This window comes from Rosistilla carotiformis (genome assembly GCF_007753095.1).
Lineage (GTDB): Bacteria > Planctomycetota > Planctomycetia > Pirellulales > Pirellulaceae > Rosistilla > Rosistilla carotiformis.
This window is the reverse complement of sequence record NZ_CP036348.1, coordinates 692,057-922,742: the sequence shown is the minus strand read 5'-3', so window position 1 is coordinate 922,742 and position 230,686 is coordinate 692,057. Positions and strand designations below refer to the sequence as shown.

Annotated in this window: 177 protein-coding genes, 2 tRNA genes and 2 pseudogenes (1 of these 181 only partly in view); 104 read left to right on the top strand and 77 right to left on the bottom strand. The window is 57.6% G+C overall.

The window, feature by feature from the left end:
• On the top strand, positions 1-131 hold the 3' end of the coding sequence (locus Poly24_RS03370; RefSeq protein ID WP_231753447.1) for a TCR/Tet family MFS transporter. It extends 1,129 nt beyond the left edge of the window; the window shows 131 of its 1,260 coding nt (coding positions 1,130-1,260); its start codon lies off the left edge, out of view; the stop codon is at positions 129-131.
• Between the two features lie 49 nt (positions 132-180).
• On the opposite strand, the gene Poly24_RS03365 is transcribed toward Poly24_RS03370, so the two are convergent.
• Positions 181-612, bottom strand: a complete 432-nt coding sequence (locus Poly24_RS03365; RefSeq protein ID WP_145090439.1) for a DUF1844 domain-containing protein — start codon at positions 610-612, stop codon at positions 181-183.
• A 30-nt stretch (positions 613-642) separates the two neighbouring features.
• Positions 643-2,301, bottom strand: a complete 1,659-nt coding sequence (locus tag Poly24_RS03360) for a CTP synthase (RefSeq protein WP_145090437.1) — start codon at positions 2,299-2,301, stop codon at positions 643-645.
• A 186-nt stretch (positions 2,302-2,487) separates the two neighbouring features.
• Here Poly24_RS03360 and Poly24_RS03355 point away from each other — a divergent pair, with 186 nt between their 5' ends.
• Both Poly24_RS03355 and Poly24_RS03350 read left to right on the top strand, forming a co-directional pair.
• Positions 2,488-4,035, top strand: coding sequence for a sulfatase family protein (locus tag Poly24_RS03355; protein WP_145090434.1), 1,548 nt, complete (start codon positions 2,488-2,490; stop codon positions 4,033-4,035).
• Between the two features lie 77 nt (positions 4,036-4,112).
• Complete coding sequence (locus tag Poly24_RS03350; RefSeq protein WP_145090431.1) at positions 4,113-5,600, top strand: sulfatase; 1,488 nt, start codon at positions 4,113-4,115, stop codon at positions 5,598-5,600.
• 1,181 nt (positions 5,601-6,781) lie between these two features.
• Here Poly24_RS03350 and purD read toward each other — a convergent pair.
• Positions 6,782-8,068: a phosphoribosylamine--glycine ligase gene (gene purD, locus Poly24_RS03345; RefSeq protein WP_145090428.1), complete on the bottom strand. Its 1,287-nt coding sequence runs from the start codon at positions 8,066-8,068 to the stop codon at positions 6,782-6,784.
• Between the two features lie 500 nt (positions 8,069-8,568).
• On the opposite strand from purD, the gene Poly24_RS03340 reads away from it, so the two are divergent.
• The 8 genes from Poly24_RS03340 to Poly24_RS03305 all read left to right on the top strand — a co-directional run bounded on the left by Poly24_RS03340 (position 8,569) and on the right by Poly24_RS03305 (position 18,535).
• Complete coding sequence (locus tag Poly24_RS03340; RefSeq protein ID WP_145090425.1) at positions 8,569-9,339, top strand: cupredoxin domain-containing protein; 771 nt, start codon at positions 8,569-8,571, stop codon at positions 9,337-9,339.
• Between the two features lie 107 nt (positions 9,340-9,446).
• Positions 9,447-10,235 (top strand): cupredoxin domain-containing protein, encoded by a 789-nt coding sequence (locus Poly24_RS03335; protein WP_145090422.1) that lies wholly within the window; start codon positions 9,447-9,449, stop codon positions 10,233-10,235.
• A 298-nt stretch (positions 10,236-10,533) separates the two neighbouring features.
• Positions 10,534-11,226, top strand: coding sequence for an SCO family protein (locus Poly24_RS03330; protein WP_145090419.1), 693 nt, complete (start codon positions 10,534-10,536; stop codon positions 11,224-11,226).
• Complete coding sequence (locus Poly24_RS03325; protein WP_145090416.1) at positions 11,226-11,681, top strand: DUF420 domain-containing protein; 456 nt, start codon at positions 11,226-11,228, stop codon at positions 11,679-11,681. The genes Poly24_RS03330 and Poly24_RS03325 overlap by 1 nt, the downstream gene beginning before the upstream one ends.
• A gap of 20 nt (positions 11,682-11,701) precedes the next feature.
• Positions 11,702-13,981 carry an outer membrane protein assembly factor BamB family protein gene (locus tag Poly24_RS03320; RefSeq protein ID WP_145090413.1) on the top strand — a complete coding sequence of 760 codons (2,280 nt, stop codon included), beginning with the start codon at positions 11,702-11,704 and terminating at the stop codon, positions 13,979-13,981.
• On the top strand, positions 13,974-15,023 hold the full coding sequence (locus tag Poly24_RS03315) for an AAA family ATPase (RefSeq protein WP_145090410.1): 1,050 nt from the start codon (positions 13,974-13,976) through the stop codon (positions 15,021-15,023). Before Poly24_RS03320 ends, Poly24_RS03315 begins: the two co-directional genes overlap by 8 nt.
• Before the next feature lie 11 nt (positions 15,024-15,034).
• Positions 15,035-15,922 carry a DUF58 domain-containing protein gene (locus Poly24_RS03310; protein ID WP_145090407.1) on the top strand — a complete coding sequence of 296 codons (888 nt, stop codon included), beginning with the start codon at positions 15,035-15,037 and terminating at the stop codon, positions 15,920-15,922.
• 153 nt (positions 15,923-16,075) lie between these two features.
• The gene (locus Poly24_RS03305; RefSeq protein ID WP_145090405.1) at positions 16,076-18,535 is read left to right on the top strand and encodes a glycogen/starch/alpha-glucan phosphorylase; all 2,460 of its coding nucleotides are present in this window, start codon (positions 16,076-16,078) and stop codon (positions 18,533-18,535) included.
• On the opposite strand, the gene Poly24_RS03300 is transcribed toward Poly24_RS03305, so the two are convergent.
• Positions 18,532-19,278 (bottom strand): spermidine synthase, encoded by a 747-nt coding sequence (locus Poly24_RS03300; RefSeq protein WP_197452294.1) that lies wholly within the window; start codon positions 19,276-19,278, stop codon positions 18,532-18,534. The genes Poly24_RS03305 and Poly24_RS03300 overlap by 4 nt on opposite strands.
• Positions 19,279-20,298: 1,020 nt before the next feature.
• Here Poly24_RS03300 and Poly24_RS03295 point away from each other — a divergent pair.
• From Poly24_RS03295 to Poly24_RS03285, 3 genes are all read left to right on the top strand, one after another.
• Positions 20,299-20,988 (top strand): dioxygenase family protein, encoded by a 690-nt coding sequence (locus Poly24_RS03295; RefSeq protein WP_145090399.1) that lies wholly within the window; start codon positions 20,299-20,301, stop codon positions 20,986-20,988.
• A 107-nt stretch (positions 20,989-21,095) separates the two neighbouring features.
• A complete protein-coding gene (locus Poly24_RS03290; protein ID WP_145090395.1) occupies positions 21,096-21,461 on the top strand; it encodes a hypothetical protein in 366 nt (121 codons plus the stop codon).
• 269 nt (positions 21,462-21,730) lie between these two features.
• On the top strand, positions 21,731-23,326 hold the full coding sequence (locus Poly24_RS03285; RefSeq protein WP_145090392.1) for a hypothetical protein: 1,596 nt from the start codon (positions 21,731-21,733) through the stop codon (positions 23,324-23,326).
• Positions 23,327-23,416: 90 nt separating this feature from the next.
• Here Poly24_RS03285 and Poly24_RS03280 read toward each other — a convergent pair whose 3' ends face one another.
• Entirely contained in the window at positions 23,417-23,671 is a 255-nt protein-coding gene (locus Poly24_RS03280) for a hypothetical protein (RefSeq protein ID WP_145090389.1), read from the bottom strand.
• Positions 23,672-23,992: 321 nt separating this feature from the next.
• Between Poly24_RS03280 and Poly24_RS03275 the strand changes: the two genes are divergently transcribed.
• On the top strand, positions 23,993-25,330 hold the full coding sequence (locus Poly24_RS03275) for a Gfo/Idh/MocA family protein (protein WP_145090386.1): 1,338 nt from the start codon (positions 23,993-23,995) through the stop codon (positions 25,328-25,330).
• Here the strand turns inward: Poly24_RS03275 and Poly24_RS26880 are convergent.
• Positions 25,318-25,479, bottom strand: coding sequence for a hypothetical protein (locus tag Poly24_RS26880; RefSeq protein WP_197452293.1), 162 nt, complete (start codon positions 25,477-25,479; stop codon positions 25,318-25,320). The two genes, Poly24_RS03275 and Poly24_RS26880, sit on opposite strands and share 13 nt — an antisense overlap.
• Positions 25,480-25,493: 14 nt before the next feature.
• Between Poly24_RS26880 and Poly24_RS03270 the strand changes: the two genes are divergently transcribed.
• Positions 25,494-26,975, top strand: a complete 1,482-nt coding sequence (locus Poly24_RS03270; protein WP_145090383.1) for an ABC transporter permease — start codon at positions 25,494-25,496, stop codon at positions 26,973-26,975.
• 46 nt (positions 26,976-27,021) lie between these two features.
• Positions 27,022-28,155, top strand: coding sequence for a DUF1570 domain-containing protein (locus Poly24_RS03265; protein WP_197452292.1), 1,134 nt, complete (start codon positions 27,022-27,024; stop codon positions 28,153-28,155).
• A gap of 142 nt (positions 28,156-28,297) precedes the next feature.
• Here Poly24_RS03265 and Poly24_RS03260 read toward each other — a convergent pair whose 3' ends face one another.
• Positions 28,298-29,257 carry an acyl-CoA desaturase gene (locus Poly24_RS03260; RefSeq protein ID WP_145090376.1) on the bottom strand — a complete coding sequence of 320 codons (960 nt, stop codon included), beginning with the start codon at positions 29,255-29,257 and terminating at the stop codon, positions 28,298-28,300.
• A 276-nt stretch (positions 29,258-29,533) separates the two neighbouring features.
• Positions 29,534-30,859 carry an MFS transporter gene (locus Poly24_RS03255; protein ID WP_145090373.1) on the bottom strand — a complete coding sequence of 442 codons (1,326 nt, stop codon included), beginning with the start codon at positions 30,857-30,859 and terminating at the stop codon, positions 29,534-29,536.
• 562 nt (positions 30,860-31,421) lie between these two features.
• Here Poly24_RS03255 and Poly24_RS03245 point away from each other — a divergent pair.
• Positions 31,422-32,423: a hypothetical protein gene (locus Poly24_RS03245; protein ID WP_145090370.1), complete on the top strand. Its 1,002-nt coding sequence runs from the start codon at positions 31,422-31,424 to the stop codon at positions 32,421-32,423.
• Between the two features lie 85 nt (positions 32,424-32,508).
• A complete protein-coding gene (locus Poly24_RS03240) occupies positions 32,509-33,489 on the top strand; it encodes a hypothetical protein (RefSeq protein WP_145090366.1) in 981 nt (326 codons plus the stop codon).
• Positions 33,490-33,658: 169 nt separating this feature from the next.
• Here Poly24_RS03240 and Poly24_RS03235 read toward each other — a convergent pair whose 3' ends face one another.
• The 4 genes from Poly24_RS03235 to bioA all read right to left on the bottom strand — a co-directional run bounded on the left by Poly24_RS03235 (position 33,659) and on the right by bioA (position 38,880).
• Positions 33,659-34,924 (bottom strand): carbohydrate porin, encoded by a 1,266-nt coding sequence (locus Poly24_RS03235; RefSeq protein WP_145090363.1) that lies wholly within the window; start codon positions 34,922-34,924, stop codon positions 33,659-33,661.
• 249 nt (positions 34,925-35,173) lie between these two features.
• Positions 35,174-36,571 (bottom strand): c-type cytochrome, encoded by a 1,398-nt coding sequence (locus Poly24_RS03230; protein WP_145090360.1) that lies wholly within the window; start codon positions 36,569-36,571, stop codon positions 35,174-35,176.
• A 386-nt stretch (positions 36,572-36,957) separates the two neighbouring features.
• Positions 36,958-37,512, bottom strand: a complete 555-nt coding sequence (locus Poly24_RS03225; protein ID WP_145090357.1) for a sigma-70 family RNA polymerase sigma factor — start codon at positions 37,510-37,512, stop codon at positions 36,958-36,960.
• Positions 37,513-38,880: an adenosylmethionine--8-amino-7-oxononanoate transaminase gene (gene bioA, locus Poly24_RS03220; protein ID WP_145090354.1), complete on the bottom strand. Its 1,368-nt coding sequence runs from the start codon at positions 38,878-38,880 to the stop codon at positions 37,513-37,515.
• Between the two features lie 103 nt (positions 38,881-38,983).
• Here bioA and Poly24_RS03215 point away from each other — a divergent pair.
• A tRNA-Leu gene (locus Poly24_RS03215) sits at positions 38,984-39,067 on the top strand.
• A gap of 722 nt (positions 39,068-39,789) precedes the next feature.
• On the opposite strand, the pseudogene Poly24_RS27765 reads toward Poly24_RS03215, so the two are convergent.
• The 8 genes and pseudogenes from Poly24_RS27765 to Poly24_RS26870 all read right to left on the bottom strand — a co-directional run.
• Positions 39,790-40,152, bottom strand: a pseudogene (locus Poly24_RS27765) (phage integrase SAM-like domain-containing protein); the annotation flags it as partial.
• A 351-nt stretch (positions 40,153-40,503) separates the two neighbouring features.
• Positions 40,504-40,845, bottom strand: coding sequence for a hypothetical protein (locus Poly24_RS03210; protein WP_145090352.1), 342 nt, complete (start codon positions 40,843-40,845; stop codon positions 40,504-40,506).
• On the bottom strand, positions 40,838-41,083 hold the full coding sequence (locus Poly24_RS03205) for a DUF1580 domain-containing protein (protein WP_145090349.1): 246 nt from the start codon (positions 41,081-41,083) through the stop codon (positions 40,838-40,840). The genes Poly24_RS03210 and Poly24_RS03205 overlap by 8 nt, the downstream gene beginning before the upstream one ends.
• 154 nt (positions 41,084-41,237) lie before the next feature.
• Positions 41,238-41,546 carry a hypothetical protein gene (locus Poly24_RS03200; RefSeq protein WP_145090346.1) on the bottom strand — a complete coding sequence of 103 codons (309 nt, stop codon included), beginning with the start codon at positions 41,544-41,546 and terminating at the stop codon, positions 41,238-41,240.
• A gap of 117 nt (positions 41,547-41,663) precedes the next feature.
• A complete protein-coding gene (locus Poly24_RS03195) occupies positions 41,664-42,188 on the bottom strand; it encodes a hypothetical protein (protein WP_145090343.1) in 525 nt (174 codons plus the stop codon).
• Between the two features lie 998 nt (positions 42,189-43,186).
• Positions 43,187-43,654 carry a hypothetical protein gene (locus tag Poly24_RS03190; RefSeq protein WP_145090340.1) on the bottom strand — a complete coding sequence of 156 codons (468 nt, stop codon included), beginning with the start codon at positions 43,652-43,654 and terminating at the stop codon, positions 43,187-43,189.
• 165 nt (positions 43,655-43,819) lie between these two features.
• The gene (locus Poly24_RS03185) at positions 43,820-45,034 is read right to left on the bottom strand and encodes a Fic family protein (RefSeq protein WP_145090337.1); all 1,215 of its coding nucleotides are present in this window, start codon (positions 45,032-45,034) and stop codon (positions 43,820-43,822) included.
• An 857-nt stretch (positions 45,035-45,891) separates the two neighbouring features.
• On the bottom strand, positions 45,892-46,047 hold the full coding sequence (locus tag Poly24_RS26870; RefSeq protein ID WP_197452291.1) for a hypothetical protein: 156 nt from the start codon (positions 46,045-46,047) through the stop codon (positions 45,892-45,894).
• 410 nt (positions 46,048-46,457) lie between these two features.
• Here Poly24_RS26870 and Poly24_RS03180 point away from each other — a divergent pair, with 410 nt between their 5' ends.
• Positions 46,458-47,108 carry a hypothetical protein gene (locus Poly24_RS03180; RefSeq protein ID WP_145090332.1) on the top strand — a complete coding sequence of 217 codons (651 nt, stop codon included), beginning with the start codon at positions 46,458-46,460 and terminating at the stop codon, positions 47,106-47,108.
• A 443-nt stretch (positions 47,109-47,551) separates the two neighbouring features.
• On the opposite strand, the gene Poly24_RS03175 is transcribed toward Poly24_RS03180, so the two are convergent.
• The 6 genes from Poly24_RS03175 to Poly24_RS03150 all read right to left on the bottom strand — a co-directional run bounded on the left by Poly24_RS03175 (position 47,552) and on the right by Poly24_RS03150 (position 53,224).
• On the bottom strand, positions 47,552-49,759 hold the full coding sequence (locus Poly24_RS03175) for a glycosyltransferase family 2 protein (protein ID WP_145090330.1): 2,208 nt from the start codon (positions 49,757-49,759) through the stop codon (positions 47,552-47,554).
• A 124-nt stretch (positions 49,760-49,883) separates the two neighbouring features.
• On the bottom strand, positions 49,884-50,363 hold the full coding sequence (locus Poly24_RS03170) for a hypothetical protein (RefSeq protein ID WP_145090328.1): 480 nt from the start codon (positions 50,361-50,363) through the stop codon (positions 49,884-49,886).
• Between the two features lie 91 nt (positions 50,364-50,454).
• Complete coding sequence (locus Poly24_RS03165; protein ID WP_145090325.1) at positions 50,455-51,564, bottom strand: hypothetical protein; 1,110 nt, start codon at positions 51,562-51,564, stop codon at positions 50,455-50,457.
• A gap of 34 nt (positions 51,565-51,598) precedes the next feature.
• Positions 51,599-51,910, bottom strand: a complete 312-nt coding sequence (locus Poly24_RS03160) for a hypothetical protein (protein ID WP_145090322.1) — start codon at positions 51,908-51,910, stop codon at positions 51,599-51,601.
• A 93-nt stretch (positions 51,911-52,003) separates the two neighbouring features.
• Complete coding sequence (locus tag Poly24_RS03155) at positions 52,004-52,777, bottom strand: hypothetical protein (RefSeq protein ID WP_145090318.1); 774 nt, start codon at positions 52,775-52,777, stop codon at positions 52,004-52,006.
• Positions 52,778-52,999: 222 nt separating this feature from the next.
• Positions 53,000-53,224: a DUF1580 domain-containing protein gene (locus Poly24_RS03150; RefSeq protein WP_145090315.1), complete on the bottom strand. Its 225-nt coding sequence runs from the start codon at positions 53,222-53,224 to the stop codon at positions 53,000-53,002.
• Positions 53,225-53,464: 240 nt separating this feature from the next.
• Here Poly24_RS03150 and Poly24_RS03145 point away from each other — a divergent pair, with 240 nt between their 5' ends.
• Both Poly24_RS03145 and Poly24_RS03140 read left to right on the top strand, forming a co-directional pair.
• Positions 53,465-53,986 carry a hypothetical protein gene (locus tag Poly24_RS03145; protein ID WP_145090312.1) on the top strand — a complete coding sequence of 174 codons (522 nt, stop codon included), beginning with the start codon at positions 53,465-53,467 and terminating at the stop codon, positions 53,984-53,986.
• Positions 53,987-54,066: 80 nt separating this feature from the next.
• Entirely contained in the window at positions 54,067-54,855 is a 789-nt protein-coding gene (locus tag Poly24_RS03140; protein WP_197452290.1) for a low molecular weight phosphatase family protein, read from the top strand.
• Positions 54,856-55,403: 548 nt separating this feature from the next.
• On the opposite strand, the gene Poly24_RS03135 is transcribed toward Poly24_RS03140, so the two are convergent.
• Positions 55,404-56,993, bottom strand: a complete 1,590-nt coding sequence (locus Poly24_RS03135; protein ID WP_197452289.1) for an NAD(P)-binding domain-containing protein — start codon at positions 56,991-56,993, stop codon at positions 55,404-55,406.
• Between the two features lie 464 nt (positions 56,994-57,457).
• Here Poly24_RS03135 and Poly24_RS27760 point away from each other — a divergent pair.
• Positions 57,458-57,784: pseudogene (locus Poly24_RS27760) on the top strand (DUF4339 domain-containing protein); the annotation flags it as partial.
• Between the two features lie 441 nt (positions 57,785-58,225).
• Here the strand turns inward: Poly24_RS27760 and Poly24_RS26865 are convergent.
• The 3 genes from Poly24_RS26865 to Poly24_RS03120 form a co-directional block, all read right to left on the bottom strand.
• Positions 58,226-58,387 (bottom strand): hypothetical protein, encoded by a 162-nt coding sequence (locus Poly24_RS26865; protein ID WP_197452288.1) that lies wholly within the window; start codon positions 58,385-58,387, stop codon positions 58,226-58,228.
• Between the two features lie 291 nt (positions 58,388-58,678).
• Positions 58,679-60,340, bottom strand: a complete 1,662-nt coding sequence (locus tag Poly24_RS03125; protein ID WP_231753446.1) for a peptide chain release factor 3 — start codon at positions 60,338-60,340, stop codon at positions 58,679-58,681.
• Between the two features lie 391 nt (positions 60,341-60,731).
• A tRNA-Asp gene (locus Poly24_RS03120) sits at positions 60,732-60,805 on the bottom strand.
• Between the two features lie 140 nt (positions 60,806-60,945).
• Here Poly24_RS03120 and Poly24_RS26860 point away from each other — a divergent pair.
• The 11 genes from Poly24_RS26860 to Poly24_RS03075 all read left to right on the top strand — a co-directional run bounded on the left by Poly24_RS26860 (position 60,946) and on the right by Poly24_RS03075 (position 70,241).
• Positions 60,946-61,104 (top strand): hypothetical protein, encoded by a 159-nt coding sequence (locus tag Poly24_RS26860; RefSeq protein WP_197452287.1) that lies wholly within the window; start codon positions 60,946-60,948, stop codon positions 61,102-61,104.
• 39 nt (positions 61,105-61,143) lie between these two features.
• Positions 61,144-61,314, top strand: coding sequence for a hypothetical protein (locus Poly24_RS26855; protein WP_197452286.1), 171 nt, complete (start codon positions 61,144-61,146; stop codon positions 61,312-61,314).
• 63 nt (positions 61,315-61,377) lie between these two features.
• The gene (gene hflK, locus Poly24_RS03115; protein ID WP_145090306.1) at positions 61,378-62,418 is read left to right on the top strand and encodes an FtsH protease activity modulator HflK; all 1,041 of its coding nucleotides are present in this window, start codon (positions 61,378-61,380) and stop codon (positions 62,416-62,418) included.
• Positions 62,419-62,475: 57 nt separating this feature from the next.
• Positions 62,476-63,543: a protease modulator HflC gene (hflC, locus tag Poly24_RS03110; protein ID WP_145090303.1), complete on the top strand. Its 1,068-nt coding sequence runs from the start codon at positions 62,476-62,478 to the stop codon at positions 63,541-63,543.
• Positions 63,544-63,601: 58 nt separating this feature from the next.
• On the top strand, positions 63,602-64,084 hold the full coding sequence (locus Poly24_RS03105; RefSeq protein WP_145090299.1) for a type II toxin-antitoxin system VapC family toxin: 483 nt from the start codon (positions 63,602-63,604) through the stop codon (positions 64,082-64,084).
• Complete coding sequence (locus Poly24_RS03100) at positions 64,077-64,313, top strand: hypothetical protein (protein WP_145090296.1); 237 nt, start codon at positions 64,077-64,079, stop codon at positions 64,311-64,313. Before Poly24_RS03105 ends, Poly24_RS03100 begins: the two co-directional genes overlap by 8 nt.
• An 89-nt stretch (positions 64,314-64,402) precedes the next feature.
• The gene (locus Poly24_RS03095) at positions 64,403-65,680 is read left to right on the top strand and encodes a BaiN/RdsA family NAD(P)/FAD-dependent oxidoreductase (protein WP_145090293.1); all 1,278 of its coding nucleotides are present in this window, start codon (positions 64,403-64,405) and stop codon (positions 65,678-65,680) included.
• Positions 65,681-65,687: 7 nt separating this feature from the next.
• On the top strand, positions 65,688-67,466 hold the full coding sequence (locus Poly24_RS03090) for an adenylate/guanylate cyclase domain-containing protein (protein WP_145090290.1): 1,779 nt from the start codon (positions 65,688-65,690) through the stop codon (positions 67,464-67,466).
• 87 nt (positions 67,467-67,553) lie between these two features.
• Positions 67,554-68,084, top strand: coding sequence for a DinB family protein (locus tag Poly24_RS03085; RefSeq protein WP_145090287.1), 531 nt, complete (start codon positions 67,554-67,556; stop codon positions 68,082-68,084).
• Positions 68,085-68,106: 22 nt separating this feature from the next.
• Positions 68,107-68,889, top strand: a complete 783-nt coding sequence (locus tag Poly24_RS03080; RefSeq protein ID WP_145090284.1) for a class I SAM-dependent methyltransferase — start codon at positions 68,107-68,109, stop codon at positions 68,887-68,889.
• Between the two features lie 134 nt (positions 68,890-69,023).
• Complete coding sequence (locus Poly24_RS03075) at positions 69,024-70,241, top strand: hypothetical protein (RefSeq protein ID WP_145090281.1); 1,218 nt, start codon at positions 69,024-69,026, stop codon at positions 70,239-70,241.
• Positions 70,242-70,258: 17 nt separating this feature from the next.
• Here Poly24_RS03075 and Poly24_RS03070 read toward each other — a convergent pair whose 3' ends face one another.
• On the bottom strand, positions 70,259-70,783 hold the full coding sequence (locus Poly24_RS03070; RefSeq protein ID WP_145090280.1) for a hypothetical protein: 525 nt from the start codon (positions 70,781-70,783) through the stop codon (positions 70,259-70,261).
• A gap of 672 nt (positions 70,784-71,455) precedes the next feature.
• On the opposite strand from Poly24_RS03070, the gene Poly24_RS03065 reads away from it, so the two are divergent.
• From Poly24_RS03065 to Poly24_RS03055, 3 genes are all read left to right on the top strand, one after another.
• On the top strand, positions 71,456-73,012 hold the full coding sequence (locus Poly24_RS03065; protein ID WP_145090277.1) for a sigma-70 family RNA polymerase sigma factor: 1,557 nt from the start codon (positions 71,456-71,458) through the stop codon (positions 73,010-73,012).
• A 143-nt stretch (positions 73,013-73,155) separates the two neighbouring features.
• Complete coding sequence (locus Poly24_RS03060; protein WP_145090274.1) at positions 73,156-74,535, top strand: tetratricopeptide repeat protein; 1,380 nt, start codon at positions 73,156-73,158, stop codon at positions 74,533-74,535.
• Between the two features lie 131 nt (positions 74,536-74,666).
• Positions 74,667-75,008 carry a P-II family nitrogen regulator gene (locus Poly24_RS03055; RefSeq protein ID WP_197452285.1) on the top strand — a complete coding sequence of 114 codons (342 nt, stop codon included), beginning with the start codon at positions 74,667-74,669 and terminating at the stop codon, positions 75,006-75,008.
• Positions 75,009-75,146: 138 nt separating this feature from the next.
• Here Poly24_RS03055 and Poly24_RS03050 read toward each other — a convergent pair whose 3' ends face one another.
• From Poly24_RS03050 to Poly24_RS03030, 5 genes are all read right to left on the bottom strand, one after another.
• Positions 75,147-75,470, bottom strand: a complete 324-nt coding sequence (locus tag Poly24_RS03050; protein WP_145090268.1) for a hypothetical protein — start codon at positions 75,468-75,470, stop codon at positions 75,147-75,149.
• A 96-nt stretch (positions 75,471-75,566) separates the two neighbouring features.
• The gene (locus tag Poly24_RS03045) at positions 75,567-75,977 is read right to left on the bottom strand and encodes a hypothetical protein (RefSeq protein ID WP_145090265.1); all 411 of its coding nucleotides are present in this window, start codon (positions 75,975-75,977) and stop codon (positions 75,567-75,569) included.
• A 227-nt stretch (positions 75,978-76,204) separates the two neighbouring features.
• Positions 76,205-77,239 (bottom strand): hypothetical protein, encoded by a 1,035-nt coding sequence (locus Poly24_RS03040; RefSeq protein ID WP_145090263.1) that lies wholly within the window; start codon positions 77,237-77,239, stop codon positions 76,205-76,207.
• 60 nt (positions 77,240-77,299) lie between these two features.
• Entirely contained in the window at positions 77,300-79,654 is a 2,355-nt protein-coding gene (locus Poly24_RS03035; protein WP_145090260.1) for a glutamine amidotransferase, read from the bottom strand.
• A 78-nt stretch (positions 79,655-79,732) separates the two neighbouring features.
• On the bottom strand, positions 79,733-83,692 hold the full coding sequence (locus tag Poly24_RS03030; protein ID WP_145090257.1) for a hypothetical protein: 3,960 nt from the start codon (positions 83,690-83,692) through the stop codon (positions 79,733-79,735).
• Positions 83,693-84,056: 364 nt separating this feature from the next.
• On the opposite strand from Poly24_RS03030, the gene Poly24_RS03025 reads away from it, so the two are divergent.
• On the top strand, positions 84,057-85,730 hold the full coding sequence (locus Poly24_RS03025; protein WP_197452563.1) for a sulfatase family protein: 1,674 nt from the start codon (positions 84,057-84,059) through the stop codon (positions 85,728-85,730).
• 150 nt (positions 85,731-85,880) lie between these two features.
• On the opposite strand, the gene Poly24_RS03020 is transcribed toward Poly24_RS03025, so the two are convergent.
• Positions 85,881-86,099 (bottom strand): BON domain-containing protein, encoded by a 219-nt coding sequence (locus Poly24_RS03020; protein WP_145090251.1) that lies wholly within the window; start codon positions 86,097-86,099, stop codon positions 85,881-85,883.
• Positions 86,100-86,714: 615 nt separating this feature from the next.
• On the opposite strand from Poly24_RS03020, the gene Poly24_RS03015 reads away from it, so the two are divergent.
• From Poly24_RS03015 to Poly24_RS02980, 8 genes are all read left to right on the top strand, one after another.
• The gene (locus Poly24_RS03015; protein ID WP_145090249.1) at positions 86,715-87,845 is read left to right on the top strand and encodes a FliG C-terminal domain-containing protein; all 1,131 of its coding nucleotides are present in this window, start codon (positions 86,715-86,717) and stop codon (positions 87,843-87,845) included.
• A 44-nt stretch (positions 87,846-87,889) separates the two neighbouring features.
• Entirely contained in the window at positions 87,890-88,582 is a 693-nt protein-coding gene (locus tag Poly24_RS03010) for a FliH/SctL family protein (protein WP_197452284.1), read from the top strand.
• 53 nt (positions 88,583-88,635) lie between these two features.
• Complete coding sequence (locus Poly24_RS03005) at positions 88,636-89,964, top strand: FliI/YscN family ATPase (protein ID WP_145090243.1); 1,329 nt, start codon at positions 88,636-88,638, stop codon at positions 89,962-89,964.
• Between the two features lie 87 nt (positions 89,965-90,051).
• Entirely contained in the window at positions 90,052-90,513 is a 462-nt protein-coding gene (gene fliJ / locus Poly24_RS03000; protein WP_145090240.1) for a flagellar export protein FliJ, read from the top strand.
• Positions 90,514-90,516: 3 nt separating this feature from the next.
• Complete coding sequence (locus tag Poly24_RS02995) at positions 90,517-91,161, top strand: MotE family protein (RefSeq protein ID WP_145090237.1); 645 nt, start codon at positions 90,517-90,519, stop codon at positions 91,159-91,161.
• Between the two features lie 65 nt (positions 91,162-91,226).
• On the top strand, positions 91,227-92,861 hold the full coding sequence (locus Poly24_RS02990; protein WP_145090234.1) for a flagellar hook-length control protein FliK: 1,635 nt from the start codon (positions 91,227-91,229) through the stop codon (positions 92,859-92,861).
• 180 nt (positions 92,862-93,041) lie between these two features.
• Positions 93,042-93,479, top strand: a complete 438-nt coding sequence (locus tag Poly24_RS02985) for a flagellar hook assembly protein FlgD (RefSeq protein WP_145090231.1) — start codon at positions 93,042-93,044, stop codon at positions 93,477-93,479.
• A gap of 50 nt (positions 93,480-93,529) precedes the next feature.
• Positions 93,530-95,965 (top strand): flagellar hook-basal body complex protein, encoded by a 2,436-nt coding sequence (locus tag Poly24_RS02980; RefSeq protein ID WP_145090228.1) that lies wholly within the window; start codon positions 93,530-93,532, stop codon positions 95,963-95,965.
• Here Poly24_RS02980 and Poly24_RS02975 read toward each other — a convergent pair.
• The 6 genes from Poly24_RS02975 to ispF all read right to left on the bottom strand — a co-directional run bounded on the left by Poly24_RS02975 (position 95,962) and on the right by ispF (position 102,757).
• Positions 95,962-97,371 carry a sulfatase gene (locus Poly24_RS02975; protein WP_145090225.1) on the bottom strand — a complete coding sequence of 470 codons (1,410 nt, stop codon included), beginning with the start codon at positions 97,369-97,371 and terminating at the stop codon, positions 95,962-95,964. The two genes, Poly24_RS02980 and Poly24_RS02975, sit on opposite strands and share 4 nt — an antisense overlap.
• A 189-nt stretch (positions 97,372-97,560) precedes the next feature.
• Positions 97,561-97,911: a hypothetical protein gene (locus Poly24_RS02970; RefSeq protein WP_145090222.1), complete on the bottom strand. Its 351-nt coding sequence runs from the start codon at positions 97,909-97,911 to the stop codon at positions 97,561-97,563.
• A gap of 309 nt (positions 97,912-98,220) precedes the next feature.
• On the bottom strand, positions 98,221-99,693 hold the full coding sequence (locus tag Poly24_RS02965; RefSeq protein WP_197452283.1) for a sulfatase family protein: 1,473 nt from the start codon (positions 99,691-99,693) through the stop codon (positions 98,221-98,223).
• A gap of 243 nt (positions 99,694-99,936) precedes the next feature.
• Positions 99,937-100,476, bottom strand: coding sequence for a crossover junction endodeoxyribonuclease RuvC (gene ruvC / locus Poly24_RS02960; RefSeq protein ID WP_231753445.1), 540 nt, complete (start codon positions 100,474-100,476; stop codon positions 99,937-99,939).
• Positions 100,458-102,086: a cysteine--tRNA ligase gene (gene cysS, locus Poly24_RS02955; protein WP_145090216.1), complete on the bottom strand. Its 1,629-nt coding sequence runs from the start codon at positions 102,084-102,086 to the stop codon at positions 100,458-100,460. Before cysS ends, ruvC begins: the two co-directional genes overlap by 19 nt.
• A 173-nt stretch (positions 102,087-102,259) precedes the next feature.
• Positions 102,260-102,757: a 2-C-methyl-D-erythritol 2,4-cyclodiphosphate synthase gene (ispF, locus tag Poly24_RS02950; protein ID WP_145090214.1), complete on the bottom strand. Its 498-nt coding sequence runs from the start codon at positions 102,755-102,757 to the stop codon at positions 102,260-102,262.
• A gap of 167 nt (positions 102,758-102,924) precedes the next feature.
• Between ispF and Poly24_RS02945 the strand changes: the two genes are divergently transcribed.
• Both Poly24_RS02945 and Poly24_RS02940 read left to right on the top strand, forming a co-directional pair.
• Entirely contained in the window at positions 102,925-103,947 is a 1,023-nt protein-coding gene (locus tag Poly24_RS02945; RefSeq protein WP_145090211.1) for an ABC transporter ATP-binding protein, read from the top strand.
• A gap of 62 nt (positions 103,948-104,009) precedes the next feature.
• Entirely contained in the window at positions 104,010-104,870 is an 861-nt protein-coding gene (locus tag Poly24_RS02940; protein WP_145090208.1) for an ABC transporter permease, read from the top strand.
• Positions 104,871-105,615: 745 nt separating this feature from the next.
• On the opposite strand, the gene Poly24_RS02935 is transcribed toward Poly24_RS02940, so the two are convergent.
• The 5 genes from Poly24_RS02935 to larB form a co-directional block, all read right to left on the bottom strand.
• The gene (locus tag Poly24_RS02935; RefSeq protein WP_145090205.1) at positions 105,616-106,419 is read right to left on the bottom strand and encodes a GxxExxY protein; all 804 of its coding nucleotides are present in this window, start codon (positions 106,417-106,419) and stop codon (positions 105,616-105,618) included.
• 105 nt (positions 106,420-106,524) lie between these two features.
• Positions 106,525-107,505 (bottom strand): DHH family phosphoesterase, encoded by a 981-nt coding sequence (locus Poly24_RS02930; RefSeq protein ID WP_145090202.1) that lies wholly within the window; start codon positions 107,503-107,505, stop codon positions 106,525-106,527.
• Positions 107,506-107,565: 60 nt separating this feature from the next.
• Positions 107,566-108,489, bottom strand: a complete 924-nt coding sequence (ribF, locus tag Poly24_RS02925) for a riboflavin biosynthesis protein RibF (protein WP_145090199.1) — start codon at positions 108,487-108,489, stop codon at positions 107,566-107,568.
• A gap of 125 nt (positions 108,490-108,614) precedes the next feature.
• A complete protein-coding gene (locus Poly24_RS02920; RefSeq protein ID WP_145090196.1) occupies positions 108,615-109,478 on the bottom strand; it encodes an NAD(P)H-hydrate dehydratase in 864 nt (287 codons plus the stop codon).
• A 1-nt stretch (position 109,479) separates the two neighbouring features.
• Complete coding sequence (gene larB, locus Poly24_RS02915) at positions 109,480-110,274, bottom strand: nickel pincer cofactor biosynthesis protein LarB (RefSeq protein WP_145090193.1); 795 nt, start codon at positions 110,272-110,274, stop codon at positions 109,480-109,482.
• A gap of 226 nt (positions 110,275-110,500) precedes the next feature.
• Between larB and Poly24_RS02910 the strand changes: the two genes are divergently transcribed.
• The gene (locus Poly24_RS02910) at positions 110,501-111,715 is read left to right on the top strand and encodes an argininosuccinate synthase (protein ID WP_145090189.1); all 1,215 of its coding nucleotides are present in this window, start codon (positions 110,501-110,503) and stop codon (positions 111,713-111,715) included.
• Between the two features lie 554 nt (positions 111,716-112,269).
• Positions 112,270-113,988: a methyl-accepting chemotaxis protein gene (locus Poly24_RS02905; protein ID WP_197452282.1), complete on the top strand. Its 1,719-nt coding sequence runs from the start codon at positions 112,270-112,272 to the stop codon at positions 113,986-113,988.
• A 112-nt stretch (positions 113,989-114,100) separates the two neighbouring features.
• Here the strand turns inward: Poly24_RS02905 and Poly24_RS02900 are convergent, their stop codons facing one another.
• From Poly24_RS02900 to Poly24_RS02885, 4 genes are all read right to left on the bottom strand, one after another.
• The gene (locus tag Poly24_RS02900) at positions 114,101-114,994 is read right to left on the bottom strand and encodes a phosphatidylserine decarboxylase (RefSeq protein WP_145090183.1); all 894 of its coding nucleotides are present in this window, start codon (positions 114,992-114,994) and stop codon (positions 114,101-114,103) included.
• 156 nt (positions 114,995-115,150) lie between these two features.
• On the bottom strand, positions 115,151-116,110 hold the full coding sequence (locus Poly24_RS02895; protein WP_145090180.1) for a CNNM domain-containing protein: 960 nt from the start codon (positions 116,108-116,110) through the stop codon (positions 115,151-115,153).
• Positions 116,107-117,333: a CNNM domain-containing protein gene (locus Poly24_RS02890; RefSeq protein ID WP_145090177.1), complete on the bottom strand. Its 1,227-nt coding sequence runs from the start codon at positions 117,331-117,333 to the stop codon at positions 116,107-116,109. Before Poly24_RS02890 ends, Poly24_RS02895 begins: the two co-directional genes overlap by 4 nt.
• A gap of 35 nt (positions 117,334-117,368) precedes the next feature.
• On the bottom strand, positions 117,369-119,123 hold the full coding sequence (locus tag Poly24_RS02885; RefSeq protein WP_145090174.1) for an ABC transporter permease: 1,755 nt from the start codon (positions 119,121-119,123) through the stop codon (positions 117,369-117,371).
• Positions 119,124-119,383: 260 nt separating this feature from the next.
• Between Poly24_RS02885 and Poly24_RS02880 the strand changes: the two genes are divergently transcribed.
• Positions 119,384-119,572 (top strand): Flp family type IVb pilin, encoded by a 189-nt coding sequence (locus tag Poly24_RS02880; protein ID WP_145090171.1) that lies wholly within the window; start codon positions 119,384-119,386, stop codon positions 119,570-119,572.
• A 110-nt stretch (positions 119,573-119,682) separates the two neighbouring features.
• Here the strand turns inward: Poly24_RS02880 and Poly24_RS02875 are convergent, their stop codons facing one another.
• Positions 119,683-120,849 carry a 1-acyl-sn-glycerol-3-phosphate acyltransferase gene (locus Poly24_RS02875; protein WP_197452280.1) on the bottom strand — a complete coding sequence of 389 codons (1,167 nt, stop codon included), beginning with the start codon at positions 120,847-120,849 and terminating at the stop codon, positions 119,683-119,685.
• Between the two features lie 334 nt (positions 120,850-121,183).
• The gene (locus tag Poly24_RS02870; protein WP_145090165.1) at positions 121,184-122,878 is read right to left on the bottom strand and encodes a serine/threonine protein kinase; all 1,695 of its coding nucleotides are present in this window, start codon (positions 122,876-122,878) and stop codon (positions 121,184-121,186) included.
• Between the two features lie 316 nt (positions 122,879-123,194).
• Between Poly24_RS02870 and Poly24_RS02865 the strand changes: the two genes are divergently transcribed.
• Together Poly24_RS02865 and thiO are read left to right on the top strand one after the other, a co-directional pair.
• Entirely contained in the window at positions 123,195-123,872 is a 678-nt protein-coding gene (locus Poly24_RS02865; RefSeq protein WP_145090162.1) for a TIGR04282 family arsenosugar biosynthesis glycosyltransferase, read from the top strand.
• A gap of 4 nt (positions 123,873-123,876) precedes the next feature.
• Positions 123,877-124,998 (top strand): glycine oxidase ThiO, encoded by a 1,122-nt coding sequence (gene thiO / locus Poly24_RS02860; protein WP_145090159.1) that lies wholly within the window; start codon positions 123,877-123,879, stop codon positions 124,996-124,998.
• Positions 124,999-125,051: 53 nt separating this feature from the next.
• Here thiO and Poly24_RS02855 read toward each other — a convergent pair whose 3' ends face one another.
• Both Poly24_RS02855 and Poly24_RS27275 read right to left on the bottom strand, forming a co-directional pair.
• Positions 125,052-125,534 carry a hypothetical protein gene (locus Poly24_RS02855; protein ID WP_145090156.1) on the bottom strand — a complete coding sequence of 161 codons (483 nt, stop codon included), beginning with the start codon at positions 125,532-125,534 and terminating at the stop codon, positions 125,052-125,054.
• A gap of 68 nt (positions 125,535-125,602) precedes the next feature.
• On the bottom strand, positions 125,603-125,872 hold the full coding sequence (locus Poly24_RS27275; RefSeq protein WP_145090153.1) for a hypothetical protein: 270 nt from the start codon (positions 125,870-125,872) through the stop codon (positions 125,603-125,605).
• A gap of 179 nt (positions 125,873-126,051) precedes the next feature.
• Here Poly24_RS27275 and Poly24_RS02845 point away from each other — a divergent pair, with 179 nt between their 5' ends.
• The 10 genes from Poly24_RS02845 (at position 126,052) to Poly24_RS02800 (ending at position 138,671) form a co-directional block, all read left to right on the top strand.
• On the top strand, positions 126,052-126,903 hold the full coding sequence (locus Poly24_RS02845) for an SGNH/GDSL hydrolase family protein (protein ID WP_145090150.1): 852 nt from the start codon (positions 126,052-126,054) through the stop codon (positions 126,901-126,903).
• A 569-nt stretch (positions 126,904-127,472) separates the two neighbouring features.
• The gene (locus Poly24_RS02840; protein ID WP_145090147.1) at positions 127,473-128,357 is read left to right on the top strand and encodes a hypothetical protein; all 885 of its coding nucleotides are present in this window, start codon (positions 127,473-127,475) and stop codon (positions 128,355-128,357) included.
• A 15-nt stretch (positions 128,358-128,372) separates the two neighbouring features.
• Positions 128,373-130,097 (top strand): amidohydrolase, encoded by a 1,725-nt coding sequence (locus tag Poly24_RS02835; protein ID WP_145090145.1) that lies wholly within the window; start codon positions 128,373-128,375, stop codon positions 130,095-130,097.
• Positions 130,098-130,295: 198 nt separating this feature from the next.
• Complete coding sequence (locus tag Poly24_RS02830) at positions 130,296-130,643, top strand: ASCH domain-containing protein (RefSeq protein ID WP_145090142.1); 348 nt, start codon at positions 130,296-130,298, stop codon at positions 130,641-130,643.
• Between the two features lie 215 nt (positions 130,644-130,858).
• Positions 130,859-131,917 carry an efflux RND transporter periplasmic adaptor subunit gene (locus Poly24_RS02825; protein ID WP_197452279.1) on the top strand — a complete coding sequence of 353 codons (1,059 nt, stop codon included), beginning with the start codon at positions 130,859-130,861 and terminating at the stop codon, positions 131,915-131,917.
• A 53-nt stretch (positions 131,918-131,970) separates the two neighbouring features.
• A complete protein-coding gene (locus tag Poly24_RS02820; protein ID WP_145090136.1) occupies positions 131,971-135,261 on the top strand; it encodes an efflux RND transporter permease subunit in 3,291 nt (1,096 codons plus the stop codon).
• Positions 135,262-135,465: 204 nt separating this feature from the next.
• The gene (locus tag Poly24_RS02815) at positions 135,466-136,428 is read left to right on the top strand and encodes a glycosyltransferase family 2 protein (protein WP_145090133.1); all 963 of its coding nucleotides are present in this window, start codon (positions 135,466-135,468) and stop codon (positions 136,426-136,428) included.
• Between the two features lie 102 nt (positions 136,429-136,530).
• Entirely contained in the window at positions 136,531-137,298 is a 768-nt protein-coding gene (locus tag Poly24_RS02810) for a class I SAM-dependent methyltransferase (RefSeq protein WP_145090130.1), read from the top strand.
• Between the two features lie 57 nt (positions 137,299-137,355).
• Positions 137,356-138,252: a class I SAM-dependent methyltransferase gene (locus tag Poly24_RS02805; RefSeq protein WP_145090127.1), complete on the top strand. Its 897-nt coding sequence runs from the start codon at positions 137,356-137,358 to the stop codon at positions 138,250-138,252.
• Positions 138,249-138,671, top strand: coding sequence for a GtrA family protein (locus Poly24_RS02800; protein WP_145090124.1), 423 nt, complete (start codon positions 138,249-138,251; stop codon positions 138,669-138,671). Before Poly24_RS02805 ends, Poly24_RS02800 begins: the two co-directional genes overlap by 4 nt.
• Before the next feature lie 269 nt (positions 138,672-138,940).
• On the opposite strand, the gene Poly24_RS02795 is transcribed toward Poly24_RS02800, so the two are convergent.
• Positions 138,941-140,017 carry a TAXI family TRAP transporter solute-binding subunit gene (locus Poly24_RS02795; protein WP_145090121.1) on the bottom strand — a complete coding sequence of 359 codons (1,077 nt, stop codon included), beginning with the start codon at positions 140,015-140,017 and terminating at the stop codon, positions 138,941-138,943.
• Between the two features lie 167 nt (positions 140,018-140,184).
• Here Poly24_RS02795 and Poly24_RS02790 point away from each other — a divergent pair, with 167 nt between their 5' ends.
• The 4 genes from Poly24_RS02790 to truA all read left to right on the top strand — a co-directional run bounded on the left by Poly24_RS02790 (position 140,185) and on the right by truA (position 144,261).
• Positions 140,185-141,024 (top strand): carbon-nitrogen hydrolase family protein, encoded by an 840-nt coding sequence (locus Poly24_RS02790; RefSeq protein ID WP_145090118.1) that lies wholly within the window; start codon positions 140,185-140,187, stop codon positions 141,022-141,024.
• A 161-nt stretch (positions 141,025-141,185) separates the two neighbouring features.
• Positions 141,186-142,370, top strand: a complete 1,185-nt coding sequence (locus Poly24_RS02785; RefSeq protein ID WP_145090115.1) for a formylglycine-generating enzyme family protein — start codon at positions 141,186-141,188, stop codon at positions 142,368-142,370.
• Positions 142,371-142,427: 57 nt separating this feature from the next.
• The gene (locus Poly24_RS02780) at positions 142,428-143,444 is read left to right on the top strand and encodes an aspartate-semialdehyde dehydrogenase (protein WP_145090112.1); all 1,017 of its coding nucleotides are present in this window, start codon (positions 142,428-142,430) and stop codon (positions 143,442-143,444) included.
• Between the two features lie 25 nt (positions 143,445-143,469).
• The gene (gene truA, locus Poly24_RS02775) at positions 143,470-144,261 is read left to right on the top strand and encodes a tRNA pseudouridine(38-40) synthase TruA (protein WP_145090108.1); all 792 of its coding nucleotides are present in this window, start codon (positions 143,470-143,472) and stop codon (positions 144,259-144,261) included.
• A 210-nt stretch (positions 144,262-144,471) separates the two neighbouring features.
• On the opposite strand, the gene Poly24_RS02770 is transcribed toward truA, so the two are convergent.
• Together Poly24_RS02770 and Poly24_RS02765 are read right to left on the bottom strand one after the other, a co-directional pair.
• Positions 144,472-146,136 (bottom strand): SHD1 domain-containing protein, encoded by a 1,665-nt coding sequence (locus Poly24_RS02770; protein WP_145090106.1) that lies wholly within the window; start codon positions 146,134-146,136, stop codon positions 144,472-144,474.
• 165 nt (positions 146,137-146,301) lie between these two features.
• Positions 146,302-149,073, bottom strand: coding sequence for a 2-oxoglutarate dehydrogenase E1 component (locus tag Poly24_RS02765; protein WP_231753444.1), 2,772 nt, complete (start codon positions 149,071-149,073; stop codon positions 146,302-146,304).
• 503 nt (positions 149,074-149,576) lie between these two features.
• On the opposite strand from Poly24_RS02765, the gene Poly24_RS02760 reads away from it, so the two are divergent.
• Both Poly24_RS02760 and Poly24_RS02755 read left to right on the top strand, forming a co-directional pair.
• Positions 149,577-150,911, top strand: coding sequence for an MBL fold metallo-hydrolase RNA specificity domain-containing protein (locus Poly24_RS02760; RefSeq protein WP_145090103.1), 1,335 nt, complete (start codon positions 149,577-149,579; stop codon positions 150,909-150,911).
• A gap of 193 nt (positions 150,912-151,104) precedes the next feature.
• Positions 151,105-153,753, top strand: a complete 2,649-nt coding sequence (locus Poly24_RS02755) for a M16 family metallopeptidase (RefSeq protein ID WP_231753443.1) — start codon at positions 151,105-151,107, stop codon at positions 153,751-153,753.
• A 329-nt stretch (positions 153,754-154,082) separates the two neighbouring features.
• Here Poly24_RS02755 and Poly24_RS02750 read toward each other — a convergent pair whose 3' ends face one another.
• Positions 154,083-155,918, bottom strand: a complete 1,836-nt coding sequence (locus tag Poly24_RS02750; protein ID WP_145090100.1) for a glycerophosphodiester phosphodiesterase — start codon at positions 155,916-155,918, stop codon at positions 154,083-154,085.
• 1,048 nt (positions 155,919-156,966) lie between these two features.
• On the opposite strand from Poly24_RS02750, the gene Poly24_RS02745 reads away from it, so the two are divergent.
• From Poly24_RS02745 to Poly24_RS27750, 6 genes are all read left to right on the top strand, one after another.
• Positions 156,967-158,376 (top strand): DUF2130 domain-containing protein, encoded by a 1,410-nt coding sequence (locus Poly24_RS02745; RefSeq protein WP_145090096.1) that lies wholly within the window; start codon positions 156,967-156,969, stop codon positions 158,374-158,376.
• A 34-nt stretch (positions 158,377-158,410) separates the two neighbouring features.
• Positions 158,411-158,752 (top strand): hypothetical protein, encoded by a 342-nt coding sequence (locus Poly24_RS02740; protein WP_197452278.1) that lies wholly within the window; start codon positions 158,411-158,413, stop codon positions 158,750-158,752.
• A 176-nt stretch (positions 158,753-158,928) separates the two neighbouring features.
• A complete protein-coding gene (locus Poly24_RS02735) occupies positions 158,929-160,134 on the top strand; it encodes an ISAs1 family transposase (protein ID WP_145090093.1) in 1,206 nt (401 codons plus the stop codon).
• 2 nt (positions 160,135-160,136) lie between these two features.
• Entirely contained in the window at positions 160,137-160,904 is a 768-nt protein-coding gene (locus Poly24_RS02730) for a hypothetical protein (protein WP_197452276.1), read from the top strand.
• Positions 160,905-160,920: 16 nt separating this feature from the next.
• Positions 160,921-161,583, top strand: a complete 663-nt coding sequence (locus Poly24_RS27755; RefSeq protein ID WP_197452275.1) for an ATP-binding protein — start codon at positions 160,921-160,923, stop codon at positions 161,581-161,583.
• Positions 161,584-161,709: 126 nt separating this feature from the next.
• Positions 161,710-162,537 (top strand): ATP-binding protein, encoded by an 828-nt coding sequence (locus Poly24_RS27750; RefSeq protein ID WP_391556903.1) that lies wholly within the window; start codon positions 161,710-161,712, stop codon positions 162,535-162,537.
• 523 nt (positions 162,538-163,060) lie between these two features.
• Here Poly24_RS27750 and Poly24_RS02720 read toward each other — a convergent pair.
• Positions 163,061-164,536: a DUF1501 domain-containing protein gene (locus Poly24_RS02720; protein WP_145090090.1), complete on the bottom strand. Its 1,476-nt coding sequence runs from the start codon at positions 164,534-164,536 to the stop codon at positions 163,061-163,063.
• A 20-nt stretch (positions 164,537-164,556) separates the two neighbouring features.
• A complete protein-coding gene (locus Poly24_RS02715; protein WP_197452274.1) occupies positions 164,557-167,826 on the bottom strand; it encodes a DUF1553 domain-containing protein in 3,270 nt (1,089 codons plus the stop codon).
• A 404-nt stretch (positions 167,827-168,230) separates the two neighbouring features.
• Here Poly24_RS02715 and Poly24_RS02710 point away from each other — a divergent pair, with 404 nt between their 5' ends.
• The 9 genes from Poly24_RS02710 (at position 168,231) to Poly24_RS02670 (ending at position 181,784) form a co-directional block, all read left to right on the top strand.
• Positions 168,231-169,808 carry a DUF1553 domain-containing protein gene (locus tag Poly24_RS02710; RefSeq protein WP_145090083.1) on the top strand — a complete coding sequence of 526 codons (1,578 nt, stop codon included), beginning with the start codon at positions 168,231-168,233 and terminating at the stop codon, positions 169,806-169,808.
• A 9-nt stretch (positions 169,809-169,817) separates the two neighbouring features.
• The gene (locus tag Poly24_RS02705) at positions 169,818-171,095 is read left to right on the top strand and encodes a DUF1501 domain-containing protein (RefSeq protein ID WP_145090080.1); all 1,278 of its coding nucleotides are present in this window, start codon (positions 169,818-169,820) and stop codon (positions 171,093-171,095) included.
• A gap of 16 nt (positions 171,096-171,111) precedes the next feature.
• Complete coding sequence (locus tag Poly24_RS02700; RefSeq protein ID WP_197452273.1) at positions 171,112-172,227, top strand: WD40 repeat domain-containing protein; 1,116 nt, start codon at positions 171,112-171,114, stop codon at positions 172,225-172,227.
• A 132-nt stretch (positions 172,228-172,359) separates the two neighbouring features.
• Entirely contained in the window at positions 172,360-173,418 is a 1,059-nt protein-coding gene (locus tag Poly24_RS02695) for a PA0069 family radical SAM protein (protein WP_145090073.1), read from the top strand.
• Positions 173,419-173,699: 281 nt separating this feature from the next.
• Positions 173,700-176,237 carry a DUF7133 domain-containing protein gene (locus Poly24_RS02690; protein WP_145090070.1) on the top strand — a complete coding sequence of 846 codons (2,538 nt, stop codon included), beginning with the start codon at positions 173,700-173,702 and terminating at the stop codon, positions 176,235-176,237.
• A gap of 417 nt (positions 176,238-176,654) precedes the next feature.
• Positions 176,655-177,680, top strand: coding sequence for an NAD-dependent epimerase/dehydratase family protein (locus tag Poly24_RS02685; RefSeq protein WP_231753442.1), 1,026 nt, complete (start codon positions 176,655-176,657; stop codon positions 177,678-177,680).
• Between the two features lie 4 nt (positions 177,681-177,684).
• Positions 177,685-178,761: a dihydrodipicolinate synthase family protein gene (locus Poly24_RS02680; protein WP_145090067.1), complete on the top strand. Its 1,077-nt coding sequence runs from the start codon at positions 177,685-177,687 to the stop codon at positions 178,759-178,761.
• 421 nt (positions 178,762-179,182) lie between these two features.
• Entirely contained in the window at positions 179,183-179,647 is a 465-nt protein-coding gene (tnpA, locus tag Poly24_RS02675) for an IS200/IS605 family transposase (RefSeq protein ID WP_145090064.1), read from the top strand.
• 847 nt (positions 179,648-180,494) lie between these two features.
• Positions 180,495-181,784 (top strand): 3-keto-disaccharide hydrolase, encoded by a 1,290-nt coding sequence (locus tag Poly24_RS02670; protein WP_145090061.1) that lies wholly within the window; start codon positions 180,495-180,497, stop codon positions 181,782-181,784.
• Positions 181,785-181,921: 137 nt separating this feature from the next.
• Here the strand turns inward: Poly24_RS02670 and Poly24_RS02665 are convergent, their stop codons facing one another.
• A complete protein-coding gene (locus tag Poly24_RS02665) occupies positions 181,922-185,239 on the bottom strand; it encodes a LamG domain-containing protein (protein WP_145090058.1) in 3,318 nt (1,105 codons plus the stop codon).
• Positions 185,240-185,673: 434 nt separating this feature from the next.
• Here Poly24_RS02665 and Poly24_RS27265 point away from each other — a divergent pair, with 434 nt between their 5' ends.
• From Poly24_RS27265 to Poly24_RS02625, 8 genes are all read left to right on the top strand, one after another.
• Positions 185,674-187,296 carry a family 16 glycoside hydrolase gene (locus Poly24_RS27265; protein ID WP_231753441.1) on the top strand — a complete coding sequence of 541 codons (1,623 nt, stop codon included), beginning with the start codon at positions 185,674-185,676 and terminating at the stop codon, positions 187,294-187,296.
• A gap of 13 nt (positions 187,297-187,309) precedes the next feature.
• A complete protein-coding gene (locus tag Poly24_RS02655) occupies positions 187,310-188,497 on the top strand; it encodes a sialidase family protein (RefSeq protein ID WP_231753440.1) in 1,188 nt (395 codons plus the stop codon).
• A 138-nt stretch (positions 188,498-188,635) separates the two neighbouring features.
• Positions 188,636-189,472 (top strand): alpha/beta fold hydrolase, encoded by an 837-nt coding sequence (locus tag Poly24_RS02650; RefSeq protein WP_145090055.1) that lies wholly within the window; start codon positions 188,636-188,638, stop codon positions 189,470-189,472.
• A 129-nt stretch (positions 189,473-189,601) separates the two neighbouring features.
• On the top strand, positions 189,602-191,155 hold the full coding sequence (locus Poly24_RS02645) for a hypothetical protein (RefSeq protein WP_197452271.1): 1,554 nt from the start codon (positions 189,602-189,604) through the stop codon (positions 191,153-191,155).
• Between the two features lie 424 nt (positions 191,156-191,579).
• On the top strand, positions 191,580-192,938 hold the full coding sequence (locus Poly24_RS02640) for a Gfo/Idh/MocA family protein (RefSeq protein ID WP_145090052.1): 1,359 nt from the start codon (positions 191,580-191,582) through the stop codon (positions 192,936-192,938).
• Between the two features lie 131 nt (positions 192,939-193,069).
• A complete protein-coding gene (locus tag Poly24_RS02635; protein ID WP_145090050.1) occupies positions 193,070-193,321 on the top strand; it encodes a hypothetical protein in 252 nt (83 codons plus the stop codon).
• A gap of 192 nt (positions 193,322-193,513) precedes the next feature.
• Positions 193,514-197,497, top strand: coding sequence for an FtsK/SpoIIIE domain-containing protein (locus tag Poly24_RS02630; protein WP_145090047.1), 3,984 nt, complete (start codon positions 193,514-193,516; stop codon positions 197,495-197,497).
• 140 nt (positions 197,498-197,637) lie between these two features.
• A complete protein-coding gene (locus tag Poly24_RS02625) occupies positions 197,638-198,072 on the top strand; it encodes a VanZ family protein (RefSeq protein WP_145090045.1) in 435 nt (144 codons plus the stop codon).
• Here Poly24_RS02625 and Poly24_RS02620 read toward each other — a convergent pair.
• Complete coding sequence (locus Poly24_RS02620) at positions 198,039-198,614, bottom strand: hypothetical protein (protein ID WP_145090042.1); 576 nt, start codon at positions 198,612-198,614, stop codon at positions 198,039-198,041. The two genes, Poly24_RS02625 and Poly24_RS02620, sit on opposite strands and share 34 nt — an antisense overlap.
• 389 nt (positions 198,615-199,003) lie before the next feature.
• On the opposite strand from Poly24_RS02620, the gene Poly24_RS02615 reads away from it, so the two are divergent.
• From Poly24_RS02615 to Poly24_RS02605, 3 genes are all read left to right on the top strand, one after another.
• Positions 199,004-199,651, top strand: coding sequence for a glycine zipper domain-containing protein (locus Poly24_RS02615; protein ID WP_197452270.1), 648 nt, complete (start codon positions 199,004-199,006; stop codon positions 199,649-199,651).
• Between the two features lie 73 nt (positions 199,652-199,724).
• Complete coding sequence (locus Poly24_RS02610) at positions 199,725-202,430, top strand: tetratricopeptide repeat protein (protein ID WP_231753439.1); 2,706 nt, start codon at positions 199,725-199,727, stop codon at positions 202,428-202,430.
• Positions 202,427-203,248, top strand: coding sequence for a DUF4159 domain-containing protein (locus Poly24_RS02605; RefSeq protein ID WP_231753438.1), 822 nt, complete (start codon positions 202,427-202,429; stop codon positions 203,246-203,248). The genes Poly24_RS02610 and Poly24_RS02605 overlap by 4 nt, the downstream gene beginning before the upstream one ends.
• Positions 203,249-203,807: 559 nt before the next feature.
• Here Poly24_RS02605 and Poly24_RS26835 read toward each other — a convergent pair.
• The 3 genes from Poly24_RS26835 to moaA all read right to left on the bottom strand — a co-directional run bounded on the left by Poly24_RS26835 (position 203,808) and on the right by moaA (position 205,891).
• A complete protein-coding gene (locus tag Poly24_RS26835; protein WP_231753437.1) occupies positions 203,808-203,948 on the bottom strand; it encodes a hypothetical protein in 141 nt (46 codons plus the stop codon).
• A gap of 382 nt (positions 203,949-204,330) precedes the next feature.
• Positions 204,331-204,471, bottom strand: coding sequence for a hypothetical protein (locus Poly24_RS26830; RefSeq protein WP_231753437.1), 141 nt, complete (start codon positions 204,469-204,471; stop codon positions 204,331-204,333).
• 382 nt (positions 204,472-204,853) lie between these two features.
• Complete coding sequence (gene moaA / locus Poly24_RS02585) at positions 204,854-205,891, bottom strand: GTP 3',8-cyclase MoaA (protein WP_145090030.1); 1,038 nt, start codon at positions 205,889-205,891, stop codon at positions 204,854-204,856.
• A 335-nt stretch (positions 205,892-206,226) separates the two neighbouring features.
• On the opposite strand from moaA, the gene glgP reads away from it, so the two are divergent.
• Positions 206,227-208,779: an alpha-glucan family phosphorylase gene (glgP, locus tag Poly24_RS02580; RefSeq protein ID WP_145090027.1), complete on the top strand. Its 2,553-nt coding sequence runs from the start codon at positions 206,227-206,229 to the stop codon at positions 208,777-208,779.
• Between the two features lie 198 nt (positions 208,780-208,977).
• On the opposite strand, the gene Poly24_RS02575 is transcribed toward glgP, so the two are convergent.
• Positions 208,978-210,327 (bottom strand): outer membrane protein assembly factor BamB family protein, encoded by a 1,350-nt coding sequence (locus Poly24_RS02575; protein WP_197452267.1) that lies wholly within the window; start codon positions 210,325-210,327, stop codon positions 208,978-208,980.
• Positions 210,328-210,487: 160 nt separating this feature from the next.
• Between Poly24_RS02575 and Poly24_RS02570 the strand changes: the two genes are divergently transcribed.
• The 5 genes from Poly24_RS02570 (at position 210,488) to prmC (ending at position 216,291) form a co-directional block, all read left to right on the top strand.
• Positions 210,488-211,735: a sialate O-acetylesterase gene (locus Poly24_RS02570; RefSeq protein WP_197452266.1), complete on the top strand. Its 1,248-nt coding sequence runs from the start codon at positions 210,488-210,490 to the stop codon at positions 211,733-211,735.
• Positions 211,736-212,327: 592 nt separating this feature from the next.
• The gene (locus tag Poly24_RS02565; protein ID WP_145090024.1) at positions 212,328-213,167 is read left to right on the top strand and encodes a sugar phosphate isomerase/epimerase family protein; all 840 of its coding nucleotides are present in this window, start codon (positions 212,328-212,330) and stop codon (positions 213,165-213,167) included.
• A 749-nt stretch (positions 213,168-213,916) separates the two neighbouring features.
• Positions 213,917-214,153 carry a 50S ribosomal protein L31 gene (gene rpmE / locus Poly24_RS02560; protein ID WP_145090020.1) on the top strand — a complete coding sequence of 79 codons (237 nt, stop codon included), beginning with the start codon at positions 213,917-213,919 and terminating at the stop codon, positions 214,151-214,153.
• 135 nt (positions 214,154-214,288) lie between these two features.
• Positions 214,289-215,371, top strand: a complete 1,083-nt coding sequence (gene prfA, locus Poly24_RS02555; protein ID WP_145090017.1) for a peptide chain release factor 1 — start codon at positions 214,289-214,291, stop codon at positions 215,369-215,371.
• 29 nt (positions 215,372-215,400) lie between these two features.
• Positions 215,401-216,291 carry a peptide chain release factor N(5)-glutamine methyltransferase gene (gene prmC / locus Poly24_RS02550; RefSeq protein WP_145090014.1) on the top strand — a complete coding sequence of 297 codons (891 nt, stop codon included), beginning with the start codon at positions 215,401-215,403 and terminating at the stop codon, positions 216,289-216,291.
• Between the two features lie 135 nt (positions 216,292-216,426).
• Here the strand turns inward: prmC and Poly24_RS02545 are convergent, their stop codons facing one another.
• Complete coding sequence (locus Poly24_RS02545; RefSeq protein ID WP_145090011.1) at positions 216,427-217,050, bottom strand: superoxide dismutase; 624 nt, start codon at positions 217,048-217,050, stop codon at positions 216,427-216,429.
• Positions 217,051-217,220: 170 nt separating this feature from the next.
• Positions 217,221-219,437, bottom strand: coding sequence for a bifunctional diguanylate cyclase/phosphohydrolase (locus Poly24_RS02540; RefSeq protein ID WP_145090008.1), 2,217 nt, complete (start codon positions 219,435-219,437; stop codon positions 217,221-217,223).
• Positions 219,438-219,704: 267 nt separating this feature from the next.
• Between Poly24_RS02540 and Poly24_RS02535 the strand changes: the two genes are divergently transcribed.
• Complete coding sequence (locus Poly24_RS02535; RefSeq protein ID WP_231753436.1) at positions 219,705-221,348, top strand: hypothetical protein; 1,644 nt, start codon at positions 219,705-219,707, stop codon at positions 221,346-221,348.
• Positions 221,349-221,521: 173 nt separating this feature from the next.
• Here the strand turns inward: Poly24_RS02535 and Poly24_RS02530 are convergent, their stop codons facing one another.
• The 5 genes from Poly24_RS02530 to Poly24_RS02505 all read right to left on the bottom strand — a co-directional run bounded on the left by Poly24_RS02530 (position 221,522) and on the right by Poly24_RS02505 (position 227,711).
• The gene (locus tag Poly24_RS02530; RefSeq protein WP_145090002.1) at positions 221,522-222,307 is read right to left on the bottom strand and encodes a hypothetical protein; all 786 of its coding nucleotides are present in this window, start codon (positions 222,305-222,307) and stop codon (positions 221,522-221,524) included.
• A gap of 133 nt (positions 222,308-222,440) precedes the next feature.
• On the bottom strand, positions 222,441-224,168 hold the full coding sequence (locus tag Poly24_RS02525; protein ID WP_145089999.1) for an arylsulfatase: 1,728 nt from the start codon (positions 224,166-224,168) through the stop codon (positions 222,441-222,443).
• A 468-nt stretch (positions 224,169-224,636) separates the two neighbouring features.
• A complete protein-coding gene (locus tag Poly24_RS02520; protein ID WP_145089996.1) occupies positions 224,637-225,689 on the bottom strand; it encodes a class I SAM-dependent methyltransferase in 1,053 nt (350 codons plus the stop codon).
• A 518-nt stretch (positions 225,690-226,207) separates the two neighbouring features.
• Positions 226,208-227,218: a right-handed parallel beta-helix repeat-containing protein gene (locus Poly24_RS02515; RefSeq protein WP_197452265.1), complete on the bottom strand. Its 1,011-nt coding sequence runs from the start codon at positions 227,216-227,218 to the stop codon at positions 226,208-226,210.
• Between the two features lie 274 nt (positions 227,219-227,492).
• Positions 227,493-227,711: a hypothetical protein gene (locus Poly24_RS02505; protein WP_145089988.1), complete on the bottom strand. Its 219-nt coding sequence runs from the start codon at positions 227,709-227,711 to the stop codon at positions 227,493-227,495.
• 219 nt (positions 227,712-227,930) lie between these two features.
• On the opposite strand from Poly24_RS02505, the gene Poly24_RS02500 reads away from it, so the two are divergent.
• On the top strand, positions 227,931-228,305 hold the full coding sequence (locus Poly24_RS02500) for a hypothetical protein (protein ID WP_145089985.1): 375 nt from the start codon (positions 227,931-227,933) through the stop codon (positions 228,303-228,305).
• Positions 228,306-229,259: 954 nt separating this feature from the next.
• Here Poly24_RS02500 and Poly24_RS02490 read toward each other — a convergent pair.
• Together Poly24_RS02490 and Poly24_RS02485 are read right to left on the bottom strand one after the other, a co-directional pair.
• A complete protein-coding gene (locus Poly24_RS02490; protein ID WP_145089979.1) occupies positions 229,260-230,162 on the bottom strand; it encodes a hypothetical protein in 903 nt (300 codons plus the stop codon).
• Positions 230,123-230,683 carry a hypothetical protein gene (locus Poly24_RS02485; RefSeq protein ID WP_145089976.1) on the bottom strand — a complete coding sequence of 187 codons (561 nt, stop codon included), beginning with the start codon at positions 230,681-230,683 and terminating at the stop codon, positions 230,123-230,125. The genes Poly24_RS02490 and Poly24_RS02485 overlap by 40 nt, the downstream gene beginning before the upstream one ends.
• Positions 230,684-230,686: the final 3 nt, after the last annotated feature.

The following is a 230,686-nucleotide window of genomic DNA, read 5'->3' as shown; positions in this document are numbered from 1 at the left end:
CGGTCCACTTGCCGGGGATTCCGTTTTACGTCGGTGCCGGGCTGATCTTTACCGCGCTATTAATCATCCGGCGAGTCTTTCGCCGGATTCCAGAGACAGAACAAGTCGAATCGGGCAGCTTGGCGACTTGATCGTCGCATTGCCCGCCGGTTCGCATCGGGCAATCGCTGCCCGATGCGATCACATCGATACGAACAGCATCCGCAATTGATGCAGCGTCTGCGTCAGGTTGTCGTGTTCCTGGCCGGTCAGATTTCGCTTGGTCTTTTCTTGCAACATCGCCAGCGTGTCGATGTAGTGCTTGGCGATCGCTTTGTTCGGTTCGTTTTTCCCCGTCATCGGGTTGGGAACCTTGCCCAGCGAGATCAACGCTTGGGAGCCGAGCATCGCCACGAGCATCTCAAACGATGCGGGAGGTGGTTCGATATCGTCGGAGGGTTGCGAGTCGTCCGCTGACGAAGCCTCTTCGCTCGCCGCAGGCGTGGCGTCGTCTGCAGTGCTTTCGGCAGCTGCCTGCTTCTCCGCCAGGGCTTCCTTTTCCTTTTGAACCTGCGTTTTCCAATCGTCGTCGATGATCAGCTTAGGTTCTTTTTCTTCGTTTTCTTCGCTCATGATTTTTGCAAAGTTGTAAGGGATAAAAAACTAGCTGGAGGCCGAATCGGGAGCCGGCTGTGCAGCGGCCCGATCGTGTTCGGTCTTGCGAATCCGGCGTTGGATCGCCGCTTCGATGAAGCCCGAGAACAGCGGATGAGCCGACAGCGGCTTGCTCTTGAATTCTGGATGGAACTGAACCGCGACGAACCAAGGATGCTCGGCGATCTCGATGATCTCGACCAGTTCGTGGTCGGGGCTGGTCCCGGCGATCCGCATCCCGTTGGCTTCGAATTGGCTGCGATAGCTGTTGTTGAACTCGTACCGGTGGCGGTGGCGTTCGACGATTTCGTCGGTGCCGTAGCACGCCGCCGATTTGCTGTGACGGTCGAGCTTCGCAAGCTGAGCGCCCAACCGCATCGTGCCGCCCATTTGCGTGATGTTGCGTTGTTCGTCCAGCAAGCAGATCACGGGGTTCTGCGTGTCGCGATCGAACTCCGTCGAATGGGCGTCGGACAATCCAATCACGTTGCGACCAAATTCGATCGCGGCACATTGCATGCCCAGACAGATTCCGAAAAACGGAATGTTCCGCTCGCGAGCGAACTGAATCGCTTGCACCTTGCCTTCGATCCCCCGCTCGCCAAAACCGCCCGGGACCAAGATGCCGTGGTATCCCGACAGCATCCGTTCGACCCCTTCGCGTTCGATCTCGGCGCTTTGCACGCGGCCGATTCGCAGCTGAGCCTTGTTGGCGATGCCCGCATGATCCAACGATTCGTAGATCGATTTGTAGGCGTCTTTGTGCTCGGCGTATTTACCGACGACGGCGATGCTGATCTCGTGCTGCGGATTCCGCATCGAATGCAGCATCTCCGACCAACCGGTGATGTCCAGCGATTTGGCGCTCAGCCCCAGTCGCTTGATGATCAAGCTGTCCAGCTTGTTCTCGACCAGGCTCAATGGAACCTCATAGATCGAGAAGTCCTTGTCCTTCTCTTCGATCACCGCTTCCAAGGGGACGTTGCAGAACAGGGCGATCTTTTCGCGGTCTTCGCGCGACACGCTGTGCTCGGTGCGGCAGATCAGGATGTCCGGTTGGATACCGATCTCTCGCAATTGGCCAACACTGTGCTGCGTCGGCTTTGTCTTCAGTTCCCCGGCAGCCTTCAGATAGGGGATCAACGTCAGATGAATGTACAGGCAGTTTTCCTTGCCGACATCCAGCGAAAACTGGCGGATCGCTTCCAGGAAGGGTAGGCCTTCGATGTCGCCGACCGTGCCGCCGATCTCGGTGATCACGACGTCGACGTTTTCGTCACCCAGCTTTTGCACGACCGATTTGATCTCGTCGGTGATGTGCGGGATCACTTGGACCGTTTTGCCGAGGAATCGCCCTTGACGCTCCTTTTCGATCACCGACAGATAGATCTGACCGGTGGTGTAATTCGAATCGCGGGAAAGGGGGCCGTTGGTGAAGCGTTCGTAGTGCCCCAGATCGAGGTCGGTCTCGCTGCCGTCGTCCAGGACGTAGACCTCGCCATGTTGATAGGGGCTCATCGTCCCCGGATCGACGTTGATGTACGGGTCCAGCTTCTGCATGCGGACGCGCAGTCCACGTTGTTCCAACAGCATGCCAATCGATGCGCTGGTCAAGCCTTTGCCAAGGGAACTTACCACGCCGCCGGTTACGAAAATGTGCTTTGTCATGGGAAAATATCTTAGCCTGTTGCCCCCGGTCGCGTGAAGGGACCGAAGTCAAAGTCTTGAGTTTGGCGGGCGAGCCGGTTAAAGTCCCTAGAGCCCCGATGCGCGATCATGTGCCAGTGAAGCGTGCCTTGGGGGGCTGTGCTTGATTTTAAGTCTCCATCCAATCCGCGTCTTGAGAACCCGTTCATGCGATGTCCCGTAGTTTCGGTCGTACTGTTGATAAGTTGCCTCGATGCCGGCGGCCACGCGACGGCGGGCAAGGCGCACGCGGCGGAGCCGGCGCGGCCCAACATCGTTTACATCTTGGCCGACGATATGGGGATCGGAGACGTGGGGGCGTTTAACCCCGACGGCAAGATCGCCACGCCCGCGATGAACAGGTTGGCTGCCGAGGGAATGCGTTTCAACGACGCCCATTCCGGTTCGGCCGTCTGTTCGCCGACGCGTTACGGAATCCTAACCGGCCGCTACAGTTGGCGGACGCGGTTGCAATCGGGAGTCACCTGGGGCTACTCGCTGCCGTTGATCGATTCGGGGCGGATGACCGTCGCGTCGATGCTGAAGTCGCAGGGCTATAACACCGCCTGCGTTGGCAAGTGGCACCTCGGTTTAGAGTGGGGGCTGAAAGATCCTGCGAAGAAACCGAGCGATGATCCCAAGGAACCTTGGGACAACATCGACTTTGCCAAACCGATCACCTCCGGCCCACTGCAGGTTGGGTTCGATACCTTCTTCGGCATTTCGGCATCGCTGGACATGCATCCTTATGTCTACATCGAAGACGATCACCTAACCGACATCCCAACCAAAGAAGTGGCTGCGTCGGGCGGGAAGAAGTTTTGGCGCAAAGGGCCCGTCGGCGACGACTTCCAGCACATCGGCGTCTTGGATCGCTTGACCGACCGAGCCGTCGACTACATCGAAACACAATCCGCCGACAAACCGTTCTTCCTCTATTTCCCATTGCCTGCGCCCCACACGCCGATCATTCCGACCGAGGCGTTCCAGAACAAGAGTGGTCTCAACGAGTGGGGCGATTTTGTCATGCAAGTCGATTCGGTCGTCGGTTCGGTGATGCAGGCGATCGAAAAACAGGGGCTCACCGAAAACACGTTGATCATCGTCACCAGCGACAACGGTGTGACGCCAAAAGCCGATTTTGCGGAACTGAAGGCCAAGGGACACAATCCGAGTTCGGTCTACCGCGGCAACAAAGCCGACGCGTTTGAAGGAGGACATCGGGTTGCGTTCATCGCGCGCTGGCCCGCCGTGATCGCCGCGGGAACCGCTTCGGACGCAACGATCTGCCATACCGATCTGCTGGCGACTGCGGCAGAGGCGACCGGCGTGAAGCTGCCCGCCGAGGCGGCCGTCGATTCGGTTAGCATGCTGCCGTTGATGAAAGACGCCGACACGCCGACGGTTCGCGAAGCGACGGTCCACCATTCGGTGAACGGTTCGTTTGCGATCCGCAAAGGGAAGTGGAAGCTGATGTTCTGCCCCGGTTCGGGCGGATGGAGCGCCCCGCGTCCACCGGCGGCAAGAAAGCAGAAGCTGCCACCGCTGCAGTTGTTCGATCTGGCGACCGACATCGGTGAAACCAAAAACGTTGCCGAAAGCCATCCCGAAGTCGTTCAACAATTGAGTCAGTTGATGGCGCAATATATCGAACGGGGACGTAGCACGCCGGGTGCTCCGCAAGAGAACGAAGTCGAGATCCAGTTGATGAAATAGACGTCACGACTGCCTGCTGAAAACCCGTCAGCGCCCTCCCCCTTTCCTTCCACAACACCGAACCCCATAGACTCTCGATGACCATTGCTCATGCGCTTCGTTGCCTGATGTTTGCGATAGCTGTCTGTTTCACACCGGCTGCCTTTGCCGCGGATAAGCCCAACGTGATCCTGATCTTCATCGATGATCTGGGCTGGGGCGATATCGGTTGTTACGGCAACGATTTCGTCGACACGCCGCGGATCGATCGACTGGCCGCCGAAGGGATGCGATTCACCGATTTCTATGCTGCGGGAGCGGTCTGTTCGCCGACGCGATGTGCGCTCCAATCGGGGCAGAACCAAGCTCGGATTGGAATCACCGCGCACATCCCCGGCCACTGGCGTCCGTTTGAACGGGTGATCACGCCGCAGACGACGATGGCCTTGCCGTTGGATACCGTCACGGTTGCCGAATCGATGAAACAGGCGGGATATCAGACCGGATATGTCGGTAAGTGGCACCTGGGGGATTCGCCCGGTTTCCTCCCCGATCGCCAAGGCTACGACTTTTCGGCGGTCATCAACGGTCCGCACCTGCCGGGCAAATACCGCGTCGCCGGACGCAAGGATATCAAGCCCAAGCCGGGGCAATATCGAACCGACTTCGAAGCCGATCTGTGTATCGACTTCATCGATCAAAACAAATCGAAGCCCTTCTTTTTGATGCTCTCTCCCTTTGCGGTGCACATCCCGCTGGGAGCGATGTCCGAAAAGGTGCAGAAGTATCAAGACAAAGCCAAGGCGACGGGGCGCGAGCTGCCCAATCCGATCTACGCCGCGATGATCGAACACTGCGACGACATGGTCGGCCGGATCGTCGACGCGGTCGAAGCCCAAGGGCTGACCGAAAAGACGATGATCGTCTTCACCTCCGATAACGGCGGGTTGTATCGACGCTACGATTACCGCCCCGCCGCCGACGACAACGTCAGTTCGCTGGCACCGCTGAAAGGCGAAAAGGGATCGTTGCACGAGGGAGGTGTCCGCGTGCCGTTGATCGTCAAATATCCCGCCGGAGTTGCCGCCGGTGGCGTCTGTGCCGAACCGACGATCAGCTACGATTTCTACCCGACCTTTGTCGAACTGGCCGGCGGCAGCTTGCCTGCCAATCAGACGATCGATGGCGTTTCGTTGCTTCCATTGTTGGAGAAGCCCGATGCGACGCTGCCGCGCACCGCGCTGCATTGGCACTATCCGCACTACCACCACGATCGACCTGCCAGTAGCATCCGCGAGCGTGATTGGAAACTGATCGAGTATCTCGATGGAACCGGCGATGTCGAACTGTATCACATCGCGTCGGACATCGGCGAAAGCAAGAACCTTGTCGAAGAGAAGGCCGGCCGCGCGGCCGATCTGCGTCGCAAGCTGGCGACCTGGCGACATGAAGTCTCGGCGCGGATGCCGATTCCGAACCCCAACTACGATCCCGCCCGCGCCGATCAGTGGTGGAACATGCGATCGGGAAAACCTGTCGACAGCGACAGCCGAAAACGCTTTCCACCGACCGAAAAAGATCTGTAGGGTGAGCGGATTGGGACGCGATCAATCGAGTGAGGGGATCGTGCTCTGGCGCGTCCCGTGGTCATGCGGGGAGCACGTCTGGGCCTATCGATCCGACGGGTAGGCCCTCCCCGGAAAACGTCGCTAAACGCTCGTTTTCCGACCCTCCCAGCTTCGCTGGGCGAGTGAAGTTGTAACGCTTCACCCTCCCCCAAACGCAGTTTGGAAGGGGAGGGTCGAACCAGCGAAGCGAAGTTCGGGGAGGGGCGTCGCGCGGCGGTCGATCCTGTCCGATGTGTTCTTAGGACCTCCCCGGAAAACGTCGCTAAACGCTCGTTATCCGACAGTCCCAGCTTCGCTGGGCGAGTGAAGCTGTGGCGTTTCACCCTCCCCCAAACGCAGTTTGGAAGGGGAGGGTCGAACCAGCGAAGCGAAGTTCGGGGAGGGGCGAAGCGCGGCTGTCGATCCTGTCCGATATGTTCTTAGGCCCTCCCCGGAAAACGTCGCTAAACGCTCGTTATCCGACCCTCCCAGCTTCGCTGGGCGAGTGAAGTTGTAGCGTTTCACCCTCCCCCAAACGCAGTTTGGAAGGGGAGGGTCGAACCAGCGAAGCGAAGTTCGGGGAGGGGCGTCGCGCGGAGGTCGCTCCTGTCCGATGTGTTCTTAGGACCTCCCCGGAAAACGTCGCTAAACGCTCGCTATCCGACCCTCCCTGCTTCGCTGGGCGAGTGAAGCTGTGGCGTTTCACCCTCTCCCCCAAACGCAGTTTGGAAGGGGAGGGTCGAACCAGCGAAGCGAAGTTCGGGGAGGGGCGTCGCGCGACGGTCGATCCTGTCCGATGTGTTCTTAGGCCCTCCCCGGAAAACGTCGCTAAACGCTCGTTTTCCGACCCTCCCAGCTTCGCTGGGCGAGCGAAGTTGTAACGCTTCACCCTCCCCCAAACGCAGTTTGGAAGGGGAGGGTCGAACCAGCGAAGCGAAGTTCGGGGAGGGGCGTCGCGCGGCGGTCGATCCTGTCCGATATGTTCTTAGGCCCTCCCCGGAAAACGTCGCTAAACGCTCGCTTTCCGACCCTCCCAGCTTCGCTGGGCGAGTGAAGTCGTAGCGATTCACCCCTCCCCCAAACGCAGTTTGGAAGGGGAACACCGACGCCGGCGGATGCCGTGTCTCGTTGGAAGCCTTTGCTGAAAGGGGCGATGCAAATTAAAGGGCTTTGTCGCTGATGTCCTTGCGGCACCAGGCGCCGGGCCAGCGGATCTGCTTGACCGCGGTATAGGCTTGCAGTTTGGCGTTGCTGATGCTGTTGCCAAGCGCCGTCACGCCTAACACGCGTCCGCCGTTGGTTTGCACCGATCCTTGGGTCAGCTTCGTGCCGGCGTGGAAGACTTTGACATCTTTCAGTTTGGCAGCGTCGTTCAGGCCGGAGATCTCGCGGCCTTTGACGTAGTCGCCGGGATAGCCTTCGCTGGCCATCACCACGCAGATGCTTGGACGTTCGTCCCACTCTGGCGGATCGATATCGATCAGGCGACCGTCGGCGACAGCTTCCAGGATGTCCATGATGTCGCTCTTCAGACGCATCAACAGCGGCTGGCACTCGGGATCGCCGAATCGGACGTTGTATTCGAGTACCTTGGGGCCGGTCGATGTGATCATCAGACCCGCGTAAAGAACGCCTTTGAAGGGACGGCGATTGCGTTTCATCGCGTGAACGGTCGGGACGATGATGTTCTCTTGGATCATCTCGATCATCTTCTCATCGACGATCGGCGTCGGGCAATAAGCTCCCATGCCGCCGGTGTTGGGACCTTTGTCGCCGTCGTAAGCTGGCTTGTGATCTTGAGCGGCGGGGAGCATCACGATCGCATTGCCGTCGGTGATCGCCAAGATGCTCGCTTCTTGACCGATCAAACGGTCTTCGATGATCAGTTCGTTGCCCGCTTCGCCAAATTCGCGCTGCCGTGTGATCCGGTCGATCGCGTCCAATGCTTCCTCGCGAGTCGAACAGACGATCACCCCTTTGCCCGCCGCAAGGCCGTCGGCTTTCACGACCACGGGAACTTCGCAGTTCTCTTCGGGATAGCGGTCTTTAATGAACCGCGCCGCGTCGTCGCCGGTGCGGAAGGTTTGGTAGTCGGCGGTCGGGATGTCGGCCGCTTTCAGCAGGTTCTTGCAGAAGACCTTGCTCCCTTCCAGTTCCGCCGCGGCGGCGGAGGGGCCAAACGCGCGAAGCCCTGCGGCTTCCAGCGCGTCGACAAGTCCGGCGACCAACGAAACCTCGGGGCCGATCACCGTCAGGTCGATCGATTCCTGGCGGGCAAAGTTGACAAGCCCGGGGATATCGTCGGCGGCGATTGGCACATTGGTCGCGTCGACACCGGTTCCCGCGTTTCCAGGGGCTACAAAAACCTGTGAAACACGCGGGCTCATGCCAATCTTCCAGGCAAGCGCATGTTCGCGTCCGCCGTTGCCAACCACCAACACTTTCATCAGTTTCGCTCCGCTCCCATCCGGGATTCTAAATTATTCAGCCAACACAGCGGATCCGCGTCTCGATTTCCCGATGGATTCGCACTTTTATTGCGATCATCCTACGTTCCGCAGCGATTCTGTGATAGCACCAGCTGTCGAGGCACCGCTGACCAGCAGGATGCGATCGCCAGCGGCGACACGCAGCGAATTGTCGCCATTCCGCCGAAGCAGCGAAGGTAAGGTCTTTCCATTTCACGTTAAAGGTGTACAATGCAGGTGTAGCCCGCCAACTGCTAGGATCTTCCGTCCCCACAACCCACCCGCCTGGATGGAACCGCAGTTCGAATTTGCTCGTTCTAATCGGGCGCCGTCGCAGTTATAATCCACACCTGCGGCGGCGCCTTTTTACTTGCCCTTGGCGCTGCTGTTCGGACGGAGAAGAATTGACCCTCAAGCCAGACGCTTGTGCGTCGGCCCCCAAAAAATCCGCAACACGATCTACGGAGCAACTGAGAAACATGCGATTTTTGATAATCTCGGCCTTTGTCGCCACCACGTTCCTTTCGACTACGGCTTACGCCCAGCAATGGGGCGATCTGAAGGTTAAGTTCGTCTTTAAAGGATCCGCCCCCGACGCCGACAAGATCGCCGTCACTGTCGACAAAGAGTTCTGCGGCAAGCACGACTTGGTCGATGAGTCGCTGGTTGTTGGCAAAGATGGCGGCATTCAAAACGTTGTTGTCTACGCATACGACGGACGCGGTGGCGTTAAATTGCCTGCGATCCATCCCGACCTGGAAGGCAATCCGAACACTTACGAACTGGCCAACAAAAATTGCCGCTTCGAGCCACACATCGTGATCTGCAAAGCGGGCGACACGTTGAATGTCACGAATCCCGATCCCGTCGGTCACAACTGCAACTTGGCCTTCTTGGTCAACGCTGCTCAGAACTTCACCATTCCACCGCTGAAGTCGAAGGAAGTGAAGTTGGACAGCGCTGAACCTGCTCCGATTCCTGTCGCCTGCAACATCCACCCATGGATGCAAGCGAAGGTTGTCGTTTTGGAACACCCCTACGCTGCCAAGTCGGATGAGAGCGGCACCTTGGTTATCAAGAACCTGCCAACTGGCAAGCTTGCTTTCCGTCTGTACCACGAAGCTGCGGGACGCTTGAGCGGCTTGGAAGTTGCCGGCAGCGAAGTTAACCGCCGCAACGTCTTTGAAGTCGAAATCAAGCCAGGCGAAAACGATCTGGGCACCGTCGAACTCGACGCCAAGCTGTTCTAAGACCGATCGTGAATCTCCGCATTCTGCGAATTAGCAACCGGCAGTCACCGCGATCGCGGCGGCTGCCGGTTTTTTCTTGCGCCCGCCTATGCGGTCGCATTCTGCCGTTGCGCTCTCTGGGACTCGCCTGGCTCACGCTCTTGGTCGGCTTTGCTGGCCCGGCGCTCTCCGATGACGCCGATCGCTGGGGCGACCTGACGATTCGGTTTGTCTACGACGGCGTCCCGCCTCAGCCCCAACGGATTGCCGATCGCGTGGGCGAAGGGTTTTGTGGCGATCCGACAATGATCGACGAAAGCTTGGTCGTCAACACGATCGATAAAGGGATTCGCGATCTGGTCGTCTATGCGTATGAAGGGCCTGGCGGCCGGGCGTTGCCAGCGGTCCATCCCGATGCGGTCGCCGGCGGCAAAGCCTTTGAATTGGCTAACGTCAACTGCAACTATGTCCCTCGCGTCTTGGCGATCACCTCCGGCGATGCCCTTTCGGTCGTCAACACCGACGTGGTCGGATACAGCACGATGCTGGGCTTTATGGCAAATCGGGCGGAGAGTCTGTCGTTGCCTCCCAACGCTCGGGCGGAGCTCAATCCCCAGCGAGCCGAACCGGCGCCGATCCCCGTCGGCAGCCTGCTGTATCCGTGGATGAAAGCGCGGTTGTTGGTGTTGGACCATCGCTATGCGGGGATCTCCGACGCGCATGGACGATTGAAAATCGAGAATCTGCCCGCAGGCGTCAAACTGGCGTTTCGGCTCTACCACGAAAGAGCCGGTTTGCGTGGGTTGAAGATCGGGGAGAGCGAGGTGAATCGTCGCGGCATCTTTGAGCTGGAGATCCTGCCGGGAGAGAATGATCTGGGAACGGTGCTCATTTCCGCTCAGCGGTTTGGGCTTTGATGACGCTGCCGGACGACTGCCGCTGCCACGCCAATACGCTTCGGATTGGCGGGATTCGGCGACGGTGCAGCCTGCGTTTTTTCAGGCGAGCGGTTACAATAAATTGTCGCCTTTACAGACGTATTTAGGGCGACGGTTGTTTAACCGCGTGGGCAACGCCCCGCGCGTTAATAGCGACCTGTCCGTCAAGCGCGGCCCGATGGGCACGCGGTTAAACGAAGTAGCGCGAATCGCAAAACTTACCGAATTCGATGCCGATCGCACGATCGGATGAAGATAGAGACACAAGAGAGAAACAATGAATCGCACGGCAATGCATGTGATGGTGATCTTGATCACCGGCATGGTGATTGGATTGATCGCCCGTTCGCGGCGGATCGAACGCGAGCAGGCGGAAGCGGCTCAGGTCCAGATGGAGGCCGAGGTTGCCGAAGCCGCTGTCGCGGCGCAGACCGCTGCCAAGGAACCGGTGGTTGTCGAAGGGGACGGTTGGTTGAGCGAGTTTGAACTGACCGAACGCAACGGCGAGACGGTGTCCAGCAAGGAGCTGTTGGGACAGCCTTATGTCGTCAGCTTCTTCTTCACGACCTGTCCCAGCACCTGCCCGATGCAAAATGAGAAGCTAAAGATTTTGCAGGAGGAGTTTTATGGCAAGGGAGTTCGCTTCTTGAGCATCAGTTGCGATCCGGAGATCGATACGCCCGAGGTGTTGTCGGAATACGCCAAGCGATTTGAGGCGGACAAGGATCAATGGTTATTTCTGACCGGCGAACTGAATTACATTCGACGCGTGGGGGCGGAGGTGTTCCGGTTGCCGGTCAACCGACGCTTCCACACCGACCGTTTTGTTTTGGTCGGTGCCGATGGCGAGATCGTCGCGTTGTATGAATGGCCCGAACCGGAACAGTTCGATCGGCTGAAGAAGGACATCGGCAAACTGCTTGCCGGCGAGAAGATCGATGACTCGAAGGACGAAGGAAATGACAGCTAATGGAATGGTTAGCGAGTAATCTGCCACACGCGACCGCGTCGCTGAACAGCCTGGCGACGGTGCTGTTGGTGATCGGGTTGGTGATGGTCAAGCGAGGGAACTTGAAGGCCCATCGCAATGTGATGATCACATGTTTTGCCGTCAGCGGCCTGTTCCTGGCGTTGTATCTGTTGCACAAGGTCGCGTTGTTCCAGACAACCGGTTCGCCCAATCGGCGGTTCCCGACCGATGTCTCCAGCGCCGCGAGAACCGTCTATTTTACGATCCTCGGAACGCACCTGTTGCTTGCGCTCACGGTGCCTCCGTTGGCGATTGCTGCGATCGTGCAGGGGCTGAAAGACAATCGGGAGAAGCATCGCAAGATCGTCCGATTCGCCTTTCCGATCTGGCTGTACGTTTCGATCACCGGCGTGGTCGTCTACTACATGTTGTACTGGGCCTACCCTGTCGCTTAGCTGAAAAGGCTGCCCATTTGATGCGGTTCCTTGTTTGCCAAGCGTTGCTCTCGCTGCTGATCTCGCCTGGACTCGGATGGGCTCAGCGTGGCGCCGTGCCTGCGGATATTCCCGAGCTCGAAACCTCGGGCCGGATCGCGTTGCAACAGATCGATCAATTGATTGGCGCCCAGTCGTGGGACGCCGCGGTCGATGAGATCCTGCGTCTTGCCGACACGGCGGGGGATCGATTGATCCAAGTCGACCTCGATCCCAACACGACTGAATCGCTGCAGCATTGGGTTCCGGTTCGCGATTACCTGAACGACCGGCTGGTGCGGTGGGGCCTCGCCGCTCCCGAAGTCTTGTCCCGTTATCGCCAGCGGATCGATTCGCTGGCGGCGTCGGCCGTCGAGGCGGCCGAGGCGCAGAAGGATCTTGGTCAAGCAGACCGCGCGGTTCGCGAGTTCCTTGCCAGTTCGCACGGCGATGTGGCGCTCCGTTTACAAGCCGACCTGGCGATCGATCGCGGTTGGGCTCAGCGAGGCCGCGATGCTCTGGTCCGCATCGATTCGCGTTTGCAGGCGACCGGCGTTGGGGAAAATCCCGTGGCGATGGTTCCCGCGGTCGCTTGGAATCCATTGCTCGTGAGGTACCCGAAGAGCGTGGGGGCGATTGCGGAGCAAGTGTCGCGCGACGATCGTGGCTTGAGTTTCGGATCCTACCGCGGCACCGCTCTCTCCTTGCCCGAGCTTGCGGCGCGACTTCCCTATTGTTCGGTGCTGCAGGGAGACATTCCGCGAGCCGAGCGCGAGCTGGAGTTGGTGCAAACGATGTTCGAAGCGTTTGCCGATTCGCCAGCGGAGCAGACGTTGCGGCGGGCGATCGCCGCGGCGAAAGAAGAGTCGACCGCGCCGGATGCGGCTGTTCGATTCGCAGAGTTTCCGATCTGGACGACTCCGCTGCACCGGATCGATCGCGATCCGACGCTCGATTCCGTTGGCGGTTCGTCGGGGGCGGCCGGCAGTCGGCGATCGAGCTACTTTCCGGCGGTTTGGAACGGACGCGTCTTCGTTCACGACGTGAATCGAATCGTCGGCTTCGATCTCCGCACGGGAGCCGGTTGGCCGATCGAAGATTCCAATTCAGCAGTCTTCGACACGGGGCAGCCGCCCGAGGAAATCTTGCCTCCCGCGGCGCTACCGGCATCGGGCTGGCCGCGATTTACGTTGAACGTGGTTGGCGATCGGATGGTCGCGCGGCTGGGACCGGCGGTGACCGGTTGGTTGCCGGTGATGCGAAAGCCTCCGGGAAGTGCGTCGTCGGTGGCGGTGTTCGATCTCGACGGCGAGGGGCGGTTGTTGGACGCCTATCCGAAATCGCTCGACGCCGAAGAGCTGGGGGATTACGAAATCGAAGCACCTCCGATGTTGGTGGGCGATCGAATTTTCTGCGGGATCACGCGGCGTGCCGGTTCGCTGTACACAAGTCGCGTGCTGTGCATCGACCTGCGATCGGGGCAGCGGTTGTGGATCAGTCCCGAACTGGCGGTTGGGCCGATGCCCAATCAACCGCCCGCCAACCGCGTCTCGCATGCGACGGTCGCGTATCGCGAGGGGATGCTGTTCTATCACGCCAACTTGGGAACCGTTTCGGCGATCGATGCGCAGACGGGCAAGATCCGTTGGCTGGTTCGTTACCAGCGCGGTTCGGCACACGATAACCCTTATCGCGACGAACCGTTTGTCGACGATCGCGATCTGTCGCCGGTGCTGTTGGATGCGGAGTTGGCGATCGTTGCGGCGGCCGATTGCGACCGAGTGTTTGCGTTGGATTCGGCGACGGGGCAAACGCTGTGGACCAGCGGGCCCGAACTGGCCGAAGACGTGGAGTGTCTGTTGGGAACGACGGCAACACACGTGATCGCTTCGGGAGATCGACTGTACTGGATCGATAAGTTCACCGGACGCGTCGACGCCGTTTTTGCCGGCGGTTCGACTTCGCTGGCTGCCGGTGGATCGTCGCAGCCGCGGACGGCGGGGCGTGGCGCGATCGCGGGGGATCGAATCTATTGGCCGACCGACGACGCGATCCTTGTCTTCGATGCGGTCCTTGCCGATACGGATACGAGGCCCGCGGTGCGGATGGTCGATCGGATCGATCTGTTGCCCAGCGATCTACGCGGCGGCAATCTGTTGATCCGCGACGGGTATTTGATTTTGGCGAGTCCCGATCGATTGGCCGTTTTCGATTCCCTCGAATTCAAGGTTGCCACGATTGCCCCTGGCTCGCCAATCGGCGAAACTTTGAAGCATGAATGACAGCCAGAATATCGGTGACCGCGAGTTGATCGAGCGGTTGGCCAGCGAATACGCAGCGATTAAAGCCGAATTGGCCAAAGCAATCATCGGCCAGGAAGAAACGATCGAGCAGGTGATCACGGCGTTGGTCGCCGGCGGGCATTGTCTGTTGGTCGGTGTGCCCGGTTTGGCCAAGACGTTGTTGGTGCACAGTTTGGCATCGACGCTCAAGCTCGATTTCAGCCGGATCCAGTTCACTCCCGATCTGATGCCCAGCGATATCACCGGCACCGAGGTGATCCAACAGGATCGCGAGACGGGGGAACGGCAGTTCAAATTTCTGCCGGGGCCGATCTTTGGCAACATCATCTTGGCCGACGAGATCAATCGGACGCCACCCAAAACGCAGGCTGCGTTGTTGGAAGCGATGCAAGAGCGGCAGGTGACTGCGGGCGGAACACGACACGAATTGCCGAATCCGTTTTTTGTTCTGGCCACGCAAAATCCGATCGAACAAGACGGCACCTACCCGTTGCCCGAAGCTCAATTGGATCGGTTCATGTTCGACGTGCGAATCGATTACCCCAACGAAGCGGATGAATTGCAGGTCGTGCTGCAGACGACCGACGACAAAGAGGAATCGCTGACCGCGGTCGTCGATGGGGCGCAGTTGCTGGAGTTCCGTCATTTGGTTCGCCGGATTCCGATCGCCGAGCCGGTCGCGCGTTATGCGATGACGCTGGCTCGGGGCAGTCGGCCGTCGGATCCGCGAGCGTCGGACCAGGTGAAGAAGTATGTGCGTTGGGGGAGCGGCCCGCGCGGCAGCCAGTACCTCGTGCTGGCGGCAAAAGCTCGGGCGGCGCTGCAGGGGCGGCATCTGGTCGAACGCGACGATGTCGATGCGGTAGCGCTGCCGGTGCTGCGGCATCGGATTCGATTGAACTTCGCCGCCGAAGCCGATGGGCTGACCGTGGCGCAGGTAATCCAAGATCTGATCCAACGCGCTCGCCATGGCGCCGAACCGGCTGGCGTTGCGGCGGTGTTTCGAAACCCGACCTCCTAAGGGTCGCTGCGATGTATCAAACGTTTGCCAAGTATCTGGATCACGACGCGTACACGGCGTTGAATGCTTTGCGGCTGAAGTCGCGGCATCGCTTCGCCGGTTCTGCGGCGGGAGAGCATCGCAGTTTTCGGATGGGGCAAGCGATCGAGTTCGCGCAGCATCGCCAGTATGCGCCGGGGGACGATCTGCGTTACCTCGACTGGAAGATCTACGGGCGGACCGACAAGTACTATCTGAAGCAGAGCGAAGACGAAACGGATTTATGCTGTTACGTGTTGCTCGACAACAGCGAGAGCATGTCGTTTGCTGGCACCGAATCGAAAGTCTCCAAGCTTCAGTACGCACGCAAATTGGCGGTCGCGTTGGCCTTTGTCACACTAGCGGGCCAGGATCGGATCGGTCTGGGACTGTTGAGCGATCGGATGTTCGATTATCTGCCGCCATCGGGCGCGACTAGCCAACTGTCCCGTTGGGATGAAATCTTCGAAAGATCGCCGGCCGCCGGGGCGACCGATCTGCCTGCGGCAGTGGCACAATTTGTCGATACGGCTCGGCAACCGGGGCTAGTGGTCTTAATCAGCGATTTGTTGGGGCCCGAGCAGGGGCTGCAGGGAGCATTAACGCTTTTGCGTGGTGCAGGACATGATGCGATTGTGCTGCATGTAATGGATCGACAAGAGAGAGAGTTTCGATTCGACGGCGAACTCCACTTTGAGGGGCTCGAATCTACCGGTGAGGTCGATGTTAACGGCGGCCAGATACGCAATGCTTATCTAGAGGAACTGGCTAACTTTATAGAAAAACAGCGCCAGAACTGTTGGGGTTTGGGTTTTGAGTTTTCGACAGTGTTGACCGATTCCCCCTTGGCGGCCGCCTTGTCGTTGCACTTCCGCCATTGAAAGCGTCCGTGTCGTTGAGGCGGCTGGAGAGGCATTGGGTTTCATGACCGTATCGGTTTGAGTTCTGCCATTCGACGTGCCGATGCTTGTCGGTACGCTATACTTCGCCGTATTCGCGTATTTCGAATTGACCATAAACGAAGATTTGGATTGATGACAGCAACAACTTTAACCAAACCCGCGTCGATTGATCTCGCTGGCCTGGACGAAGAAATTCGGCGGCACCTGCACTATACCCTCGGGTATCACGAACGGGATGTTTCGCCTCGCTACGTCTGTCGCGCGACAGCCTTGGCGGTTCGCGATCGATTGGTGGGCAGTTGGCAGCAGACGCGCGACGCGATTCGCGAAACCGATCAGCGCCGCGTCTATTATCTATCGCTGGAGTTCTTGATCGGACGTTCGTTGAGCAATGCGATCCAGAACATCGACCTCGATGGCCCCGCTCGCGAGGCCCTGCACCAATACGGTTTGAGCCTGGAAGAGGTCGCCGAAAAAGAGCACGATGCGGGACTGGGCAACGGCGGTTTGGGCCGCTTGGCAGCTTGTTTTCTCGACAGTTGCGCCAACTTGAAACTGCCCGTCGTCGGTTACGGCATCCGTTACGAATACGGCATGTTCCACCAACACATCGAAAACGGTCGCCAAGTCGAAGATCCCGATCACTGGTTGCGCGATGGCAATCCGTGGGAGATGGAACGCCCCGACGAAGCGCAGAACGTTCATTTCTACGGCTACACCGAACACTATCGCGACGACGAAGGAACACCTCGTTGTCGTTGGGCCGGCAGCCACGACGTCGTTGCGGTTCCTTACGACATGCCGATCCCAGGGTATCGCAACAAGACCGTCAACACGCTGCGGTTGTGGAAGGCGGCGGCGACCGACGCCTTCGATCTGGAAGAGTTCAATTCGGGCAGTTACCCCGAAGCGGTCGCGTCGAAAAACATGGCCGAACAGATTTCGATGGTCCTGTATCCCAACGATGCCAGCGAAAACGGGAAGGAACTGCGCCTGAAGCAGCAATACTTCCTGGTCTCGGCCAGTTTGCAAGATATCGTCAAGGATTGGGTCGAAAAGCACGGCGACGACTTCACCGACTTTGGCAAGAAAAATTGCTTCCAATTGAACGACACGCACCCCGCGTGTGCCGTCGCCGAATTGATGCGGATCTTGTTGGATCAGTATCAGATGGAATGGAAGCAGGCTTGGGAAATCACCACGCAATGCATGGCTTACACCAATCACACGCTGTTGCCCGAGGCGTTGGAGCGTTGGTCGGTGTCGCTGTTCAGCCGTTTGTTGCCGCGATTGTTGGACATCATTTATGAGATCAACCATCGCTTCCTTGTCGAAGTCTCCAAGAAATGGCCGGGCGATGTTGCGCGTCAACGCCGCATGTCGTTGGTCGAAGAGGGCGAGAATCCTCACATCCGGATGGCACATCTGGCGATCGTCGGCAGCTTCTCGGTTAACGGCGTTGCGGGTTTGCACACCGAACTGTTGAAGAGCGGTCTGTTCCAGGACTTCTATGAACTGTGGCCAGAGAAGTTTAACAACAAGACCAATGGCGTGACCCAACGCCGTTGGTTGGCGCACTGCAATCCAGGGCTCCGCGACCTGTTGAACGAGACGATTGGCGACGGATGGCAGACCGATCTGAGCCAGATCGAAAAACTGCGTCCATTCGCCGAAGACGCTGCATTTCGCAAGCGTTGGGCGGAAGTCAAGCTGCAAAACAAGCGACGCTTGATCGATTACGTGCGTCAGACCACGGGGATCGAATTCCAAGAAGCGGCGTTGTTCGACGTGCAGGTCAAGCGGATTCACGAATACAAGCGACAGCTGTTGAATCTGCTGCACGTGTTGAATCTGTACGACCGGATCCAACGTGGCGATACCGCCGGGATGGTCCCTCGCTGCGTGTTGATCGGTGGCAAAGCGGCTCCCGGTTATCACGTCGCCAAGATGATCGTCAACTTGATCAACAACGTCGCCAGCGTGATCAACGCCGATGAAAAAGCGAACGATCTGTTGAAGCTGGTCTTCCTGCCGAACTACCGCGTTTCGGCGATGGAAGTGATCTGCCCGGCGACCGAACTGTCCGAACAGATCTCGACCGCCGGTAAAGAGGCTTCGGGAACGGGGAACATGAAGTTCATGATGAACGGTGCCCTGACGATCGGAACGCTCGACGGAGCGAACATCGAGATTCGCGAACAGGCAGGGGACGAAAACTTCTTCCTCTTCGGACTCGATGCGGCAGAAGTTTCCGAGACCAAAAAGGCTTACGATCCCAACAAGATTATCGCGGGTGACGAAGAGATCCAACGGATCATGGCGATGATCGAAGGGGGCCGCTTCGACGCCGGTTGCCCTGGAACGTTTAACATCCTGACCGCGGGACTTCGCAATCCCTACGACCCGTGGCTGACGATCGCCGATCTGCGCGATTACATCGACACCCAACGCAAGGTCGATGCAGCGTACAAGGATCAGGAGAGTTGGAACCGGATGAGCATCTTGAACACCGCCAACAGCGGCTGGTTCTCGAGCGATCGCACGATCCAACAATACGCCGACGAGATCTGGCAAGCCAAGCCGTTGGGCTAAGTTGCCACGTCCTGTTCCGGCTGAGGCGACTCAGCCGGATCGAGCTTTCGGTCGGTGGCAAAGAACAGCCAATCGGTTTGCCAATGGTCGACCAAGGCGTTAAACGTTTTGACGGGCTCGACATGGACGCTCTGAAAGGTGTCTCGCAACGCTACCGAAAACTGGCTGCTCTGGGCATACGACCAGACAGCCAGGACACCCTGTTCGGCCAGGTGGGCTTTCGCCGCCAGCAGCCCGTCGCGAGTGTAGAAGCCGTTCTCTTCTTCTCCCAGTTGATCGCTGGGGGAATGGTCGACATCGATCACGATCAGGTCGTATCGCTCGGTGGGCGATTCCGCCAACCGCTGATAGACATCGCCAGCGATGATCTTCAGCTGTTCCGCTGCGTTTAACTCGCTCGATAACGGCACCAGCCCCTGCCGCAGCCAATCGACAACTTGCGGAAGGTATTCGATCACGTCGACCGATGCGACGTTGGCGTGCTTCAGCAATTCTTGTGCTGTGTAGCCCAGCCCCAATCCGCCGACCAAGGCTTTCAATTGGGGGCCGCCATGGATCTCGACAGCTCGGTTGGAGATCTGACGTTCCGAATCGGTGTTCAGACTGCTCATCAGGAACTCGTGATTCAGCGTCACCTCGGTGACGATCGTCCCCGGTTGGGAGAGGAGTTCGCGGCGGCGCAGGCAGAGCGGCCCCAGTGGCGAATCTTCGTAAGCCAAGATTTCAAAGTTGGGACGTTCCACGACCGGACTCCTTCTTGCCTCTTTGTCGGTAGAGGAGGGAACCGGATCGCGGCAGCGAACAAAAAAGATGCTGAACTTCGCCCCGAGACCTTGTTTTGCCATTGGGGAGCGAGAACCAGCCGCCCGACTGTAGCGTTCTCGATCGCTGAAAAACATCGCGGCGGTAGACGACTAGTGTAGCGGAACTCGCCTAGAGTTTCGGAGGGGGGGACTCGCCGCGTGGCGAAAGTCTTGACGACTTCCGCTTCGCTGAAACGGCGAGGACGACGGGCGGACACGTGTTGCTCAAACTAATCGTTGTGACATTGTGCCAATTCGTCTCCTGTTGTGGATGACTGCGCAGCACTCCTTGGTTGCCCGATAACGCTAAGTTCAAATGCAACCCGTTTCGCGGGCTAATAATTCCAAATCAAGCAAGGTCGCGGAGGAAATCGGGAGGGCTCGCCAAGTAGGTTTGGCAATGACCGCAAGCGGCGGACGCCTCGGAAACCGGAGTGCGGCATATTGGACAGGGACGCGATGCGGATTCCGACTTTTGGACCGGCGGGGTTAGGTCGCTTGCCTCGAGGATCCGCATCACCCCAGTATCGGACAAGCTTGTCCGTGCAATGGGGAGTGCCGCAACTGCGTCGCACAGAGGGCATTGTACCGGGACGCCGGAGTGGTTGCTGGGAACTGGAATCTGGTGTCCGGAAGGGCAGGCAACGAAAAAAGTTTCCATCCTAAGTAACCTTCTTGTTGGGGTGAGGCTTAAGGCGTGCAGGCTCTTTCCAACCCCGACTTCAATCGCATGTTTCGGGGCGTTTCGTCATTGTTTGAGACGTCGAGAGGCAACGATTGCCATCATTACCACCCTATCGAATGGGCGACTGCTCCCTGATCGACTGGCAGGATATTCGCCTGAGCCACGGCGATATTGCCTAGAAACTGTTGATTTATCGATCGAGCCGATCTGGTATGCTGCATGCGGTGTTGAACCTTCATGTGACATCAGCTTCCGCCAAACTGGGCCCGAACACTATGCAAAATCCATCGACGCGTTTTCCGTTATCCCGTCGCTCGCTGCTTGCCGTCGGCGGGGCTGTTTTTTTCGCAACGCCCGGCTTGTTTGCGGAGCAGTTGCAGTCGACGCCGCCGTTGACCGAAGGGCCGTTCTATCCCGATAAAATGCCACTGGATCAAGACAACGATCTGATCGTGATCAACGACAGCACGACGCCCGCGGTGGGGCAGATCACTCATCTAACCGGACGTGTTTTGACGCCGTCGGGTTCGCCAGTTCGCAATGCGACGATCGAAATTTGGCAATGTGATGCCAACGCGGTCTATCTTCACTCGCGCGACAGCAATGGCAAGAAGAAGCAACAGGACCCCAACTTCCAAGGCTTCGGCCGTTTCGAGACAGGATCGACGGGGGAGTACCGTTTTCGCACGATCAAGCCGGTCGAGTATCCCGGTCGTCCTGCCCCGCACATTCATATCATCGTTAAACAGAACGACCGCAAGCTGCTGACGACTCAGTTGATGATTCGTGGCTACGCGGGGAATGCACGCGATGGTGTTTTTCGTCGGGTCACCGATCCAGCGAAACGCGAATTGTTGGTCGCCGATTTTAATCCGATCCCCGAATCGAAGCTCGACGAATTGGCGTGTCGCTTCGACGTCGTGCTCGGCCGGACGCCCGACGATTCGGAAAAGCAACGCGGTTAACCGACACGATCTCAGATCCTTGCGAAGTGCACTTGTGGCATCGCCAGTTCATGTTGGCGATGCTCGTTTTTTAGTTCCTCCATCCAACCGACGGTTTTGTTTTTCGAATGGCTCGCTGCGACGAAGGTTATCTGTGTGAAGTATGTGGCGAGGATGTGGGGAACATCAGCGACAGCGATCTTTATTTGCGGTTCGTGATCGGCGAACTGGATCCCGAGCGATTGCACACGACTCCCGAACGTCACATCCGCTGCAACCCAGCGGTTGGCCAATTTATCGTGCATCCCGATTTCGAACCGCTGGTTTGTGAAGGGGCTTTCAATAAACAAGAGCTCGATCCGGAATACGTCCAGCAGCGTGAGACTTTGGTCAGCCGTGGGTTCGAGCGATTGCGTGAGATCGAAGCGCAAGGCCCCGAGGGAGACATCACTTCCTATCCGCTGCCTGAGGCGATCGCGAAGTATCGGCGCTGAGCGAGCCGGATGTTGAAGACTGCGGATTAAATCGATTCCATCGGTTGTGCCACGCGAAGTCGTCGACCCCTTCAGCTTTAACAAATTCCGCGGCGACCGAACATCGCGAGCGATCGTCGTCGGAAGACCGATCGGCAAGCAAATTCTAGGGAAAAGCAGCGGTCTGCGATCAGCATCCCGCAGCCCCAGGCAAGCTTCGTGCTAGGGTTCATCACACCGGCGTCCATGGGGATTTCGCGGTGTGTTTTTCGCCTCGCAAGATCTCTGCTATGCAAACCGCCCCGCGTTCTCTGCCCGATCCATCCGCCAAGCGTCTCGCGTTGCTGCTGTTAGCGGCGGCGGGATGTTTGTTTGCCGCTTGGATTGCGCAGATGAATTTTGTGATGCACGATATGTATCACGAATTGGCGCTCGTCCGCGAAGCGATGTTCCGTGGCGAATTGCCGTTGGACAACCCGTTTGCTTTCACCCCGACGGTCTATCCGTCGGTCCATCATGAATGGGCGATGGGCTTGTTGTTGTACGGGTTCTGCGTTTCCACAGGCTGGGGCCTGATGGGACTGACAATCCTACGATGGATGTTGATCCTGGGAATCGTTTCGGCGACCTACATGACCGCTCGCCGGCGCGGCGCCAGCCCGATCGTCTTTGCGTTGGCAGCACTCTTGATTCTGCCGATCGCTTGGGTCGGATTCGGGACGCTGCGGGCTCAACTGGTCACGCTGTTGTTCACCGCGGTACAGTTGCGGTTGGTCGATGAAGACCGCCGCGGCCGACGCGGTTGGGTTTTGATGTTGCTTCCGTTGTGGATCGTGTGGGTCAACATTCACGCCGGCTTTTTGGTCGGTGCGGGATTGTTGGCGATCGACACCTTCGAACGCGTGGCTGCCGATCTCGTGAACCAATGGCGACAGGGACGGCTCAGGCAGAGGCAATGGCTGATGAAACGCCTCGTCCATCGCTACTGGCACCGCGTTGGGCTATTGATCGCCGCCGCGGCCACGTTGGGGCTGACGCCCTATGGCGCCCAGTACGCTCCGTACGTCTTGCATGCGGTTCGCATGCCGCGTCCCGAGATCGCCGAATGGGGGCCGCTGTGGACAACTTACAATCCAGGGCTGACGCTGCTCAGCTATCTGTTGACGATTGTGCTGACGACCGTCGCTGTGGTTCAACTGGGTTGGCGTCGCGCGATCGGAACGCTCTCTTTGATCGTGACCGCTTATCTCGCGATGCGGCACATTCGCCACGGTTCAATCTACGGCGTGGTTTGGATGTGTTACGCACCACCGTTGCTGTCACGTTGCAAAATGGGTCCGGCGATCCAGGCTTGGATCTGCCAACACCAGCGAGGTGTCCAGCGAAGCGCGGTCGCCGCGATCGTGGGAAGCCTGACTTACTTTTTCTATGTCGGCGGTTGGTACACCGTGTTGCCGGTTCAGTCGGCGGAGATGGGGACCGGAAATCAGCCGGTGGGGGTCGTCGAATACCTCAAAGAGAATCACTTCCGCGGACGCGTGCAGTTGCCCTTTGGGGCGGGTGCCTACGTGATGTGGCACATGTATCCGGACGTCTTGATCAGCATCGATGGACGATATGAAGTCGGTTATCCGCCCGAGCTGCTCGACGAGCACCGCGCGTTCTATCGCGGCGAACCGGGGTGGGAACAAATGCTCGATCGCTATCCCAGCGACGCGGTCGTGGTCCCCGTGGGATCGCCGATCGTCGACGCGATGCAGTCGCAGTTGCATTGGCGGTTGAGCTACCAAGACGACGCTTATCTGCTGATGACTCCACCCAATAGTCCAATGCAATGGACCGATCGCGATCGCCGAGGCGAGACGCTGCCGCAAAACTTTTTATAGCGGCGGGCGCGACGACCGGGAATTCCCGCCCGACAACCCTTTTTGGCTGTCGTTAACGGAAAAAATGCGGAGAAAAAAATCCGACGGGGTCTAGCCCTCCGCTGGAGCCGAACGGCGAAGCGTGAGGGCGTAGAGGACGGTCAGTGTTCCCGCCCCCATCATCGACCAAGGAAACCATTCCGAGGGGGTGAAGTTTCGCGTCGAGGGGCCCGTTGGAGCCGCCGCGAGGAAGGAACCGCTAGGTTTTTCGCTAGCGGCATGCAGAGATGCACTGTCGATCACCAGGCACTCCGCACCGACGACGGTGAGCATGATGCCCAGCGCTAAGAATAGCGAACGCCACACGGTTAAAGCTCCTGGGTTGAAAGAATGATCCGCAACTGTTGCTCATTATCGGCGGATGGATAGGAGCCTCGTGAGTCTTGGGATGGCTGCCGGTAAGATCGCTAGCACTGAACTATTTGATGCTCGCCCGCTTCCCAGCTATCCTATAGCCGGAATAAATTTCCCATGTTGCACCGTGTGTGGCAGCGACAGCCACCGTAACATACGGGAACGCCGAAATTTGGGCATTTCCACAACGGCGCAAAGATCCGACCATGAACGTGTCAATTCCGTGTTGACCGATCAACCCGTGCGATTCCCACCTTGAACTGGAGACTGTCTATGAAAACAAATAATTCACGTCGAACTTTCCTGAAAGCCACCACCGTCGCCAGCGCAGGCTACTGGGTTGCTGGAGGCATCGCCCCCAAGGAGAGCTTGGCTGCGAACGAAGAGATCCGGTTTGCGTGCATCGGTGTCGGCGGCAAGGGATCGAGCGATTCGGCCGACGCGGGCAAGGCGGGCAAAGTCGTGGCGATCTGCGACATCGACGAAGAGCGATTGAACAAAGCGGGCGAACGCTTCACCGACGCTTCGAAGTATTTCGACTTCCGCAAGATGCTCGATGAAAACAACAAGAACATCGACGCAGTGACCGTCAGCACGCCCGACCACTGCCACGGCGTAGCGACTGCGGCTGCATTGGCACTGGGCAAACACTGCTACACGCAAAAGCCATTGACTCGCACGATCTGGGAATCGCGTCGTCTGGGCGAACTGGCTGCAGAAAACAAATGCCAGACTCAGATGGGCAACCAAGGAACCGCCAACAGCGGCGTTCGCGAAGCGGCTGCGATGATTAAAGCCGGTGTCGTCGGCGACGTAAAAGAGGTGCATGTTTGGACCAACCGCCCGGTTTGGCCACAAGGCATCGGTCAACCCGCAGCGGAAGAAGTGCCAAGCTTCATCCACTGGGATGAATGGATTGGCCCCGCTGAAAAGCGTCCTTACAGCAGCGCTTACCATCCATTTAAGTGGCGTGGTTTCTGGGACTTCGGTACCGGAGCGTTGGGCGACATGGCTTGCCATACGTTGAACATGCCGTACATGGGATGCGATCTGCAAAACCCGACCAGCGTGCAAGCGACGACCAGCGGCCACAACAAGGTCACCTACCCGTCCTGGTCGCAGATCGTGTTTGAATTCCCCGCCAACGATTGGCGTGGTGCAACGCAACTGTACTGGTATGACGGCGGCAAACTGCCCGCGCAATCGCTGTTCGCCGGTTCGGAATCGTTCGCGAAGAAGGGCTTGTCCAGCAGCGGCTGCTTGGTCGTTGGATCCAAGGGCAGCCTGTATTCGCCAAACGATTACGGTGCCACGTTCGAATTGCTCGGCGGAGCGGAGAAGAAGGACGTCGATTACGATCGATCGCCAGGCCACTTCCGCGAATTGGCGATGGCGATCAAGACGGGTAAAGAAGCGAAGAGCAACTTCCCGAACTACGCCGGTCCTTTGACCGAAACGATCCTGCTCGGAAACCTGGCTGTCTTCGCGGCGGACGAAGGCGAAAAGCAAGGCGAGAAGATCAGCTGGAACGCCAAGGACATGAAGGTTCTGGGGACAGACAAGTACGATTGGATGGTCAAGCCCGACCTTAAGAACGGCTACACGATGTAGTCCCCTTCGGGGACCGCTGAGCGGTTCTCGCTAGGTGCCGATACGAGATGGCACGCTGCGTCCTTGCCCGACGCTGGCGTGCCATTTTTCGTATCGCCGGTGAACTCATTCCGCCGTGGCACGACGGCCATTTCTCGACGGCACTTCAACGGGCACTCGCGTTTTGCAAGCCACTCTTCGCACGCTGATGCTGATGCTGTTTGCGACAGCCATCGCAATCCTGATCGGTTGGACTTATGGCTACGTAAGCGAACGGATTCTCCGCCGCGGGCGATCGCTTTGGCGTTGGGTTCCGGTGCTTTCGATCTCGCTGCCTCTGTTCATTCACGCGGCGGCATGGGAGGCGACGCTGGGCAAGTTTGGCTGGCTGGCGCTGTCGGGCGTCGCAGCACGCGGCAGCTTTTTCGCTGGCCTGGTCGCGTCTGCGTGGATCCATGGGGTCACCGGAGCGGCCTGGGTCGCGTTGATCGTCGGTCTCTTTTTGCGGCGCGGACCGCTGCCCGGTGAGGAAGCGGCTCAACTGGAGACCGGAGCGGTGCGGGCGGCTCTGCAAGTCACGTTACCAGGAACGTTCCTGATGACATTGTCCGGTGGGTTATGGGTTGCCTTGATTGCGGCGACAGAAATCTCCGTTGTCGACCTGTATGGCTTCCGAACGCTCGCCGACGAAGTCTACTTCCAGTACGCCCTCTCTCCGAACCCAGCTCCGATCCTGCTGGCGACGATGCTACCCGTCGGTATCTGCACCGGCATCGCGATGGTCTCCGCTCTAGGCCGTCGACGAATCAAACGCACGATCGGCGGAACGCCTGCCCGCGTCCGAGCCTCGCTTTCGGCGGGCGGCGGGGCAGGGCAAGTGGCCGCACACGCAAGCCTGACGCTCCTGGCAACGTTGATGATTCTATTGCCATTGGCTAGCCTGGCGATCAAGGCCGGTTGGACGGTGACGGCAATCGATGGTGAGCTGCAGGCGGGATGGTCGGCGGCGCAAGCGACGGAGTCCATCGTTCAGGCGACTTGGATGTTTCGGACCGAGTATTATTGGACCGCGATGTTGGCCGCGACCGTGATCGTGATGACGCTGCCCCTCGCCACACTGCTGGCGTGGTTGGGTCGCTACCGATTGCGTAGCGTCGCGATCGGTTGCCTGTTCCTGATGTTCATTCCGGGACCGGTGATCAGCGTCGGGATCCTGTGGCTGTTTGCCAACACTGGCATCGGATGGCTTGGCGACCTGTACGACCGCACACTGATTCCGGCAGGATTGGCGGTATTGCACCGATCCGTCCCCCTGTCCTGCATGATCCTCATGGGCAGCTTTTATGCTTCGGACCGCCGCGTCGACGAGGCGGCAAGAGTCGATGGGGCCGGCTGGTGGCAGCGGTTGCGATCGATCGAGCTGCCTCGAATCGTCGGTCCCTTGGCGATCTGCAGCTTCGTTTCCGCAGTGTTAGCACTGGGGGAGATTTCGGCAACCGAATTGGTGCTTCCACCGGGAGTGTCCACAGTCGCCAGGCGTGTTTTCGGGTTGCTGCACAGCGGTGTTCGCTACCAAGAATCGGGACTATGCCTGATCTCCAGCACAATCGTCATCACCACGATGATCGTTTTTCGTGCCGTGTATTCTGCGATGGCGCGCCGTTAAGCGTATGATAGAAGGGCCCTCCATTCGCAACCCCCAACGGAACCTCATGCTTCGCAACCGAAACTTGATCGCTTGGACCTTCGCTGTCGCCTTCTGGATACTGCTATCCACTGTGCTGACGTGTGGAAATGTTGTGGCGTCGGAACACGTTCAATTCGTCCAGGACGGGAAACAGTACGAGGTTTGTGGCGAAACGCTGGTCGTCGCCAAAGATGGTGGGCGGTTGTTCCAAGCCAATGACGGGCAGATCTGGATGATTCAGTCCGACGAGATCAAGGATCACAAACAAGATTCGACAGCTGTCGAAATCGCCAGCCCCGAAGCGGCGGTCGCCCAATTACTCGAAACGCTGGGAGATGATTTCCGTGTCCTTCAAACGGCACACTATATCGTCGTCTCCAACGCCAACGCTCCGTTTGTCGAATACTGTGCCGGGCTGTTTGAGAAGCTGCACAAGGGCTTTTATGCGTTCTGGAAGAACAACGGATGGGATCTGCCCAAACCACAATTTCCGTTGGTCGCGTTGGTTTTTAGCGACAAAGCAAGTTTCCAACGCTACGCCCGTCCCGAAGCGGGTCCAGGCGCCGAAACGATCATCGGATACTACAACCTGAAGACCAATCGGATCACAACGTACGACATCGGCGAAGGCGCAGGGGTGCGAGCCGGCGGATTCCTCGTCGACCGGAATATCGCCACCATCGTTCACGAAGCCACTCACCAACTGGCCTACAATTGCGGCTTGCAGAAACGGTATGCCGACAATCCCTTTTGGGTCAGCGAAGGGATGGCCGTCTTTTTTGAATCGCCCGACCTGAAGCGTGGCGATGGCTGGCGTGAGATCGGCCGAATCAACGAAGTCAACCGATTGCGTTTCGCCCAATATCTGCCCAATCGGCCGGCGAACTCTCTGATCACGCTGCTGCAAGACGATACTCGGCTAACGAACACGGCAACGGCGGCGTCTGCGTATGCCGAAGCTTGGGCGTTGACCTATTTCCTGGTCAAAACAAAGCCGAAGCAGTACGTTGCTTATCTGAAACAGCTCAGCGAAGGCGACTACCTCGATTCGCTGGGCCCACGTGAACGAGTGCAGATGTTCCGCGATACGTTCGGCGATCTCGAAACACTCGACCGCCAATTCATCGCCTACATGCGGCGGTTTGTGCTTCGCCGCTGACCCCGTTGGGGCAATATCGATCGGCAGTCGCTAAATCGAAATGCACTCGTCTGTTAGGATGGGCCGGCGCAAAGAAAACCGCCAGCGGATCGTTGCACGAACCACCGGCGGTCATTTCGTTTTCAAGACGCTGCGAGTCGAACTACTGTCCTAACTTCGCATTCTTTTCGGCGACGTTACGGTAGTCGACGACCTTCCAAATCAGGCCGACTTTTTGCATCGCTTTGATCGCCATGTAGGTCAGGTCGATCTCCCACCACTTGTGACCGTGCTTGGCCATCCGCGGATAGGCGTGGTGGTTGTTGTGCCAGCCTTCGCCATAGGTGACCAATGCGACCCACCAGTTGTTGCGACTCTTGTCGGTTGTTTCGTAGTTGCGGTAGCCCCACATGTGGCTCGCCGAGTTGACCAACCATGTCGAATGCAAGACGAAGACCAGGCGTAAGAACATGCCCCAAACGACCATCGAGATCGCCATTTCGGTGCCGCCGTAAAGGTAGCCGCCGATGGCCAAAGCTCCGCCCATGGCAAAGTTCAGTGGCAGGAACAGTTTTTCGATCAACCGCATGCCGGGGTCCGATGCGAGATCGGGAATCCACCGTTTGAAGTAAGCTTCGCGGTCGCCATTGTGAGTGCTGTAGACCAGCCAGAACATGTGACTCCACCAAGCCCCATCGTTGGGCGAGTGGGGATCGCCGGGCTGATCGCTCTCGGCGTGATGCTTGCGATGGTCGGCGACCCAGTCCAGAGGCGAACCTTCGCCGGCCAAGCTGCCGATCACGGCAAACATGTATTTGACCCAGCGGTGCGATTGGAAGCCTGTGTGGGTCAGGTAGCGGTGGTAGCCTAGGCAGATTCCTAGGCCGCCGGTGATCCAGTGGAGGGCGACCGTTGCGATCAACGCGGGCCATGAGAAGGTCCAGATGGCAAAGATCGCACCGATATGAGCCGCGACCAGCCAGATGATCGAATACGTATTGACGATCGTCCGCTCTTCACGCGCCAGGTTGGGGGCCTTCTGCTTCTTGCTTTTTGCGACTTCGCTGGCATCGATGCCAGTCTGTTCGGCTAGGTCAAAGGCGTCGTCGACTACGGTGGCCATGGGATTTGCTTCCTATTTGGATTTAAACTCGTTTCCGATGCCCAAATCTTAAAGATCTGTCCGCAGGCGACTGTTTTGGCAAAGAGACATCGCTGTAACGGTTCTGTAACATCTCCCCAAGAAATTTGCCGCAGCCGCGGCAGACCGAGCGACATTGCTCAACCACCCCCTCTGCCAGATGAAAGGAGGGCTGGAACTGAGTTTGACTGCGCACCGCGATCAGAGTGCAGAATAGGCGATTTGCTCAGTATTCTTATGGATCCAGCAAGGCCCGCATTATTCGACAGCCTCCGCTGCGGTGGGCGATTCGACGTCGGTCGGTTTGCTGCCGATCAGGATCCCGGTGCCGCGCAGACGCCACAGGAAGAAGGCGGCCCCGGCAGCCATCATCGCAGCGCAGACAGCAAAGATTCGTTGCGGCTGGTCGCCGAACAGCGGCCGGATCGCCCAATACATCAACGACGCAATGGTCAGGAAAGTGAACGACAGGGCGTTGGCGGTTCCCAGGAAGCGACCACGCTCATTGTCGGGGCTGAGTTTCTGCAACAGTGACTGCAGCGGGATGATGTAGAAACCGGCAAAGAAGCCGGCTCCAAAAACAAAGCCCGCGGTGTTGCTGAGCGCGACGCGGACCATCGGTCCCATGTCGGGAAGCGTTGGCGTCACGAAGGCCAGCAGCAGGAAGAAGAAGACCAGGCCGGCGGCGCCGACCGGGACCAGTTTTGGATTGATCTGGTGGCCGGAGATCAATCCGGCAACAGCGCATCCGACGCCGATTGCCACTCCCATCACGCCCAGCAGAACGCTCGCTTCGGTCCGATCGATCCCCAGCACCACCGTGTATTCGGGCAGGATCAACAGCGCCAGTCCGGCCAGCAGATAGAAGTAGCCCCAGGCCAACATCACCATCAGGAAACGCGACTGCGCCATCTCTTGGATCGAACCGAGGTAGGTGGAGAAAGGGTTCCAGTCGAACTTCATCGATCGGTCCCCCGGTTCCAGTCGTGGCATGAAGATCGCAGAGATCAGCCCCACGATCGCGATCGCCAGCAGAGCCGCTCCGGGCAGCCACTGGATCGGCGTCAGTGAGGCATCTTGTGGGCTGTAGCGATCGGCCACAACGCCGCCCAGCAGCGTACCGACGATCACGGCGACGTTGGTCATCATGTTGATCGTGCCGTTGGCGCGGCTGAGGTCGGTATCGTCGACCAGTTCGGGGATCATGCCATATTTGGCGGGCCCAAAAAAGGAACTCTGGCAGGTCAGCGCGACCAACGCCAGCAGCGTGATCCAAAGGTTGCCCAGATAGAAGCCGACCATCGCGATCAGCGCGATCGGGACCTCGGCGATCTTGACCCACAGCGTGACTTCACGCTTCGAATAGCGATCGGCGATTTGGCCGCCGTATCCCGACAGAAGGATGAAGGGAATCGTAAAGCAGATGCCGACAATTCCCTGGCCGCCATCGCCGAGCATTCCCGCCCAGGCGCCGTCGATGACCATAAACGTCAACAACATCTTCAAGACGTTGTCGTTCATGGCACCTAAAAATTGGGCCGCCAGTAGGCTCAAGAAGCCGCGTTTAATCAGGTTGCTCTTCAACGGAATCGCCTTGCGGTTTGAGAGGCAAAAGGAGTGCTGGGATGTTGCCGCGCTATCCCAATCCTTCTCAAAGGAACCTCTTTACCCCAAAGCGATGCGCGAAATCAACGCCTTACCCCGATTAAATTAGCATCTGGGGCAAGGTTTCCGCAGTTGGCAGGGAAGCCGGTAGTATCCCCGCCAGGTCGGCGGCGTTTTTCTCGCAGGAGATGACTTGCAGGCGATTATTTGGTTGGCAGTTCGACCAACTGCTTCCCTTTGGCCATCTCGCGGATCTCTTCGGTGATCTTCATCGAGCGGTACTTCGGTCCGCACATGCTGCAGAAGTGAGCGTTTTGGAAGGTTTCCTGCGGGAGCGTTTCGGCATGGCCAGCGAGGCGACATTGCCGCGAACCCCATTATTTGCTGGTCCGTTGCCGTTTCTCTTTGACATCGGCGGAATCTGGATGATAAGGTGCCTCTTGTTGGGGCGGTCGTCGCCCCGCATTAGCCTCGGGAGGGTGCAGTGGTCTCCCTCCGGCGTTTGCGTTGCAGTGGTTTTCTACTCGGGCTGATATCTCTCATGGGAGTCGCCTGCGGGAACGATCCCATTCGGGTCGATGCCGACTTACTTCCGGGCATCGGCGGCTATTCGACGGCCGAAGCCGATCTGGGCTGGTTGCCCGCGGGAAAGAAGGTCGATGTCGAGGTCCGCGTCGTCAATCGATTGTCCGACGTGGTTCCGTTTGACCGGTTGAAGCTGAACGGCAGTTTGAATAAGGCGGAGGCGACGGGAAATTCAATTCCTGTAGGGGGCGAACTCTTGATTCGCGCTGCCTTGACGATTCCCAACAACAGCCATGAAGTCGATCAAAGCATCGCAATCTACTTGCAGCGCGATGGCATGCGATCGGCTCGCGATACAGTGCGATTGCGTTTCCGGGTTAGCGAACTGCTGCGGTTCCATGCGAAGACTGTTCAGTTCTCACGCGACGGTTCCGACAACAAAATGGTGGAACGGATCCCTGTCACGATTACCCAACCGATCGATGCGGCAAAGGTCCAAGTTACGGGGACCGGTGATTTTCGCAACGCCCGCGGGGCGATAGTCCATTGGCAGGATCGTGATTGGTTGCAATTCGAAGTCGATCGCGAAGATCCCAATCAAGCGGAACTAGCGGGCACTCTAACGATCGAGGATCCGGTCTCGAAACGCAAAGATATGATCACCTGTCTGGTCAGGTATCGCGTCCCGGTGACGGTCCGCCCCGGATTGCTGTTCGCCAGGCCGGCCTCGGACGAAAAGTCGTATGCCGTGACGGCTTTCGTTCGCTTGTACCCGACCAAAACAGAGTCCGAGCGGACTGATGAAACGAAAACATCCACCCTAGCTTCCGCGGTCGTCGCTGCGCATATCGGCGATTATCCGGTCGACGTGGCGACACATCCACTGGGAGCTGGCGTTTACCGTGTGGAAGCCTTTGTGCCAGAGCGATTTGTCGGGGAAGCCGACTCCGTCCAGTGGCAGATCAAAACCGACGGGAAGGTCTATTACGTAAAAAATCGCGTCGGTTTTCCTCGCTGATAATGCGCCGGCGATCTGCATCCGTCCTTTTCGTTTGAGAGCCGTGTCGATGTTCAGAAGTGGAAAGCGAACTGCAGGAGGACTGATGGTTTTTGTGCCACGGATCTTGTGTTGGCTGGTATTGCCAGCGACGATCGGCTGGGGACAGGCCGACCTGCAACAAATAGCTGATGCGCGAAGCTATATCGAAAGCATCAACGATCGAGCGGAAGCCATCACGAGATATGACGCCGCAGCGCGGCGCGAGACAATGATGCTGTTTCCCGATGGTCGCTTGTTAGAAGAGAGGTCTGTCGAGCGAGTGATGTTTGATGCGGAGGGGAATCGTTATTTGTGGATTGCGAGAAAAAGTCAGAACTTAAAGCGGGCCTATGAGGCGAAGGACCCGGCAGCCGACGTGCCGCTGACGACGCAATACCTGGCGATCTTGTATGTGAATGGGCAGCGTTATGAGTTGGACGGTGGCAAAGTGAGCAGGAGGATGCGGGAATCGGATAAGTCGTCTTCGTTCCCTGGAGAAGGTAATGTCGATTTTCGCAAGTTGGGGATCGGCGGATCGGTCTCGGAGAATGAAATCTTGCTAAAGTTGCTCGCCTCGGCGAATTCGGGAGACGTGATCGGCAAGGGGAATCGGGTTGAGGTGCAATTGGCAACGCCCGAAGTAACTCCTTATTCGGATAAACCATTCACTGAATTGCAGTGGCGATTTGATGCCGAAACGACAACGGTTCGTTCGTTCCAGCGGATTTACCATGCCTTCTGGCGTGACAAGTTGTATCCATCGATTCAGGCGCGGGCTCGGTTTCAGTGGCAACGGATCGACGAACACGACGTTCCCAGAACGGTCCTTGTCGAGAATCGCCTTTATCGAACGCACGGTCCGGAAAATTTGACTGGTGAGGTAGAACCAAACTACGCACCAACGACGATCGATTGCCACTGGTTTTCGCTAAACCAGCCGCTTCCCGACCAACCTTTTTCGGTCGACTTCCTCTCCGACGAGAAGAACCTCCAATCGTTTGTCGATCCAGAGTTCAACGGTGCGATTCGCTTGATGGATCGATAGCAACACGGTCACTGTAGTTGCTTGGCGTCTGCAACACGTTACACCACACGGCGCACAATGAAAACGCAACACGCGAGGCCAAGCAATTTGCTGGGCCTCGCGTGGACGCATTTTGGGCGTGGCGATGCTGCCGCAGTGCTGCGACAGCGGCGTTCTTATCGATTCGACTCTACAGCCGAATGTTCAACCTTGCACCGAGGATCGATGTCGGGTCGTCGAAGACGTTGAGGTCTGCAACCGAGTCGATCAGTTGGTAGTCGAACGTCAGGTCCATGAACGAGCAGATGTTGAAGTTGTAGTACAGTTCAAGGCCCTGCCCGTCGCGAAGCGGCTCGGCATCGCGAGCGATATCCGCGAGTAACGCTTCGTCCTTGGTCGCGTCGAGGTAGTAATAGCCAGCGCCAAAGGAATCGTTGCGGCGGCTACGCGAGAGCATGTTGTGACCGCCGATACCAGCGCTCAAGAAGAGCCGCATCGGGTTCACCGATTGGTCTCCAACGCCCACGCGGCCGAACAGGCCAAATCCGCGTCCTTGGCGATCGCGGCACAGGTACTGGTCGAAGTTATAAAGAAAGGCGTACGTGCCGTTTTGTTCGTTGGTCAGATCGATCGTGACATCCTGGCCCGGTCCAGAGAGGCTTGCACGTGGATCGGGTACCAGTTCGCTGAAGTGCTGGGTCGAATAAAGGGCGGTGAACGATTGGTGGCCAAGTTTTCCAAAGAAGTGCGTTGGCACCCGTAGTCCGGCGGTAAGCAGCACGCCATCGTTAAACAGCTCATCAAAACCGCTGGTTCGCGTCGTGTCGGTCGGATTCATCACGGTGAACACAAACAATGGTTCGTGATCGTGCAAGATCGCAAATCCAGCTCCCAAGCTGGAGTAAGGGGAGGCGACGATCGCGGCGGGGTTGGTGACCAACGCGAGGTTCGAAAACTGAGAGACTCCGCGACCGTGGGCGAAGTCGTTGCGATCGCCATCGAGCGTATCGAACTTACCCATGAAGAGGGCAAAGTTTTCCGACAGCGCTTGCGTCACCACAAGGTTGGTGATGTAGAGGTTCTCGGTCTCCGCAGGCAGATGACTGGCGATCGTCGGCGGCATGACCGAGCCGGTATTTTCTGGGTTCAGTTGTTCGCCAAAACGATGCTCGGCACGCAGCCGAAAAAACAGTCCCTCTTGCAATCCAAACTGGCTGGCGTCGACGTTCAATAGATAGTCGCCGTGACCGCTGTAAAGGAGCGAGTCGTCCTCGTATTCGTTGCCGCCGCCGACCACACCGAAACCAAATTGAGTCAAGTTGCCGGTGAAGCTGTAACCGTTCTCCTGCATCGACTCGTAAGTCTCCCCCCATCCGCCAGCTTGCGCGGTGGAGGCGAAAAGCAGGCATGCCAGGCATGCCCGCACAACGATCTTAAACGCTAAACAATGATTCATCAGAATCCCTTCCGCCTCTCTTGAGCGGGAACCAAATTGCCCCCAATGGGAGGCAGCCCCATTGGGTCCCTTAAGGAACTCCGATCGGTCGACAAATGCTATCAATCCAAACAGACTCCCCGACAAGCTCTGAATTGGTGGTCACCCACACGCACAAAGCACAATAAGGGAGCAAACGGAACAACGTGGCCCCAGGGCGGCCCCAACGGATCGGCGAATCGTTACTGTCAAGCAGCTGAAACGTTGAGGCTAAAGCGTCTTGAGATACTCCAACACCGCCGTCCGCTCCGGTTCGGAAAGCTCGCTGGGATAGTCGTGGCCGGCTGCACTTTTGCCCGACTGTTGCGTATCGAAATAGGTCCGGCGGATCGCCCAGTCGGTTTGTGTCAGCGGGACTCGATCGACCTGTTCGATCTGCAAACCAACGCGTTTTGCGTCGATCTCCATTGCCGTTCGGCGCCAGATCTTGGGACGTTGCTCGGGATGCAGCAGATGCCACAGCGTCGGAACACTGCCGTTGTGCAGGTAGGGAGCACTGGCCCAGACGCCGTCCAGCGGCGGCGCAACATATCCGTTGGACTCGGCATACGAACCATCGCGGCCGTAATCGCTGAACCAGCTCTCGACGTACTTCTCTTTCGCGATTGTCGGCAAGGCTTGCAACCGCAGCGGATCGGTGCCGATATCGTCCAGGGCGATCCGGCGGTTCGGGTACTCGACCCCATCGCCATAGGTACCATGGCAATCAGCGCAGGTCTGATTGAAGACCACTCTCCCCTGTTCTGCCAATGCTGCATCGATCGGCCCCTGGTACTTTGGCGGACGCAGGCTTTTGACGTAGGTGAGCACATCTTTGAAATCGGATTCCCATTCCCGAAACCGCTCCGGACCGTTCTGTCGGGTCAACATGAACTGCATCAATCCACGATGACTCAGCCGCGCAAAGCCATCGATATAGATGAACTCCTTCTTGTGCAGATTCCACCACGGCGGAGCGTCGAGATCGTGATGCAACATCGGCGGCGGTTGGCGATCCATCACGATATTCAAATCTTTGTCGCGGTAGTTCATCAGCGCGACGCCAAAAATGACGGCGTTGCTGGTCCCGTGTGTGGTCCCCAGCGGCAGAACCGCTGATCCCAGTTCCATCCGCGTCAGTCGTTTGCCGCGGCGAAACTTCACCTTCCGCATCTCTTCGCTGAGCGTCTGCAAGCCAAACGCGTTGTTTGGCGCTCCGGGAACCACTTGACCATAGACTGTCCCGCCGTGACATGAGAAGCAGTTCATCGTCCAATTGCCGGCATCGTCGACGACGTATTGCAGCGGTCGGCCGCTATCGTCGCCGGGACGCTTGGTCAGGCCATAGCGTTCGAAAGCCATTTGCCGTCGCTGTTCGACCGTCGCGTCGGCCGCTTGGGCTCGCAGTTCACGCGGCCAGACCTCCCACAATGCATCGAAATCGGACTGGTGAAAATCGGGCGTCAGGTAAACTTTTTCGGTCAGAAACCGGTACCCACGCTCTGCCGCAGCGGTTTCCAAAGTCGCATCGTTCGACGCAACTGCGGCGGCGCGAGTCGTTGGATCATCGGCACGTGCTGCGGTCATCGAAACGGCGACAACCAAGACGAAAAACAGTTTGACTTGCATTGCGGACCTTGAAGGAAGTTCAAGCGGTGAGGCTGACGGCACGCTGCGATGAGCGTCGCGTAACCCTCGATTATACGCGATCGGCGGAATCGTGAAATGAAATAGCCATGGCGATTCGATCGTCGGGCAGATTCGCTCGAACAGGCGATTCGCGAAGCGATCGATGCGCTCCGAAGTTTGTCAGTCGAGGTGACATCGGTCACGCTGGATGTTGAATCTTTGGCTGTTCTCAACTGATGTCGCATAGCCCGAGGAACGCCGCGAAGTTGCGTCGCAGCCCGCTGTTTCTATGGATGCGGCTTTGATCGTCCAACGTCCGTCGGACCTTCGCGCGTGGGCAATTGGTTAATTCTGTTACCGCTCGGACAGCCTGTTTTGCAGTTTCGTTATTCTCGCATCGCTTCGCGGAGCGCCTTGAGCCCGCGGTGCAGGAGACCAGCGACGGCGCCGGTGGAACGATTCAAAAGGCCGGCGACCTCTGAAAGTTTCTTTCCTTCCAAGTAGTGCATCCGGACCGCTTCACGTTGCGCTTCGGGGAGCGTTTCCAGAGCGGCGGCCAGTTGCACCACGCGTTCGCTGGTGGCGATGTTTTGACTTGGTGTGGGATCGCTGCCCGCTAGCAGTTTTTCCAGGCAGAGCGACGATTGGCCGAGCCGATCTTCCAGCGAACGCTCGCGGTCGATGTTCCGCTTGTCGCGATGCAGGTCGCGATCGACGTGGATTAGGTTGCGGGCGAGGATCTGCCGCAACCAGGCTCTCAGTTCGACGTCGGTGGTGCCGCGAAAATCGTCGATCGCTTGGTAGGCTTGGATCATCGATTGCTGCACGATGTCCGAAACGCCAACCTTGGCCCGGTAACGGGGACTCAGCTGAGCTCGCGCCAACGCTGTCAGATAGGGCGCGTACTGCTGCAATCGATCGACGTCTTCGGATTCGTTCATCTATTCGCCTGGGAATTCTTGGCTGATTCCATATCGCACCGCTTCGACAAGCGTTTCAATCTCGTCGGCTTGAATGCTCAACGGCGGCATCAATACGATAACATCTCCCAGCGGCCGAATCCAAACGCCACGATCCAACGCGTGGCGACAGACTCGGGCTCCACGCGTCTGCCCAGCCGGGAACGGCTGCTTCGAAGCTTTCTCTTCGACCAGTTCGATTCCGACCATCAAACCGCGTTGGCGAATGCTGCCGACATGAGGATGGGACGCCAGCGGTTGCAGACAGCGCTGCAAATGTTCGATCTTGGCGGGCAGGTTTTCCAATACCTGCTCCTCTTCAAAGACGTCCAACGATGCCAACCCCGCCGCGGCTGCCATCGGATTGCCGGAATAGGTGTGTCCATGGAAGAATTGTTTGTTCTGATCCAGGTCGCCCAGGAATGCGTTCCAGACAGCGTCGCTGGCCAGCGTGGCAGCCATCGGCAGGTAGCCGCCGGTGAGTCCTTTGGCGATACACATCAGATCGGGCGAGACCTGTTCGTGTTGGCAGGCGAACATTTTTCCGGTGCGGCCAAACCCGGTCGCCACCTCGTCGCAGATCAGCAGGATGTCGAGTTCGCGAGTCAGGTCGCGGACGCGGCGGAGGAACCCCTCGGGATGCATGATCATTCCGGCGGCACCTTGGACCAGCGGTTCCATCACGACGGCGGCGATCTGTTGATGCTGCCCGGTCACGAGATCGCGGAAGGTTTCAAAATAGTGATCGCAAGCCGTTTCGGGCGTCACGTTTTCGGGCAACCGATAGGTGTCCGGACAGGGGCCGCGCAAGACGTCGAACAATAGCGGACCGAACAGCGAATGAAAGTGTTCGACGCCGCCGAGGCTGACGCCGCCGGTCGTATCGCCGTGGTAAGCCGCCCCCATGGCGACGTATTTCGTTTTTTGTGGCTGCGGATTTTCTCGCTGCTGCCAATATTGAAACGCCATCTTCAGGGCGGCTTCGACCGACGACGAACCGTCGGAACTGTAGAAGACGTGGTTCAGCCCGTCGGGAGTGACGTCGACCAATCGGCCGGTGAGTTCGACGGCAGTGCGGCCGATCATCCCCAGGGAAGTGACGTGGGCGATCTTGCCCAATTGGTCGCGGATCGCCGCGTTGATCGTGGGGTGATTGTGGCCGTGCAAGTTGCACCACAGGCTGCTGACGCCGTCCAGCAAGCGGCGACCTTCGATATCGAACAGCCAGTTTCCCTCACCGCGCTCGATCACCAGCGGCTCATAGTGAGCCATTTGGGTAAAGCCGTGCCAGACGGCGGTGCGATCGATCTGGCCAATTTCCGCGTTAGAATGCATGTTTTTTGTAGTCATGCCGCGTAGTTTGCCAAAATCGGGCAATGAACAGAAGCGTAGGCCCGATGTTTGCTGTTCACGGGTCGCACGTGAACTGCAAATCGGATAAAACACACGCGTTGGCCGGGTGGCGGAATGGCAGACGCTGGGGACTTAAAATCCCTTGCCCGTTAAGGGCGTGCGGGTTCGAGTCCCGCTCCGGCTATTCAAGTTGTTAGCAGCAGCACTCAACAGCGACGAAACCTCGGTTTTTACCGGGGTTTTTTCGTTTTCTGGTTTTTCCCCATCTTGGCATGATTGCCTGTGATCGCCAGAACTCGCCGTAGATTGGTGTAAAATTCGGTGTAACTTTGGACTTACACCTCCGGCACCGTCCTTGATCGCTCTTTCGAAGGAATCCTGCAACGGCATCGCATAGTGCTTCATCGCGATCGGGGCGGAATTTCCAAGCCACGACGAAACATCTTTCACCGGGTAAAGCGCCATCAACTCTGTTTCGCGGGAGGCCCGTAGGTTCTGGAATAGCTTTTCCCACGGAACCAGCCCGGCTCGGGTGATGATCTTGGAAAACGTCGTTCCGATGTTCGTCGCGTCCGTGTACCGCGTTTGTAGCGTATCTGCCCCGGATTCGGCCATTTCCTTGGCTCGCATGATGTGCGGCAACAGTTCGCTGAAGATCGGACAAACGCGTATCCCTGTCTTTTCGCTGCGAATGACCATGCGACGCTTGGGGATGTCAACGTCTTCCCATCGCTGCAGCAACGTTTCGTGGCGTCGCATTCCGCCGTATCTCGCCAATGCAATGATGATCCGCCAAGATTCGCATGGGGCCTCTTTGATGCAGCGTTCAATCCAATCGTGGGAAACGAACACCTGCCGTTCTTCGTTAGCGTTGACGGTCGCGGGCAGCCCATCGAATGGGTTGTTTTCGATCAGCTGGTGACGAATTGCCGCAGTGAAGATTTGGCGAGCTCGACCGATCCGGCGGCGGACCGTGTTGTCGGCAAGCGATTTATCGTCCTTCTTGGTGCGAAGATTGCCTTCGGACAGCAACCATTCGCGGTAATCGGACGCATCGCCGGGGGTGATGCTGCTCAGTTCGCGATCGTTGCCGAAGTAAAGCGTCAGGTTCCGGCCCGCCATGTCGAGGCTCTTTCGCGTCGATTCCTTCAATGACTTCCGCTTGGCGATGAATTCAGCCACCCAGGGGCCAAGTAACTTCTTGTCGGTCGCGGGAACATCCGCAGCGCGGGGATCGACCAAGCCGAAGCCTGCCAACCGTGCGTGCATCTTGTCGTCGATCGCCGACAGCCAGGCGTCCACCTCTGGCGATGGAGTTTGGTTGTGCCGGCGGCGCGATGCGATGTGCTCGAGATGCGACGCCACTGTCTCGGCCATCCGCCGGGACTTGGATTCGACGATCTTCCCTTTGGTGTTTTTCTCGCTGATGTAAACCGACCGGGGGCTGCGGTTGTGATCTTGGAAACGGATTTCATACGATCCGTTGGGGCGTTTCACGAGGCTTGCCATCGAATACCAATCTCCTGCAATTGGTCCTGAGTTTGAAACACCAGCGGCAGGCCGGTCAGGAAACCGGTTTTCGCTCCGTCGAGCTAGCCGCGGCGGGTATCAACTTAATGCCTAAACCTTCGGTTGTCTCTTCGATCGTTTCGCCGCTTGCCTTTCCGCGGCCTTCGTTTCCGCTTCGGGCGTCGCTTGCTTCAGTGCTTCCAGCACATCGTCGACGATGTAGATTCGGCGGCCGTCGTCCATGATCGATGGAATCGCGCCCGCCTTGGTTCGGCGATCCAGCTTGGCGATCGACCAGCCCAGGATCTTGGCCAGCTCGTCGCGGCTGCAGCATCGGCGGGAATCCGGTGGCGCGGGCTGCCGAAGCAACGGTCGGATGGCGTCCAGCACATCGCGGACGATAGCGGCTCTCAGTCGATCGGGATCGGTATCCCGTAGGATCAGATCAGCCATTGTTGACGCCCTCCGCTTTATTTGATTTGGCAGCCCTTGGAGCGCTGGCAGCAATCAGGAAGCGATCGATCGCGGGGCGTGACGTGAACCGGCAAGCGTTGAGCAGAAGGGATTCGAGGACAACACCCCGCAAGCCAACCGTCACATAACGACGCATCGTGATCAGTGCGGGCGGTCGACCGGGAAATTGCTTACGGGCTTCGGGAAGGGTCAATAGACCCTCATCGCGTAGAGACATGCAGCACCTGTTTCCTCGCCGTTGGTTCGGCGACAAGAGGGAATGGTGTGCGTTCGGTTCTCGATACGCGTCTAGAACCCTCAATATATGCTGCTACTGCAAGTAGTCAAGCCGTATCAATGCACCCCAACGTGTGTCTAGCGGTATCTCGCTACTAGAACCCTATATCTGCACAACGGACCAGCGGGATAACGTACCGCTGGACAAGTCCCGCCCGTCGTCGAACTCGCTCCCGTGGTGTCCATCCGGCCTGAACCGTGAGACACTGCGAAGCGATCTCAGCCGGTGACGGCATGAAGGAAGACTTGCGGGGCAACGTCTGGCCGGTGAGGTCTACTGCGACGATGCCGGCGGCCTCGGTTGGATCCAGCCCGCGGGCGACAAGCCCCGCAACTTCGGCCAGCTTTTGGGTTCGTTCTTGCTCGGGCGTCTGTTGCTTTTCTTCGGGCGGCAGTCGGATCAATGGACACTCCGTTGCATCATAGGATGGGGCTCTAACTTCAACATCGCTATCGCATCGCAAACCGTCAACTGCCGGGGCGCGAACGCCCCAGCGTGCAGATGCAACCGTGGGATGCCGCTAGGTTGCCTCGATCGATTCCGGCGAGCCCTCTACTGAAACGATGTCGGTGGAATCCCATTCGTCATCGGCCACAAGATGGAAGGACACGACAATCGGACAACCACCGCCGGCAAGAATCCGTTTGGCCATCGCCATCGCTTCAAACCGGTGCCACGGTTTGCCGATCAATCGCGGCTCGCCATCGGCAGCGTCAAAGACTTGGAACTGCGCGGCCTCGATTGCAAGGTCGCTGAAGACAACCGGGCCGATGCCGGGGCCAACGAACAAACAAAGGTCTGCATCGCGCGACGAATCGACAAACGACGTCCAGGCCTCGCCCGCTGTCTTGGCCGCCATGCTGTCGAATAACGGCGCGAGCTCTGACGGCCCATCGATACTGTCGTGGAACTCCACGCATCGGAATTGGGACGCGTGGCGTTCGATGGATAAGCGGCCAACAGTTCGTAGCATCGAATCGGGATCGGACTCGAGCTTGCAATCGATCGTCAAACGAAGTGCTGCGAATTGAGTTGCTATTGCCATTGTATTGGCTCCGTGGGTACGCACCGCGGGCCACGCATGCAGTTAGAAACGCCGTAGTAACACGACGACGCCAACAGGTCTCGCTATCCGGCTTCCCGGGTCATTGCTTGATGATGTTGCTACACGCGCGGCCCGCGATGCCGCTTAGAACTTTCCTTGTAGATGGTGTTACTTTTGATACCGGCAATCTTGTCGCTGAGGTTCCAGTTTGCGAGCACTGGCAGCGGCGGACGATTGCGGGCCATCACATCGGCTTTCTAAGACCAACGCGATGCGAGATTTATATTCAGCCGGGGGGGGAGTGTCAATTCAGAAAATTGAAAACTTGCAGCCGGGGAGAACGGGCTGGCGATTCCGTCCGTTTGACTTGGCCGCATCGCCCGTTACACTTGATTTGCTCTCGTTCCACGCAACTCACTTCGGAGGGTTGTTTCCCAAAGGACATTCACACAGGAGACTCAAATGAGTCCAACCCGAAAGCGCAGTCGCGCCCGCAAACAAATCGCAGCGGAGCTCAATGTTGCAGATTTCCAGGATGTGACGCTGGACCAGTTACTTGCGTTTACCCCACGGACGGAAACCCAGTCGCGAATCAGAGGGAATGCGATTGCAAACGAGGGAAAGCGGATGCTTCGCGAGCGAATGGGACACGTTCCCAGGTCCGCAGAAAAGTTGGCGGTAATTTCCGCTGAGCACGAAGCGGAGTCGTACTTCATCGAACGCTCTCTTGCTTATAGTCGCAGTTATTGCAACCTCGATTCGAGCAAGTGTGATTCCGGTGATGATGCGGCTGGCTACCCCGAGGAGTGTCCGTTTTGCGGTTCCACGCGACTTGCAGGCGTAGGCGATGCAAACAGAGATTCGCTGTCCTGCCACGATTGCGGTACCACCTGGTAGAACAACGATTCAGGCTTGCTTCCGTGCCGTTGCTCCCTGGTCGATACTGAAAAAAACAGCGTCCGTTTTTTACTCAGGCTTGCAACTTGGTCGCGGTTCGGCTATTCCGGCATGTGATCCCAGACAACGCCAGCACTGTCAAAATCTGGGTGCTCTTCTAGCAGTTCCTCTATTCGGCGACGGATCGCGAGGTAGAAAATCCGGTCTCTCCCGTCGCCGTGCTGAGGGAACCCAGCAACCAAAGCATCGTAATTGGTGTATTCGTGACGGCACCGACATGCGTATGCGTTCGGTGTGTTGGACTCCCGGTAGCCCATCGCGTAATCGTCGGGTGTGCATCTGTGTTGATCTAAAGAATCAAACTCTGGGATGGCAGTGGTGATCTTGCATTGCTGCAGTGCGAATTCCCGCGCTTCCGTTTTCCAGTCGGGCAATGCAGCCGAAAGGCAACTGTCGCAGTACCACGAATCGCCGAGGGATTCAACATCGCCCGTGGAATCCCCACAACCTTCACAGTACGGTCCGTCGATGTCGTCGACTTCATCAAACTGCTGTTCCGTGTCACTCATGCTTGATTCTCCGTCTGCAGGTGGACCGTTTTGAGCATTCTAGCAACGGGCGACAAGAGACAACCACGACCATCACAGCGGGTATGCTTGTCGCAAGACAATTGCGTCGCACCTCGATTGCGTTCAAGGGGTTGCCAAGTAACCTGGGAGGATCGAACCGCAGGCTCACTCCAGCGGCGTATCTTCCTCAATGATTTTTATTACATCTCGAGCGACCCAGTCACGGTCTCGCTGTCGTCCCGTATATTCGGTAAGAATATTGAGATCTTCTAGGCGATCTACATCCGCAGTCGCTGTGGGTTTGGAAACGCCGGTGCTTTCGATTATTTCTGCAATGTTAATCGCGGGCATAGAAAACAAGTGATCAACGACTTTGAATAGCCGCGACGGTCCAGACGTTTCTTTCAATCGATTGTGGAAGTCTTCTCGAAGTGCGATAAGTTGCTCACTGCGGCCTATTGCATCCCTCGCTTGGGTACAAATGGCATCAAGAATGAACGCGATCCAATCAGACCACGCTTCGCCGCCACTGCGACTGATGTTGCGAAGCAGGTCCACGTATTCCTGCTTGTGCTCGTTGATATATGCGCTCATGTAGACTACCGGGTGATCGAGCAAGCCTTCCTTGACGAGCGAGCGCGAAATCAAGACGCGACCAATGCGACCATTTCCATCGCGAAAGGGGTGAATTGTTTCAAATTGGTAGTGGGTCAACGCAATCAAAAACAACGGTGGAATCTTGTTGTCTTTGTCGTTAACAAATTTTTCAAGCTCGCTCATCGCATCGACCAACGCATCGCCACAAGGGGGCGGAACGAATCGGGCGTTGCGAACGCCTTGAGACTGGTTGCCTAGATAAACATTGCAGTTGCGGAATTGACCTGGACGATTTTCGTCACCTCGAACCCCGGAAAGCAAAGCCTCGTGCATTTCCTTGATCACTCGGGTTGAAAAAGGCAATTCAGAGTGAACACCGTGCTCAAGAGCTTTGACATAATTCCAGCTCTCTCGTCCGCTCTCACGAACGCCTAGCGAGCGACCTGCCCCTGCAAGCACAAGCTCTTCGGCCGTTGTGTCGATGTCTTCAACCTGCGATGACAATTTGGCCTCTCGCATCCAAAGCGTCCGCAGCAAGCTTGCGGCGTTGCCGACGCGCTTGTGCAGGCCATTAAGTCTACCTAGTTCCGCAACGGTTCGCGTGTACCGCTCAAAGTGCTCGACCTGCAGTTGCTTCCAGTCGACAACAGGCGGCAAGGGGGCAGGCACGAACGCCATTGTTTTCGCTATCCTCGCGTCCCCCAACGGGCCACTGGGATGCTCAATGAAATCGATTGCCACAAGTTTTCCTGGAGATTCCTTAGAAAATTCGCGTTCATTCACTAGTAAAGTGCTCCTGCCCTGTCGGGTGCGTTAGTAAGATTCTACGACATATTCTTTACTAACGCAGCCTTTTAGGCAAGCTCTTTTCACTAGTTGACCGTTTCGGTCAGGCGAGGTTTAGAAGCGGCCTGCCTTGCCAGCAAATCACCGAAGTCGGTCCGTCAATTGGATGAGTCCAACCGGCAGACCACCCGAAACCTTGGCATTGATAGCCATGCATAGCTCGATTGCACGGCGGAAGTTACCGTTTTCACGGGGCAAGAAACAAGCAAGCCGTCAGTTGATAGCATTGCCAGCAAAAAGGCGAGAGCAGCTGAAGGCTAGGGGGTGGATCCTGGACGACGAACCAACATGCCCCCCTAACTGACATGCCGCTCCTGTAGACTCGCGTCGCGTGGTCGACCGACCTGCCGGAGACGCCGAAGGCCTTGCCAGCGGCATCACGGGCATCGCCCTTCTTCAAGTCCGGCAAATTTTCCGGACTTGCCCCGGCCTGCTCGCCCTTCCGAACCTGCTGCTGCTCCTTCGCCCGCTGGTCGTATATCTCGCGAGCCTTCGCCGCGCATATGGACAGCTGCGAGGGTGTCATATGCCGTCGGTGAAGATTTAGCGACAGAACGAACTCGACAGGATCGCCGGGGTTCACTTCGGCATGCTTCGGCTCAACGCCTGCAATCAGGCACGCTGCCGACCGGTTCCGGCCGTCAAGTATCTTGCCTTCGTAAAGCAAAATATGGGTTCATGCTGACCGTGCTTCGCGATGTCGGACGCAAGCTCTTGTAAAGCGTCGTCGTCGAGCATCGGGAAGATGCAGGCGATAGGTTGCTACTCGAATTGATCTGAGTGCTTTGGCATAGCTATATCCCCGCCGCTTCCAGGATTGCGTTTGCCTTACGTCGACGCTCTTCGATTGCCTTGCGTCGATCGCGTGGGAGCGGTGGAGCTTCGCCGTTTTTCACAGCGGCGACGCGGTCAAAGAAGTCGCACAACCAATCCTCGGATGTGCGGTGCATTCCGAGAATGTATGTGGTGCGAAGCTTGATCCCGGAGATACCAGCAGTGCGCCAACGAACATCGTTGTAGCGTGCGGCCTGGTTCCGGCGATGCGTTCAACGATAGCTGCCGCTTCGGATAGCGGCACTAGCTTTGATTCATTCATGTGATTCTCCATCCGTGTCGCTATTGCGACGGGTTGTAATTGAGTATCCAGACCATTGGCAGACAGCAGCTTATCGGGTGCATCACCGCAGTCAAGAAACTTTCGCGAAGCAATTTTGAGCGGCACTGATAACTCTGTCGCATGGCAGGAATTGCCGTATTTTGGTGGCAAGAAAATTCCAGTCAGGTGCCCCTGGATCGCAGCAGCGGTGTATCATGGTTCGGCGATTATCCGAACAAAAACAAGTAGTGGGAGTGGTGCATAATGCGATTGACCTACGTTCTGATTTTGGCTTTTGCGTGCGGTATTGCGTGTGCTGACGACGGGAAGCCAGCGATTGTCCTGGAAGAGTCTCCGGCTAGTGTTGATGAGGCGATGGAGCGACTCAGCGGCCGCACGAAGGAATTGGACGGCAAGCTTACCGAGATCCAAGCCGCGCACTTGAAGGCGACGCGAGACGCCGAAGCAAAAGCCATCGGTTGGCTGAAACAGATCGCGCGTTTTGAGGTTGGCAAGGGTCAACTGACGAGAGCGACTGAAGCGTGGACCGAGGTTCTCAAGCTGGATTTCAGTGACAAGGAAGCACGGGAGTTTTTCACGACAATCGGACGGCTCGATGTTGTGCAGGCTCAGATCAAAAGGGAACGTGACGATAGTAAGAAGCCGTTGTCGCGGACAATGTTTGTATGCGAGAGCGGTAGGGTGTTTAAAAAAATCAGTGATGGCAAATGGGAGGACACTGCCCCTAACCACAGAGGTATACATCGAGAGGTGCGCACCGACGCCACCGGAGTTTTGCTGGAGCAAATTGACAACAGCACCTTCCACTGGCTCACAGCCACAAGGTTCTACTGGAATACTCCCAAAAATCGCCACCTGTGGCATATCGATGAACCTGGCGTCTGGGAACGCTAACCCTTGTTACACCCGTCGCTGCTCTTGGATTTGCTCGTAGCTTTTCGATCTATATTCGCGTCAAAACTTGTGTTTGTTGTGCCGTGCGTTTTCTCGCGAAGCAGGGATATGGAAAGTGCACAAACGGAATGGACCCCATCCAATTGTGAATCCGCCTTCGATTGCCATTTCCTCCAAGGCGTTGTCCTCGTCTCCCCCCAGCCATTGAAGGTTTCATCCCAACCGCCATGCGGCCAGATCGCACAGCTTCAACCAATTCAGGGACGCCGTTCTTGCGGACCCTGGCAGCAAGATCAATCGGCTTTCCGCTGACTCCGAAAGCCTTTCCGACTTCGTCGCGAGCGTCCCTTTTCACTCCCGGTAAATGTTCCGGAAGTGTTTTCTTTCATGGGGCCGTGCCAGCGTGATCCCGCTGCCGATCCTCCGCCCGCTGAGACACGGTGTCATGCTGATCGCTCTAGCGTTCGGTAAATTTCATCGCGGATTGACTTCCCCAGCCCTCCCCAGCTCCAGTATTGTTTTGCGACCGTCTTGTCGGGATCGTCGTCGCGCCACGCATACAGCTGTGAGTGATGCTTGGCCGCCACGGCCCCTAGCAAGTTGAACTCACTGAATACATGGAAGCTGTCGTTGTTGCTCTTCGCAAGGTCGCCGTCAAATAGCTGCCGCGCAAGGTCTGGGAACATCCGCTCCGTCAACGCCAGCGTTTCGCGGCGATACAGCAGTGGCATTCGCCGCATGTATTCATACTCAACGGGTTCGCCAACAACGGCTTCCGTTGGTGCCCGCCACTTCTCCGAACCGTCGTTGATGTCGGCGTATGGCTTTCGATGGCAGATTGGTCGATCGGCATCGATGAAGTCTCCGAGGCCGCAAGGTTGCGTGAAGATCGTGTCCGAATCGATGAACAGCACATACGGGCTGCTTGTGAAGTGATGCGCACGCAGCTTCAACGCTTGCTGCTGCAAGTACCCGTATTTGCCAGATGGGACATAGAAAACGTGTTCCTTGGTCAATCGCCACCGGCTAAGCTCGGGGCGGCAATCCTCATCGGCTACCAATACGATCGACCGTCCGGCCTCTTTGAAGAACAGGTCGATCGACCGCAGGCAATGTTTCAGCCACGGTAGGTCTTTCTTGCACGTCTTGGCGAAGATTGTCAGCTTCGAAGGCGTGTGCTCTCGTTTCTGGTAGCGACTACCAAACGGCATGTGCTGCCTCGCCGTCTCGACGCCAGCGCCGTAGATGCGATTGATTTTTTTGACCTGCTCCGCAATGTCAGCCTTGCTCCAGGTTTGGCTGTGGTTTCGATGAAAGAACAATCCATAACCGATCCAACGCGATCCGATGCCGTGGCGGTCGCAGTGAAATGGCATCCAGTAGTCCCAGGCTGGCTTGCCGATCCGCAGGTCGACCAGCGGGAACGTCTTGGCGGTTTCCGGCTCAATGTAAAACGCATCGATCCCCCAACGCTCGCGTTTGCCCTGCCACCAATTGCGGTCGTAGTTGTGTCGTATGCCGCAAGTCATGTGGCCCGGCGTGATCGCGTCCAGCAGGCTCGACTGAGCGCCACGGATCTCGATGTCAGAATTGACGATCAAAATCGGTTGGTCTCGATCGATGGCGACGCTCAGCAGCTCATTGATGCGCGGCGCACCATCGCCATCCGACGCTACCCATTCGTCGACCTGTGGATACAAATCCTGCATCGCGACAATCTCGGCCGGCGACTGAACAGCGACGATCGACAACCCAAATGTCCTCCATGTATCGAGACATTCACGCTGTCGTGCCGTTCGATCCGCTGACGGCGATAGGGATGTAACCGCAACGAAGTCGGTAATCGGCGGGTGGTTGTTTTCGGGCAAACCTCGCGATGGGTAATCGGGGCATGGAGTCGCAAGCGTCTTGTGGTTGCCTTCAGCGTGCAGGCTGGGTTTGCGTCGGCGGTACTTTCGCTTCCAGACGAGTTTGGTTTGCTTTCGGCCCTCGCGGACGACTGGGTGATGCATATGAAGGGCATCGCCGTCGACATAGCCAATGTTGAACCCGCCCTGGACGGCTACCCTTTCGACCGCGGTATCCTCTGAGCCCCAACCTCGAAAGTCTTCATCCCAACCGCCAATCTCTTCCATGAAATCACGCGTGCAAAACATGATTCCGCCGGCAAGGTTGGCGCGTCGGAACGGCACTTTTCCGCCGTTGTGTGTGTCGATGGGCATCGACCAATTCCAATGAGACCAATCAATCGCGCGTCGCTTGGTTTTGCGTTCTCCTAGGCGTTGGAATTGCGTGTAGGGTGAACAGGCATCGTATTGCGAAGCCACCTCGATCGCTTTGTCCCACTGGTCGGGATGCATTAGGAAGTCGGCATCTACGAAGCAAAGCAGATCGCTGCTGGCGGCTCGCCATGCTTGGTTGCGTGCGCGGCTGCGGCTGAATTCGCCAGTGCCTGGGACGCGTGTAATGTGCTCGAAATTGGCGGCGTATTCCGTCGTGCCGAACTCAACGGCAATGATTTCGATGCTGCCGTGTCGCGCAGCAAGCGCTGATAGCTCGTTGGCGCAGACGATCCAATTTCGGATGCGGTAGCTTTTGCCTTTTCCTGCAAATCGCAGCGGAATGCAGATAGAGATTGTGGGTTTGGGCATGAGTCGGCCTTTCAAGGTGTGTTAGGTGACTCCGGTTCTCGGTCGTCGGGAATGTGTTTGCTGGTCAGGTATTCGAAGCCCCAGGGCCTATGCAGCCTTGGGGCGGCACTGCGGTTGCGAGGCATTAGTCCCAATAAAATTCACCGATCGCATCCCATGCGTCCTCGAACGAGTCGGCACCAAGGTAGCCAAGGACACTCTCTGCGTCCCGAACGTGTGGTTCTCTTCGGAGGTGAAATAACGACCGCAGGTCTGTGATGAAGCCATCGCAAGCGTCCAGCAAATCCTGGGAAGTGCCATCGCCCTGCACGTCAACCGTTACGTGCAGCACATAGATCGCAATCGCCAGAGGTCGCGACGCTTTCGTGGTTCGGCGTTCGCGAATTTGACGGTGCGCCGCACGGATCTCGAACGCTACGTGCTCCGCGGCCTCTTCTTCCCACGCGTCGCGGGCGTAGAGAATGCGTTCCGCCAAGTGGCGAAGCTCCGGTAGCTTGGCTTTCGCCGGGTTCGGCCTGGGAAGTGGGAAGCGCTCGAGGGGCAATCGATCATACTGAACTACGCTTGCGTTTGTTGGGGCATTGGGGTTTGCGGGAGCAATCATCGTTAATCCTCAAAGTGTAGTGTCGGGTGTTAATTGTGCTGGTCGAAACGCCGCCGGAACTGGCCGACGGCGCTGCAATTCTGCCGGAAGCCTATTTCGCAAACCGGCGTCCAAACGAGTCCCAATCGGCGGCTGTCGCAACCTTGAAGTTTTCTTTGGCGGCTGCCGCTGCGGCCTCCGCATCGCTGATGAGCCTGGCGCGATGGAAGGCCCGACGCTTGGCCAGCATCGCTTCTTCTTCGGCTTCGTCAACGCCGTCGGGCGCTGGCGGTTCCATCATGCGGCCAGGCCGCAACGCCCCAAGTCGAGCCGCAGAACCCGGCAACGTGTGGCTGGCTGTGCGTCGACGCTCCAGGCTGTTGGATCGCATCGCCCAGGCGTCGGCGGCGTTCAACGCGGCCATGCGAACAAGGTGAGATCGGCCGGCAATCTCGCGATAGAAACCAACGCGTCCCAAAGCCCGCTCGATCAACTGCCCGAGCGCCCCGATGTCGGCTGAACCGTCCGGCAGCAACATGCCATGCATTTCGCAGATCTGTCGGAAGGTGACGTTTTGTCCGACCAACTCGCCGACGCCTTCGATCGGGTTCGGGGCGTCGTCGCCAGACAGCTCACGCCGCAATTCGTCCAGCGAACTGCGAACCAGCGCCGACTGCTCCGGAAACGCCCAAGCACGGATATCTCGCAGCGGCTCGCCATCAGAATTGCGAGGGTTCTGGAATTCGGGCCGTCGGAACGACTCGAATAGGTCGCACGCATCAATCACGCCTTCGATGGCCAGAACGACGAGGCGGGCATCCTCGGCAATGTCGTCCGTAAGCAATCGACACCGGGCGTCGTCGATGGCGTCCCATAGCCGCTCGTCTCGACGATCGGGGCCAACCATGTCGGCCTCGGCAACGTGAACCGCCTCGAACGCGTCCAGCAGGTCCGTGGCAACGCTTGAGGCAACCTCGCGGTCGACGTGATCAGGTCGCAGGTCGCGTTGGCGGTCGATGGCTTCGCGTTCAAGGCGTTCGCGTTGTTCATCCAACTCGTGTTGGGCCTTGGCGTTGGCCGCGGCCTGCTCTCGCAGCTGGGCAATCTGCCGGTCGATGGCATCCTGCTCTTTGTCTGCGGCGGCCTTGTCGGCGGCAATCTGTCGCTGCCGGGCCTCGATGTCGGTCAGGGCGGCTTCGGTTTTTTGGTTTGGGCTCGTCATTGGTCAAAGTCCTTTCGGGAGGGGAGGAGAAAAACTAAACGTGGTAGGTGGTTGGCTCGCCCATATCGAACAGATATTGGCGGGCTGCTGGGTCATGCTCGGCGAGTTTTTTCAGCAGCCCGACGATGGCGTTTCGCTGCTGATCGGGTTCGCAAAACTCGACGGTGATCGTCCATCGGTCGGACGTAACCGTGCGGCCCTTCGACTTTTGTTGGTGGCCGACAGTCACCTTCGGCGACGCCCCTAGGGCAGCGAATCCCGCCTTGATTACATGCTCGATGGCATGAAACGCTTTTTGGGTGTCGAGGGGCGTTTGAGTAACTAAATCGTTGGCTTTGGGGGTCACTGGAAAATCCTTACGTTTCGTACATAGGTGTTCATGTTTTTTGGCGCTTTGGAAAAAGTCGTTAGGGCGTTGGCGGTTCTGCTGGCAGTCGCATCAGTTGGCCCTCCGTGGCTTGGGGATGGGTTTGTAGGAGCCGTGCGAGGTTGCTAACGCCCCAGCACTGTGTCGATCGTTGTTGCGCGCTAGCCAACCGCCGATGAACTTTTGCATTCCCGATGCGGTCTTTCGCTTGGCAGCGTTGTCCTCGCACCACTGGCGAGCCTTGCGCAGTTCCATAACCACCCAAGATGCGTTGCCGTAGGTGGCCACGTATTCGTCCAGCTTGGCTTTCGGGAGGTGCCACCGCTCACCACTGGCTGATTTGATTTTGAAGGAGAACCCCGAAGGTTCCTGCTCGGTGCGATGAACATCGCTCGGAGCTTTAGAGGTTGTTTCCTTCTTCCCTTCTTTCCTTCTTCTATCTGCACCAGACTCCGCGTTAGAGTCCGCATCAGACTCCGCGTTAGAGTCCGCATCAATTTTTGATGCGGTGTTTTGATAGTCCCGCCACTTTTTGACAGTGACAACTCGATGAGCCTTGCCGTGAATCACCAACGTGTCGATCGCGATCAGGTCCGCGTCTTTCAGCTGCTCCAGTCGTCGCTTGATCGTGTTGACCGCTGGCGCTGTCCCTGTCGGGTACAGCCGCTCCTGCATCTGTCTATCGCATAGGATCACCTGCCCCGGCTCGATGGGCAGCATTTTAAAGAACCCTCGCTTCCAATTAACCGTCGAAAGCAAGCGGATCCACAGACCGAGCGTCTGGTCGTCACAGGCGACCACGTTGTCGAGAATCGAGCGGCTGACAACGAAGTAATTTCCAATCACTCGTTAGCCTCCCTGGTTTCGGTTACCGGCTTCCGAATTTGCATTGGGATCGCTTCCAGACGCCGCATCACCTCTGCGCGGCGTTGCTCGGTCAGCTGGCCGATTGCGCGGTGCTGGTCATTCGGCGGCAAGTGCGTGAACCCACATCGACGGGCAACTGTCGCGAGGGATTCGCGCAGGCATGCGCGATGGTGGTTGGGTATGGTGACGCAATGCATCGACCTAGCTCCGCGGTGCTGCGTTGGCGGCGGCGGTCGACTCGGCGATGTACCTTTCGGCGGCTGCGACTGTAGTGCGACGCTTTCCACCGATTATCCAACTCTGCAGCTGGACACCGTATCGATTGGGACGCGTTGCCCAGCGCCAGGCTGTTACACGATTGACGGGAGCGTTGATCACCTGCTCGACGGCAGAGTGCAGGGGGAGGTAATGAGAGCTGCTGGTCATAGAGAGTGCTCCAGTGTAGTGGAGCCCGACCAGAGCGATGCCAACGAAAAAAACCGCAGCACCTCAACATCCCATTAGGATGATGATCGGGCTCCGGTTCTCGGTAGCTGATAGTTGGCAACAATGCCTGTGTTCGTTCGGCAGCTGCGTCGGGGTTTCCGTTCACACTCTGCTGCCGTTTCAATATTAACGCTACGCTGCTATGTGACAATAGCTGCAGCTTGCAAAATACCAAAATATTTGAATCGCACACAACGACGATGGATTGCGACACTCGGCAAGTGGATACTTGCCTTGTTCGACAGTCGCCGCACAAGTTCGCGTCTGGTGATGGCAGGGAGTGAACCGGTCACCATCGAAGTGAACCCCGACGATCCAATCGCCTTTGTCATGTCTGAGAACCTTCACCGTCGCCACATGCGCCCGACGGAAAAGGCAGCGTGCGCTCTTCGGGCTCGCGATCTTTACGACCAGCGGGCGAAGGAGCGGCAGCGGGATCACGCTGGCACAGCACCAGGAAAGAAAACACTTGAGGAAGATCTTCCACAAGTGAATGCCAGGGCCCGCGACGAAGTCGGCAAGGTGTTCGGCGTCTCCGGCCGTTTGGTCGATCACTTGGGATACATTCTCGAAGCGACTTTGGGCATGCGCGATCAGCTTCGTAAAGAAGTTCTCAGACGCCCGGAAAAGACTTGCACGTGGGACGTGGCTGCAATGATCACAGCTGGGTGTTGCAGGAGGGCACACAACCAGCGAAAATAAACCAACTAGACTTGTTGCCAGCGGTGCCAGCCGCGGCTCTTAATCGTTCCGCACGAGCCCCGTGAAGGCAGTAACCGTCAATGAATCCGAAACTCTCTATTTCGATTCTAGCAGCGACCATTGTTTCCGCGTTTGGGTCTCCAGCGAATGCACAATTGATTGATCCCGTTCGCTCATTTGTTGGCGGGGTTGAAGAATCGGTCACGTCATTGACAGACGACCGAAAACAATTGCTCAACGGTGTTGTCGACTACGTACTGACGCGAGCAAAAGGAGGAACCCACACGAAGCTGGTCTTCATCTGCACGCACAACTCTCGCCGCAGCCATCTCGCTCAGATCTGGTGCCAGACGGCAGCAGCGCACTACAGCGTGCCGGGTGTAGAAACGTATTCCGGAGGCACGGAAGCAACAGCTTGCAACATCCGAACGATACACGCCCTCCGGCGTGCAGGCCTTTCCGCGGTCGCCTCTTCGCAAGGTGATAATCCAACCTATCTGGTGCAATATTCCGACCTGCATCCGCCAATCCGAGCTTTTTCGAAGATCTTCTCAGCACGTTGCAATCCAACATCTGGATTTGCGGCGATACTGTGTTGTTCGCAGGCTGATAAGCAGTGTCCTGTGGTGAGTGGTGCCGACGGAAGGTTTTCGCTGCAGTACGAAGATCCCAAGCTCGCAGACGGCACGCCCGAAGAGGCGAGGCGTTACGATGATCGTAGCTTCCAAATTGCTCAAGAGATGTTTTATGTGATGTTGGAAGTGTCGAAGCGTTTGAACGGCTGCAATGGGGATTCAAAGCAATGCGCCACACCTGCACCGCCGAAAGGTGATTTGGGCAATGGAGAACTCGTTCCTGCAGGTAAGTAATCACAAACGTTCAAGCTTGTCGCGCAGCCATTCATTTCACAACGACGATTCGTTTTTCCACTACTCCTAAGACTTCAGCGACAAGATGCCCACTCAATATGCATTGACAATCGCTTCCCTTTAATTCCTGTCGGGTTGAGCGACATGCGCCAAACTGGCGGATCACGGCGCAGACATTGCTCCTTACGTTGGCACATTGCACGATGCCGAAGTTGCTTGGGATGCCGGGGCGGGGCAGCAGCAGAAATGTACGACGGCATGCCCTGTGGTTGTCGGCTGGTTAGCTCCCCGCGAGCTTCGTGGCCGGTATCTTATTGCTGCCGGTTGCACTGGGGAATTTTAATCGGGGCAATACCGCAACATCCAATGAGAGTGAAAACCTGATCCAAATGGCGTCCATAGCGATTGATCAAGCCAAACCTCGCCCGATTTGACAGGTGCTTGATGACAACGACTTTATCATCGACCAGCCAACGTTAAATAAGCCCCTTTAAGCAGACGCATTCAAGTTTGCGGCTGACGCCTTGGGCCTAGGAAGGGCCTCACGCTCACTTCATCGCTGCGGGCGCGGTGCGGGGAGGCAAGGTGCGCTCGAAATAATTGCGCAGCGGCGTTACATGGAGTGCTTCGTCGGTCCAGTTCGCTTCCAAATTTTCGACGATATGCTGTTCGTCCAGCAGTGTTCCGTTGCTAAAGCGACGGATAACCGGATGCAGGAAAGTGCTATTCTCTGCCGCCTCCGCATCGGTGTGGGCAACGCGGCTACTTCTGAACGGGTCGTCATCAGGTCCAAATCCGTACTCTAAGCTGACGGTGTAATATCTCTCATATTGACCAGCCAACGAATCGTGAACGAAGTCGAACGGCAGCGCTTCGTAATAGTCAACGCACTCGCCGTCGTGAGAGACCATCAAGACGTCGCAAAGAAAGCTGAACTGTTGCCACAGTGCTGAACTGCGATTGACTCGCTGAATAACGGCTTCGGTCATTGCGAATGGCGATGGAGCTACCGGCCGGCTGGGAATCGGTTCCTCGTATTGGCGATTTAGCAAAATGCTGGCCAGGGCGCGGACATTGTAGCGAAACCCGTGTATGAATGCGCTCGCCGTCTTCTTGAAATCGCGTGACTGAGTTAAAGCACCAGCGAAGTACAAGCCTGGAATATTTACTGATTGCCAACTGCTGTCGAGGCTTGGGAAGCGATCGTGAATGGTCATTTCCGGTTTGCAGTCCTCGGAGTAGATGCTGCGGTCCATGCGAAAACCGGTGCAACAGATGATCCGATCGTACTCGATTACCTCGCTACTCCCCATCGCACGTTGGTAGTTCACCGTTGCAAGAAACTTGCTTCCGTTCTTTTCAATTTTTCCGATTTCGACTTCCAGCGTGGCGTTCTGGCACTTTAGTAAATACGTGTCTAGTAAATTGTTGTTAATTGCACGTAGGTTACCCACGAAGTGCGACTGCCATGCAAACTTGACAGGGTGTGGGCTGGCTACATGAATTAACGCGGTAGTTTCGACCAAATGGTCGGCAGTCTCGAATCCAGAATTACCCTTTCCAATGATCAATACTCGCTGGTTCGCGAAATCAGCAGCATCCATCGTCACTTGGTCGTACTGTTCAACCAATTCGATTCCGGGGATCTCGGGAACGTACGCCTTCGACAGACCAGTGGCAATCACGAGGTTGCGGCATGAAAACTCGTTGCCTTGGGTATCGCGAATCCGGAAACCACCGGCGTCGCGCTGTACGAGTTGGATGTCAACGTTGCACTGGACACTCAAATTCTGTAGCGAAGCAAAGTCCTTTAAGTACCGGACCAAGTCATCCGCGTGAGGGAAATACTTTTGGCTGTAGTTGCGGAACATAAACCGATCGTCATCGCACAATAGCCCATTCCAATCCCAGCGATAATTGATTTCAGGGTCGCAATGTCCGGTGTGAACCTTGTTGATGCTGATCAACTTGCGATGTCGTGGGAACGTTTTGAAAAACGTACCTGGCGAATCACCTTTTTCCAGCACGATATACGACCGTTGTGCTTTTTCAAGGTAATACGCGAGTTGGAGGCCAGCGGGGCCTGCCCCGATGATGCAGAAATCTCGGTCGATCGACATAGCTTCAATAGCTCCCAAAAAACGAGTATTCTACGCCTCAAGGCGCTTTGCGTAGCCGCTGTTTAGATCAATTATTGAGCGCCTTTGCCGGTTTGCAAACTGATGTCGTCAAGCAATGTAAATTTCGGTGATGAAAACTCTTGCCAATAGCGTGATTGAGCGCTGGAGAAGTAACGTTTTGGAGCTAGCTCAGCGTCTCAGTTGCACAGGTAAGCAAACGTTCATTAAATCGGGTGTCACCGCCCCCATCTGCAAAAGATCGATAAACTCATGAGAATACTTGTCGCACTTTTGGCGGTTCGACGCATTAGTTAAAGTAGCGAACGTATCCTGCCACTTTGTGGTGCACCCAGCACGCGACGTGGTGAACCGCGCGACAGTGCGGGCAAAACCAAACAGGATTAAATCGCATGTCACAGCCTCCACCAATCGCACCGCCACCGTTTGTCGATCCTTTGGCCATCAATTAGTATTTCGCGCGTGACGGAAAACAACAGGGGCCTTTTTCACTGCAAAAGCTGCGAGACGCCTCGGTCGCAAGTCGACTGCCACCAACGGATCGCGTTTGGCACGAATCACTTGGCGACTGGCAGCAAGTGAGCGATGTCGAATCCCTTTGTGCTTCCGTTCCACCAAGTATTCGCAAGCCCGATTCCCGCCCCACGACGTCGCAAGTGAAGGCCGCGGTATCGCGAGACTGGCCATTCTTTGCCGGATCTGCGACGCTGCTTGGCTGCTTATTCCTACACACAAAGCTGGGCGTTATTTCGAATGCGAAATGTCTACATCCAGGGCATATGGTTCAATGAGCTTGCCGAGACGTCAATGGAACGTGGTGAAGCGATCGTACATGTTGGTATCACTGCCGTACTGACGTTCGCTTTCCTGGGAACGATACTTACTGCCATGCTTGGTATCGGATACTGGGTGTTTTGCAACCTGCGTCGCAAATGACACAACGTATCACTTTCGCGAGGAAGATATTAACCACGACGACCCTGTCAAGCTCGTCCTGTCGCACAACCTTCACCGTCGACACATGACGCCATCGCAGCGTGCCATGTGCGCGGCGAAGGCTCGCGAGATCTACGACGCGAGGGCGAAGGAGCGACACGAACAAAACAGCGGTCGCCCATCAAAGGATAAACCGGTGGAAAATTTGCCACCGGTTTCACAAAAAGCCCGCGGTGCCGCCGGTAAGGCGTTCGGCGTTTCCGGCAAGGTTGGCGATACTTTCCGGTTCTCGATGATCATCCCGGCGTCTTGGCTTGCTTCCCAATCGCATCGACTCTTCCTCCGGTCACGACGGCACCTTCGTCTTGCGCGGCTCCCAGGTCGCTCGCGACGCTCAGCAGTTTAGCGCGGCCAGCAGGGGGCAGCGATCGGAAGCGACAGAGCAATTCGGCTTCCACCGGATCAGTTATGCTGAAAATCGGTGTAAGATCAGTGGTAACTTCGCCGTCTGCGCCGTTTGACCCCGCAAATTGCTGGGTAGTTCGAGTCCCGCTCCGGCTATTTTTTCTTGCACGACTGCCCGCAAACCTTGCGGTGCATTCTTCACGCGACAGGTCGTGCCGGCCTGGACTTGCGCCAACAGTGCTCTCGCACCGTTTGGCCCACCCCCATTCCTAGCGATTTGTTTCACCGGGTCCGATCAGGAAACAAGGGCCAGCAATGACCGGCGCATGGAGCGTGCTTGCGTGCTAATTGCCACTGGCCCGCTCGTGGCTTGCGACTCGCATCTCTTCAAATCGGATGTCGGGATTCTCGCGATGCAGGACACTCTCATCCCACTTGGACTGCAACAGAATGGCGTCCTGCCCAAACTGATCCAACGCCAACTTGGACGAGAAAGGAAGTCGAAGCTTCGCTTTTTGTTCGGCGGTGGCATTGAACCAGCGAACCATTTTGTAGGGCCGCCAACTTAACGTCGTCGGTGCATTGTACTCCGACTCCAACCGATAACGGACGACATCAAACTGCAACTCCCCCACCGCAGCGAGCATCATTTCGCGTTGCTTGGCGTGAGCATCATGAAAGACCTGAATCGCGCCCTCTTCCACCAACTGCGTCAAACCGCGATCGAATTGTTTACGGCGCGACGTATCGGCGCACCCCAGCACTGCGAAGAACTCCGGTGAAAACTGCGGCAGGCCTTCGTGGTGAATGATTTCGTCCTGACACAGCGTATCGCCGAGCCGGAATTCACCTGGACAGACCAAACCAATGATGTCCCCCGGATAGGCTTCGTCCAACGTTTGACGATCCTGGCCGAAGATGCGAAACGCGCGCGCCAACCGAATCTTCTTCATCGATCGCGCGATGGTGACTTCCATGTCGCGTTGAAACATCCCGCTGCAGACGCGCAAAAAGGCGACTCGATCGCGATGCCGAGGATCGAGATTGGCTTGGATCTTAAAAATAAAACCCGAAAAACTCGAGGACGCTTCGGGCAGACTCCCTTCGACCTGCTGTCGCGTTCCCGGAGGCGGGCACAGCTTAAGGAACCCATGCAGAAAATGCTCGATACCAAAGTTCGTCAACGCACTACCAAAGAAGACTGGCGTTTGCGAACCATCGAGAAAACGCTCCCTCTCCAACGTCGCGCCCGCCATCCGCACCAAATCCACTTCCTCACCGGTCGCTTCGATCAGATCCGAGGCAATCGACGGCTCGATCGATTCCAAGTCGGACCATTGGACAACCTTAGGTGAAATCCGGCGACTTGAATTGCGTTCATCAAACAAATGCACGGAATCATCTTGCAGATCGACAAAACCGCGAAAATCTTCACCGCTGCCGAGCGGCCAGTTCTGTGGAACCGGCTCGATCGAGAACTTGCGTTCAATCTCGTCCAGAATCTCCAACGGCGAACGACCGCGACGATCGACTTTATTGACGAAGGTGAGGACAGGAATTTTTCGCAACGCACAAACGCGAAACAGTTTTTCGGTCTGCGACTCGATCCCCTTGGCGAGGTCGATGACCATCACCGCTGCATCGGCTGCCATCAACGTTCGATAGGTGTCTTCGCTGAAGTCATGGTGACCGGGAGTATCCAGCAAATTGACTTGGAATCCAGCAAATTCAAACGTCAACGCGGTGGAGCTGACCGAAATCCCACGCTGCTTTTCCAGATCCATCCAATCCGATGTCGCCCCGCGTTCCGATTTGCGGCCCCGAACCGCACCGGCCGTCTCGATCGAATTGCCGAACAGCAACAATTTTTCGGTCAGCGTGGTCTTACCGGCATCGGGGTGCGAAATAATGGCGAACGTTCGCCGACGCATCCGCTGCGATTCAACGTCGCTACCGCCATGAGACGACTTGGCGGCTGCGGCCGGACGGGTAGGACTGGTGCTCATGTTTGAAACCAATTTTTCTTCAGATGCTGATGCTTGGGAAGTGCCTGCAGCACTCGGCTCGCCGCTCACGACATTCCCATCATGATCCCACCAGCTATCTTGATACGACGATCGGCTGGCGCGAAGCACCGTAGCAATGCTCAAGCCAGCGGCCACGACGATCACTTGGCATTCTCAACGGTTCCTGAGCAAGCACTCGCAGCAAGCTTGGGACAAAGAAGCCAAACCGAATCGAGGCGAACAGCGAGACGGGCACAGCAAAAACGCAGCGTGTCCGACAACAAAGACTCTCGAACAAACAGAGGGGTTGTCCGAGAAAGCAGGAAAATCGCGACTCGCCCACAAAATTTGGAATCTACGTTAAAAGCGGATTCAGTGGGGTCGAAAGAAGCGACGCGGACGGGACTCGAACCCGCAACCTCCGGATCGACAGTCCGGGGCTCTAACCAATTGAGCTACCGCGCCTTGGATGGCATTTGGTCCTTGCGATGATTTAACTCATCGTCACTTGGACGGACGAAGTATAGCTTGCGTTTCGAATATCGAAAATAGTGGGTTCAACGATTTTTTTGCATCTCGACCAACTTCTCAAGTTGGCGCGAGCTATGGTTCACTGGACCGCTGCGTTGATCGCCACCGGTCCGAACCTGGCGGAAGCGTTTTCGCCTCAAAAAACCTTGCATTTGCTGACGGTGTCGCCGCCGAATTCGACTTCCGCGGAACGCTACATGGCAGATCGCGTGGTTGCCGCAACGGAGAATTAACTTCCCTTGCAATCCCTGTCGAACCGTGAAGGAACTGCTATGCTCGGTAAACTACTGCTCGGATTTAGCTTCAACGATTGGTGGCGTGGCGCCTCACGCGAACTCGCCGACTACTACAACAAAATGGATACCACTCAGTGGGGCATCATCGCTTCGCTGTTTGTGGTCGCTGGATTTTTGTTGCTACGGACTTCGACACTAAAACGCTAGTCCGGCGGGCAAATTTTTTGCGCCCCGAATCGTTCGCGTTGAAGCCTAAGATCGATAGCTCGCATGAATCTTCACGCGAGCGATGCTTCACACATTTGCAAACTGCTGGAACAAGTTGTGCCTCAGAATTTTGATCCCGATGAAATCCGCCAAGCCACCCGCCAAGTCCTCTCTACCGGCATCATCGCGATGGCGGCGATGCTGGTGATCTACGTCGTCTGGAGCGGCGTCTATACGGTTCGCGAATACGAACGCGCTGTCGTGTTGCGATTCGGCCGGTATCACAGCGAAGTCGGCCCCGGGCTGCACTTCAAATTGCCCTGGATCGACCGCCGCGTCCTGATCGACACCAGCGAGCGAAGTCTGCGGCTTCCCTCCGGCACGCAAGATACCAGCACGCGCGGCCAGCAGATGAAAATCAATAAGATGGAAGAGGAGCAATCCTTGATCCTGACCGGTGACCTGTTTGCCGCGGTGGTCGAATGGACCGTCATTTGGCGAGTCACCGACCCGCAAGAGTATGTCTTCAGCATCAACGAGCGGCAGGTCGAAGATACGATCCTGGCGGTCGCTCGCAGCACGATGCACCGCGTCGTCGGCGATTACTCAGCCGACGAGATCCTGACCGGCAAGCGGAACGAGATCGCTGCGGCTGCGTTAGAGGAGATGACCGCACAATTGGCCGTCTATCAATGTGGCGTTTCGGTTGTCGACCTTCAGCTGCAACGCGTGACGCCTCCCGAACGCGTCCGCCCCGCCTTCGACGATGTCAACGCGTCGATTCAACAGCGCGACCAATTGGTCAACGAGGCGCGGCGCGAACGGAACAAGATGATTCCGACGGCGATGGCCAACAGCGATAAATTGATTCGCGAAGCGGAGGGTTACGCTGCCCGCCGCCGCGCCGAAGCGGCTGGTGAGATTGCCGCGTTGCTGTCGAAATACGAGAGCTATAAAGAAGCTCCTGAAGTGACCCGACAACGGATGTATCTGGAATCGATGGAACGGGTGCTTTCGACAAGCGGCCCTAAGACGATCCTCGACAGCGACTTAAAAGGTCTGCTGCCCATGCTGAACTTGAACCCCACGGCCACCGCCCCGTAACCCGCCGCGCGTGTTCGACCGGTTCAAAAGTTCTCCTACATAAAGCAGCTACCCACGATGAAACCTGAAACTGTGATCAACCTACTACGTGGACTCGCCGTCCTAGCAATCCTGCTCGTCCTCGCCCCCTTCTTCTGTTTCGTGATCGATGAACGCGAGATGGGAGTTGTGATGCGGTTCGGCAAACCGGCTCGCGAAAAAGTCGAACCGGGCGTCTATTACAAATTGCCGTTCGTCGAAACGGTTCGGCGACTGCCCAAGACGCGTCAGTTCTGGGGAGACAGCCGGCGATTCCTGCTGCCCGACCTGCCGACGCGCGATGACAAGAAGATCGAATTGATCCCTTGGGCGATGTGGCAGATCGACGATGCCGAGACTGGGCCGACCACGTTTGTGCAGCGATTGCGGACGATCGAAAACGCCGAGGAACGGGTGGCACAGATCTGCCGCAGTGCGATCCGCGACGTGATCACGCAATACGATCTGGCCGAACTCGTCCGCAGCACCAACCGCACCCTAACCCTTTCGGGCGATCAACAATTGCTGGACGACGAACTTGCCGAAGTCGGCGAGAGCCAAGCCGAACAGATGCTGGTCGAACTGGAAGAGAAGAGCGAATCAAATTCGAAAGAGATCCTCGCCGGTCGGAGCAAGATCCTCGACCAGATCAAAATCGAAGCCCAACGTCGACTGGCCAGCAAGGATGATCAAGAAGGGATCGGCCGCGGCATCCGCTTGATCGATATCGGGATCTCGCAGATCGCGTTTGTCGACAGCGTCCGCATCAAAACGTTCGACCGTTGGATCGCCGAGCGGGAATCGATCTCGGCGCGGAACGTCAACGAAGGGGAACGTTTGAAAGCAGCGATCATCAACGAAACCAATGCCGAGGTGCAGAGTATCGAGGGCAAGGGACAACAGAAGGCTAGCGAAACCAAAGGGCAGGCCGACGCCGACGTGATCAAGAGTTATGCTGAAGCGATGAACGAAGTGGGCGAATTTTATACGTTCGTCCGCACGCTGGAGGCTTACGAAAAGGCGATCACCAAGGACAGCAGCTTGATCCTGACGACCGACAGCGAGTTTTTCGGACTGCTGAAAAAACTCGAGCCGCTGAAAAAGTAGCCTGTGACGGCAATGCCCTTCCAGTGCGTTCGTCGCTGAGCGCCGATACAATAGATGAATGGCATTTGCGTACGTTGAAACCACCATTGTCGGGAACGTTGCTGGGAGAATCCTGAAGGATCCTGCTGCTGCGGCCCAACAGCGACTGACTCGTGCCTGGTGGGCAATGGCACCGACTCGTCTCGAGCTTGTTGTTTCACAACTCGTAGTGGACGAATGCGGTGCCGGTGATCCAACAGCGGCACGAGAACGCCTGGAGGCGATCAGCAACCACAGATTACTTGCAATTACTCCTGAATGCCGAGAACTGGCAGCGAACCTGATCTCAGCAAAGGCCGTCCCCGCTTCAGAGCCCCGTGACGCCCTGCATATCGCAATTGCTTCGGTTCACGGTGTAGACTACTTGTTGACATGGAACTTCAAGCATATCGCCAATGCCGTGCTACGGCACCAGATCGAATTCGTGATTCGCGAGGCGGGATTCGAGCCACCTGTGATCTGTACGCCGCAAGAACTTCCGATGGACGAAACCGATGACTAACCCAATAACCGATCAAATTCGCGAACTACGCCATCGGCTTGCTGCCGATTTCGACAACGACCTCGATCGGATCTATGCCGACCTGCAGCGAAGAGAGAAGGCATCCGGACGGGTCGTGATCGACCTACGCGGCGAAAGAGTCGCGACGGATTGCCAGGCGATGCAGCAGAGCGGCGGCGGGAAGCTTTCGCCAGCGGACCATAAATCGCCACCTCTTGGTGAGCAGTAGAGTTCGCCACGCATCGACAACAAAAATAAAAAAACCTGCATCGGGAACGTCCGCACGACGACCGAGCACGATGGAATGTGACGCCCCGAATGCAGAATGACTTTGACATCGTAGTAATTGGGGCCGGTGCGGCCGGGATGATGGCCGCCGCCGAGGCAGCTCGCCGAGGCCGCAGCGTCTGCGTCTTGGAGAAAGCGAACAAGGCGGGGGTCAAGATCTTGATGTCCGGCGGTACCCGTTGCAACGTGACTCACGATTGCGATGCGGCCGGGATCATGGAAGCCTTCGGCAAGAACGGTCGCTTCCTGCGGCAAGCGCTCGCCGAACTCTCTCCCACCGACGTCGTTCAAATGTTCCGCGACTTAGGCGTCCCGACCAAAGTCGAACCGGGCGGCAAGATCTTTCCCGAAAGCGACAGGGCGTTGGATGTCTGCCAAGCGTTGCAGCGCCGGATGACCGAAAGTGGCGCGACGCTGCGATTGGGAGCGGCGGTCCAAAACCTGACTCGCACCGAGACCGGATTCCGAGTCGATCTCGACGGCCAATCGCTGCACTGCCGATCGGTGATCGTGACCGTGGGGGGAATGTCGTATCCAGGCTGCGGCACCGTCGGCGATGGCTACAACTGGCTGCAACAACTTGGGCACACGATCCTCACGCCCCGTCCTTCGCTGGTCCCGATCGTCGGTGGCAGCGCTTGGACGTGGGAGCTGCAAGGGCTGACGCTTCCCGAGGCCCAAGTGACCGTAGGCAAACCGGGCGTTGCGAAGAAAAAGGGTGAACTGGCTCAGCGAACCGGCGGGCTGCTGTTCACTCACTTTGGATTCTCCGGCCCGACGGCGATGGATGTCAGCCGGGCGATCACCGCCGTCGAAGATCTGTCGACGATTGAGCTGCGGATCAACGCGTTGCCCGGCTGGAACGACGATCGGCTGAACAGCTGGTTCGATGCCAAACGTGCGAGCGAACCGAGCCGCCAGCTGGACAAAGCACTCTGCGAAATCCTGCCGCGACGGCTGGCGAGCGCGCTGATCGAGCAAGCTCAAGTCGCGGGAGAGAAACCGCTAGCCGAATTAAGCGGAGCCAACCGGCGGCTGCTGGTCGAGGGGATGCTGCGAAATCGGATGCCGATCCAAGGGACGCGGGGCTTTAAAAAGGCGGAGGTGACCGCCGGAGGTGTCTCGTTAAAAGAAGTCGATCCGCGGACGATGCACAGCCGAATCGTCGACGGATTGTACATTGCCGGAGAAATCCTGGACCTCGACGGTTGGATCGGCGGATATAATTTCCAGTCGGCGTTTAGCACGGGAACGGTTGCCGGTCGCAGCGCCGCCGAGTCGCTTCACGACGCCGACGCGGGAGGTTAGCAAATCGATGTTGGATCTGGTTGTCCAAGGTTCGCGAAACGAAGACCGTTGGCGTCGACCGGTCTCCGACCTCGATGCCAGCCACCCGATCGTGTTGGGTCGCGACGCGGGGACGTGGTCGATTCCCTGGGACGATCGGATCTCGCGGCAACATGTGCGCATGACGCGCGAGGGGAAACAGCTGCGGATTCGCAGGATCGCCGCGGCCCGGAACCCGATCTTTTTTAAGGGCCAGCAGAGCGAAGAGTTTCTGATTTCGGTCGGCGAACATTTTGTCGTCGGCGCGACAACGTTCACCCTGGTCGATCGCCCGCAGCTCGATTCGCCCGATCCCGAGGGCGAGCTAACTCAACACGCCTTCGACGCTCAACAATTGCGTCGCAATCCGTTTCGCGATGCTGGCCAACGGATCGAGGTCCTGCGGCGGCTGCCCGAACTGATCTCCGGCAGCAACAGCGATCAAGAGCTATGGGTTCGCGTGGCGACGGTGCTGCTGCAAGGGATCCCCAGCGCATCGGCGGTCGCCGTCGTCGGGCTCAATCGCAGCGACACTCCGGAAATCAGCGTCCAGCATTTTGATAGCCGCGTGCCGACGTCGCAGGAACGCGCCCCCAGCGCCAGCTTGGTCCGCAAGTCGCTTGAATCGGGGGAGAGCATTTTGCATTTGTGGAACGGCGGCCGGGAGTCGCAGTTCACGCAGCTCGACGGAATCGACTGGGCCTTCTGCGTCCCCGTGATCTCGGGGACCGACGGGCTCGGTCTGTATGTCGCCGGAGCGATGGCGGGACTGTTCAACGGCCCCGCTGGAAACGCTGCGTCGCAAGCTGCCGACGTCTTGCAGGACGATTTAAAGTTCTCCGAATTGGTCGCGACCACGATTGGCAATCTCCGCGACATGCGAGCCCTGCAGCGACGCCAGGCCGGCTTGCAGCAGTTCTTCGCGCCGGTGGTGATGAACGCCTTGGGGAACAAAGAGACCGAAGACGCGTTAGCGCCGCGTGAGACCGAACTGTCGGCCCTGTTCTGCGATCTCCGCGGGTTCTCGCGGCAGAGCGAAAAGGCGCAAGGTCGGCTGTTGGAATTGTTGGAACGGGTCAGCGAAGCGCTCGGCGTGATGACGCGGCACATCCTCGATTCGGGCGGCGTGATCGGCGACTTCCACGGCGACGCGGCGATGGGTTTTTGGGGCTGGCCGATTGCTCAAGTCGATGCGCCCGGCCGCGCTTGCGCCGCCGCACTGGCGATTCTCGAAGAGTTCACATCGGCCGGCAGCGATGGCCGACTGGCCGATTTCCGCTGCGGCATTGGGATCTCCAGCGGACGCGCTGTCGCCGGGCGGATCGGGACTGTCGATCAGGTGAAGGTGACAGCGTTTGGCCCGGTCGTGAACCTCGCCAGCCGCTTGGAAGGGATGACAAAGCAGTTGTCGGCGGAGATCTTGGTCGACGAAATCAGCGCTCAATACATCCGCGACTTTGTCCCGCCAACGACATGCCGGATCCGGCGGCTGGCGCGGGTCCGACCGGCCGGAATCGCAACGCCGCTGGTCGTCAGCCAGATCCTGCCTCCCGAGGGTCCGCTGTGTGGGCTCTCCGATGCCGACATCGCTACCTATGAAGAGGCGCTCGACGCGCTGTTGGACAAGCGTTGGGGAGATGCCTTTGAACGCTTGCACGCGGTCCCGGCGGCGGACCGCGCCAAAGACTTTCTAACCGTCTATATCGCTCAACACGGCCGCGTCGCGCCGTCGGACTGGAACGGCGTGATCGACCTGCCGAAGTACTGACGGTGCTATCACTAGCAGAGATTGCCAGTTAGGATTCTGCTTCGCGTCGCGGTTAGTTTGCGTTGCGTGAATAAGGAATTTTATCGCATGAGCGTTCAGCTAGATATCGAAACCGTCGAGAAGAGCCGAGCGGTGGCCGTGGGGCAAATCGAATTTGCTCGCCAGTACACGCTCGAACTGCTCGACAACACGCCGCAAGAATTGTGGTTTCAAATGCCCGCCGGCTTGCCGACTCACGTCGCTTGGCAAGTTGGCCACCTCGCCTATTCGCAGTACGGCCTGCTGGTCTTCCGGCAGCGCGGCCGCGAGCCCGAGGACCTTGAATTGGTCCCCGGCACGTTCCGCAAGAAGTACGGCCGCGGGACGACGCCCCAGGCCGATCCGGCCGGCCAGCCGACGCCCGATGAACTGCTGCAACGACTCAGCACGATCCATCAACGATCGATCGAGGTCGTGACCGAAAGCTCGCCGCAGCGACTGCTCGAACCGATCGACATGCCCTACGCGGTCTATCCGAACAAACTGGGGGCGATTCTGTTTTGCCCGCTGCACGAACATATCCATGCCGGCCAGATCGGTCTGCTGCGGCGGATGCTCGGCCTGAATCCCGTCCGATAACGAAGCGAAAGAAGCAAGCACAGTGGATGTTGTCAACGAAAGTATCTACGACCACCCGAAGTATTACGACCTGGTCTTTGGCGCCGACTGCGCCGCCGAGATGGGCTTCATCCGCGACATCAACGACGTCTATCTGGGCGGCAAGGCGCGGCGGCTATTTGAACCAGCTTGCGGCACCGGGCGATTGTTGTACGGTCTTGCCAAACACGACTTCGAAGTCTCCGGGATCGACCTGAATCCCAAAGCTGTCGAGTTCTGCAACAAGCGTTTCGAACGCAAAGGCATGAAACCGACGGCCTGGGTCGCTGACATGAGCGATTTCAAGCCGAAGCGAAAATGGGACCTCGCCTTTAATACGATCAACAGCTTTCGCCACCTGACGACTGCCCAGACCGCTCACGATCACATGCGTTGCATGGCGGCGGGGACCAAAAAGGGAGGCATCTATCTGGTCGGGATCCATCTGACGCCCACCGCGGCGGCCCCCAGCGAAGAGGAGTCGTGGGCGGCGCGGCGCGGACATCTGTCGATCGTGACACAGATGTGGACCATCGAACGCGCCCCGCGAAAGCGGATGGAACGCTTTGGGATCCGATTTGATATCTTCACTCCCAAGGGGCAGAAGCGGATCGCCGACGAACTGAGGCTGCGATCGTATACGCCCAAGCAATTCCAGTCGCTTATCGATACCGAGGGGAGCTGGGATATCGTCGGCACCTACGACTTCGGCTACGACGTTTCGGAGCCGATCACTGTCGACGCCAGCTGCGAAGATGTCGTCTACGTGCTGCGAAAGCGCGACTGATCACCCAGCAGCTCGATCGCTGCCAGCAATCGGGCTATCCGGTGCCCCATTTATTTAGTATCCACCGAAAGATAGCGATGGTAGACTGGAAGTCTGGGATTTCATCAACATCACGCGCGACATAGCTTGGATAGATGGCGGATCCGACAGTTCTCAACGAAACGGGTATCGACGCTGCGGCACGTGATTACATTGCGTGGGTTGCCGATGCATTGTCGCTACGCGTGCAAGCCGATCCGCTCGGCAATCTCGAATTGTTGCCCATCGCGCCAGCATCCGATACCGAACGTCCAACCGCTGCCGCAATCACGATTGAATCGACGCTCGATTGCGCCAAACTGTGGGATCTGCAGCGGCAGTTCGCAGGGGGCGCGATCGAAGCTCAAGCGGCGGGCGAATCGAGTCACGTTGCGGGAATCGCCACGGTCGTCCTTAAGCCCTACCAGATTCGCCAAGGGCGCGTTCAACTGGCGGGCTGCACGCTGGAACCGCGACCGTTCCTGCGGATCAGCACCTTGGCAACCGAAATCGAACATCATTGGTTCGACCGCGATGGCAACGTGGTAGCCGCCGAACTCGCTGCCCGACTGGAACTCGACCGTTTGGTCGCCGTTGCACCACGGTTAAAAGCGAGCGACCGTTCGACCGTGACCGCTTGGATCGATGCCGCCATGGGCAGCCTGACGAACCGACAAACCATTGGCGTCGCGGTCGCTTGGTCCCCCTGGGTCGCTGGCAAAGTGCGGATCCAATTCGACCAGGGCGAACAAACTTCGCTCGCGTTCGAAGGTTGGGGAATCGAGTGGGAAAGAGGGGGACTGCATCCGCCTTTGTTTCGATGCCCGATCACTGGAATCGAATCCTACAACATCGTTTGCACCGACGAGGGAACGATCACGGCGCGCGAAGCGTTGGGGCACTGCGAACTTTCCGGCAAAGAAGCTTTGCAAGCCGAACTGGAGCGATGCGCGGTTACTGGAAAGACCGTGCTGCCAGACCTGTTGACCACGTGTCCGATCACACATGAGCGATTCTTGGCCGATCTGGCAAAAAAATGTGAGTGGTGTCAGCGGCTCGTTTCGCCGCTAGCGATCGATCAACAGCGTTGCCAGCAATGCTCCGAAGCAACGGCAACCGATGCATTGGAAACCGTCGTTTGTGAATTCACCGCAGCGCACCCCGAATTCAAAAAGCTGGCGCGGTGGAAAGGATGGGCATCCGACGAACTGGCGCTACTCGTCGGCCGTCGTTGGTTATCCGAAACACTTGTCTTGGTCAGTCGCCCCGGAATGCAGATCCTTCGGACCGGGTCGCGAACGCGTTTTTCGAAGACCTGGCAGTTCGAAGACTGAACCCACCAGAGACCGGATTATGAAGCGGGCGCTTTCTTGCGGCTGACGGTGATCAAGCCGATCAAGCAGACCGTCGCGACGGCATACGAAACGAATGCCCAGCGTTTCCAACTGTCCCGATAGACTTGGACTTGCGCATATCCTGGCATCCGCCGGACGCCCATTCCGGGCTGCCCGTAGTTCATCCAGAACTCAAGCAACTGCGGCGCCTCATAGGTATCGATCTCCTTCTCACCCGTGGCAATCATCATCGCGCGCGTCGGCGGTTTTTCGATCTGCAACCAGCGGTAACTCGACCACGCCGACATACCTAGCGATGCTAGCAAACAAGCAAAGATAACCGAGAAGAGTAGCCCTTGGCCACCCGACCACCCCCTGGCCGGAGACGCCTCTTCAGCGACTTGAGCGGAAGGCAATTGCTTCAAGTCCCGCAGCTTCGGCAGCTGTATCGATTGATTGCAGTGGGGGCACACGATCGACTGCCCCGCTTGCGCCGCGGAAATCGGAAAGCTTTCGCCGCAAGGGCAGGTGAATAAGTGCATAAGTCCGAATTTTCCTGCTAATTATCAATCTTTGGCATCAAAATTTATCAAGCGAATCGAGTCGAACCTGAAAACGTTAACACTAGACTGTAGGGTGTTTGTGACTAGAATTCGAGTAACCGCTGTCGTGCTCAACAAATCAGAGTGAATCGGGTTGCATCCTACCTCCCGACGCTTCTATCAACGGGCTCGATCGTCCGTACACGCTCGTCTGGGATTCGCGAGTATAGGTGCTACGACAGTGGACGTTAGGGGGTTCTGTGTGTTTTCGGGGAATCGAAAGACTTCATCGAAGTTTGCCGATTGACGCTGCGACATGCATCAGCCGCTCGCGAGTGATTCGCTTTGTGACTGCGTGATCGACGGTTCGGGATCATGGGATTACCGGCTTAGAGTCCAGGAAAAATTGGGACACATCCGCAGCACAATTGAGAACCTAGACTTGAGTGTTTCTGTTCGCGTTGGCACAGATTGCGCTGCCACATCAAGCCGGAAGGTTTGTGCAATTACAAAGTTTTAACAAATGGTTTCGGGGAGCCGAAGACGCGCGTAAGGGTGGTAAAGTTACATGTCACTGATATGAATGAGTGACGTGGAGGCAGCTTTATGGAGGCGATGCTGCCCCGCCTGATACGTGCCACAGCCAGATAATTAGCCCACAGGAGTAAGGACTTGTACGATTCGCTGTTGGACGATTTTGAAGATGATTCCCCACGCGACGATGCCGTGGAGGGGTTTCGTAAAATTCCTATCGATGATGATACCGATGATGATACTGCTTTAGATACCGAACAAGTTGCCGAAGGCGACGTCCAACTGGAAAGCCCGGACGAATTGCTGGCCGAAGTCGAGAGTGATTCGTGGTCCGACGATCCTGTTCGCATGTACCTCACGCAGATGGGCGAGATCCCTCTGCTGACGCGCCGCGAAGAAATCCTGCTCGCCAAACGAATCGAAGAGACTCGCCGCCGCTTCCGTACTAAATTGCTCGAATGCGATTACGTGATTCGCAATGCGTTTAAGACGCTGCGCCGCGTGAACAATGGCGAGCTTCCCTTCGACCGAACCGTGCAAGTCTCGGTAACCGATCGATTGGAAAAAGATCAGATCCTCGGCCGGATGCCTCACAACCTGAAAACGCTGGAAGTTCTGCTGAAGCGGAACCAACGCGATTACCGCACCGCGCTCAGCAAGTCGGAATCCAAGGAACGTCGCACCGACGCTTGGCGTTCGCTCGCCCGTCGCCGGCGACGTGCCGTCCGTCTGGTCGAAGAGCTTGGCCTGCGGACTCAGCGGATCGAAACGATGATCGGCACGCTGGAGAAATTCAGCCAACGATTGGACGATCTCAAAGCGGAGATCTCTAAGCTTGGTCGCAAGAAAGAGGACCGAGAACTGAAGGATCGCTTGTTGCAAGAGTTCCGTACGATCATGGTCGCCACCCAAGAGACGCCCAAGAGCTTGCGTGAACGAGTCAACATGCTGAAGACCGTTTATTCGGAATACCAGCAGGCCAAGCGTGAACTCAGCGAAGGTAACTTGCGATTGGTCGTTTCGATCGCCAAGAAGTATCGCAACCGTGGCCTCTCCTTCCTGGATCTGATCCAAGAGGGAAATGCAGGTTTGATGCGTGCTGTCGACAAGTTTGAATATCGTCGCGGTTTTAAGTTCTGCACCTACGCCACGTGGTGGATTCGCCAAGCGATCACTCGGGCGGTCGCCGATCAAAGCCGTACGATCCGAATTCCTGTGCACATGGTCGAAACGATGAGCCGCGTGCGGAATGTCGCTCGTCAATTGCTGCAGGAACTCGGCCGCGAACCGACGATCGAAGAGACCGCGCGTCGCGCCGAGACAACCGTTGAAGAAGCGCGTCGGGTGTTGGCGATGAGCCGCTATCCGATCAGCTTGGATCGTCCGGTTGGCAACAGCGAAGACAGTCAGTTTGGCGATCTGTTGCCCGACGGCACGGCCGAAAGCCCTGCGATCGGTGCAGCTCAAGAGATGCTTCGCGGCCGAATCAATTCGGTCCTGAAGAGTCTCAGCTATCGCGAACGCGAGATCATCAAACTGCGTTACGGCCTTGGCGACGGCTACAGTTACACGCTTGAAGAAGTGGGGCACATCTTCAAGGTGACGCGAGAGCGGATTCGTCAGATCGAAGCCAAAGCGGTTCGCAAGCTGCAGCAACCTAGCCGCAGCCAAGATCTCGTCGGCTTCCTCGACTAGCATGTTGAATCGCCGGTCGCCAGAATGCGTAAGCAGGCAACCGGCGACAACCATTTCGAAAAGCCCTCGGTCTCATCCACCGAGGGTTTTTTGTTGCCTTTCGTCTTTTGGAACTGCAAGCGACCACGGGGAAGATTGGGGCCATGCCGACCGTCCAAGAGGTTCTCAACCAAGGCTGGACAATCCAGCAGCAGGGGAACTACGCCGCCGCCGAAAAAGTCTACCGGCACGTCCTGCAACAAGCGCCCGGTTCGGCCGCCGGCTGGTGCTACCTGGGAATTGCGTTGTACGACCAACGCCGCTTCGAAGAATCCGAAGCGTCCTACCGGAAGGCGATTGCGTTGCAAAACCACTTCCCGATTGCCTGGAACAACCTAGGCAACACACTGCGGATGCTCGGGCAGGTTGAAGGGGCCGACCAGGCGTTTGAAAGCGCCTTGCAGCAGGACCCAAATTACTTGAGCCCGCTGAAGAACCGCGGAACGCTATGGGTTTGGACCGGCCAGATCGATCGCGGGCTGGCCGCCTTCGAATCGGCTCTTAAGGTAGCTCCCCACGACGCGGAACTGCACCGAAACCTGGGGGTGATCCACTTACTGAAAGGGGACTTTCATCGCGGCTGGGACGAATACCGCTGGCGTTGGCAGATGCCCGGCTTCGTGCGTCCCAACGTCACCCAACCGGTTTGGGACGGCAGCGACCCGCAAGGCAAAACGTTCCTGCTCTATTCGGAACAGGGGCTGGGGGACGCGATCCATTTCGTTCGGATGGCGATTACCTTAAAAGAGCGCGGCGCGCGGACGATCGTCCAAGCGGCCCCCAAGCTGATCCCGCTGTTAAGCACATGTCGTGGCATCGACCAATTGATCCCCGAGGGGATGCTGCCGGCACGTTTCGATTTCCACTGCTCCTTCATCGACGCAGCCGATCGGCTGGGGATCGATGCGGAATCGATTCCCGACGTCGGCCCCTACCTCGGGCCCCCCGAAAACCTGCAAGGCTACTGGGCGAACTGGCTCGCACAGCTCCCAGGCAAGAAAAAAGTAGGGATCTGTTGGCAGGGGAATCCGCAACACCAAGCCGACATCTTCCGCTCGATTCCGTTGCAAGCCTTTGAACCACTGGCGTCGATCCCCGATGTGCAATTGGTCTGCCTGCAGCACGGATTTGGCATCCAACAGCTCGATCAGGTCGGCTTCGCAAACCAAATCGTCCGTTTGCCAGCGAACCTCGACCAGTCCAGCGGTGCCTTTATGGATACCGCAGCGATCATGAAAGGCTTGGATCTGGTCGTCACCAGCGACACCTCCGTCGCTCATCTCGCCGGAGCTCTGGGAGTACCGGTCTGGGTCGGACTGCCCAAAGTCCCCGACTGGCGGTGGTTGTTGCAGGGGGAGACGAGCCCCTGGTACCCCTCCATGCGGCTATTCCGACAGCCCGAGATGAAAAATTGGGCTGCCGTGATGGCAGAAATTGAGCTCCACATGAAACAGACCGAAAGCCGCTCGTCCGTACCACTCTAAAGAACCCTGCGTTCTTTATCGAAACGGGACAAAAAACAAACATTGCCACCACTTGGCACGCAACTTGCTTAATGCGAGAAGCAACTGAGTCAGTCCGACAACCGGTCGGCCCAACTGTGAATAGGAAAAGAATGAAACGAATAGAAGCAATCATCGACGCCGAACACTTCGAGAAGGTGAATGCCGCCCTGCAAGTGATCGGTGTCCACCGAATCCTCGTCACCGAGGTCCGCGGCTTCATTCGCAAGCGAATGCAACCGGTTGGGTTTGATCTGGCGGGGAGCTTCTTGTTTGTCCCTAAGTGGAAGCTCGACATTTCTGTTGTCGACGCCCACGTCCGCCGCGCCGCCCACGCGATCTTCGCAGCCTCCAACACCCGCGTGATTGTCGATGGCAAGCTGTTCCTGGAAAACCCGGATGGGGAATTTGCCGCTCCATGGGCCGAACCCCAACTCAACGGCGCGGCCTCCTAAAGCCCTCTCGAGGCGGGATGCCGCCCCTGGCAGCCACGGGGAGCTCGGTTGAGATCTTTCCGGCAGCCGCACCTGCCGGGAACGCTCTGCGAACTTCCATCCAATACGATCAGATCCGCACGAGCCACCGCCCTAGGGCTATCGCTGACGAGAACGTCGCGGCCGCGATGAACGAAACGACGGCCCAGCCCCCAAACGCAGCGGCGTCTTCGCCAACGAGGAGCTCGATTCTTCCGTCGGGATTGCCTGGATCAGCACACCACAGCCCGGGCAGAAACAAGCCCATTCGGACAAACGTTTGCCGCACTGGCTGCAGGGGACCAAATGAGGGTTCAAGCCGTCTCGCCACTGCGTTTTGACAAACGCGAAGAACCGTGCGATCACAAGAAAACACCCTACGGCGACGACACCATTGATGAACACCTTGTTTTCCACAAGTCCCTGAACCAAATCTGACGTCATCCGCGAATCCTTGTTGAAATCGAAATTGAGAAACAACCGGTCCGCCGAAGTGACGGCAGGCGGCCGAAAAGGGTCTACTGAAAAAATACCCACGGGCTACTGAACGTGCCCCCGACATAATGCTGGATCGCAGGGACGTGAATCGATAATCTTCCACTCGATTCCATTTTCATCGATCACTGTCGGATAGTGCGGGGGCGCGACGACTGGCTTCTCCACTCGCACTCTTTCAGGCAGCTCGACAACCGCCGACCCGATCGGAGGTAAACGCCGTGGCTCCGATTTCGCTACCGGTACCGCCATGGCCTCGAACTGTGGAATCGCCACTTCCCCCTCGGCAATTGCCGGTCGCGGTGTCGCCGTCAGCTGAACGCCCTCTTCAGCCGTGGCGGGCGACTCCGCGACGCCATCGGGCGAGGGAACCTTCACCGCAAATTCGCTAGTCGCAACCGCGACTCCTAAGACGCCGACAAATATCGATTCAAACAGATAAGAAGATTGGCCCATCGCTTTCACTCGATTCGACGATGAAATGGAATCACCCGAGGTGCCCAAAAAACAGCGGGCAGCGCGAAGGGCTGTCCGAATTGCAGGCAAACCCTGCATGGATATTGGGCACCGCCCAACGTTCCGCCTGAAAAGAACGCCTATTCGCTGCGTCTGTTACTGAAAGCACAACTTGCGCCAATCGATCCATCAGCGGCGTGGAATCGACTGCCTGCACCCGCAGCCCACTAGCGTTTGTCAGTCCCCGACCGATCGCCCTGCGAATCGCCCGACGTTTCCGCTTCGGCGGCGGCGTACAATTCCGCCAGCTGAAGCATCAAAGGCTCCAGTTGCGCGAAGTACGGATCCGTGCCGAGTTCCGATTTCCGCAGCTTCAGTCGATCGATCTCCGTTTCGATCGCGGCCCGCGATTCCCGCTGGGCCGGGCTCATCACAACCGCCTGCGGCGATTGAAAGATCACCCGCCGCGCGGCCACACCGCCGTCGCGAGCCGCCTTGGGCTGGGGGACCGCAACGGCCGAGGTCCCTTGAAACATCGTCGCCGGAGTTCCCAAGCGATCACCACTGTCGTCGATCAACGCATGTTCGGTGGCGATTCGGTTCTCCGATTCATAGAACTTGGCAACCTGATCCGACGCACTCAGGAAGGCCTCCAATAGCGAGACTTCATCGTCGTGGTCTAGATCGGCGGCGATGTCCGAAATCGCTTGCGACAGATAGTCGCCGAAGCGAGCGTAGTTCTGCTCCTGTCCACTTTTGGTCGCCGTTACGATCGTCCGTCCCGCGGCCGACAACCGATTGATAAACGGACCGCTCGCCGACGCGCAATTCACCACAATCAAAGGACTCCGCATCGGCTCGATCCAGCCGCTCAACTCCTCCGCCGAAACATCGGGGCCGCGGAGATTCAACTTCGCCGACTTGCCGTCGAACGTACCGTGGCCGATCAACACGACCCAAACCGCTTCGGCTTTTAAATCACTCAGCTCCGCCAGTCGCTCGTTCAAGCGATCCTTGTCGCTCGAATCACTCTGCCCCTCTTCACGGCCAATCTCGTGATAACTCGCCCCGTCGAGCAAACCAGCCGCCGATTTCCAGCGATCGGCCCAAGTCGCAAACGCTGTCTGATATTCTTCGCTGCCGCCGGCTCCCACGACGACCAACACCTGCGACGGGGCAGGGGGGGCATCGTCGCTGCGGGCGACGCGAACGAACATCAACACCGCAATCAGGCAAGCCAGCGATGGGATACGACGAATCATAGGTGTCTCAGTCTTGTCGAGTTTCGGGATTTGCGGACCATGCATCCAATGCGTCTTGCTTTAGGGCATCCCATGAAAACGGCGAACGCCCCATTCGCCACACAAACAGGCCAGAGCGAAGATCAAAACCCACGGACCATGCCACAGCGGAGCGAGGTGACGCTGAGTCAGTGGAATCTTCTTGTTGTGCAAATTCGCAACAAACGAATCGAGGTCGTCCTGCGAAATCACTTCGCCCCCGGTTTGATCGGCGATCTGTTGCAGCAAGTCCTTGTTAACGGCAAGCCGCTGGAATTCAGCGGTCGCCGTCTCGGTAGTCCAACCTGCCTGCTGGCTGCCGACGTCGCTGCCATCGGGCCCCGTCGCGACGACCTTTACGCGATACGCTCCATCTTTGCTGGGCCAGTAGCTGGCGGTATAGACGCCGGCGACTTGGTCGCTGGGCTGCGTCGGCAACTGCATCTCTTCGCCGTCGGGCTGCACCACCGTCAGGGCGACCGAGGCGTTATCCAACGGCAGGAACTCCGGATTGCGAACCGTCACGGCGATCTCGATCGGCTTGCTGCTGTCTTTGGATTCCTCGAGATCGATCTCGACGCCGCGCGGCACGTCGGCGATCATCCATCGAATCGTCTGTCGCCAGACCTGCTGCAGGTCTTCGTTTTCGCCAGGCTTTCGCCGCATGCCCCATCGCCACAAATCGCCGATCAACAGCGCTCCCGACCTTCCCTTGCCATAGCGTTGGACGACAAGTGCCGGCTGCTGGCGATCCCCCGTATCGGCGGCTGCCAACATCGACGCCCCAGGCTTCACATCGCCGACGCGATTGAGTGTCCCGAACTCGGGCATCTCGGCAAAGCGTTTCTTTTCTGCCGCTTCCGTCTCTCGCAACCTCAACCACGGTTGCAGCCATCCCTCGCGTGACAGCTCCATCCGGGCGACCGTTCCGCCCGAACGCGCGTTGCCGCGAGGGAGATAGACCGGCATCAGATCGGCCAACGGCGTGTGTTCATAATCGCCACCGGCGAAGGACTCCTGGCCGCCGAGCATCAGCAGGCCGCCACCGCGAGTGCTGACGAATTGACGCAACATCAGCATCTGATCCTGAGTAAAAAAATCGGCATCGACGTCGTCCAAGATGATCGCGTGGTATCCGAACAACTCCTCGGCTTGGCGTGGAAAACCTTTACTCAGCTGCTCCGCTTCATCGACGCCCAATCGCAACAGCACCGGTTCATCGTATTGTTCGGCACTCTCCTCTTCGTTTTCATCAAACCCCGAAAACAACGGATTGGAAGAATTGACGCCGCGATCGCGGAAGCTGAACTTGGGCTCTTTGCGAGCGATTCGCAACAGTCCCACCAAGCGGATTTCATCATCCTCCTGCAACGCCCGCCGCAGGAATTTGAATTCCCAGTTCGGCCGCCCCGCAACATACAGCACGCGATAGGGACCTTGATCGCGATCGATCGTCAACAGGCGAAAATTGTTCGCAAGCGTTGCTTCGACCTTCGTTTCGCCTTCCAAATAGGCAGTCCGTTGCGATTTAGGAAACGTATCGATCGAATAGAATTGCAGCCCCGATTTCTTCGGGCGAAAGCGGAACTCGACGTCGGCGGCCGGCTTCGCCTGCGTCAATTCCAACTCCTGCTCCTCCACCGCAACGCCCTCTGCATCGAGCAAGCGGACGACAGCCGTCGATTCTTTTAAACCGGTGGCCGATAGCTTCGCAGTGACCGTCACGGGAGAGGCTTCAAAGTTGGTTTGGGCGGTGCTGACCTGATCGATCTTGAGGTCCGCGATCGCTTGATCGACCGAATCGGTGACCAGATAAAGAGGAAATCCAAGCGAGGACCAATCGAATCCGGTGTCGGCCAGGTCGGTTGCGTTCCCATCGGTGAACAACATCAGGCCGGCGACGGGACGATCGCGAAAACGAGCGGCCAAGGTCGTTAGCGTCGCGGTCAACGAAGACGATGCGCCGTCAAATTCGAGTGCCGATAGATCGTCGACGTTTTGCAAGCTGCGATCGAAGGCATAGCGTCGCACATCAAAGTCTTGCGATAGCCGAACCTGCCAATCCGCATCCTGTTTTAAGACCGCGGCCAATCGCTCGCTGCGCGGCTGCGATTGACCGGGGGTGCGGATCTGCATGCTGCGACTGTTATCGACGACCACGCCGATCAGATTCGCATGCGGTCGCGGACGCTGACTTTCCAACATCGGTTGCAACAGGCACAACGCCAAAGCGGCGATCGCGATCCATTTCAGTAGGCCCGCAAAAATCAGTGGCCCGCGCCGCGACGATCGCCCACGTCGCCAATACGCCCAGGCCACGACAAACAGCGACAACAGGCAGATTGCCACGGCGGCAGCGGTCCATTGCGGAGCGGCGATCAGGATCGAATCAAACATAAACTACTTACACTTGCTGGGACACTTCTCGCGACCACGGACCGATGAACGCAGCAACCAGGATTGAATAAATTAAAACTACTTACCGCTGCCTAGCTTCTCGTAATACTTCTCGACCTGATCGGCGAATTCGACGGGGACCGGATCGCGATCGATCGGCACCAAGGCGTTGCGATCGGCCGACCGCCGCAGCAGTTCTTCGGCCACGCGTTGCTTGAGTTCTTCCAGCGGACGAGCGATCATTTCGCGAACCAAATTCCATTGCGGCGACTCGCTGTGCCGCTTCAAATTGATCCGGACCTCGCGTGCCGCTTCGCGAACCTGAGCGACTTGCGATCGCAACTCGGGATCTTCGACCAGCTCTTCAATCTCCCGCAATCGATCGCTCCACTCACGGAAACCTTCACCGGTCAGCGGTGCCGCACCACGTCCCTCCACCGCCTCGGCAAACCCTTCGATTCCACCACCACTTCCCCCACGCCCCGGTTGCGACTGTCCCGGTTGCGACTGTCCCGGTTGCGACTGTCCCGGTTGCGACTGTCCCGGCTGCGACTGACCAGGCTGTGACTGACCAGGCTGTGACTGACCAGGCTGTGACTGCCCAGGTTGCGATTGACCAGGTTGCGATTGACCAGGTTGCGATTGACCAGGTTGCGATTGACCAGGTTGCGATTGACCAGGTTGCGATTGACCAGGCTGTGACTGACCAGGTTGTGACTGACCAGGTTGTGACTGACCAGGTTGTGACTGACCAGGTTGTGACTGACCAGGTTGTGACTGACCAGGTTGTGACTGACCAGGTTGTGACTGACCAGGTTGTGACTGACCAGGCTGCGACTGACCGGGTTGTCCTTCTCCAGGTTGCCCTTCGCCAGGTTGTCCTTCGCCAGGTTGCCCTTCGCCAGGTTGCCCTTCGCCAGGTTGCCCTTCGCCAGGTTGCCCTTCGCCAGGTTGCCCTTCGCCAGGTTGCCCTTCGCCAGGTTGCCCTTCACCAGGTTGCCCTTCGCCAGGTTGCCCTTCACCAGGTTGCCCTTCGCCAGGTTGTCCTTCGCCGGGTTGCCCTTCGCCGGGTTGCCCTTCGCCACGCGGATCGTTCTCCCGAATCTCGTCGCTCAACTGATCCGAGACCTGCTCCAGTTCGCCGAGCGCCCGCCGCAAGCTTTCAGTTGGATCGCCGAGGACGCTTTGAGCGGCTTCGTCGATCTCTTCCCGCAACTGACCGATCCCCGCTTCGGCTGCCGCGGTCGCCTGACTCGCGTCGGGATCGAGTCCCCGTTCGAGCAACTGGTTGGTCATATCCAACTGCTGATCGACGCGGCGTTGCTGTGTCTTGCGGAACGAGTCGTACAGTTTTTCCGCCAACAGAGGTTCAGAGGTCTCCGCATCGCTGACCGTTCGCTCCATGCGATCGAGCAAATCGGCAAGCTGCTGCCGTTGCTGACCGATCCGATCGCGAATCTGATCGCGATCCTGCGGGCTTCGCAGCGATCCGGGATTTGTCTCCTCCAGCTGTTCGATCTCCTGGCCGATCGCTTCCTGTTGCTCTTGCAACTGTTGAGCCTGTTGTTGCATCTGCTGCATCGATTCGGCGAAATCGCCCGCCGCCTGCTGCCGCACTTCATCCCGCATCTGCTTGAACTCGCGTTCGGCTCGCGTGCCCGCCGACAACGCCTGCGAGACATCCTGCTGCTCCAACGCTTCGCTCGACTGGCGTACGTTCTCGCGGGTCTCAGCCAGCTGTTCCTGTTGGTCTGCCGTCGCCGGTTGATCCTGCGAGGCATTCATCCGATCGGCCAATTCGTCGGTGTCGCGCAACAGTTCCTGCTGCTCTTCGCGAAGCCGTTTTAATTGCCGTTGGATCTCTTCTCGCTCCTGTTCGGTCTGAGCAGCTTCGAGCGCCGACTGCAGCTGCTTCAATTGTTTGTTGAGGTCCTCTTGCCGCTGAGCGAGTTCACGCAACCGGTTCAACACCTGCCGCATCTCGGTCGCCTGTTGCTCCTCTTCGGAACGGGCCTGCTGTTCGGTCTCGTATCGGTTTTCGTCGTTCTTCAGTTCCAGTTGATCCAACTGTTGTTGGCGTTGCTGTTGCGATGAACTGCTCGATTTCGATTGCGATTGCTGCTGTCGAGAGACTTCGAATTCGCGAGCCCTCAATTTCAGCAGCCCTTGATAAGCCGCTTGCTCCGATGCCAACGCGGGGGAGAGCAGGGGAGGGGAGTTTGCATCGGCGACAGCCGCCAATTGCGTGACAGCTTTCTGCATGAACGCGTCAGCCGCCTGCACATATTCTTTGGACTGCGGATCGGTCAGCTCCGCCGCCAGCTCCTGCAGTTGCTCGATCGCCGCCTGTTGCGATTCGTGCAGCAACGCGACGTCGTCCGCAAAAGCAGCCGATGGTTCCGCGGCGGTTTCGCGGCGAATCAGGTTCCAAGTTCCGGTGATGATCTGCTTTTGCAATTCCGCCAGTTCGTCGGCTTGTTGCGCGTTGGGGCTCGAAGGAGGTGGCTCGCCGCCAGCGGGCGGTTCCCCTTCGCGAAAGATCTCTTCGAAGTGCCGGACTTCGGCGAAGAACATGTCGCTCTCGGATCGCCGCGGCTGACCTTGGGCATCAAAATCTTCGGCCCAAAAATGATACGACAACAATTGATCGGGTTCGGCAGCGAGCGCTTCGAAGTCGATCATCGGCGACGCTTCACGCTCCTCTTTCCGCTGCGTCGTTTCTCCGAGCACGATCTCGTGCGGCTCCCCCCCCGCCATCGCATAGGCGAGCCCATATCGCAACAGACCGAAGTCGTCGCGAAACCGAGCCCCAACTTGCAGCTCTTCCAACGGCGAGACGCGAACGTCTCGGGCGGCGACCAATTTCATTACCGGCGGTTGATTGGGCTGAACGCGAGCTACCAGTTCGGGCGGATATTTGTTCTCGCGTCCCTCGGCGTCGACCAACTTCAACGTCCAACGGGTCGATTGCTGCAGCGTGACCGTGGCCCGATAGTGCAACGGGTTTTCCGCGTCGGCCGACAGCGGCAAGACCTTGCCCTCATCGTCGACCAACGTGCAACTGGCGACCGGCTTGTTCAGCTGGCAGATCCAGGTCAGCTGAGTCCCCTCGACCGCGCTGACGCGCCGCGTGTCGTCGACTTGCTTTTCCTCGAGTCCCGTGTACTGCGGAAAGACCAGCCGCGCGTCGGATCGCTGCAGCTGAGGGTAATCGAAGACGGTGACCTTATATGTCGGCGACACCTGGCCGTCGTATTGCACTTCGTAATTCGTCGACTCGACCACTTCGTTCAGATAGCCACCAAAGACGGGATCGCTCAGGTTCCGCGTCATCGCGGACTGCGTCTGCTGGTCGCCACGGCGAGCGATCAATTGAACCTCGCTGGGTAACAGCCCTAGATCGTTAGCTCCGAACCGAGCGGTGACGACGAGGTTGCTGCCCCGTTCGATCTCGACATCCCCTGGCTCGACGGTAATCTCCGCCGATGGCTGCAGTTCCGCGAGCGAGGCCGGATCGGTGCCGCGGTGCTTGGCGTTTGCCAGCTGAGAATTCAACCCGATCCCAACCAATACCAGCAAGCCGAGCGCCAGCGCGTTGACCGCCCAGGCGAATCGTGTCGCCAATTGGTTGACAGCCAATGTCCACCGATGCGTCGTGCCATGGTGCAGCGTCTCATCGATCACCGCCGTCTGCAGATAGTTCATCGGCGTGTTGATGTCGGCGGGGCGTTGATCGACAGCGGTCAACAAGCGTTGTCGCAGCGTGGGAAAGTGGGCTTCGATCCGTGCGGCAACAGCTTTGGAATCGCGGAACGAACAGAGACTCAAAGCGCAGGCTGCGACCAACAGCCCGCCCAGCGTGGCTGCCGCAACGCCAAGGGCAACGTTCGCGGAAAGCTCTCCGCTGCGGACCTGCCACAGCAACGAGAGGGCAACGAAAGCTGTCGCCAGCCAGACCGCTGCTAATAGCCACAGCAACCGCTGACGGCGCAAGCGACTGGCAACCGATTCCAGTAGATCTTTGAGTCGAGCATCCAAATCGCGATCCCTCCATTCCTGCGTGTCACCACGTCAAACGCCCACCACACTCCTCTGCGATTGTATCGCGCCGCCGAGCGCCGAACTACGTTGTCGAGCCAATGCATGCGATGTCGCCCGCCGGGCTGCCGCCGCAGAATCTGCCGCGCTCCCAACGGAAAACGATATCGCCGCAGAGCGAAAGCGATCAGAACGCGCATCGCGGACGTTCGAATCCGAGCGATTGCGGACTCCGCAACGCGCACGGTTGCTTTATTTCCCCGCCAGAAGCCACTAGGTTGATTCATCGCGCCGTCGAACGATTAGACTCGCTTGGTCGGTTAGCGCTGACTTTGAACTGCCCTCAACAGGAGTCGATTTTATGATGCGGACGTTGCTGCTGTTTTTGCTCGTCTCTGTACCAACGATCGCGATGACCGCCGATCGCCCCAACATTCTTTACATCATGTCGGACGATCACGCCGCGCCGGCGATCTCCGCTTACGGCAGCCGCCTAGCCAACGTTGCCCCGACGCCTCACATCGATCGATTGGCGAAAGAGGGTGCGTTGTTCACCAACGCCTTCTGCACCAATTCGATCTGTTCGCCATCGCGGGCGTGCGTGATGACGGGCCAATACAACCACACCAACGGCGCGTTTGATCTCAGCGGCCGCGTGGCTCCCGGCGAACAGATGCTGGCGATTCAGATGGGCAAGGCGGGTTACCAAACCGCGATGATCGGCAAGTGGCACCTGCACCATGAACCGGCGGACTTCGATTATTACTGTGTGCTCCCCGGCCAAGGGAAATACCACGACCCGGAGTTTTTGGTTCGTGGCGACAAGCCGTGGGGGAAAAACAAGCTACAGTTTCCGGGCAAACATTCCAGCGATGCGATCACCGACCTGACGCTCGATTGGTTGAAAGATGGCTGGAATCAAGAGCAGCCATTCTTCTTGATGCATCATTATAAAGCGCCTCACGATTACTTCGAAAACGCCGAGCGCTACGAGTCGTACCTGGCCGACGTCCAGATCCCCGAGCCCGATACGCTGTGGCATCGCGATCCCAAGTTTGGATCGCTGGCCACGCGAGGCGCCAACGACGAACTGCTGCCTCATATCGGCACGTCGATCGGCGGACGCAATCTGCGGCGTTCCTACCTTGGTGATCTACCGTCACTCTATCCTAACGAGTTCCCCAAGGACTTTGATGCCGCCAAATACAGCGACGAAGAAAACACACGGCTCGCCTACCAGGCCTACTTAAAGAAGTACCTCCGCTGCGTCAAAGGGATCGACGACAACCTGGGCCGGTTATTCCAACACCTGGAACAAACGGGGCAGATCGACAACACGATCATCATCTACACCGGCGACCAGGGTTTTATGCTGGGCGAGCACGACTACCAGGACAAGCGTTGGATGTTCGAAGAATCGCAGCGGATGCCGTTTCTGGTCCGCTATCCCAAAAGCGTTCCGGCGGGGAAGCGGTACGACACGATCATCGAAAACGTCGACTACGCCCCGACGATGCTCGCGTTGGCGGGCGCCGAGATCCCCGCTTCGGTACAGGGGCGTTCGTTTAAGTCGCTGCTGGAGACCGGCAACGAACCGGCCGACTGGAAGCAAGCCGCTTATTATCGCTATTGGATGCACATGGCTCACCACGACAATCCGGGGCATTTAGGCATTCGAACCAAGACGCACAAGCTGATCTACTTCTACGGCTGCAATTACGACGGCGGATATCAAACGCCGGCGGGCTGGGAGCTTTACGATTTGGTGAACGATCCGCAGGAGACGAGGAACCTCTACGACGATCCCAACCAAGCGGAACGGGTGACTGAGCTGAAAGCTCAACTGGCTCGGCTGCGTCAAAGCGTGGGAGACGACGGCAGCCATCATCCGAAGTGCGAGGCGATCGTGCAGGAGTTCTGGGACTACGACGAAGCCGATCGCGCCAAGGCGAGGAAGATCTCCCACCAATACCTTCAGCGCCGCCAGGCCGAACTGAAAGCGGGCAAACTGAATACGCGAACGTGGCAGGGTGAGTAGACCGCAAGAGAGCGATCTGTCAGAAGAACTGCGACTCTTTGCAGTTCGTCGGAACCACGACGTAGAGACGATCGAAGCGTGGCATTGATCCGAATTCGCTGTCGATCGTTTCGACGACCGCAGCGACGGCAGATGGCGAGCCCCAAGAACCTAGTCGACGGCGACGCGATTGACGACAGTCCAACCGGGAGCGGTTTGGCGAACGGTCTCTTGAGCGAGCTGCTTGTGATAGAACGAGCGAACGCGGCCGCTGATGCACAAGCATTCACCATCTTCGACGATTTCCAGATCGCGGAGCTCGGTGATGGGGCTTTCGTGCAGACGATTCCTCGCTTGCATCGAGGATTGAGGTTCGAGCGTGTCAATCATTTGATATCCTTATCGTGGGATGCATAGATAAAAAGGACGCGAAAGGGCAACGTCGTGCTGCAAATCTCGATGCATAACATGGGGTTTCAGCGGGACCATTCCCAAGCAACGATGGGGATCAATGGCTGTCCTTGTAAGTTATTCCCGAGCATGTGCAAATGTCAAGTGAGCAGATTGGTGCCTCCCCCGTTTTATATAGGTTTTGACTCAATTGGGGCCCTTCTGTCTCCCCCCACCTTGCAACGTATTCAGCGCATCGCGGAGCTGGATTTCTCTAGCACATTTGCTAGCATGCGGCTGCTGTCAGGCCAGACGATACCAATTGTTATGCTAGCAAAAACTTTCGCATTTTTTTTGATTCGGTAGCTCGCCGCGAGTCCGTTGGGTGGGGCCTGACCGATCGCCTTCGATCGCAAGGGAAGGGGACTGACAAAGAGTTCTCGATCGCTCGCGCCCCGACTCCTCGCCAGGGGAGCTCCGGGAACTGCCCACCCGCCGAACCATCCCCAAACTCCCCAACGCTCAAAACCTCCCCGCAACTTCTCTTCCGCCATCGAGCTCGGCTCGCTATAAGCTTTTCTGTGTTTGCTTGTCTATTCATCGGAGGGATTGGTTGTGGATCAGGGTTCGCTTCGTCGCGTCGCTGTCTTGCTGGACAGTCTCGATCAGGTCACGGCGACCCAGTTGCTGGCCAAGATGCCTCCATCGCGAGCGGCGCAGGTTCGGTACGCAATCTCGCAGCTCTCCGGAATCGATCCGCTGGAACGGAAGATGGCGATCGCCGACTTCATGCAGAAGTCGCAAAGCGTCACCACTCCAAGAACGCCCCCCGTCCACTCGGAACCCGTCGTGGCGGCGGCTCACACCACAACCGCTTCCCCCGCGGAACACTCCGCCGACGAAGAAGCGGAATCACACGATCCGCTGCATTTTCTGAACGAGATGCCGATCCGTGCGCTCGTCAGTGCCCTGTCGGATGAACACCCGCAAACCGTTGCGATCGTATTGGCATCGATGCAACCGGCGGTCGCCGCCAAACTTCTCGGCGACCTTCCGACAGCGGTTTGCAAATCCGCGATCCAACGGCTGGCTGCGATCACGGAAATCCCCAGTCAAGCGATTCAAGAGATCAGCGAGCACTTGCAAGGGCTGATGAAGAAGGTGATGCCGGCCGAACCTCAGGCGGGCAGCCGATCGTTGGCCTCGATCCTAACTCACTTGGACCTTACGCAACGCGAGCAAATCCTGACCGACCTCGCGACCGACCATCCCGAACTCGTGGCTTCGCTGCCACCGCGGCCCCTCGTCGACGAGGAAATCGCAACTCCCGAACCGCCGCCGCAACTGGACGAGACCGATTCGATGGCGATCGATCCATTGGAGGTTGTCGACGAATTGCACCTGGATCTCGACAGCGAACCGACGCCGATCGATTTTGCGCCGATCGAACGCCTGCCCGCCGATGCGCTCCGCCGCGTGCTGTTGGAGGTCGAGGTCGACACGGCCATCCTCGCGTTGTGCGGGATGGATCCACGCGTTGTTCAGCGATTGTTAGCGATCCTGCCACGCAATCAACGTCGCGAAGTTCAGGGATTGATGCGGCAAATCGACAACGTCGAACTGCGACAGATCGATGCCAGCCAACGCGAACTCTACGACGCAGCGATGCAATTACATGACGCGGGCAAGCTGCCCGAATTGCATACCCCGACGTCGTCCCCATCCCAAATGAGCTTCGCAGCGTAAGCGACGCGACTGCCCCTTTCCCCGCATCCACCGAGTAACCGATCGTGTCGATCATTCTGAAATCCAAATCCAACAAACGGGATCCTGGCTTCTCGGGCGTGGCTGGTTTTAACTTGGACGATCTGGCAAACCGTGCCTCTCAAGAACTCGACCAAGCGCAACAATCGGCCGCAGCGATCATCAAACAAGCGCACGCCGATGCAGAAGCGATCCAAAAGCAAGCCCGCGAAGCCGGTCGCGAAGAAGGACTAAAAGATGCCAACGAAGTGATCGATCAACGAGTGAAGGTTGCTGTCGATACGGCTGTGCACAGCCGTTTGGCAACCCTCGAATCGACGATCGATGAACTGTGGCAGACCGAACAGGAATGGTTGCAACAATGGCAACGCAACACGTTGGAGATCGCATTCGAGATCGCTCAGAAGTTGACACGCCATGCGATTCAGAACAACGATGATATCCTGATCGCGTGGGCCAACGAAGCGCTCGACGCCGTCCGCGGAGCACGGAAGATCACCTTGGCCGTTCACCCGGAAACGCTAAGCGTCTTGGGCCAGCAATTGGATCGCATCGTCCGACGCCCCGGATTGCCTCAGGAAACGCACATCGAACCGGACGAAACGGTCGAACCGATGGGCGTCGTGGTCCGCCAAGAGGGCGGACACATCGATTTACAACTATCGACACAGATGGAAACACTCGCCCAACACCTGGGGCTGAAAAGCGACGACCAATAGCCCTCCCTGCATGGGCGTCCTATCGAATCACGACCGCCGCAAACGGAAAACGCATGAAGAACGCTCCCTTCCCCGAACTGGTGAAAGCCGAAGATTACCGCCAGACGATCCGCAACGCGATCAACGGACGCGTCGTCGGGTCGGTCCATGCGATCGTCGGCAACCGGGTCGAGGTCCGTGGGCTGAGCGTGCCTGTCGGTTCGATCTGCACGATCCACACCCGCAGCGGGCAGAAGGGCGCTGCCAAGGTGATCGGCTTCCGCGACGATTCGCCGATCCTGGCGGTAATGGACGAATTGTCGGCTCTTTCGTCGGGCGATCCAGTCGAACTGCAGAGCCACAGCGTGAACCTGCGATTGGGTGAAGGGCTGATCGGCCGGGTCGTCGACGCTTTGGGCCGCCCATTGGACGGACGCCCGCTGCCCGCCTCGCTGACTACGACCTCGATCAACATGGAACCGCCCGCCTCGTTGGATCGCCCACCGATCGAGACCGTCTTCGAGACGGGGATCCGTTCGATCGATGGCCTGCTGACCTGTGGGCTCGGACAACGGCTGGGCATCTTTGCCGGAGCCGGTGGCGGCAAGAGTACCCTGATGGGCATGCTGGCCAAGAACTCCAAAGCCGATGCCGTCGTGATCGGGTTGATTGGCGAGCGGGGCCGCGAGGTCCGCGAGTTCATCGAACACACGCTAGGCAAAGAAGGGATGGCCCGCAGCACGCTTGTTGTTTCGACAAACGATCAACCGGCAACGATGCGGATCCAAGCCGCGTGGACCGCCACGGCGATCGCCACGGCGCTTCGCGATCAAGGCAAAAACGTGGTCCTGTTGATGGATTCGATCACCCGCTTTGCGACCGCTCAACGCGAGATCGGTCTGGCGGTCGGTGAACCTCCCACAACGCGCGGTTATCCGCCGTCGGTCTTTTCGACGCTGCCCAAGTTGGTTGAACAATCGGGCCGCACCGAACGAGGATCGATCACCGCGTTCTACGCCGTCCTTGTCGATGGCGACGACAACAACGAACCGATCAGCGACAACCTGCGCGGCCTGTTGGACGGCCACTTTATCCTCAGCCGCAAATTGGGATCCGAAGGCCACTGGCCAGCGATCGATGTGCTGGAAAGCCTCAGCCGATTGCAGACCAAACTGATCCCCGCCAAATCGCTTGCCGCCGCGACACAGCTGCGCAAATGGTTAGCCAATTACCGCACTAACGAAGACCTGATCAACATTGGCGCCTATCGCGCCGGCACCAATCCCGACCTCGATAAAACGATCGAGATGCAACCGATGGTGCGGCAGTTTCTTGTGCAAAAGTCGAACGAAGTCTCCCCGCTAGGGATCACGATGAAGGCGATGCAAACGCTTGCCGGATGATGAACTCAACGGGATGCCCCAACCAATAACCATCGGCCGGCTGAGTCCGAATCGCACCAGCCGCCACGACGACAAAGGAGATGGAGGATGCGAGGATTCAAATTTCGGCTGGCATCACTGCTGAGCCTGCGTCAAAACGAACGCGACGCAGCGCGACGCGGTTTGGCCGATGCGAACCAGGCGTTGGGCATCCTTGAGAACCGGATTGCCGAGAAAGACCGTAATTTGGCCGAACTTAAGTCGGAACGCGGTACCTATTTAAAAGGGGCGATCAGTGTCGACCGGTTGTTGTCCCAGGGACGCCACGAAATTCTTGTCGAGCAAGAAAAAGCTACACTTCAGCAGCAGGTCGGCCAGATCCAGGTCGAACTGCAAAAACGGGAAAGTATCCTGCAGACAGCCGATCAAGAAGTCAAACGAATCGAAAAGCTGCGCGATCGGGCGTTGGATGCCTATCGAAGTGAAGAACAAACGCGGATGCAGGCCGAAATGGACGAAGTTGCCGCGGTGCTTCATCAATCAGCAGAAAACACCCTACGGGGCACTTAATCGATGTTAACTAAAGGAATCGCTGGATTTTGCGTCGCCACGGTACTGACTCAGCTGTTGGTCGTGGGAGTTCTTGCGGTCCGCGGGAATCTAAATGCCGCTAGCACCACCAAGATCGTGGGGTTGATGAATGGCATCGACATCTCGGGGGATCGGGTCGCCGATAGCATTCGCGCGGCGAAAACCGAACCGATTCCTAGCTTTGAAGAGGTCCTGGCCCAGCGCGCTCGCGACGGGTTGGAGATGGATCTGCGCCGTCGCGCTCAGGAGAACTATTACAACCAATTGCAGGTGGTTCAGGAGCGATTGCGATCGAAAGAGTCGCGTTTCGACACGCGAAAAGATGCGTTCTACCGCAAATTGGCCGAACTTTCTCAAGGCACTCAAGACGAAGCGATGAAATCGCTGCAGACGACGCTCGAATCGCTGCCGCCCGCGACCAGCAAGGATCAATTAATCCGAATGTTAGACGGGGGTGACCTTAACGACGTCGTTGCAATCGTTAAAGCCATGCAACCAGATAAACGAAAGAAGATCTTGAAGGAGTTTGTTTCGCCCGACGAAGCGGACAAGCTGCAACAGATCCTGAACCAAATCGGTGCAGGCGAACCTGAAAAAACAGTTATCGACAAGGCGCGTGACGAGTAGCGATCTGCCGGCCGGACTTCGCGAGTCCGCCCCAGTCGACTCGGGCGCGACAGGGGAGGTCACCGATGGGCGACAAATTTTCGCTCAATTCGCTCAACGCAATTCGCCGCGACCAAAGCAGCGCGTCGCGATTGAAGTTGGACTCCATCGATTTGTCGAACGGCTTTGCTCAAATCTTTGAAGCCGCTCCGGCAACGCCCCCCGTGCCGCGCGAGCGTCCCCAGCCCAAAACCGACGACTCCAAAAGCCCTTCGGAATCGGCAAAGGCCGCGGCCAACAATCGCGATGACGACGAACAACCGGAACCGACCGGAATCGCCCAAGCAGCGACCACGCCACGGGTGCAAGCTTCCGATCCGTTGGAGAGTGCCGTAGACGAACCGATCCCGGCCGAGATCACCGTTGCTCAGGCGGAAACGCCGTCGAGCACGCCAACGCCCGGCGACGAAGCGCTCTCGGCAGAGGGATTGGTTTCCGAAGACGCTGCGGTCACGTTGGAGGGTGCCGGCGATACCGAGACCGCAACGGAGGCGGACGCTGCGTTTTCCAACGAAGCCGATTGGACTGTCGCGGAAGCAGGGTCGCAAGAGCTCCCTTCGGACACGACCACGGTGGCTGACGTCGTCGATGAATCGATCGATGACGTGGCGGATGTCGCGGCGGCGGCAGCAGCGTCTTCCAAGGAGACTGCCGATCTCCCCACAGCCACGGCAACCGAAGAGCCTGTGGTGGAAACGGAACTGAATTCATTCACGCAGGCATCCGAAACCGACGAAGCGACGCAGGAACAGCAAGGTCCAGCCATCGAACGCGTGGAAACCGAACCGGAACTGGCGGAAACCGGTGGGCAGACTGAACGTGGTGCCAACGACAACGAATCGACAGACGATGCAACCAGCCCACGGATCGTCGGTCAAACAACAGCCGTCGTCGCGTCGGAGCAAACATCCAGCGACAGTGGTGGTGGTGAATCGGCGGCCCCCGACTTTCAAGACGAACTTCCCGCGACCGATGCGGCCTCCTTCGATTTGGAACCTACCGTCGACGCGGTTCCACAGGAGCTTCACGCTACCGAACCCAAAGCAACCGTTCACCTGAATGCCGCCGCGGTTCCTGCGGCCGCCGCGCGGCAATCGGAATCGGTCTCGCAGACAGCAACCACCCAATTGCCCGACGCGGGCCCATCGGTCGGAAGCACCAAGTCGGATGCGACGGTGAATCCAACGGCGGAGAAGGCCAAGACGACCGAAGCGGGTAGGTTGGACCAAGCCGATCGAGCGCGTTTGCTGCAGCGCGTCTCCCGCGCCTTCCAGCAACTGGGAACCGACGGTGGCAGCTTAAAGATTCGTCTGCACCCACCGCGTCTGGGATCGATGGGAATCGATGTCAACGTTTCGGGGCGAAAGATCAATGCGCGGATCGTGACCGAATCGGAAGCGGCTTCGCAGGCGCTGCGGGAAAACTTGCACGACCTCAAGAACCGGCTGGCCGAACAGGGATTTGAGATCGAATCGATCGAGATCTCCACCGACAGCGAAGCCAGCGCCCACCAGGGAAGTCAACAAGAAACGCACGAATCATTCCAGCGTTTCGCCGGCCCAACGCGTTCGTTGCCCGATTCGGTTGCGAAAAGCGAACCGGTACCCGATATCAATAGGCATTCGGGCTCGTCGACCTCTCAATTGGATCTCGTGGCGTAACCTCACGACACCGTTCGTTGGCAGCTAGCGATTCTCTGCCGGCAACGTTTCGATTGCAAGCATCGTCCCCCATGGCTGAGCCGGGAAAAACTGCGATGGTGGCGAGACGATTGGGAAGCGTATCCTACGCGCCGAAACTAAATTTTTAATCGTCCAAATTGTCGCTTACAGGAATGTCGGATGTCTCAAATTTCTGCAACAGGTTCCACCGCATCCGCTAGCACTTCGGCGAATGCTTCCGAGAGTGGGCTGAACGACCTGAATCTCGACGATTTTTTGACGTTGCTGATCACCGAAATGCAGAACCAGGATCCGCTGAATCCGATGGAAAATGCCGACATGCTGGCACAGGTTGGGCAGATTCGCGAGATTGGTGCGACGAACGAATTGACCGAAACTCTTGGGAATCTCTCGGTCAGCCAACAGTTGACGACCGCTAGCAATCTGATCGGCCGCGAGGTCTCCGGCCTCAGCGACGACGCCGAAGAAATCACGGGAAAGATCGATCGGGTTTCGGTTGAGACCGATAGTGACGGCGGAGATTCCCGGAATGTCAAAGTTCACATTGGTGAAAAGACGATACAAGTTGGGAACATCCGGGAGATTGTCGAAGGCTAGCCAGCTAGCATCCTCTCCCGCGACGTAATGATCGCAATTAGGGAATGAGCATGGGACTGGCATCTGCACTCAGCACGGCATTGACGGGCCTCAGCGCCGCTGAAACCCAGATCGATGTAATCGGCAACAACTTGGCCAATGCACAGACGGTTGGGTTTAAAGCTTCAACCGCTGTCTTTGCAACGCAGTTCTTGCAGACCCAGTCGTTAGGTGCCGCCCCGACGGCGGAAAACGGCGGCACCAACCCACGCCAGATCGGCTTGGGGGTGCAGGTCGCCGAAATCACCTCCGACTTCACCCAAGGAACGATCGAAATCAGTTCCACCCCATCGCACCTGGCGATTCAGGGGGAAGGATTCTTCATCGTGGAAAGTTCTCAGGGCGAGAACCTCTACACACGAAACGGCATTTTTAAGCTCAACAGCGAAAATCAACTGACCACCGCCACAGGGCAGCGGTTGCTTGGATTTGGTGCCGACGATTCGTTCCGGATCGAAGAGACGCAATTGAAGCCGATCACGATTCCGTTGGGCAGTGAAAGCGTCGCGAAATCGACGACCGAAGTGACCTTTGAAGGCACGTTGACGCCCCAAGGGGAAGTCGCCGACGTCTCCCAGGTCATTCAAAGCGCTATCCTTGGGGATGCCGCGGTCCCACGTCCCGATGGCAGCGACATCGACATTGGCACATCGCCGGTTCCCTCGTCGACCGGCGTCTCAACCGCGGTTGCGGGAGGTGGCGCCCTCGCTGCGGGCAATTATCAATATCGCTTCACCTATGTCGACAACGCAGGTCGCGAAACGGTCCCCAGCGCGGCAGTTTCGGTCAACGCGGCGACCGGGCAACAGATCACGCTGGGCAATCTGCCAGCGTCGCCTTCACCGGAATACACCTCGGTGAACATCTACCGGACGGCCGCTGGGGGCACCGAGTTCTTCCAGCTCGATACCGCGACCACCGGCGGAACGTATATCGACGACGGCTCCACCGCCCTATCGACCACCGCCCTGGACACCGACACCCTCAGCGGCAACTACACCTACATGGTGACGTACCACAAATCGGGTTCGACCGAGAGTATTCCTAGCGTTCTGATCGGACCACAGAACGTCGTCGATGGGCGTATCACACTCGACGGCTTCCCAATCCCGCCGACTCCGCCCACCGGTGGCGGTTTCCCGGAATATGATGAAATCCGCATCTACCGGAACCTTGCCAACGATCAAAACAACTTTTATCTCGTCGATACGGTCACGCCGTACGACACGTACACCGACAGTAAGTCCGATGCAGAGATCTCCGATCTGGACATCACGGGAAACAAGCTGTTGGATCTCAACGGCCCCACGATCAACAGCAACACGCTGTTGACCAACGTCCTCAAACGGGACGGACTCAATTATTCGCCAGTCTTCACCGTGGGAACGATGTCCTATCAGGGTGAAAAAGGGAATCGTTTGCTGGGAACCAAAGAACTGGAGATCACGGCGACTTCAACGGTTCAAGACCTAATCGATTTTGTCGAATCGGCGTCGGGAATTCAGATCTTGCAAATCGATTCGCAAAATCCGATCCCCGCCTCGGAAAACAACATCCCAGGCGAAACAGGAACGTTGATTCCTGGCGGGTACATCCAAGACGGGACCATCCGGTTTGTCAGCAATACCGGCGAACTCAATGCATTAGATATCGACCTGACATCGTTCCGGATCGAAGACGATCTTGGCAACGTGACCGTCCCGAACCTCGCCTTTGGCACGATCCAAGAAGCGGAAGGAACCAGTGCGGTCGCGGACCTCGTCGTCTACGACTCGCTAGGTAACCCGCTGGACCTGCGGATCACAACCACGTTGGAAGAACGGAGCGACGAACAGACGGTCTATCGCTGGTATGCGGACAGCTCGGAAAACCAATCGACCACCACGGATGGAATCTCGGTCGGCACCGGTCTGATCCGCTTCGACGGTAACGGCAACTTCATCTCGGCGTCGAACACCCAGGTGAACATCAACCGAAGCGGTTCACCAAGTGTGTCGCCATTGCAATTCGATCTCGACTTCAGTTCGGTTTCGGGCCTTGCAACCGAAACCGCTTCGCTGGCCGCGACGCGCCAAGACGGTTCGGCACCGGGCGTGTTGACCAGTTATGTCATCGGCGAAGACGGCATCGTCCGCGGTGTGTTCAGCAACGGCGTGACGCGCGACCTGGGTCAGATTCAATTGGCTCGTTTCGCCAACCCCGCCGGCTTGGACGAACGGGGCCAAAACCTCTACGCCCAGGGCATCAACACCGGCCTACCCGTTCAAGGTGGCCCGGGCGAAAACGGTATCGGAGCGATCCGCGCCGGTGCGTTGGAACTATCCAACACCGACATGGGTGCCGATCTCGTCGACCTCGTGCTCGCCGGAACACAGTACCGTGGTAACACCCGGGTCATCACTTCGACCCAAGAACTGTTGGACGAATTGCTGAACCTAGCACGCTAACCTTTGACCCGCTGACGCAACTGCATCCGCATCGCTTCGACCAGCTCAGGATTCTCTTCGGCGATGTTGGTCGTCTCCCCATCGTCGCCGCGATGGTCGTACAGTTCGACGTAGCCGTCGCGATGAACGATCAAGCGGTGTGTGTCGGTGCGAATCGTTTGAGCCTTGGCATACGAGACGGCCGGATGCCCCGCGGCATCCGCCGACCGGACAATCGGTGCCAAGGAAACGCCGTCGACAAAATCGGGCTGCGGCAGACCGCTTAGGCTGCACAAAGTCGGAAAGATGTCGATGCTTTCGACGATCGACCGCGTCGTCACGCCCGGATCGGGTAGTCCGGGATGGCAGATCACCAACGGTGATCGCAACGATTCTTCAAACAACGCGTGCTTGCCCCAGATCGCGTGCTCTCCCAAATGCCAGCCGTGGTCGCCCCATAACACGATGATCGTGTTGTCCCGTTTCCCCAGCTGATCCAATCGCGTCAGCAGCTTGCCAACCTGAGCATCGGCGTACGAGACACACGCGGCATAGTGCTTCCGCACGGCGGTCGCAAATTCGGCGTCGTGATTGGGATCTTTGCCCCAGTTGTTATATCGCATGAATTCACCCGATTTATGCCACGTGGTCTTTCCACTGGGCTTTGTCGGATGCGGGATCGGTGGCAACGTGATCCCTTCATAGGGCAACATGTACTTCGCCGGAGCACCGAAGGGGAGGTGGGGCCGGATGATGCCAACAGCCAGGAAAAAGGGCTGCTCCGCGGCACCATCGCTTAACTGTTCCAACTGACGCAGAGCTTCGTCGGTGATCAAACCATCGGGATAGATCGAATCGGGCCCTTCGCGCGATTGAAACAGATCCATCTTGGAAGGGTCGTGACGGATCTCGCCATGAGCCAAGCCATGCATTGCGCCGCGAGGGTGCTGCCACGGTCCGGCCGGCAATAGATGACGGTCCCACGAATGCGGCATCTCCAGTTGAGACTCTTGATCCCAGTCGGCTCCGCCCCTTCCACCGGGATGATGGGAGACCTTTCCGACCGAAACCGTCGTATAGCCGTTTTGCCGAAACCATGCAGGCATGCTGGCGGAGACCGAATCGGGATCTTTGGCGATCTGAGCCGCCCGCTTAAAGATCGCCCCGTTGTCGCTGGGGCCGTACCGTCCGGTCAGCATCGCAAAACGCGACGCGCCACACGTCGGGGCTTGAACATAATGTCGGTCGAAGATCCGACCGCGAGCCGCCAAAGCGTCGATGTTCGGCGAATGAATGTACGACTTTCCAAAGCAATTCAATTCGGGTCGTAGATCATCGACGCAGATCAATAACACATTGGGACGCTCGGCAGCCGAAACGGCCGCAGGTACCATCCCGAGACAAACAAACAGAAGTATCCAACGCATCGAAGCAGTCACCTCGAAAAAGAAAACGGATCGCATTCACGATCCGCCATTGTACTCCAGCCCATCGCTGGCTGCCCGCCGGGCGTTCGCCATGGCATTGCTCGACGCAGCCGCGGGAAATTCCTCCGCGGCATCTGCCATCAACACCATCGCGAATCTCGAGTTCTCTCTCGTCCAACGTGTCACAAATTATTGGCCAACGCTCACAACCACCGCACCGTCGGGTAAAACCATGCCGGGGCACAGTTCGCCGGAACGACGGGCACGTACCGACATTGCGTTCGGTACCGCGACTCGCGACGCATTGCCTTGGTATCCGTATTGGGAAGTAAACACGCGAGGGCTTTGGACTCCCGAATGACCGTGTGCGTGTCGGTAGTTGCTGGAGTAGTCACCGTAATTGTAGTGTCCCGCGGCACCACGAATTCCAGCTTCGGAATGATAGAACATGCCATGACCATAACCCGCAGCGGAAGCCGTGGATGCGGCGACACAGGTGAAGGCATAGAGCAAAACGAGTGTGGCAAAGGAAGTTTTCATTTTCAAATCCAAGAGTTGAAGCAAACCGTGACGTCGGACCGCCCGCCCGTACGCGACCTGCAAAGGGGATTCACCAAACACACTCTCGACATCGCAAAATGAGTGCCAATGCCAAACGCTCACCAAAAGAGCCCATACCGGCACGTTTATGTGTTCCCGCCGCGCAGACTTTGATCGACATGCGCAAAGCCTGGCCGGAGGGACCGTCGGCAACGCCATGCTACGGCGGCCGATACGATTCGACCGAGCTTTGCGGAGCGAACATCCATCGCTGCGAAACGCTGAGGGGACGTATGGCCCCAGCTTAAATCAACGCTCCGCGGGAGCCGCTTCCTCCTTTAGGAAGTCATACTCTGGGGATACGCATTTCCCAGCCGACGATGCATAAACGCGTCGCAGCGATTCTTGACTTTCGGGAATGCGTCCCTGATCGTTCGTCGCCTCCTCCCACTTCACCAGCTCCCCACGATGGGTTTCCAGCACCGAGGCATACTCAGAATCGTTCGCCAAGTTGACCGTCTGGTGAGGATCGCTCCGCAGATCATAAAGCTCTTCGGCTGGGCGATTGGCAGCATCGAAGTACGAAGCTTGTAGCGGGCTGAGCTTGCTCTTTGACAACAACTTTCGAAAGGTCACGAACGTCGCATAGCCGTCGCGGTACTGCGGCTGAAACAACGCCCTATCGGTTTTGTAGTTCTTCAGATATCGGAACGCGCCGGACCGGACAGTCCGGATGCGATCGATGGCGTTGCCCATACGGTCGCGGGCGGAGATCACATACTTCCGCGGCTCATAGTCATTGGCAAATAGGTCACGACCTTCCATGAACGCGGGAATCTCAATTCCAGCAAACCCTAATGAACTGGCCGAGATGTCGATTCCACTGACAAGATCCGATCTCGATCCTCCGCGTTGCTTGACAGCTGCGGTGCCTTTTGGCCAGTGGACGATCAACGGAACTTTCAATCCATCCTCGTAAAGAAACTGCTTTGCCCGCGGCAGCGGACAGCCATGATCGGTGAAGAACAAGACCACCGTGTTGTCCCACAATCCGTATTCCTTCAGTGCCGCGACGATCGCTCCCACCTGAGCATCGGTCTCCGCAATCTGTTCGTAGTGGCGGGCGATCGCGTTGCGAAACACGGGATGGTCGGGATACTGCGGTGGAACCGTCACTTGCTCCTCCTTCACACGACTGGTCGCGGGGTATTTGGAGCCCGTTTCTCCCTGGAATTTGCCCCCCTTCAACTGAATCTGCCCGAAAAACCGCTTACCCTGCAGCGGTTGCAACCAGCTGAGATCGCGGCCGATCAAATGCGAATTCACCTGCCGCCGGGTTGGACGTTTGAATTCTGGCGAATACATCGCATCGCGATCTCGCTGGAAATTGTAGTCGTCTTTGGCTTCGTTGAATGTCAGGTAGCCGGCTTGGCGAAACAGTTCGGGGACCGTCGTCAGGCCTTCGGGCAGCGGCTTCTTGATCATCGTGCGATGTTGATGCAAACCATGGGTTGTCTGCATCGTGCCGGTGATCAACGCCGACCGTGTCGTCGAACAGACAGGTGCCGGCATGTAGGCGTTCTCGAACAGGACTCCCTCTTCCGCCAAACGGTCGATGTGAGGTGTCTCGGCCAAGGGGTCGCCATAACATCCCAGCCAATCGCTCATGTCATCGACATAGATCCACAAAACGTTGGGGCGGTCTGCGTGCGACATCGACGGACAAGCCATCGCAAGCGTCATGGCCACAACGATCAGCAACGGAAAACGACGTAATGGCATCGACAAGAATCTCATCAATTGACTCGCGTTGGCGTAGATGAATCGGGAGACTTCCCTTCCAGCAACATCTCAGATTAGCCGCTCCGCCCAGCCAATGGAATCACGAAACGACATCCCATCCCATAGAACGGTTGGCGGCAGAGGGAGCGTCCCATTGCCTATCGAGTCGCCGCGACGCGACAAGCAACGTCACAAGGCGACACCACACAGCGGCATTTGCAAAACGAAAATACCAGGGTGGCGCTAAAGCTGCACCTGCATGCTGCTCATCTGCTGCTGGCACAGCGCGATCGCAAGCGCGTCGGCGACGTCGGGCGGTTCGGGAACGGTCGCCAGATTCAACTGAAGCTTTACCGCCATCTGCATCTGATCTTTGGGAGCGTGCCCGTTGCCGGTCATCATCCGCTTGACCCTGGTCGCTTCGAAGCTCTCGATCGCGATCCCCGCTTGCGCCGCCAGCAGACAGATCACGCCGCGAGCATGCCCCATCAAGATCGCTGTCTGCGGACGCTTGTAGTGCGAATAGAGCTGTTCCAGCGCAAGCACGCTCGGGTTATGGGCGGCGATGACTTCGCCCAAACCTTCGTGCAGATCCAACAGACGCCGTTCCAACGACGCCTTGGCTTTGGTGCGGATGATCCCCGCTTCCAGCAGTTCGATCCCACCGGCGACCGAGCGGATCACGCCGTAGCCGGTGATGTTCAATCCGGGATCGACTCCCAAAATCGTGCCGCCAGTCGCCCCGCCGGCAGCGACCTTTCCCTTTACTTTTGCATTTCCCACGATGTCCCTTCCTTGCCATCCAGCAACGCCACGCCAATCGCAGCCAATCGGTCGCGGATCGCATCGGAGGTGGCGAAGTCTTTGTTGCTGCGGGCTTCCTTGCGGAGTTCGATCAACACGCCAACCAATTGGTCGGCCAAGCCGTTGTCGTCGTCGTCGCCAGCCGCCTTCGGTGGCCGCTTGCCAAACAACCCCAACAACCCGGTCAACTCACGCAGCACCAAGACGCTCTTGATGAAGTCGGGGTTGGCGATCTTGGCCGAATCGAGCCACGCCAAAAACTCTTCGACTGTCGCATCCTCGGGAACCTGCTGCGCCGCCGCTTGCTCGGGCAACTTGATCGCGGTGGCTTGCTTGTTCAATGCCCGCACGATATCGAACAACTGGCTCGACGCCGCTCCGGTGTTGAAGTCGTCGTCCATCGCTTCGCGGTATTTGTCGCGGCAGGCCAAGACAGCTTTCAGATCGGCGTCGTCCCCCGCGATCAGATCGCCTTGGGTTCGCGATCGCGCGACGGGAAGATCGTAGAACGCGATTCCGGTTCCCTTCTCAAAGCGGTCAAAGAAGCGATAAAAGCCTTCCAACGCCGTCCCCGCTTCCTGCAATCCCTCTTCGCCGAAGATGATCGTCGACCGGTAGTGCGATCGCAACAGGAAGAACCGGATCCGTTCACCGGTGTGGCGTCGGATCTGATCGGCCAAACCGCCGGCACCTTTGCTGCGTGAGATCTTCCCGGCAGCTTGCTCTTCGATCGATTCAGCGGCTTCGCCGGCTGCTTCTTTCTCGCGTTCGCTGCGTCCGCCCAGCTTGCCCGCGTCGCCGCCAGCTCGCATCAGCCCGTTGTGCATCCAATATTTAACCATCGGCGAACCGTGGCAACAGCTGCTTTGTGCCCGTTCGTTTTCGTGATGCGGGAACATCAGATCCAGACCGCCGCCGTGGATGTCGAATGTTTCGCCCAGATAATAGTGACTCATCGCCGAGCATTCGATGTGCCAGCCCGGCCGGCCTTTTCCCCAAGGACTGTCCCAAGAGGGTTCGCCTTCGCGAGCCGACTTCCAGAGCGCAAAGTCCGCTGCGGAACGCTTCTTGGCCGCCGCTTCGCCGCCGGCTCCCTGTTGATCGTCGGGCGATCGATTCGACAGCTGGCCGTAACCGCTGTCGCGAGCCACGTCGAAGAAGACATCGCCATCGCTGGCATACGCGAAGCCCTTCGACTCCAGCGACTGGATGAAGCCGATGATGTCATCCATATGGTCGGTCGCGCGAGGCAGGTAATCGATCTGATTAACGCCCAGCTCTTTCAAGTTCGCCATGTAATCGGCGGTCATCTCGACGGCGATCTGGCTCATCGGCACCTCGCGTCGACGCGATTCGGCGATCAATTTGTCGTCGACGTCGGTGATGTTCACGACCCACGTGACGTCAAAACCGCTGTAGGCGAGATAGCGTTTGATCGTATCGAAGATCACCGGGCCGACCATATGGCCGATGTGAGCTTCCTTGTAGACAGTCGGCCCGCACAAATACATCCCGACCTTGGGAGGGTGAACCGGCGCAAAGGGTTCTTTGGTTTTCGACAGAGTGTTGTAAACGCGAATCTCAGCCATGGTAGTGTCGGAGCCCGAGTGGGAGCGGGAAGGCCAAACAGTCGATCAAACGGAAACCGCGATCGAGTGAAAACATCAATGATGCGGCGATTATAGAGAATCGCCCCCGATTGGGCAGCCCGGACTTTCGCCAGCCCCCATCGATGCGGTCGCGAGCCGCCGCGGCGGATTCTCTAGCTGCGGTACAGTAGCGCCACGCAGCGGGCTTCGATCGCTTCCTGGCGTCCAACCGGGCCGACGTATTCGCCCGTCTTCCCCTTAATGCCGACGCAGTCGACCGAAATTGCAAGGATTTCCGCAATCCGAGCGCAGATCGCCGCGGCGTGTGGCGAGATCTTGGGCTGCTGAGCTCGGACGACACAGTCGAGATTGACGATCTCCCAACCGGCGGCGCGAACCCGACGCATCGCCTCCGCTAGCATTTCCCCGCTGTCGCGATCCTTGTTCTCCGGATCGGTATCGGGATACATCCGGCCGATATCGCCCAGCGACGCAGCTCCCAACAGCGCGTCGGTGATCGCATGCAGCAACACGTCGGCGTCGCTGTGACCGATCAGACCGCGGTCCCAGGGAATCTCAACGCCTCCCAGAAGAAACGGCCGCGCGGGGCCAATCCGGTGGGTGTCGTATCCCAGACCGATCCGCAGGGCAGGGGGGGAAGCTTGATTCATGAGTTACTGGCAAAATGACAAGGAACAACAACCGGCAATTCGATCGGACAGCACACCGAGCGGCGATCGCTCCGCCGACCGCCAATCGCGGCGGATTGGACTTCGGTTTAGAATACCGCAACCCACCTGTCACACGAATCACATCATCAGACAATCGACGACGCCCAATGCCTATCATCGAGATCGAGCAGCTTACCAAGTCTTACCGTGTTTACAAGAAACAGGAAGGGCTGATGGCCAGCGTGCGCGGCCTGTTTCATCGCGAGTACCGCGAGGTGGAGGCGGTTCGATCGATCGACCTGACCGTTGACGAGGGGGAATTTGTCGCGTTCCTGGGCCCCAACGGTGCCGGCAAAACGACGACGCTGAAGCTGCTCTCGGGCGTGATCAACCCAACCTCGGGGACGGCTCGCGTGATGGGCTACACGCCCTGGCAACGAGAAAATGGCTACCGCCGCCGCTTCGCTCTGGTCATGGGGCAGAAGAACCAATTGTGGTGGGACCTCCCCGCCCAAGAATCCTACCGCCTGCATCAACAGATCTATCGCATCGATCAAAACGCGTTTCAGCGAACGTTGGATGAATTGACCGACCTGTTGGACGTCCGACGCTTGCTGGGGCAACCGGTCCGCGAATTGTCGCTGGGCGAGCGGATGAAGATGGAATTGATCGCGGCGCTGCTGCACAACCCCGACGTGCTGTTCCTGGACGAACCAACGATCGGGCTGGACGTCGTCGCTCAACACAACATCCAACAATTCCTGCGGCACTATCAGCAGGAGAAGCGGACGACGGTGCTGTTGACCAGTCACTACATGAAGGACATCATCGCGTTGTGCCAACGCGTGGTGATCATCGCTTCGGGGCAGATCAAATACGACGGCTCGCTGACCGGGATCGTCGATGCGTTCAGTGGTTCCAAGGTGGTCACGCTGCAGTTTGCCGAAGGGCATCAACCGGGCGACCTAACAAACATCGGCGAAGTCCTGTCGATCGACCTACCCAAAGCGAAGATCAAGATCGCGCGGACCGACATTCCCAAGCGACTGGCGGCGGCGCTCAACGAGCATCCGATCGACGATGTCGTCGTCGAAGACCCGCCGTTGGAGGATGCGATCGCCGACATGTTCAATCGTGTTCGCGACGAAGAAAAGCAAGCGATGGCAGCGACCGCCGCCGATTCGAATTAGTCCGCAGCAACCCCTCTCGAACCCGATCGCACCGCTCGCCACCCCGCCAAAGAACCGCAAGCATGTCCACCGCAACACAATCCTCCTCACCGCTCACCCAACGCCTGAAGACCTGGTGGATGATCGTGCGGATCTCGCTGGAGGAACGACTGGTCTACCGAGGCGATTTTGCACTCGGTACGCTGATGCGATTCCTGCCGATCATCACGCAGATCTTCTTGTGGTCGGCGGTCTTTGCATCGATGGAACGACCGGGAGAAGAGACGACGTTTGGCGGTTTCCGCTTCCACGACATGGTCGCTTATTATCTGATCACCATGGTCGCTCGGGCGTTCAGCAGCATGCCGGGCTTATCGAGCGGGATCGCGAGGCAGATCCGCGACGGCGAGATCAAGAAGTTCATGATCCAGCCGATCGATCTGCTGGGCTTCTTGCTGCTGGGGCGCGTCGCGCACAAAGTCGCGTACTATTCAGTCGCCACGCTGCCGTTTGCGTTTGTCTTCTTTTTGTGCCGTAGCTATTTTGTCGACGGCTGGCCCGATCCGACGATCATCGCCGCCTTTGCCGCCACGCTCGTGATGGGCTTCTTGATCGGGTTCTTCTTAGAAGCGGCGATCGGATTGATCGGGTTCTGGTTCCTCGAAGTCAGCTCGCTGCTGTTCATCTACATGCTGTTCAGCTTCTTCTTGTCGGGACACATGTTCCCGATCACGCTGCTGCCCGACGAAATCGAATGGTTCGTCCAACTACTGCCGCTGAAATACCTCGCCTACTTCCCCGCCGCGGTCTTCTTAGGCAAGATCCCCCCCGATGAACTCGGGCAGGAATTACTGATCGAAGCCGGCTGGGTCGTCGTCCTAATCATCGTCTGCCGCGTAATGTACGCCCGCGGCGTCCGCCGCTACAGCGGCTTCGGCGGCTAAACCGACCGATACTGAAGCAAATGAGGAATCGGGGAATCGCAAGTGGCAGAATGACGGAGGCAGAATAATAAGAAACGGTTCCAAGTAGATGTCTACGAAGAATGGCTTTGTCGCGATGTAGACGGATGAGCTCTGATACGGCCAGCCCATTCATCCTAAAAAAGTCTACCGCCAAATCATTCTGCCAACCCACAAAGCACTCATGCCGAGCGAATCAGGCAATAACAAGTGGCAGAATGATGGGGGCAGAATAATAAGAAAGCAATTCTCTAAGTAGACAGCTACAAAGATTGCTTCTATTGCAATTTGGGCGACAGAGTATTGGTGCAGTCTGCCAATTCATTCACCCTAAAAATCCACCGCCGACTCATTCTGCCCCCATCATTCTGCCCCCATCATTCTGCCCCCATCATTCTGCCCCCATCATTCTGCCCCCATCATTCTGCCCCCATCATTCTGCCCCCATCATCTGCCCCCATCTCCTGCCCCCATCATCCTGCCCCATCATCCTGCCCCCATCATCCTGCCCCCATCATCCTGCCCCCATCATCCTGCCCCCATCATCCTGCCCCCATCATCCTGCCAACATCATCCTGCCAACATCATCCTGCCAACATCATCCTGCCAACATCATCCTGCCAACATCATCCTGCCAACATCATCCTGCCAACATCATCCTGCCAACATCATCCTGCCAACATCATCCTGCTAACATCATTCTTCCTCTCCTTTTCAAGAGACCGCGTTAACGTGTTATTGTCCGGAAGGTGATCTGGTGTTTGTCGAGGTTAACCCAATCCATGGTTGTCAGATCGGTGTGACAGAGAAACCGACGAAGATGATCGGCCATTGCAGGTTGACCGGAACTCAAACCGGTAACTGCAACTGCAGTACCTTCCGCCAGCATGCAAACTTCATGAGTGCCCACCTGCCGCCCGGCGTCGTAAACAGGAACGCGACGCAACGCGATCTCTGGGCCACCAAAAAAGTGAGTGATCGCTTGTCGATAGAGTGAAGTCTGCAGAAAGGCTCCCCAGTCGAGCAGCAGATCTTCGACAAGTCGCTGAAGCTTTCGACTTGCAACGGTGCGTGGCTGCCAGTCGGAATCGTCGACCTCAAACCGCCGCCGCTCGTTCAAATCAAGCGACGTCGAAACGAACCACTTCTCCACTTTCCCCGGCCGAAAATTAAGCAGCAGTCCATGATGCATGCCGGTCAGCAATAGATAGTGGATCGCCTGGGCCCGATGAACATCCGCAAGCTCCTCGACCACCTTCGCCTCGACCATCAGGCCGTTGGCGAGCAAGCTGTCCATGAAATACGATTTTCGAAAATCGTCGTGCTGGACGACGATTTCCACTTCACGCCGTGCCGGAACAATTTCCGCAGCGTGACAACGGCCAGAGATCACATTCTTGTAGATCTCTTCGTCCAGCAAACGTCCAAAAGATTGATGGACGTCAAACGCGATACCAACAACCCGTTCGGCCAGCGAATGAAACTCAGGCTCCGGGAATACCTGGATCTCCGCATCCACATAGATCGGCATGGCTCTTCACCTCTGGCAGAATCAAGAATCCGATATCGCCATCGAATCCTTTTATTCTGCCAAGCCACCACGCCGTGGGCAAAGCGGATCTTTCGCCGCGATGAATTACTTCATCATTTCCATCACGACGGGCAGGACTTTTTCTTTGACCGATTCGATGTTGCCTTCGATGAATGCGCCGGCTGCGGCTTTGTGGCCGCCGCCGCCGAAGACGCGGGCGACGTCGTTGCAGTTCATTTCACAGCGACTGCGGAAGCTCAACTTGAAGCCTCCCTTCAGCTGTTCGATCATGATCACGGCGGCGTCGGTGCCGGCGATCGCAAGCGTTAGATTGATCGCATCTTCGGTGTCGCTGGGCAACGCGCCGGTCTTTTCAAAGTCTTCGGCCAAGACCCAGGTGTAGACCAATCGGCCGCCGAGTTCCGCTGTGGTCCGCGACAAAATTCGGCCGCGCAATTTCACTCGGCCCAACGTGTCGCGTTCGTACAGATCGCCGTAGATCTCCGTCGGCGATGCGCCCGCGTCGACCAAGCGGGCGATGCAGCGGTAGGTGTCGGCGCTGGTCGAACTGAAGCGGAACCATCCGGTATCGGTTGCGATCGCTGCGTACAACGGCATCGCCATCTTCTTGGTCAACGGCACGCCCAAGGCGTCGGCAGCTTGAACGACCAAATGACCGGTCGCTTCGGCGCTGGTGTCCTTGAACAACAACGCTCCCATATCGTCTTCACCCAAGTGATGATCGACGATCAATTTGTCGGCGCGGGTCTCTTCGACAACTTGAGCCATCGCACCCAATTGAGCCCAGGCGCTGGTGTCCAAGACCATGATGCAGTCGGTCTGAATGTCTTCGGCTTCGACATGTCGACGCAGGACTTCGATGTTCCCCGCCGGATCCAAGAACTGCAGACCGGGAGGCGTATCGTGGGCGTTGATGATCCGCACCTTCTTGCCGACCGCTCGCAGCACCTCCGCCATTCCCAACTCGCTCCCCAGCGCATCGCAATCGGGGCGGATGTGGCTGGTTAAAACAAAGTTCTCGTAGTGGGCGATGGTGTCTTTGAACTTTTTCCAGTTGACGGGCATGCGAGGGTCCGATCGTGTACTTAGATTGAGATGGAAATGGATAACAGGGCAGCGAGGGAATCACGAGAGCGGTTCGTTCCGAACCGTCGCGATATCGCGCCCGAGTTGATTGCGAAGGTCATCGACAGAGGCGAACTTGACGATGCCACGGACTCGCCGGTTGAATTGGACTTCCAGTCTTTCGCCGTACAAATCACCCGTGAAATCTAACAGATGGACCTCGACTTTGCATTGGCCCTCGTCAAATGTCAAGTTTGGCCCGATGTGAATCGCCGCGCGATAGGCGGTTCCGCCCACCCAAGTCTGCCCCGCATAGACCCCCGCGGCTGGCGCAAGGACCTTCAAATCGGAGAGATTCGCCGTTGGAAAACCGAGTCCCGCCCCACGCTGTGAACCCACAGCGACCAGACCCGAGATTCGATAAGGTGCGGTCAGCATCGCGTTGGCCGCTTCGATCTGTCCATCGGCGATCGCTGCCCGAACCATCGTGCTGGAAACCATCTGCCCTTGATTATCCAAGGGTTCGACGATCCGCAGCGGGATCGCAGCACGCTGGCACAAATGGCCCAGCATCTCGACGTCCCCTTGGCGATCTTTGCCGAAATAGAAGTTCGGCCCTTCGGCCATCGCCTGGCAATCCAACCGCTCGCGGATCACCTGCTGAAAAAAGTCGGTAGCCGAAAGCCCCAGCAGTTCGGCGGTCGGACGGCATGCGATCACGCGATCGACTCCCAGCCGATACAACAGCTCCGCACGCCGCTCGATCCAGGTCAGCGGGACCGGCGCCTGGTCGGGTCGCAGCAGCGAAGCGGGATGCGGATCGAAGGTCAGCACCACCGCCGGCCCGCCCACTTCATCGGCCAACTGACGCAATTGTTTCAGCAGAACCGCATGTCCACGGTGAACGCCATCGAAATTGCCGATGCTGATGGCACCTCCTCGAGCAACTTGCGATGCCTGATCGAGATCACGAATCAATGTCACAGATTTATCAACGTCCGTCGGAGGCCAGAACAGGGGAGGGGAGGGCGGTTCAAAACGTCGGTCGATTATGCACTGCGAAGCCGCTGATGCCCACCGCCCACCGTTTGATCGCGGAAATTGCGGCCTTATTGATCCGACAGCGACATGAACGCCGCTGGCAGATGCTGCAACAGATCGCTGGCCGACAGACTGATCTGCCCCACCGATTCAGCCGCCAAATCGCCCGCCCGGCCGTGGACGAAGACTCCCAAATGAGCGGCTTCGAAAACCGCCAGGCCTTGAGCCAACAGGCCGCACAAGACGCCCGTCAGCACGTCGCCGCTACCGCCGCTGGCCATCCCCGGATTGCCCGTCGAATTGTGAACCGATTTCTTGCCATCGGTGACAAACGTCTTCGATCCCTTCAAGACGATCGTCGCACCGGTCGCCTTGCCCGTCTCGACCGCTGCGGCCTCCTGAGCCTTCCGATCGCTGGCCGCCACGCCACTCAACCGCTCCCATTCGCCCGGATGAGGCGTCAGGATCATCCGCGGGGCAAGCATCGATTTCCAGTCGTCGCACTGCGACAAACAATTCAGGGCATCGGCATCGAAGACCAGCGGCTTGTCGCTCTCCTGCGAACACAGCGTCTTCACGATCCCCTCGGCCCCAACGCCCGTCCGCATCCCGGGACCGCAGCCCAAAACGGTCGCCGATTCGGAAAGCTGGGCGACTCGCGACGCGGCTAGCTCATAAAAACCCTTGAGGTCATCGGGCAGCGCGACCGTCATATAACAGCGGTCATATCCGGCGACGGTTTCCAGGCAGCGGCGCGGAACCGCCACCGTCACCAGCCCGGCTCCCGATCGAATCGACGCGCTCGCCGACAGCGAAATCGAACCGGCCATTCCGGGAGAACCGCCGATCAACAAGACCCTGCCGTAGTCGCCTTTATGGCTGTCGGCGTCGCGAGGTGCCAGTTGGGGCAGGGCAGGGGATCGGGTTGTCATTTCATTCACCATCGGATTGCGGAGGGGCTTGTTGACCGCAGGCGATCAGCCCGGCGACGTAGCCACCTTTGAAGCCGGCATCGATGTTCACCACCGAAACGTTCGACGCACAACTTGTTAACATAGACAACAACGCGGTGATACCGCCCAGCGACGCACCATACCCAACGCTGGTCGGGACCGCGATCACGGGATACGGAACGTGCCCGGCGACAACGCTCGGCAACGCCCCTTCCATCCCCGCGACCACAACCGCCGCGGCGCAACCTTCCAGCGCCGGCAGGCTGGCCAACAACCGCTGCGGCCCGGCGACGCCGATGTCGGTCAGCACGCGAAAAGGAACGCGCATCCAGGTCAACGTCTCGGCCACCTCTTCGGCGACCGCCGCATCGGTGCTGCCGGCGGTGACGACAGCGATCGGGCGAAGCGCCGTCGACGATTCGTCGACAACCGCCAACGCCTCGGCCGTCCGAGCGATCCGCAGCGTCCGGGCCTGGGGGGAGTAATGCATCTGCCAGTGGGGAACCTGGATCTGAGCAAAAACGTCGGCGGCCAAGCGGGTGACCAGCACCGAGGGGCTCAGTTCGAGCAGCTTTTCGGCGACGCGGACGATCAAATCAGCCGGCTTCCCCTCGCCATAGATGACTTCGCCGAACCCGCAGCGGGCCTTGCGACCGCGATCGACCGTCGCTCCGTCGATCGCTTCGATCTCTCGCGACGCCAACGATTGCTCGGCCTGCTCGATGGAGATCTCGCCGGCAGCCAGGGATCGCAGTAATTCGGAAATTGGCTTCATGTTTTGAATAAGGTCCGCTTGTCAGGGCAGGGCAATGGGAAGCACAATGTGCTGGATAAACGCCGTAAATCGCAATCAATCGTGGCAGTGGCCGGGCAAACCGAAACCAAGGTGGTCCCGACGCTGGCACGAAGAACAATTAAAATCGCGATCGATCGCTGCGGACCCGGCTCGCGTTTTTTTTGGTCCGCCAACATCTGACGCCTCTTAGAAAGCATAACGAATCATGAAAAGCTGTGTATTGGCATACTCCGGCGGTCTCGATACATCGGTCATCTTAGGCTGGCTGCAAGATCAGGGATACGAAGTTCACGCGGTCTACGTCGACCTGGGGCAACCTTGCGAAGACCGCGCGGCGACGCTGAAGAAGGCTCAAGATGCGGGAGCCAAATCGGCTCGGATCGTCGACGTTCGCGAAGAATTGTGCCGCGACTTCGCTTTCCCCGTCCTCTCGTGGCAAGCTAAATACGAGAGTATCTATCTGCTGGGCACCTCGATCGCACGGCCGCTGATCAGCAAAGTCATGCTGGAAGTCGCTCGCGAAGTTGGCGCGACCGCTTACGCTCACGGCGCCACCGGCAAGGGGAACGACCAGTGCCGCTTCCAATTGGCTGCCGAAGCTTTGGACCCTTCGATCGAGATGATCGCACCGTGGCGGATTAAAGCGTTCCGCGACCTGTTCCCAGGCCGCACCGAATTGATCGCCTACTGCGAAGAGAAGGGGATCCCGGTTAAAGCGTCGTCGTCGAAGCCGTACAGCAGCGACGAAAACGTTCTGCACATCAGCTACGAAGCGGGCCAACTGGAAGACCTGACTGTCAACGGCGTCGAACTCGTCGACTTCGGCATGACCGTCAGCCCGCAAGCGGCCCCCGACAAGCCCGAAGAGGTCACGATCGACTTTGAAGCCGGCGTCCCGGTCGCTCTGAACGGCAAGACCGTCAGCGCCCTGGAGATGGTTGAATCGTTGAACGAGATCGGCGGCCGCAACGGCGTCGGCCGGATCGACATGATCGAAAACCGATTTGTCGGGATGAAGAGCCGCGGCGTCTACGAAGCTCCCGGAATGACTGTCCTGTACGACGCGTTGCTAAACATCGAACAATTGACCCTCGATCGCGACCTGGTTCGCTTGCGTGACAAGCTGGCCGTCGAAGTCTCCGAAATGGTCTACTACGGATTCTGGTACACGCCAAAGTTCGATGCCCTGTTGGCCTTCATCAACGAAGCGCGCAAGCCGGTCACCGGAAGCGTCACGCTGCAGTTGTACAAAGGGAACATCATCGTCAGCAGCCGCCAGAGCCCGAACAGCTTGTACGACGAAGAGATCGCAACCATGGAAGGTGGCGGTTCGTACAACCAAGACGACGCCGAAGGCTTCCTGCGAATCCACGGCCTGCCCAGCCGAGTGCAAGGCCGCGTCTCGCCACGCGCATACTAGACCGCTTGGCAAATTCTTCACGGCCCGCACGCGCGGGCCGTGCCGCCGCAGCGCGATGAAAAACCGAACGCCTTGGTCATTTGCCAAGGCGTTTTCTATTTCCACCCGATCTTCTTGTCATTAAATGACGACGCCTCGCTGGCCCTTTCCCAACAGCTGCGGTTTGCCCCCACTTGCAGATTCGCGAACGCGCGTTTTCCTCTTTGCTCTTGGGGTCGGGTCTGCGCGATTGCCCGTCCCAATAGTCGACACGGTGAGTTTTCCTAACACCGAAGCCTGCCGCCACAACAAATGGTCGCTCTATGCGAGTTGTAGCGATTGCGATAGGCGTCCCGAGGGAAAAGTGCCTACCAAGGATGCCGAACCCGGCACCTGCACGCCAAGCTTCCCTTGGCGTCCTATGTTTCATCTAGCCTGACTAACGCCACGCAATTTTGCTGCGTTGGCGTAAGACATTCACAACAGAATCCAATCGCAGGAAATAAAGGGGCACGACGATGAAATGGTTTCAACGCATCGGAATACGATCAAAACTATTGGGTATCGTAGCAGTGATGTTACTAGGACTCGGGGCGGTCTTTTTGTGGATCTTTAATTCCCGCGTCAAGTCGACCGCACACAACGAGATGCTGAGCCAAGCGAGTCGTATCGTCGACACGGCGGAATCGGTCCGCTTGGGAATGGAAGACAAATGGAAGTCAGGGGTTTTCTCCCAGGAGATGCTTGCAGAGTTTGCTGGAAAAGGAGAAACCGAAAAGGTGCTCGCCACCGTTCCGATCGTCACCGCCTGGACCGCAGTGATGCGACGCGCGAACGAAGGGGGCTATGAATTCAAGACTCCCAAGTTCGATCCGCGAAACCCCGTCAACGAACCCGATGCCGTCGAAAGCGAAGCCCTGAAGCTGTTTGCGGCGGAGCCCGACCGAAAATCGTATTCGGTCGTCGATAAAGAGAAAAATGCGGTCCGCTACTTTCGCCCGATCCGCCTGACCAGCGAATGCATGCTCTGCCACGGCGATCCCAAAACGAGTAAAGAGCTGTGGAACAACGACGACGGGCTCGACCCGACCGGTTACCACATGGAGAATCTCGCCGTCGGCGATCTCCACGGCGCCTACGAAGTAACCCAGTCGCTGGACGCCTCCAACGCCGCCGCCAAAGCCGCCGTCTTTAACGGCGCGTTGGTCATCGCGGGCGCGTTGGCAGTCAGCTGCGTGATCCTTGCGTGGCTGTTGAACTTCTCGCTGATCAAGCCGCTGCTGAAATGCAGCGAGGCCTTTGCGCGCCTGGTTTCGGGCGACCTGCGAACCAAGCTCGACGTGACCAGCGAAGACGAAGTCGGCCGCTTGCAAGCGGGAGTCAATGCACTGACCGATCGAATGCGCGGCATGATCCTCAAAATGCAGCACACATCCCAAGAACTGAACCAGGTTTCCGGTGGACTCAGCGAAACCGCGGTCCGCGTCGAAGGAGCCGCTTCGAACACCAGTTTACGCAGCAACACCGTCGCGGCTGCCGCCGAACAGATGAACGTCGCGATGCAAAGCATGGGACAGTCATTGCAACAGGTCGGCACCAGCGTACAAAACGTGACCACAGCCACATCGCGAATCAGCGCCAACGCCGAAAGCGTTGCCAAAAATTCGAGCGAAGCGGTGGAGATCACGAAACAGGCTTCCGCGCTTGCTGCCGATGGTGGCGAACGGATTCGCGAACTGGGCATCGCCACCGCGGGCGTTGGCAAGATCGTCGACCTGATCGAAGATATCGCTGGCCAGACGAACCTGCTGGCTCTCAACGCGACGATCGAATCGAGCCGAGCTGGAGAAGCGGGGCGTGGATTTGCTGTCGTCGCGACCGAGGTCCAACAACTGGCTCGCCGCACCTCCGATGCCACGACCGGCATCCGCGACGAGATCGAAGCGATCCAACGGATCGCCGATCGCGTCGTTGCATCGATCAAATCGATCGAAGAAGTATCGCAATTGGTCACCAACAAAGCGGGTGAGATCTCGATGTCGGCGGCCGAACAGGAGCAGGCAATCCAAACGGTTGTGGGCCAATTGAGCGAAATCGCTAACAATACCCAAGCCGTTTCCGTTGGCGTGGAACAAAGCGTTTCGGCGGCACAAGAAGTCGCTGCGAAGATCGCCGAAGTGAGCACGATCGCGTCGGAAACGAGCCGTGAGGTGAACGCGACCAAACAAGCTGGCGGAGAAATCCAACGCGTTGGCGGCGAGTTCAATCAACTGCTGACCGAATTCGCGGTCTAAGCCATCGACAACCAATGGCCGTGGCAACTCGGTTCAATCGAGTTGCCCACGGCTCTCAGCGATGCATCCCAATCGGCAGCATCCCATCACGCCGCCCCAACGACACACACCCTCAAACGGCGACTCCCATCCGATCGCCGACGCGGGCATATAGTTCGCGATGCCGCAGCGAGTTTTCCACGAGATCTTGATCGAACAGGATGCGACCGGGCGGAAAGATCATGATCGTCGACGAGCCGCCAAAACGAAAATAACCTTTCTCGTCTCCCTTCGCGACAGCCGCTCCCGACGCGAATGTCTGACAGATACTCCCCACGCAGGTCGCTCCGATTTCCATTAACAGGACTCGACCAAACGTCGCGGTTTCCAACACCGTCAAGCAACGCTTGTTCGTTGCCAGGATGTGAATATTTTGGCAAAGCGCGATCGGATTGACGGAATACAACGGGCCATTGATCAGGCGCGCGGGACCTGGCACTCCGGCGGCGGGAAAGTGAAAGCGATGGTAGTCGACGGGGCACAATCGCGATAACAAGAGACTCCCTGTCGCGTATTGATCCGCCAGATCGCGATCGCCCAAAAGCGTGGCCAAATCGAACATCTCACCTTTAACGAACAGGCCATCGCACTGCGATAGATCCGGCACACACAGATGCCGGCCATCGGCAGGAAAAACGACGCTTGAAGGATCGGGATCGATCGGGCGGGCGCCGGGCTTCAACTCACGAAAAAAGAACTCATTGAAGTTGGCAAAGTCGTCGACTTCACGAACGAACTCCGACGCATCCAGCTCAAACTCTTCAATGAAAGGAGCGATTTTCCGCCGCGTGCCGGGGCGATCCATCCTCCATCCATACCAACGTGAAAACATCGCCCGCTTCACGGCAAGATGCAGCGAGAGCCTTCCGGATCGGGTCCCGTAAGTCCATCGCAACGCCTTGTCACCGTAAACCTTCTCCACCTCCGTTTCCTTCCGGTAGCGGTCAAAATAAACGATCTCATCCATGGCGTCACTCAAAGTCTTCAAGAGGCAGCTGCGGGTTCGTCCAACATTTTTACCGAACCGGATTGCAGGCGACAGGGTAGGGCGGAACCATCGTTGGCCTCCCTCCCTTCAAACCGGCACGACGTGCTCGCTGAGCCACAGCGAGAAACGTGCAAATCAGTGCCTCAGCAAGGGCTCTTGGAGCTGGCGGAGCGTGACCAGGGCGACCACTTTGCCCGACCCATCGATCAATTCGGCGATGTCCGATTGCTTGTCGTAAAGCTCAAACAGAACCTGCAGATTGTTGGCATCCTGCTTCACACGAACCACCGGCCGGATCCGGCTGACCAAAGGTTGTTCGGCTGAGGCGAGATCGGCATACCGAACGTACCCGGTCGTTCGACGCGTCTTGGGGTGTTCAACAAGGATCAATGGATGCCCTTGGCGACGCGCCGCGGTGATCGCTTCCTCGGGCGTGGCGGTGCCGGGAATCCGCGCCAACCGATCGGGAGGAACGGCAAAGGCTTTGGCGGGCCGTTCGCCAACCTGCCACATATTTTGAGCCGTCCGTTGTTGACTAGGCTTCAGCAAACCAATCGTATGCCCATGCCGCAACATCTGCTGCAGCTCGCCGCGTGCCATGCTCAATCGCGACTGAAAAGGCGTGGGCCCACTGAACGCGCTCAACAAATTATTGACCAACACCAACAAACCGGTGATCGGCAGAAACAGAATCGTCGCCAGCACCAACAGGGGACCGCTGAAGCCCAACATACGATGCGGCGCATTAAAGAACAGATACTTCGGCAACAACTCCCCAAACACAAAAACAACGGGGGTCACCATCACCGTCCCCAACAATTCGGCAGCCGATTGATTATTGCTGATCACTAGCGAAATCGCCATCACAACAGAAAAACTCGTCAAGTAGTTGGCGATGTTATTGCCGACCAGCACCGTTGCGACAAACACGGTCGGATGGTTCGCCAACCACAACAAGCCTCTGGAAATGAGCCGTCCGGACATCGCATCGAGGACCAATCGAACCCGAGGGACCCGATACAAGCCCGTTTCGCTGCCGCTGAAAAAGGCGCTCAGACTGATTCCAAACGCAAATAACAAAAGGAAGGCAATCAAGAGTTTGGCTCCCCCTTACTCACTTGCGTGACTTCGATTTCCACTTTCCCTTTATCCAACTCCGCCACGACCAACAACGAATGGCCATTCCACTCGCAGACATCCCCCAAACGCGGAAAGCGGCGAGTGATCGTCTGGATCAAACCAGCGACGGTGACGTTTCTGCCGGTTGGCGGTTCGACCTGCAAACGGTTGGCCAATTCACGAGCACTCATCGAACCTTCGATTCTCAGCGGAAAAGCGATTTCAACGACGCTGTCGGCCGCCCCATCGTCCGTGTTGACGGAGTGATCGGGCTGCATGACCATCGATTCCAAAACGTCGTCGATCGAGATCACGCCGATGATTTCGCCGTATTCGTTGACCACCGCGGCAATGTCCCGATCCTCGCGACACAATTCATCAAAGACATTGGCAACGTTGGTCGACCAAGGCACGATCAATGGCGCTTCCATCGCTCCGGGCAAATCATCCATCTGACTCGGCCGCAGCCAGCGGACCGCGATCGCACCGCTGATCTCATCCTCGCTACCATCCCCGATAAACAGATAACCGCCCTCTTCGACCGCTGTTTGTAAAGCTTCACTGGAGAGCGGGAACTGATGGATTTGATACTCGCTGCGCGGCCGCATCCATTCATCGACACGAACATCAGCTAACGAAACCAACCGACGCAACAGCAGCCTTTCCCGATCGGCAAACGCATCATCGGGAGCACTCAAGCGAATCGCGCGATCGATATCTTCAATCTCCAACTCGCGTTCGGGCTGAAACGCAGGCCAAATGATGCGTTGCGCCACCCGATTGGCGAACTTCAGCAACGGGAGGGCGGGGCTGACAATTCGAATCGAAAGACTTAACGGACGCGCAACCCACACGGCAATCTTGGTGGGATTCTTAACCGCGACGCTCTTGGGCAACATCTCGCTGAAAAAAATGATCAGCAGCAAACTGAACAGCGTAAACCCAATCGCAAACCGTGCTTCGCCAATCGATTCGAGCCTCTTTCCGGCAATCGAAACGATCCCGAAATAGGCCATGTTGATGATTAGATTCCAGAACAGTACCGCCGATAACAGCCGCTCGGGATCCATCAACAGATGCTCGATCCGCGGCCCATCGCGCTTGTTCGACTTCAAACGACGACGGTCCAAGGGTTGCAATGAAAACAACGCCGCTTCGCTTCCACTGAAAAAAGCAGACATCAGGATCAGCAACAGCATCGCTGGAAGCCAAGGAAGAATCTCTTCCGCCGCGATCACTCACCCTCCTCCGTCGTCGAATGGGAGCGTCCCATTGCAACGTCAAAATCGCTGAGCGCAGGGACCAACATCGCCAACGTTGCGAAGCCGTAACCGACGGTAACCGCCACCAGCACCCACAACTGGCCACGCTGTAACAGAAAAGTCGTGATCGCGTAAAACGTGGCGAACGGCAACCCAAACGATGCCAACGAAATCGCGGGCGATGGATTGCGACGCCCCAACGAAGCTAACAAGCCGGCTCCGCCGCCAAGAATGATCGCCAGAAAGGGAGCCAGTTGCAACTGAAACGCCCCGCGGAAACTGACCATGATGACCATGCAGATCGCGATCCCAAGGCACAAGAAAAAGAAGGTTCCCAGGCTGGTCAAAAGCGCCGTTCGGCTATTCGCATAGTTCAATCCGCAATGAATCCCCAGCACGATCACAAACAGATACAACACTGCGGTGGCGACTAATGTGAAAATCAGATTCTGCCCCGACAGCCCTCCCGAATACCAAACGTATCCGGCCAAAAACAGCGGCAGCACCACCATCTCCTTGGCGACAAAAAACACGCCAAAAATCTTGCCCAGCAGAAACTCCTTGGGCTCGATATCGGTGGCCATCAATAAATCCAACGCCAGACCATCGCGTTCGCTGGTCACTGAATTGACCGCGAGTGCGTTGACGATCGCCAAACTGATGACGCCAATCGCTGCCAACGGCAGCGTTGCCGGTGGCAACTCACTAATCGATAGCTCACCAGCCAAAACTCGCGCCAACGCCGCAGCGGCCAACCCCACCAACAACAGATACGCGAAACGGATGACAAGCACCTTGCGGCCATAAGCCCATGTACAGACCTCGCGCCACAACACCGGATTGTTCCAGACGGCTCGCGCTTCGCGAACTTTCCAAGTGCTCGCCCGTTGCGCGTCGGCGTCCCCCGCAGGCTCTTCCTCGACTTCACTGGCCTGCACTCGCAGTTCCCGCGAAGGATTCCAGACACGAATTTTCAACACGCCCAAGGCGGTCACTGCCGCACTCACCGCAAGCGTAAAGCAAGCAAAACCAAGCGTCACCGGAACCACGCTCGGCCGCAATTGGATCGGCGCGATCGCCGACTGCAGCGCCTGAACAGGGCTCGCGTAAGCGGGCAACCAATCGGGAACGAACGGCAAACCGCCCGATGCTGCCACCTCCCAAATCGCAACCCAGAGGGCAATCACGAGCAACGTAACAGCGATGGTTTGAAAGGTTTTCTCCCGCCACAACGCCACGACAATACCGATTGAAGCGGCCAACAATGCCGTCGCACAGGTCACGCCATAAGCCCCAGCAAACTGCGATAACGAGACGCCTCCCAAGCAGACGATCGCCAAAAACAGAGGAACCGACGCTGCCAGCGATTGGACGACGGGAATCAGGCTGGCCGTCAATTTTCCGACCACCAGCTCGTAGCCGGTCAAACGGGACAACAACAGCAGGATTAGTGTCCGCCGATCCTTCTCCTGAGCAATGTTGCTGGCCGCTCCGATCGCGGCTTGAAACGTGACGATGATCATCTGCAGGGGAACCAACAGGGCGAACATCCAACCGCCAAAGCGGGCCGAATCGCCAGCGGTCTGCAGCGGCCGATTACCCGCTAAAACCAGGTAACCCGTGGCCAGCAACAGGAAAAAACAGAGCACGTATAGGCCACGGGCCAAATACGTTTTCGTTCTCTTGGGAGCCAAGATGGCTTCGCGATTGAAGACCGGACCAAACATTGACGACGTGTACCGAAGGAGGGTAACGAGCCAGCGAGCCCGCTGATTGTGGGATCTAGATGCCGCAAGTTATCAAATTCCCTACGATTGTCACAGTCCTTGGTTCACGCATATCCGAAGCGACACGGAAGAAGTAACCCGCGATTATTTCGCACAATCATAGTTATCCTGGGCCACATCCGAAATCAGGCCTAGACTTTAATTCAGAAGAACTGTCCGCAGTCATCGTGCTCAGTCGCCTTCAGCTCACAGAATTTGCCATGAATAGAGTCAAAATAATCTCGAAAATCGCCGCTTTCCACAGCGAGGAAGAGGGCCCAACCACCGTGGAATATGCGATCATGCTGGCCATGATCCTAGGGGTCTGCATCCTTTCGGTTCAGGCGCTTTCGAACAAAACTCGAGACAGTTTCGACCAATCTGCATCGGCAATCGAAGCGGCCCTCTAAACCGACCAACGCGGTACATCCCTCATAAATTGCGAGAGTTTTCTTCGACTCATTGTCCGTTGGCGGCGGCCATGGCCTCTCTCAGGCCTCAAAAACGGCGGCTTTCCGCTTCAATCCTCGGCAGCCAACAAACGAGGTTCGGTCGCCAAGTTGTCCAACATGCCCTGCAAGTTTTGGGAAAGCTCTAGAATCAACGGGTCTTGCTGCTGACGTGGCGCTCGCTCGGCCGGCACTACGATCGCCTCTCCCACTTCGACGATCGCCTTCAAGGGCCCCGGCCAAGAAGTGGTGCCAAAGACGGCTTCTTCAACGTTTTCGAGGGTTTCCAATACCCGAGTCACGGTCACCGGCGGCTCGTTCAAATAGCCCACGGGAAACGAAGCCAATTGCTGCGCCAATTCGAGCGCCCGCAGATCGTTGCGAATCTCTGCCTTGCGATCCGCGGCAGTCGAGTCGTTGATCAATTCGGGAAACATCCGCAACCGCATCGCCTTGACGCGATTCAGTACCGATCCAACATCCCCACCCTCAACCGAATTCGTCTTCCATTTGCTTTCCACCTGGCGCAACAGCGCCTGGGTGAGTTGATCCTGTCGTTGAATCACACTACCCGTCTGGGGGCACCCGAGATACTGCACTTCCTTGAGCGCTAGCAGGCCATCGGCAACCCGCGTGATCCGCTTTCGCAACGGCAGATCGCTATTTGGTTCCCAAGTCAAACGCTGTTCGATCGCGGTCAACGATCGGTCGGCCCACTCGTAGATATCGCCTTGGAATACGTATTTGATCGCAACCGGGTGAATGACCACGCGCCCCTGCGAATGCTTTTCGCGCCGCCGCGCCGCGGTGCGTGCGATCAGCGACGCCCCTTCAAGCAATGGTTGCAAACGATCATTCGCCCGAAACGTGGCCCCTTCGGCAAACAGCACTAAAGGACGCCGCGCTTCGTCTAAGATGCCGATCGCCGTTTCGATTGATTGTTTGTCGAGCCCTTCCCGGAAGACGCTGAAGGCTCCCATTTTCTGAATCGAAAACGCATTGAACTTTCCCATGTTGAACAGATGCCAACTGGCCATCGCAAACACATGCGTCTTGGCCCGTTTCGCCAACCACCCCAACACTAAGGGATCGGCGTACCGGGAATGGTTCGGCGCCAGCATGATCCCATCGCCTCGACGAAGGGATTCTTCCAAGCGTTCAACGTGCCGAAGTTCATAATCGACAACACCGTCGGTGTTCCGCAAATGACGCTCGTAGAGCTTCAGTTTCTGAATCATCGAGGGCCAGTAATCCCCACGATGTGGAGGAACAAAACGATATGGCTTTTCAACGATCACGGAAACCATGGACAGAATTCTCGAAGACTTAAATTGGCGGCAACCCAACACGCGGTCGCGGTGTGGGAATCGAAGTCAAAGCTCGACCGAAGCGAGCTAAAAGATAATTGAATTGATCTGCAACGGGAGAGCCCGTTGGCGGGTAAAGTTTCGTGTGCTCGCGATCTTGGCCCACGAATTTCGAAAATCAACCCCCAACACGCGCGGCTTGCCGCTGTGCCTCACCCACGAGGCGTCGGTTTCACCACGGCGACCAGAGCTCACGATGAGGGAGCTAGATGTACAACTCCGTGGCAGCGGGCTGGGGGCGCTCGCCACTGGCACCGGGAGCGAACAAGCGGGCGGCTATAAAACCTAAGACGATCCCGCCGACAAGCAATAGCACCGCCAACACCTTGCGGATTCGATCCTTCTTGAGACGACTATCGGCCAGCGCTGGATGCGATTCCCCCACCGTGTGCGCCATGGTAACCGAAGCTTTCGGGTTCGCCCTGGCCGCCGCAGCTCCCGGCAACGGCGCGACTTTACGCTTGCTCGGCTGACCAGCCGCCGCGGCCGCAGCAGCAGCCGATGGCGACGCGCCCGGCCGAAGCCTCGCCCCGTACCCCGATTCTCGCTGCAAATCAATCGAACTACCTGCGATGGAACTTCCGGGGGATCGTTGGATCGAGCTACGACTGCTGGTTCGCTGGATCAACCGGCCACTGTCCGATGGTGACAAACCACTGAAGCCTGCATCCGATCCACCACCATGCGTGTCTCCCTGCTTATTGCTGAGCGTTTCATCCGACGATGCACCGATCCCGATGTCCGAACCACGCGCGAAATCGGCCCCGGCCAAATCAATGTCCGAACCTGAACCAATCCCCGATTCATACCCGCCGCCCCCGACACGCGACGCCGACAACTGCTTGGCCTGTGCCAACCAAGCCTCTAAAACATCGGCGACCGCCGCCGCATCCTTGTAGCGATACTTGGCTTCCTTCTGGATCATCTTGGTGCAGATGCCATCGAGCTCACCGGGACAATCCGGTCGCGATTTACGAATCTCATCCGGCATCTCGGTCTGATGCTTGATGATCCGCTGGGCCAACGTGCCGTCATTAAACGGCGGACGTCCGGTCAACAGAAAATAGAAAGTACAACCGAGTCCGTAGATATCGACCCGATGGTCGACCTTGTGGCTGTCCAACGCTTGCTCGGGGGCCAGATAGTCGGCCGTCCCTAAAACGTTTTCGTTGTTGGCAACGGTCAAGGAATGATCGTCTTCCGATTCCAGCAACGCCAATCCCATATCAAGCAATTTCACCTTACCCTGCTTGTTGACCAGCAAGTTCGCAGGCTTGACGTCGCGATGGATCAAACCGCGTTCATGCGCGTGTTGCAGGCCACGGGCTGCTTGAGCGATGTAGTTGGCAGCTCGGACAAACGACAGCGGACCCTTCCGCTTGACCATCTGCTGCAGATCATCCCCCGTTACGTACTCCATCACGATGTAGTGCAGGTCGCCATCGTTATCGATGTCGTAGGCACGAACCACGTTTTCGTGATTCAAAGATGCGATCGCTTTGGCTTCCAATTGAAACCGAGCAAGATAGGAAGCATCGTCGACTCGCTTCTTCGGCAGCACCTTGATCGCCCGCAGATCGTTCATCCGCGTGTGCTCGGCCAGATAGACGCTGCTCATCCCGCCGCTGCCGATGTGCCCCAACAGCTTGAACTTGCCGAGAAAGAATCCCTTGTATTTGCCGGTCAGCAGTTTCTCGATCTGCCACGCCGTCAGCCGTCCTTCCACAAGAAAGCGTTCGGCGATCACCATCGCATCGTTGGGAATCTTGCCCCCTGCCGCTTTTTGCACGTGGCGTAGCGTCTGCTTGAACGCACCTTCTTCGACCAATCCGCTCTTGCGAACCGCTTCGATGAACGCCTGAGCGGATATCGTTTTTGAACCCTTGCCGCTGTCAGTCATGCGTATTGTTTGCGTCCGAGCTGGCGCAACCAGGTCACGGTTCCGTTGTGAACCCAATCGCTAAATTCTGAAATGGCACCGGTGTCAACGACTCGTCCTTGACATAAAGTGTTTCTAAACTACCAGAAACATTCGCCTTCAAAAGACCATGTTATACCACGCGCGGCCTAATGTCGCACGTTTCCGCACCAAGTGTCCGCGATTACTCTTCGCCCCCACCCAAATGGCAGAAAGCGGTGGTGCGACCTGAGTGTGGCACTGTCCGCTTCCCAGGCCCCCCGGCTCCTCCAACTTTCACCCAATCTGTAGAAAATCGATGCGAACGCTTGGTATGTTCACCAAATACTGGCAACCGGGAAAAGTAAAAACCCGTTTGGCACAAAATTTGGGTAATGACCGAGCAGCCGCGATCTACCAGATTTGCGTCGCGCATCTTGCCGATCAGCTGTCGCATTGTGGCGACAAACGGTTGCTGATCGTCAGTCCCGACAGTCGCGTGAGCGATCCCTGCTTCGCCCCCTTCAAAAACTGGGCATCCACGCCACAGGGCGGCGGCGATCTGGGAGATCGCATGATGCGGTACTTCGCCACCGCAGAAACCGATCGCGATCGCTTGATCGTGATCGGCGGCGATTGCCCCACCGTCACTCCCGACCGCATCGAACAAGCCTTTGACGCCTTGGGCGATTCTCGCGTCGTGATCGGTCCTTCGGGCGACGGAGGCTACTACCTGCTCGGGATCCGAGGTCCTTGGCACCAACCCCTGCGAGCTTTGTTCGACGACATGCCCTGGGGAACCGACGAAGTGATGGCGCGAACCCGATCGGTACTGGACGCTCTTGAGATCGAACCGCACCTACTTCCAACCGATCGCGATGTCGACACCAAGGACGACCTCGACGCCTTGCTTCGCCGCCTGCCCAGCGATCCAGCCAGCAACCACTTGCGAGCGGCGATCGAGCGTGTATTGAACACCCCAACCACAGAAAGTTGAATCGTTGCAAAAGCCAGATTGTATCGTTGTCGGCGGAGGCGTCATCGGGCTCAGCCTGGCCTGGGTCTTGGCCAAAACAGGCCAACGGATCCAAGTTATCGACCGCCAACAGACCGGCCGCGGCACGTCGTGGGCCGGTGTCGGCATCTTGCCGCCGGCCAATCCTCAAACCGCACTGGACCCGATCGAACGTCTGCGCGCACTCAGCCACCAACTGCATCCGCAATGGGCTGCCGAACTGCTCGAACAGACAGGCATCGACAGCGGCTACCGCTTGTGTGGCGGAATCTACCTGGCGATGTCGCGAGGCGAACAAGCGGCGTTGCTCGGACAAGCCGACTACTGGAGCGAATACGAGATCGATGCGATCCCGCTGACTCCCGCGGCGCTCGTCGAACTCGAACCCGCCCTGGCAGACCTATCCCAATCCGATCGCCTTCAATCCGCCTGGTCCCTGCCCGGCGAAGCGGCCATCCGCAGCCCCGATCATTTGGCCGCGCTCCGCGCCGCCTGCCTGCAACAGAATGTGACGATCACCGAATCGTGCGAACTGACCGGCTTCCGAACTCAAGCCGACCGCATCGAAGCCTTGCAAACCACGGCGGGTGAATTGACCGCCGGCCAATACTGCCTGACGACGGGAGCCTGGAGCCAGACACTGCTGGAACAATTGTCGGTCCCCAGCGGTCTGCTGCCGGTCCGTGGCCAAGTCCTCTTATATAAGTTGCCGCATCAGATCCTCAACCGGATCGTGAACGAGGGGAATCGCTATCTTGTGCCTCGCTTGGATGGCCACATTCTGGTCGGATCGAATGAAGAGGAGGTTGGTTTTGACCAGAGCACGACTCCCGAAGTACTCGACTCGCTGCGCGGCTGGGCCGAAGGGATGCTGCCACTGTTGGCCCAGCAACCGATCGTGCGATCGTGGAGCGGATTGCGGCCGGGTTCGTTCGACGGCTTCCCCTACATCGGCAAACTGCCCAATCTTTCCAACGCCTTTGTCGCCGCCGGTCATTATCGCTCGGGCCTCCACCTTTCGTGCGCCACCGCGACCGAACTAGCCAGCCTGATGCTCGGCCGCCCCACGCAAGTCGACCTCACCCCCTTCACCCCCGGCCGCGGCTAACCCCGCCCCGGGCGTTGAGGCTTTTGCCGCCTAAGTGGCATCTGGCACACCGATTACAACTCGCTGCGGATTCTTTCCAACATATCGCTCGTGCCGTGATCGTCAGTCCAACGCGAGATGTAACGCCAATCAAGCGTCTCACCTTGAATCGCCAACACGTCGCTCACATCCGACAAATCTTGCCGGCGCCCCCAACGTAGCTTCTGCACAACGACATCTTCCGCCGTCGGCAACCAAACTACTCCAGCCAGAAGTGATGACTGAACCGCAACACGTCTTTGAAACCGTGATTGATCGAAAGGATCTTGACTGAGTTGAAAAAGCTCAATCGTGAAATCACGCGGCATATAGTACAGGACGCGACGGGTCGTCCCAGTAATCAATTCAAATTCAGTTTGCGAATCCAGTCGAAAGTCGCTACCGAGTTCCTGTTGCAGGGAGTCCATAGCATTGCCCCCAAACTCCAACACAAAATCGGCATCAGCAGTCGCACGCGGTATACCGTAGACGTTGCTGGAATACGAACCGACCAGCATGTAGGGCAATGCAATCCGATTCAGCAGAGCTACGACCAACGCAACGGCCCGATTCCCATCGTCCTGAGTCACGACCGTTCGTCCTGCATCTCGACACCGCCAGAACGATACAACCTCTTAGCATCTCGTTCGCGGGCAACTTTCCAACGACGCTTCATTTCATCGCGAACCTGGTCGGTGGTCCAATCAGGGTGGAGCCCGGCAATCAAATCCGCCACGAGTTCACATTGTTGAGCGTACAGCTGAGCACCAGCAGCCAACCGCTCGTCCAAGGTCATTCGCCTGGCCCGTTCGATCTTTGTCTGTCGCACAGCGTGTTGCATTGCGTTTTGTGTCATGCCGCTATTGTCGCATTTCCCAACGGGCTTTCAAGCGGCGGTCCCCCCGCCCCGGGCGTCGAGGCTCTTGCCGCCGATCGCCGAATGCTCCGCGCTCGGCTACACTTACCCCCTAAAGCAGTGCGTCCCACTCACCGTACTACGGTTTGCAAATCGATCTCCTTGCCAGGTTCCCAATCATGTACCGCAGCTTGCTCTCGCTCGTCCTACTCGGTCTCGCCACTCCGTGCGTCTTTGCGCACCCCGCGGCAACGCACAAGACCGAACCGACCACTGCCGAGGAAGCGGCGGCGCAGAAAGCGAAAGAGCAAGCGGAACTGGAAGCGAAGTATCAAGCCTGGGTCGCCACCCTCTCGCCCGCACGCCAGGCGTGGGAACGGACGCTGCAGTCGGAACTGGGCGGCTTCTATCTGCCGATCCATCAACGCCAGAAGATCGCCGGTCAAGCCAACGCGTGGGACTTCGTCGAAGACGATCCGGCGCTGCCGCGGGTACTGTTGATCGGCGACTCAGTTTCCCGAGCCTACACCGAAACGGTCCGCAAGGAACTCGCCGGGATCGCCAACGTCCATCGCGCCCCGGCCAACTGCGGCCCCACATCGACAGGTCTGAAAAAACTCGACATCTGGCTGGGCGATGGCAAGTGGGATCTGATCCATTTCAACTTTGGGATTCACGACCGATCGACACCAATCGCAGATTACAAATCGCGTCTGGAACAACTGGTGCAGCGGATGCAGCAGACCGGCGCCACTGTCGTCTGGGCCAGCAGCACACCGATTCCCGACGTCCCCGGAAAATTCACGGCCGCATCGATGGTCGATCGGAACGCGGCCGCTGCCGAAGTCATGAAAGAGCATTCGGTTGCGATCGACGACCTCTTCACCGCGATCACGCCACGCCTAGCCGAATTGCAGAACCCCAACGACGTTCACTTCACCGCCCCGGGCAACCAATTCCTCGGCCAACAAGTCGCCGCCTTCCTCAAATCACAACTAGCGCAGAACGGCGACGCAAAACCTAATCCGTAACAACAATCGGGTTGTTAAAGGTTTATTCTTGGAGTCGCACAGACAACCGTGTTTTAAAATGTGGTGCCGATCCAACGAGAGGTTTTCTGTCCGCTTCGAAGGCCGGAGGCCGACACAAAAACTGCCGGAGGTGTAAGCCTCCGGTCCCGAAAGGCCCCAAAGCCAAAAGGCCGTAGGCCGGCACATGTGAGCGATGAATGTGTGGCGGCCGCCGGCCTGTTGCTTTGTTCGCACACAAGCAACCGGCGGCTTACTCCGCCGGCACTAGATTTGTCGGCCTCCGGCCTGTGGTGCGGAGACAGCGACTAAGCATCCAGTTCTAAGAGCCGGACAGAAAACTGAGTCTTTCAGGATGCAGTGCGGAGCCAACCGGTGGTTTTCTGTCCGCGTCTAAGGTGATCAGCGAGTACGCGCTAGCGTGTGCCGCCTGACACCTCCAATCGAAACACAGCTTCTCCTGGCCCCACAGCTTCGCTAACACAGCGACTGCTGGCTCCTTCTGCTAAACTCTTTTGGCGTACCGCAAGTCGCTTGTCCGCCGCGATGGTTTTCCGAGCAGAGTATCCAAGATGCAGATGTTTTTTGATTGGTTGTCGACGTTGCAGTGGGAGCGTCTGTTTCCCGAATTGCTCGGCAAGGCGTTGGGGTTCCTGTCGGGGTTTGCCGCCAGTTGGTTCCTGCTGTTTCGCAAACGGCTCAACGCACTGCAGCGGATGCAGGCGGGCGATTCGGACGATTTTATCTTTCAGATGCATCAATTGTCTCCCGTGGATGAGGCATCGCCGGCGACTGGCAGCACAGACAAGCAGGTGCTGCTGTTTCGCAACGTCGCTCCCAAGACGACGCTCAACGATCTCTACGACAACATCGCCGTCCGCGACGAGATCAACAAACTGGCAGATCAAACGACACTCAGCAATCCGATCCTGCAGACCGACGGGACGCTTGGTTTTGAAATGCTCAACGATGCGTTGGGGCATATCGCGGGACTGTTAGCGACGACGCCGTTTGAGCGGCAGACGTGGCTGTTTGCCATGACCTGCGAGGACCGCCAGTTCGTCCGCAAAAAATGTGTCCGCTGTTTTCTGATCCGCCCCGCCGACCTGCAGCGGTTCGCCGACTGGAACTGGTGCCGCGATCATCTGTTAGTCGAAAAGCCGTGGCACTGGTTCCGCGTCGTTGCGCTACACAGGATCGCCTGCGTCTGGCTGGAAGAACAAAAACTAGCCGCTGAAGAAGCGAAGTCGTCGCGCGACAAAGACATGCCGCTGGTCGATCGCCAAGTCCGCCACGACCGCGTGCGGATGCTGTCGGTCGGCCTGCACGACGGCGAACGCCCAATCGATGTACCGTATCAAATCGACTGGAGCCAACATCTGCCCAGCCTTGAAAAGATGGGTCTGCCGCTAGCTCCCGCCGCGCCGACAATCGATCCGCCGTCCGATCCCACCTGACCCCAGAGCCCCGCCATGAGACCGATCGCCATAATTGTCTGCTGCCTGTTCGCCTCCGCCAGTGCGTTGGCTCAACCCGCAAACCTCGTGCTCCGCGGTGGCAATATCGTTACTGTCGATGAGACCTTTCGCATCGTCGATGCGATGGCGATTCGCGATGGTCGGATCGTGGCGACCGGCACGGCAGCGGACATCGAAACAGCCATTGGGCCCGACACCCAAATCGTCGAATTGCAGGGGCAGATGGTTTTGCCCGGCCTGATCGATTCGCATGTCCATCCCAGCAATGCCAGCACCTTCGAATCGGATCACGAAATCCCGCAGATGGATTCGATCGAAGATGTCTTGAATTACGTCCGCGGCCGGGCCAAAGTCGTCCCCAAGGGAGAGTGGATCCACCTCTCCCAAGTCTTCATCACACGTCTGCGAGAACAACGCTATCCGACGCGCGACGAACTCGATTCGGCCGCCCCCGAACATCCCGTTTCCTTTCGGACCGGCCCCGATGGAAGCACCAATTCGCTGGGGCTGAAGGAAAACGGGATCGACAAGGAATTCGCTCGCAAACATCCCGAAAACGTGATGGTCGATCCGGCCACTGGGGAACCAACCGGCGTGTTGCGCAAGGCGTCCGCGGTCTTTAAATCGCGTCCGAATCGATCCGCGAAAAAACTGACCGAAGCCGAACGCGACGACCGGCTGAAAATGCTGCTTGACGATTACAACCGCTGGGGCATCACAGGCATCATCGATCGCAATTGCAACGATTCAGCGCGAGCCCAGTATGCCCGCCTGCTGAAATCGGATCGTTTGCAGATCCGCGTGCGGATGTCGCGCAGCCTGAATCCAAACGGCGACCTCGCGGCGATCGAAAAGAAATTGGACACGATCGCTGCCGATCCCTATTTCGCTGGCCCCGATCCGAGACTTGGCGTGATCGGCGTGAAAGTTTTTGAAGATGGCGGCATGCTGACCGGCAGCGCGTACTTCAATCAACCGTGGGGCCTCAGCACGATCTATGGCATCGACGATCCGAACTACCGGGGCATGCAATACATCGATCACCAGCGTCTCGAATCGCTTGTCCGCAGTTGCGTTCAACGCAACCTCGCCTTCACCGCCCATTGCCAGGGAGACGCCGCTGTCGATGCGTTGGTCGATGCGTTTGCGAAGGTGAACACCGAAATTCCCGTCGGTCCCACGCGATCGACGCTAACGCATTCGAGCTTCATGAGCAAACGATCGATCGACACCGCGGCCAAGATTGGGATCGGCGTCGACTTGCAACCCGCCTGGCTGTACTTAGACGCCCGCACTTTGGTCGCTCAGTTTGGTGAACCGCGACTGAAATACTTCATCCCGCTGCGCAGTCTATTCGATGCGGGCGTGAAGGCGGGTGGCGGCAGCGACCACATGCAGAAGATCGGATCGCTGCGGAGCGTGAATCCCTACAACCCGTTTCTCGGCATGTGGATCGCCGTCACGCGAACCGCTCGTTGGCACGACAAGCCCATCCACGCAGAACAATCGATTTCGCGACAGCAGATGATTCGCTTCTACACGATCAACAATGCCTGGATGATGCGGAACGAACACGAGACGGGGTCGCTTGAACCGGGCAAGCGAGCCGATTTTGTCATCGTCGATACCGATCTGCTGACCTGCAGCGACGATCAGATTCGCGAGACTCAAGTCATCTCAACGTGGATCGATGGAAAACCGGTCTACCAATCGCGTTAACTCTTTACACGTTTGACGACATCCACGACCGCGTTCCGACGCTGTCGATCGGGCTGCCGCTCGCTCCCACCGCACCGCCAACCGCAACAGAGCCCGAGTAGTTCACAACCAAGCAGCACACCACACATCCAACCACTACACTTACCACCAGAGGAACCAACCCAAACACTCCCGTACCGTTCGAGGAGACAAATCGGAATGAGCCAACCGACACGAGCACTCAGCATTCGCCAGCCGCACGCCGAAGCGATCATGCGTGGCATCAAACAGATCGAATACCGCAGCTCCGCGACCAAGATCCGCGAGCGAATCTATATCTATGCGGCCCTGGGGCGGTACGACGCTAACGACGAAGCGGAATGGATGGACGATTACGGAATCACCGATGTCGCCTGCGATGATCTGCCGAGAGGTGTGATTGTGGGGACGGTGGAGCTGCACGATTCCAATGGCGGAGAGTGGTATCTCCGCCGCCCTCAACGCGCCACGACTTTACGTAAGCCGGAGAATCGCGCGAATCCGGTCTGGTTCAAACCATTTGGTTAACACCGCCAACGGCGCGGTACGTCTTTCATCTCGCCGCCGTGCCTGTTAAGCATTCCATTCACCCTTGCGTCCGACACCCGCTTCGCTGATCTCTGGGGAAACGTCCAATCATGCTCCATAGCTACTCGTACCCAGCCCTTGGGGTTGCTCTGGTTTGTTGTCTCGCCGTCGGATGCGGCGACTCAGCCAGCCAACCATCCGCCTCGGAACGCCCGGTGCAGAAAGTGACCGTCATGGCGGCCGAAGAAACTTCCGTCACCGATTATGTCGAATTGGTCGGGCGGCTGGCTGCTGATAAAAGCGTCAACATCCAGTCGCGAGTTTCGGGATTCCTGCGGTCGACTCATTTCGAAGACGGCCAGCGAGTCAAAGAAGGAGACTTGCTGTTCACGATCGAACCGGACGAATACGACGCGATCTACAACCAAGCGTTGGCTCAAATCGACGTCGCCCAAGCCAAACTGGACGTGGCAGAGAAGACGTTCGGGCGTTCGAAAGAACTGCTGGCCAACAACGCGGTCTCGCGCGAGGAATACGATCAGGATCAAGCCACGGTTGCCGAAGCCCAAGCCCAGCTGAAGGCGGCCAATGCGGATGCCGCCCGCGTCAAGCTAGACGTCGGCTACACAAAAATCACGTCGCCGATCACCGGCCGCGTCGACCGCGCTTTGCTGGACGATGGCAACTACGTCACCGGCGGCTTCGTTGGCGGGACGCATTTGACGACAGTCGTCAGCGATCAACCGATCAAAGCCGTCGTCAACATCGATGAAAACGTTCGCTTGCGCGTCATGCGTCGCCAACGCGAAATGGGTGGCGACGGATTCAAGGAGGCCAACACATTGGCGGACTTGAAGATTCCGTGCTACTTGCAACTGCAAGACGAAAACGACTTCCCGCACGAGGGTGTGCTGGACTACGCCGAGATCAAGATCGACCAACAGACAGGCACGTCGCAGCTGCGGGGACTGTTCCCCAACAAAGACGGTTTGCTTAAACCGGGGATGTTTGTCCGCGTGAAGATTCCAGTTTCGGATCCCCACGATGCGATCCTGATTCACGACACCGCGGTTGGAACCGACCAAGCGACCAACTTTGTCTACGTCGTGAATTCGGAAAACAAAGTCGAACACCGGACGGTGACGCTGGGGGACCGCAAGGGAAACCAGCGCGTCGTGCTATCGGGAATCAAGCCCAACGAATCGGTCGTGGTCGCGGGACTGCAATTGATCCAACCCGGCATGACCGTCGATCCAACACCGCAGGCGAAATAGCGTCCCGGTTGTTACGATCCGCTCCCACCCAAACTCTGTACGGCTAGAACTCGATGTCGCAATTTTTCATCACGCGCCCCATCTTCGCCTGTGTCATCTCGGTCCTGATCGTCTTGGCGGGCAGCATCTTCGTCTGGACGCTGCCGATTGCTCAATACCCCGAGATTACACCGCCATCGGTTTTGGTGACGACGAAATACCCGGGAGCGAGCAGCGAAGTTGTGGCCGATACCGTCGCCGCGCCGATCGAGCAGCAGGTGACCGGCGTCGAAAACATGCTGTATATGTCCAGCCAATCGACCAACGATGGCGGCTACTCGTTGACCGTCACGTTTGCCGTCGGCACCGATCTCGACATGGCTCAGGTGTTGGTGCAGAACCGCGTCAACCTGGCCACTCCCGTCCTGCCGGCCGAGGTCAAAAGCAACGGCGTTTCGGTGGTGAAAGCCTCCTCCAACGCGCTGCTTGCGGTGAACCTGTTTTCGCCCGACCAGTCGCGAGACCAGTTGTATCTGAGCAACTACGCCACGATCCGGATCAAAGATGAACTGGCCCGGATCAACGGCGTCGGCAACATCACGATCATCGGCCAACGCGATTACAGCATGCGAGTCTGGCTAGATCCCAGCCGCATGACGGTCTTAGGTTTGACGGCCAGAGACGTGATCTCAGCGCTGCAAGAACAGAACGTGCAAGTTGCCGCTGGATCCCTGGGACGGCCGCCGGTCCCCCAAGGCCTGGACTTTCAATACACATTAAAGACGCTGGGGCGGCTCACGTCGCCGGAACAGTTTTCAGCGATCGTAATCAAGACGGGCGAGGACGGCCAGATCGTCCGACTTAGCGATGTCGTCACCGACAGACGAACCGACGACAGCGGCAAGCAGTTCGGCGGAATCGACTTTGGCGCCGGCTTCGAAGACACGATGTGTAATCTCGATGGCGTGCCGGCATCGGGACTGATGATCTATCAACTGCCGGGATCCAACGCGTTGGACACCGCCGACGCCGTCCGCGCCAAGATGAATGAATTGCGCCAGCGGTTCCCGGCGGGCATCGAATATTCGATCAGCTACGACACGACTCCCTTTATCTCCGAATCGATCTTCGAAGTCTTCAAGTCGCTGCGCGATGCGATCCTGTTGGTCGCCGTCGTTGTGATGCTGTTCCTGCAATCGTGGCGAGCGGCGATCATTCCGCTGATCGCCGTTCCAGTCGCGATCATCGGTACCTTTGCCGTCATGGCCGGCATTGGATTCAGCCTCAACAACCTCTCCCTGTTCGGACTGGTCCTCGCGATTGGAATCGTGGTCGACGATGCGATCGTGGTCGTCGAAGCGATCGAACACAAGCTGGAGCATGGCGCGACGCCGGTCGAAGCGGCTCAACAAGCGATGCACGAGGTGACGACGCCGATCATCGCGATCTCGTTGGTTCTGATGTGCGTCTTCATCCCTTGCCTGTTCATCACGGGAATCACCGGCCAGTTCTTTCAGCAGTTCGCCGCGACGATCGCTGTGTCCACCTTCTTCAGCGCCATCAACTCGCTGACCCTCAGCCCCGCGTTGAGCGCTTTGCTGCTGCGTCCTAAATCGGAACAGCGAGATCCGCTGACCCGCGTGCTCAATTTCCTGTTCGGATGGTTCTTCGACCTGTTCAACCGTTTCTTCGGCACCATGTCCGACGCTTACGCTCGGTCCGCCGGTTGGCTGCTGCGACTTTCGGTCGTGGTGCTGGTCGTCTACGCCGGCCTGCTGTGGGGAACCTATAAAGGGATGACCACGGTTCCCACCGGCTTTGTTCCGGCTCAGGACAAAGGCTATCTGCTTGTCGACGTGCAACTGCCCGATTCCGCTTCGCTGGAACGCAGCGAAGAAGTCGTGAAGCAACTCAGCCGCATCATGCTCGGTGAACGTAGCGGCAACAGTGAACTACTGAGCCAGCGGGTGCAGGCTGACAAGACGGGGAAAGAGTCGCATGCGGAAGGTGAGGTTCCGGGCGAAGAGACCGAAGGTCTGGCGGGGATCAACCATACGCTGGAAATTGTCGGCCAATCGATCGTCCAGAATGCCGTGGGATCGAACTTCGCGTCGATCTTCGTCCTGCTGGATCCGTTCCACGATCGCGAGGGAGCGTCGCTCTATTCCGAACAGATCGCGACTCGGATCCGCAAGCTCGCCGCCACCGAAATTCTCGACGCCCGCGTTTCGGTCTTTGGACCGCCGCCAGTCGACGGCTTGGGCAGCGGCGGCGGTTTCAAAATCATCGTCCGCGATATCGGCCAACTAGGGCTGACCGAACTGGAGAAAGCGACGACCCAGCTGTCGATGAAAGGCTCCAGCGAGCCGACGATCCTCGGCATGCGAAGCGGCTTCCGGGCCAACACGCCGCAGATGTTTATCGACGTCGATCGCGAAAAGTGTAAATCGATGAACGTCTCGCTCAGCGAAGTCTTCACGACGCTGCAGACCTATCTGGGCGGATATTATGTCAACGACTTCAACGCCTTCGGCCGAACCTGGCAGGTCAATCTGCAAGCCGATCCGCTGTACCGATTGACTCCCGACCAAATCACGCAACTGTACGTTCGCAGCCAGTCGGGACAAATGGTGCCGCTGGGAACGCTGGTTCGCGTCGAAGACACGACCGGCCCCGCCGCCGTGATGCGTTACAACGGTTTCACCGCCACCGCGATCAATGGCGTCGCGATGCCAGGCGTCAGCTCCGGCGATACGATCAAGATCGTCGAGAAAGTGGTCGCCGAGACCCTGCCGTTTGGCTTCGACACCCAGTGGACCGAACTCACCTTCCTGCAGATCCAAGCGGGCAACACGGCGCTAATCGTCTTTGCCCTCGCCGTCGTCCTCGTCTTCCTGGTCCTCGCGGCTCAATACGAGAGCCTGAAGCTGCCGCTGGCCGTTGTGTTGGTCGTCCCGATGTGTTTGCTGTGTGCAGTGATCGGAATCGCGCTGACCGGCCGCGACATCAACATCTTTGTTCAGATTGGGTTTATCGTCTTGGTCGGTCTGGCTAGTAAAAACGCGATCTTGATCGTTGAATTTGCCAAGGAGCAGCAGATGGCGGGATTGAGTAAATTCGACGCCACGATCCAAGCGTGCCGTCTGCGTTTGCGGCCGATCATCATGACCTCGCTCGCCTTTATCCTGGGCGTTGTCCCATTGGCCCTGGCCAGCGGTGCTGGAGCGGAGATGCGATCAACGCTTGGCATCGCCGTCTTCTCGGGAATGTTGGGCGTGACCTTCTTCGGGATCTTCCTGACTCCCGTCTTTTACTACGTCCTGGCCAGCCCCACGCCCGAGCCCCCACCGACCGACGAAGCGTAAGGGAATCGCATCCCACAACAACACTCGCTGGCGCGTCGTGCTCGTAATTGCTATCACCCCAGGATGAACTTGCATTCACCCATGCGGAAGTTGTATGGACAGACTAGGCCCTGCTTTTTTGCAGCAGCCACCGGCGCGGCACATCAAAAAAGCAATGCCGCTTGCCGCCAAACCGTCCGATGACTCCATTGGGTTGCCAACGCGATGCAAACCGAACCGACGTTCCCCGAATTCCTGACGACGCTGATCACGCAAGAGGTAGAGCAGGGGGGAGCGACCGAAGAATCACTGCCGCCACAGCGACCGCACTACTCGGTGATCGTCCCCTGCTACAACGAAGCGGGTGCGTTGCCCGATGCGATCGTCCAGCTGCGGCACATGCTGATCGGCCCGCAACGCGTCGAGATGATCGTCGTCGACGACGGATCGACTGACGGCACGGCGGAAAAGCTGCAACAGATCAAACAAACGCATCGCGACATCGTCGTGATCACGCACCCCGAAAACCGCGGCTACGGTGCGGCCCTAAAAACGGGGATCCGCCACGCGTCGGCTCCGCTGATCGTGATCACCGACGCCGACGGAACCTATCCGAACCAACGGATCGGCGAACTCGTGAAACTCGCCGAGAACTACGACATGGTCGTCGGCTCGCGAACCGGCAAAGACGTCCACTACTCCAAGATCCGCAGCATCCCCAAATTTTTCTTGAAGGGATACGCGTCGTGGATCGCCAACCGCAAGATCCCCGACCTGAACTCGGGTTTGCGCGTCTTCAAAAAGGAGACGGCGGAGAAGTTCATCCACATGTACTCCGACGGCTTCAGCTTCACCACAACCAGCACGTTGGCCTTCATGACCAACGGGCACAGCGTTCATTACGAACCGATCAGTTACGCACATCGGATCGGCAAATCGAAGATCAAACCGATCCGCGACACGCTGCGATTTGTGCAATTGATCATGCGGATGGGGATGTATTTCGCACCGCTGCGCGTGCTGGGACCGTTCTGCGCGTTAATGCTCGCCGGATTCACCATCTCGCTCGGTTATGACGTATTCTTCCTAGGCGATCTGACCGAGAAGACGTTGATGCTGTTGCTGTTTGGAATGAACACAACGTTTTTCGCACTTCTGGCCGATATGATCGACAAGCGGAGCCATTGACGACGACTAGCCGACCGCCGCTAGAATCCCCATCTCCGCTGCAATCGCACTCAGCGGGAACCCAACCGGTTCCTCCCTTCCACAACCAATGGAACCGTTGCCATGTCGGCTGTTCACGAAATTGATGTCGCGACGATCGAATCGAAGCTGCCGCTCGAAGGCGAACACCTCGAAGCGCTGCAGCGGATGAAGACTCTCGACGCCTATTACGCATGGTCGATCGACCTGTTGCGTCCATGGATCGGCAACCGCGTCTTGGACGCCGGATGTGGGATCGGCAACGGCACCGCGTTGCTTGCTGAACAAGCCCAATACGTGCTGGCCGCTGACCTCAGCCCACAAAACGTCCAGGAATTACGCAGCCGCTTTGCGAACAAGCCCTCAGTCGAACCGATTCAGCTGGATCTCGATTCCGACTTCACAACCATCACCGATCGCAAAATCGACACAATCGTCTGCCTGGATGTTCTCGAACACATCGAAGACGACGTGCAACTATTGCGTCGCTTTCATTCGATCGCGCAGCCCGATGCCCATCTGCTGATCAAAGTCCCCGCCGTGAAGTGGCTCTACGGAAGCGTCGACACCGCGTCGGGGCACTTCCGTCGCTATGCACTTCAGGAACTTCGCGACAAAGCGAAACAAGCCGGATGGGAACCGTTGAGCGTCCGTTGGATGAACGCCTTTGGCGTCCTTCCCTATTGGTTCAAAAGTCGTGTGCAAAAGCGTCAGGCGAACCTATCGCGGACCTTCAGCCCTTGGCAATTGACAATGATTCGCAAGGCGATGCCATGGATGCAACGCATCGATCGGATCGTCGGTCCGCCGATCGGCCAGTCGGCCGTCCTGGTCGCGAAACGCATTGATTGAATCCGCCGCGACAACGGAATCGACCAACACAACCACCTCCACAACCCAACTCGCGACATGTCAACGACCACCAACAACTATACCTTTGCCACCCCGATGCCCATCGTTCCAGCGACGATTGCAACAAGCGATCCTCCGGGGGAAAGCGAGACGAGCCTAGAGTCCCGCGACCGTGCGTTGTTCGACACGATCGCTGAAAAATACGCGGCCAAAGATCGCTCCCCCTCGGTCCGCCCCGCGCGTCGCCTGCGGTTGCTGCAAACGATGCGAGCACTCCCGCAAACCTCATTGCACGGCAAACGCATTCTGGAAGTCGGCTGCGGTGCCGGATATTCGGTCGATTATCTCCCCGCCGATTACGCGTGCTACCTGGGCATCGACTACTCCGAGATGCTGATCGACCTGGCTCGCGCCGAGCGGCAAACCGATCGAGCGACCTTCGCTACGACAAACGCTCGCGATCTGAAAACCGACGAACCGTTTGACATCATCTTCATGATCGGTGTCCTGCATCACATGGATCAGATGGACGAAGTTGTCGAGAACTTGGTGTCGCTGCTGTCACCGGATGGTTGGCTGGTAGTGAACGAACCGCAACCGAGCAATCCAATCGTTGGAATCGCTCGCCGGTTGAGAAAACAGTTCGACGCCAGCTACTCCGACGAGCAACTGGAATTGACAGGCCGAGAGATGGAAAACTGCTTCGCCGACGCCGGCCTGACGTCGCTTCGCCAACGACCGCAAGGACTGCTATCGACACCGTTTGCCGAAGTCCCGATGAATCCATCATGGCTGACCGCTCCCGCATCGCGGATCGCCTGCGGTCTTGATCGTGGAATCGAAGCGATCGCCGGACGGCTGCTGACTCCGCTGACTTGGAACGTGATCGTCGCCGGACAAAAGCCGACAGATCGGCAATCGACGCCTCAGCCCTCGCGGACGCCTGCGGAATGACCCGGCCAAGCATCAGTGCACCCCGAGCAGGCCGCGCGATCCGGTTCATGATCCTCAGCGGCATCAGCTTTCTCGGCAACCTTGGGATCACCCACGCCCTGACTCAGCACGCCGTATGGCCCGCCGAACTGGCGTTTGCCGCTTCGTTGGTGATCATCCTGATCGTCAACTTCGCCTGCTGTCGCTGGTTCGTTTTCCAAGCCAGCGGCCAACCGATCGCCACGCAACTCGCTTCGTTCCTGACCGCTACGATCTGCTTTCGCGGCCTGGAATACGCTGCCTTCTTGGGACTGCACAGCCTGCTGGGGATCCACTACCTGATCGCGACCGCAACGGTCTTGATCGCAGGCTTTGCGGCGAAGTTCCTGTTCTACAACCGGTTCGTCTTCGGCCGCCCGAGCGCAGCCACCCAACCGTAGTGGCTCTTGTTAAAGATCCTTCAAGCGCACATCAGCCGCAAACACGCCGAAGCCGTTGCAGCGATCAGCCGGTGGTGGAACGCACGCGAACACCATCGGACAACGTTGACCACCTTCGGCGGTCAACGACGTGAAACATGAATAACGCAAAAACCGTAGGTGGCGTTACGCTTACCTACGGTTAGTTGCTTCGATCCCTGCCGGGATAATTGAAAGTCCTCGAAGGATCTTTTAACAAGATCCACTACGAGAACCTTGGACGTAGCCGACTACTCAGCCGCTGCGGGCTCTTCGGCTGGCGCGTCCGCTGCAGGAGCTTCTTCCGCGGCAGGCTTTTCCGCTGCTTCCAAGACGCCTACCTCTTCGTAGAATTTGATGGCACCGGGGTGATATTCGATCCCAGTATTGCGAGCGACATTCTTTTCGTTAATCGCTTTGCCCGCTGGGTGCTTCCCGGCGATTTCCGCTCGGTTTTCCCAAATCGACTTGGTCACTTCATAGATCAGTTCGTCGCTCTGCGATGCCGCGGTGATCAAATGCATCGAACCGACGTTCAGTCCCAAGAAATCGTTGTCGAGTCCTTTATAGGTTCCGCCGGGAATCGTCGCGGGATGGAAGAAGGCGTACTTCTCGATCAGCTTTTGGCGAGCCGCTTCGTCGAACGGAACGTAAGTCACGTCGAACGTACTGGCAGCTTGCGTGATCGATCCGGTTGGAACCGCTCCGCCCAAAAACGCGGCATCGGCGGCGCCGTCACCCAATTGATCGACAGCGCCACTTTGCGTGGCGTTCAGCGAAGTGATCTCATCCCAAGCGACGCCATGTTCGGCCAGGATCGGTTCGACGAACATCTGGAAACCGGCACCGGCAGGTCCAGTGATCACGCGTTTGCCTTTCAAATCGGCGATCGATTGAATCCCCGAATCCGCTCGGGCGATGAACAGCGCCACGTTGGGTGCCAGCGTGGCAATCGCGCGGATGTCGTAAACCTTGTCCCAACCGGCTTCGCCACGAGCAGCGAAGTAGGAGATCGCGGCGTTGGAGAGCGCTAGCTCCAATTCCGCTTGTTGCAATCGGCGGATGTTCTCTTGCGAGCCCTTGGTCCCTTTGGCTTGGACCTTCCAATCGACGGTCCCCTTGTGTTCGTTCAAGACCTCAGCGATCGCGCCGCCGACCACGGGAAAGGCACCGCCGACGGGAGCGGTTCCCATGCTCAAGAACTGACGTCCGCCAGTGGCACCGCCATCGCCGGTGCTGTCGCTCTTCTTGCAACCCAGCATCAGAGCGGACAAAACCAGCGAAGCGACAAGCGCACGATGTTGCGAAATTTGGAGCATTAGAGCCATCGGGAATCGACCTTCAAGAGTGTTCGAGGGATGGAGAAATCCCAGTTGGGGCGGGAATTCATTTGAATCTCATGTATATTAACACGCCCCCTTGGGCGAGGCTAGAAGCGGGGCCCGCCGGCCCGAATCGGTCGGGTCACCAAACTTTCAAACAGGTCCAACTTGCCATGAGCCACCAAACAAAACGCGTCGCAGCGGTTCAGATGGATGTCGCGTTTGCCGACATCGACCACAACGTCCAACAGATCCTCGCCAAGATCGCGACGGTCAAAGCCGATGGAGTCGATCTAGCCGTCTTCCCCGAGTGTGCACTGACCGGATACTGCTTCGAAAGTCGCGAAGAAGCGTTGCCGCTGGGACTGTCGATCGACGACCCGCTGTTCGATTCGTTTGCCGCCGCCTGCGGCGATTCCAACTTGCACGTGATCATCGGTTTCCTGGAAATCGAAGGCGATAAGCTGTTCAATTCGCAAGCGATGATCAACCGCAGCGGTGTCGTCGGCAGCTACCGCAAGATCCATCTGCCGGGCGTGGGCGTCGACCGATTCCTCGATCCTGGCGATCGCGAATTCAGCATTCAAGCGGCGGGAGAGATCCGTGTCGGCATGGCAATCTGTTACGACAGTTCCTTCCCCGAAACAGCTCGCGTCCTTGGCCTGCACGGTGCCGACGTGATCGCGCTGTCGACCAATTGGCCCGTCGCGGCGCGGCGGACTGCCGAGATCGTGCCGCCGGCTCGCAGCATGGAAAACCATCTCTACTTCATCGCCGCCAATCGCGTGGGTACCGAGCGGACGTTCGAGTTCTGCGGGATGAGTTCGATCGCGGGTCCCGACGGCGTGATGATCGCCGAAACCGATAGCGATCAGGAATTGATCCTGACCGCCGATATCGACCTTTCGATCGCTCGAAACAAACAGATCGTCCGGACTCCCGGGAAGCACGTGATCGACCGATTCGCCGACCGGCAACCCGAACGGTACACCATCATCGGCGAAAAGAAGTAGCCGAGCGGTCACTCTGTGCAGAACACGCATTTTTTGTGGCCGCGGCGAGGGGAGAGGAGCCGGAATTGAGCCGGTAACAATCGCCAAATTGCCCCCCTTTGACTACAATGCAAAGCAACTCCGTGCTTCACGAATCTTCGTCCCGCAGAAACGACTTACATATGAACCTGTACGCTCGATCTTTGTCCCTGTGCTTGTTTGCGTTGACAAGCTGCGTCGCCATCGCAGCCGATGACAGTGCAAAAATCAAAGGCTTCTCGACAACCCAGCCCGACAAAGGGCCGTTTGTCGCAGTCGAAGGGGGCTTCATGGTCCCTTACACCGAGACGATCCCTGGCACCGAGATCAGCTTCGAAATGATCCCGGTCCCCGCGGGGAGCTACAAAATGGGCAGTCCAGCCAGCGAAGCAGGGCACAAAGAGGACGAAAGCCCGCAGATCATGGTCAATGTCGATCCGATGTGGGTCTGCAAGACGGAGGTCCGCTGGATGGAATACAAAGAGTTCATGGGAATGTACAAAACTTTCAAGGAGTTTGTTTTCCGCGACATGCGGAAGGTCACTCCAGAAAACAAAGTCGACGCGGTCACCACGCCGACCGAACTGTACGAACCCAGCTACACGTTTGAATTCGGCGACGACGACGACCTGCCGGCGGTCACGATGACCCAATTCGCAGCCAAACAATTCACCAAGTGGCTGTCGAAGATGACCGACACCCAGTACCGCATTCCGACCGAAGCGGAATGGGAATGGGCGGCTCGCGCCGGCAGCACCACCGCTTACAGCTGGGGCGAATCGGCGGACGAGATCGACCAATACGCTTGGTACGCCGACAATTCTCCCGACGGCCCGTCGAAGGTTGGCCTGAAAAAGCCGAACGCTTTTGGCCTCAACGACATGCTGGGCAACGTGGCCGAATGGACGATCGACGCCTATCTGGAAGACGGCTACAAGATTTTTGAAGGCAAAACCGTGAAGGCCTCCGAAGCGATCAAGTCGATCGAAACCGCCGACCCACGCGTGGTCCGCGGCGGCAGCTGGGAGATGGAGCCCGAAGACGTCCGCTGTGCTTCCCGTCTATACAGCGTCGACGAAGATTGGAAAATGGATGACCCGAACATTCCGCTGAGCCCATGGTGGTTCACCAGCGATCCATCGCGCGGCGTCGGCATGCGTTTGTTCCGATCGTGGAAACCGCTGTCCGACGAAGCGATGAACAAGTTCTGGGAGATCGATTCCGAAGACATCGAATTCGACGTGATGTCTCGTATCGAAGAAGGCCGCGGCGTGCTGGGACTGGCCGACCCCGATTTGGCCGAAGCTGCTAAAGCGGTTCGCGAATAGATCGTCCGAGAACCGATAGACAAAGACAACAACCATCTGGAAAAGTGAGACGCAAAAGTGATTGATACCTTGGCCGTCGTCGGCGCGACCGGCGCCGTGGGTCGGATCGTGCTAGACCAAATTTTGCAACGCAAGCTGCCACACGGACGCTTGCGATTGTTGGCATCGGCGCGATCGGCCGGCCAAGTCGTCACGTTTGGCGATCAACAGATCACCGTTGAATTGATGGAACCGAGCGCGTTCGACGGCGTCGACGTCGTGATCGCCAGCACACCCGACGAAGTATCGGCCGAGTTCGCGCCGTGGGCTGTCGAGCGTGGCGCGATCGTGGTCGACGAGAGCGGATATTGGCGGATGGACCCGAAGGTGCCGTTGATCATTCCCGAAGTCAACGCGGCGGCGATCGACAACCACCAAGGCATCATCGCCAGCCCGAACTGCTCGACCACGCAGATGGTTGTCGCTTTGGCTCCGCTGCACAACGCGGCACGCATCAAACGCGTCATCGTCAGCACCTACCAAGCGACCAGCGGTGCCGGATTGGCGGGCGAAGCGGAACTGATGCACTCGACTCGCGGATCGCTCGACGGCTCCGCTCCCGCAGCCAAGACATTCCAATACCCGATCGCTTTTAACCTGATCCCTCAGATCGGATCGGAAAAGCACGAGGGTTACACCTCCGAAGAGATGAAGATGGTCTACGAGACCCGCAAGATCTTCGGCGACGATTCGATCGACGTCTGCCCGACCTGCGTTCGCGTTCCGGTTGCGATCGGCCACAGCGAATCGATTCTTGTCGAGACCGAAAAACCGCTGACCGTCGAACAAGCCCGCGAGCTGTTCGCCAATGCCGACGGCGTGACTTTGATCGACGACCTGGCCGGACGACAATACCCGATGCCTGTCGACAGCGCTGGCAAGGACGACGTTTTTGTCGGCCGTGTTCGCAAGGACCTCAGCAGCCCCAACGGGATCGCGTTCTGGTGCGTCAGCGACAATCTCCGCAAGGGAGCCGCGACCAACGCCGTTCAGATCGCCGAACTGTTGGCCAAGAAGATGGCTTCGGTCGCCTGATCATTTTGCGGAAGCCAGGCCTGACGTGTTGAGAACTTTTCGTTTGACCATCGGCTACGATGGCTTCCGCTACGCAGGCTGGCAGGTCCAAGCGGACCTGCCGACGATCCAAGGCGAATTACAACGCGCGTTCGCCGAATTGACCGGTGAGCGCGTCTCGATCACCGGCAGCGGACGGACCGATTCGGGCGTCCACGCGATCGCTCAAGTCGCAAGCCTCACCACCGACGCCTGGCGATCCAGCGACGCCGCGTTGGGCCGAGCGATCAACACGAAGATTCCCGACGACATCACCGTCTATCGCTGCGAAGAGATGCCCGTCGACTTCCACGCCTTGCGTGATGCCGTTGGCAAACGCTACCGCTACCAGATGCAGATCGGTGGCGTCCGCGACGCATTCGACTTCCGCTACTTCTGGCATCACCACGTCCAACTGGACATCGAAGCGATGCGGCAAGCAGCCGCCATGATCGTCGGCACCCACGATTTTGCCTGCTTCCAAGCGACCGGCAGCGAGCGGAAAACGACGGTCCGCACGATCCACGACCTGGCGCTGACAACAGGGCAGGGAAGGGCAGGGCAGGGGCACTTGATCGTCGAAGTCGAAGCGAACGGGTTCCTCTACAACATGGTTCGGAACATCGTTGGCAGCCTTGTGGAAGTCGGCCGCGGCAAACATCCGCCCGCCTGGATCGAGGAACTGATCGCCGGCCGCGACCGCAACCAAGCCGGCCCCACCGCCCCAGCCCACGCCCTGTTCCTTCTGCGAGTCGATTACGACGTCCAACCGCTAGCCGCGCCACAGTCGCCGCGTTGAAGCCGAGACTCCCTTCAAACCCAGCAACCCACCAACGGAATTCACCGCGGCATCGCAAGTGCAACCACCCGGCGGTTGTCGGCTGAAGCCTCGACGCCAGCCGCGGTGGAGACGAGCCTGCTTCCAATCCCAGCAACGGAATACAACACAGCACTGGGAGCGCAACGACATGGCGGTCGTCGGCTGAAGCCTCGACTCCGGCCGCGTCGGTTACGGTTCGAAGGGGTTGTCGGCGTTGAGGGCGGCTTCCCAGGCTTTTAGATAGGCCTGGTCGGCGGTGCTTAGTTTTTTCACGGGGACGGTGACTTCTCGCCCATCGGTTCGCTTCAACACCGCGCCACCATCTGCGACTCGCAACAGGTTGGCCTCGATCTTAAACCGCCCCGTCGCGTCGGACCACGTTCGAACGGAATTGGTCGCTGTGGCAGCCATCGGCGCGTCGGAGACCGAAGCGGGCTTGTTCGGTTGCGGTAACTCATTGGGAGCTAACTGGACGTTGCGGCGTTTGACGGTCACTGTTCGCGAACTGCCGGCGCGCCGGCGTACCACCACGCTTTTGTCCGCGTTCAACGAGACGATTTCTCCGGGAAACCAGAACGAGCCGTGCTCTTGGAACTGGACGATCTGGCCGACATACAACGGCGTCAACGCATCGACTTCGCGATCGGTCGACTTCACCGTCCCAAAGCCGCCGTAGGCCTTCTTCAGATCTTGGACCACCTTGTAGTCGGGCGCCCATCGCACCAAAGCATTATGAGCTGCCGAGCGCAGTTTTTTGTCCTCGTGCTCGATGTGGGCCTCGATCGCCGCGGCGACCTTCGGGCTGGGATCCGCCACGCTCTTCTTCGCCAATGCCTCTAGCTTCGCCTGGACTTTCTCATCGTCGCCCGATTGAAGATCGGCGATCGCTGTCGCCAATTCCTCTTCGGTCAATGGTCGCTCCGCCTCTTCCTTGGCTTGCTTCGCCGCCATCGCCCGCTCTTCGGCAATTCGTTTGGCTTCCGCCTCCATGCGATCGAGCTCTTCAACAGCGATGCGATCGTATTTCACATGGATCGGCACCGTCACGGTGGTGTTCCCATCGTTGACGACCAACTTGTACTGGATGTCGATCGCATCGGGCAGCGACGCGGTGCGAGCAAAGGTCCAGGAACCAGAGCCGGTCATTTCATAGGTCTGATTCTTATCGTTTGCAGGCATCGTCAGCTGATAGGATTTACTGACCTGCACGCGCCCATCCTGCTCACCCCTGATCGCATACTTTGTAACCTCACCCGCCGCGCGGACGTCCTTGGGAGCGTTGTCGCCGCGGCCAAAAGGATCCAACGGCCCGAAGCGCCCGCCCATACGCCCACTCGGTTCGTTCTTAGTGATCGACACGCCGGAGTCAATCACCCAGGACTTGGTCTCTTCTTCGGGAAGCGTCTCGAACGGCATCAGCGACACATTCCCCAACAGAAAGGGCAATTGGGAATCACCCGTCATCGCCAAGACCTCCCCTTGCGAAGAGAGCGTGATCTGATTGGTGGTCGTCACCTTGCCAGCAAAGGTTGGCCGGGAGAAGGGACGAGGAATCGATGGCGGTCCAAACCGGCGGCCCAAGGGAGCTTGTCGCCCTTTGGATTGCTTCGATTCCGACAGCCCGCCATGGTACGTCAACCGAAGCTGGTCATCCTTCGCGGAGTTGACGGTATATTTCGTCACGCCCTTGTAGGTGATCGTTTCATCGTCGCCGTCGACAATGATCTCAAAGCGATAGGCAAAGCGCGACCCCGACTCGGGAGCGTACCGAAGCGGTTGAGCGAAAAGACATTCAGGAACGGCCGCTGCGATCGCAGCACAGCCCAACAACGCAATCGAAATCTTCAGCAACATCGAACAACCTCCGCCTGGTCGGATAAATCCAGTAAAACCTGGATTCTCCGGGGCAACGGTTCTCGAAGCAAGCAAAATTCACAGCGAATTTACGTTCCCGCCCCACCATCAACCCACGACGGCGATCGATTCCGACGTGGCGTGGACCTGGGGGCGAGTGGGAAATTAGAGCGAAGCAAAAGCAGCTTCCAACAGCTCTTCCTGCTCCAACTTGTGCGTCCGCATCGATCCTGTCGACGGGCTAGCCGATTCGACACGACTGACGCAGTGCAGGTTGAAACGCTCACCCAACTGGTCGCCGTAGTTCAGCTTCAGATACGGCCAGGCCCCCATATTCTTCGGCTCTTCTTGCACCCAATAGATGTCTTTGCCTTCCGCGTAGCCACCGAAGGAGCTCATCAATTCGTGCTGCTTCAACGGATACAGTTGCTCGATCCGCAAGATCGCAACATCCTCGAGGCCACGTTGCTTGCGAGCTTCCAAGAGGTCGTAGTAAACCTTGCCGGTACACAACAGAATCCGCCGCGCGTTGTCGGGAGAGACCTGCGTATCGGGCAAAATCTTCCGGAACTGCTGAGCTTCCAGATCCTTTAATTCGGAAACCACCAACGGATGCCGCAGCAAGCTCTTCGGGGTCAGGCAGATCAACGGCTTCCGCCAACGACGCAGCACCTGCCGACGCAACAAATGGAAGTACTGTGCCGGAGTCGTCGGCTGGCAGATCTGAATGTTGTGTTCTGCAGCCATCGCCAGGAAGCGTTCGACCCGCGACGAACAGTGCTCCGGACCTTGCCCTTCAAAGCCGTGGGGCAACAACATTACGAGGCCGCTCAAGCGATTCCACTTGTCCTCCGCACTCGCAATGAACTGGTCGACGATCACTTGGGCACAGTTCCAGAAGTCACCGAACTGAGCCTCCCAAGCGCAAAGACCTTCGGGACAGTCGAGACTGTAACCGTACTCAAAGCCCAGGACGCCCGCTTCGGACAGCGGGCTGTTGGCGATCTCGAACTTCGCTTGGTCGGGAGCCAAATTCTCAAGCGGAGTGTAAATCGCACCACTCTCTTCATCGTGCAGCACCGCGTGCCGCTGGCTGAACGTACCGCGTTCGCTGTCCTGGCCGGTCAAACGAATGCGACGCCCTTCGGTCAATAGCGTTGCGAAAGCCAACGCTTCGCCGGTGGCCCAGTCGACCGGCAGCTTGCCGGCAGCCATCTCGCGACGCTGTTCATACGGCCGTTTCAGTTTGCGATGGAGATTAAATTCTTGCGGGATCGTGGTCAGCGTTTCCAGCAGCTCCGAGAGCCGCTTTTTGTCGACGCCGGTGACCACGGTATCGTTTTCGGGTTCGGGTCCGCCGACATATTCCGACCACGAGCCGCCCAACGATTGCACATCGGGAACAAATGGAACGGTGCGAGTCGCTTCGAATTCGCGCTCCAGTTTGTCCTGCCGCTTGCGATGCAGTTCCTTCGCTTCTTCGTCGGTCATCTGGCCCAGCTTCAACAATCGCTTGCGGTAGCTCTTGCGAACGCTCTGACGCGCATCGATCTCGCGATACATCTCCGGCTGCGTGAACCGCGGCTCATCGCCTTCGTTGTGCCCCCAACGACGGTAGGCGTACATATCGATCACGACGTCGCTGTGGAATTCGCGACGGAAATCCATCGCCAAGTTGACGACTTGAGCGACCGCTTCGGGATCCTCGCCGTTGACGTGGAAGATCGGAATTTGCAGCATCTTGGCGATGTCGGTCGCGTAGGTCGTGCTACGTCCTTCGCGCGGTTCGGTCGTGAAACCGACCTGGTTGTTAATCACCACGTGCAACGTGCCGCCGGTGTGATAGGCCTTCAATTGACTCAGATTCAGCGTCTCTTGGACGACTCCTTCGCCTGCAAACGCCGCGTCGCCGTGGATCAAGATCGTGACCACATCCTGGCGTTTCGTATCGCCATAGCGATCCTGCTTGCAACGCGTCCGTCCCAGTGCAACCGGATTGACGTATTCCAGGTGGCTCGGGTTGAAGCACAACGAGATGTGCATTTTGTCGCCCGAAGCGGTCTTCCAATCGCTGCTGTATCCCAGGTGATACCGCACGTCGCCGCCGCCGCGGTGCAGTTGCGGATCGGGATCGTCGAACGACCAGAAAATGTTGAGCGCTCGTTTCTTGAAGATGTTCGCCAGGACGTTCAACCGTCCACGGTGCGCCATCGCCATGACCACTTCTTTGACGTTGTGCTGGCCACATTTTTCCAAGGCGAGATCCAACAACGGGATCAAGCTCTCGGCTCCTTCCAACGAGAAGGTCTTGGCGCCGACGAACTTGCGGCGAACGAACTCTTCAAAAATCGTCGCGTCGGCCAAACGCGAGTAGATCCGGCGTTGGACCTCATGCGACAGCGGCATCCGATTCTCGCCGACTTCCATCCGACGCTGCAACCAATCGCGGATATTGCGATTGTCGATGTGCATGAACTGGGCACCGATGTTGCGGCAGTAGGTGTTCCGCAGCTGTTGCAGCACGTCGTTGAGCGTCCGCCCTTGAACATTCTCCAGAGCGCTCGAATCAAACGGGCGCGACAGGTCGTCTTCGGTCAGCCCATACGATTCGACATTCAGTTCGGGACATCCCTTTTGCGCCATTCCCAGCGGATCGACTTGAGCGACCAAGTGACCTCGGACCCGGTACTCGCGGACCAATTGATCGACCTGGTCCTGCATTCGCGCCAACCACAGTGCATGCTCGGTCACGTTGCCGAGGGTTTGCCCGTCGCCATCGGCTGCCGCACTCGCCGCTTCGGTCAATTTGGCCGTGGTCTCGTCGGTTGCCACAAGAAACTGCTCAAAGTAACGTCGCCAACCGGGCGACACACTCTCAGGGTCTTTGACATATTGAACGTACAGGTCGTCGATGTAGCCCAGGCTATATGTGTTCATCGTTGTTCGTTGCCGCTTGTGTTTCTGCCAGCGAGGCATCTGAAGCAAGTAAGAAAGATCACTGGCCAGATAGGTGTTCGCAAGATTGCGCACCCGCCAGCAGCAAGGATTGAAGGATGGCACGTCGACATCCCAAGGAGATCGCGTCCCCAGGGTGTTCCAACCGCATCGGCGATGCCTACGCCGCGGTGCTTACTTCGCGTGGGTGAGAATGACAACATTGCGTTATTCAATGCGAAAAGGTGCCACTGGGTTAGCCGCACGAAGTTTAGGCAGGATTTTGCAGACCCGTCCATAATCTGCATGACATTGCAGAACCATCCTTCAATCTGCGTTGAGAACTCAATCATAGCAACTTGGGACAAGCTGGCTATGGCATTTTGCACGCGCGATGCGCGAAATTTCCAAGCTTGTCCAATCGACAACGCGACACCCCCGTACGTCTGTGCAGATTGATACACTGAAAGGATCGATATCATTTCACCCAATGGACGAGACAGGACATGAAACTGATCCATCACGGTGGTCACTTAGGGGTCACCGGCTCGTGTCACCAGCTGTGGACCGACGACGAGCATAGCCTTTTGGTCGATTGCGGGACCTTTCAGGGAGACGATGCCCGCGACCATCCCAACCCGGAGATCAAGTTCTCGCTGCGAGGTATTGAATCGCTGCTGTTGACCCATGTTCACATCGATCACTGCGGTCGGATCCCACATCTGATCGCCGCCGGGTTCGAACAGCCGATCTATTGCAGCGGGCCGACGGCGCGGTTGCTGCCGTTGGTAATGCAGGACGCCCTGAAGATTGGGTTTACGCGGAACCAGCGACTGATCGACAAATTCAACGACAAGATCGCCAAACTCCTGCAACCGCTCCCCTATCACCAGTGGCATCCGATCCAAGGGGGCTGCAAGTTGCGGCTCCGTCCTGCCGGGCACGTTTTAGGGTCGACGATCTTCGAAGTTGAGTTGCCCAACGGCCAGATGGCGGTCTTTTCGGGCGACCTGGGACCTCGGCACGCGCCACTGTTGACGGAGTTTTCCTCGCCCGAACGGGCCGACCTGCTGGTCATGGAGAGCACCTATGGCGACCGAATTCACGAGGGGCGAGCCGACCGCCAATCGCGACTGGAAACCGTCTTGCGGAAAACGCTGGCAGACAAAGGAGTCACGATCATCCCGGCCTTCAGCCTCGGCCGAACCCAGGACATCCTGTTCGAAATGAACGGGATCTTTGAAGCGATCCAGAAACAACAGGGACGCAGTCTAATGAAGCAGGTCGATGTGATCGTCGACTCCCCGCTGGCCAGCCGGTTCACGCAGATCTACGACGACTTGCAAGAATTCTGGTCGGCGGAGGCTCAAGGAGTTCTCAAGACCGACGACCAACCGCTGGTCTTCGAAAACCTGACCACCGTCGGCGATCATCAAGAACACCTCGCGACGCTCGACCAACTGGTCAAACACAAACTCCCGGCGGTCGTCGTTGCGGGCAGCGGGATGTGCACCGGCGGCCGGGTGATGAACTATTTGCGGCGTCTGATCGGCGAACCGACCACCGACATCGTCTTCTGCGGCTACCAGGCGCGTGGCACTCCAGGCAGCTACATCCAACGCGGCAGCGACTGGGTGCGGCTGGACGGTCGCAAATACCAGATCCGTGCGGATGTGCATCAACTGAGCGGCTACTCGGCCCATGCCGACCAACGCGACCTGCTGCGGTTCGTCGCCGGATTCACCGAAAAACCGTACCGGATCCGTCTGGTCCACGGGGAGTATCACGTTCGCAAGACGCTGGAGGCCGAATTGGACCAGCGCGGTTATCATGTTGATTAACGCGTGCCAGCAGCGTCAGTTAGATAGGAAGCAAAGCGGTGCCGCGATACAATCGGAAGCGCTGCTGCGCAAGCGCGTTCCGCAAATTACGATTCGAAATAAGGATACCACTGTGAATCGCACAACCTTTTTGTTGACGGGCCTTGTTGCCCTGATGGCCATTTGTGCGCCCCACACGTTTGGCGAGGGCCCCATGAAAGTTACGGAAATCGAAGGAATCAGCGAATATAAACTCGACAACGGATGCAAGGTCCTCTTGTTTCCCGATCCGTCGAAACCGGTTGTGACGGTGAACGTAACGATCTTCGTCGGTTCGCGGCACGAAGGCTACGGTGAAGCCGGGATGGCTCACCTGTTGGAACACATGTTGTTCAAAGGGACTCCATCGCACCCCGAGATCCCCAAGTTGCTACAAGATCACGGCGCCCGCTTCAACGGCACCACTTGGACCGATCGCACAAACTACTACGAAACGCTCCCCGCCAGCGACGAGAACCTTGAGTTCGCGCTCCGCTTGGAAGCCGATCGCTTGGTCAACAGCACGATCAAGGGAGAGGATCTGGCCAGCGAGATGTCGGTCGTCCGCAGCGAGTTCGAGAGTGGCGAGAACGATCCCAGCCGGATTCTGATGCAACGCATGCAATCGGCCGCCTACGAATGGCACAACTATGGCAAGAGCACGATCGGCAACCGCAGCGATATCGAACGTGTGCCAGTGGTCAACCTTCGTCGTTTCTACAAGAAGTACTACCGTCCCGACAACGTTCTGGTCACCGTGGCGGGACAATTTGATCCCGACAAAGCGCTCGAGTACCTGCAAAAGTACTTCGGCTCGCTCGAAACCCCCGACACCCCGATCGATCGCACCTATACCGTCGAACCGCCACAAGATGGTGAACGAACCGTCGTGCTCCGCCGCGTCGGCGATGTCCAATGGGTGGGGGCTGTCTATCACATCCCCGCCGGCAGCCACGAAGAATACGCTGCGGCCAAAGTGTTGTCGTACGTTTTGGGAGACGAACCGAGCGGAAGGCTTTACAAATCGCTGGTCGAAACCGAAAAGGCGAGCAACGTCTATTCGTTTGGTTTTAGTTTCCATGATCCCGGTCTGACGATGGCGTTGGCCGAAGTCCCCAAAGACAAAGATATCGAGGTCGCTCGCCAGCAGTTGCTGTTGACGATGGAGCACGGTTTTGAAGAGGAACCGGTAACCGAAGAAGAGGTCGAACGAGCGCGTCAGCAATTGTTGAAGAGTCGCGAATTAGAGGCTGCCGATTCGGATCGCTTGGCCGTTTCGCTTTCCAACTGGGCCGCCCAGGGTGATTGGCGATTGTACTTCCTGTTCCGCGATCGCTTGGAAGCGCTGACTGCAGCAGATGTCCAAGCTGTGGCCGTGAAATACCTGACCCGCAACAACCGCACCACCGGGTTGTTCATTCCATCCGACGAAGCCCAACGAATCACAATCCCCGAAGCTCCCGATTTGAACGCGTTGCTGGCCGACTACAAAGGGCGTGAAACGATCCAAGCGGGCGAAGCCTTCGACACCTCGCCGCTCGCGATCGACCAGCGGACCGAGCACGGCGAATTGACCGACACGGTTGAATACGCGTTCCTGCCCAAGAAGACGCGTGGAGCGTCGGTCAATTTGATGCTGACTCTGCGTTATGGAACTCCCGAAAGCCTGCAACCGCGCGTGATCGCCGCCGACGTCTTGCCGCAATTGATGGCTCGCGGAACCGAATCGTTGGACTACCAACAGTACCAAGACAAGGTCGCCAAACTGCGGGCTCAGATCAGCCTCAGCGGCACCACGGGGCTGTTGCAGGTGAGCGTCAAAACGAACCGCGAGCAACTGTCCGAGGTCCTCGATCTGTTGACCGAAGTGATCCGCAAGCCGCGGTTGGATGCGGACGAATTGGACGTTCTTAAACGGCAAACGATCACCGGACTGGAGAGCCAGTTGAGCGAACCACAAGCGTTGGCGCCGATCTCCACGCGCCGAGCCTTGACGCCCTATCCGAAGACCGATGTCCGCTACCGTCCGACGCTCGAAGAAGAGATCGCGATGTACAAGGATCTGAAGATCGACGAGGTTCGCGAACTGTACAACGATTTCGTCAGCAGCCAATCGACCGAACTGGCGGTTGTTGGCGACTTTGATCCCGAGCTGATCAAATCGAAACTGAAGCCAGCTCTGGAAGGCTGGAAGTCGGATCATCCGTATGTCCGCATCGACCGACCAGCCCACCCCGATCTGCCGGGCGAAGTCAAAACGATCAACACGCCCGACAAGGCCAACGCGGTCTATTACGCGGGTCAGCAGTATGTGATGAGCGACACCGATCCCGATTACACTGCGATGGTGATGGGCAACTACGTCCTCGGTGCCGGTGCGTTGTCGAGCCGCTTGGGCGATCGCGTGCGGCAACAGGAAGGGCTCAGTTACGGCATCCGATCGGGCTTCAGCGTGAGCACCAAAGATGACCGCGGCGAGTTCACGATCTTTGCGATCACGAACCCCAACAACAAGGACAAGTTGATGACGGTGATCCGCGAAGAGATCGACAAGATCCTTGCCGACGGAATCACCGACGAAGAATTGGCGAAAGCCAAAGAAGGGTATCTGCAACGCGAATCGGTCCGTCGCAGCGACGACAGCTACATCGCGTCGCAACTGGTCTTAAATATGTTCACCGATCGGACGATGGCCTTCACCGACCAGCAGGAGAAGAAGATCGCTGCGGTCACCAAGGACCAGGTCAACGCCGCCTTGAAGAAGTACATCGACCCCGAGCGTTTGATCATCTCGGTCGCCGGTGATTTTAAGGTGAAAGAGTAATAAGCTCCAACACCGCAATCGCGCGAAACGACGCAACGCTTCAACGCTGGCCAATGCCCACGTTGGAGCGTTCCATCGCGTGCATTAGCCGCGAAGCCGGCGGCAGCATCTAGCCGTGGGCATCAGCCCACGGATCGAGAGCGTTCAAGAGCGCGCATCAGCCGCGAAGCGGCGGCAGCATTCGATTGCTATCGCCGCTTCGCGGCTGAACGTATCGATGCACACTGAAATCTGCGGGCTCACGCCCGCAGCTAAACTACCGCCGTTTCACGGCTGGGAAATCTATCACCAGGCGATACATCGTATCGCTGCTCGGCCCGAAAAACGGCTCACTGCGGTGCACCCGCTGGCATCGGCAAACCCAACTGAAACGCCAGCTCTAACATCAGGCGTTCGACCGGATTCATCGTCTCCCGCTCGGCGAGTACTTTCCGAGCCAGAGCGGGATCGTCGGTGATCAGGTTATCGACGCCGCGGCTGATCATCGCCGACATCGTCCTGGCGTCGTTAACCGTCCACACCGAAACCGTCTTCCCCACGCGATGAGCCGCGTTGATGAACGACTGCGTCGCCAGCGACGTGTTGACGGCTAAGAAGTCGACGTTGGCGCGAGTCAGATCGCTGACAGCCACCGCGGTCAACAGTCCGCAAATCCAATCGGGACGCAGCTTCTTCAGTTTGGCGATTCCTTTGGCATCCAGCGACATGATCACGATCTGATCTTCCATCTCAAACCGCTCAACCAAATCGACGACCCGCTGCTCCAGTCGATCGGTGTGGCCGTAATACTTCAGTTCGATGTTCACGCCAACCTGGTCCTTGCACAACGCCAGCACCTCCTCCAGCGTCGGCATCCGCTCGGACGTGTAGTCGGCGGAGAAGTAGCCGCCGATGTCGATGCTGCGAAGCTCTTCCGCTGTCGCATTCCAAATCTTGACTGGATTGCCCGCCACCTTTTTCAGATCCGAATCATGCGCCACGACGACAACCCCGTCGCTCGATTCCTGCACATCGATCTCGACCCAATCGGCGCCATCTTCGATCGCTCGGCGAAACGCAGCCATCGTATTTTCGGGCGAATGCGTTGCACCGCCGCGATGCGCAGTGATCTGAACTCGATCCTCGATCGAGATCGATTCGAGCGTCAACACGCCCAACACGGCAGCGACCAATCCGCCGATCACAACCGCCGAAGCGATCCGCCCGCCGGTCAATCGGATGCCATTCCACTGGCCCCACGTCGGCATCTCTACCAACCGCTGGCCGGGCTCATCGACATGCTGCAAGTACAGCATCCCCAACAGCGACGCGCACGACGCGTTGGCGATCAGGCTGGCGATGAAATTTGCGATGCCGAAAATGGCCAACAACATCCCGACCGCTGCGATCAAGGTCCAGATGGTTCGGGTTGCCGATGGCAACACAATTTCACCCAGCGATGTCGTCAGCAGCGAGAGGCAAAATCCAAGGGCAAGATTACTGATCGCCCAGACGGCCAGCGAACCGACGATCCGCCAGCGATGCGGGCTAGCCAAACGCTTGCTTTCGGCCAACGCTTCGGTTGGCGAAAGTCCACGGTACAACAGCAGCGGCAATGCAAAGGCCCATCCGCTGACGCGGTACAACAGCGCCACCGCCATCGCGACCAACACAGCTCCGATCAAACCAACGGCCAGCCAAAACTTCGGCGGCTTGGCGGTCAAATAGAAGTTGATGTCGTGATCGGTCAGCAGGAACAGGAACAGCCCGCCGCCGACCGCCAGGAATGGCAACGCGGTCAGCGCCACGCGAGCGACGACGCGAGTCGTCAGCCACAGCACCTGCCGCGTCCGCTCTGCCACAAAGATCGCAACTCGGCTCGGTCGAATCTTCAGCGACTGGTCCGCCCCCAGGCAAACCGTCATCAACACAGCCTGCTCGATCGCCAACACTGCCAACACCCCGCCGCCGACGATCACCACCGCCAGCCAACCCGTCGGGTGCAACAGGAATCGAGCGATATCGGCGTCGGCCAAAACGCTCCGCCCGGAAAGACTCAAGAACACCCGAAACAACAAACTGACCGCAGGCGTCAGCAGCGTAAACGCCGCCAGCTTGAAGATCAGATCGACGGCCAGCAGCGTCCGGAAGCAGGAATAGAGATTGCGGCAGACCGTTTGAAACATCGGTGTTCCCGGAAACAGGCGGCGGATAGGAAAAATTCACCGCCGCAGCTTATCGAGCCAACCAAGATTTCGCCAGCCAACCGAACGCGCTCCATCGATCGCGCCAAACAAACAGGTACCCAGCTCAAACCAAGCCGTCTTTGCGCACCAGTCCCGGCAGGGACGACAGCAAGTAGCCCACGGAGTGAACCGCGAGAATCGCAAGGCCAAACACATCCCCCAAGCCCCGGCGGGCCGGCAGCAACGTACCTCAGAAGCCCTGCCCACGAATCACGCGAACACCGCGAATGCCTTCTTCCACCCACATGCCCGATTGAGAGCAAACCAACGAAACAACTTCCGCACTCTATGCCGATCACCGAACCCTACCAAACAAACCGGCACCCAGCACAAATCAAACCGTCTCTGCTTACCAGTCCCGGCAGGGACGACAGCAAGTAGCCCACGGTGCGAGCCGTGGGAATCGCAAAGCCAAACACATCTCCCAAGCCCCGATAGGGGCGGCAGCGATGAACTGCACTCGTCTACGCTGCCATTCATGCGAACCGCACGCGAATACCTTCATCCATTCACATGCTGAATCGATAGTAAAACACCGAAACGAGTCCGCACCCTTTTCCGGCCTCACTGCGGATTGCTCGATCCCACCAAGGCAGGTAGTATGCCACCCAAGTACAACGACGGCGCTAGCTAACATTTCAACGCAAATTCATTTGAATGAGAACGTATTCGAGATACTGACTTGCCGTATTTTCCGAACGAAGCAAAAAGTCTTTCATGATTGAAACCGCATCCGATGTAAGGCGCGATCATGAGACGGCGGCAGCCGATGCCAACACATCCGATTCGACACCATCGCACCGCCTCACTCCAATCAACGATCGCCCACCGCCAACGAATTGACGAACAAAAACGAAGTCAAGTACCAGACACGAGTCCGCACCCACCTTATTTGCAAGTAGGTCGAGCGTCGGACAGCGCCGCTTGTGATGGAGGGACGGACCACGGAAATTAACAGAGACCTATAACGGATACGGGTTACGTAAACATGCACGAAATCATATGCCCTCACTGCGGGAAAGCGTTCAAGATTGACGAAGCTGGGTACGCGGACATTCTGAAACAGGTTCGCGATAGCGATTTCGAGCAGCAATTGCATAAGCGCCTTGAACTGGCTGAGGCGGACAAGCAGAATGCCGTTGAGCTAGCCATGAGTAAAGTCACTGGCGAGTTACAAAAGACTGCCGCAGCCAAGGATTCCGAAATCCAGGAACTGAAAGCTAAGCTCGACGCAGGGGAGATAACGCGCAAGCTAGCCGTTACCGAGGCACTCAGCAGTGTTGAAAAAGAGCGTGACACGCTGGCGAACGAACTTGCAAAAACACTGCGGGAAAGGGACTCTGCTGCGAAACTGGCCGAGGCGCACCTTTTAAATCAATTACAGAAGGCTGCCGCGACGAAGGACGCTGTGATCCAAGAGCTGACATCGAAGCTTAGCGCCACAGAGGTTGCGCAGAAGCTTGCGATTTCCGAGGCCGTTGGTAGGGCCGAGAGAGAGAGGGATGAACTGAGGGGCTGCCTCGAGCGATCCGAACTTGAAAAGCAGCTTGCAGAGAAGTCCCTCAAGGACAAGTACGAGACGCAGATCAAAGATCGAGATGATGCGATCGATCGTCTCCGTGACATGAAAGCTCGCCTGTCGACCAAGATGGTTGGCGAAACTCTCGAACAGCATTGCGATACAGAGTTCAACCGCATTCGAGCGACGGCATTTCCACGGGCATATTTCGAGAAGGACAACGATGCACGGAGCGGCAGCAAGGGCGATTACATTTTTCGCGACGCGGACGAAACTGGCACCGAAATCGTTTCTATCATGTTCGAAATGAAGAACGAAAGTGACGAAACAGGTTCTAAGAAAAAGAACGAAGACTTTCTTAAAGAGCTCGATAAAGATCGAAATGAAAAGAGCTGTGAGTACGCAGTTCTCGTGTCGCTTCTTGAGCCAGATAGCGAGCTTTACAACTCTGGCATTGTCGATATGTCCCACCGTTTCCGGAAGATGTATGTAATCCGACCGCAATTCTTCATCCCGATCGTTACACTGCTGCGAAACGCTGCCCAGAACTCGCTGATGTATAAAAAAGAGCTCGCACTAGTGAAAGAACAGAACACCGATATCACAAACTTCGAGAATGAACTCGATGCGTTTAAGACCGGCTTTGCTCGAAACTACGAACTGGCGTCCAAGAAATTCAAGACAGCTATTCAGGAGATCGATAAAACCATCGACCATCTTCAGAAGACCAAAGACGCGCTACTAGGATCCGAAAACAATCTACGCCTTGCCAACAACAAAGCCGATGACTTAACGGTCAAAAAACTGGCAAAGGGTAACCCCACAATGGCCGCAAAGTTTGCCGAACTCAAGAATCAAAATCCTTCCGATAACGAGTAGGTCGGAAACGCTATGAATATTCATCGGATATGCCATGACTGACAGAAGCGCCGTTGACACCATTCGAGGCTATTTCTACCAATTCGATCTGTCAATCCTCAGCGTGTTGCAACTGACGTCGCCGGACGATTCCGTGGAGATCGAATGCACCGAAGACATCGACATCCGGACCGCAACCGAGGTTACGGCCACCCAATGCAAGTATTATGCGAAGACGGAGTACAACCACTCCGAAATCAAAGATGCGGTAAAGCACATGGTGTCCCACTTCAAGGAGAACTTGTCGGGAACGAGCCAAATGTTTATTACTCTATTAGGGGCCATTACGCATCGGGCCAGGAAAAATTGGATTGTGACATCGATGTCGATTTCCTGAAAAAACATTTCCTCACGTACTCAAAGGGAAAAGGCACTGCCAAGGTTACGCGACACCACCACTCTGAGCTTGGCCTTTCCGATGCCAATCTTGAGGAATTTCTAAAACGCTTGACCATCGACGTTAGGGCGAAGGAGCAGGGCAATCGTACGTCGATTTTGTTTTTGGTCTAAGTATTGCGTGGAGGTTGGCTGAGTCAAGTTGCTTCGACGAGAAGCTTTGTTGTTCCTGCACGGAGGTGTTTATCGATGACTGGGCCAGCTGCAATTGTTTCAAAATGTTTTGAAAACATTACCGATCCGCGCGTTGATCGTGGCCACAACTATGATCTCGTGGAAATGATCTTCATCACGCTGACCGCTGCGGTCTGCGGTGCGAACGGCTGGGTTGATGTGGAGCGCTTCGCCAAGGCAAAAATCGATTGGTTTCGACGTTATGTCAAACTCGACAATGGAATCCCTAGTCACGACACCCTTGGCCGCGTCTTCTCGAACCTCGACACCGGAGAGTTTCTCACAGCGATGCATCAATGGGTCGATCATTTTGCCAGTTCGCTGCGAGACAAAGGTGTTGCCATCGACGGGAAGGTCTTGCGTGGCTCATTTGATCACGCTGCGGGCAAGAGCCCACTACATACCATTACCGCCTTTGCCACCGAGACAAAGCTGGTGCTCCGACAAATGCCTGTCGACGATAAAAGCAACGAAATTCCTGCCGTTCCCCAGTTGCTCGAACTGCTTGACCTTGCTGGATCCGTGGTCACGCTCGACGCGATGCATTGCCAGAAAGAGACCGCCAAACGGATTGTCGCCGCAGAGGCAGATTACATTCTGACGGTCAAAGGTAACCAAGGGAATCTTGCGAATCGATTGTCAGAACTGTTCCTTGAGTATGGTGAACAGCGATACCGTGTCGAAGGATTACGCAAGCATGTAACGGTGGAAACATCGCGTGGTCGCGACGAGCGCCGTGAGTACTACACAATCGCCGTTCCAGGCGAACCGCTCTTTGCTGACTGGGCCGGTATCAAATCGATTGGAATGATCTTCCGCGTCCGTGACGATGGCAATGTGAGGCATTCCGAGGCGACGTACTTCATTAGCAGCCTGCCGCCCAAGGTGAAAAAGCTGAGCCGGCGGATTCGCGATCACTGGAAGATTGAGAACAGCGAACACTACATTTTGGATGTAACTTTTTCCGAAGACGCCAGTCGAATTCGCGCGGGCAGTTCACCAGAAATCTCCGCTGCTTTTCGCCGAATGGCGTTGAATATTTTGCAGCAGGACACAACCGTGAAAGACTCGATTCGCGGCAAACGACTCCGTGCGGGCTGGGACGAAACCGTTCTTGATGCCATTTATGCCGGTTTTAACAGGGCTTGAACGTGCGATTGCCCTGGGCGAAGGAGTTTGACGAACAATTTAGAGATGTGCTCGCTCTTATTAGAAAGATTTGCGGAGGTACGCCGTTCGAAGCCGAATATTTCTACTACAACAACGCACTAGCTGTTATCCGCGAACTCTCGATCAAGGCCGCACCGGTCGACCGGACAATTACGAAGAAGGAGTTCCTGAAACGAATTGACACATCCACGATCCTATTCGACAAGTGGTTCGTCAAGAAGAAGGGCAAGAAAGCTTATCTTGCGGCGCTCCGCAAGGAATACTTTACGGAGCTCAACGTATCCCCGCATGAGCGATTCTTCCTAATCGAAGCAGACGCTAACTCGTACATTCGGAGTGACCTCAAGCACCTAATTTTAGAGCTTTCTAAGAAATGGGGCAAGCTGTCCCCACGAGAGCCTTCCCCCTTCTGCCCGTACATCTACGTCCACGGTATAGCAGACGACGAGTTGCTCGCGTTGAAGAGAGAACTCAGCGCGGAAGGATTCAAGCTCATTGACGGCCATGACTTCCACGGCGCAGACTTCAGCCATTACTCAGTCACGCAGAAAGCGACGCATGGCAATGGGATAAAGATCAAGATCTTGAACACCCTTCCCAACGTCATTCAAGTCGTGGATGCCATTACCAAGACCCAATGTATCTATCAATTCCACATAGGCAAAGTTTATTTTAACTACGAGAAGCTGTCAGTCCGGCACATCAAGATTCAGGTAGAAAAAATGTCGGACGTCAAATCCATAATCTAACCATAGGCCAGTTAGCATGCCCCACACACAGAACGAAGAGCAAATCAATGCTCAGGTAATCGCAGTGTTCCCCGACAAGGTTCGCATCGTAGTGGACGACCTTGAAGACTTCAAGATAGCGGAAGAGTCGCTTAAGGTTGGCTCTTATGTAAAGATTGCGGACAACGAGAACGCAATCCTGATCGCCATTATCGAGAACTTCCAGATCGTAGTCAGTGCAGATGGGAAGCGGGACCATATCATCGAAGCCTTCCCACTTGGCATCCTTAGGAGCGGTAAATTCGAACGCGGCGGCGACTCGCTCGCGATTCCGCCAAAGGAAGTCCGGCCTGCAACTATCGACGACATCAAGAAAATTTATGGCGATTCAGTGCCTGAGGCAGAAAGGTTCAGCTTTGCGACGCTGGCATCGAACAAGAACGTCCCGGTTCCGGTCAACGGAAATAAGTTCTTTAACAAACATATTGCCGTAGTCGGTTCCACCGGTTCCGGTAAGTCGCACACTTTAGCCACCATCATCCAGAAAGCAGTAGAAGAAAAAGGAGGGGACTTCTCACTCAACAACTCACACGTGATCATTTTTGATATTCACTCGGAGTACAAGTCAGCATTCCCTTCCGCAAACTTTATTGACATATCGAATCTGGTCTTGCCATACTGGATGCTCAACAGCGAATAACTAGAGGAATTTTTTCTCGACACCGAAGCCAACGACCACAATCAGAGGAATATCTTTAAGGAGGCGATTATTAAGGACCGTCGTTCAAAGTGCACCGGATCGGAAGCCGAAAAGCAAAAGATTCATTTGGACACGCCTGTCCGGTTTGACATCAAAGAGGTTCTTGCGTACGCAATCGCAAAGAATGAGGAGATGGTTGATACGGGAGAGCTGTACGCGGCCAGTAACAAGGAAAAGGGTGGCCAGCCAAAACGTACTCAAGGCAGCCTTCATGGAAAGCTGACAAACTTCGTAAACCGGCTCGAGAACAAAGTTAACGACAGCAGGCTCGAATTTTTCTTGGGAGAGAAGTCGAATAGTATTACGTTTGAGGATACGCTTCAGACATTCCTTGGCTACCCATCGCAAAACAATTCGAATGTCACAGTCATCGATCTCAGCGGTGTCCCATTTGAGGTACTGAGTATCACGGTCTCGCTCATTTCTCGCCTAGTATTCGAACATGGGTACATTTACAAACGCCTGCGTTGTGCCAACAACCCGAGCGAGAAAATCAACAACGATGCACCAATCCTGCTGGTCTATGAGGAAGCGCACAAATATGTGCCAAACAGCGATCTCTCCAGGTATCGTTCGTCTAAGGTCTCTATTGAGCGGATCGCTAAGGAAGGCCGGAAGTACGGTGTTACCTTGCTGCTCGCGAGCCAGCGTCCCTCCGAGATATCTGAAACGATTTTCTCCCAATGCAGCAACTTCATCGCTATGCGCCTAACGAATCCAACAGACCAAGGCTACGTTAAGAAGTTGCTTCCGGACTCACTCGGTTCGCTAATCGACAAAATGACCTCCTTTCGACAGGGTGAAGCCCTACTTGTAGGGGAATCGATAATCCTTCCGTCAATCGTCCAGGTCGACCCGTGTTCTGACGCCCCATCTTCCAATGATATTCCGTAGTGGGAGCTTTGGAAGGAGGAGTGGAAGGATATGGACTTCGTGGCAATAAAGGCAGAGTGGTACAAGTGACAGGTGAACTTGAGGACAGGCAAATTTTGTAGCCGCCATCGAATGACGCACAACGAAAAGCATCTGATCCGGGAAGCTTTTCACCACGAAGAATTTCCGTTCGCATTTTTGCGATGCCAATAGGCTGTCTCATTTTTTTTTGGGGGGGGATGAGGCAGGGCACCAACTGAGGTCGCCTGGGTTCGGTGATGACCTGGCCAATCACTTATTCAAATGGGAGCGTCTTAGGAAATGGTAACCCGCCGCGTAAGCAAGGAATTCTCACGGTCCTTGCTTACGCGACGGGTTACCAATCATGCCGAAACTTAAACCGTGATTTGCCCTGCGGCGATAACGCTGCCATTTGATGTGATCTAACGTCAGCTCTGTAAACCCCATTGGTCCAACACCTTCAAGTACAGATAAAACAACGAGTCCGCCAAGCCCCGACGGGCGGATAACGATTATGTTGCGTTCACGCGATGATCGCGTCGATCGGATTGCCGTAGTCGATCTCCAGTCGTTTCTGCGAGGGGAGGGAGAGTTTGCGTGGGTCGAGCCCCAGCTGGTGCAAGACGGTGGCGTGGATGTCGGTCACGTAGTGGCGATCTTCGACCGCGTGGAAGCCGAGTTCGTCGGTGGCTCCATGCGCGATCCCTCCCTTCAATCCGCCGCCCGCCATCCAAACCGAAAATCCGTAGGGATGATGGTCGCGGCCATCCGATTTCTCGGCTCCTGGAGTCCGACCAAATTCGGTCGCCCAGACGACTAACGTCTCTTCCAACAACCCGCGTTGCTTCAAGTCTTTCAACAGCCCCGCGATCGGTTTGTCGACGCGAGCACAGTTTCTGGCGTGGTTCTCCTTGAGCTTGGTGTGCGCGTCCCAACCGCCTCCACCACCGCCACCATCGTAGATCTGCACAAACCGGACTCCCTGTTCGACCAACCGCCGAGCCGTCAACGCATGGCGTCCAACCTGCTGCGTCTCCTTAACATCCAGCCCGTACATCGCCTGAGTCTGCTTCGTCTCGCGATTCAGGTCGACAATCTCCGGGACCGACATCTGCATCCGAAACGCCAGCTCGTACGCCTTGATGCGGGCCTGCAACGCTTCGTCGTCGGGCCGCGCCGCGGCAGTCATCCGGTGCAAATCGTCCAACAGGTTCAATTGATCGCGTTGTTGAGCGATTCGCGTTCCGGCACCGGGCGTCCCAAAAGCCAGCGGCCGCTTGGGATCGCTCGTCATCTGAACGCCAGCGTGTTGCGGCCCCAGATAGCTGCCATCGTGAGCTCCCACGCCGCCACAACAGTCTCCCGGCGGGTTGCCCATCACGATGAACTGCGGCAAGTTGTCGTTCAGGCTGCCCAGGCCATAATGCACCCACGAACCAATCGATGGGAAGAAGCCATCAAAAATGTGCCGGCCGGTATGGAATTGCAGTTGGGCCGCATGGTCGTTGTCGGTCGTCCACATCGAACGCACTAGCGCGATGTCGTCGATACAATCGCCCACGTGCGGCCACCAATCGCTGACCTCGATCCCACTCTCCCCACGCGGTCCATACCCAACCTGCATCGGATAGATCTGCGACATCATCGCCCGCGGCTTGCCACCAAAATCAACAACGTTCTTACGGTAGTAGGGTGAATCGACGATCGCCTGACCATGCGGCGATTCATCGATTGTCTTCCCTGCATGCTGATTCAGAGCCGGTTTTGGATCAAACGATTCCAGATGGCTGGTGCCACCATTCATGAAGAACCAGATCACGCTTTTGGCTCTTGGAGCAAAATGCGGTACCCCTCGCAACGCATCCGCCGCTGTCGATCCCGCAGCATCACGATGCATCATCGCCCCCAGCGCCAGCCCGGTGAAACCGAGCCCAAAGTCGGAAAGGAATTGCCGACGTTCGGTCCGGCCACACGCGGCGTTTTGCGTTTTTAAAGTCATCGTGAGTCCCAGGCTTGGCCTTATCGGATCGTGACAAAATCGTTGTGCAACATCAACACATGGATCAGGTTCTCGCGAGCGGCTTGCAGCGGGTCGGCAGCTCGCGGCGTTGTCGCCGTGTCGGCACCGGGAAACGTTTCTCCCGACGTTTGCTGCAACAGCTCCGCATGCGATTTCAGGAACGCGTTGCAACTCGCTGCTTCCGCGGCAGTTGGTCGCCGAGCAAGGATCGTTGCAAACGCAACATCGACAAAATCGCTAGCATCCGATAACCGCCGAGCAATCGTTCGCGCCGCATCGATCGCCAGCCCGCTGTTCATCATCGCCAGAGACTGGTGCGGCACGATGCTCTCCTGCCGCCGATAGCAAGCGTTCGGATCGGCGACGTCAAACACCTCCAGCATCGGCATCTTCTCGTTGGGCGTGTTGCGAAGATACAGGCTGCGGCGAAGACTTTTATCGCCCTGTGCGATTGGAATCTCGGGACCACCAAAGGCTAAGTCGATACGTGAAGCCAGGAACAACGTGCTGTCGCGAACCAGTTCCGCTTCCATACGCCGCGGGTTCATTCGCCACAGCAATCGGTTCTCCGGATCGATCTCCAACGCCGCAGCGTTTCCATCGGGCAGCGGATCGCTGGACATGCGATAAGTCGCCGACAAGACGATCTGCCGATGCAGCGGTTTCATCATCCAGTCGTTCCGGATCAGCTCGTCGGCCAACCAATCGAGCAGTTGCAGATGCGATGGCTTTCGCCCGTTGAGCCCAAAGTTTTCGGTTGTCGCCACCAAGGGCTGGCCGAAGTGCCGCCCCCACAGATGATTCGCGGCAACGCGTGCGGTTCGCGGGTTCTGCGGATCGACGATCCAATCGGCCAATGCACTCCGACGCCCGGTGCTGGTTCGCGGAAACTGCGGTCCCAGCGGTTCGTAGTCCCGATTTACGGGATCGTTCAATTTTGCTTCTGCCGCCGCCAGCTTCGCTTTCGCCGCCTCCAGCTTTTCAGCTGACGGAGCGGCTTCAAAAAATTCGACCTCCGCCTCGCAGACTCTCAACCGCGCCTCAGCCTCCGCTGCCGCCGCCAACCATCGATCGAGATCCTCCGGTTCCTCGGCCGACTGCGGATCGAGATACCGCTTCACTTCCGCCGCGATCCGCAAGCGGGTCGATTCGACGTGAGCCTGTGCCGCTTGATGCTTCAATCGCGCCAAATCGACAGCGTGTTTGGCCTCGCGTTGTTGTAACGCCATGGTCTCGGCCGATGGCGGCAAACGAGTCACCTCCAGTTCCAGGAACTCAGCCGCCCCCTGATGCACCCACAACGCCAACTTGCCACTGCGCCGCGCGATCGGCATTTGATAGTCTAACTTTCGCGTCCCGTTCAGATCGATCGTCAATTGCGAGCCAACAACCGTCACGTCCAACACGATCTCTTCGCCTACCTTCAGCGGCGTGTAGACGATTCCTTCCGCCGGATAGGCCTGTTGTCCGCCTTGGCGATGGAACGCTTGCACGCTGGGCTTCGAATCGTTCACGCTCGTATAAACGTCTTGCGAATTGCCAGCGTCTTGATAATCGAAGCTCAGTCCTATCGATCGATACGATCCGGGTGCAAGGGTTCGATAACGCAAGCGGAACTTAAAATCCAACGGCAACATGAGATCGGCGACGATCGTGGCAAAGCTGCCGACATCGGTCTGCCAAAGGCTCCCCTCTTCAACTTTCCAATTGCCGCTTTGGATTTGCCACAGCTTGGGATTGGGAGCGTCGAAGTTGTCGTGAAGGAGCACCAAGTCGTTGGCCTCTTCCTTGGGATCCGACTGCTGCGCGAGCGATTCGGCCGCCGGCTTGTCTTGCAATTCACGTAGCGTTGCCTGAGCATCCGCCAACGCCGCGGCTGTCGCTTCCGCTTCGGAGGTTGCTTTTTCGATCAACGTTTTGCGGACTTCGGGGCGAAGCATCGGATACCACGCCAGCGCCGGCAAGTCGATCGGTTGCAGATCGATCGACCCATCCAAGGCCTGCGGCACGCCCGGTTCCAGCGTTTTCGATTTGTCTGGAAAACGACTGTCGCCGCGTTCAAAGCGATAGGTCGGCGCGTCGGCGTTTTTGTCGTAAACCAATGGAATCCCATCGGTCGGGACCATCCCAAGCGTTGCGTCCTTTTGCATCTCCGTCAGCGCCGAGATCGGATCGGTGCGGACGTCGTGCGGTTCGAAGAAGCTGCGAAAACGAAAGTACTCCTCGTGCGAAACCGGATCAAATTTGTGATCGTGGCAGCGGCAGCAACGGAGCGTTAAACCCAAAAACGCTTCGCCGGTCCGCTCGACGGTTTCGAACAACCAGACATCGCGATCGAACTTGTACCAACTGCGCCCCAAATACCCTGTCGCCGCCAACGACATTGGATCGGCCGGATCGATCCGTTCGTCCCCCGATAACATCTCGCGGACCATCGCCGCATAACCTTTGTTGTCATTCAGCGAATCGACGATCCAATCGCGCCAACGCCAGATGTGTCGCTGACTGTAGCGGATCTCATTGCTCCCGCGACTGCCATACCAATCGCTGTACCGCCACACGTCCATCCAGTGACGCCCCCAACGCTGACCGTATTCGGGACGCGACAGCAGTTCGTCGACAACCGCTTCAAACGCCATCGGGCTGTCGTCGTTCAAGAACGCCTGCTGCTGTTCGACGGTCGGCGGCAGGCCGATCAGATCCAGATAGACCCGCCGCAACCAAGTGGCTCGATCGGCGGGGGGCGCGTGAGGCAGTCCGTTGGCCTGACGCCGCGCCGCAACAAAATAGTCGATCCCATCGCGAGGCCAATTGGGATCGTCGATCTCGGGTAACGGCGGCCGAGCGATCGGTTGGTACGACCACCAGGTCTTGGGATCGGCCGCCGGTTCTTCGTCGGCCGGTGAGGGAGCGCCGTCGGCGATCCATTGGCGAAACAGATCGATCTGCGCGGGCGTCATCACCGCCCCTTCGTTCTCCGGCGGCATTTGATAACCCGCTTCGCCGGTAAGCACATCGATCAACAGACTCTCCGCCGGATCACCGGGTTGGATTGCCGCTCCCGATCCACCGCCAGCGATCAATGCCACGGCGGTGTCCAGTCGCAGATCGCCTTGCGCTTTTAGCGGCCCATGGCAGGCGTAACACTTCTCTTCCAACAACGGTTTGATGTCGGAAAGATAATCGACAGCGCAGGCCGAGCGTTCGCATAACGCAATGGTAAACGGGACGATGCAACTCAGTAGGATTCGCGTCGATAGAGTCGACATGGGGAGGGCGCACCTTTGTTGGGACTGACTGCCATTCCTGTTGTTAGGAAGTAAAGTCATGGTTTCGCGTGCAATCCGCCGCCTCGGTGGGGGCCGATGATTGTAGCAAGAATCCTCGGTGGCTGCCTCGAATGGAAACTTGGATTTGTCATGGTCGCGTGAGGGAGGCAAAGACGCGGTTCATCAATGACAAATGCAAAACGTTGAGATCCAAGAATTTTGTTGCATGACACGATCTGGAAGCCTACGTTGAATACCTGCCTCGACCATTTGCCGTCAAAATGAACGCAGTTAATAGCCCGTTGACGGCGATACATGCCACATTGCACGGCAAGCGAAGCCTCGGCCTCGATGAATTCGACTGCCGCCCCCCCTGATTTCCCCACCTGCAGAAGAGCCTTCCCATGCGAAGAACTTGCTCACGATTCCGCGGCTTCACCTTGGTTGGGTTGTTGATTCTTGGAGGTCCTGTCTGGGGCGATGAAGGCGCGACGTTGCATGAACAGGTGGATGAAATCATTGCAAAACAGCGGGGAAATGAACCTGCGGCTGGAATCGCCGACGACGCGGAATTCTTTCGGCGCGTTTGGCTCGATCTCGCAGGGACGATCCCTCCCGCGGAAGCGACTCGCAAATTTTTAGCCGATCCTTCTACAGATAAACGCAGTCGCGCAATCGACCAACTGTTGGCAGCGCCAACCTATGTGACCCGCATGCAGCAGGCGTTTCATGTGATGTTAATGGAACGCCGAGGTGATCACGAATCGTGGCAGATGTTCTTGGAACTTGCGTTTAAGGAAAACAAGTCGTGGGACAGTATGGTGCGGGCGATGTTAGAACCGCAACCTTCGCACGATAGTCACCAAGGTGCTTCGTTCTTCTTGACGAAGAGGCTGGAAAAGTATGGGCAGAATCCAATCGATCATCCCGGACTGACGAGCGACATCGGGCGATTGTTTCTAGGAGTCGATCTGCAATGTGCGCAGTGCCATGACCATCTCCTTGTAGACGAATACAAACAGTTAGATTTCCAAGGGCTGCTGGCCGTCACACAAACCCTCAAACCCGCGAAGGGTGGTCCGATTCCGTTGGTTGCCGAAAAGCCGCTGACCGAGAAGCTGGAGTTTGTGTCGGTATTCGATTCGTCCCCCGTGGCCACGGGACCACGCATTCCGTTTGGCCAGGAGTTTGAAATACCCAGCGAATTGCCCGAGGATCGCGACTACAGCCCATTGGGGCTGGTCGCCAACGAATTGCCCACCGCAACAAATCCTCCGTTTTCTCGAAACATTGCCAATCGCATCTGGCATTTGATGCTCGGCCGCGGGCTTGTCGAACCGTTGGATTCGCATCACGCCGACAATCTCCCATCGCATCCGGAATTGCTGGAATTGTTGGCGTCGGAATTGGCGGCGCATCGATTTGATCTGAAATGGCTGTTCCGGGAGATTGCACTCAGCGATACCTACCAACGCAGCAGTCGCGTCGCAGATTCCAACACGGACATCCAGGAAATCCAACCGGATCAATATCAAGTGGCAATTCCCAAGCGTCTTTCTGCGGAACAAGCGGTTACAAGTTTTGCGGAGGCGATTGGAGCCGGAAGGGATGAAGACGAACGATCGGAATTCATCTCGCGTCTGAATCCTTTGTTCGTTGCCGCCTTGGCTAACCCGGCTCGCGAGCATGAAGACCATCGCCATCCCTCGGTGCGGAGCGCTCTATTTTTTGCCAATGACAAGGAGGTGCTTGCGGCGATAGAGCGTCAGCCTGGTAATTTGATCGACCGATTGATGGCGATCGAAGAGGAAACCGCTGTGGCGGACGAATTGTATCTGTCGGTTGTTAGTCGTTTCCCCAGCGACGAAGAGCGAAGAGAACTTGCGGATTTCCTAACCGTGCCCGCGGATCGACGCGAATCGCATCTGCAGCACTGGATATGGGCGTTGTTGGCATCCACGGAATTTAATGTGAATCACTGAAAGATCACTATGTCGAAATCACCTCTTTGCCGTCCGCACGAACATCGACTTTCGCGTCGTCGCTTATTGGGCGCCGGTGCCGCGACGCTAGGCCTGGGCAGCATGTTGCGGCCTGTTGTCGCCGAGGACCTCCGCGACAAAGACCGCCAAGTGTTGTGCATTTGGCTCGATGGAGGGATGAGCCAATTGGAGAGTTGGGATCCGAAACCGAACACACAATTTGGAGGTCCTTTCCGAGCGATCCCGACGTCGGTACCTGGGATTCACATCTCGGAACTGTTTCCGAAAACGGCGATGCAAATGCATCATTTGGCGATCCTCCGCAGCGTTCATACGCAGGACAACAGTCATTCGGCGGGCGTGGCGCGGATCAATCGTGGCGATCCCAAGAATCGCGGCGTCGTCTATCCGTATTTAGGATCGGCGGTCGCCAAGCTGATGGGACCCACACGAACCGGATTGCCACCTTATGTTTGGGTGAAACCTGGAAGCGGTGGATTCAAAACCGCCGATGCCGGGTTCCTTGGACCAGCTTATGGTGCACTTGCTTTGGGAGACGCTAAGCCGCCCGCGAATCTGCTGCCCCATCCTTCGTTGACCGCCGAAGAATATCAGTTACGTCAGGAGCTTCGCACGCGATTTAACGAACGTTTCGGCCAACAACGGTTCAGCAATGAAGTTGCGGCCGATACCAGTGTGTATGAGATCGCGCAAACCTTGATGCGGCGAATGGATCTGTTTGATGAGTCGAAAGTTTCGGCGAAAGATGTCGAGCGTTACGGCAGTCATGAATTGGGGCGTCATATGTTGATGGGACGTCGATTGATCGAAGCGGGCGTACGCTTTGTCAAAGTGAATTCGTACCATTGGGACAGCCACGGGGATCACTTTAACGCCAGCGATTGCCTGCATCGGCAATTCGATCAACCCTTTGCCGCCCTGATCGAAGATCTCGCCGACCGAAGTTTGCTGGACAATGTTTTGGTCATCGTGTTGAGTGAATTTGGACGCACGCCACGCATCAACTCCCACTGCGGCCGCGACCACTGGCCCGAAGCATGGTCGGTGGCGATGGCTGGCTGCGGACTGCAGAAGGGAGCTGTCGTTGGGGCGACCAACGATCTGGGGACATTTGTCGAAGGACCAGAACACGATATCGGTCATCTGTTCCACACCTGGTTCCAGGCACTTGGCATTCCAAAAGATCACATGGAATACATCAACCAGGGGCAACCATTGCCCGTTGCCCATGATGACTTTGGCGCGGTTACCGAATTGCTCTCTTAACGGGATGTTCACTCTGATGGCTGACAGTCAACAAAAACAATCGACCGCCGACGCGCCGCCACTAACTTTGCAACCGATTGGCGACCCGATCCCGTACGACCGCGTGCTGTTGGAGGCTCGTTTTTCTCCCGACGGTCAATGGCTGGTCGGCGTTGGGCAAGATGCAACGATCGTGCGCTGGGCGGTGGGCGATCCGACCGACGAAAATCCTACTGGACTTACGGCTGCCGAATCGCTGACCGGACACAATGGCTGGCTCACGGGAATGGTATTCCATCCCATCGTGGGCCATCTATTCACCGTCGATTCTTGGGGCCAATTGGCCTGCTATCCCTACGCGCAAGCCGCAGCCGGCGAACCGCTTTGGAAACACTTGACCGCCCACGACGGATGGATCCGTGCCATCGCGATACAGAAGTCGGGAGCACAGATTGCGACTTCCGGAAACGATGGTGTCGTGCGACTGTGGTCGACGGGCGATGGAGCGAAAGTATCCGAGTGGACGCATGGATCGAAGGTGATGAGCTTGACGTTTACTCCCGACGGCAAGAGCCTCGTTTCGGGTGATATGTTTGGCGTGATCCGACAATGGGACCTAGAGAGGGGCGAAGTCGTCCGTGAAATAGGTGCGGCTCCGCTCTACCAAAAACACAACAATCAAGAATGCGGGGGCGTACGTCGGCTGGTCTTCAGCCCTCGCGGGGATCGCTTGGCGGCAATCGGTCAAAAGGAACCTCGCGGCGGTTTTGCCACTGGCATTCCATGTGTGATGGTCTTCGATTGGGAAACGGGGACTGTTGAACGAGAAATGCCTGTCGGCGACAGAAACGACGGATTTGCCTACGATGCGATCTTCCATCGGTCGGGACATCTTGTTGCATGTTCGTCGGCGTTCCCGCGAAAGGGCCCTCTTTGGCTTTGGCACCCCGAGGAGGAGGAAGCCGCGTTGATCGACAAGAAGCTGAGCAATGGATTCTCGTTGAGTCCTCATCCCGATGGCGAACGCCTTGCGTTGTTGATTTGCAACGCTCCCAACGGCAATGGCCGCGGTTTAAAAGGAGGAGAGTACCCGGGGGGCAGTTCTCGGATCCACTTGATGCAAATAACCACGCAGGAGGCGAGCAAGGGGTGACGGTAGCTTCTGCCTCTTTCATTGAGTTTCGGCGTTGGAGGTCCCCGGGGACTGCGGATCGCAGTGTTTGCCTGGGCCTGTTAGACTGCATCGGTCAACAAACTTATCCTCTTCCCCTCGACGATACAGCCGATGCGACACGGATCCGAGCTCGACCCGCCCAATCGATTCGAGTCGATTCGTCGCGAGTTAGATCTTGAGCAGTTGCAGTGGGACGCGGAACATCTCGCCACGCACGATCGGCGGGAGATCGAGTATCTGCCCGACGATTCGAAGTCGATCGTGTCGGAGAACAAATCGCCCGACATCCCGTTCCGCTACAGCGTCAATCCCTATCGCGGCTGCGTCCACGGTTGCTCTTACTGTTATGCCCGGAACACGCACGAGTTTCTTGGCTTCAACGCGGGGCTCGACTTTGAGACCAAGATCATGGTCAAGCACAAAGCGCCGCAGTTGCTGGAAACGTTCCTGAATCGCAAGTCATACCAGCCGGAGACCATCAGTTTTTCCGGCGTGACCGATTGTTATCAGCCGGCGGAGCGACAGTTCCGGTTGACGCGTCAATGTCTGGAGGTTGCGTTGCGATACCAGCAGCCCGTTGGGATCGTGAGCAAAAATGCGTTGGTCGTCCGCGACCTGGATCTGCTGCAGTTATTGGCCGCTCAGAATTTGGTCCACGTTTATCTGTCGATCACGACGCTGCAGCCCGAACTAGCCCGGGCGATGGAGCCGCGGACTAGCATCCCTTCGGCGCGGCTGCGGGCAGTGCGAATGCTCGCCGAAGCGGGCGTGCCGGTTGGTGTGATGGTCGCTCCGGTAATCCCTGGCCTGAACGATTCGGAGATCCCCGAAATCCTCGATCAAGCGCGACAGGCGGGAGCCGCGACGGCAAACTTCATACTGCTGCGACTGCCACTGACGGTCGAGCCCGTGTTTCGCGAATGGTTGCAACGAACGCAGCCCGAAAAGCAGGAATTGATCGAAGCCCGCGTCCGGCAGACACGCGATGGTTCGATGTACGACTCGCAGTGGAATCAACGCATGCGTGGCTCGGGCACGATCGCTGAACAGATCAAACAGATGTTTCAGTTGTTCGCAAAAAAGCATGGCTTGGATAAACCGCTACCTCCAGTCGATAGCACGCGTTTCCAAAATCCCAACGCCGGCCCGCAGCAGATGAATCTGTTTTAGGGGAGTACCGGCTTTTCGCCTGCCCGAGCATTGAAGCCGCCTCCGCGGCTTGGAGCTCCTATTAACACCGTTGCAATCTGGCAGCGCACAAACTTCGCGGTGGCTGTCAGCAACTCCGATCGGTTTCAACGATCTCACTATTGTTTTGGCTGGATCCACCCAAAAGCTTTGATGTGAGCATTCGTGAGGGGTAGGATTGTGGCTCCTACCCAATACACCGTCAAACGCCGTGCAACGTTTGATCCTCGCCGTTGACCTCCGTTTCAGCAGGAGCCCTTCCTTTGAACACTCTCCGCCTCGTTTCTGAACCCCCTTTACCAGTCCGTGGCGTTGTGCGAGCGACGTGGTTGTTACTGATGATCAGCTGTTGCGGTGTGCTCGCCTGCGGCGATGACGATCTTCCCGGCGGTGGTCAGGCGACGCCGGTCGATTCGATCGCTTTGCCCGCCGGGTTCCGCGCTCAATTGCTGCGGTCTGCGGAAAAAGGGGAAGGATCGTGGGTCAGCATGACGTTCGACGATCGTGGCCGACTGATTCTAGGACGCGACAAACGAGGTGTGGTCAGGTTGACGTTGAGCGACGATCGTGGGCAAGTCGACCAATTCGAAGTGATCGAAAACACACTCAAGCATTGCCGTGGGATCCTCTGGGCACACGACAGTTTGTATGTGTGCGCGACAAACAACAGCGGGTTCTACCGGTTGCGTGACACCAATGGGGATGACCAGTTTGATTCGGTCAAGGAACTGATGCCGTTCGATTACCAGAGTCGTTACGGGCACGGTCCCAATCAGATTGTGCTGGGCCCCGACAACATGCTTTACGTTGTTGTCGGCAACGACGTGGCGTTTCCGGAGGGTTTTGCCGCCGACTCACCTTACCGAGATCCTGAGGACGACCACCTGTTGCCCGAACCCCGCGACACGGTGGAAGACATTCGTGTGGGGTACGTTGCGAAGACCGATCCCGAGGGAAAGAACTGGGAGATCGTCGCCGGTGGTTTCCGCAATCAGTTTGATGTCGCCTTCAACGCGGAGGGCGAAATGTTCACGTACGACGCAGATATGGAATGGGATGTCGGCCAGCCTTGGTACCGCCCCACGCGGTTGAACCATGTCGTCTCCGGCGGCGAATACGGTTGGCGTTGGGGGACGGGGAAATGGCCGGACTACTTCGCCGACAGCCTGCCCACTACGCTCGATACCGGGCTGGGTTCGCCGACGGGGCTCGAGTTCGGCACGCGGTCTCAGTTTCCGCCGGAATATCGTGAGTCGCTGTTTATGGGCGACTGGCAGCACGGCCGCATCTTTCAAGTCGAATTGACACCTCGTGGTGCCAGCTACGGCGGGCAATACAAAGTGTTCCTTGAAGGTGGCGCGTTAAACGTCTGCGATATGACTTTTGGCCCCGATGGAGCGATGTACTTCATCACCGGGGGACGCGGTTCGCAATCGGGACTCTATCGAGTGACCTACGAGGGCCCCGAATTCGCGGCACCCTCGCTCGACGCCAAACAAACCGATCTGTCACTGGCATCAGCCGCAGCCCGGAAGGTGCGGCACCAGTTGGAACAATGGCACACGCGGAGCGATGCCGACGCCAAGGCGATTGACTTCATCTGGCCTCACCTGAACAGCGACGATCGCTGGTTGCGATTTGCGGCGCGGCTGGCCATTGAACGCCAAAATCTGGAGCTGTGGCGCGAACAAGCGTTGAACGAATCGCAACCGAAAGCGTCGATTGCCGCGCTGTTGGCGTTGGCCCACCGAGGGCGAGCGGAGGATCAGTCGCAGCTTTTGACGGCGCTGGGGCGACTGCCGCTAGCGACGTTGCACCGTGAAGATCTGCTGGATGCGCTGCGGGTTTGGCAATTGAGCTTCATTCGCCAGGGAGAGCCTTCGGAAGCGGACCGCGAAAAAGTGCTGTCGCAACTCAGCCCTTTGTATCCACAGACAAGCGGTTACGTGAATCGTGAGTTATGCAGTTTGCTGATCTACTTGCAGGCACCCGACGTGGTACCGCGGACGGTTAAATTGATCCGCACCGCGATCGGGCAGGAAGACATGATCTATTATTCGCAGCGATTGGCTCGTCTCTCCGAAGGCTGGACGAACGAAACGCGTGAGGCGTTTTTTGATTCGCTGTTGGCAGCTCGCCGATTCCAGGGAGGGAAGCTGTTGAGCGCGTCGCTGCAAAATATCCAGGAAGATGCGATCGCTACATTGACTGAAGCGGAGAAGGAACATCTGAAACCACGCTTGGAGATGCTGGCAACAGCGGTTGATGGCTCGAGCGAACACGAATCGCCTTCCGCCTCGTTTGTCAAACAGTGGACGTGGGAAGAACTAGAAGCCGAACTGCCGCGGGCGCGTCACGGTCGGTCGTGGGAACAAGGCCGCACCGCGTTGGCGAAAGCGCAGTGCGTGAAGTGCCATCGCGTGAGCGAACAGGGAAGCTCAACGGGCCCGGACCTGACTCACGTCGGAAGCCGCTTCGACGAACGGGCGTTACTGGAATCGATCGTTCAGCCGTCGAAGGTGATCGACGAAAAATACCGTTTGAGCAGCTACTTGTTGGACAGTGGCGAGCTGGTCACGGGCCGACCGATCGGCGTCTCCGCCACGATGATCACCGTCCAGACCGATTCGATGCGTGCTGAAACGGTCCCGCTAAAACGCGCGGAGATCGAACAGACAACGCCAAGCGGTCTATCGCCGATGCCGTCGGGGCTGATGAACGTGCTAACGCTCGACGAGATACTCGACCTCATCGCCTACCTAAGATCCAGTGGCGATCCGCAAGCGGATGCGTTTCAATAGCGTTGGCTTGTCGTGGCTGGGCGTTTTAATCGCGAAGCGATGCCAGCATTTAGCCGTGGGCATCAGCCCACAGAACCGTGCGTTCCCCCAAAAACTATCAGCCGCGAAGCGGCGGTAGCGCTCGGTTGCTGTCGCCGCTTCGCGGCTGATGCCGGACAAACTTGATGGGGCTGCGGGCTGACGCCCGCAGCTAAATGCTGCTGCCGCTTCGCGGCTGGGCGGTATTCCGCGTCGGCTTACGCCGCCGGCAGATCTTATGTCGGTCCCTGGCCTCTGGCTTCCACTAACGGAGCCGATCGAAGATCGTTAAAATGTTGGGCAACTTGCGTGAACGCAAACCCGCCGCTGGTCCCTTCCCGTCGATCGCTCCTTCCCCACGCGATCGCTTGATTATCTAATTACAGAGAGGCTCTCACCTTGCCTGACCTCATCGAATCCGAAGCTCAACTCGACGCGATGCTCGCTCAGCCCGATGATCGGTTGATCGATTTCATGCATCAACTGGAAGGGGACCTGATCATCCTGGGGATCGCCGGGAAGATGGGAGTTAGTCTCGGGCAGTTGGCTGTCGCGGCGATCGAGAAGGCGGGCATTCAAAAGAACGTCTACGGGGTCGCGAGGTTTTCCGATGCCGACGCCCGCGCTCGCTTGGAAGCCGCCGGGGTTCGGACGATCCAGTGCGATTTGCTCGACCGCACCGCTGTGGCAAAGCTGCCTCAATCGCCTAACGTCCTGTTCATGGCAGGCCGCAAGTTTGGAACCGGCGGCGAGGAACCGTTGACTTGGGCGATGAACACGTTGGTCCCAGCAAACGTCGCCGATCATTTTCGCGATTCCAGGATCGTGGCTTTTTCAACGGGTTGCGTTTACCCACTGGCTCGCGTCGACAGCCAACCCGACGAGACGACGCCCCCCGATCCGATCGGCGAATACGCTCAGTCGTGTCTGGGCCGCGAACGGATGTTCGAATATGGCAGCAACCGCTGGGGAACGCCGGTCTGTCTGTATCGGCTGAATTACGCGATCGACCTTCGCTACGGTGTGTTGCACGACATCGCCACAAAGATCTGGAACGGACAACCAGTCGATAACTCGGCGGAAGCCTTTAATGTGATCTGGCAAGGGGATGCGAATCGGCAGGCGTTGCTCTGCCTGGGGCACTGTTCGTCCCCTGCCAACATTCTGAACGTCACCGGTCCTGAAACGCTTGAGACCGAAGCGGTTGCGAGGCAGTTTGGCGAGCTGCTCGAAAAACCTGTTCGATTCACCTCCACGCCGGGCGATGGTTGTTATTTGAGCGATAGTTCTCGGGCGACGAAGTTGTTTGGCCCACCGTCGGTCACCGCCGATCAACTGATCCGTTGGCAGGCACACTGGATCAAGACCGGCGGCCGCTCGTTGGGAAAACCAACGCACTTTGAAATCAGCGACGGAGCGTATTGATTCGATGAAGATCCAAGACCTGCCCGCCGCCGTCCGCGAGAACGTACGCCGAGGAACCGTCATCCCGGCCCAGCCGTTGGCATTGGACGCCCAGCGAAAATTCGCACCACGCTACCAAACTGCTCTAACGCGGTACTACATCGACGCGGGGGCCGGCGGCATCGCCGTTGGCGTCCATTCGACACAGTTTGCCATCCGCGATCCGTCGATTGGATTATTCAAACCGGTGCTGAGCCTGGCGTCGGAGGTCATCGACCAATACGCGGGCGATCAGGGACGCGAACTGTTTAAAGTTGCGGGAGTTTGCGGGGAGACGCCGCAAGCAGTCGCCGAAGCCCAATTCGCCGTATCGCAGCGGTATCACGCCTGTCTGTTGAGCTTGGCGGCCCTTGCCGAGAGCAGCATCGACGACTTGTTAGATCATTGCCGTGAAGTCGCCGAAATCATGCCGGTGATCGGCTTTTACTTACAGCCCGCCGTCGGTGGCCGCGTGTTGCCGTATCGCTTCTGGCGTGAGTTTGCCGAGATCGAAAACGTCATCGCGATCAAGCTGGCTCCCTTCAACCGCTACCAAACACTTGATGTCATTCGGGCGGTTTGCGATGCCAGTCGCGAGGATTCGATCACACTCTACACCGGCAACGACGACAACATCATCGCCGACCTGATCACACCCTACCGGATGGTCACCTCACAGGGCGTGAAGTCGGTTCGGATCCGTGGGGGCCTGTTGGGACATTGGTGCGTTTGGACTCGCGCGGCCACCAAACTGCTCGACGAAATCCATCGGATGATCGACTGCGGCGATGACAACATCCCGACGGAATTGTTGAGCCGCAACATCGAAGTCACCGATTGCAACGCAGCCTTCTTCGATGCGGCGAACAACTTTGCCGGCTGCATCCCTGGAATTCATGAGGTGCTGCGTCGCCAAGGCCTGCTGCCGGGGACCTGGTGCTTGGACCCCAACGCAGTTCTCTCGCCCGGCCAGTCGGAAGAGATCGACCGAGTCCTCGCCGCCTATCCCCATCTGAACGACGACGCATTTGTCCGTGAACATCTAAGCAAATGGCTGCAGTAAGCGACGGCAAGCGTTGCCAGACGAAGCGATGTTGCAATGCCCAGTTCTCGCCCGAAATATCCGTTCCATGAGTGGATGCCTACAGATTGAGTGAAACGGCCTCGCACCAGCCGCGAAGCGGCGTCAGCGTTTAGCTGCGGGCGTCAGCCCGCAGGTCGAACGCACGTCAACGCGAGAAGCCGCAAAAAGGCGACAGCAATGGTACGCTATCGCCGCTTCGCGGCTATTAAGGAATTGCGGGCTCACCATTCCGTGGGCTGATGCCCACGGCTAAATGCTGTCATCGCTTCGCGATTCAGAATTTCAGCCGCGAAGCGGCGTCAGCAACTGAGCGTCTGTGTCTCACGGCGATTCAAATCGCCCACTGCTATGATGTGATTTCGTCGAACGGGCAAGAAATCGCGAGCGGAGGGCAGACTTAATGGGAAGCTACACGCAACTGAATTACCACATCGTTTACGCCACCAAATACCGTCACCCATCGATAATTCCCGATATTCGCGAACGGCTCTACGAATACATCGGTGGATCAATCCGTGCAAAGAAAGGATCACTTATCGAAATCGGTGGCATCGCAGATCACGTTCACATCTTGGCCAACCTTTCGCCGTCACTTGCCGTGTCCGATGTGGTTCGCGACATCAAGGCCAATTCATCTCATTGGATGAATGATCGGACGGAGATCAAACGTCCGTTTGAATGGCAGAAAGGCTATGGTGCTTTCACCGTCAGCTATTCGCGAATCCCAAGTGTGCGCGACTACATTCAAACGCAAGAAGAACATCACAAGACGACGACGTTCCAGGAAGAATATGTGGCTTTCTTAGAACGCCACGGAATTGAATTTCGGCTTGAACATCTGTTTGAGGACGAACAGCATGGCTGAACGCTTCGCGGCTAATGAAATTGCGGGGCCATAGCTCCGTGGGCTGATGCCCACGGCTAAATGCTGACATCGCTTCGCGATTCAGTGACACTAGCCGCGAAGTGGCGACAGTTTCTAGCTGCGGGCGTGAGCCCGCAGGTCAAACGCACATTCATGCGTGGAGCCGCAAAGCGGCGACAGCAACCGAGCGCTATCGCCGCTTCACGGCTAATAAATTTGCGGGGCCACAGCTCCGTGGGCTGATGCCCACGGCTAAATGCTGCTATCGCTTCGCGATTCAGTGACACTAGCCGCGAAGTGGCGACAGTATCTAGCTGCGGGCGTGAGCCCGCAGGTCAAACGCACATTCATGCGAGGAGCCGCGAAGCGGCGACAGCAACCGAGCGCTATCGCCGCTTTGCGGCTAATGAATTTGCGGGCCCACCATTCCGTGGGCTGATGCCCACGGCTAAATGCTGACATCGCTTCGCGATTCAGTGACACTAGCCGCGAAGTGGCGACAGTATCTAGCTGCGGGCGAGAGCCCGCAGGTCAAACGCACATTCATGCGAGGAGCCGCGAAGCGGCGACAGCAACCGAGCGCTATCGCCGCTTCGCGGCCAATAAATTTGCGGGGCCACAGCTCCGTGGGCTGATGCCCACGGCGAAATGCTGTTATCGCTTCGCGATTCAGAATTTCGCCCGCGAAGCGGCGACAGCAACGAACTCCGCAAATGCATAGAGGCGAATCTTTAGCGCACCAGATATATTGTCTGCGGCGTTTGACGCGTTCTTTCGCATGCCGACCATCGGATGGGCCGGGAATTTGGCCCAACATTCACTGATACCACATCCAGGAGAGACAACGATGAGAAGTTTTTTTGTAGCCGCGATGGCGATCGGGCTTTTGGTACCTTGCGGTTTGGCTGCGTCCGCAGCGGATGTCGAACAGGGCTACACCTCGCTCTTCAACGGCACCGACATGACCGGCTGGGTCAAGCGTGGAGGTTCTGCGGAATACCACGTCGAGGACGGAGCGATCGTCGGGAAATGTGTTCCCAATACGCCGGGCAATACGTTCCTGTGCTCGGAAAAGGAATTTGGCAACTTCATTTTGAAGCTGCAATACAAAGTCATCGAAGCCGGAAATTCCGGGGTCCAATTCCGCTCCGCCGCACGCTCCGAAGGAGATCGCGAGCGTGTCTACGGATATCAGTATGAAATCAGCACCGGTGGTAACACGACGGGGCGCATCTATGACGAAGGACGGCGCGGCCACAAGCACGGCATCATTTGGCTCGATGCCTACACGCCCGAGGATCGACTCGCCGCAGCTCAAGCCAGCTACAAAAAGGACCAATGGAACGATCTGGAAATTCAGTGCGTTGGGCCATCGATCAAGACTTGGTTGAACGGCAAGTTGGTCGTCGACATGTTCGACAGTTTTTCGATGAAGGGATTTTTCGGGCTGCAGATTCATTCCGGCAAGTCGGGCTCGGTCGCTTGGAAAAATATCCGCGTGAAGGATCTGGGACAGAGCCAGTGGGAACCGTTTTTCGTCAAAGCCGACGATGGCAGCTACAAGCTGCAGGACGCCAAGTTTGTCCTTCCCGAAGAATGGTCGTTCACCGAAGAAGGCGTGTTACACGGTGTCCACACCAAGAGCGAAGGCAAGGACGGGCTCGTGATCTCCAACAAGAATTACGACAACTTCATCGCTCGCGTCACCTACCGGATGCACGGCGGCAACAGCGCGCTCTACTTCCGCGCCGAGGAGACGAGCGCACCGTGGGTTCTGCGCGGATTCCAAAACGAAATCGCCAACAACAGCAAGGACTCCGCTCTCTGGCACACCGCGGGCATTGTCGACGGCAAGAAGATCCCTGGTCGCGGCTGGGTCGCCACGAACGATGAGTTCATCGAAAAGGTTCGCAACAAAGACGACCAGTGGAACACGACCTGCACCGCCGCATTTGGCGACCGTTTGGTCCAGACGCTGAACGGATTCTGCACTTCGGATTTCATCGACGAAGCGTCTGAGAAGACCGGCAAGCTGGGACTTCAGATGCACGGTGGCACCGATTGCGAAATGTACTTCAAGGACTTCGAAGTCATGCCGATCACCGACGACATGAAGAAGCTGATCGAACGCAAGTAAGTCGCGGCCTCTGCCGATAGCAGCTCCGCCTGCACAAATCGTTTAACCGCGGTGGCAACGCCCCGCGCGTCGGTGTCGTAAAACGCGCGGCCCGCTGGGCACGCGGTTAAACGAAACTGCATGAGGCCAGCTCTCCATTATTCGTTTGGTCCCGTTAGCCGCACGTACGTGGTCGCGGATGTTCCGGACGCCAATTCTTTCGCTCGCACTTCCCAAACGCCGATGCGGTCGTTGTCAGCGAAGTCGAAACGGATGCTCAATTCGCCAGCTTTGGCAGCATGAAAACCGCTGAATTCTGCTCGGCGGCCTTCGGGGGAAATGATTTCCACCTCCACCGGCACCACGGCGTCGACCGGTTGGCTCCCGTCGGTGACGGCGACATCGATCGTTATCAATTGCGACGGCGATGACTCTTTTGGCGCGGTGATGGTGAGTTCGCGGATCGGCCGCTGAGTCACCATCAGCAGACGTCCCTGGCATGGACCAAGTTGCATCGGAACGGCGATCGAACCATTGACGCTCTCCGCATCGATCTCCCGTCCCGCGATGAGATCGTACACGTGTCCGGCTTTGCGATCGATGAGGAGCGTCGTTTCGGAAGGGAGCCCGTCTTCCATGACCATTCCATAGCCGCCGACGTAGGTCCCAAATTCGCGATGATCGTTGACAGCAAAGACGTAGTCGGTCGAGCCAAAAACGCGACGCCGAGTGACAACGTCGGGATTCGACGAATCGACAGCACGCGAATACTGCGGATCGAGCCATGTCCGCAATCGCTTCGCAGCGTCCTGCAACGCGGTGCGATCTTTGTCCGCCTGCTTGGTTCGTGCAAATCGAGGAATCACCAGATCGGGCTTAATCGCCGGACAGACTTCAGCATCGCCGACAACCAATCCACCATTGCTTTGAAATTCCTGAATCAGCCGAACGACCGATTCGGTCAACACATCGCAATCGGCCATGACCAGGACTTTCGCTCCCTCGAGTCCGCCCGACAACAGCGATTGTTCGTAGAGGACGCGCGGCTGCAATTGCGCGTACATCAGGATGTGATACATATCGGCGGCCCATGAACGATTCCAGCCGTAGGTACCGCGGCGAGCAAACATTTGCGAGGTGAAGCTCTCCAGAAAGACCACGTCCGACGGTGGATCGGGAATCTGCATCAACGTCGGTCCTAAAGGCTGCACGACGTCATGAATCAATCGTTGAAGTTCGTGCTGCGTGTTTGGATTCGTGTACCGGTACGCGCCGGGCGATTCGGTTTCAACAAGCGACTGCCAGCCGTGATACATGATTCCCGTGATCGGCCGGGATAGTTTCCACCAAAAGGCTTCACGCAGATGCATCGGTGCAATGCTGATGTAATCCGCATCGGGATCCTGATCGACCCACGGCGATGCGGCGACATCGGTTGCATTTTTCTTCGGTGCAGTCTGTGACCGATACCAGATCAATTGAGTCATCTTCATGACATCTTGATCGTGGCCATTGACGCGGGCCAGTTCGAACAATTCATCGGTACACAAACCGATGCGGATTGGATCGGGGTAACTGTACGTCCAGTGTGCCAACACGTCGGCTCGGCCACCACTGCCGGCGATGCTTGGCGCACGGACCGCCGGATCATAGAAACTCCAGAACCCGTCGTGAGTATGCTGTTTCAGTCCTTCATGCAGCCGCGTGTTCAGTTCATTCCAACCATCGCCCGTCTTCCAAAACCAAGTCAGATATTGCAGGATGGGATGGTCGTCAGCGACCACTCGATTCTTCGGAAAGTCGGCGAGCTTCTGCCACTGAACGCCATTTTTGATCGTGACTTCCGCGGGAATTTCTTTGCCCGTTGCTTTTCGGTAGGCTTCGATTTCAATCGGCAAAAACGAAACCTGCGTTTCACCTCGCACCTCGGTGTGCAGCAGGGCAGAACTGAAAGCCGGATGATCGCCGTAAGCACGTCCCATCGCAGCCCCGCTGTTGAACGCAAACTCCTGCACCGCCGGGAACAAGCCGCTGATGTCATCGCGATCATAATGTTCGCCTTTGCGATCGATGCGCCGAAACGATTTTCCGACTGCCGCAGTCCTCAGCCAGCGACCTGGCGCAAGGGACGCCACGATTTGCAGATCGTTTTCGAGTGCCGCGTTCAGCATGTTGCGACCCTCGCGGATGTCTTCGGCAGAGTCGGGGAGCGCGTCGGCACCGCCGTCCCAGATCCGTTGGAACTCCGATCGCAACCCAAGGCAATGCGTGAATCCAATCTGCTTCAGGCGCGGGATCTCCTTGATCACACCATCGGTTCCGCCAACGCCCCACATCACCACCGGCATCCGATCCGGGAGCGGTCGCTTCACGATCACGACGGGAATGCGAGACGTCGTTTGGTACCCGGCATCGATACCGCCCCAGTTCGGCACCGTCGCCGAAAGTTCCACAAAGTACTCGCCCGGCTTCAATGCCGTATCGATCTTCAGCTTCAACCGATGCGACACTCCATCGCCAAGGGCCGGCACGTTCAACCGCTGCGTCGAGCCGTCGGGCAGCGTCGCCGTGACGATCGCACCGGACAACGATTCGCCAGTCCGATTGATCAACTGCGCCGTCAGAAACGCGCTCTCCGACATGCGTTGGAACACAAACCGTTCGGACTCGGGAACAAAACTGAATGGCTGAAACTCTCGCACGCCCGACGTGATCCGCACTTCGTCGATGAAGCCGGGGAAACCGCGATACAGCGAACCGATCCGATCGCCAATCGACAACGGCCGAATCGCGGCGGCCATCGGCCCGGCGGTTGCATTTGTTGATCGCCCGACGGTTGAGCCATCGACAAAAAACTCCGCGGTCCCAATACCATCGTAGGTGAACGCAACATGCCGCCAGATTCCCGCTTCCATCGGGAACGGCACGGAATACCAGTGCGTCGACTCCCGACCGCCCCCAATTTCCAAATGCAGCGATCGTGTTCCGGCCGCGCGCCCTGGCGACAACGAGAACATAAACCCTGTGTGATTGTCCGGCACGTATTTCATGTCGAGCAGCACGGCAGCGTATTTTGCGGGAAACTCTTCACCCTCTTTCGCTCGCAACCACATCTCGACGGTGAACGCTCCGCTGGGCGACAGCACCGGAGACTGGGCAACGTGCAGGCTGTGACTTTTGTCGTTAATCGGATAACCGGCTGCAGTTTCCAGGCAGCCGCCAAAGCGTCCCTCGGCACTCTGCTTCGCGCCTCGCAGCGTTCCTTTGTGTTGGTGCGATGATGCATCGTTTGTGAAAGCGTCTCCGTCCCCATCAAACTTCCAAAGCCCAAGGACTTCCGGCTCACTGGCATCGGCATACGGTGCCCACCAGCGAACTGCCGCTTCCTGTGCAAGCAACGCCGAGGCGTTCAGGGAGGCAGCCGCTATCAGGGCAAACAGAATTCGGAATACGAGTCGGTGGGGCAATGAAGTCATCGATTGTCCTCGTCAGATGTGACGGATTGGCGGGAGGAGGGGGAGGGAGAAGGTCGTCGCTGCTTCAGTTCGACTCCGTCGCAGCGACCGCCACGATTGTGTCGGTCGTCAAAGCATTCAACAACCCTCGGAATTCAATCATCCAGTGTTTCATGGTTGTCTGCAACAACCGAAAAACACATTCTCAAAACGGTTGTGTCTTCCGAGCGTGCGAGAGACTATATTGATGGTCCCCGCCTCGCGTTCGGAGCTTGCCAACTCCCGTCAGGGCGAATCAGTCTTGTGTCAGCGCAAGTCAGCCCGCACGCATTGGCGTCCGTTCCTTTAGGTAACAGGACGCTAATGCGTGCCGGCCGACACCTCCAGTCGAAAAACTGCTTCGCCCTGCAGCTCCGGCTACGAACCGAATCCTATTCCCACCTTGGAAGCGTATCATGCTGCATGTTATGAAACCCTGGGCACCTTCGTTGGTTGCCCTGGCCTGTCTGTCATTTGCACCGCTTTGCGATGCCGTGGAGCCCGAGCCACCGAAGGGCTATCGGGCGATTCTCAACGGCAAAGATCTTTCGGGATGGTACGGGTGGAATCCGCACGCGTCGGCAAAGCTTACCGGTGAAGAGAAAGCCGAAAATCTGCGCAAGCAGCGAGCGGAGTTCTCCGAACATTGGACCGTAGAAAACGGAGAACTGGTGAACGACGGGCACGGTCCCTACGCAACGACCGAAGAAGAGTTTGGCAACATCGATTTGCTGCTCGAATACAAAACCGTCCCGAAAGCCGATAGCGGCATCTATTTGCGGGGAACGCCACAAGTTCAGATTTGGGATTGGAACCAACCCTACAACTTGAAGCGACCCGACCGAAAACCTCATCAAGGTTCGGGAGGATTGTTTAACAACACCCCCGGAACCTTGGGACGCGATCCGATCATGCGTGCCGATAAGCCGTTTGGCCAATGGAATCAAGTAAGGGTTCGTCAAGTCGGCGACCGCACCTGGGTCTGGCTCAACTCGCGAGCTGTGGTCGAAGGGGCGGTGATGGAGAACTTCTGGGATCGTTCGCAACCCTTGCCCGCCAAAGGGCCGATCATGTTGCAAACTCATGGCGGTGAGATCCGCTGGCGCAACATATTTGTTCGGGAGATCAACGATCAGCAGAGTGAAAAAATTCTGGCAGCGTACCGTCCGCTGCCTCAACCAACCCAATACGACGTCTCCTACGGGCCGCATCTCAAACAGGTGCTCCATTTCTGGCAAGCCGAGTCGGACAGACCGACCCCCGTTCTGTTTTTCATTCATGGCGGGGGCTGGAGAAACGGTGGACGCTTAAGCGGACTGTCGGGGATGTTGCCAAACATTCTGAAAGAAGGCATTTCGGTCGTTTCGGTGGAATATCGATTTGTGGATGAAGCAACGGCCGATGGTGTCATGCCGCCTGTCCAAGGACCGCTCGGTGATGTCGCCCGTGCGTTGCAGTTTGTCCGCAGCAAGGCTGCCGATTGGAATCTCGACAAACAGCGGATCGGTGCATCGGGTGGATCGGCCGGAGCGTGCTCGAGTCTATGGTTAGCATTTCACCCGGACATGGCGGATCCCGACAGCGAGGATCCCGTGGCACGCGAATCGACACGGTTGTGGTGTGCCGCCGTCACCGGCGCTCAAACCACGTTGGATCCGAAGCATATGAAAGAGTGGACTCCCAACAGTCGCTATGGCGGGCATGCATTTGGTTTCGATGGTGACCCCGAAAAGAAGCTGTCCGCATTTGATGAGTTTCTAGCGAAACGCGACACGATCCTGCCGTGGATTGCTGAGTATTCGCCTTATGCGTTGGTCAGCTCCGATGATCCACCCGTCTATCTCAGCTATTCGTCGGCTCCGGCACTGGGCGAGAAGCAAAAGGATCCGACCCACACCGCCAACTTTGGCGTGAAATTGCAAGAACACTGCGAACAAGCGGGCGTCGATTGCGAACTGGTCTACCCCGGCGCCAAGGATGTTGAACATCCCACGACGACCGACTATCTGATTTGGAAATTGAAGCAGCCTAACTCATAACTGGAAACTTGAGATGCGAGTGATACAAGTTCTGTTCAAGAAAACCGTGGCGATGTTCGCCTGGAGTGCAATCTCGATTGCCTGTTGTGAATCTTTGCTGGCCCAGGCGGAAGCTGCTGTGCCACAAGGAGTGGCTGCGGGGGTTGAGAAACCGATGCGAATTTCTCCCCGTCCGGGGAACGATCGAAACAGCGAAGGCGATTTCATTCGCCTAAACGACGGCAGGCTGATGCTGATCTACACCAAGTTCGTCGGCCGCAGCGACCACGCGGCGGCTGAACTGGTTGCCCGATATTCGGACGACCAGGGGAAGACATGGACCCAAGAGGATGAATCGGTCATCGCGCGAGGCGACGGAGATGCCAATTTGATGTCGGTATCCTTGTTAAGGCTGCAGGATGGCCGAATCGCGTTGTTCTACATCCGCAAGTATAAAAGTCCGGAGACGGCGAAGTATCCCTTCTTGGATACGATCTTGATGCAGGTCAGTGAGGACGAGGCAAAAACGTGGTCGGAGCCCGTTGAAGTGACACCTGCGGATGAACCCGCCTACCGCGTGCTGAATAACGATCGCGTGATCCAACTCAAAAGTGGACGTCTGGTTGCCCCTGTCGCAACGCACTACCAAACGGGATGGCCCGGATGGCGAAACTCCGCACAGATCCATTGCTATCTGTCGGACGATCTTGGCAAGACCTGGCGTTCCTCGCGCAGCACGTTGGAATCCAAACTGTTGGCTCAGGAACCTGCAGTCGTCGAACTCAAGGATGGTCGAGTCATGATGCTGTGCCGCAGCCAGGACTGCCAATTGGTGACCTATTCATCCGATGGCGGCGAAACATGGACCGAATTAGAACGTTCGAACATCCCTCAACCGTCCCCCTCCCCCGCGACGATCGAACGCATTCCTTCGACAGGCGATCTGTTGCTGGTTTGGAACAACGGAGACGATCCGCTGGCAAAAAAGAAGCCGATCGGCCGTCGACCTTTCACCGCAGCGATCTCCAGCGACGACGGTGTCACATGGAAGAACGTCAAGAATATCGGCACCGATCCCGACGGATGGTACTGCTATACAGCCATGGCATTTGTGGGGGAGCAGGTGGTGCTTGGGCACTGTGAATTCCCACGGTTGAATTCTTTCCAGATCACTCGCTTTCCAGTGACTTGGTTGTACGAAACGGCTGAATCTTCGAAGTAGCGTTGCAGTCCGATCGAGAGGCTTTGATTCTCTATCGAAGCCTCTCGTCTAAGACATCCGTAGCACCAGGAAACGATTCGGACTACACATTTCTTGGAAGTGTCGTTTGCTTCCCGCCCCATGCCCTGCGATCCCATTATGCTGACGCGATTTCCATTAAACGGGGTAGTGTTACGAGCGGCGACCGTTGGGTGTTGCACAGCGTTTATCTCCTTTCTGGCGTTGGGCAACCTCAGCGCGGCGACGGTTGAAGACCACACGTTCATCGCCACATGTGATGGCTCCGAACAGCGATACGTCCTCGTCACGCCCGACGCGTTCAGCTCCGATCAACGTGTCGACTTAATCATTGCTTTGCATGGTCACGGTTCCGATCGCTGGCAGTTCGTTCGGCAGAATCGCGGCGAGTGCCGAGCGGTTCGCGATGTGGCGGCAAACACCGGTGCGTTGCTAGTCTCGCCCGACTATCGAGCCAAGACTTCTTGGATGGGACCGAAGGCCGAAGCGGATGTGGTGCAGATCATCGAATCGATGAAAGGTGAGTTTCGTATCGGGCGTGTGATCCTGTGCGGTGGTTCGATGGGAGGAACGGGAGCGTTAACGTTTACGGCCTTGCATTCCCACCTGATCGATGCCGTTGTCTCCCTGAACGGAACAGCAAACCTTGTCGAATACGAGCGGTTCCTCGATGCGATCGCGGAATCTTATGGCGGCACAAAACAACAGATCCCCGACGAATACCGTCGGCGTAGCGCCGAATTTGCTCCCGACCGATTCACGATGCCACTGGCGGTAACAACCGGCGGCGGTGACGAGATCGTGCCGGCTGACAGCGTGCTGCGACTGGTTGAAAAAGTTCAACATACGAATCGCCACGTCCTCAGTCTTCATCGTCCCGAAGGAGGCCACAGCACCACCTACGACGACACAAAGCAGGCTCTTGAGTTTGCATTTAAGGCTCTGCAAAACCTTTAGATGGCAGTGACGCCGACAGAAGACATAAGTCACTTAATCCCCTCCCGGGACTTGTATAATCGAGCGATCGACGCCCGGACGAACTTAGTTCACATCGACTTCCGCACCCTTTGAATGGAAAAGACCAAAATGCATACGCGACGCGATTGGATGAAGACGGCGGCAGTACTGGGCATCGCAGCGACCGGTCACGCGGGAGTGGGACCGAAGGCGAGCGCTGACCAACCGGGGAACGTTAAATCGAATCCGATCGAAATTGGTTCGCGACGTGAACTGTTCGTCGATGATTATCTCATCGAGCGACTCGACGGCGTCCGGCTCGAATTGAACCGCCCGCAACGGCGTGAGATCGTCTTTCGCACCGACGCGCCGTGGGAGGGAAACGGAAGTGCCTATCAGAGCGTCTTCCGCGACGGCGACCGTTTCCGAATGTACTACCGCGGCGGTCACCATACTGCGTCGAAAGCCTACGAGAAGCAGAAGAACTCGTGGGAGACGTTGTGCCTGGCCGAGAGTCACGACGGCATCAACTGGACGCGGCCCGAACTGGACATCGTCGAGTTTGAAGGATCGACGAAGAACAACTTGATCCTCGACGCCAAGCTGGTCGCTGAGATCGGTGGCAGCCCCGCCCACACAGCCACTTTCAAAGACACCAATCCCGATTGTCCCGAGGAGGAACGATATAAGATCGTGATCTATGGAACGAAACCTAGGGGACTGTATCTGATGGTCTCTGCCGATGGTGTCCGTTTTCGTTTAAAGAGCAAGAAACCCTTTACCACCATCGGTGCCTTCGATTCCCAGAACCTCATGTTTTGGGATTCGGTGGGGAAGGTTTATCGCGAGTACCACCGTCAATTCGACGAGGGCGTACGGGGCATCATGACGGCGACATCGACCGATCCGAGTCGTTTCCCCGAACCGCAATGGCTCGAATACCCCGGCGCCCCCGAACAGGCGTTGTATACGAATCAGATCCAGCCCTATTACCGAGCGCCCCACATTTTCATGGGCTTTCCAATGCGTTATGTCGACCGCGGTTGGTCGCCATCGATGAAACAATTGCCGGGGCTTGAAGAGCGTGAGTATCGTGCTAAGCAACATCCTCGTTTCGGCACCACGGTGACCGATGCTGCGTTTATGACCAGTCGAGACGGCGAGAGCTTTTCCCGTTGGGGTGAAGCCTTCATCCAGCCCGGCCCCTCCACTAAAGACTCTTGGGTTTACGGCGACAACTTTATCTTCTGGGGCATGCTGCAAACCAAATCGGACCTCGACGGGGCCCCCGACGACATCTCGCTCTACGCCACCGAAGGCTATTGGCAAGGCGATTCCACATCGGTCCGCCGGTACACCTTGCGGCAGGACGGATTTGTATCGGCGCGGGCTGATTGGAAAGGGGGCTCGCTCGTAACCAAGCCCTTTACCTTTGAAGGGACACAGTTGGAACTCAACTTCGCAACCTCAGCCGCGGGGACGGTTCGAATCGAGATTCAAGACGAGGCGGGAAAGCCGATCGACGGATTTGCGATGGAAGATTGCCCAGAGATCTTCGGCGACACGATCGCAAGAACCGTCACCTGGAACAAGACGCAAGACGTCTCGTCCCTGGCGGGCAAACCAATCCGATTGCGATTCGAACTCCAAGACGCGGACGTCTTCAGTTTTAAGTTTTCATAAGCTGGAGTCGAGTCTTGCATCGGCCTCCGGCCTTGCATCTTCAATGTTCGCCTTGGCTTCCGGCGACTTACGCCGCCGGCAGTTCCTGTGCCGGCCTCCGGCCTGTGAACCTTGAGCCTGTGAACCCACGGCGTGATTCTGGATTTGGCGAAGCGACAGCTCCATCGCTTTCATCTGCCTGAGGGGCGAAGCTCCGATCCATTGCATAGCCCAGGTCAAGCGCAGCGAGCCCCGCGAGCGAAGCGCCGGCCTGGGCAACACGCCCGGGCGCGCAGTCCAGCACGAAGCCGCGGATGCGGCGGCCACATCGGGGAAACCGTTGGCGATCTTGGCTTGCTACTGGAAATCCGATTCTGACTGGGCGACAATGGGGATTCCCTCACTTCGGTTTTCTCCAATCCCGCCTCTCCTTGGAATCCCAAACATGCCTCTCCCCGCCTCGCAACCCAATCCATCGCGCCGTCGCTTCTTAACTCAGGCCGCTGCCGTTACTGCGATCGCCGCCAGTTCGCCGATCAAAGTGCGAGCCGCTGCCAACGATCGAATGAACATCGCCTTCATCGGAGTCGGTGGGCGCGGCGGCGGGAATTTGAATTCGGTCGCCAAAGATCCTTCGGTGAACGTGGTGGCGCTGTGCGACGTCAATCGCCGCAACCTAGAAAAGGCGGCTTCGCAACATCCCAAGGCGCGGACCTTCGAAGATTTCCGCAAGCTGTACGACGATGCCAACGATATCGATGCGGTTGTCATTTCGACCAGCGAGCATACGCACGCGTATGCGACGATGCCGGCGCTGCGATTGGGCAAACACGTCTATTGTGAAAAGCCGCTGACTCACAATGTCTACGAATCGCGAGCGATCACCAAAGCCGCAGCCGATGCGGGCGTGGTCACTCAGATGGGAACACAGATCCACGCCACGTCGAACTATCGCCGCGTGGTCGAATTGGTCCAAAGTGGGGCGATCGGCAACGTCGGCGAAGTCCACACCTGGGTCGGCCGAGCTTGGGGACTGCAAAGCCCCGAAGAGGCAAAAGCGAATCGCGACATCGTTTCGGTGCAGGAAATGCCAACCGAAGGGATGACGCCGCCCGAATATCTGAACTGGGACCTGTGGCTGGGGCCAGCTCAGTATCGTCCCTTCCACGAAGTCTATTTCCCCGGTCCCAAATGGTATCGCTGGTGGGACTTTGGCAACGGCACGATGAGCGACCTCGGCAGCCACTGGAACGATCTCGCCTACTGGGCGATGAAGTTCGATGCCCCGACGTCGATCGAAGCGTTTGGCGACGAACCGCATCCGGAGATCGCACCGGCGTCGATGTCGGCGGTCTACGAATACGGAGCCCGCGGCGATCTGCCGGCGGCCAAGCACTTCTGGTACCAGGGATCGCACAAGCCGCAGATCTGGAAAGACAAGGGAATCCCTCAGTGGGGCAGCGGCACGCTGTTCATCGGCGACAAGGGGATGCTGCTGTCGGACTACAGCAAACACGTGCTGTTGCCCGAAGCCGACTTTGCCGACTTCAAACGTCCCGAACCCTTTATCGCCGATTCGCCCGGGCACCATCAAGAATGGATCAACGCCTGCAAGGGTGAGGGCGAGACGGGGAGCCCTTTCAGTTACGCCGGGCCGTTGACCGAAGCGAATCACTTGGGGAACGTCGCCTTCCGCGCCGGACAAAAGATCCTGTGGGACAGCGAAGCGATGAAGATCACCAACATGGATGGCGAGCGATTCCTACGGCGGATGAACCCGCGCGATGGCTGGTCGTTGGGTTAAGCGTTCGCTGAAAGCCTGGGTACAATAGGTCCGGAGAGTTTCGCTCTCCGGACGGCGTCTTCGCTGGCCGCCTGAAAAAATGCCAGCGATACTTTTCTAATCAAAATCGATTCGATCGGGTCCTCGTCGCCATGAATCCTGCCTTTCTCAACGATATCGATTCTCGGATGCGAAAGGACTGGACGTCGTTTGTCGAAGTCTGGCAACAGACGAAAGATCAGTGGCGCGACGCGAAGTGCCGGCAGTTCGAACAGGAAGACCTGCAACCGCTGCCGGGTGTGATGAGCCAAACGTCCGCAGCGATCGCGGAATTTCGCGATTTCGCCGCGCGGGTCTCTCAAGAATTACGCGACGAAGAATCGGAAAACGATTTTTTCGTCTAGCCAGGGCAACGCAGTGTTTGAACAGCCGGTATCAGCCGCAACGCGATAGCGTCCGGTTCGGCTGAACACAAACACGCGGTCGCTCTGTTTGGCTAGCGTCGGTGCAAACCGGTACACTGATGTAGAGCGTAAACTTTAACAGTGGGCTCCACGCTGCGCCCCCTGTGTTGCTATCTCAAAGAGCACCGATCGATGACAACAGGATTGTTTACCCCCAAGCGTCAAGGGCTGCTGCTGCGCGGTTTGGCCGATCGCTGCGCCAATGGAGTCGAGCAATGGGAACGTTTGGGGACACAGCACGCCGAGCGTTTGGCGGCATTGCTGCAGCAACAACTGCAGGAAAAACAGCATCTGCAAGCGGAATCCGAGGCCGTGCTGCGCGAGTCGCTGAAGCGGTGGGATCAGGCCGACGAGATGGTGACGTCGGCGTACGAGCGGAATGTGCTCGAGGCGCGCAGCGAATTAAATCGGATGCAGGTCGAATTCAAACGCCGGCATCGCCAGGGGATTCAAGAGATTGGTCAGCGGTGCGACGAATCGAAAAAGCAGGCGACGCAGGTCTTCGAATCGAAAAAGGGGCTGCCCGCGCAGCAGAAGACGCGCGATACCAATCGGTTGACCGCCGCCTGGAACGAGATCCACCAACGGCTGGAAACGGGCCGCGAGATCGCGATGAAACGGCTGCATCAATTGAACGATCCGCCGGCGATCTCCGAATCTTACCAACCGCCAGCTTCGGTCGATCAGGCGATCGAAACGCTGGATCGATTGACCGCCGACTGCGACGAACACCTGACGCAGCTGGGGGATGACTTTTCGGTCCGATTTCTCGAATCGGTTTATCCGGCGATCGTGATGCTGTTGTCGCTGATCGTCTGGTCTCTGGGCGTGCTGTTTATGGGAGCCCAACCGCCGGCGCTGTGGTTGGCCGCTGGGCTCGGCGTGCCGATCGTCGTGGGGATCCTCTGTTTTGCGATCTTCACTCCGCGGCTGAAGCGGATCACACGGCAATGGTATCCCGGCATCGAACAGGCTGCCGCCGATGCGGTCGCCGTCGTCAAAGATGGCCAGGAGTGTGCCACCAAAGCGGCCCAAACGCTCGCCCAACAGATCAAGGACCAACACCAGCAAGCCCTACGTCAGGCGGATGAGACGAAGCGGCAGCAGACCGATGCATTGGAAGCGAAGCTGAAGCAGGAACGCGAGCAGCGGGAATCGACGTTGCGCGACCGGATCGCCGCGTTGGAGAACAACTATCACGATTCGTTTGCCGGGGTCGAAAACAGCCACGGCAGCGAGTTCTCCGATCTCAGCCGAGCTCACAAACAACGGCTCGCCGACGCCAATACGCAGCGCCTGGCCAAGCGTGAACAACTGGCCGCCGCTCAAGAGGCGGAGGACCAGTCGGTCGCTCAGCGGCTGCGCGACGGACTCCGTCGCGGACTCGGCCACATCGACACCGCCAACGCCCAGATGCAGCAGCAACATCCCGATTGGGAATCGGTCGTCGCCGGAAACCTGGGAACGGTCTCTTCGCTCTCCCTCGCACCGGTCGGCTATCTCGATGTCGCCGATTATTTGCGACGGTCGGTCGAGATTGCAGCTTCGAAAAGCGAGCACGATCCGGCCATCGCCGCTCACAACGGATCGGCCGCGATCGCCGGCAAGGACTACGTCCGCCATGGGCTCTCGATCGCCGACACGTTGCCCGAACCGATGCCCAATCGGTTGCCCGTCGCGTTGACCGCGACCGAACATTCGGGGCTGTTGATCGATTGTCCGGGAGGCAGCAGCGAAGCGGTGATCGATTTGGTGCGGGCCGTTTTGTGGAGACTGTTGGCCGCGCTGCCGCCGGGAGAATTAAAGCTGACGCTGTTGGATCCGATCGGGCGCGGGCAGACCTTTGCCTCGCTGATGGCACTCTCGGATCACGATCCCACGCTGGTCGGGCACCGCGCCTGGACCCAGCCGAATCAGATCGAAGCCCGTTTGGCCGAACTGACGCAGCACATGGAAGACGTGCTGCAAACCTATCTCCGCGACAACTATGAAACGATCGACCAATACAATGCTCAAGCCGGTGCGATGGCCGAACCGTACCGCGTCGTCGCGGCGATCGGCATCCCCAGCGGGCTGACTCCCGCCGGCTACGCCAACCTGCGCGTGCTGCTAGAGAACGGCCGCCGTTGTGGAATCATCACCGTCCTGGTCCGCGATCCAGAGGCGGCCTGGCCTCACGATTTTGCCGCGTTGCCGATGGAACGACTGCTCCATTTACAAGTCGATTCGCAGGGGCGGATCCGGCACACCGATCCACTATTGGGCGAGCTGCCGTTTTCGCCAATCCAACCGCCTCCCAACGGAATGGCGGCGGAACTTGTCGAGAATATCGGTCGTGGAGCGCTCGATGGCCGCCGCGTCGAAATTCCGTTCGACGATGTGATGCCAGCGGATCTGTACAACGATGGCGACGCTTCCGACGGGCTCGACATTCCGCTGGGCCAGCAAGGGGCAGGACGTCGGTTGCGGATGCAATTGGGCGAAGGGGTTCGCCAACACATGCTGGTCGCCGGTAAAACCGGGTCGGGTAAAAGTACGCTGCTGCACACGATCATCACCGCCGGGGCGCTGAAGTACAGCCCCGACGAACTGCATGTCTATCTGTTGGACTTCAAAAAAGGGGTCGAGTTCAAACTGTACGCCGACGCGAAACTGCCGCATGCCCGCGTGATCGGAATCGAAAGCGAACGGGAATTCGGCCAAAGTGTGCTGGAACGACTCGATCGCGAACTGCAGCGTCGCGGTGAATTGTTCCGAGCCAGCGGCGTGCAAGAGGTGGGCGAATACCGCCGCACATCGGGCCAAGCGATGCCGCGGATCATGCTTGTCGTCGACGAGTTCCAAGAGCTATTCATCCGCGACGACCGGATCGCTCAAGATTGCACGATGCTGTTAGATCGCTTGGTCCGGCAGGGGCGATCGTTTGGTATGCACGTCATCTTGAGCAGCCAGTCGCTGGCAGGTGCGTATTCGCTGCCTCGTAATACGCTCGGTCAGATGGCGGTTCGCGTGGCGCTGCAGTGCAGTGAATCGGACGCGTTGGTGATCCTAGCCGAAGACAACAACGCCGCCCGTTTGCTGAGCCGGCCGGGTGAAGCGATCTACAACGACGCCGGTGGTTTGGTCGAAGGGAACCAACCGTTCCAAGTCGGATGGTTGGACCACAATCGCCACCGCGATCTGTTGAACGGTCTCGCCGAACGTTATCCCGAAGCGGAAACCGATTACGGTCCGACGGTGATCTTCGAAGGAAATCGCCCGGCCCGTTGGTCCGCTGCCGTCGCAGAGGCGGCGCTGGTGGGGGACGAAAAGAAACCGGCTTCGGTTCACGATGGCTTTGGCGGTCTGTTGGGCGAAGCGGTTGCGATCGGCCCGCCGGTTGGATTGCGATTGCCCGCCCAGCCCGGCCGCAACGTGTTGATGGTCTGCGGCGATGCCGACCTGTCGCGCGATGTCCTGGGCATTTCGATCGCGTCGCTCTATGGCGGTGCGATGGCTCAAGGGAAAACGCTGCGCGTCGTGATGCTCGACGGGCGTCGTTCGGGCGACGATGCCCATTCGGCGGCGGAGTTCGCCATCGCCAGCGGCGTGCCAGTGGAACATATCAAGCCGCGCGATGCCGAGGCGAAGCTGTTAGAGCTTGCCGAACTGGTCGCTGCTCGAAATCAAATGGATGCTCCCGAAGAGGAGCCGCCGGTGCTGGTGGTGATCGATCCGTTGGAACGCTTCCGCGACCTGCGGCAGGAGGAGAACTCGTTCAGCTTTTCGCTCGACGCCGCCCCCAAGCAGAGTGGCGGATCGGCGTTGCAGAACCTATTAAAGGATGGATCGGCGGCGGCGGTGCATGCAATCGTCAGCTGTGGCAGTGTCGAGACGGTTGGCCGATGGTTGTCGCGGCAAACGCAACACGATCTGGAGATCAACATCCTGGGGCGGATGAGCATCAGCGACTCGTCTCAGCTGATCGACAGTCCTGAAGCGGGGCGTCTTAGCCCCGCGTCGATGCTGGTTTACGACGACTCGAGCGGCCGGATGGAGAAGTTCCGCGTCTTTGACCTGCCCCCCGCCGAGGCGATGCAAGCGTGGCTGGAGAGTCGGACGGTTGGCAAAAATTAGCGGAAACTGCATTTCCTTGCGATCAACAAGACCTACAATCGGACTATCGTTGCAAACGGGGGCTTGGCTAAGATCGTCCCCGCGACGTGCAGAAATCTCAGCCCAACCGACTCGTGCCAATGGAATCCGGTTAGAAAACGATGCGACAGATTATTACGACGACCGTTTTAGGAATGCGGCTTGCTAGCCTAACTCTGGTCGCCTACTGGAGCGTGATTTTCACCGGAACGCACATTCCTAGTGTCCGTCTGCCCTCGTTCAGCAACGCCGACAAGGCTTATCACTTTGCTGCGTTTACGGGGCTGGCCATCCTGCTGGCCTGGGCGCTCCCCAAGAGTCGGCGTCATCCGCGGCGGCATCTTTTGATCGCACTGGGGATTGGAGTCGCGTATGCGATCTTCGATGAATCGACCCAGTTACTGGTGCGTGGACGGAGTGCGGAAGTGCTCGATTTTGCGGCCGATTGCGGGGGACTGCTCACCGGCCTGTTCGTCTACAGCGTGCTGCGGAGCCTGATCGCTCCGCCGCTGCCAAAACTGCATCAACCCTCTTGCGGCGGACGCGTTGGCATGTGACGTGGGTAGGGTGGGTTCTCTGCCAGTGGAGCGGTGAGCCCTGTTTCCTGTTCCCATTGCCAACGTTCGTTTGGCGTGGCGTAGAACCGCAACCAGGTGTCGTTGTCGCCATCGTCGAAACATCGCCAATGCAAGAAATTGCGGGGCAGATCGACTTTCTTTTCGCGGCAGGGCAAGATATCGCGGAAGATGATCTTATAGAGTTCGCGATCGGTCAGGTGATCGGTACACTCTAGGATGATCCGTTTGCTGTGCAAGCGTTCGATCGCGTTCCACAGACAATCGTGCAGTTCGTCGCGATCCAATTCGTCGGGGTGGGGTAGTGCCAACGCAGGCTCGAACCAGTGGCTGATCGGAATCGCAGGGGCCCGCTCCCAAGCAAGCATCGAAGCGAGAAACTCGTTCTCCTGCGACAGCGGCATGCGGCGAACATCGATCCGAGAGACCGATTCATCGATGTACGGTTCCAGCTCGTCGCGCAGTTGCGCGTTCAGCATCAGTTGGTCGACCTCGTCCATCGTGGGTCGATTGGAATATGACATGTTTGGATCGGGGGTGATCGAGGCGAAAATGAGATGACGCGCTGGCCACATGCGAGGCGTTCACTGCGTACAAATCTATCAACTGACCGCGAGCCCTCAACAAATGAAGCCAGGAAATCAGCCCGGTTGGTTGAGAATCCTATCCAGCGGTGTCCCACAATCGTTACGAACGTCACGGTTCCACACGCTAGCAATGGCAAAATTTTCGGATTGGCTTGCCTTTCCCGATTTCTCGTTTTCCCAGGGCCGCCGATGCGATTCTTTCGCCGCGGGGCGATTGGCTGATCGGATCGCCTCTGCGGCGCCGATATTCCATCGCAGACGCCATAGACATCGAGCATCCCGATCGGCTATATGCCGAGGAAACAATGCGAGAGGTACCGAATCACATGTCCATTCAACGAATCACCCTGTCGACGCTGATCGTAATCAGCACGGTGACGAGCAGTTTCGCCCAGTACAATCAAACTTCGGGCGCGGCTGTTGGCGGCGTCGCTGGTGCCGCAATCGGTGCTGCGATCGGCGAAAACAACGATGAACCGCTTGCCGGTGCCTTGATCGGCGGTGCGCTTGGCCTGATCACCGGAGCGACGGTTGGGAAAGCCAAAGACAACAATATCGCACGCCAGGAAGCTTACGCACAGCAGCAATACCAGCAGCGCATGCAGGGGGCTGTCTCGACCTACGACGTCGCTCAAATGACCCGCAGTGGTCTGGGCGTTCAGGTCGTGATCAACCACATCCAACAAAATGGGGTAGTCAAGCGTCCCGAGGTGAACGACATCATTTGGATGCACCAACAAGGTGTCCCCGAACCGGTGATCAGCGCGATGCAAAACGCTCCCGTCGGTTCGCCCAGCGCCGTTCCGACGACGGTTGTGAGAGCACCCGCCCCTGTGGTTGTCGAAGAATACCACTACGTCTCTCCGCCACCGGTCGTCTATCGCCCGCGATATTACGCGCCGCCACGCCATCATTATCACCATGGGCATCGCGGCCGACCGGGCTACAGTTTTGGAATCTCCGTCGGTCGTTAGATAGATTGACCGCTGCGAAGCTGCTAACCTGGAAGCGTTCCTAAACCACGCTTCCCATTGGTTGCAGCCCGCCGTGAAATGGATCTCCCACCTATCGCTGGTCGTCGTCTTGTTCAGCAGCAGTCTGCTGGCGGCGGCCGATGTCCGCGACGCGGAACAACAGTTTCGCCAAGGCGAGTACCGGCAAGCGTTGGCAGCAGCCAAAGCAGAGGTCGATCGCGGCGTCTGGAACGAGCGTTGGCCGCTGCTGTTGATCCAGTGCCAATTGCTGCTGGGGCAATACCCTCAATCGCGGGCGACCTACGAAGCCGCGCTGCAGCGCTATTCCAGCAGCATCCCGCTGCGGCAACTCGGCGGCGATGTCTATCGCTTCAACAACGATCCGGTTCGCGGCGAGCGGGAGCTCGAAACGATCCTCGAGATCGTCCGCCGATCCCCCTGGCGATACAGCGACAAAGAGAATCTGATCGCCATCGGCCGCTACTTCCTGCACCGCGGCGAAGATGCCAAAAAGGTGCTGGAGCTGTTCTACGATCGGGTCCGCAACACCGACGCAAACTTTGTCGATGCCTATGTCGCCAGCGGTGAACTGGCGCTCGAAAAACACGATTACGCGATGGCCGCCAAGGATCTCGATCGCGCGGCGAAGATGAAGCCGGACGATCCGCAGATCGCCTTTCTGCAATTCGAAGCTTGGCAGAGTAGCGATTCGCAGCGGGCTCAGGAGATGCGATCCCGAGCCCTTTCGCTGAACCCAAACCATCTGCCCAGCCTGCTGTCGTTGGCCGATGATGCGATTGATGCGGAACAGTTTGAACAGGCCGAAGAGATCCTGCAGACGATCCTGCGAATCAATCCGTATCAGCCGCAAGCTTGGGCCTACCATGCGGTGATCGCTCATCTGCAAGGACACTTCGAAGCCGAACGGTTGCTTCGCAAAGCCGCCTTGTGCCGCTGGGAATCGAATCCGGAGGTCGATCATTTGATCGGCAACAAGCTGTCGCGGCACTACCGGTTTGCCGAGGGAGCCGAATACCAGCAGCGGGCGCTGAAGAAGAAGCCGGACTTTGTCGAGGCGAAGTTTCAACTGGCGCAAGACCTGTTGCGAATCGGCCAGGACGAAGCGGGCTGGAAAATGGCCGACGAGGTTTTCCAACAGGATGGCTACAATGTCGTCGCTCACAACTTGGTCAACCTGCACGACGTGCTGCGGAAATTCACGACGCTCGAAGCCGAAGGGTTCCAGATTCGGATGGACGCCCGCGAAGCGAGGATCTACGGTGACGACGTGATCGATCTGCTGGCCCAGGCTCGGCAGACGCTGACCGAAAAGTACGCGGTCGAATTGGATGAACCGACGATCATCGAGATCTTTCCACAGCAGAAGGACTTCGCCATCCGGACCTTCGGCGTCCCTGGCGGTGCGGGGTTCCTGGGCGTCTGCTTCGGTCGATTGATCACCGCCAACAGTCCGGCTTCGCAGACGCAGACGCCGGCGAATTGGAAGGCGGTGCTGTGGCATGAGTTCTGCCACGTGGTCACGCTGCAGAAAACAAAGAACCGGATGCCGCGATGGCTCAGCGAAGGGATCTCGGTCTACGAGGAATTGCAACGCGACGAGCGGTGGGGCCAGTCGATGACGCCCACCTATCGCGAGATGATCCTCGGCGACGCCTTCACGCCGATGAGCGATCTGAGCAGTGCGTTTATGCAACCCAAGTCGGCCATGCACCTGCAATTTGCTTACTACGAATCGTCGCTGGCGGTCCGCTACATCGTCGAAAACCACGGCTTCGATACGCTCAAAAAAATCTTGGCCGACCTGGCGATCGGGCTGTCGATTAACGATGCGCTCACCCGTTCGATTGGGTCGCTGGAGGTGATCGACCAACAGTTTGCCGACTTTGCCAAATCGCTGGCCAACGATTACGGCAAGCCGGAAGCCTGGAAACGGGAGGCGCCCGAAGCGGCTGAAATCGATCCCAACGATCCGTTTTCCGGTTTGGTCGACGAGCCATCGCCGACGCGATTTGAAATCCTGTTAAAGCAAGCTGCAGCTCAGGTGGCTGCAAAAAAATGGAGCGAAGCGCTCGACACGATCGCCGAGACGCGGAAGCTGTTCGAAGAGTCCGACATTCCGATCGCGCTGCTGTCGCTGGAAGCGGAAGTCTACCGCCAGCAACAGGCGACTGACCAGGAACTGCAGGTGCTGACATCGATCGCCAAACGGTCATCCGATTCCGTCGCCAGCTATCGACGGTTGATCGACATCGCCGAACAACAACAGGACTGGGAAGCTGTCGCTCGCTACGCCGATCAACTGGCCGCCGTCAATCCGTTGACCGCCGAAGTGCAAGAACAGATCGCACGTGCAGCGGAACAGACCGGCACGTATCAGCGAAGCGTTCGCGCGTTGCAGGCGTTAACCGAAATGGAACCGATCGATCCGGCGGGGCTGCGATTTCGCTTGGCCAAGTCGTTGGCTGAGGTCGGCGAGACGCCGGCCGCTCGCCGCCAGCTGTTGATCGCCTTGGAACAAGCTCCCCGATTCCGCGACGCTCATCGCTTGCTGTTACGGCTGAACCAACCGCCTGCCAGCGAACCATCGCCTGCGGCGGAAGCCCCCAAAACCGACGAGCCAACGGAAGCCGAGGCCCAAGCCGAAGAGGGATCGGATTCCGATCCGCCCGCCGAACCGGACGAGCCAGCGGACAACGACGAGCCAGCGGAATCGGCCCCCCAGTCCGATGTCGACACGCAACAGGAGAACGCCCCGTGAACCGCAAACCGATGATCATTGCAGGACTGTTGTTGGCGATCGCGGTGACGTCGCTGGCGATGGCTCAACGGTGGCGTCGCGATCGCGACTGGCAAAGCGTCGGCCGTGGCGATGTCCCCGATTGGGAGACAAACGCCGATTTCCCGAACGACATGTTTACTTTCGTGCGGATCAAATACCAATCGGCGGGCTGGGGCCGCGGCGGCGGTTGGGATACCGACTACCGCGACAGCGACCTGAACTTCTCGCTTCGGCTGCATCAACTGACCTCGCTGAACGTGAACCCCGAACCGATCGTCTTGGAACTGACCGATCCCAAGCTGTTCGATTATCCCTGGATCTACATCATCGAACCGGGGCGGTTGATGTTCACGCAGCCGGAGGTCGTCGCGCTGCGGCGCTACCTCGATAACGGCGGCTTCCTGATGATCGACGACTTCTGGGGCGATGAGGAATGGCAGAACCTCTACTACCAAATGAAGCGGGTCTTTCCCGATCGCGAGCCAGAGGATGTGCCGCTGTCGCACGAGATCTTCCAGTGCGTCTATCCGCTGAAGATCAAACCGCAGGTGCCGTCGATCGGTGCCTGGGGCGGTCGAGGCGGCCGAACTTGGGAACGTGGCCCCGACACGCAAACGCCCAACTATCGATCGATCACCGACGACGCGGGGCGGATCATGGTCTTCATCTGCCACAACACCGACCTCGGCGACGGCTGGGAACGCGAGGCGGAAAGCCCCGACTATTTTGAAGAGATGTCGGTCAAATACGCCTACCCGTTGGGGATCAACATCGTCACCTACGCGATGACGCACTAAACCGCATCGCCGCCGAGATCACCGCTCCGCGGCTGGTTACCCGCCGATCTGATACATCGCCCGCTGCGGCTGCTGGAATCCAGGCCGTGAGATCAGATGGCCAGCCTCTTTGGCGGCGACGCTTTCGGTGATCAAGTTCCGCAGATCAGCGTCGCTAGCGCCCGACCGCAATAGCGTTCGGAGATCCCAGTTGCGATCGGAGAACAGACAGTTCCGCTTGCCCCCGCCCACACAAAATTGCCGCTGGAGTCGAGGCTTCAGCCGAAACGGATGAGTCGGTCGCTGCCTGTTTCCGATCGCAAACCAATTTAAAAAGCGATTTTGCCACAGAGGTCACTGAGACCACAGAGAAACCCATTTTCAAAGACACTCTCGGTGGCCTCTGACTTCTCTGTGGCAAAGGGAGCGAATGCGGGATAGCCGCTAACCGATTGCCCTGAATTGTTGTGCGATTGGGAGAGTTGCGTTTTGAGGCGGGGGCCCACTTCCGCATGTGCCCCACTATATTTCCACCCCTGAATGACAGCGATCTCGATGATGACAACGTTGCGACGGAGTGTTATCCGCCGATCTGATACATCGCCCGCTGGGGCTGCTGGAATCCGGGCCGCGAGATCAGGTGACCGGGCTCTTTGGCGGCGACGCTTTCGCTGATCAAGTTCCGCAGATCGGCGTCACTAGCGCCCGACCGCAATAGCATTCGGAGATCCCAGTTGCGATCGGAGAACAGACAGTTCCGCAAGCCGCCGCCCACACAAAATTGCCGCTGGAGTCGAGGCTTCAGCCGAAACGGATGAGTCGGTCGCTGCCTGTTTCCGATCGCAAACCAATTTAAAAAGCGAGTTTGCCACAGAGGTCACTGAGACCACAGAGAAACCCATTTTCAAAGACACTCTCGGTGGCCTCTGAGTTCTCTGTGGCAAAGGGAGCGAATGCGGGATACCCGCTAACCGATTGCCCTGAATTGTTGTGCGATTGGGAGAGTTGCGTTTTGAGGCGGGGGCCCACTTCCGCATGTGCCCCACTATATTTCCACCCCTGAATGACAGCGATCTCGATGATGACAACGTTGCGACGGAGTGTTATCCGCCGATCTGATACATCGCCCGCTGCGGCTGCTGGAATCCAGGCCGCGAGATCAGATGACCGGGCTCTTTCGCGGCGACGCTTTCGCTGATCAAGTTCCGCAGATCGGCGTCACTAGCGCCCGACCGCAATAGCATTCGGAGATCCCAGTTGCGATCGGAGAACAGACAGTTCCGCAAGCCGCCGCCCACACAAAATTGCCGCTGGAGTCGAGGCTTCAGCCGAAACGGATGAGTCGGTCGCTGCCTGTTTCCGATCGCAAACCAATTTAAAAAGCGAGTTTGCCACAGAGGTCACTGAGACCACAGAGAAACCCATTTTCAAAGACACTCTCGGTGGCCTCTGAGTTCTCTGTGGCAAAGGGAGCGAATGCGGGATACCCGCTAACCGATTGCCCTGAATTGTTGTGCGATTGGGAGAGTTGCGTTTTGAGGCGGGGGCCCACTTCCGCATGTGCCCCACTATATTTCCACCCCTGAATGACAGCGATCTCGATGATGACAACGTTGCGACGGAGTGTTATCCGCCGATCTGATACATCGCCCGCTGCGGCTGCTGGAATCCAGGCCGCGAGATCAGATGACCGGGCTCTTTCGCGGCGACGCTTTCGCTGATCAAGTTCCGCAGATCGGCGTCACTAGCGCCCGACCGCAATAGCGATCGAAGATCCCAGTTGCGATCGGAGAACAGACAATTGCGCAGGCCGCCGTCAGCCGTTAACCGCAGCCGATCGCAGGCATTACAAAACGGCTTCGAGACCGGATTGATAAAACCGACGCGGCCGCTGCCGTCGGCGAATCGGTAGTCGATCGCCGGTTGAGCGGGATCGTCGCGGCCGGTTTCCTGCAGCGGCCCATATTGGGTTTCCAACCGTTGGCGGATCGCGTCGCCTGTTAAAACGTTGTCATCACGCCATGCCCGATCGGCATCCAATGGCATGTATTCGATGAACCGTAGCGTTAAATTTCGGCGGCGGGCGAAATCGACAAGTGGCACAATCTCCGTTTCGGTTAGTCCGCGAATCGCCAATGCGTTCAGCCGAATCTGTTCAAACCCGAGATCGATCGCGTGGTCGATCCCCGCGATCACGCGGTCGACTCCGCTGCGTCGACTGATCCTTTGAAAGGTCGCTTCGTCCAACGTATCGAGGCTGATGTTCAAACGCTGCAACCCGGCCGCCTTTAACGATTCAGCAAACCTAGGTAGCAGGATCCCATTGGTCGTCAGAGCGATCTCATCGACTCCCGGGACCGCCGCGATTCGAGCGATCAGCGCGTCGAGGTTCGGTCGCAGTAGCGGTTCGCCGCCGGTCAGCCGAATCTTCGAAACGCCAGCGGAAGCCAAGAGCCGGACGACGCGAACGATCTCATCGAACGAGAGCAGATCAGTTTGGGGCAGAAAGCTGTCGACATGCTCGGGCATGCAATAGAAGCAGCGGATGTTGCAGCGATCGATCACGCTGATCCGAAGCGAACGATGGACGCGGCCGAAGCGATCGATCAATCGCCCGGCAGCCTGCCGCGGTTCGGCGGTATGCGTCTCATCGAAAGCAGTCAAAACGTGTTGGCAATCCAAGTAGGAAACGCCCCCATCGGGGCCAAGCAATAAGGAGATCCGACGTGCGAACCCTTCTCGATTTTAGACGATCGAACGCGGTGCGAATATGGACGCGCGAACCGCCGATCGGCAATCGTTTTGCGTGAGCCGGTGCCGAGCATGGGACATCGGATCCAACGGGTACCTGGTGAAAGGATGATGAAATCCCACCGTACGCAGTTGCAGCGACGTTCGCGAGATATCATCTTGACGTTCGCCAAGGTACAGTGCTCGCGATCTCACAGTCTTCTGGATCGATTCGCATTCAGGACGCTCTAGCATCAGGACGACGGAACATGAAATCACCATTTCAAAGCGACCAACCACGCTACCCTTCACTTCCTACCGACATCGAAGGGTTTGATGCATTGGCAACGTTGGCACTCGACCTGCGTTCTTCCTGGAATCACTCGACCGACGTGATTTGGCGGGCGCTCGATCGCGAACTCTGGGATCTGACGCACAATCCGTGGGTCGTGTTGCAGACGGTCTCGCGGAAACGTATCGAACAGCTGCTGAGCGAGCCAGCGTTTCGCAACAATCTGGACCAGGAGCTGCAGGCTTGGCAGCAGCTGCACGAAGCGTCCCCCTGGTTCCAACGGCAACATGCCGGTTCAGAATTGAAACAAGCGGCGTACTTTAGCATGGAATTCATGCTGAGCGAGGCGTTGCCGATCTATTCCGGCGGCCTCGGCAATGTAGCGGGAGATCAATTGAAGGCGGTCAGCGATCTTGGTGTCCCCGTGGTGGGTGTGGGGTTGCTGTATCAGCAAGGGTATTTCCGGCAAACGATCGACGCCGAGGGATCGCAACAGGCGCTGTTTCCCTACAACGATCCAGGCCAATTACCGATCACGCCGCTGCGTCGCCCCGATGGGCAATGGTTGCGATTGGAGATCTTGCTGCCGGGCTATTCGGTTTGGCTGAGGGCCTGGGAGGCACAGGTCGGACGTGTGAAGTTGTATCTTTTGGACAGCAATGACGCGGCGAACTATCCCGCGCATCGCAGCATCACCAGCGAACTCTACGGCGGCGGCCCCGAACTCCGCCTAAAGCAAGAACTCGTGCTCGGCATCGGTGGCTGGCGGCTGCTCGAAGCGCTCGGCATCGCCCCGGAAGTTTGCCATCTAAACGAAGGGCACGCCGCGTTTGCCGTGCTCGAACGCGCCCGCAGCTTCATGAACGCCACGGGGCATTCGTTCGAAGTCGCACTGGCGGCAACACGCGCGGGCAACCTGTTCACCACGCACACCGCCGTAGCGGCTGGCTTTGATAGATTCTCGCCTAAGCTGATCGAACAATACCTCGGTCGCTATGCGACCCAAATGCTTGGGATCGAAGTCCAAGACCTGCTGGCGTTGGGGCGACAATCAGTCGACAATCCCAACGAAATGTTCAACATGGCCTACCTGGCGATTCGCGGAAGCGGGGCAATTAATGGCGTCAGCCGGTTGCATGGCGAAGTCAGCCGCAGGATCTTCGAACCACTGTTCCCGCGGTGGCCCGAAGCGGAAATCCCTGTCGGTCACATCACCAACGGAGTCCACATGCCCAGCTGGGACTCCGCAGCCGCGGACCAATTGTGGACCGAGGTCTGTGGCAAGGAACGTTGGCGCGAACCGTGCCCGAAATTGCCCGAAGCGATCCGCAAAGTCTCCGACGCTCAACTGTGGCGTTTTCGCATTGAATCGAGCAAGGCGCTGGTGGAATTTGCAAGAGACCGGCTGTCCCGACTGCTTGCCTCGTCAGGGGCCGATGAGAGCGAAGTTGAAGCGGCCAAACATCGGTTCGATCCGCATGCTTTGACACTCGGTTTTGCCCGTCGGTTTGCAACGTATAAACGTCCGAATCTGCTGCTGCATGATCCCGATCGACTACTGCGATTGCTGAGCGATCCCGAGCGTCCGGTGCAATTGATTTTGGCCGGGAAAGCGCATCCCGCCGACGACGCGGGAAAAGAAATGATCCGTCAATGGATTCAGTTCATTCGTCATCCATTAGCCCGCAAGCATGTGATCTTCCTGAGCGACTATGACATGCTGATGACCGAACGGTTGGTCCAAGGGGTCGATGTTTGGGTCAACACGCCGCGGCGTCCTTGGGAAGCCAGCGGCACCAGCGGAATGAAGGTGCTGGTCAACGGAGGCATCAACCTTTCGGAACTGGATGGTTGGTGGGCGGAAGCTTACCGGCCCGAACTCGGTTGGGCGCTGGGAGACGGCCAAGAACACCAGGATGATTCCGCAATCGATGCGGCCGAAGCCGAACAGCTCTACCAGATCCTGGAAAACGAAGTGATCCCCGAATTCTACGACCGCAACGCGGAAGGCATTCCCACGGCGTGGCTGCAGCGGATGCGAAACAGCATGTCGACGCTAACGCCCGAATATTCGGCGACTCGTACCGTGCGGCAGTATACCGAACAGCATTATCTGCCGGCGGCCAAAGCGTATCGCAAACGGATCGCATTCGACGGACAACTGGCAACCGGCATCGCCAACTGGGAAAACTCGCTGAAAGAGAAATGGAGCTCGCTGCGATTTGGCGCCGTGCAATGCCACACCGATGCCAACGAACATCACTTTGAGGTGGAGGTCTATCTGGATGGACTGGACCCCAGTTTTGTCGCCGTGCAGCTATATGCCGAAGCACGGGAAGAAGGCACGCCGCGTTGCGTTGAGATGCGGCGGACCGCAAGCCGTCCGGACGACGACGGAACCCCGTGGACGGTCTTTCAGGCATCGGTTCCTGCGACGGAGATCGCCGACGACTATACCGCCCGGGTGATCCCGATCCACAGCGACGTGGCAATCCCGTTGGAACTGAACCTATGTCTCTGGCAACGCTAGCCTCTCACGGGGCCAGAAGACAACATGACCGATGGATGCAGCACCGTGGCATCCCATTTGACCATGCAGTCTCGGCGTTGATTGAAGAGGTGGAAACATCGGGAATGCGAGACCGTATCTTGCTGGTCGCTTGCGGCGAAACGGGGCAGGGGAGGTTGCATCAACAAGCCTGCGACGGAGCCTCAAGCTCGGCGGGAACTATGGCTTCGCAATGCAATAGACCGCGTCTCCGGTGCGCAGAATTAACTGGCCGTCGGCAATCGCGGGTGTGGTCATGCAAAGTTCGGTGCTGTCGAGTTCATTGGTCTGCAAGAGTTTGAATTCAGGACCGGCGGCAATGGCCAGCGTTTTCCCAAACTCATTCAGACAGAAGATCTTTCCCTGATAAGCCCACGGCGATGATGTAAATGATCTGCCGCCGGGGATCCGTTTCTTTTCGTAGATCACTTCACCCGTGAGCGCATCATAAGAAGCCATCAGGCCCCGATCGTGCAGAACATACAACTGGTCGCCGTAGACGATGGTCGATGGGTTGTATGGCGCTGCCTTGGGCTGACACCACGCAATAAACTCATTGGACGTTGCCTCGCCACGAAGTGAAATATCGCCCGATGCGCCTGGCCGAATCGCAAAGATGGGCCGCATGTCGTCATTGACGTAACCCGACGACACATACAGTAGTCCATGCGCCGCGTATGGCATCGCGATTGTGATACTCGAACATCCACTCAGCTCGTAAAGCAGTTTGCCGTCCAGGTCATACGATCGAATCCGGCCGGTTCCCGGCGTGATGATCTCGGTCCGCAATTCGTGCTTCCAGATGAAAGGCGTGGACCAGTTGCTCTTTTCGTCGCGTTCGACTCGCCAGACTTGCTCTCCCGTCTTTGCGTCGATCGCCGCCAGGTAGGACGCATCTTCATTATCGCTTATCAGATACAGGCGTCCTTCGTGCAGTACGGGAGAAGCGGCGGTACCCCAGTCGTAGCGCGTTTTGCATGGTGGCAGTTCCTTTTGCCAAACCAAATCACCGTCGACACTCAGGCAGTACAGCCCCACATCGCCAAATAACACATAGAGATGTTCGCCATCACTGACTGGCGTTTCCGATGCGTAACTGTTCTTGATATGACGCGAAGTAGCAGGTTTTCCCTGGTGAAGCGTTTTCTCCCATAATGGCTTTCCCGATTTCCGGTCCAAGCAGATCGCCTTCCATGCATGCGGCACGTCAGCTGGTTTCTCGCGATTACCGCCGAAGTAAAGACCCGGTTTCGCATCCTCCGGCTTACCCGTGTTTCGAGTTACTGTGGTCAAAAACAGACGCTCACCTACCACGATTGGCGATGACCAACCGCGACCGGCAATCGGCGTTTTCCAAACGACATTTTCGGTTTCGCTCCATCGGTCCGGTAGCTCCATCGCTTCGGAGACGCCTCGCGATTCGGGACCACGAAACTGCGGCCAGTCCTCGGCCGATAGACGCGTGGAACCGCCAAGGATCAGAGCCGCCATCGAGAGGAAAAACAGATCGAGCCTGAGTTGGCGGAACATAGAGTCATACCTTGCGTGGACGGAGAACATGGTTGGTTGCGCCATGATATTCCAACAAGTGCAGAGCTGCCAACTTGGGCAGCCCCCAATTCCCCTTGTTACAATGCCACCAATGACGGGGACGCCCCTCCCATGAACATGACATTGACGAGGCTTTGCTGTGATCACGAAGTGCAAACGAATTCGACAACCAGCACTGCTGCTCGCGTTAGCGACAATCTGGCTGAATCAATCCGCCCAATCTGCTCCCGCTGCGGAACCCGCCGGAAAACCACTAAAGGTTTTCATTCTTGCCGGGCAGTCGAACATGCAGGGGCATGCAAAGGTAAGCACGTTCGACGCCATGCGGCTGAACCCGGCGACAGCACCGCTGTTGAAACAGATGCGCAATCCGGACGGATCGCCGCGAGTCTGTGAAAAGGTTTGGATCACATCGATCGGATCCGCCGACGCCGAGCAAACCGGCCGCCTGACGGTCGGGTATGGCGCGGCGGCGCGGGGGCCAAAGATCGGTCCGGAATTCACGTTCGGCATCACGATGGAAAGCCTGATCGACCAGCCGATCTTGATCATCAAAACGGCCTGGGGCGGAAAGAGTTTGCATACGGACTTCCGCCCGCCGAACGCTGGCCCCTATGAGTTCAATGAAACGCAATTGAAACAGTTCCAAAGGCAGGGCAAGGACATCGTTCAGATCAAAGCGGACAAGACGAAAGCCACAGGACACTACTATCGCCTAATGATCGATCACGTGGAAAAGGTGCTCGCCGATATCGGGCGAGTCTATCCGGACTACGACGCAAAGCAGGGTTTCGAATTGGCGGGCTTCGTTTGGTTCCAAGGCTGGAACGACATGGTCGATGGCGGCGTTTATCCGTCGCGGGATCAGCCGGGAGGCTACGACCAGTACAGCAAGCTCTTGACGCAGTTCATTCACGATGTCCGAAACGATCTCGCGTCGCCCAAGCTGCCGTTTGTGATTGGCGTAATGGGAGTCGGCGGCCCGACCGACCACTACGGCCCGGAACAGCAGCGTTACACCGCCGTTCACCAGAACTTCCGCGACGCGATGGCCGCGCCGGCAGGGCTCCTCGAATTCAAAGGGAATGTGTCCGCCGTGTTGACCGAAGACTACTGGGATAGGGAAGTCGTCCGATTGCAAGAACGGGAAAAAATTATCAAGCCAAGGCTGGACGAGATTGCAAAATCGATCAAGGCGGGCACAACGCAACGCGATGAAGGACAAGTCGCGATCAACAATCTCTACGCCGCGAATTTCGACGAACGAGAATTGGAGATCCTCCAGCAAAGTACTTCAAACGCCGCCTACCATTACCTAGGTTCCGCCGGCATCATGGCGCAGATCGGCAAGGGCTTTGCCGAGGCGACGGTGCAATTCACGAAGTGACGTGCGCTGTCCCCCAGGGTGACAAGCACCTGGAATGCCAACAACGGTTGTATTCGACTTGCCGTTTCCCAGAATGGAAATGGGAGCACCCGTTTGATGTCAACCGACAAGTTATCGGGTGAGCGACGGTCGCACTGCGGGTCAACGATTCAAATTTTTTCGATGGTGGAAACACCCCCGATCCACGCTGCCCGGCAAAGCAAAGCAACTTTGTTACTGGAAGTTTTTGCATCGAAGACAGCGAGGAGTCACCGGCTTGTTCTTGGAACGGGCCCATCCCGGCGAATGGCCTCCCACCGACAAACGCTCATACCGCTGTTTCTTCGAAACCAATTCTGCCAAAAGGGTCCACAACCGAAGTTTCAGCGGCCCCGCCCGATGACTGGAACGTGCTGACCGTGGCCCCGCCCGGACACAATCTTTGAGAAGGAAACGCCCCTTCACCAAGGCGTTTGGATACCACGACTCGGACGACACAGTCGCCGCTGCAAATTTGAAATGGTCATCCAACCGCTGCCCATTTCGACGACTACAATGAAACGTCCCATTGGTTCTCCGTTCCTGGCCCCTATTGAATCCCTATAAAATACCCATGCAATTCCTCCATTCATCCCGTCGTCAATTTCTGCTTGCCTCTTCGGCCGTCTTGGCAGGGGCGTCGTTGCCCCGTCTGGCGGCAGCGGCCAACGAGCATGCCTATAAGCTCGGCATCCAGCTCTATTCGTTGCGTGGCTTTAACGTCGACCAGGCACTTCAGCATGCCAGCGATCTTGGATTCGAACAGGTCGAATTCTACAGCGGCATGTTGCCAACGAACGCATCGGCCGACGAAATCAAATCGATCCAGAAGAAGGTCTCCGATTTGGGAATGTCGATTTCGGCGCATGGCGTCAATCGCCTCACCAAGGACGCGGATGCCAATCGCAAAATCTTCGAGTTTGCCAAAGCTGTCGGTATTCCAACCATCACGGCCGATCCGGATCCTGATTCCTTCGACAACCTCGACCAGCTTGTTCAGGAGTTCGACATCCGGGTTGCCATTCACAACCACGGTCCGAAACACCGATACAACAAAGCGATCGATGTACTGCATGCGATCGAAGGTCATGATGCACGGATCGGAGCATGTGCCGATCTCGGTCACTACATTCGATCGGGCCAACGGGAGACCGAAGTGATCCGTCTGTTCCAAGGCCGGCTGTATGGCATCCATTTAAAAGACTTTGCCGAGATGAAAGACAAAACTCACGGCGTCATTTTGGGCAAGGGTCACTTGGATGTCGAAGGAGTCTTCGGTGCACTCAAGGCGACCGATTTCCCCGAAAACGGGGCCATCTCGCTTGAATACGAAGAGAATCCCAAAGACCCGATCGATGATATCCGTCAGTGTGTGACGATCGCCAAAGCGGCGATGGATAAGAGTGGAGTTTAAGTGCAACGCCAGTAACCCGGCGATGCCCGAAGCGTCCCCGACCGCTCAGCGCACAGCATTTGGCGCGAACGCGAATTAGCACCTGGACACCTAAAATGGCTCGTCGCCCCTGGCGAGCCAATCGGTTGCCGCGCTATCGGTTCGCGTTTCCACCGAACCTCTAGGCCGATGCATCTTGGCTCGCCCGAGACGCGCAACACTCGTTGATCGCATCCTTCCATCGCACGGTTGCCGTCGTGTTTACACGCCACGACACTCCACCGAGGAAGCTTCGTGCGCTCGCGGCTTGGGCATACACTTTGGTGGCGCAAATGGAGGGGTATGCGTGCCATCCTCCAAACCTCGCATCTGGAGCGGCCCCTTCCGCTCCGGAACCACGTCCTTTCCCCAAACGCGCTCGCCAGCGGGCTGCAACGTGCGTTGCGTAGGCAAGCGGGGCAAAGCCGACAATTTCCCGATTGCGACTGAAGCCACAGCCGCGAAAGCAACGAAGAAACCCTCGGAGATCGGATACCGCGAAGCACACACCTCCACAGAGGGGCTTCTTGCCTTAAATCAAGCTGAAATGCATGGCGTGCGACGAGCCGCGAAACGATCAGGGCTTGCCTAAACGCCCTGGTATCGCATACGATTCGTGATTCGGACATCCAGCAAACTGTGCGGCATCCGCCAACAGATCCATTTTTAATTCAAGCCCGATCCGAGATTGTACCAAGCCAATCTCTATCGCCGTCACCGGAGCCAAACCGATGAAAGAGGGAATCCACCCTAATTACCAAACCACCGAAGTCATCTGTGGTTGCGGTAACACGTTTACAACACGCAGCGTTCAACCCGAACTGAAGATCGACATTTGCAACATGTGTCACCCCTTCTACACGGGCAAACTGAAATTTGTCGACACCGCTGGGCGGATCGATAAGTTCCAGAAGAAGTTCGCTGCGGGCAGCTACGCCAGCTTGGCCAAGGGCAAGAAGAAGAAGTAGCTACCGAATCGGAACGACCAACTGACAGCCGTCGCGTATCAACGCGATGGCTGTTTTTATGCTTATAAGGCGCGCAGCCGGCGCGTCTTGTTGAAGTACATTGGCACGCCGGCTGCGTGCCCAGCGACGAATACCATGACTTCCATTCGCGACACCCTCGACGGCAAGCTTAAACGATTCCTGGATCTCGAACGCCAAATGGCCGACCCCTCGGTCCAGGCCGACGGAACGATGATGTCGGCTGTCGCCCGCGAGCATGGCGGGCTGGCCCGGTTAGCCAACAAATTCCGCACCTTCAAGAAGCTGACCGACGAAATCCGCGGCTGCAAAGAGATCATCGAAGAGACCGAAGATCCCGAGGAACGCGAGATGGCCGAAGAAGAGGCCGAGGATCTACGGAAACGACGCGAAGCGTTGTGGGATGAATTGCTGACGATGACCGTTGGCGGTGAAGACGCTTTGCGGACGCGTTGCGTGATGGAAATTCGCTCCGGCACCGGAGGCGACGAGGCGGCGCTGTTCGCCCGCGATCTGTTCGAAATGTATCGCAAACATGCCGAGCGCGTCGGTTGGAAGACCGAGATCCTCGACACGAGCGTGACCGAACTGGGCGGCTTCAAAGAAATCACGTTGGCATTTGAAGGGGAGGGCGTCTTCCGCGACTTGCAGTACGAATCGGGAGGACACCGCGTACAACGCGTTCCCGAAACCGAGACTCAAGGCCGCGTCCACACCTCCGCAGCCACGGTGGCAGTGATGCCGGAACCCGAAGACGTCGAAGTCACCCTAAAACCGGATGACTACCGCGTCGACAAATTCTGTGCGTCGGGCCCCGGCGGCCAGCACGTCAACAAGACCGAATCAGCGATCCGATTGACCCACTACGAAACTGGAATCGTCGTCCAGTGCCAGGATGAAAAGAGCCAACACAAGAACCTCGCCAAGGCGCTACGCGTGCTGAAGACGCGGGTCTACGAAAAGAAACGCGAAGAAGAGATGGCCAAACGGTCCGATACCCGCAACAGCCTGATCGGTTCGGGAGATCGCAGCCAGCGGATTCGCACCTACAATTTCCCACAGAATCGTTTGAGCGATCACCGCATCAACCTGACGCTGTACAAATTGGATCAGATCATCGCGGGCGATTTGCAACCGGTCACCGATGCCATGATCGAATACGATCGCGACCAGTTGCGCGGCGACATGGGCGTTATCTAGCCCCCCGATCCTCACAAGGAACCAGGAACATGAGTGCCGAACAAGCCGAAAAGTGGACCATCCTGCGACTGCTGGAATGGACGACGGAATACTTCGGCAAGTCGGGCTCCGATTCGCCCCGCCTGGACGCCGAACTGTTGCTTTCCGAAGCGCGTGGTTGCGAACGCATCGAACTGTACACCGCGTTCAACGAAGAGCCCGGAGACGAAGTGCGCACGGCGTTTCGCGAACTCGTCCGCCGCCGCGGCGAAGGGACTCCCGTTTCGCAACTGCTGGGCCGCAAAGAGTTTTATTCGCTGTCGTTTCGGGTCAGCGAAGACACATTGATCCCACGCCCCGAAACCGAACACCTCGTGATCGAGGCGTTGGACGAATTCAAGCGGCAAGGGCAGTCCAAAGAGTCGCTGCAGATCGCGGACGTCGGTACCGGCAGCGGGATCATCGCCATCTGCTTGGCAAAAAACCTCCCCAACGCCCGCTTCACGGCGATCGACATCTCCGCGGCGGCGCTACGGGTCGCGGAAACCAACGCGGCGGCGCACAAGGTTCAAGACCGGATCCAGTTCATCGAAGGGGACCTTCTGGCGAAGCTTCCCGAAACGCCGACACTGGACATGATCTGCAGCAATCCACCTTATGTCAGCGAAGCCGAATATGCCGAACTGGACAAATCGGTCCGTGACTTTGAGCCGCGTCAGGCGCTGGTCGGCGGCCCCGACGGAACCGAAACGATCGTCCGCCTGATCGCCGAAGCCCTCCCGCGACTGAAGCCCGGCGGACGGTTGATCTTTGAACTGAGCCCGATGATCGTCGACCAGGTGATCGAACACTTGGCCCACGTCGATGCGGCCGAAGATGTCCGCGTGATCAAGGACTTGGCTGGACACAAACGGATCGTCAGCGTCGCCCGCAGCCAATAGACAGACCAGCCTCTCGACCCGAGCAGAAAAAAAGCCGGACGCAATTGCGTGCCGGCTTTTATCGTTTATCGATCCGGAGTCCAAGCGAAACATCGCTTGGGTGATTCGATGGGTATCCCAGCGAGCCGAAGCAGCTTATTTGGCCGCTGCAAAACCATCGGCAACGGCGCTCCAGTTGACAACTTCCCAGAAGGCGCTGATGTAGTCGGGACGACGGTTTTGATAGTTCAAGTAGTAGGCGTGCTCCCAAACGTCCAAGCCGAGGATCGGGGTGCCACCGATACCGGCGACGGCTTCGCCCATCAAAGGACTGTCTTGGTTGGCGGTGCTGCCAACTTTCAGCTTTCCTTCGCTGACGTACAACCAAGCCCAACCGCTACCAAAGCGAGTCGCTCCGGCGTTGGCGAAGGCTGTCTTGAAGGCATCCAATCCACCCAAGTCGCTATCGATCGCAGCGGCCAGGTCGCCGCTGGGAGCACCACCGCATCCAGGGCCCATGACGGTCCAGAACAGCGAGTGATTGGCGTGTCCACCGCCGTTGTTGCGAACGGCTCCCAGCTTGTCGGCAGGGACTGCCGAAAGGTTGGAGATCAGATCTTCGATCGACTTGCTTTCCAGGTCGGTACCGGCGATCGCGTCGTTGACCTTGGTGATGTAAGCCTGGTGGTGTTTCCCGTGGTGGATCTCCATCGTGCGGGCATCGATGTGAGGTTCCAGGGCGTCCAGAGCGTATGGAAGTGCAGGCAATGCGTAAGCCATGAGGTTTCTCCGATTATCAGGTGCCAGGGTTTGCAAGGGGAACGGGGTCCTGCTATCGCAGCACCCTATCTAGGCACCATAAGAGTAGCCGCCCGGCGCGACAAGGGGCCACCTCACGGTGGCCTTGCCTGGGCATCGGAGCGCTGCCGAACACGGCATCGCCGTCTCGGCTAGGGACGGTCGATGTAATCCGCCATCAGATAGCTCTTCAAGCTGGCGATCACGTTGCGGCACGCGTTTTTGACCTCCCGATTGCGGCGATCTCGACTTCGCCACGGACTGACGTTGGCATCGATCACCGTTTCACGCATCAAGTTTGACTCTCCCTGATACCCGGTTTCGACATCGCGTTCATCGAGGTTGATGCGGAGATGGAACGCGGAGACGCCATCGGCGCTGCGGCGGCCATGGATTGAAGACCGCACATCCAAGCGAAGCTCCAAGCGTTGATCCTGCACCTTGAGGATTTCCGCGTTGTGATCGGCAATAAAGCCTCGCAATTTCTCGATCACCATTTCCACCGGAACACGCGTCGCGAGTTTGGCTTTCACCTGGTCCGATTTCGAAGGGGTCAGCAGCCAATGAAACCAACCTTTGGATGACGTGGCAAGCACGTCGACCGGTTCACGCAATCCGGACCCGAGCTGCACGACGCGGTTGCGACCATTCTCTTTGGCCTTGTACAAAGCCCGATCGGCCCGCGCCACAATCGTCGACTCGGTGTCTCCAGATTGGTACTCGGTGACGCCGAAACTGGCGGTGATACATTTATTGGCGAGCGCCGGCTGGGCGATCCGCTCCAAATCACAGCGAATGGTTTCGGCCCGTTTTGCCGCCGTCGCGTTGTCACAACCAGGACACAACAACGCAAACTCTTCACCTCCATAACGAGCGACCAAATCGCCGTCCCGACTGTGACGCTCCAACACGGAGGCAAAGCTGATCAAGGCGTCATCGCCAGCCTGGTGGCCATGCGTGTCATTGACCGACTTAAATCGATCGATGTCACAAAGAATTAGACTCGCAGGTCCCTTCCCAGCGGCTGCGAATTCGACGACATCCCCCAACGCGCGATCGAATTCAGCGCGATTGGCGACACCGGTTAAACCGTCGCGAGTCGCTTTGACATGCAGCGACTGGACCTTCTGTTCGAGCGACTCCTCTTGCGAGATATCGTTGACAATCGCCAACGCCCCCTGCACGCGGCTCTCTTCGCCCAGGATGGGAATAAAGTTCACTTTAACGGGAGTCTGCTTCCCATCGGGCAAGACCAACCGCATCCGGCGTCGCGACTGCGCCCCGGTGGCCAAACAGCCTCCCAGGCTCGCAGCCTCGCCAGGATGTTGACGCGAATCGTCCCAACGCACCAAGGTGTCCGACCAAGCTTGCCCAATCATCGCATCGGCCGCGATGTTGGTCATCCGTTCGAAAGCGTAGTTCCAATGCGTGATCACCCCTTCGCCATCGATCGCCACCACACCATCGCACATCGTGTCCAGCAGATGCTGGTGGAATAGCAATTGGCCCAAAGCGCCGTCGTTGTTTCGCGAGCGGGGCTTCGGCGAGCTGGACGACCAAAACCGGTTGGAGTAATCCCCCTGCAAATCCTGCAACCACCGCCGCGCCGCAGCGCCGTACATCAACTCGGGACGACTTTCCAAGAGACTGGCGTAGTCGCGCACAAGGTCGGGATCAAACTGGGTTCCCGCATACTGAAACAACTCGGCGACAGCCCGCTCTTGGCTAAACGCCCGCCGATAAACCTGATCGGTTGTCATCGAATCGAACGATTCAACGATCGCCAGCATCCGCGATCCCAACGGCAGGTCCTCGCCGCTCAGCTGGTCGCTATCCGTGCCCGCATGGAACCAATTCCGGCTGTAGCGCAGGATTTCTAACAAGCTCTCATCGCTGCAGCAGCCCCGCAAGATTTCACAGCCCACATCGGGGGCCTGTTCCATAATCAGCCGTTCGTCGTCGTTCAAATGCCCAGGTTTTTTCAGTACGCGATCGGGAGTGGCAATTTTTCCAATATCGTGCAGCAACGCAGCCACTTCCAATCGGTCCCGCATTTCGGTCGACAATTGCAACCGGTCGGCCCAAACCGAACACCCCAATGCAACGCGCAGGCTGTGCTCGGCAGTTTGCCGGTGCTTGCAGCGCAACGAATAGAACAACGAAGTCGCCACGCCCAAGCGAACCGCTAGCAATTGGTTCTCATGCGAGCCATCGGCATCATATTCTTTGCGACTTGCCACCGTCCCCGAGGGAAGTCGATTGAGATCACCCAACAGGGTGGAAATCCGTTCAAAGCCTTCAACCACGTCCACACGGCTTGGTTTTTCGGCGGATTGCCCCGTAGGAAGGGGCGGAGTTGTATCGATCATAGGGGCGACGCAGGGGCTAGATAGCGTTAAATGGACGGTGCAAAGAGACTAAGCAAGCCTACGTTTTGTTCGCAGTTTGGCAAAAATGGATTTTCCGAAATCCGAACGTTTCAGGGTGATGTTGGCTCCGACGCCCCGATTTCGTTACCCTCGCAATCGCGCCAACGCGACGTCGCCCCTTCCGGAGAGACGCGTTCGCCGCTCAATGAAGATCGCAACGGGCCCATGAGTCACGACCGAAGATCCCTACAAACCCGACGCCGCCGGATGATTTCGGCGCAGATCCTGTCGATGGATCCGGCTGCCGAAGTGCCGCGCAGCCAATCCAAGCTGCGGGACGATGCGTCGCGCCCCGCGCCGGCAGCCTACGGTTCGCGGGTCCAACGTCGCTTGCGCGCTCGTTGGTTCGAACTGGTCCCCGTCCGGCGGCGGTCGCTGCTGGCCGTTAAATCGTTTGTACTGCTGGCCGCTTGCCTGCTGATCGCCGGGCATTACCTGAGCATGAATTGGGCACCGCTGTATCAATACCCCGAACTGGCCCGCCCGCTGCGTCTGGACAACCCGGCCAGCTTCGGTGGCTGGTTTGGTTCGATTTCGCTCGCCCTTTCCGCGGGTATCGGCTTCCTGATCTACCAACTGCGCCGCCATCGCGCCGACGATTACCGAGGGCATTATCGAATCTGGCGTCCCGTGATGGCGTTGCTTGTCCTATTAAGTGTCGATTCGATCGCTGGCACGCTCGATTGGTGCGGTGCGATCCTCGACACCCTGCTGGCAGGCCGCGCCCCGATGGCCGGCGGCGACTGGCTGCGGCTGCTGTTATGCGTCGCCGGATTTGCGATGACCGCGCGGCTGTTGATCGAGATGCGGCACAGCCCCGCCGCCGCTTTTTGGCTCGTCACCGGCTCGGCTGCCGTCGCCTCGCGACTGCCGATCCGCTGGAACTTCATCGAGACAGGCCCGTTGGCGACCGCAATGATCGTCGGTGCAGGACCGTTGATCGGCCGCATCGCCGTCTTCCTGTCGCTGGTCACCTACCTCCGCTCGATCTACCGCGACGTCCGCGGATTGAACCAGACCGACGGCCAGACTGGCCGCTTGCGATTGCCACGGTTCGGCCGCAAACACCTCGGCCGCGAAGCGTTCGACGAACCGGATGAAGCCCCCAAACCATCGCGATCGCGCAAGAAAGCCGCCGCGGCAGCACCGGAACCGGAGCCCGAGGAACAACCGCCCGCCAAGCGAGGCTGGTTCCGCCGCAAACCGAAGCCAGCTGCTGACGAAGTCGACGAGCAATTCAACGACGAACAGCGCGAAGTCGCCCGCAAAGCGGACGACGACGAAGCCCCCGTCAAACGCAAGGGTTGGTTCAGCCGCAAGGCCAAGCCCGTCGCAGAGGATGGGGCAGGGGACTCCGATGACGAACAGGCCGACGACGGCGAAGCACCGCCCAAACGCAAGGGCTGGTTCGGTCGCAAGGCCAAGACTGCCGCAGAGGATGGGGCAGGGGAGTCCGATGACGAACAAGCCGACGACGACGAAGCACCGCCCAAACGCAAGGGTTGGTTCGGTCGCAAGGCCAAGCCTGCAGCGACCGATGAAGAATCGAGCGACGACGCAACCGATGAGGCTCAAGAGGACGTAGCACCCGCCAAGAGCAAGGGCTGGTTCAGCCGCAAGGCCAAGCCTGCGGCTGAAGAAGATTCAAACGACGATGAGACTTACGAAGATGAGTCCGAAGACGACAACTGGCAGCACGACGACGACGAACAAGACGACCACAGCGAATCACATCATGCCGCGGAAGACGAATCGGTCGACGTCGACAACATCGACTGGTCCTCGATGAGCAAAGCGGAACGGAAGCGAATGAAACGCCTGCTCCGCCAACAAGGCAAAGACGCCGCGTAGCGTTGCGCAGCATCAGAACGGTAAAGTTGCGATAACGTTTTCATGCATCCGGATGGCGACGTCACGCGCTGATGTCAGATTCGACTGGCTCCGCCTACAAGAGTCCCCACACCTCAGCATCCCAACGTTGCGTTGCGACGGGGCCGCGAGATGCAGCATTCAATCCACTTCGGCTAATCTCGGACGCGAAGCGACTGAATAATTGCCTCCGCTGCCTCAAGCCACTGGTCCTCCAGTTGCTTGGTGACGTTGAAAGATACAAGTAACAGTCGACCCTTCACCGATGTTCCGACCATGATGTTACGTATTTCAGTGTCGCTTGCGGGGGTCCGCAAATCTAGTTTTATCCAGTTGCGCCCGTCGATGTCGACAACACCGCTATGGAACCATGTTGCCGTCGGATGGAATTTGCGGTACGTGCCTTCCATCTGTTGATGGAACGCGCCGATCTCACTCCGTCGCATCCGCTTCGTCGTGTAATTAATGGCGACGTTGATTGCCGCTGATTTGTTGGTGTACACAAGCGTTGGCCGCAGTTCGTTCGGATATTTGAGCTTCAGCCTCTCCTCATCCATCTCCGAGAAATCCTCAGGAAGAAGCAGCGAGAGCTTCCCATCGATGGCCACATTTGGCTTGAGCACAATACCACCAACGATTGTTTCCGAAAGCTGAGATCCGTTGGCAGAATGACCCTCGGTTCCCACAACCTCACCAACCCGCTGCACCTGTGGAGTTGCCGCTGTCGGCGTATCGGGCTGCTCACGACATCCGGCGACGAAGACAAAAAGAATGATAGTGAATCGTTGCATGTCGATCCCTTTCGTGCTGAGTCTTTTCACTGCCAGCGCAATCAATGGTGTCAAGATTCTTTGAGAAACCGGCCCGCCTAAAAAGAGTGCAGAAACCTTCGTTACTTCCAGCCAAAGCACCTGCCGGCGGCCAAGTGACGTTGTTTGCAAGAGCCCCCGCATCACCGCCCGGGTCCACGGACTCGTTAGGTCCCAACGCAGTCCGATGTTTGATTCCCTAGTTCAAAAATCGCGGGTCGCTCACGAAAAGCGACCCGCGCGACAAATGATCAATCGGTAATGGTCAGTCCGAGCGGGAGCCACTTTGGCTTTTCAACGACTCCAAGATCTGGTCGAGATTGTAGCTGGCTGCCATCTGCAGAGGCGGGAAATTTTTGTATGACATCAGCTCCTTCTCCCACAGAAGTTGGCCGATCGGCAACAGGTTCCAGTCGTAGACGTACGCAGTGCTAGGTGCTGCGAGTGCTCCGGCGTAACTCATCAGCGACTTCGTATCGGCACCGACGCTGATCTCAAACGGATCGCGCTTGATATTGGCAAGCTGAGTCCAGTGGTAGGTTTGCGCCCCCATCAGTCCACCCATTGCACCGGCACCAACCATTGTGTAGTAGAACTTCCAGTTCTTGTATCGCACGGCCGAGGGTTGTGCGCCGGTGTAGTAGAAGAACGTGTCGCGAGCCGATTCCTTCGACTCACCCGTCAGGTATTCGGTCTGATTGAACCCATCGAGCTTGGTCTTCACGATACCGGGATATTTGCCCGCCATGATTTGATCATTGAGGTCGTTATCCTTGGCACCGCCCGCGATTTCGACGAGCGTGGGCAGCCAGTCTTGGGAGGCGAAGATTTCTTTGAAGATAGTGCCCGGCTTAATCTTTCCGGGCCAGCGGACGACGCAGGGGGCACGCATGCCGCCCTCCCAGGTAGTCAGCTTGCCGCCCTTGAATGGAGTGGTGCCTCCATCAGGGAAGGTAATGACTTCCGCGCCGTTGTCGGTCGTGAAGACGATGATGGTATTGTCGAGTTCACCCATGTCCTCGAGCTTTTTGAGGACGACACCGATGTTGTCGTCGAGCTGCTTCATGCCGACTTCGTTGATTCCCCAATCCTTGCCCCCCTTCACGCCGAGCATGGCTTCATACTTAGGCGACAACATCGTGGTGATGTGCATACGGGCGGGGTTGTACCAGCAGAAAAAGGGCTTGTCCGTCTTCTCGGGATCTTGGCGATCGAGCCAGTCCACGACCTTGGCGGAAATTTCCTCATCGATAGTCTTCGAGCGTTCTAGAGTCAGCGGGCCTTCGTCCTTGCCACTCTGATTCTTCGCGGTGCCATTGGAGGATTTCATCCACAGAATCGGCCGCGGGGAAGCCATGCAAACGCCTTCTTCGGGAGTGATCGCGCCGGGTGTTTCAGGAATACCGGGGATCGGCACCATCTTCATCGGTGGCACGACAGCCTGCTCGGTCGGACTCTTGTTAATGTCGGGGAAGCTGACCCCTTGCATCGCATCCAGATGGTAGAGGTAACCCCAGAATTCCTGGAAACCATGCGCGGTCGGCAGGGAATCGGGATGATCGCCGAGGTGGTTCTTGCCGAACTCACCGGTACTGTAGCCCTGATCTAAAAGGAACTTCGCCAGGCTTGGAGTGCCGGGGCGCAGGTACGAAATCGCACCTGGCAACTGGGGCATCAGCATCCCGGCCCGCATCGGATTCATGCCGGTGAAAAACGCTGTCCGCCCGGCCGTGCAACTTTGCTGGGCGTAGTAGTGCATGAAGAGGCCGCCCTCGCTGGCAAGCCGGTCGATATTGGGAGTTTCCCCGACCATCAAGCCTCGATGATAACAACCCGGCTGCATCCATCCGATGTCATCCGCCATGATGAACATGATGTTCGGCTTTTTCTCGTCCGCTTGAGCGGTGGCGCCAACAGACATCAGGCAGGCTGCCAACAGTGCCGTGACCCGGAGGGCCGGCATCCAGCGGTGGATGCGTAGCTGCGTTTTCATAGTATCTTTCGTTCGTTGAGTTGCCCCGCCATAAATTGGAACGCATACGCTGGCGGTCAGGGCGTACGATTGCGCTCGTTGGCACATCATAGGGGAGGCCACTTCACGTCAGCTCATCTTTGTCAAAATTAAGTCGATTCTCTTGACGCACATCCCGCGTAACCGGGCGGCAAGCTTACGCTCTCATTTCAAATTCCGACGCATTCGCTCATGCGGTTCATACATGGTCAGGGAAATCGAATTGCCCAATAACGGTACACATCACCGAAATCGCGTGGTTAATATTCCATTAATAAATGCCCGATCGCGATCTTCGCTGCATGGGGCGAATTCAAAGGTGCCAGGACTCTTTGCTATCCGTCTAAACGAGTCCTGCCACGTTAGAGCCTGACAGAAAACCAAGGTTTTAAACTGCGGTGCCACGCGAACCAGAGGTTTTCCGTCCGCTTCTTAGTTTCCCAAGCCCTGTTACGGCTTTGCCTCAAGAACGAGATTAAAAGGAGTTTCGGTGGCACGTCGAAATTGACTGAAGCCTGCTTCTGCAGCGACTTCGCTCAGTCTTTTCTCACCAGCCTGAGCGCCTAGTGCAAGCCCAACCTCCTGACTAATGGACGCAGGAGTACAGACCATTGTCGAAAAACTGTAGAACATTCGTCCGACCGGGTTGAGATTGTCTTTCAGTTCGTCATGTGCAAACGGCTCCACAAGCATCATCGTTCCGTCGGGCCTTAATGCCTCAAGAGTATGCGCGGCCGCTCCAACCGGGTCGCCCATGTCGTGCAAGCAATCAAAAAAGGCGATAAGGTCATAGTCTGTTCCCGGAAAATTCTTTGCTGCTGCTACATCAAAACGGACGTTCGCCAGCCCCGAGTCAGAGGCAAGTTCATTGGCGCGCTTTACCGAAGGCTCGTGAAAGTCAAATCCGATGAAACTCGATTTCGGAAAAGCCTTGGCCATCACCAGCGTGGAGGCCCCGTGGCCACAGCCCACATCGGCAACCTTCGCTCCCGCCTCCAATTTATCAATCACACCGTCCAGTGACGGGAGCCACTCGCTCACAAGGCTTGCCTGGTACCCTGGCCGAAAGAACTTTTCGGTTCCACAGAAAAGGCAAGCGCTATGGTCACCCCATGAAACGCCTTCGCCTGTTTGAAATGCATGTGTAATTTTCGGTTCATCGACATATATTGAACCGATTGCATAAAATCCTCCCGTCATGCAAAAAGGACTGTCCGGGTCCGCAAATACAGCTTGTTGTTCAGGGCTCATGCTAAACTTGTCTGTATCTGCTTCATATTCGATGTAGCCAGAACCGGCTTGGGCGGCACACCATTCGCGCACGTAGCGTTCGGTGGTCCCTGTCTTTTCCGCCAGCATGCCGGCCGACAAGGGGCCGTCCTTCGCGAGAGCGCGATACAGCCCAAGCTTATCACCCAAAATCACCAAAGAACCTACCGCAGCGGCTCCCATTTCAGAAACCATTTTGCCAAGTAAATCGTGCATTCGGTTTTCATTAATCATCTTTTCGCTTCCGGGTTTGGTTTGCACAGAACGGTAGCGATATGCGGGCGGCGGCAGTCGACTTGCATGGGGTGCGTTTTGTTCCCGCAGATGACGCGTCCGCTCCCAGATTTCCCTGAAAACCGCCCCCCCCCAACTGAGAAACCAATTCTTACGGATCAGACCAGGCTGTGCAAGAATTTTCCTCTCGGTGCTCCCCCAAAAACTTGCAGATATGCTTAGCTCCTTCAAAGCACCGACGCAAATTAAGAGTGCAGCCGAGCCCAGTCTCTTTGATGCGTCAGACTAAGCCTGGCGCATTAGAGGCCATGGAGCAGCGAATCAAGAGTTTCCCCGCTGAGCAGAAGCGGACGAAACGTCTGCTCCGCCAAAAAGCCAAGGACGCCGCGCAGCGTTGGATGGCAAAACAACAGCACCCCCAAACAACAACATTTAACGGAACCGTGTGGTTACGTCACTTTGCCCATTCCACTTCACCCCAATTCGACACGACGGTTCACGCTGTTGTTACACCATTGTTATTCGTGTCGGTTGCCACTTGTCGCCAATCTCCTCGCACCCGGCGACGGCGGCGGACACAGGGAATCAACATCGTCTTGAGCGAAATACCACGCGGACAGTCGTTCCCCGTTGTAGGTTTCCAGCAGCCGATTGTTGCGGAATTGGTTGTTCCACGAAGGACATTCCGGTGTGGGCTTGGAGCAATCGTTGCGTGGGTTGTCGTCATCGTTGCGACGGTGGTCACAGTACCACTGAGAATACGCTGCAGCGATCCCCGCGCGGATGAACGTGTTTTCATTGACAATATTGTTGTTGGATGCATCGCGAACGCGAACCGGATCACCGCAGCAGTCCTGGAATCGGTTGCGAAGAATCTGATTCCCCGACGAATGGTGCGCGATATAGATTGCGTGCAACAGCCCGTACCGGCTCGACCTCGTGATGTTCAAGAAATGATTGTTGACGATCGAGTTGTCTTTGGAATTGACGAGTCGCACTGCGGCGGTCGATCCCTCACCAACATCTGTGAACATGCAGCCGTATATCGAGTTGCCGCGATTGCACGTTTCCACCGCATTCCGGTTCCCGTTCAACGAGATCGCTGTCGCGTAACGCGTGACGTGGATGTACTGGAAGTTCAGCCCCGTCTGCTGCCCCAAAGAGTGGTCGAGGCGGAACCAAGTTCCGCGATGCTCAACACCATCAAAAACCGGCCGCACCTTGTCGCCAGCGCGGGGCATGAAAGTGATCGAGTGTTCGGGCATCGTGAATGTCCAGCGAATACTCTGCCCGCGGTAGGTGCCCGACCCAATCCGGACCTCCGCGTCTCTGGGATTGTCGGCAAGCGTCGACTTCAAGATCTGCTGCACCCGCTGGAGTGTCACGACGGGCGTGTCAGGCGTCAAACCGTCGTTGGCGTCCGATCCCGCAGGATCCATTCGCACAATAAACGGCGACTGAGCGTATCCCAGACGCGCGACCCCAAGGATCAGCACGGAAGCGACAAGCAATAGGCGTACATACATCATGTTGTTGTGTTCTAACGTTTTGGCATAACCGCGGTTGATGCACGACTTAAAAAGGCTCGACCGGCGGCTCCGTACCATGCCAACGTTCTACGGCGTTGAATGTGCAGGACAGCTATTTCACTATGGAAATCAAAGGTGTCAGCAATTCGCTTGAATCGCAAGCCGGGGTGGGATGGATCAGCCAGGAATTGCCGGTAGGCATCGCGAGTTTGCTTTTGGAGGTGCTGAGGTAGGGAAGCGAAGCAATCGCGAAAACGACGGGGCGTTAACGATTTCAAAGTTCATATGGAACGAGTGGTTGAGCGTCGCCACCGTCCTTCTCCTGCAGCGTCTCCGAAGCAAGTGACGCCAGCAAAGCGGGTGATTTTGCGAAAGTAGCGTCCCATGCGTTGTCTGCCGCGATCTCGTTAAGCAGCCATTTCGCAAGTGCGTCTTGCTGTTGAGGAGGCAGTTTTGATGCGTGCTCAAACACTTTTTCAAGCAAGTCAGTCATGATGGGTTCTCCAGTCAGGATTTTAGCTGGTGACAACCCGCGCGGCAAACATAGCTCTCGCCATCCGTCTCCAACATTGGATCGCGGCGGGAAGCAGTGGGGACGGTCGCACGACTTGCAAGCAGACGAGAGAGCGGGCAAATTCAAAGCCCACCTGGATCATCACCACCGAGGTGGCTATGAAGGTGCTTCTAACCCTCTGTAGCCACAATTGACCTCATGCCCCACCTAGCCGCAATTTTGTACGCGATGATCATCATCGGCGTGATCCTGTTTCAGTGTTGTCTGATCGCAGGCGCGCCATGGGGACCGGTGACACAAGGAGGACAGCACCCCGGGGCGTTGCCGGCCAAGGGACGCGTGGTGGCTCTCTTATCTGCCGTATTGCTCGCCTTCATGGCAGCAGGGATCACGTCGGCCGCTGGCCTGGCCCCCAACTGGCAGAACTGGACCGGGTGGGCGGCACTCGGAGTGCAGTCCCTGAGCACGCTGCTGAACTGGATCACACCGTCACGCCCCGAGCGGCGGTTGTGGGGACCGGTGACCAGCATCATGCTCGGGCTGGCGACTTTTGCGGTTGTGGCAGGGAAGTAAAACCTTCTGGCGAATTCAAAGACGCAATGACACTTTGATAAACCGGACCGCTAGTGTGCGTGGCGGGAACTTGGACTGCTGGAGCCCGCAGGGCGGAATAGGAACTGCCGGTGGCGTCAGCCACCGGTCCCAAGATCGCCAGACACAACAAAGCCTGGAGGGCGACACAACCAAACTTCCGGGTGTCGCCCTCCGGGCTGAACTTTTGCTGTTAGGGGATGCTTACCGGCGGCTTACACCGCCGGCAGTTCCTGTGCCGGCCTGCGGCCTGAAAACGTTTGGTGTGGGGCCAGGATCCGGTGGTTGACACCACCGGTAAGTCTTGCGACGGCCAGCGGCCTATTGCAAAGGTCGATGGTGTGCGTGATGGGAGTTTGAGACTGCTGGAGCCCGGAGGGCGGAACACGACCTGCCGGTGGTGTAAGCCACCGGTCCCAAGATCGCCAAACACAACAAAGCCCGGAGGGCGACACATCGACACGAAACTCCCATGTAGCGGCCTCCGGGTTCGTCTCTTTTTAGCAAATCCCAAGGTGCCATGGCGCGTGAGTTCGATCTGGGGCTAGACCAAGTGCGCCTGGACAACGCTCGCGACAGAATCCCGGGAAATGCCCTTACGTTGGCAGTAGTCCGATGCCACCCAGACCACCAACTCTTTTGCTCCCTTGCTTGCGTTGCATGAATTACAACACAAGGCGATGTTCTCCAGCGTAACGATGCGAGCGTCGTTTACGATATGCTCCCACGTCGCAACGCGTTTTCGTGAACCGCCATTCGCGTCCGCTTCGAGGAATGCAATCCCGCAGTAAACGCACGCCTGATCACGTTCGCGGATTGCAGTCTCCATTTCGAGAGGAATGCCCCAGCTGTTCATTCTTTGTCCCGCGAAATCAAAGCGGTTAGGACTATTTAACAAACCGGCGTGTCTAAAACAGTTTTGACACCTTATTTTCTCTAGCTTGACGGAACTTCTACGCGAGACGAATTGGTCGAACGCTGGTCGCCGGTTAGATCACCAACGTACAACTCTTCACAAAGGAACTTCAAAAACTTTGCCAGAACTCGCTTCTCGGTCGGAACTTCCACTAGACGTTGACCATTGAAATTCCGGACCCGGATAGATTCGAGACCTTCGTATTTTCTCGCACCGTTTCGAATTCGATCCGGTGTTACACCGTCGCGATCAAGAATCCCTAGATGAATTAGACGCGAAAACTGCTGCCGTGTCCGGTTGGCAATACCGCTATCAACGATGGCAGCGGAATCGGCCAAAAGCTTGGGATGCGACAATACTTCGGAAACCTCAACGTCAGTTGCCGTAGCATACAAATCGGACAGGTCCAGAAATTGGTTGGTCCGATGAAACGACTTAAAGCACAATCTGTTGTCCACAATCGAGGCGACCAAATGCTCGTCGAGCATGACCGCAGGGTATTCAATTGAATTGAAGCTGCTTCCGTTGAAAATAAACACCCGACGACGGTCGAGAATACGGCGTCGCTCAAAATACTGAAAGAAAAACGATTCGTTGGTGGCGTCGACCCCCACAATCGCCTTCACTTGCGGCGCGGCGGTCGTAAATGGTGCTCGCAGTTCACCAATTGCTGCTGGTTCATCTAATGCCGGACGCAAGTATTTCGGTATTTGAAAAGCGTCAACACAAAAAACCTCTTTGGAATCCCTCTCAATACGATGCTGACAACTAAACGGAAGTGGCTCGCAGTCCGCTCCGACAAATTCAGCGGCCTGTGCTTCGAATTGCGCAGACAGATCTTCTTGAACCGGTCGTTCCAATCGGATTCGCTCTAAATCAAAGCTCAAGGTTCCCTGCCTAGTGACGGCATAAAAATCCAGCACGTTTTGTCCTCGAAATAGAAGAAAGGAAATATCATTTGTACTTTGTATTCATCTTTTTGCTTCATCAGGATTCGGCGAGACACTACGGTCGCAACCAAGCCAGATTCTGTTTCGACTTCGTAGAAATGCAGTTGAAACAGGACAAAGACAGGGTTAAACGTCACTAGATTGCCATGAGCCACAACGACCCCAATCACCAGAAAGACATAGACTGCTGTCCAAAGATCGCCGTTAAAACGGCTAGAGTCTTTGGCAAGTAGTGGGAGCAAATAGACGACAAGGAAAGCAAGTGACTCTTTGTCTGCGGCCTTTACCTTCTTGACACGTAGCGTTTCAACTTCGACACGATGCCGGCATTCCCACAGAATCCCCCCCGCAATAGCCGTCAGCACGAGCCCCAGCCCTCCATACCAACACATAGCTTCTAGTTGGTCGTTGGACCAAGCACTGACCGCAAAAGCGCCGAGCACCGGTGCGATAGTCGAACTGACAAGTGCCGTCTTTCCGAGCGAATTCAACATTGA

Bases quoted from the DNA above. Each gene is read 5' to 3' on its own strand.
- Poly24_RS03045 (WP_145090265.1), bottom strand. From the start codon at position 75,977: ATGGGCCAATCTTCTTATCTGTTTGAATCGATATTTGTCGGCGTCTTA.
- Poly24_RS02655 (WP_231753440.1), top strand. From the start codon at position 187,310: ATGCGAGTGATACAAGTTCTGTTCAAGAAAACCGTGGCGATGTTCGCC.
- Poly24_RS02935 (WP_145090205.1), bottom strand. From the start codon at position 106,419: ATGCCGATCTATGTGGATGCGGAGATCCAGGTATTCCCGGAGCCTGAG.
- Poly24_RS03020 (WP_145090251.1), bottom strand. From the start codon at position 86,099: ATGATTGACACGCTCGAACCTCAATCCTCGATGCAAGCGAGGAATCGT.
- Poly24_RS02680 (WP_145090067.1), top strand. From the start codon at position 177,685: ATGAAGATCCAAGACCTGCCCGCCGCCGTCCGCGAGAACGTACGCCGA.
- Poly24_RS02875 (WP_197452280.1), bottom strand. From the start codon at position 120,849: ATGATTCAGAAACTGAAGCTCTACGAGCGTCATTTGCGGAACACCGAC.
- larB (WP_145090193.1), bottom strand. From the start codon at position 110,274: ATGAAGCCAATTTCCGAATTACTGCGATCCCTGGCTGCCGGCGAGATC.
- Poly24_RS26870 (WP_197452291.1), bottom strand. From the start codon at position 46,047: ATGCACCGCACATCCGAGGATTGGTTGTGCGACTTCTTTGACCGCGTC.
- Poly24_RS02975 (WP_145090225.1), bottom strand. From the start codon at position 97,371: ATGCGTTGGATACTTCTGTTTGTTTGTCTCGGGATGGTACCTGCGGCC.
- Poly24_RS02715 (WP_197452274.1), bottom strand. From the start codon at position 167,826: ATGTCGACTCTATCGACGCGAATCCTACTGAGTTGCATCGTCCCGTTT.
- Poly24_RS03125 (WP_231753446.1), bottom strand. From the start codon at position 60,340: ATGAGCACCAGTCCTACCCGTCCGGCCGCAGCCGCCAAGTCGTCTCAT.
- Poly24_RS02985 (WP_145090231.1), top strand. From the start codon at position 93,042: ATGTCTCAAATTTCTGCAACAGGTTCCACCGCATCCGCTAGCACTTCG.
- Poly24_RS02790 (WP_145090118.1), top strand. From the start codon at position 140,185: ATGAGCCACCAAACAAAACGCGTCGCAGCGGTTCAGATGGATGTCGCG.
- Poly24_RS02745 (WP_145090096.1), top strand. From the start codon at position 156,967: ATGCACGAAATCATATGCCCTCACTGCGGGAAAGCGTTCAAGATTGAC.
- Poly24_RS03005 (WP_145090243.1), top strand. From the start codon at position 88,636: ATGAAGAACGCTCCCTTCCCCGAACTGGTGAAAGCCGAAGATTACCGC.
- Poly24_RS03205 (WP_145090349.1), bottom strand. From the start codon at position 41,083: ATGTCTCTACGCGATGAGGGTCTATTGACCCTTCCCGAAGCCCGTAAG.
- hflK (WP_145090306.1), top strand. From the start codon at position 61,378: ATGAATCTTCACGCGAGCGATGCTTCACACATTTGCAAACTGCTGGAA.
- Poly24_RS03260 (WP_145090376.1), bottom strand. From the start codon at position 29,257: ATGGCCACCGTAGTCGACGACGCCTTTGACCTAGCCGAACAGACTGGC.
- Poly24_RS02705 (WP_145090080.1), top strand. From the start codon at position 169,818: ATGTCGAAATCACCTCTTTGCCGTCCGCACGAACATCGACTTTCGCGT.
- Poly24_RS03310 (WP_145090407.1), top strand. From the start codon at position 15,035: ATGTATCAAACGTTTGCCAAGTATCTGGATCACGACGCGTACACGGCG.
- Poly24_RS02995 (WP_145090237.1), top strand. From the start codon at position 90,517: ATGTTAACTAAAGGAATCGCTGGATTTTGCGTCGCCACGGTACTGACT.
- Poly24_RS02830 (WP_145090142.1), top strand. From the start codon at position 130,296: ATGAGCCAACCGACACGAGCACTCAGCATTCGCCAGCCGCACGCCGAA.
- Poly24_RS02835 (WP_145090145.1), top strand. From the start codon at position 128,373: ATGAGACCGATCGCCATAATTGTCTGCTGCCTGTTCGCCTCCGCCAGT.
- Poly24_RS02515 (WP_197452265.1), bottom strand. From the start codon at position 227,218: ATGATGTATGTACGCCTATTGCTTGTCGCTTCCGTGCTGATCCTTGGG.
- Poly24_RS02930 (WP_145090202.1), bottom strand. From the start codon at position 107,505: ATGCCCGTCAACTGGAAAAAGTTCAAAGACACCATCGCCCACTACGAG.
- Poly24_RS03325 (WP_145090416.1), top strand. From the start codon at position 11,226: ATGGAATGGTTAGCGAGTAATCTGCCACACGCGACCGCGTCGCTGAAC.
- Poly24_RS03180 (WP_145090332.1), top strand. From the start codon at position 46,458: ATGCGATTGACCTACGTTCTGATTTTGGCTTTTGCGTGCGGTATTGCG.
- Poly24_RS02785 (WP_145090115.1), top strand. From the start codon at position 141,186: ATGAACCTGTACGCTCGATCTTTGTCCCTGTGCTTGTTTGCGTTGACA.
- Poly24_RS02665 (WP_145090058.1), bottom strand. From the start codon at position 185,239: ATGACTTCATTGCCCCACCGACTCGTATTCCGAATTCTGTTTGCCCTG.
- Poly24_RS27275 (WP_145090153.1), bottom strand. From the start codon at position 125,872: ATGACACAAAACGCAATGCAACACGCTGTGCGACAGACAAAGATCGAA.
- Poly24_RS03070 (WP_145090280.1), bottom strand. From the start codon at position 70,783: ATGCACTTATTCACCTGCCCTTGCGGCGAAAGCTTTCCGATTTCCGCG.
- Poly24_RS02970 (WP_145090222.1), bottom strand. From the start codon at position 97,911: ATGAAAACTTCCTTTGCCACACTCGTTTTGCTCTATGCCTTCACCTGT.
- Poly24_RS02750 (WP_145090100.1), bottom strand. From the start codon at position 155,918: ATGTTTCAAACGGTCTGCCGCAATCTCTATTCCTGCTTCCGGACGCTG.
- Poly24_RS02760 (WP_145090103.1), top strand. From the start codon at position 149,577: ATGAAACTGATCCATCACGGTGGTCACTTAGGGGTCACCGGCTCGTGT.
- tnpA (WP_145090064.1), top strand. From the start codon at position 179,183: ATGGGAAGCTACACGCAACTGAATTACCACATCGTTTACGCCACCAAA.
- Poly24_RS02695 (WP_145090073.1), top strand. From the start codon at position 172,360: ATGCGACACGGATCCGAGCTCGACCCGCCCAATCGATTCGAGTCGATT.
- Poly24_RS03100 (WP_145090296.1), top strand. From the start codon at position 64,077: ATGACTAACCCAATAACCGATCAAATTCGCGAACTACGCCATCGGCTT.
- Poly24_RS03095 (WP_145090293.1), top strand. From the start codon at position 64,403: ATGCAGAATGACTTTGACATCGTAGTAATTGGGGCCGGTGCGGCCGGG.
- Poly24_RS03320 (WP_145090413.1), top strand. From the start codon at position 11,702: ATGCGGTTCCTTGTTTGCCAAGCGTTGCTCTCGCTGCTGATCTCGCCT.
- Poly24_RS03360 (WP_145090437.1), bottom strand. From the start codon at position 2,301: ATGACAAAGCACATTTTCGTAACCGGCGGCGTGGTAAGTTCCCTTGGC.
- Poly24_RS02820 (WP_145090136.1), top strand. From the start codon at position 131,971: ATGTCGCAATTTTTCATCACGCGCCCCATCTTCGCCTGTGTCATCTCG.
- Poly24_RS02700 (WP_197452273.1), top strand. From the start codon at position 171,112: ATGGCTGACAGTCAACAAAAACAATCGACCGCCGACGCGCCGCCACTA.
- Poly24_RS02575 (WP_197452267.1), bottom strand. From the start codon at position 210,327: ATGTTCCGCCAACTCAGGCTCGATCTGTTTTTCCTCTCGATGGCGGCT.
- Poly24_RS02920 (WP_145090196.1), bottom strand. From the start codon at position 109,478: ATGACAACCCGATCCCCTGCCCTGCCCCAACTGGCACCTCGCGACGCC.
- fliJ (WP_145090240.1), top strand. From the start codon at position 90,052: ATGCGAGGATTCAAATTTCGGCTGGCATCACTGCTGAGCCTGCGTCAA.
- Poly24_RS03195 (WP_145090343.1), bottom strand. From the start codon at position 42,188: ATGGCAATAGCAACTCAATTCGCAGCACTTCGTTTGACGATCGATTGC.
- Poly24_RS02765 (WP_231753444.1), bottom strand. From the start codon at position 149,073: ATGAACACATATAGCCTGGGCTACATCGACGACCTGTACGTTCAATAT.
- Poly24_RS03040 (WP_145090263.1), bottom strand. From the start codon at position 77,239: ATGATTCGTCGTATCCCATCGCTGGCTTGCCTGATTGCGGTGTTGATG.
- Poly24_RS02980 (WP_145090228.1), top strand. From the start codon at position 93,530: ATGGGACTGGCATCTGCACTCAGCACGGCATTGACGGGCCTCAGCGCC.
- Poly24_RS02740 (WP_197452278.1), top strand. From the start codon at position 158,411: ATGACTGACAGAAGCGCCGTTGACACCATTCGAGGCTATTTCTACCAA.
- Poly24_RS03355 (WP_145090434.1), top strand. From the start codon at position 2,488: ATGCGATGTCCCGTAGTTTCGGTCGTACTGTTGATAAGTTGCCTCGAT.
- Poly24_RS03165 (WP_145090325.1), bottom strand. From the start codon at position 51,564: ATGACGAGCCCAAACCAAAAAACCGAAGCCGCCCTGACCGACATCGAG.
- Poly24_RS02755 (WP_231753443.1), top strand. From the start codon at position 151,105: ATGAAAGTTACGGAAATCGAAGGAATCAGCGAATATAAACTCGACAAC.
- Poly24_RS02815 (WP_145090133.1), top strand. From the start codon at position 135,466: ATGCAAACCGAACCGACGTTCCCCGAATTCCTGACGACGCTGATCACG.
- Poly24_RS02770 (WP_145090106.1), bottom strand. From the start codon at position 146,136: ATGTTGCTGAAGATTTCGATTGCGTTGTTGGGCTGTGCTGCGATCGCA.
- Poly24_RS02545 (WP_145090011.1), bottom strand. From the start codon at position 217,050: ATGGCTTACGCATTGCCTGCACTTCCATACGCTCTGGACGCCCTGGAA.
- Poly24_RS02905 (WP_197452282.1), top strand. From the start codon at position 112,270: ATGTTACTAGGACTCGGGGCGGTCTTTTTGTGGATCTTTAATTCCCGC.
- Poly24_RS02865 (WP_145090162.1), top strand. From the start codon at position 123,195: ATGCGAACGCTTGGTATGTTCACCAAATACTGGCAACCGGGAAAAGTA.
- Poly24_RS02635 (WP_145090050.1), top strand. From the start codon at position 193,070: ATGAATCCTGCCTTTCTCAACGATATCGATTCTCGGATGCGAAAGGAC.
- Poly24_RS03055 (WP_197452285.1), top strand. From the start codon at position 74,667: ATGAAACGAATAGAAGCAATCATCGACGCCGAACACTTCGAGAAGGTG.
- Poly24_RS02965 (WP_197452283.1), bottom strand. From the start codon at position 99,693: ATGCCATTACGTCGTTTTCCGTTGCTGATCGTTGTGGCCATGACGCTT.
- Poly24_RS03305 (WP_145090405.1), top strand. From the start codon at position 16,076: ATGACAGCAACAACTTTAACCAAACCCGCGTCGATTGATCTCGCTGGC.
- Poly24_RS03060 (WP_145090274.1), top strand. From the start codon at position 73,156: ATGCCGACCGTCCAAGAGGTTCTCAACCAAGGCTGGACAATCCAGCAG.
- Poly24_RS02485 (WP_145089976.1), bottom strand. From the start codon at position 230,683: ATGTTGAATTCGCTCGGAAAGACGGCACTTGTCAGTTCGACTATCGCA.
- Poly24_RS03090 (WP_145090290.1), top strand. From the start codon at position 65,688: ATGTTGGATCTGGTTGTCCAAGGTTCGCGAAACGAAGACCGTTGGCGT.
- Poly24_RS02805 (WP_145090127.1), top strand. From the start codon at position 137,356: ATGTCAACGACCACCAACAACTATACCTTTGCCACCCCGATGCCCATC.
- Poly24_RS03025 (WP_197452563.1), top strand. From the start codon at position 84,057: ATGCGGACGTTGCTGCTGTTTTTGCTCGTCTCTGTACCAACGATCGCG.
- Poly24_RS03240 (WP_145090366.1), top strand. From the start codon at position 32,509: ATGGTTTTTGTGCCACGGATCTTGTGTTGGCTGGTATTGCCAGCGACG.
- Poly24_RS03265 (WP_197452292.1), top strand. From the start codon at position 27,022: ATGCTTCGCAACCGAAACTTGATCGCTTGGACCTTCGCTGTCGCCTTC.
- Poly24_RS27755 (WP_197452275.1), top strand. From the start codon at position 160,921: ATGCCCCACACACAGAACGAAGAGCAAATCAATGCTCAGGTAATCGCA.
- Poly24_RS03315 (WP_145090410.1), top strand. From the start codon at position 13,974: ATGAATGACAGCCAGAATATCGGTGACCGCGAGTTGATCGAGCGGTTG.
- Poly24_RS02720 (WP_145090090.1), bottom strand. From the start codon at position 164,536: ATGACTTTAAAAACGCAAAACGCCGCGTGTGGCCGGACCGAACGTCGG.
- Poly24_RS02870 (WP_145090165.1), bottom strand. From the start codon at position 122,878: ATGACTGACAGCGGCAAGGGTTCAAAAACGATATCCGCTCAGGCGTTC.
- prmC (WP_145090014.1), top strand. From the start codon at position 215,401: ATGAGTGCCGAACAAGCCGAAAAGTGGACCATCCTGCGACTGCTGGAA.
- Poly24_RS02640 (WP_145090052.1), top strand. From the start codon at position 191,580: ATGCCTCTCCCCGCCTCGCAACCCAATCCATCGCGCCGTCGCTTCTTA.
- Poly24_RS02795 (WP_145090121.1), bottom strand. From the start codon at position 140,017: ATGGCTCTAATGCTCCAAATTTCGCAACATCGTGCGCTTGTCGCTTCG.
- Poly24_RS03245 (WP_145090370.1), top strand. From the start codon at position 31,422: ATGGGAGTCGCCTGCGGGAACGATCCCATTCGGGTCGATGCCGACTTA.
- Poly24_RS03035 (WP_145090260.1), bottom strand. From the start codon at position 79,654: ATGTTTGATTCGATCCTGATCGCCGCTCCGCAATGGACCGCTGCCGCC.
- Poly24_RS02800 (WP_145090124.1), top strand. From the start codon at position 138,249: ATGACCCGGCCAAGCATCAGTGCACCCCGAGCAGGCCGCGCGATCCGG.
- Poly24_RS02890 (WP_145090177.1), bottom strand. From the start codon at position 117,333: ATGCTGTTGCTGATCCTGATGTCTGCTTTTTTCAGTGGAAGCGAAGCG.
- Poly24_RS03330 (WP_145090419.1), top strand. From the start codon at position 10,534: ATGAATCGCACGGCAATGCATGTGATGGTGATCTTGATCACCGGCATG.
- Poly24_RS02900 (WP_145090183.1), bottom strand. From the start codon at position 114,994: ATGGATGAGATCGTTTATTTTGACCGCTACCGGAAGGAAACGGAGGTG.
- Poly24_RS02525 (WP_145089999.1), bottom strand. From the start codon at position 224,168: ATGAAAACGCAGCTACGCATCCACCGCTGGATGCCGGCCCTCCGGGTC.
- Poly24_RS26855 (WP_197452286.1), top strand. From the start codon at position 61,144: ATGCTCGGTAAACTACTGCTCGGATTTAGCTTCAACGATTGGTGGCGT.
- purD (WP_145090428.1), bottom strand. From the start codon at position 8,068: ATGAAAGTGTTGGTGGTTGGCAACGGCGGACGCGAACATGCGCTTGCC.
- Poly24_RS03170 (WP_145090328.1), bottom strand. From the start codon at position 50,363: ATGATTGCTCCCGCAAACCCCAATGCCCCAACAAACGCAAGCGTAGTT.
- Poly24_RS03210 (WP_145090352.1), bottom strand. From the start codon at position 40,845: ATGGCTGATCTGATCCTACGGGATACCGATCCCGATCGACTGAGAGCC.
- Poly24_RS02845 (WP_145090150.1), top strand. From the start codon at position 126,052: ATGTACCGCAGCTTGCTCTCGCTCGTCCTACTCGGTCTCGCCACTCCG.
- prfA (WP_145090017.1), top strand. From the start codon at position 214,289: ATGACTTCCATTCGCGACACCCTCGACGGCAAGCTTAAACGATTCCTG.
- Poly24_RS02945 (WP_145090211.1), top strand. From the start codon at position 102,925: ATGCCTATCATCGAGATCGAGCAGCTTACCAAGTCTTACCGTGTTTAC.
- Poly24_RS02855 (WP_145090156.1), bottom strand. From the start codon at position 125,534: ATGCTGGTCGGTTCGTATTCCAGCAACGTCTACGGTATACCGCGTGCG.
- Poly24_RS27265 (WP_231753441.1), top strand. From the start codon at position 185,674: ATGCTGCATGTTATGAAACCCTGGGCACCTTCGTTGGTTGCCCTGGCC.
- Poly24_RS03295 (WP_145090399.1), top strand. From the start codon at position 20,299: ATGCAAAATCCATCGACGCGTTTTCCGTTATCCCGTCGCTCGCTGCTT.
- Poly24_RS03230 (WP_145090360.1), bottom strand. From the start codon at position 36,571: ATGCAAGTCAAACTGTTTTTCGTCTTGGTTGTCGCCGTTTCGATGACC.
- Poly24_RS02505 (WP_145089988.1), bottom strand. From the start codon at position 227,711: ATGACTGACTTGCTTGAAAAAGTGTTTGAGCACGCATCAAAACTGCCT.
- Poly24_RS02625 (WP_145090045.1), top strand. From the start codon at position 197,638: ATGCGACAGATTATTACGACGACCGTTTTAGGAATGCGGCTTGCTAGC.
- Poly24_RS03365 (WP_145090439.1), bottom strand. From the start codon at position 612: ATGAGCGAAGAAAACGAAGAAAAAGAACCTAAGCTGATCATCGACGAC.
- rpmE (WP_145090020.1), top strand. From the start codon at position 213,917: ATGAAAGAGGGAATCCACCCTAATTACCAAACCACCGAAGTCATCTGT.
- Poly24_RS02620 (WP_145090042.1), bottom strand. From the start codon at position 198,614: ATGTCATATTCCAATCGACCCACGATGGACGAGGTCGACCAACTGATG.
- Poly24_RS02885 (WP_145090174.1), bottom strand. From the start codon at position 119,123: ATGTTTGGTCCGGTCTTCAATCGCGAAGCCATCTTGGCTCCCAAGAGA.
- Poly24_RS02650 (WP_145090055.1), top strand. From the start codon at position 188,636: ATGCTGACGCGATTTCCATTAAACGGGGTAGTGTTACGAGCGGCGACC.
- Poly24_RS26830 (WP_231753437.1), bottom strand. From the start codon at position 204,471: ATGCTATTGCGGTCGGGCGCTAGTGACGCCGATCTGCGGAACTTGATC.
- Poly24_RS02565 (WP_145090024.1), top strand. From the start codon at position 212,328: ATGCAATTCCTCCATTCATCCCGTCGTCAATTTCTGCTTGCCTCTTCG.
- Poly24_RS03150 (WP_145090315.1), bottom strand. From the start codon at position 53,224: ATGACCAGCAGCTCTCATTACCTCCCCCTGCACTCTGCCGTCGAGCAG.
- Poly24_RS02520 (WP_145089996.1), bottom strand. From the start codon at position 225,689: ATGATTAATGAAAACCGAATGCACGATTTACTTGGCAAAATGGTTTCT.
- Poly24_RS26835 (WP_231753437.1), bottom strand. From the start codon at position 203,948: ATGCTATTGCGGTCGGGCGCTAGTGACGCCGATCTGCGGAACTTGATC.
- glgP (WP_145090027.1), top strand. From the start codon at position 206,227: ATGAAATCACCATTTCAAAGCGACCAACCACGCTACCCTTCACTTCCT.
- Poly24_RS02630 (WP_145090047.1), top strand. From the start codon at position 193,514: ATGACAACAGGATTGTTTACCCCCAAGCGTCAAGGGCTGCTGCTGCGC.
- Poly24_RS03105 (WP_145090299.1), top strand. From the start codon at position 63,602: ATGGCATTTGCGTACGTTGAAACCACCATTGTCGGGAACGTTGCTGGG.
- ispF (WP_145090214.1), bottom strand. From the start codon at position 102,757: ATGAATCAAGCTTCCCCCCCTGCCCTGCGGATCGGTCTGGGATACGAC.
- Poly24_RS03235 (WP_145090363.1), bottom strand. From the start codon at position 34,924: ATGAATCATTGTTTAGCGTTTAAGATCGTTGTGCGGGCATGCCTGGCA.
- Poly24_RS03275 (WP_145090386.1), top strand. From the start codon at position 23,993: ATGAAAACAAATAATTCACGTCGAACTTTCCTGAAAGCCACCACCGTC.
- Poly24_RS02615 (WP_197452270.1), top strand. From the start codon at position 199,004: ATGTCCATTCAACGAATCACCCTGTCGACGCTGATCGTAATCAGCACG.
- Poly24_RS03140 (WP_197452290.1), top strand. From the start codon at position 54,067: ATGAATCCGAAACTCTCTATTTCGATTCTAGCAGCGACCATTGTTTCC.
- Poly24_RS02535 (WP_231753436.1), top strand. From the start codon at position 219,705: ATGATTTCGGCGCAGATCCTGTCGATGGATCCGGCTGCCGAAGTGCCG.
- Poly24_RS26860 (WP_197452287.1), top strand. From the start codon at position 60,946: ATGGTTCACTGGACCGCTGCGTTGATCGCCACCGGTCCGAACCTGGCG.
- cysS (WP_145090216.1), bottom strand. From the start codon at position 102,086: ATGGCTGAGATTCGCGTTTACAACACTCTGTCGAAAACCAAAGAACCC.
- Poly24_RS02940 (WP_145090208.1), top strand. From the start codon at position 104,010: ATGTCCACCGCAACACAATCCTCCTCACCGCTCACCCAACGCCTGAAG.
- Poly24_RS02810 (WP_145090130.1), top strand. From the start codon at position 136,531: ATGTCGGCTGTTCACGAAATTGATGTCGCGACGATCGAATCGAAGCTG.
- Poly24_RS03175 (WP_145090330.1), bottom strand. From the start codon at position 49,759: ATGCCCAAACCCACAATCTCTATCTGCATTCCGCTGCGATTTGCAGGA.
- bioA (WP_145090354.1), bottom strand. From the start codon at position 38,880: ATGACTACAAAAAACATGCATTCTAACGCGGAAATTGGCCAGATCGAT.
- Poly24_RS02710 (WP_145090083.1), top strand. From the start codon at position 168,231: ATGCGAAGAACTTGCTCACGATTCCGCGGCTTCACCTTGGTTGGGTTG.
- Poly24_RS03350 (WP_145090431.1), top strand. From the start codon at position 4,113: ATGACCATTGCTCATGCGCTTCGTTGCCTGATGTTTGCGATAGCTGTC.
- Poly24_RS02840 (WP_145090147.1), top strand. From the start codon at position 127,473: ATGCAGATGTTTTTTGATTGGTTGTCGACGTTGCAGTGGGAGCGTCTG.
- Poly24_RS03075 (WP_145090281.1), top strand. From the start codon at position 69,024: ATGGCGGATCCGACAGTTCTCAACGAAACGGGTATCGACGCTGCGGCA.
- Poly24_RS03050 (WP_145090268.1), bottom strand. From the start codon at position 75,470: ATGACGTCAGATTTGGTTCAGGGACTTGTGGAAAACAAGGTGTTCATC.
- Poly24_RS03290 (WP_145090395.1), top strand. From the start codon at position 21,096: ATGGCTCGCTGCGACGAAGGTTATCTGTGTGAAGTATGTGGCGAGGAT.
- Poly24_RS03340 (WP_145090425.1), top strand. From the start codon at position 8,569: ATGCGATTTTTGATAATCTCGGCCTTTGTCGCCACCACGTTCCTTTCG.
- Poly24_RS02500 (WP_145089985.1), top strand. From the start codon at position 227,931: ATGCCCCACCTAGCCGCAATTTTGTACGCGATGATCATCATCGGCGTG.
- Poly24_RS03190 (WP_145090340.1), bottom strand. From the start codon at position 43,654: ATGAGTGACACGGAACAGCAGTTTGATGAAGTCGACGACATCGACGGA.
- Poly24_RS03225 (WP_145090357.1), bottom strand. From the start codon at position 37,512: ATGAACGAATCCGAAGACGTCGATCGATTGCAGCAGTACGCGCCCTAT.
- Poly24_RS02540 (WP_145090008.1), bottom strand. From the start codon at position 219,437: ATGATCGATACAACTCCGCCCCTTCCTACGGGGCAATCCGCCGAAAAA.
- Poly24_RS02645 (WP_197452271.1), top strand. From the start codon at position 189,602: ATGCATACGCGACGCGATTGGATGAAGACGGCGGCAGTACTGGGCATC.
- Poly24_RS03285 (WP_145090392.1), top strand. From the start codon at position 21,731: ATGCAAACCGCCCCGCGTTCTCTGCCCGATCCATCCGCCAAGCGTCTC.
- Poly24_RS03085 (WP_145090287.1), top strand. From the start codon at position 67,554: ATGAGCGTTCAGCTAGATATCGAAACCGTCGAGAAGAGCCGAGCGGTG.
- Poly24_RS02880 (WP_145090171.1), top strand. From the start codon at position 119,384: ATGAATAGAGTCAAAATAATCTCGAAAATCGCCGCTTTCCACAGCGAG.
- Poly24_RS02670 (WP_145090061.1), top strand. From the start codon at position 180,495: ATGAGAAGTTTTTTTGTAGCCGCGATGGCGATCGGGCTTTTGGTACCT.
- Poly24_RS02910 (WP_145090189.1), top strand. From the start codon at position 110,501: ATGAAAAGCTGTGTATTGGCATACTCCGGCGGTCTCGATACATCGGTC.
- hflC (WP_145090303.1), top strand. From the start codon at position 62,476: ATGAAACCTGAAACTGTGATCAACCTACTACGTGGACTCGCCGTCCTA.
- Poly24_RS02990 (WP_145090234.1), top strand. From the start codon at position 91,227: ATGGGCGACAAATTTTCGCTCAATTCGCTCAACGCAATTCGCCGCGAC.